The sequence below is a fragment of the Synechococcus sp. Lug-A genome (assembly GCF_024345655.1).
Lineage (GTDB): Bacteria > Cyanobacteriota > Cyanobacteriia > PCC-6307 > Cyanobiaceae > MW101C3.
The window spans coordinates 1-222,074 of record NZ_JAGQBN010000002.1 but is presented as its reverse complement, the minus strand read 5'-3'; the positions used below and the strand labels follow the sequence as shown (position 1 = coordinate 222,074).

At 64.2% G+C, this 222,074-nt stretch carries 219 protein-coding genes, 3 tRNA genes and 5 pseudogenes (1 of these 227 running past the window's edge); 114 read left to right on the top strand and 113 right to left on the bottom strand.

Features of this window, described 5'->3' with window-relative positions:
- Positions 1–558: the 5' portion of a permease gene (locus tag KBY86_RS02565; RefSeq protein WP_399220999.1), read on the bottom strand. It extends 360 nt beyond the left edge of the window; only the first 558 of its 918 coding nucleotides appear in the window; its start codon is at positions 556–558; the stop codon falls past the left edge of the window.
- Positions 559–614: 56 nt separating this feature from the next.
- Positions 615–1,082 carry a 6-carboxytetrahydropterin synthase gene (locus KBY86_RS02560; RefSeq protein ID WP_094510917.1) on the bottom strand — a complete coding sequence of 156 codons (468 nt, stop codon included), beginning with the start codon at positions 1,080–1,082 and terminating at the stop codon, positions 615–617.
- An 89-nt stretch (positions 1,083–1,171) separates the two neighbouring features.
- Here KBY86_RS02560 and hisIE point away from each other — a divergent pair, with 89 nt between their 5' ends.
- The gene (hisIE, locus tag KBY86_RS02555; RefSeq protein ID WP_255140041.1) at positions 1,172–1,918 is read left to right on the top strand and encodes a bifunctional phosphoribosyl-AMP cyclohydrolase/phosphoribosyl-ATP diphosphatase HisIE; all 747 of its coding nucleotides are present in this window, start codon (positions 1,172–1,174) and stop codon (positions 1,916–1,918) included.
- Here hisIE and KBY86_RS02550 read toward each other — a convergent pair.
- Together KBY86_RS02550 and KBY86_RS02545 are read right to left on the bottom strand one after the other, a co-directional pair.
- Positions 1,909–2,508 (bottom strand): peptidase, encoded by a 600-nt coding sequence (locus KBY86_RS02550; protein WP_255140040.1) that lies wholly within the window; start codon positions 2,506–2,508, stop codon positions 1,909–1,911. The two genes, hisIE and KBY86_RS02550, sit on opposite strands and share 10 nt — an antisense overlap.
- A gap of 352 nt (positions 2,509–2,860) precedes the next feature.
- Complete coding sequence (locus tag KBY86_RS02545; RefSeq protein WP_255140039.1) at positions 2,861–3,388, bottom strand: DUF2214 family protein; 528 nt, start codon at positions 3,386–3,388, stop codon at positions 2,861–2,863.
- A gap of 272 nt (positions 3,389–3,660) precedes the next feature.
- On the opposite strand from KBY86_RS02545, the gene KBY86_RS02540 reads away from it, so the two are divergent.
- From KBY86_RS02540 to KBY86_RS02520, 5 genes are all read left to right on the top strand, one after another.
- On the top strand, positions 3,661–4,584 hold the full coding sequence (locus tag KBY86_RS02540) for an RNA polymerase sigma factor RpoD/SigA (RefSeq protein ID WP_255140038.1): 924 nt from the start codon (positions 3,661–3,663) through the stop codon (positions 4,582–4,584).
- 94 nt (positions 4,585–4,678) lie between these two features.
- On the top strand, positions 4,679–5,104 hold the full coding sequence (locus KBY86_RS02535; protein WP_233132810.1) for a YkvA family protein: 426 nt from the start codon (positions 4,679–4,681) through the stop codon (positions 5,102–5,104).
- Positions 5,104–5,409 (top strand): hypothetical protein, encoded by a 306-nt coding sequence (locus KBY86_RS02530; protein WP_094510920.1) that lies wholly within the window; start codon positions 5,104–5,106, stop codon positions 5,407–5,409. Before KBY86_RS02535 ends, KBY86_RS02530 begins: the two co-directional genes overlap by 1 nt.
- Positions 5,410–5,482: 73 nt before the next feature.
- The gene (locus KBY86_RS02525; protein ID WP_315855829.1) at positions 5,483–5,731 is read left to right on the top strand and encodes a hypothetical protein; all 249 of its coding nucleotides are present in this window, start codon (positions 5,483–5,485) and stop codon (positions 5,729–5,731) included.
- Complete coding sequence (locus KBY86_RS02520) at positions 5,731–6,222, top strand: phosphate-starvation-inducible PsiE family protein (protein WP_255140037.1); 492 nt, start codon at positions 5,731–5,733, stop codon at positions 6,220–6,222. Before KBY86_RS02525 ends, KBY86_RS02520 begins: the two co-directional genes overlap by 1 nt.
- On the opposite strand, the gene KBY86_RS02515 is transcribed toward KBY86_RS02520, so the two are convergent.
- A complete protein-coding gene (locus KBY86_RS02515) occupies positions 6,164–6,691 on the bottom strand; it encodes a Nif11 domain/cupin domain-containing protein (RefSeq protein WP_255140036.1) in 528 nt (175 codons plus the stop codon). The two genes, KBY86_RS02520 and KBY86_RS02515, sit on opposite strands and share 59 nt — an antisense overlap.
- A 24-nt stretch (positions 6,692–6,715) precedes the next feature.
- The gene (locus tag KBY86_RS02510) at positions 6,716–7,216 is read right to left on the bottom strand and encodes a GNAT family N-acetyltransferase (RefSeq protein ID WP_255140034.1); all 501 of its coding nucleotides are present in this window, start codon (positions 7,214–7,216) and stop codon (positions 6,716–6,718) included.
- A gap of 390 nt (positions 7,217–7,606) precedes the next feature.
- Between KBY86_RS02510 and KBY86_RS02505 the strand changes: the two genes are divergently transcribed.
- Positions 7,607–7,975 carry an AbrB family transcriptional regulator gene (locus KBY86_RS02505; RefSeq protein ID WP_094510925.1) on the top strand — a complete coding sequence of 123 codons (369 nt, stop codon included), beginning with the start codon at positions 7,607–7,609 and terminating at the stop codon, positions 7,973–7,975.
- 26 nt (positions 7,976–8,001) lie between these two features.
- Positions 8,002–8,415, top strand: a complete 414-nt coding sequence (locus KBY86_RS02500; protein WP_255140033.1) for a c-type cytochrome — start codon at positions 8,002–8,004, stop codon at positions 8,413–8,415.
- 56 nt (positions 8,416–8,471) lie between these two features.
- On the opposite strand, the gene KBY86_RS02495 is transcribed toward KBY86_RS02500, so the two are convergent.
- Both KBY86_RS02495 and KBY86_RS02490 read right to left on the bottom strand, forming a co-directional pair.
- Entirely contained in the window at positions 8,472–8,744 is a 273-nt protein-coding gene (locus KBY86_RS02495) for a YciI family protein (protein ID WP_094510927.1), read from the bottom strand.
- Between the two features lie 8 nt (positions 8,745–8,752).
- Entirely contained in the window at positions 8,753–8,938 is a 186-nt protein-coding gene (locus KBY86_RS02490) for a DUF2256 domain-containing protein (RefSeq protein ID WP_094510928.1), read from the bottom strand.
- A gap of 39 nt (positions 8,939–8,977) precedes the next feature.
- On the opposite strand from KBY86_RS02490, the gene KBY86_RS02485 reads away from it, so the two are divergent.
- The gene (locus tag KBY86_RS02485; RefSeq protein ID WP_094510929.1) at positions 8,978–9,208 is read left to right on the top strand and encodes a FeoA family protein; all 231 of its coding nucleotides are present in this window, start codon (positions 8,978–8,980) and stop codon (positions 9,206–9,208) included.
- 5 nt (positions 9,209–9,213) lie between these two features.
- Here KBY86_RS02485 and feoB read toward each other — a convergent pair whose 3' ends face one another.
- A complete protein-coding gene (gene feoB, locus KBY86_RS02480) occupies positions 9,214–11,064 on the bottom strand; it encodes a ferrous iron transport protein B (protein ID WP_255140032.1) in 1,851 nt (616 codons plus the stop codon).
- Positions 11,065–11,310: 246 nt separating this feature from the next.
- Here feoB and KBY86_RS02475 point away from each other — a divergent pair, with 246 nt between their 5' ends.
- Complete coding sequence (locus KBY86_RS02475; protein ID WP_255099582.1) at positions 11,311–12,312, top strand: NAD(P)-dependent alcohol dehydrogenase; 1,002 nt, start codon at positions 11,311–11,313, stop codon at positions 12,310–12,312.
- Between the two features lie 16 nt (positions 12,313–12,328).
- On the opposite strand, the gene KBY86_RS02470 is transcribed toward KBY86_RS02475, so the two are convergent.
- From KBY86_RS02470 to ndhL, 4 genes are all read right to left on the bottom strand, one after another.
- Entirely contained in the window at positions 12,329–12,976 is a 648-nt protein-coding gene (locus KBY86_RS02470) for a DUF938 domain-containing protein (protein ID WP_255140031.1), read from the bottom strand.
- Between the two features lie 11 nt (positions 12,977–12,987).
- On the bottom strand, positions 12,988–13,830 hold the full coding sequence (gene trpA / locus KBY86_RS02465) for a tryptophan synthase subunit alpha (protein WP_255140030.1): 843 nt from the start codon (positions 13,828–13,830) through the stop codon (positions 12,988–12,990).
- Positions 13,831–13,926: 96 nt separating this feature from the next.
- Complete coding sequence (locus tag KBY86_RS02460; protein ID WP_094510934.1) at positions 13,927–14,262, bottom strand: DUF3007 family protein; 336 nt, start codon at positions 14,260–14,262, stop codon at positions 13,927–13,929.
- Entirely contained in the window at positions 14,259–14,507 is a 249-nt protein-coding gene (gene ndhL / locus KBY86_RS02455) for an NAD(P)H-quinone oxidoreductase subunit L (protein ID WP_158217430.1), read from the bottom strand. The genes KBY86_RS02460 and ndhL overlap by 4 nt, the downstream gene beginning before the upstream one ends.
- Before the next feature lie 41 nt (positions 14,508–14,548).
- Between ndhL and KBY86_RS02450 the strand changes: the two genes are divergently transcribed.
- Positions 14,549–14,632, top strand: a tRNA-Leu gene (locus KBY86_RS02450).
- Positions 14,633–14,945: 313 nt separating this feature from the next.
- Positions 14,946–15,872 (top strand): integrase, encoded by a 927-nt coding sequence (locus KBY86_RS02445; RefSeq protein ID WP_255140028.1) that lies wholly within the window; start codon positions 14,946–14,948, stop codon positions 15,870–15,872.
- On the opposite strand, the gene KBY86_RS02440 is transcribed toward KBY86_RS02445, so the two are convergent.
- Positions 15,852–16,151, bottom strand: coding sequence for a hypothetical protein (locus KBY86_RS02440; protein WP_255140027.1), 300 nt, complete (start codon positions 16,149–16,151; stop codon positions 15,852–15,854). The two genes, KBY86_RS02445 and KBY86_RS02440, sit on opposite strands and share 21 nt — an antisense overlap.
- A gap of 195 nt (positions 16,152–16,346) precedes the next feature.
- Here KBY86_RS02440 and KBY86_RS02435 point away from each other — a divergent pair, with 195 nt between their 5' ends.
- The 7 genes from KBY86_RS02435 to KBY86_RS02405 all read left to right on the top strand — a co-directional run bounded on the left by KBY86_RS02435 (position 16,347) and on the right by KBY86_RS02405 (position 24,806).
- Complete coding sequence (locus KBY86_RS02435; RefSeq protein ID WP_255140025.1) at positions 16,347–19,727, top strand: DUF5906 domain-containing protein; 3,381 nt, start codon at positions 16,347–16,349, stop codon at positions 19,725–19,727.
- Between the two features lie 776 nt (positions 19,728–20,503).
- Positions 20,504–20,968 carry an RNA polymerase subunit sigma-70 gene (locus tag KBY86_RS02430; RefSeq protein ID WP_255140024.1) on the top strand — a complete coding sequence of 155 codons (465 nt, stop codon included), beginning with the start codon at positions 20,504–20,506 and terminating at the stop codon, positions 20,966–20,968.
- Between the two features lie 1,454 nt (positions 20,969–22,422).
- Positions 22,423–22,695 carry a DUF6926 domain-containing protein gene (locus KBY86_RS02425; protein ID WP_255140022.1) on the top strand — a complete coding sequence of 91 codons (273 nt, stop codon included), beginning with the start codon at positions 22,423–22,425 and terminating at the stop codon, positions 22,693–22,695.
- Positions 22,692–22,925: a hypothetical protein gene (locus tag KBY86_RS02420; RefSeq protein ID WP_255140021.1), complete on the top strand. Its 234-nt coding sequence runs from the start codon at positions 22,692–22,694 to the stop codon at positions 22,923–22,925. The genes KBY86_RS02425 and KBY86_RS02420 overlap by 4 nt, the downstream gene beginning before the upstream one ends.
- Positions 22,926–23,056: 131 nt before the next feature.
- Positions 23,057–23,374: a hypothetical protein gene (locus tag KBY86_RS02415; protein WP_255140020.1), complete on the top strand. Its 318-nt coding sequence runs from the start codon at positions 23,057–23,059 to the stop codon at positions 23,372–23,374.
- Positions 23,371–23,676 carry a hypothetical protein gene (locus KBY86_RS02410; RefSeq protein WP_255100964.1) on the top strand — a complete coding sequence of 102 codons (306 nt, stop codon included), beginning with the start codon at positions 23,371–23,373 and terminating at the stop codon, positions 23,674–23,676. Before KBY86_RS02415 ends, KBY86_RS02410 begins: the two co-directional genes overlap by 4 nt.
- 113 nt (positions 23,677–23,789) lie before the next feature.
- Complete coding sequence (locus KBY86_RS02405; protein ID WP_255140019.1) at positions 23,790–24,806, top strand: DUF932 domain-containing protein; 1,017 nt, start codon at positions 23,790–23,792, stop codon at positions 24,804–24,806.
- Between the two features lie 790 nt (positions 24,807–25,596).
- Here the strand turns inward: KBY86_RS02405 and KBY86_RS02400 are convergent.
- Together KBY86_RS02400 and KBY86_RS02395 are read right to left on the bottom strand one after the other, a co-directional pair.
- A complete protein-coding gene (locus KBY86_RS02400; RefSeq protein WP_255100962.1) occupies positions 25,597–25,848 on the bottom strand; it encodes a transposase in 252 nt (83 codons plus the stop codon).
- A 570-nt stretch (positions 25,849–26,418) separates the two neighbouring features.
- The gene (locus tag KBY86_RS02395; RefSeq protein ID WP_255100961.1) at positions 26,419–26,577 is read right to left on the bottom strand and encodes a hypothetical protein; all 159 of its coding nucleotides are present in this window, start codon (positions 26,575–26,577) and stop codon (positions 26,419–26,421) included.
- Between the two features lie 336 nt (positions 26,578–26,913).
- Between KBY86_RS02395 and KBY86_RS02390 the strand changes: the two genes are divergently transcribed.
- The 3 genes from KBY86_RS02390 to KBY86_RS02380 all read left to right on the top strand — a co-directional run bounded on the left by KBY86_RS02390 (position 26,914) and on the right by KBY86_RS02380 (position 33,232).
- Positions 26,914–27,906, top strand: coding sequence for an efflux RND transporter periplasmic adaptor subunit (locus KBY86_RS02390; RefSeq protein ID WP_255140018.1), 993 nt, complete (start codon positions 26,914–26,916; stop codon positions 27,904–27,906).
- A gap of 15 nt (positions 27,907–27,921) precedes the next feature.
- A complete protein-coding gene (locus KBY86_RS02385; RefSeq protein ID WP_255140017.1) occupies positions 27,922–31,314 on the top strand; it encodes an efflux RND transporter permease subunit in 3,393 nt (1,130 codons plus the stop codon).
- A 691-nt stretch (positions 31,315–32,005) separates the two neighbouring features.
- On the top strand, positions 32,006–33,232 hold the full coding sequence (locus KBY86_RS02380; protein ID WP_255100958.1) for a hypothetical protein: 1,227 nt from the start codon (positions 32,006–32,008) through the stop codon (positions 33,230–33,232).
- 90 nt (positions 33,233–33,322) lie between these two features.
- Here KBY86_RS02380 and KBY86_RS02375 read toward each other — a convergent pair whose 3' ends face one another.
- The 7 genes from KBY86_RS02375 to KBY86_RS02345 form a co-directional block, all read right to left on the bottom strand.
- Positions 33,323–33,487: a hypothetical protein gene (locus KBY86_RS02375; RefSeq protein ID WP_255100957.1), complete on the bottom strand. Its 165-nt coding sequence runs from the start codon at positions 33,485–33,487 to the stop codon at positions 33,323–33,325.
- Positions 33,488–33,666: 179 nt separating this feature from the next.
- A complete protein-coding gene (locus KBY86_RS02370; RefSeq protein WP_255140016.1) occupies positions 33,667–33,960 on the bottom strand; it encodes a hypothetical protein in 294 nt (97 codons plus the stop codon).
- 1,244 nt (positions 33,961–35,204) lie between these two features.
- Positions 35,205–35,639 carry a VOC family protein gene (locus KBY86_RS02365; RefSeq protein ID WP_255140015.1) on the bottom strand — a complete coding sequence of 145 codons (435 nt, stop codon included), beginning with the start codon at positions 35,637–35,639 and terminating at the stop codon, positions 35,205–35,207.
- Positions 35,640–35,742: 103 nt separating this feature from the next.
- Positions 35,743–36,654 carry a zincin-like metallopeptidase domain-containing protein gene (locus KBY86_RS02360; RefSeq protein ID WP_255140014.1) on the bottom strand — a complete coding sequence of 304 codons (912 nt, stop codon included), beginning with the start codon at positions 36,652–36,654 and terminating at the stop codon, positions 35,743–35,745.
- A gap of 442 nt (positions 36,655–37,096) precedes the next feature.
- Positions 37,097–37,489, bottom strand: coding sequence for a DUF302 domain-containing protein (locus KBY86_RS02355; RefSeq protein ID WP_255100953.1), 393 nt, complete (start codon positions 37,487–37,489; stop codon positions 37,097–37,099).
- A gap of 54 nt (positions 37,490–37,543) precedes the next feature.
- The gene (locus KBY86_RS02350; RefSeq protein ID WP_255100952.1) at positions 37,544–38,065 is read right to left on the bottom strand and encodes a DUF305 domain-containing protein; all 522 of its coding nucleotides are present in this window, start codon (positions 38,063–38,065) and stop codon (positions 37,544–37,546) included.
- Between the two features lie 233 nt (positions 38,066–38,298).
- Positions 38,299–38,715 (bottom strand): heavy metal-responsive transcriptional regulator, encoded by a 417-nt coding sequence (locus tag KBY86_RS02345; protein ID WP_255100951.1) that lies wholly within the window; start codon positions 38,713–38,715, stop codon positions 38,299–38,301.
- A 63-nt stretch (positions 38,716–38,778) separates the two neighbouring features.
- Here KBY86_RS02345 and KBY86_RS02340 point away from each other — a divergent pair, with 63 nt between their 5' ends.
- The 3 genes from KBY86_RS02340 to KBY86_RS02330 are packed head-to-tail and all read left to right on the top strand — an operon-like array spanning position 38,779 to position 39,576.
- A complete protein-coding gene (locus tag KBY86_RS02340) occupies positions 38,779–38,994 on the top strand; it encodes a DUF3721 domain-containing protein (protein WP_094510545.1) in 216 nt (71 codons plus the stop codon).
- A 46-nt stretch (positions 38,995–39,040) separates the two neighbouring features.
- Entirely contained in the window at positions 39,041–39,295 is a 255-nt protein-coding gene (locus KBY86_RS02335; protein WP_255100950.1) for a DUF3721 domain-containing protein, read from the top strand.
- Positions 39,296–39,309: 14 nt separating this feature from the next.
- Positions 39,310–39,576, top strand: coding sequence for a hypothetical protein (locus KBY86_RS02330; protein WP_261346487.1), 267 nt, complete (start codon positions 39,310–39,312; stop codon positions 39,574–39,576).
- A 12-nt stretch (positions 39,577–39,588) separates the two neighbouring features.
- Here the strand turns inward: KBY86_RS02330 and rppB are convergent, their stop codons facing one another.
- Positions 39,589–40,962 carry a two-component system sensor histidine kinase RppB gene (gene rppB / locus KBY86_RS02325; protein ID WP_255100948.1) on the bottom strand — a complete coding sequence of 458 codons (1,374 nt, stop codon included), beginning with the start codon at positions 40,960–40,962 and terminating at the stop codon, positions 39,589–39,591.
- Between the two features lie 29 nt (positions 40,963–40,991).
- On the bottom strand, positions 40,992–41,702 hold the full coding sequence (rppA, locus tag KBY86_RS02320) for a two-component system response regulator RppA (protein WP_255100947.1): 711 nt from the start codon (positions 41,700–41,702) through the stop codon (positions 40,992–40,994).
- A gap of 123 nt (positions 41,703–41,825) precedes the next feature.
- Between rppA and KBY86_RS02315 the strand changes: the two genes are divergently transcribed.
- Genes KBY86_RS02315 through KBY86_RS02305 form a run of 3 tightly spaced genes read left to right on the top strand, consistent with a single transcriptional unit; the run spans position 41,826 to position 46,678 of the window.
- The gene (locus tag KBY86_RS02315) at positions 41,826–42,401 is read left to right on the top strand and encodes a hypothetical protein (RefSeq protein ID WP_255100946.1); all 576 of its coding nucleotides are present in this window, start codon (positions 41,826–41,828) and stop codon (positions 42,399–42,401) included.
- Positions 42,402–42,444: 43 nt separating this feature from the next.
- Positions 42,445–45,564, top strand: a complete 3,120-nt coding sequence (locus tag KBY86_RS02310) for an efflux RND transporter permease subunit (protein ID WP_255100945.1) — start codon at positions 42,445–42,447, stop codon at positions 45,562–45,564.
- Between the two features lie 31 nt (positions 45,565–45,595).
- Complete coding sequence (locus KBY86_RS02305) at positions 45,596–46,678, top strand: DMT family transporter (RefSeq protein ID WP_255100944.1); 1,083 nt, start codon at positions 45,596–45,598, stop codon at positions 46,676–46,678.
- A 31-nt stretch (positions 46,679–46,709) separates the two neighbouring features.
- Here the strand turns inward: KBY86_RS02305 and KBY86_RS02300 are convergent, their stop codons facing one another.
- The gene (locus KBY86_RS02300; RefSeq protein ID WP_255100943.1) at positions 46,710–48,908 is read right to left on the bottom strand and encodes a heavy metal translocating P-type ATPase; all 2,199 of its coding nucleotides are present in this window, start codon (positions 48,906–48,908) and stop codon (positions 46,710–46,712) included.
- A 55-nt stretch (positions 48,909–48,963) separates the two neighbouring features.
- Positions 48,964–49,701, bottom strand: coding sequence for a DUF305 domain-containing protein (locus tag KBY86_RS02295; protein WP_094510553.1), 738 nt, complete (start codon positions 49,699–49,701; stop codon positions 48,964–48,966).
- 283 nt (positions 49,702–49,984) lie between these two features.
- Between KBY86_RS02295 and KBY86_RS02290 the strand changes: the two genes are divergently transcribed.
- From KBY86_RS02290 to KBY86_RS02275, 4 genes are all read left to right on the top strand, one after another.
- A complete protein-coding gene (locus tag KBY86_RS02290; RefSeq protein WP_255100942.1) occupies positions 49,985–50,359 on the top strand; it encodes a DUF411 domain-containing protein in 375 nt (124 codons plus the stop codon).
- Between the two features lie 10 nt (positions 50,360–50,369).
- Positions 50,370–51,857, top strand: coding sequence for a multicopper oxidase family protein (locus KBY86_RS02285; RefSeq protein ID WP_255100941.1), 1,488 nt, complete (start codon positions 50,370–50,372; stop codon positions 51,855–51,857).
- Between the two features lie 73 nt (positions 51,858–51,930).
- Positions 51,931–52,341 carry a hypothetical protein gene (locus KBY86_RS02280; protein ID WP_255100940.1) on the top strand — a complete coding sequence of 137 codons (411 nt, stop codon included), beginning with the start codon at positions 51,931–51,933 and terminating at the stop codon, positions 52,339–52,341.
- Positions 52,342–52,481: 140 nt separating this feature from the next.
- A complete protein-coding gene (locus KBY86_RS02275) occupies positions 52,482–54,641 on the top strand; it encodes a cation-translocating P-type ATPase (protein ID WP_255140013.1) in 2,160 nt (719 codons plus the stop codon).
- Between the two features lie 16 nt (positions 54,642–54,657).
- Here the strand turns inward: KBY86_RS02275 and cadR are convergent, their stop codons facing one another.
- Positions 54,658–55,074: a Cd(II)/Pb(II)-responsive transcriptional regulator gene (cadR, locus tag KBY86_RS02270; protein ID WP_255140012.1), complete on the bottom strand. Its 417-nt coding sequence runs from the start codon at positions 55,072–55,074 to the stop codon at positions 54,658–54,660.
- A gap of 202 nt (positions 55,075–55,276) precedes the next feature.
- On the opposite strand from cadR, the gene KBY86_RS02265 reads away from it, so the two are divergent.
- The 4 genes from KBY86_RS02265 to KBY86_RS02250 are packed head-to-tail and all read left to right on the top strand — an operon-like array spanning position 55,277 to position 59,308.
- Positions 55,277–56,119 (top strand): vitamin K epoxide reductase family protein, encoded by an 843-nt coding sequence (locus tag KBY86_RS02265; RefSeq protein WP_399220979.1) that lies wholly within the window; start codon positions 55,277–55,279, stop codon positions 56,117–56,119.
- A 41-nt stretch (positions 56,120–56,160) separates the two neighbouring features.
- Entirely contained in the window at positions 56,161–57,531 is a 1,371-nt protein-coding gene (locus KBY86_RS02260) for an Nramp family divalent metal transporter (protein WP_255140010.1), read from the top strand.
- A 29-nt stretch (positions 57,532–57,560) separates the two neighbouring features.
- On the top strand, positions 57,561–58,190 hold the full coding sequence (locus tag KBY86_RS02255) for a class I SAM-dependent methyltransferase (RefSeq protein WP_255140009.1): 630 nt from the start codon (positions 57,561–57,563) through the stop codon (positions 58,188–58,190).
- 29 nt (positions 58,191–58,219) lie between these two features.
- Positions 58,220–59,308 carry a DMT family transporter gene (locus KBY86_RS02250; RefSeq protein ID WP_255140008.1) on the top strand — a complete coding sequence of 363 codons (1,089 nt, stop codon included), beginning with the start codon at positions 58,220–58,222 and terminating at the stop codon, positions 59,306–59,308.
- A 171-nt stretch (positions 59,309–59,479) separates the two neighbouring features.
- Here the strand turns inward: KBY86_RS02250 and KBY86_RS02245 are convergent, their stop codons facing one another.
- The 8 genes from KBY86_RS02245 to KBY86_RS02210 all read right to left on the bottom strand — a co-directional run bounded on the left by KBY86_RS02245 (position 59,480) and on the right by KBY86_RS02210 (position 69,343).
- Positions 59,480–59,992, bottom strand: a complete 513-nt coding sequence (locus KBY86_RS02245; protein WP_255140007.1) for a hypothetical protein — start codon at positions 59,990–59,992, stop codon at positions 59,480–59,482.
- Positions 59,989–60,288 carry a galactose oxidase gene (locus KBY86_RS02240; protein WP_255140006.1) on the bottom strand — a complete coding sequence of 100 codons (300 nt, stop codon included), beginning with the start codon at positions 60,286–60,288 and terminating at the stop codon, positions 59,989–59,991. Before KBY86_RS02240 ends, KBY86_RS02245 begins: the two co-directional genes overlap by 4 nt.
- Before the next feature lie 716 nt (positions 60,289–61,004).
- Positions 61,005–61,853 carry a hypothetical protein gene (locus KBY86_RS02235; RefSeq protein WP_255140005.1) on the bottom strand — a complete coding sequence of 283 codons (849 nt, stop codon included), beginning with the start codon at positions 61,851–61,853 and terminating at the stop codon, positions 61,005–61,007.
- Positions 61,854–61,943: 90 nt separating this feature from the next.
- Positions 61,944–62,291, bottom strand: coding sequence for a hypothetical protein (locus tag KBY86_RS02230; RefSeq protein ID WP_255140004.1), 348 nt, complete (start codon positions 62,289–62,291; stop codon positions 61,944–61,946).
- Between the two features lie 111 nt (positions 62,292–62,402).
- Positions 62,403–62,753, bottom strand: coding sequence for a hypothetical protein (locus KBY86_RS02225; protein WP_255140003.1), 351 nt, complete (start codon positions 62,751–62,753; stop codon positions 62,403–62,405).
- 53 nt (positions 62,754–62,806) lie between these two features.
- Entirely contained in the window at positions 62,807–66,889 is a 4,083-nt protein-coding gene (locus tag KBY86_RS02220; RefSeq protein ID WP_255140001.1) for a CHAT domain-containing protein, read from the bottom strand.
- Positions 66,882–68,048, bottom strand: a complete 1,167-nt coding sequence (locus tag KBY86_RS02215; protein ID WP_255140000.1) for a hypothetical protein — start codon at positions 68,046–68,048, stop codon at positions 66,882–66,884. Before KBY86_RS02215 ends, KBY86_RS02220 begins: the two co-directional genes overlap by 8 nt.
- Positions 68,045–69,343: a hypothetical protein gene (locus tag KBY86_RS02210; protein ID WP_255139999.1), complete on the bottom strand. Its 1,299-nt coding sequence runs from the start codon at positions 69,341–69,343 to the stop codon at positions 68,045–68,047. Before KBY86_RS02210 ends, KBY86_RS02215 begins: the two co-directional genes overlap by 4 nt.
- A gap of 177 nt (positions 69,344–69,520) precedes the next feature.
- Between KBY86_RS02210 and KBY86_RS02205 the strand changes: the two genes are divergently transcribed.
- The 3 genes from KBY86_RS02205 to KBY86_RS02195 all read left to right on the top strand — a co-directional run bounded on the left by KBY86_RS02205 (position 69,521) and on the right by KBY86_RS02195 (position 71,169).
- Positions 69,521–70,303 (top strand): hypothetical protein, encoded by a 783-nt coding sequence (locus tag KBY86_RS02205; RefSeq protein WP_255139998.1) that lies wholly within the window; start codon positions 69,521–69,523, stop codon positions 70,301–70,303.
- Positions 70,300–70,617 carry a hypothetical protein gene (locus KBY86_RS02200; protein WP_255139996.1) on the top strand — a complete coding sequence of 106 codons (318 nt, stop codon included), beginning with the start codon at positions 70,300–70,302 and terminating at the stop codon, positions 70,615–70,617. The genes KBY86_RS02205 and KBY86_RS02200 overlap by 4 nt, the downstream gene beginning before the upstream one ends.
- A gap of 237 nt (positions 70,618–70,854) precedes the next feature.
- Positions 70,855–71,169, top strand: coding sequence for a transposase (locus KBY86_RS02195; protein ID WP_255140074.1), 315 nt, complete (start codon positions 70,855–70,857; stop codon positions 71,167–71,169).
- A gap of 139 nt (positions 71,170–71,308) precedes the next feature.
- Here the strand turns inward: KBY86_RS02195 and KBY86_RS02190 are convergent, their stop codons facing one another.
- Complete coding sequence (locus KBY86_RS02190; RefSeq protein ID WP_255139995.1) at positions 71,309–72,310, bottom strand: hypothetical protein; 1,002 nt, start codon at positions 72,308–72,310, stop codon at positions 71,309–71,311.
- A gap of 155 nt (positions 72,311–72,465) precedes the next feature.
- Between KBY86_RS02190 and KBY86_RS02185 the strand changes: the two genes are divergently transcribed.
- A tRNA-Leu gene (locus KBY86_RS02185) sits at positions 72,466–72,649 on the top strand.
- Positions 72,650–73,445: 796 nt separating this feature from the next.
- On the opposite strand, the pseudogene KBY86_RS02180 reads toward KBY86_RS02185, so the two are convergent.
- Positions 73,446–73,685 (bottom strand): annotated as a pseudogene (locus KBY86_RS02180) (IS5/IS1182 family transposase); the annotation flags it as partial.
- Positions 73,686–73,955: 270 nt separating this feature from the next.
- On the opposite strand from KBY86_RS02180, the gene KBY86_RS02175 reads away from it, so the two are divergent.
- Entirely contained in the window at positions 73,956–75,608 is a 1,653-nt protein-coding gene (locus KBY86_RS02175) for a mechanosensitive ion channel family protein (RefSeq protein ID WP_255099586.1), read from the top strand.
- Here KBY86_RS02175 and KBY86_RS02170 read toward each other — a convergent pair.
- Entirely contained in the window at positions 75,541–75,870 is a 330-nt protein-coding gene (locus KBY86_RS02170) for a hypothetical protein (RefSeq protein ID WP_255099587.1), read from the bottom strand. The two genes, KBY86_RS02175 and KBY86_RS02170, sit on opposite strands and share 68 nt — an antisense overlap.
- A 223-nt stretch (positions 75,871–76,093) precedes the next feature.
- Between KBY86_RS02170 and KBY86_RS02165 the strand changes: the two genes are divergently transcribed.
- Positions 76,094–76,420, top strand: coding sequence for an AbrB family transcriptional regulator (locus KBY86_RS02165; protein WP_255099588.1), 327 nt, complete (start codon positions 76,094–76,096; stop codon positions 76,418–76,420).
- A gap of 147 nt (positions 76,421–76,567) precedes the next feature.
- On the opposite strand, the pseudogene KBY86_RS02160 reads toward KBY86_RS02165, so the two are convergent.
- Positions 76,568–76,867: pseudogene (locus tag KBY86_RS02160) on the bottom strand (DUF4079 domain-containing protein); the annotation flags it as partial.
- A gap of 324 nt (positions 76,868–77,191) precedes the next feature.
- On the opposite strand from KBY86_RS02160, the gene KBY86_RS02155 reads away from it, so the two are divergent.
- Positions 77,192–77,686, top strand: a complete 495-nt coding sequence (locus KBY86_RS02155; RefSeq protein WP_255139994.1) for a hypothetical protein — start codon at positions 77,192–77,194, stop codon at positions 77,684–77,686.
- Positions 77,687–78,653: 967 nt separating this feature from the next.
- Here the strand turns inward: KBY86_RS02155 and KBY86_RS02150 are convergent.
- Positions 78,654–79,973, bottom strand: a complete 1,320-nt coding sequence (locus tag KBY86_RS02150) for a hypothetical protein (protein ID WP_255139993.1) — start codon at positions 79,971–79,973, stop codon at positions 78,654–78,656.
- Between the two features lie 407 nt (positions 79,974–80,380).
- Here KBY86_RS02150 and KBY86_RS02145 point away from each other — a divergent pair, with 407 nt between their 5' ends.
- Positions 80,381–81,139, top strand: coding sequence for a sulfite exporter TauE/SafE family protein (locus KBY86_RS02145; protein ID WP_255139992.1), 759 nt, complete (start codon positions 80,381–80,383; stop codon positions 81,137–81,139).
- A 267-nt stretch (positions 81,140–81,406) separates the two neighbouring features.
- On the opposite strand, the gene KBY86_RS02140 is transcribed toward KBY86_RS02145, so the two are convergent.
- Complete coding sequence (locus KBY86_RS02140) at positions 81,407–82,060, bottom strand: pyridoxamine 5'-phosphate oxidase family protein (protein WP_255099591.1); 654 nt, start codon at positions 82,058–82,060, stop codon at positions 81,407–81,409.
- A 2-nt stretch (positions 82,061–82,062) separates the two neighbouring features.
- Positions 82,063–82,680: a glutathione S-transferase family protein gene (locus KBY86_RS02135; RefSeq protein WP_255139991.1), complete on the bottom strand. Its 618-nt coding sequence runs from the start codon at positions 82,678–82,680 to the stop codon at positions 82,063–82,065.
- 167 nt (positions 82,681–82,847) lie between these two features.
- Here KBY86_RS02135 and KBY86_RS02130 point away from each other — a divergent pair, with 167 nt between their 5' ends.
- The 3 genes from KBY86_RS02130 to KBY86_RS02120 all read left to right on the top strand — a co-directional run bounded on the left by KBY86_RS02130 (position 82,848) and on the right by KBY86_RS02120 (position 84,984).
- The gene (locus KBY86_RS02130; RefSeq protein ID WP_255139990.1) at positions 82,848–83,459 is read left to right on the top strand and encodes a TetR/AcrR family transcriptional regulator; all 612 of its coding nucleotides are present in this window, start codon (positions 82,848–82,850) and stop codon (positions 83,457–83,459) included.
- Between the two features lie 200 nt (positions 83,460–83,659).
- Positions 83,660–83,797 (top strand): hypothetical protein, encoded by a 138-nt coding sequence (locus KBY86_RS02125; protein WP_255099594.1) that lies wholly within the window; start codon positions 83,660–83,662, stop codon positions 83,795–83,797.
- Positions 83,797–84,984: an HAD family phosphatase gene (locus tag KBY86_RS02120; RefSeq protein WP_255139989.1), complete on the top strand. Its 1,188-nt coding sequence runs from the start codon at positions 83,797–83,799 to the stop codon at positions 84,982–84,984. Before KBY86_RS02125 ends, KBY86_RS02120 begins: the two co-directional genes overlap by 1 nt.
- Here the strand turns inward: KBY86_RS02120 and KBY86_RS02115 are convergent.
- Positions 84,952–85,122: pseudogene (locus KBY86_RS02115) on the bottom strand (helix-turn-helix domain-containing protein); the annotation flags it as partial. The gene KBY86_RS02120 and the pseudogene KBY86_RS02115 overlap by 33 nt on opposite strands.
- Before the next feature lie 841 nt (positions 85,123–85,963).
- Between KBY86_RS02115 and KBY86_RS02110 the strand changes: the two are divergent.
- From KBY86_RS02110 to KBY86_RS02075, 8 genes are all read left to right on the top strand, one after another.
- The gene (locus KBY86_RS02110; protein ID WP_255139988.1) at positions 85,964–87,469 is read left to right on the top strand and encodes an arylsulfatase; all 1,506 of its coding nucleotides are present in this window, start codon (positions 85,964–85,966) and stop codon (positions 87,467–87,469) included.
- Between the two features lie 86 nt (positions 87,470–87,555).
- Entirely contained in the window at positions 87,556–88,479 is a 924-nt protein-coding gene (locus tag KBY86_RS02105; RefSeq protein ID WP_255139987.1) for a formylglycine-generating enzyme family protein, read from the top strand.
- Between the two features lie 80 nt (positions 88,480–88,559).
- Complete coding sequence (locus tag KBY86_RS02100) at positions 88,560–89,264, top strand: pentapeptide repeat-containing protein (protein ID WP_094511072.1); 705 nt, start codon at positions 88,560–88,562, stop codon at positions 89,262–89,264.
- 99 nt (positions 89,265–89,363) lie between these two features.
- Positions 89,364–90,242 (top strand): bile acid:sodium symporter family protein, encoded by an 879-nt coding sequence (locus KBY86_RS02095; protein WP_255099598.1) that lies wholly within the window; start codon positions 89,364–89,366, stop codon positions 90,240–90,242.
- Positions 90,243–90,629: a DUF1622 domain-containing protein gene (locus tag KBY86_RS02090; protein ID WP_255099599.1), complete on the top strand. Its 387-nt coding sequence runs from the start codon at positions 90,243–90,245 to the stop codon at positions 90,627–90,629.
- A 28-nt stretch (positions 90,630–90,657) separates the two neighbouring features.
- Positions 90,658–91,044 (top strand): YidH family protein, encoded by a 387-nt coding sequence (locus tag KBY86_RS02085; RefSeq protein WP_255099600.1) that lies wholly within the window; start codon positions 90,658–90,660, stop codon positions 91,042–91,044.
- 299 nt (positions 91,045–91,343) lie between these two features.
- A complete protein-coding gene (locus tag KBY86_RS02080; RefSeq protein WP_255139986.1) occupies positions 91,344–92,318 on the top strand; it encodes a hypothetical protein in 975 nt (324 codons plus the stop codon).
- 1,066 nt (positions 92,319–93,384) lie between these two features.
- Positions 93,385–94,005 (top strand): dihydrofolate reductase family protein, encoded by a 621-nt coding sequence (locus KBY86_RS02075; RefSeq protein ID WP_255139985.1) that lies wholly within the window; start codon positions 93,385–93,387, stop codon positions 94,003–94,005.
- Between the two features lie 263 nt (positions 94,006–94,268).
- Here KBY86_RS02075 and KBY86_RS02070 read toward each other — a convergent pair whose 3' ends face one another.
- A complete protein-coding gene (locus KBY86_RS02070; RefSeq protein ID WP_255139984.1) occupies positions 94,269–94,661 on the bottom strand; it encodes a DM13 domain-containing protein in 393 nt (130 codons plus the stop codon).
- Between the two features lie 86 nt (positions 94,662–94,747).
- On the opposite strand from KBY86_RS02070, the gene KBY86_RS02065 reads away from it, so the two are divergent.
- On the top strand, positions 94,748–94,876 hold the full coding sequence (locus tag KBY86_RS02065; RefSeq protein WP_255139982.1) for a hypothetical protein: 129 nt from the start codon (positions 94,748–94,750) through the stop codon (positions 94,874–94,876).
- 505 nt (positions 94,877–95,381) lie between these two features.
- Here KBY86_RS02065 and KBY86_RS02060 read toward each other — a convergent pair.
- The 4 genes from KBY86_RS02060 to KBY86_RS02045 all read right to left on the bottom strand — a co-directional run bounded on the left by KBY86_RS02060 (position 95,382) and on the right by KBY86_RS02045 (position 98,502).
- Complete coding sequence (locus KBY86_RS02060; protein WP_255139981.1) at positions 95,382–96,761, bottom strand: DUF1254 domain-containing protein; 1,380 nt, start codon at positions 96,759–96,761, stop codon at positions 95,382–95,384.
- A 260-nt stretch (positions 96,762–97,021) separates the two neighbouring features.
- Positions 97,022–97,534 carry a hypothetical protein gene (locus tag KBY86_RS02055; RefSeq protein WP_255139980.1) on the bottom strand — a complete coding sequence of 171 codons (513 nt, stop codon included), beginning with the start codon at positions 97,532–97,534 and terminating at the stop codon, positions 97,022–97,024.
- 33 nt (positions 97,535–97,567) lie between these two features.
- Positions 97,568–97,906: an addiction module antidote protein gene (locus tag KBY86_RS02050; protein WP_255139979.1), complete on the bottom strand. Its 339-nt coding sequence runs from the start codon at positions 97,904–97,906 to the stop codon at positions 97,568–97,570.
- 314 nt (positions 97,907–98,220) lie between these two features.
- The gene (locus KBY86_RS02045; protein ID WP_255140073.1) at positions 98,221–98,502 is read right to left on the bottom strand and encodes an MFS transporter; all 282 of its coding nucleotides are present in this window, start codon (positions 98,500–98,502) and stop codon (positions 98,221–98,223) included.
- Between the two features lie 313 nt (positions 98,503–98,815).
- Here KBY86_RS02045 and KBY86_RS02040 point away from each other — a divergent pair, with 313 nt between their 5' ends.
- Entirely contained in the window at positions 98,816–99,037 is a 222-nt protein-coding gene (locus tag KBY86_RS02040) for a hypothetical protein (RefSeq protein WP_255139978.1), read from the top strand.
- 255 nt (positions 99,038–99,292) lie between these two features.
- A complete protein-coding gene (locus KBY86_RS02035) occupies positions 99,293–99,652 on the top strand; it encodes a hypothetical protein (protein WP_255139977.1) in 360 nt (119 codons plus the stop codon).
- A gap of 302 nt (positions 99,653–99,954) precedes the next feature.
- Here KBY86_RS02035 and KBY86_RS02030 read toward each other — a convergent pair whose 3' ends face one another.
- The 6 genes and pseudogenes from KBY86_RS02030 to KBY86_RS02005 form a co-directional block, all read right to left on the bottom strand.
- Positions 99,955–101,364 carry a DUF1254 domain-containing protein gene (locus KBY86_RS02030; RefSeq protein ID WP_255139976.1) on the bottom strand — a complete coding sequence of 470 codons (1,410 nt, stop codon included), beginning with the start codon at positions 101,362–101,364 and terminating at the stop codon, positions 99,955–99,957.
- Positions 101,365–101,454: 90 nt separating this feature from the next.
- Positions 101,455–102,543 (bottom strand): DUF1214 domain-containing protein, encoded by a 1,089-nt coding sequence (locus tag KBY86_RS02025; RefSeq protein WP_255139975.1) that lies wholly within the window; start codon positions 102,541–102,543, stop codon positions 101,455–101,457.
- Positions 102,540–102,938, bottom strand: coding sequence for a hypothetical protein (locus KBY86_RS02020; protein ID WP_255139974.1), 399 nt, complete (start codon positions 102,936–102,938; stop codon positions 102,540–102,542). The genes KBY86_RS02025 and KBY86_RS02020 overlap by 4 nt, the downstream gene beginning before the upstream one ends.
- A gap of 151 nt (positions 102,939–103,089) precedes the next feature.
- Complete coding sequence (locus tag KBY86_RS02015) at positions 103,090–103,440, bottom strand: cupin domain-containing protein (RefSeq protein WP_255139973.1); 351 nt, start codon at positions 103,438–103,440, stop codon at positions 103,090–103,092.
- Between the two features lie 59 nt (positions 103,441–103,499).
- Positions 103,500–103,991 carry an N-acetyltransferase gene (locus tag KBY86_RS02010; protein WP_255139972.1) on the bottom strand — a complete coding sequence of 164 codons (492 nt, stop codon included), beginning with the start codon at positions 103,989–103,991 and terminating at the stop codon, positions 103,500–103,502.
- Between the two features lie 201 nt (positions 103,992–104,192).
- Positions 104,193–104,375, bottom strand: a pseudogene (locus KBY86_RS02005) (tyrosine-type recombinase/integrase); the annotation flags it as partial.
- A gap of 274 nt (positions 104,376–104,649) precedes the next feature.
- On the opposite strand from KBY86_RS02005, the gene KBY86_RS02000 reads away from it, so the two are divergent.
- A complete protein-coding gene (locus tag KBY86_RS02000; protein WP_255139971.1) occupies positions 104,650–105,381 on the top strand; it encodes a response regulator transcription factor in 732 nt (243 codons plus the stop codon).
- A gap of 34 nt (positions 105,382–105,415) precedes the next feature.
- Here the strand turns inward: KBY86_RS02000 and KBY86_RS01995 are convergent, their stop codons facing one another.
- On the bottom strand, positions 105,416–105,751 hold the full coding sequence (locus KBY86_RS01995; protein ID WP_255139970.1) for a hypothetical protein: 336 nt from the start codon (positions 105,749–105,751) through the stop codon (positions 105,416–105,418).
- A 695-nt stretch (positions 105,752–106,446) separates the two neighbouring features.
- Here KBY86_RS01995 and KBY86_RS01990 point away from each other — a divergent pair.
- Genes KBY86_RS01990 through KBY86_RS15200 form a run of 3 tightly spaced genes read left to right on the top strand, consistent with a single transcriptional unit; the run spans position 106,447 to position 107,258 of the window.
- Positions 106,447–106,680 (top strand): CsbD family protein, encoded by a 234-nt coding sequence (locus tag KBY86_RS01990; RefSeq protein WP_255139968.1) that lies wholly within the window; start codon positions 106,447–106,449, stop codon positions 106,678–106,680.
- Positions 106,681–106,690: 10 nt separating this feature from the next.
- The gene (locus KBY86_RS01985; RefSeq protein ID WP_094510965.1) at positions 106,691–106,855 is read left to right on the top strand and encodes a DUF1328 domain-containing protein; all 165 of its coding nucleotides are present in this window, start codon (positions 106,691–106,693) and stop codon (positions 106,853–106,855) included.
- Positions 106,812–107,258: a CsbD family protein gene (locus tag KBY86_RS15200; RefSeq protein WP_315855828.1), complete on the top strand. Its 447-nt coding sequence runs from the start codon at positions 106,812–106,814 to the stop codon at positions 107,256–107,258. The genes KBY86_RS01985 and KBY86_RS15200 overlap by 44 nt, the downstream gene beginning before the upstream one ends.
- Positions 107,259–107,402: 144 nt before the next feature.
- On the opposite strand, the gene KBY86_RS01975 is transcribed toward KBY86_RS15200, so the two are convergent.
- From KBY86_RS01975 to KBY86_RS01965, 3 genes are all read right to left on the bottom strand, one after another.
- The gene (locus KBY86_RS01975) at positions 107,403–108,845 is read right to left on the bottom strand and encodes a mechanosensitive ion channel domain-containing protein (protein ID WP_255139967.1); all 1,443 of its coding nucleotides are present in this window, start codon (positions 108,843–108,845) and stop codon (positions 107,403–107,405) included.
- A gap of 148 nt (positions 108,846–108,993) precedes the next feature.
- Entirely contained in the window at positions 108,994–111,594 is a 2,601-nt protein-coding gene (locus KBY86_RS01970; RefSeq protein ID WP_255139966.1) for an arylsulfatase, read from the bottom strand.
- Complete coding sequence (locus KBY86_RS01965) at positions 111,587–112,633, bottom strand: formylglycine-generating enzyme family protein (RefSeq protein ID WP_255139965.1); 1,047 nt, start codon at positions 112,631–112,633, stop codon at positions 111,587–111,589. Before KBY86_RS01965 ends, KBY86_RS01970 begins: the two co-directional genes overlap by 8 nt.
- A gap of 238 nt (positions 112,634–112,871) precedes the next feature.
- Between KBY86_RS01965 and KBY86_RS01960 the strand changes: the two genes are divergently transcribed.
- Positions 112,872–113,342, top strand: a complete 471-nt coding sequence (locus KBY86_RS01960) for a type IV pilin-like G/H family protein (protein WP_255140072.1) — start codon at positions 112,872–112,874, stop codon at positions 113,340–113,342.
- A gap of 93 nt (positions 113,343–113,435) precedes the next feature.
- Here the strand turns inward: KBY86_RS01960 and KBY86_RS15195 are convergent, their stop codons facing one another.
- From KBY86_RS15195 to KBY86_RS01935, 5 genes are all read right to left on the bottom strand, one after another.
- Positions 113,436–114,497: a helix-turn-helix domain-containing protein gene (locus tag KBY86_RS15195; protein ID WP_255139964.1), complete on the bottom strand. Its 1,062-nt coding sequence runs from the start codon at positions 114,495–114,497 to the stop codon at positions 113,436–113,438.
- A 441-nt stretch (positions 114,498–114,938) separates the two neighbouring features.
- Complete coding sequence (locus KBY86_RS01950) at positions 114,939–115,625, bottom strand: ABC transporter ATP-binding protein (protein ID WP_255139963.1); 687 nt, start codon at positions 115,623–115,625, stop codon at positions 114,939–114,941.
- A 3-nt stretch (positions 115,626–115,628) separates the two neighbouring features.
- Positions 115,629–116,906, bottom strand: coding sequence for an ABC transporter permease (locus KBY86_RS01945; RefSeq protein ID WP_255099622.1), 1,278 nt, complete (start codon positions 116,904–116,906; stop codon positions 115,629–115,631).
- Complete coding sequence (locus KBY86_RS01940) at positions 116,906–118,096, bottom strand: efflux RND transporter periplasmic adaptor subunit (protein WP_255139962.1); 1,191 nt, start codon at positions 118,094–118,096, stop codon at positions 116,906–116,908. Before KBY86_RS01940 ends, KBY86_RS01945 begins: the two co-directional genes overlap by 1 nt.
- A 380-nt stretch (positions 118,097–118,476) precedes the next feature.
- Positions 118,477–118,668: a hypothetical protein gene (locus tag KBY86_RS01935; RefSeq protein WP_255099624.1), complete on the bottom strand. Its 192-nt coding sequence runs from the start codon at positions 118,666–118,668 to the stop codon at positions 118,477–118,479.
- 119 nt (positions 118,669–118,787) lie between these two features.
- Between KBY86_RS01935 and KBY86_RS01930 the strand changes: the two genes are divergently transcribed.
- A complete protein-coding gene (locus KBY86_RS01930; RefSeq protein WP_255099625.1) occupies positions 118,788–118,967 on the top strand; it encodes a hypothetical protein in 180 nt (59 codons plus the stop codon).
- A gap of 319 nt (positions 118,968–119,286) precedes the next feature.
- Here KBY86_RS01930 and KBY86_RS01925 read toward each other — a convergent pair whose 3' ends face one another.
- The 3 genes from KBY86_RS01925 to KBY86_RS01915 all read right to left on the bottom strand — a co-directional run bounded on the left by KBY86_RS01925 (position 119,287) and on the right by KBY86_RS01915 (position 122,173).
- Complete coding sequence (locus KBY86_RS01925) at positions 119,287–120,207, bottom strand: DUF1350 family protein (RefSeq protein ID WP_255099626.1); 921 nt, start codon at positions 120,205–120,207, stop codon at positions 119,287–119,289.
- Positions 120,208–120,245: 38 nt separating this feature from the next.
- Complete coding sequence (locus KBY86_RS01920; RefSeq protein WP_255139960.1) at positions 120,246–120,797, bottom strand: hypothetical protein; 552 nt, start codon at positions 120,795–120,797, stop codon at positions 120,246–120,248.
- A 524-nt stretch (positions 120,798–121,321) separates the two neighbouring features.
- The gene (locus KBY86_RS01915; protein WP_255099628.1) at positions 121,322–122,173 is read right to left on the bottom strand and encodes a dienelactone hydrolase family protein; all 852 of its coding nucleotides are present in this window, start codon (positions 122,171–122,173) and stop codon (positions 121,322–121,324) included.
- Between the two features lie 208 nt (positions 122,174–122,381).
- Between KBY86_RS01915 and KBY86_RS01910 the strand changes: the two genes are divergently transcribed.
- The 4 genes from KBY86_RS01910 (at position 122,382) to KBY86_RS01895 (ending at position 125,171) form a co-directional block, all read left to right on the top strand.
- Positions 122,382–122,657 carry a hypothetical protein gene (locus KBY86_RS01910; RefSeq protein ID WP_255099629.1) on the top strand — a complete coding sequence of 92 codons (276 nt, stop codon included), beginning with the start codon at positions 122,382–122,384 and terminating at the stop codon, positions 122,655–122,657.
- A 52-nt stretch (positions 122,658–122,709) separates the two neighbouring features.
- Positions 122,710–123,453: a YoaK family protein gene (locus KBY86_RS01905; RefSeq protein WP_255139959.1), complete on the top strand. Its 744-nt coding sequence runs from the start codon at positions 122,710–122,712 to the stop codon at positions 123,451–123,453.
- A 108-nt stretch (positions 123,454–123,561) separates the two neighbouring features.
- Positions 123,562–124,122 (top strand): J domain-containing protein, encoded by a 561-nt coding sequence (locus tag KBY86_RS01900; RefSeq protein WP_255099631.1) that lies wholly within the window; start codon positions 123,562–123,564, stop codon positions 124,120–124,122.
- Positions 124,123–124,127: 5 nt separating this feature from the next.
- Positions 124,128–125,171 carry a hypothetical protein gene (locus KBY86_RS01895; RefSeq protein ID WP_255099632.1) on the top strand — a complete coding sequence of 348 codons (1,044 nt, stop codon included), beginning with the start codon at positions 124,128–124,130 and terminating at the stop codon, positions 125,169–125,171.
- Positions 125,172–125,210: 39 nt separating this feature from the next.
- On the opposite strand, the gene KBY86_RS01890 is transcribed toward KBY86_RS01895, so the two are convergent.
- The 4 genes from KBY86_RS01890 to KBY86_RS01875 form a co-directional block, all read right to left on the bottom strand.
- Complete coding sequence (locus KBY86_RS01890) at positions 125,211–125,912, bottom strand: SDR family oxidoreductase (RefSeq protein WP_255139958.1); 702 nt, start codon at positions 125,910–125,912, stop codon at positions 125,211–125,213.
- A 32-nt stretch (positions 125,913–125,944) separates the two neighbouring features.
- Positions 125,945–126,667, bottom strand: a complete 723-nt coding sequence (locus KBY86_RS01885; RefSeq protein WP_255139957.1) for an SAM-dependent methyltransferase — start codon at positions 126,665–126,667, stop codon at positions 125,945–125,947.
- A 212-nt stretch (positions 126,668–126,879) separates the two neighbouring features.
- Positions 126,880–128,019 (bottom strand): MBL fold metallo-hydrolase, encoded by a 1,140-nt coding sequence (locus tag KBY86_RS01880; RefSeq protein ID WP_399220960.1) that lies wholly within the window; start codon positions 128,017–128,019, stop codon positions 126,880–126,882.
- A gap of 130 nt (positions 128,020–128,149) precedes the next feature.
- Complete coding sequence (locus tag KBY86_RS01875) at positions 128,150–128,728, bottom strand: class I SAM-dependent methyltransferase (protein ID WP_255139956.1); 579 nt, start codon at positions 128,726–128,728, stop codon at positions 128,150–128,152.
- A 392-nt stretch (positions 128,729–129,120) separates the two neighbouring features.
- Between KBY86_RS01875 and KBY86_RS01870 the strand changes: the two genes are divergently transcribed.
- Positions 129,121–130,497, top strand: a complete 1,377-nt coding sequence (locus KBY86_RS01870) for a hypothetical protein (RefSeq protein WP_255139955.1) — start codon at positions 129,121–129,123, stop codon at positions 130,495–130,497.
- Positions 130,498–130,509: 12 nt separating this feature from the next.
- Here KBY86_RS01870 and KBY86_RS01865 read toward each other — a convergent pair whose 3' ends face one another.
- The 4 genes from KBY86_RS01865 to KBY86_RS01850 all read right to left on the bottom strand — a co-directional run bounded on the left by KBY86_RS01865 (position 130,510) and on the right by KBY86_RS01850 (position 135,313).
- Positions 130,510–131,925: an alpha/beta fold hydrolase gene (locus tag KBY86_RS01865; protein ID WP_255139954.1), complete on the bottom strand. Its 1,416-nt coding sequence runs from the start codon at positions 131,923–131,925 to the stop codon at positions 130,510–130,512.
- Between the two features lie 236 nt (positions 131,926–132,161).
- Positions 132,162–132,707 carry a hypothetical protein gene (locus tag KBY86_RS01860; RefSeq protein ID WP_255139953.1) on the bottom strand — a complete coding sequence of 182 codons (546 nt, stop codon included), beginning with the start codon at positions 132,705–132,707 and terminating at the stop codon, positions 132,162–132,164.
- Positions 132,708–132,985: 278 nt separating this feature from the next.
- Entirely contained in the window at positions 132,986–133,759 is a 774-nt protein-coding gene (locus KBY86_RS01855) for a hypothetical protein (RefSeq protein ID WP_255139952.1), read from the bottom strand.
- An 864-nt stretch (positions 133,760–134,623) separates the two neighbouring features.
- Positions 134,624–135,313: an SDR family oxidoreductase gene (locus tag KBY86_RS01850; protein ID WP_255139951.1), complete on the bottom strand. Its 690-nt coding sequence runs from the start codon at positions 135,311–135,313 to the stop codon at positions 134,624–134,626.
- Positions 135,314–135,676: 363 nt separating this feature from the next.
- Between KBY86_RS01850 and KBY86_RS01845 the strand changes: the two genes are divergently transcribed.
- Positions 135,677–136,528, top strand: coding sequence for a hypothetical protein (locus KBY86_RS01845; RefSeq protein WP_255139950.1), 852 nt, complete (start codon positions 135,677–135,679; stop codon positions 136,526–136,528).
- Between the two features lie 167 nt (positions 136,529–136,695).
- On the opposite strand, the gene KBY86_RS01840 is transcribed toward KBY86_RS01845, so the two are convergent.
- From KBY86_RS01840 to KBY86_RS01830, 3 genes are all read right to left on the bottom strand, one after another.
- Positions 136,696–137,223, bottom strand: coding sequence for a hypothetical protein (locus KBY86_RS01840; protein ID WP_255139949.1), 528 nt, complete (start codon positions 137,221–137,223; stop codon positions 136,696–136,698).
- A gap of 16 nt (positions 137,224–137,239) precedes the next feature.
- The gene (locus KBY86_RS01835) at positions 137,240–138,283 is read right to left on the bottom strand and encodes a YaaC family protein (protein ID WP_255139948.1); all 1,044 of its coding nucleotides are present in this window, start codon (positions 138,281–138,283) and stop codon (positions 137,240–137,242) included.
- Between the two features lie 460 nt (positions 138,284–138,743).
- Positions 138,744–140,462 (bottom strand): SulP family inorganic anion transporter, encoded by a 1,719-nt coding sequence (locus KBY86_RS01830; RefSeq protein ID WP_255139947.1) that lies wholly within the window; start codon positions 140,460–140,462, stop codon positions 138,744–138,746.
- A gap of 35 nt (positions 140,463–140,497) precedes the next feature.
- Here KBY86_RS01830 and KBY86_RS01825 point away from each other — a divergent pair, with 35 nt between their 5' ends.
- From KBY86_RS01825 to KBY86_RS15190, 5 genes are all read left to right on the top strand, one after another.
- Positions 140,498–141,265 (top strand): sulfite exporter TauE/SafE family protein, encoded by a 768-nt coding sequence (locus tag KBY86_RS01825; protein WP_255139946.1) that lies wholly within the window; start codon positions 140,498–140,500, stop codon positions 141,263–141,265.
- Between the two features lie 133 nt (positions 141,266–141,398).
- On the top strand, positions 141,399–141,869 hold the full coding sequence (locus KBY86_RS01820) for a hypothetical protein (protein ID WP_255139945.1): 471 nt from the start codon (positions 141,399–141,401) through the stop codon (positions 141,867–141,869).
- 42 nt (positions 141,870–141,911) lie between these two features.
- Positions 141,912–142,595 (top strand): Coq4 family protein, encoded by a 684-nt coding sequence (locus KBY86_RS01815; protein ID WP_255139944.1) that lies wholly within the window; start codon positions 141,912–141,914, stop codon positions 142,593–142,595.
- A 7-nt stretch (positions 142,596–142,602) separates the two neighbouring features.
- Positions 142,603–143,382 (top strand): sulfite exporter TauE/SafE family protein, encoded by a 780-nt coding sequence (locus tag KBY86_RS01810; protein ID WP_255099646.1) that lies wholly within the window; start codon positions 142,603–142,605, stop codon positions 143,380–143,382.
- A 61-nt stretch (positions 143,383–143,443) separates the two neighbouring features.
- A complete protein-coding gene (locus KBY86_RS15190) occupies positions 143,444–145,141 on the top strand; it encodes a mechanosensitive ion channel family protein (protein WP_255139943.1) in 1,698 nt (565 codons plus the stop codon).
- Here KBY86_RS15190 and KBY86_RS01800 read toward each other — a convergent pair.
- Entirely contained in the window at positions 145,047–145,499 is a 453-nt protein-coding gene (locus KBY86_RS01800; protein ID WP_255139942.1) for a hypothetical protein, read from the bottom strand. The genes KBY86_RS15190 and KBY86_RS01800 overlap by 95 nt on opposite strands.
- A complete protein-coding gene (locus tag KBY86_RS01795; RefSeq protein WP_255139941.1) occupies positions 145,496–145,864 on the bottom strand; it encodes a hypothetical protein in 369 nt (122 codons plus the stop codon). Before KBY86_RS01795 ends, KBY86_RS01800 begins: the two co-directional genes overlap by 4 nt.
- A gap of 633 nt (positions 145,865–146,497) precedes the next feature.
- On the opposite strand from KBY86_RS01795, the gene KBY86_RS01790 reads away from it, so the two are divergent.
- A complete protein-coding gene (locus KBY86_RS01790) occupies positions 146,498–146,956 on the top strand; it encodes a hypothetical protein (protein ID WP_255139940.1) in 459 nt (152 codons plus the stop codon).
- Positions 146,957–147,014: 58 nt separating this feature from the next.
- Here the strand turns inward: KBY86_RS01790 and KBY86_RS01785 are convergent, their stop codons facing one another.
- The 4 genes from KBY86_RS01785 to KBY86_RS01770 all read right to left on the bottom strand — a co-directional run bounded on the left by KBY86_RS01785 (position 147,015) and on the right by KBY86_RS01770 (position 149,502).
- Positions 147,015–147,602, bottom strand: a complete 588-nt coding sequence (locus KBY86_RS01785) for a hypothetical protein (RefSeq protein ID WP_255139939.1) — start codon at positions 147,600–147,602, stop codon at positions 147,015–147,017.
- 262 nt (positions 147,603–147,864) lie between these two features.
- Positions 147,865–148,305, bottom strand: coding sequence for a hypothetical protein (locus KBY86_RS01780; RefSeq protein WP_255139938.1), 441 nt, complete (start codon positions 148,303–148,305; stop codon positions 147,865–147,867).
- Positions 148,302–148,778, bottom strand: coding sequence for a nitrilase-related carbon-nitrogen hydrolase (locus tag KBY86_RS01775; RefSeq protein ID WP_255139935.1), 477 nt, complete (start codon positions 148,776–148,778; stop codon positions 148,302–148,304). Before KBY86_RS01775 ends, KBY86_RS01780 begins: the two co-directional genes overlap by 4 nt.
- 121 nt (positions 148,779–148,899) lie before the next feature.
- On the bottom strand, positions 148,900–149,502 hold the full coding sequence (locus tag KBY86_RS01770) for a histidine phosphatase family protein (protein WP_255139934.1): 603 nt from the start codon (positions 149,500–149,502) through the stop codon (positions 148,900–148,902).
- A 413-nt stretch (positions 149,503–149,915) separates the two neighbouring features.
- Here KBY86_RS01770 and KBY86_RS01765 point away from each other — a divergent pair, with 413 nt between their 5' ends.
- The 5 genes from KBY86_RS01765 to KBY86_RS01745 all read left to right on the top strand — a co-directional run bounded on the left by KBY86_RS01765 (position 149,916) and on the right by KBY86_RS01745 (position 156,868).
- Positions 149,916–151,028 carry a glycosyltransferase family 4 protein gene (locus KBY86_RS01765; RefSeq protein WP_315855827.1) on the top strand — a complete coding sequence of 371 codons (1,113 nt, stop codon included), beginning with the start codon at positions 149,916–149,918 and terminating at the stop codon, positions 151,026–151,028.
- Positions 151,021–153,138 carry a glycogen debranching N-terminal domain-containing protein gene (locus KBY86_RS01760; RefSeq protein WP_255139932.1) on the top strand — a complete coding sequence of 706 codons (2,118 nt, stop codon included), beginning with the start codon at positions 151,021–151,023 and terminating at the stop codon, positions 153,136–153,138. Before KBY86_RS01765 ends, KBY86_RS01760 begins: the two co-directional genes overlap by 8 nt.
- A 160-nt stretch (positions 153,139–153,298) precedes the next feature.
- Complete coding sequence (locus tag KBY86_RS01755; RefSeq protein ID WP_255139931.1) at positions 153,299–154,459, top strand: ABC transporter substrate-binding protein; 1,161 nt, start codon at positions 153,299–153,301, stop codon at positions 154,457–154,459.
- 656 nt (positions 154,460–155,115) lie between these two features.
- Positions 155,116–155,709, top strand: coding sequence for a hypothetical protein (locus KBY86_RS01750; RefSeq protein WP_255139930.1), 594 nt, complete (start codon positions 155,116–155,118; stop codon positions 155,707–155,709).
- Between the two features lie 310 nt (positions 155,710–156,019).
- Positions 156,020–156,868 (top strand): shikimate dehydrogenase, encoded by an 849-nt coding sequence (locus tag KBY86_RS01745; RefSeq protein ID WP_255139928.1) that lies wholly within the window; start codon positions 156,020–156,022, stop codon positions 156,866–156,868.
- Between the two features lie 63 nt (positions 156,869–156,931).
- Here KBY86_RS01745 and KBY86_RS01740 read toward each other — a convergent pair whose 3' ends face one another.
- Positions 156,932–158,011, bottom strand: coding sequence for a DUF3616 domain-containing protein (locus tag KBY86_RS01740; protein WP_255139927.1), 1,080 nt, complete (start codon positions 158,009–158,011; stop codon positions 156,932–156,934).
- An 846-nt stretch (positions 158,012–158,857) separates the two neighbouring features.
- Here KBY86_RS01740 and KBY86_RS01735 point away from each other — a divergent pair.
- A complete protein-coding gene (locus KBY86_RS01735) occupies positions 158,858–159,388 on the top strand; it encodes a GNAT family N-acetyltransferase (RefSeq protein WP_255139926.1) in 531 nt (176 codons plus the stop codon).
- A gap of 53 nt (positions 159,389–159,441) precedes the next feature.
- On the opposite strand, the gene KBY86_RS01730 is transcribed toward KBY86_RS01735, so the two are convergent.
- A tRNA-Lys gene (locus KBY86_RS01730) sits at positions 159,442–159,513 on the bottom strand.
- A 62-nt stretch (positions 159,514–159,575) separates the two neighbouring features.
- Between KBY86_RS01730 and KBY86_RS01725 the strand changes: the two genes are divergently transcribed.
- The 6 genes from KBY86_RS01725 to KBY86_RS01700 are packed head-to-tail and all read left to right on the top strand — an operon-like array spanning position 159,576 to position 164,159.
- Positions 159,576–160,127, top strand: coding sequence for a gamma carbonic anhydrase family protein (locus KBY86_RS01725; protein ID WP_094511083.1), 552 nt, complete (start codon positions 159,576–159,578; stop codon positions 160,125–160,127).
- Between the two features lie 36 nt (positions 160,128–160,163).
- The gene (locus KBY86_RS01720) at positions 160,164–160,286 is read left to right on the top strand and encodes a photosystem II protein Y (RefSeq protein WP_094510999.1); all 123 of its coding nucleotides are present in this window, start codon (positions 160,164–160,166) and stop codon (positions 160,284–160,286) included.
- Entirely contained in the window at positions 160,286–161,680 is a 1,395-nt protein-coding gene (gene trmFO, locus KBY86_RS01715; protein ID WP_094511000.1) for an FADH(2)-oxidizing methylenetetrahydrofolate--tRNA-(uracil(54)-C(5))-methyltransferase TrmFO, read from the top strand. The genes KBY86_RS01720 and trmFO overlap by 1 nt, the downstream gene beginning before the upstream one ends.
- Positions 161,681–161,704: 24 nt before the next feature.
- Positions 161,705–163,258, top strand: coding sequence for a carotenoid isomerase (gene crtH, locus KBY86_RS01710; protein ID WP_255139925.1), 1,554 nt, complete (start codon positions 161,705–161,707; stop codon positions 163,256–163,258).
- 55 nt (positions 163,259–163,313) lie between these two features.
- Complete coding sequence (locus KBY86_RS01705; protein WP_094511001.1) at positions 163,314–163,562, top strand: hypothetical protein; 249 nt, start codon at positions 163,314–163,316, stop codon at positions 163,560–163,562.
- A gap of 48 nt (positions 163,563–163,610) precedes the next feature.
- On the top strand, positions 163,611–164,159 hold the full coding sequence (locus KBY86_RS01700; protein ID WP_255139924.1) for a hypothetical protein: 549 nt from the start codon (positions 163,611–163,613) through the stop codon (positions 164,157–164,159).
- Positions 164,160–164,205: 46 nt separating this feature from the next.
- Here KBY86_RS01700 and KBY86_RS01695 read toward each other — a convergent pair whose 3' ends face one another.
- A complete protein-coding gene (locus KBY86_RS01695; RefSeq protein WP_255140071.1) occupies positions 164,206–164,937 on the bottom strand; it encodes a response regulator transcription factor in 732 nt (243 codons plus the stop codon).
- Positions 164,938–165,121: 184 nt separating this feature from the next.
- On the opposite strand from KBY86_RS01695, the gene KBY86_RS01690 reads away from it, so the two are divergent.
- Entirely contained in the window at positions 165,122–165,388 is a 267-nt protein-coding gene (locus KBY86_RS01690) for a DUF6761 family protein (RefSeq protein ID WP_094511003.1), read from the top strand.
- Positions 165,389–165,603: 215 nt separating this feature from the next.
- On the opposite strand, the gene grxD is transcribed toward KBY86_RS01690, so the two are convergent.
- The 4 genes from grxD to KBY86_RS01670 form a co-directional block, all read right to left on the bottom strand.
- Entirely contained in the window at positions 165,604–165,927 is a 324-nt protein-coding gene (gene grxD, locus KBY86_RS01685) for a Grx4 family monothiol glutaredoxin (protein WP_255099666.1), read from the bottom strand.
- Positions 165,928–166,059: 132 nt separating this feature from the next.
- On the bottom strand, positions 166,060–166,293 hold the full coding sequence (locus tag KBY86_RS01680; RefSeq protein WP_255099667.1) for a BolA family protein: 234 nt from the start codon (positions 166,291–166,293) through the stop codon (positions 166,060–166,062).
- 60 nt (positions 166,294–166,353) lie between these two features.
- A complete protein-coding gene (locus tag KBY86_RS01675; RefSeq protein WP_094511006.1) occupies positions 166,354–166,899 on the bottom strand; it encodes a hypothetical protein in 546 nt (181 codons plus the stop codon).
- Between the two features lie 27 nt (positions 166,900–166,926).
- Complete coding sequence (locus KBY86_RS01670; RefSeq protein ID WP_233132845.1) at positions 166,927–167,625, bottom strand: 1-acyl-sn-glycerol-3-phosphate acyltransferase; 699 nt, start codon at positions 167,623–167,625, stop codon at positions 166,927–166,929.
- Positions 167,626–167,856: 231 nt separating this feature from the next.
- Between KBY86_RS01670 and KBY86_RS01665 the strand changes: the two genes are divergently transcribed.
- Both KBY86_RS01665 and KBY86_RS01660 read left to right on the top strand, forming a co-directional pair.
- Positions 167,857–168,606 carry a pyridoxine 5'-phosphate synthase gene (locus tag KBY86_RS01665; protein WP_094511007.1) on the top strand — a complete coding sequence of 250 codons (750 nt, stop codon included), beginning with the start codon at positions 167,857–167,859 and terminating at the stop codon, positions 168,604–168,606.
- A complete protein-coding gene (locus KBY86_RS01660) occupies positions 168,603–168,935 on the top strand; it encodes an MgPME-cyclase complex family protein (protein ID WP_255139923.1) in 333 nt (110 codons plus the stop codon). Before KBY86_RS01665 ends, KBY86_RS01660 begins: the two co-directional genes overlap by 4 nt.
- Positions 168,936–169,071: 136 nt before the next feature.
- Here KBY86_RS01660 and KBY86_RS01655 read toward each other — a convergent pair whose 3' ends face one another.
- Both KBY86_RS01655 and KBY86_RS01650 read right to left on the bottom strand, forming a co-directional pair.
- Positions 169,072–169,239: a hypothetical protein gene (locus KBY86_RS01655; protein ID WP_255099670.1), complete on the bottom strand. Its 168-nt coding sequence runs from the start codon at positions 169,237–169,239 to the stop codon at positions 169,072–169,074.
- A 258-nt stretch (positions 169,240–169,497) separates the two neighbouring features.
- A complete protein-coding gene (locus tag KBY86_RS01650; protein WP_255139922.1) occupies positions 169,498–169,857 on the bottom strand; it encodes a hypothetical protein in 360 nt (119 codons plus the stop codon).
- 111 nt (positions 169,858–169,968) lie between these two features.
- Here KBY86_RS01650 and KBY86_RS01645 point away from each other — a divergent pair, with 111 nt between their 5' ends.
- The 5 genes from KBY86_RS01645 to KBY86_RS01625 are packed head-to-tail and all read left to right on the top strand — an operon-like array spanning position 169,969 to position 181,176.
- The gene (locus tag KBY86_RS01645) at positions 169,969–170,625 is read left to right on the top strand and encodes a metallophosphoesterase (RefSeq protein WP_255099672.1); all 657 of its coding nucleotides are present in this window, start codon (positions 169,969–169,971) and stop codon (positions 170,623–170,625) included.
- Positions 170,626–170,644: 19 nt separating this feature from the next.
- Positions 170,645–174,046, top strand: a complete 3,402-nt coding sequence (locus KBY86_RS01640) for an exodeoxyribonuclease V subunit gamma (RefSeq protein WP_255139920.1) — start codon at positions 170,645–170,647, stop codon at positions 174,044–174,046.
- A 7-nt stretch (positions 174,047–174,053) separates the two neighbouring features.
- Positions 174,054–178,082: a UvrD-helicase domain-containing protein gene (locus tag KBY86_RS01635; RefSeq protein ID WP_255139918.1), complete on the top strand. Its 4,029-nt coding sequence runs from the start codon at positions 174,054–174,056 to the stop codon at positions 178,080–178,082.
- On the top strand, positions 178,079–179,824 hold the full coding sequence (locus KBY86_RS01630) for an AAA family ATPase (RefSeq protein WP_255139917.1): 1,746 nt from the start codon (positions 178,079–178,081) through the stop codon (positions 179,822–179,824). Before KBY86_RS01635 ends, KBY86_RS01630 begins: the two co-directional genes overlap by 4 nt.
- Positions 179,821–181,176 (top strand): MFS transporter, encoded by a 1,356-nt coding sequence (locus tag KBY86_RS01625; protein WP_255139916.1) that lies wholly within the window; start codon positions 179,821–179,823, stop codon positions 181,174–181,176. The genes KBY86_RS01630 and KBY86_RS01625 overlap by 4 nt, the downstream gene beginning before the upstream one ends.
- Before the next feature lie 132 nt (positions 181,177–181,308).
- Here the strand turns inward: KBY86_RS01625 and KBY86_RS01620 are convergent, their stop codons facing one another.
- Complete coding sequence (locus tag KBY86_RS01620; RefSeq protein ID WP_255099676.1) at positions 181,309–183,477, bottom strand: glutamine synthetase III; 2,169 nt, start codon at positions 183,475–183,477, stop codon at positions 181,309–181,311.
- 250 nt (positions 183,478–183,727) lie between these two features.
- Between KBY86_RS01620 and KBY86_RS01615 the strand changes: the two genes are divergently transcribed.
- The 4 genes from KBY86_RS01615 (at position 183,728) to KBY86_RS01600 (ending at position 186,815) form a co-directional block, all read left to right on the top strand.
- A complete protein-coding gene (locus KBY86_RS01615) occupies positions 183,728–183,952 on the top strand; it encodes a hypothetical protein (protein WP_094511015.1) in 225 nt (74 codons plus the stop codon).
- The gene (locus tag KBY86_RS01610) at positions 183,945–184,352 is read left to right on the top strand and encodes a phosphomannose isomerase type II C-terminal cupin domain (protein ID WP_255139915.1); all 408 of its coding nucleotides are present in this window, start codon (positions 183,945–183,947) and stop codon (positions 184,350–184,352) included. The genes KBY86_RS01615 and KBY86_RS01610 overlap by 8 nt, the downstream gene beginning before the upstream one ends.
- A 153-nt stretch (positions 184,353–184,505) precedes the next feature.
- Positions 184,506–186,491, top strand: coding sequence for a DEAD/DEAH box helicase (locus KBY86_RS01605; RefSeq protein WP_399220946.1), 1,986 nt, complete (start codon positions 184,506–184,508; stop codon positions 186,489–186,491).
- Between the two features lie 39 nt (positions 186,492–186,530).
- Entirely contained in the window at positions 186,531–186,815 is a 285-nt protein-coding gene (locus KBY86_RS01600; protein ID WP_094511018.1) for a hypothetical protein, read from the top strand.
- A gap of 4 nt (positions 186,816–186,819) precedes the next feature.
- On the opposite strand, the gene KBY86_RS01595 is transcribed toward KBY86_RS01600, so the two are convergent.
- Complete coding sequence (locus KBY86_RS01595) at positions 186,820–187,020, bottom strand: hypothetical protein (RefSeq protein WP_094511019.1); 201 nt, start codon at positions 187,018–187,020, stop codon at positions 186,820–186,822.
- 115 nt (positions 187,021–187,135) lie between these two features.
- Here KBY86_RS01595 and KBY86_RS01590 point away from each other — a divergent pair, with 115 nt between their 5' ends.
- The 6 genes from KBY86_RS01590 to KBY86_RS01565 all read left to right on the top strand — a co-directional run bounded on the left by KBY86_RS01590 (position 187,136) and on the right by KBY86_RS01565 (position 194,681).
- Complete coding sequence (locus KBY86_RS01590; RefSeq protein ID WP_255139914.1) at positions 187,136–188,956, top strand: ABC transporter ATP-binding protein; 1,821 nt, start codon at positions 187,136–187,138, stop codon at positions 188,954–188,956.
- Between the two features lie 102 nt (positions 188,957–189,058).
- Positions 189,059–189,688 carry a ParB/Srx family N-terminal domain-containing protein gene (locus tag KBY86_RS01585; protein WP_255099680.1) on the top strand — a complete coding sequence of 210 codons (630 nt, stop codon included), beginning with the start codon at positions 189,059–189,061 and terminating at the stop codon, positions 189,686–189,688.
- A 204-nt stretch (positions 189,689–189,892) separates the two neighbouring features.
- Positions 189,893–190,747 carry an LCP family protein gene (locus tag KBY86_RS01580; RefSeq protein WP_255140069.1) on the top strand — a complete coding sequence of 285 codons (855 nt, stop codon included), beginning with the start codon at positions 189,893–189,895 and terminating at the stop codon, positions 190,745–190,747.
- 72 nt (positions 190,748–190,819) lie between these two features.
- Positions 190,820–191,866: an aromatic acid exporter family protein gene (locus tag KBY86_RS01575; RefSeq protein WP_255139913.1), complete on the top strand. Its 1,047-nt coding sequence runs from the start codon at positions 190,820–190,822 to the stop codon at positions 191,864–191,866.
- Positions 191,863–192,942 carry an FUSC family protein gene (locus tag KBY86_RS01570; protein ID WP_255099682.1) on the top strand — a complete coding sequence of 360 codons (1,080 nt, stop codon included), beginning with the start codon at positions 191,863–191,865 and terminating at the stop codon, positions 192,940–192,942. Before KBY86_RS01575 ends, KBY86_RS01570 begins: the two co-directional genes overlap by 4 nt.
- Positions 192,939–194,681, top strand: a complete 1,743-nt coding sequence (locus KBY86_RS01565; protein ID WP_255139912.1) for a TolC family protein — start codon at positions 192,939–192,941, stop codon at positions 194,679–194,681. The genes KBY86_RS01570 and KBY86_RS01565 overlap by 4 nt, the downstream gene beginning before the upstream one ends.
- A gap of 52 nt (positions 194,682–194,733) precedes the next feature.
- Here the strand turns inward: KBY86_RS01565 and KBY86_RS01560 are convergent, their stop codons facing one another.
- The 4 genes from KBY86_RS01560 to psbP form a co-directional block, all read right to left on the bottom strand.
- Positions 194,734–194,928, bottom strand: a complete 195-nt coding sequence (locus KBY86_RS01560; RefSeq protein WP_255099684.1) for a hypothetical protein — start codon at positions 194,926–194,928, stop codon at positions 194,734–194,736.
- Positions 194,925–196,247 (bottom strand): NHLP bacteriocin system secretion protein, encoded by a 1,323-nt coding sequence (locus KBY86_RS01555; protein WP_255139911.1) that lies wholly within the window; start codon positions 196,245–196,247, stop codon positions 194,925–194,927. The genes KBY86_RS01560 and KBY86_RS01555 overlap by 4 nt, the downstream gene beginning before the upstream one ends.
- Before the next feature lie 83 nt (positions 196,248–196,330).
- Positions 196,331–197,521 (bottom strand): FAD-dependent oxidoreductase, encoded by a 1,191-nt coding sequence (locus tag KBY86_RS01550; RefSeq protein ID WP_255139910.1) that lies wholly within the window; start codon positions 197,519–197,521, stop codon positions 196,331–196,333.
- Positions 197,522–197,637: 116 nt separating this feature from the next.
- A complete protein-coding gene (psbP, locus tag KBY86_RS01545; RefSeq protein WP_094511091.1) occupies positions 197,638–198,222 on the bottom strand; it encodes a photosystem II reaction center PsbP in 585 nt (194 codons plus the stop codon).
- A gap of 126 nt (positions 198,223–198,348) precedes the next feature.
- On the opposite strand from psbP, the gene recR reads away from it, so the two are divergent.
- Positions 198,349–198,930: a recombination mediator RecR gene (recR, locus tag KBY86_RS01540; RefSeq protein WP_094511027.1), complete on the top strand. Its 582-nt coding sequence runs from the start codon at positions 198,349–198,351 to the stop codon at positions 198,928–198,930.
- A gap of 46 nt (positions 198,931–198,976) precedes the next feature.
- Positions 198,977–199,885 (top strand): lipoyl synthase, encoded by a 909-nt coding sequence (gene lipA, locus KBY86_RS01535; protein ID WP_255139909.1) that lies wholly within the window; start codon positions 198,977–198,979, stop codon positions 199,883–199,885.
- A 9-nt stretch (positions 199,886–199,894) separates the two neighbouring features.
- Here lipA and KBY86_RS01530 read toward each other — a convergent pair whose 3' ends face one another.
- The 4 genes from KBY86_RS01530 to KBY86_RS01515 form a co-directional block, all read right to left on the bottom strand.
- Complete coding sequence (locus tag KBY86_RS01530; protein WP_255099687.1) at positions 199,895–201,052, bottom strand: diguanylate cyclase; 1,158 nt, start codon at positions 201,050–201,052, stop codon at positions 199,895–199,897.
- On the bottom strand, positions 201,052–202,812 hold the full coding sequence (locus KBY86_RS01525; RefSeq protein ID WP_255099688.1) for a bifunctional diguanylate cyclase/phosphodiesterase: 1,761 nt from the start codon (positions 202,810–202,812) through the stop codon (positions 201,052–201,054). Before KBY86_RS01525 ends, KBY86_RS01530 begins: the two co-directional genes overlap by 1 nt.
- 259 nt (positions 202,813–203,071) lie before the next feature.
- On the bottom strand, positions 203,072–204,343 hold the full coding sequence (locus KBY86_RS01520) for a pyridoxal phosphate-dependent aminotransferase (RefSeq protein ID WP_255139908.1): 1,272 nt from the start codon (positions 204,341–204,343) through the stop codon (positions 203,072–203,074).
- On the bottom strand, positions 204,340–205,458 hold the full coding sequence (locus KBY86_RS01515; protein WP_158217438.1) for an NAD(P)/FAD-dependent oxidoreductase: 1,119 nt from the start codon (positions 205,456–205,458) through the stop codon (positions 204,340–204,342). Before KBY86_RS01515 ends, KBY86_RS01520 begins: the two co-directional genes overlap by 4 nt.
- Before the next feature lie 784 nt (positions 205,459–206,242).
- Between KBY86_RS01515 and gap the strand changes: the two genes are divergently transcribed.
- A complete protein-coding gene (gap, locus tag KBY86_RS01510; RefSeq protein ID WP_094511033.1) occupies positions 206,243–207,241 on the top strand; it encodes a type I glyceraldehyde-3-phosphate dehydrogenase in 999 nt (332 codons plus the stop codon).
- On the opposite strand, the gene KBY86_RS01505 is transcribed toward gap, so the two are convergent.
- From KBY86_RS01505 to lysA, 7 genes are read right to left on the bottom strand one after another with little or no spacing between them, the layout of a single operon-like run.
- Entirely contained in the window at positions 207,223–207,753 is a 531-nt protein-coding gene (locus KBY86_RS01505) for a hypothetical protein (protein ID WP_094511034.1), read from the bottom strand. The genes gap and KBY86_RS01505 overlap by 19 nt on opposite strands.
- The gene (locus KBY86_RS01500) at positions 207,750–208,820 is read right to left on the bottom strand and encodes a DUF952 domain-containing protein (RefSeq protein WP_255139906.1); all 1,071 of its coding nucleotides are present in this window, start codon (positions 208,818–208,820) and stop codon (positions 207,750–207,752) included. Before KBY86_RS01500 ends, KBY86_RS01505 begins: the two co-directional genes overlap by 4 nt.
- A complete protein-coding gene (locus tag KBY86_RS01495; protein ID WP_255139905.1) occupies positions 208,817–209,779 on the bottom strand; it encodes a rhodanese-related sulfurtransferase in 963 nt (320 codons plus the stop codon). The genes KBY86_RS01500 and KBY86_RS01495 overlap by 4 nt, the downstream gene beginning before the upstream one ends.
- 19 nt (positions 209,780–209,798) lie before the next feature.
- Complete coding sequence (bioB, locus tag KBY86_RS01490; protein WP_255099692.1) at positions 209,799–210,899, bottom strand: biotin synthase BioB; 1,101 nt, start codon at positions 210,897–210,899, stop codon at positions 209,799–209,801.
- A 23-nt stretch (positions 210,900–210,922) separates the two neighbouring features.
- Positions 210,923–211,717 carry an isoprenyl transferase gene (locus tag KBY86_RS01485; protein ID WP_094511037.1) on the bottom strand — a complete coding sequence of 265 codons (795 nt, stop codon included), beginning with the start codon at positions 211,715–211,717 and terminating at the stop codon, positions 210,923–210,925.
- On the bottom strand, positions 211,714–212,577 hold the full coding sequence (cdaA, locus tag KBY86_RS01480; protein WP_094511038.1) for a diadenylate cyclase CdaA: 864 nt from the start codon (positions 212,575–212,577) through the stop codon (positions 211,714–211,716). The genes KBY86_RS01485 and cdaA overlap by 4 nt, the downstream gene beginning before the upstream one ends.
- A gap of 24 nt (positions 212,578–212,601) precedes the next feature.
- A complete protein-coding gene (gene lysA, locus KBY86_RS01475; protein ID WP_094511039.1) occupies positions 212,602–214,017 on the bottom strand; it encodes a diaminopimelate decarboxylase in 1,416 nt (471 codons plus the stop codon).
- 35 nt (positions 214,018–214,052) lie between these two features.
- On the opposite strand from lysA, the gene KBY86_RS01470 reads away from it, so the two are divergent.
- The 5 genes from KBY86_RS01470 (at position 214,053) to KBY86_RS01450 (ending at position 220,157) form a co-directional block, all read left to right on the top strand.
- Positions 214,053–214,577 carry a GNAT family N-acetyltransferase gene (locus KBY86_RS01470; RefSeq protein WP_255099693.1) on the top strand — a complete coding sequence of 175 codons (525 nt, stop codon included), beginning with the start codon at positions 214,053–214,055 and terminating at the stop codon, positions 214,575–214,577.
- Positions 214,578–214,763: 186 nt separating this feature from the next.
- On the top strand, positions 214,764–217,316 hold the full coding sequence (locus tag KBY86_RS01465; protein WP_255099694.1) for an ATP-dependent Clp protease ATP-binding subunit: 2,553 nt from the start codon (positions 214,764–214,766) through the stop codon (positions 217,314–217,316).
- A gap of 142 nt (positions 217,317–217,458) precedes the next feature.
- Complete coding sequence (locus tag KBY86_RS01460; RefSeq protein WP_255139904.1) at positions 217,459–218,607, top strand: iron-containing alcohol dehydrogenase family protein; 1,149 nt, start codon at positions 217,459–217,461, stop codon at positions 218,605–218,607.
- Positions 218,604–219,491 carry an alpha/beta fold hydrolase gene (locus KBY86_RS01455; protein WP_255139903.1) on the top strand — a complete coding sequence of 296 codons (888 nt, stop codon included), beginning with the start codon at positions 218,604–218,606 and terminating at the stop codon, positions 219,489–219,491. The genes KBY86_RS01460 and KBY86_RS01455 overlap by 4 nt, the downstream gene beginning before the upstream one ends.
- A 24-nt stretch (positions 219,492–219,515) precedes the next feature.
- On the top strand, positions 219,516–220,157 hold the full coding sequence (locus KBY86_RS01450) for a DUF2993 domain-containing protein (RefSeq protein WP_255099697.1): 642 nt from the start codon (positions 219,516–219,518) through the stop codon (positions 220,155–220,157).
- Positions 220,158–220,254: 97 nt separating this feature from the next.
- On the opposite strand, the gene KBY86_RS01445 is transcribed toward KBY86_RS01450, so the two are convergent.
- The 3 genes and pseudogenes from KBY86_RS01445 to KBY86_RS01435 all read right to left on the bottom strand — a co-directional run.
- Positions 220,255–221,157: a phosphatidate cytidylyltransferase gene (locus KBY86_RS01445; protein ID WP_255139902.1), complete on the bottom strand. Its 903-nt coding sequence runs from the start codon at positions 221,155–221,157 to the stop codon at positions 220,255–220,257.
- A complete protein-coding gene (gene cbiT, locus KBY86_RS01440; protein ID WP_094511044.1) occupies positions 221,154–221,786 on the bottom strand; it encodes a precorrin-6Y C5,15-methyltransferase subunit CbiT in 633 nt (210 codons plus the stop codon). Before cbiT ends, KBY86_RS01445 begins: the two co-directional genes overlap by 4 nt.
- Before the next feature lie 12 nt (positions 221,787–221,798).
- Positions 221,799–222,074: pseudogene (locus KBY86_RS01435) on the bottom strand (lysine decarboxylase); the annotation flags it as partial.

Here is a 222,074-nt window from a genome sequence, read left to right as displayed (position 1 = left end):
GATGAACTCCCGGCTGCCATGGCCCAGGATTTCCGCCAGCGGAGCGCGGGGCGTGCGGCGTGGAGCAGCCGCCAGGGCCTGGGCCGCCAGCGGGTCAGCACCGATCACCCCGCTGCGGCGCTCCAGCAGGCTGACCTGGCTGAGCGGCAGCACCAGCCGCCGTTCCTCCAGCAGCGCCGGCTGCAGCAGCGCCGCCTCCGGCAGGTGGGCCAGCAGGGTGGCGAGCACGAGCGCGATCAGCACCGCCCCCACGGGCCGGGCCACCAGCAGCCAGGGCTGGTTGGGGAAGGCGGCCCAGGTGCTGGCCACCACGATCGGATTGAGCACCGGTGCCGCGAACAGGAAACCGAGCGCCGTGGCCAGCGGCGCCCCGGTGGCCAGCAGCTGACGCGCCACCGGCACATTGCCGCATTCACAGGCAGGCAGGGCAAAGCCGAGCGCGGCACCGGTGAGCGGCCCCAGCAGCGGATGGGCGGGCAGGCGCCGCACCCACTGCCCGCCCGGGCTGAGCCAGCGGGCCAGGGTGGAGATGGTGACCCCGATCAACAGAAACGGCATCGCCTCGATCAGCAGGGCCTGAAACAGGGCCCAGGCCGTGGCCAGACGTTCGGGGCTCACAGGACCGGCTGAAACCAGGTGGGAACGGCCTCATAGCAGGCGGCGTTCTTTTCGTTCTCCCGGGCCTCCACCTTCCAGCAACAGGCGCGGCCGCCATCGCGCGCCAGCAGCAGCTCGTTCGCCCACCCCCACACCAGCTCGGCGCTGCTTTCCATGCCCACGTTGTCCATCACACGCAGGTCGAGGGCGCCCTGGCTGTGCAGCGCCTGCCACTGGGGCAGCAGCGGGTCGTCGGCATTCACCAGGAAGGTGTGATCGAACTGAACGGCCAGCCTCGCCTCAAGCGGCTGCAGGGAGGAGAAATCCACCACGAAACCGTTGGCATCCAGCTGGGTGGCCCGGAACCACACGGTGAAGCTGCGGCTGTAGCCGTGCACGAAACGGCAGTGGCCGGGATGGCGCCACTGGCGATGGCAGCAGGGGTAGCCGCTGAACCGTTTGGAGCAGGTGTGGGCCGCGGTCATGGCAGGGGAGCGTGGATCGCCGCCTCTCGGGGGGTGTCAGTCTTGGGGGATCCTTTCGCCCCGCCGCGAGGTCTAGCGCGGACACCACCATGGAGGAACGCCATGCTGCCGCTGCGCCGCCCACAGCGGCCGGTGGCGGGCCAGCCACTCAGATCGAAGCGCCCCTCGTGGAGCCGGCCTGGATCGATCAGCTGCGTTTCGATGCCGCCGGCCTGATTCCGGCCGTGGCCCAGGACTGGCTGGATGGGGCGGTGCTGATGGTGGCCTGGATGAACCGGGAAGCGATCACGCGCAGCCTGGCCAGCGGCGAGGTGCACTACTGGAGCCGTTCCCGCCAGGAGCTGTGGCACAAGGGAGCCACCAGCGGCCACTTCCAGACGCTGCACGGCCTCCGCTACGACTGCGACGCCGACGTGCTGCTGCTGACGATCGAGCAGAAGGGCGGGGTGGCGTGCCACACCGGGGCGCGCAGCTGCTTCTTTGCCGACGGCGAGCCGCACGCACAGGCGGCGGCGCCGGCTGTGGCGCTGCCGCCGCCGGCCGATGCCTGCACCGAGCTGGCACGGGTGATCGTGGCGCGGCGCGAGCAGCCGGAAGCGGGCAGCTACACCAACAAGCTGCTGGAGGGGGGCGATAACCGCATCCTCAAGAAGATCGGCGAGGAAAGCGCTGAATTCGTGATGGCCTGCAAGGACGACGATGCCGCCGGCATCGCCGGCGAGGCCGCCGACCTGATCTTTCACCTGCAGGTGGCGCTGGCCCATCACGGGGTCGAATGGCGCCGGGTGCTGGAGGTGCTGGTCGAACGCCGGGGGGCGCCCCGGCGTCACGGCTGAACGGGGACCGGCCCGGCAGCCGGTGCAGGCAGCGGCTGGCCGAAACGGCTGGGCTGGGCCTGCAGCCAGCGCAGGGTGGCCCGATCCCGGGCCGTGAGCGCCAGCACTGGCTGGCGGCCGGGCACCGCCGCCAGGGCATCGGCCGGATCGTCGCTGTGGCCCCACAGGCCGAAGGCATGGCCCAGCTCGTGCAGGGCGGTGGCCTGAATGGCCAGCTGACGCTGCCCCGGGCTGATCAGCACCTCCACCCGCGGCTCCAGCCGCCAGCGACCGCCCCGCTGCACCTCCAGCACCTGCAGCGAGGCGCGCCCGTGGCTGGCACGCAGGCGCCCGCCCAGCTCCCGCAGCGGCGGCCGCTGACGCCGCACCAGCACCTGCGCCTGCGCCGGATCCGTCACCCGCACAATCACCAGCTCCTCCGCCCAGCTGGCCAGCGCCGTATTCACCGCCTGCTGCCAGCGACTCTCCAGGGACGCCGCCGCAGCGGGGGCAATGGCTCCAGAGGCAGCGGCAGGCTCCACCCAGACGCACCAGCGCGCCAGGCGCGCCCAACCGGCGGGCGTGGGCGTCAGCCGGTGGCTGTAGCCCACTGGGGGCTGCGCGGAGAGGGAGGAAGCTGCTGGATCAGGTGGGGGCTGAACGGCCTGCAGGCCGGCGGCTGTATCCGTACCGCCAGTGGCGCCTGGGCCGGTCCGCCATGGCCGTGCGGCTAGCGCCGGTGGGCAATCGGTGGTCGGATCCAGGGCAGCAGGCGCCGGGCCCCGGCCTGAAACCTCGCCCACTTGAACTGGAGGGAGATCCACCCGCGCTGCCTGCCACGACCCCGAATCCGGGAGGGGAAGAGCGGTGACCTGGCCGGCTGGCCAGACCAGGCAAGCAGCGAGCGCCTGGACCAGGAAGCGCCGCAGCCGGCAGGGCCGAAGCCGCACGGGACGCCCCAGCTCAGGCCGCCAGGCCCACGCCGCGAGCCATGAGGGTGGCCAGCAGTGGAATCAGCGCGAAGCCCACCAGCTCGATATTGAGGATCCAACGCAGACGGCCTGCCAGGGCCTCACTCACCTCGGGCAACTCCCCCTTGCGCAGCGGCAGGGCCCAGAGGATGTAGGTGATGGTGGGGTACAGGGAAAGGCCACCCACCGCGAGGTAAAGACCCACCTTCCACCAGAACACCGGGTTTTCGGTGTAGAAATCGGCCCCCTGGCCGTAATGCAGCACCCGCAGGATGCCGCTGAGCAGCAGGGTGAGCGCCGCAATGCCGTACACGATGTCGGTGATCACCAGGGTGGTGGCCACCTCCTTGCTGGGGTTCGCCCGGATCAGGCGCCGCTCCAGCACCAGCGCGCCGAAGCACAGCATCACGCTGATGTAGTGCAGATAGGCCGCACCGGCACTGGGCAGCACGCCGGTGGGAAACACGAAGGCGGGCAGCGGGGCGAGGTGCGCAGAGAGGAGCGGTGCGAAGGCGAGCATCGCCAATGGGGTCAAATCTGCGGGGACGGTAGCGGCCTGACGCCGCCGATCGCCCGCAACGACAGGGCAAGCGGACGCAACGACAACTCAATATGCAGCAGATCCGCCGCACCTTGCTGTGTTTCACCATCATTTAGGGGCAGATTCAGGTAGGGATAACGGAACGGAACAGCCCCATAATTGCCACTGGAACCTGAGAAACTGGAAGTCTTTCTATAGCTCCTCTTTTATCTTCAAAAGCACCGTAGGGTCGAAACAGATATCAGGAACATATGGCTAGCTCACTCAGTGCCTTTCTTGGCGAGATCGGCAGACATCAACTGCTCAGCCCCGCGCAGGAACTCATGCTGGGCCGCAAGGTTCAGGCCATGGTGGAGATCGAAGAACGTTGCGGCGCAAGCCGACGCAACGGCGAACCCACCCCGCTCACGAGCATCGAAACACGCACGGTCCGCTATGGAATGCGCGCCAAGGAGCAGATGATCGTCGCCAACCTGCGCCTGGTGGTGAACCTGGCCAAGCGCTACCAGGGCAAGGGCCTTGACCTGCTCGACCTGATCCAGGAGGGCACGATCGGCCTGGCGCGGGCGGTGGAGAAGTACGACCCCACCCGCGGCCACCGCTTCAGCACTTATGCCTATTGGTGGATTCGTCAGGGCCTTAGCCGTGCCCTCTCCACCCAGAGCCGCATGATCCGGATTCCGGTGAATGTCAACGAGAAACTCACACGGCTGCGGGCCGCCAAGGCCCAGCTGCTGCAGCTCAATGGCCTGACGCCCACATCGCGCGAGCTGGCCGCCTGCATGGACATTCCCGTTGCCGATGTGGAAGAGCTGCTGGGCTGCGAACTGCGCAGTGTCACCGTGAGCCTGCAGGGCATTGTGAAATCAAAGGCGGATCCCTCCGAGCTGGTGGATGTGCTGCCCAGCAATGAAGTGCCACCGATGGAGCGGGCTGAGCAGGAGGAGCGGGCCGCCACCGCCTGGAACCTGCTCGAAGTGGCCCAGCTGACAGAACGGGAGCGCACGGTGGTGATCCTGCGCTTCGGGCTGGACGCGCAGCACGAGTGGCGCACCCTTGCCGAAGTGGCACGCCAACTGGGCTGCAGCCGCGAATACTGCCGCCAGGTGGTGCAACGCGCCCTGCGCAAACTGCGCAAGGCCGGCACACAAGCAGGCTTGGCGGGCGTGGCCTAGGCCGTGATCACCGTCCTCTCCAGCAAGAAGTCCGCCCTGGAACTCTGGAAGCGTGGCCGCGATGATGAACAGATTCGGTGCTTGGGAGTGAGTGATGACGCCAGGAGAAGCCACCCCAGGCGACGCTGGTTTTGAATCTTCCGGCTTCAATGCCGATGGTTCCGGCGATGCCGACCGCACCGTGGATGCACAGGTGCTTGAAAGCAGCGTGGTGGATGAGGGGCTGCTGCAGCGGCTTCTGCGGCGCGCCGGCCGAGCGATCGCTCTGCCCGCGCTGGAATGTCTGGAATTGCTGCTCGATGGCCAGACCCCGCCGCAGGTGCGCCTCACGATGCTGGCGGCACTCACCTACCTGCTGCTGCCCCTCGATCTCATCCCTGACTTCGTGCCAGTGGCCGGCTTCAGCGATGATCTGGTGGCGCTCACCGCCCTGCTGGGGCTCACCGGTAGCCACCTCACCCCGGATATCCGGTCACGGGCACGCCGCAAACTGGATCGCTGGTTCCCGCCCACCCGTTGATGGCCTCCTTCACCTCCCCGCAACTGGAGGATCTGCAGACCTTCCTGAAGGAATGGATGCGTCACCATGGCCGCACCCAGTCGGATCTGCGCCGGGCGTTGCGGGCCGGTTCCATCCGCATGCCCGTGCTGCTCGAAGAACTGCAGCGGCTGGAGCAGGAGGAGGGCTTGGCCCGGCTCGCCGCCCAGCTCTGCGCCATTGAGGAGCAGTGGCTGGGTGAGCAGCTGGAGGGCCGTCCGGATGAGCAGCTCGATGGACAGCTGGATCTGTTGCTGCAGGAAATCCTGCAGGACGGCGAGAACTGATCCCCGCAGGCAGAGTGGGAGCATTCACCTCCCTCCGATGCTGCCCCCCCGTCGTCCACCAACCGGCCCAGCCATGGGCCGATCGCTGATGTTGCTCGTCAGCGGCTCCCTGATCAGCTTCGGCAGCCTTGGCGCTGTCCCGGCCTTCGCCCAGCGCGAGGGCTACCTGCTGGGTCCGGGCAGCAACGTGGGTCCCGCCACCCGCATCGTGCCCACCAACTGCGTCACGGCGGCCGATGGCTCGGTCACCTGTGACACCAAGATCGAGAACCCTCCTGGCGACACGCGCGCCAAACCCCAGTTCACCCCCTTCGGTAACTGATGCGCTGGAGCCGTGGCAAAGCGGGAGACGAGGCCTTCCTCCATCTCGTTGACCGATTCGAGCGCCAACTTGCCAAGGTGCTCTCATTGATTCTCTGCATCGTGCTGCTGGCGGCCGCCGTCCAGTTCGTCGGTGCGGTGATCCAGCAATTCATTGATCCCAACACAGGCTGGCTGGGCGACGATCTGATCCGTCTGCTCGGCGATCTGCTCACGCTGCTGATCGCCCTCGAGGTGCTGCAGAACGTCACCGCCTATCTGCGCCATCACGTGGTGCAGATCGAGCTGGTGCTGATCACGGCGCTCACGGCCGTGGCGCGAAAGGTGATCGTGCTGCCTCCGGGCTCGGAAGACAAGCCGATGCTGCTGGTGGGTCTCGGCCTGGCCGTGCTGTCGCTGTCGGGGGGTTACTGGCTGGTGCGCCGCGCGGAGATCACAACCCTGAACGCCAGTGCAACGCCAGCCAGAGCGTTCCCGGAGCAGGATCCGTAGCCTCCACACGGTGCAGCCGTCCGGGGGCGATCCGCAGCGTGTCGCCCGCCACCAGCTCCCGGCTGGTGGGTTCATCGGCGAAGGCCAGGCGGGCACCACCGCGCAACACCAGCACCCACTCCTCCAGCGCCTGGCTCTGCCATTGCCCGGCAGGGGTGGACCAGGCGCAGGAATGGATCCGCTCCAGCCGTAGATCGGGGGTGTCGAGCAGCAGATCCAGCCGCTCTTCACCCGGCGGCGGACAGGTGCTGGCCAGCAGATTGTCGGCACCCTGAACGGCAGGCGGCAGGTGTTCGCCCCAGCGGCGGCCGATCTCAAAGCCGTGGCGGCTGGCCAGTGCCACCACCTCGTGATGGCTGCTGCAATCGCGCAGGGCCTGCTCCACGTCGGGGTCGGCGTCGCTGAGGGCCACGAAGGCCACCAGTTGGCTCACCTTGGCGCGGAACTGCTGAAGATCGCTTTCGGCCATGGGCCCTGACGCTGAACCTGTCCATCATCCCGACGGGGCGGAATCGAGGGTTTTGTGCATCAGCGAGCGCCGGAACGACACCCCTCCCAGTTCCAGATCCTCCATCGCCATCACCTGCCAGCCCTGGCGCTCAAACAGCGGACGGGAGATGAAGCTGGCCTCCGTGCGCAGGGAGGCCACCCCAGCGGTGCGGGCCAGGGCTTCGAGGGCCTGCAGCAGGGCGCCGGCCCGGCCCTGGCGGCAGGAACGGCCGCGGCAGTACAACAGCGAAACGCGATCCAGCGGCTCCAGCACGGCGAACGCCTCGATGGGCGGCACGGGATCGGTGCCGGAGGGTTCACCCTCACTCACCAAGCCGAATCCCCGCTCCAGAGTGAGCCTGAAGTCCGGGCGGTTGAGCGGCAGACCTGCCCAGGCCGCCACTTGTTGCGGGCTGTAAAGCGCAGGGGCCTGGGTGTGCACGGCATCGCGATACACCTCGATGACGGCGGTGTGATCGTCGGGAGTGAGACGACGGATCAGCACGGCTGCAGCCTGGCAAAAGCGCCGTGCCTTAAAGCGAGGGGGAACGAAGTGTACATTCGCTGCAGCCATGGGTTTCGTTATCTTCCCAGTTATTCACCCATGCCTGAGTGTTGACGAGGAGAAGAGGACGAAGCTGCCATGCTGAAGCTGTGGGTTGGTGCCGGATCCGCAGCGGGCCGATGGACACCTCAGCACAAAGTGGCGGGCCTCCATCGGCATCACATGGCCACTGTTGACGGACCGGGGCGTACTCCCGAGGCGTTTCGAGGCGCTGATCTTTAAGCACGATCTGGCCACCGTGAAATCGCAGAGTGAGGCGATGGTGATCGCATGCGATCGATCCATCGTGTAAGTTGTAGAGCGCAAGGCACGTACAACGGAGAAGATCTCATGATCAAAGGAGCAGATTTGCTGGCCAAGGTCAAGGAGATGGGCGACGTCGGGAAATCCGAAATCGTTCGCGCCTGTGGCTATGTTTCCACCAAGAAGGATGGCTCCGACCGCCTCAACTTCACAGCCTTCTATGAGGCGCTGCTGGAGGCCAAGGGTGTGGATCTGGGTGCCACCAGCAAGATGGGCAAAGGTGGCCGCAAGCTCAGCTACATCGCCACTGTGCAAGGCAATGGGAACCTGCTGATCGGCAAGGCCTACACCGCGATGCTGGATCTCAAACCCGGCGACGAATTCGAGATCAAGCTGGGCCGCAAGCAGATCCGGCTGATCCCCGCCGGCAGCGAAGATGTCGAGGCCGACGACTGATCCACCCGTCCCTGGCGCCACCACCCATGCCACTTCCCTGCGCCCACACCTCTGACCCCGGCCCCGCCGCCCTCAGGCGGCTCCGGCTGGTGGCCTGGCTGGTGGTTGTCGCCGTGATCCTGCTGGCCTGGTGGCCCCGTCCGGCCTGGGGAGACACCCCCACCCTGCAGTCCAGCGGCGCCCAGCTGTTCGAGAACCACTGCGTGGGGTGTCACATCAACGGCGGCAACATCCTGCGGCGCGGCAAAACCCTGAAGCTGGCCGCGCTGCAGCGCCAGGGCATCGACGGCCCCGACGCCATCGCCAGGATCGCCGCCGACGGCCAGGGCCAGATGAGCGGCTACGCCAAGGTGCTCGGCGACGGCGGCGACCAGCTGGTGGCGGCCTGGGTGTGGGAGCAGGCCCTGCGCGACTGGAAACCGGCCCCTCCCGTGGGCTGAAGGAACAGCGCGCTCAGGCGGCGAACGCAACCCCTCCGCGCTTCACGGTCGCAACGTCATCCGATCGCCTGGATCCACGGGTACACCTGCACCTCGGTCCAGATGCCCTCGCGGGCATACACATCGGCGTGCACCAGCGCTTCCACCTGCTCCAGGGCGTCCGCCTCATACAGGCCGAACACATGGGTGCTGCCTTCGGTGGGTCCGAGCGTGAGCAGCACACCCTCCGCATGTTGGCGGTGCAGGCCGTCAAGGTGCTCCTGCCGAAAGGGGGTGCGCCGCGTGAGGGCGTCCTCGCAGTAGGTGCCCCAGAGCACGAATTTCGCCATCGCCGTGGTCAGCGGGTTGCAGGCTCCACTGTGCCGCCCCGCCGCCGCCGGCAACGCTCGGAGCAATACCGCACCTCCTCCCACACGGCGCTCCAGCGGCGGCGCCATTGGAACGGCCTGCCGCACACCGGGCAGATCTTGGTGGGGCGGTCACCACGCCGCGACGGCCGGTTGGCAGGCTGTTGTGCTGCCATCCCACCTCCTACGTTGAACAACGCTTCCAGTCCACCACCATGACGCTGGCAACCGCGCCGATCGGTCAGGTCGTCGTGCTGGTCACGCTGCCCCAGCTCCCCTCCCTCCACGACCGCCTGCGGGCGATGGGATTGCGGCCGGGCTCCGAAGTGCAGGTGCTGCGCCGTGGCTTCCCCGGCGGTCTGCTGCATGTGCGTTGCGGGCAGGTGGAATTCATGCTGCGGCGCAGTGATGCTGCGGAGATGGCGATCCGACCGCTGGCTGCTTGATCCGCTCAGCCCAGTCCAAGCAGCAGGCCGCCCTGATAGGTGAGCAGGGCCATCACCCAGGCCAGCGTGAACGACCAGGCCAGCGACACCAACACGAACACGCGGCTGCGCGATTCCTGCCACTGCACCGCCACCGTGGACAGGCACGGGGTGTAGAGCAGCGTGAACATCATGAAACTGACGGCCTGCAGCGGCGTGATCGCCTGCACCAACGCTCCGCCCAGGCCCGCCTGGCTGGTGGCATAGATCACCGCCATCGCCCCCAGCAGGATTTCCTTGGCCACGAACCCGAAGATCAGCGACACCGTGAGGGCGGGATTCATGCCGATCGGCCCGAGCAGCGGCTGGAAGGTGCGTCCGATCATTCCCGACAGTGACAGGCCGGAGAGCGGATCCACGCCAGGCGGCAGGTTGTTGAGCAGCCACACGGCGATCACGCCGATCACGATGAACTGGCGGGTGGTGAAGAAGAAATTCACCATCTGCTGCCAGGCGCGCTGCAGCATGGTGTCGAGACTGGGGGTGCGGTAAGGGGGCAGCTCGAGCACGAATCCCTCGCGGCCGCGGTACACGTGCTTGAACAGCAGTGCCGTGAGCACCGCCGCCACAAAGCTCATCACGTAGAAGCCGAACACCACCAGCCCCGCCGCCCACCAGGGGCGAACAAAAAAGGCGCCGGCCATGAACACGAACACCGCCAGCCGCGCCTGGCAGAGCGAGAACGGGATCACCAGCATCGACAGCAGCCGCCGGGGACGGTCGCGGATCACCCGGGTGCCCATGATCGCCGGCACATTGCAGCCGAAGCCCATGATCTGCAGCACGAAGCTGCGGCCATCCATGCCGAGCCAGTGCATGAAGCCGTCCATCAGGAAGGCGGAGCGGGCCAGATAGCCGGAATCTTCGATCAGGGAGATCATCAGATAGAAGAGGAAGATGATCGGCATGAAGCTCACCACAGTGGTGAGCCCGAGCCAGAGCCCATCGGTGGCCAGGTGCACGAGGAAGGGCGAGAGCCGCAGCGACTGCAGCAGCGGCAACAGCAGCCGGGTTTCCACTGCATCGGCGGCAGTGCCGAGCAGCTCCTGCAGTGGCGTGCCGATCGCGTAGATCGCCTGGAACATGGCCAGCATCACGACCAGGAACGCCAGCACCCCCACCGCCGGATGCAGCAGGAAGCGGTCGATGCGGTGGCTGAGCCGGTCGATCAGGCCATGCGGTGCCTGCACACAGGCCGCAGACAACGCCTGCAGGCGCGCGTCGAGTGCATCGGGCTCGAGCCGGGCCGGGGGCGGGAAGGTGGTCGCCTCCAGGCGATGAATCTGATCGAGGAGATCCGGCACCCCGCGACCGCTGCGGGCGCTGATCGGCACCACCGGCACCTGCAGGTCTTCACTGAGGCGGACCGCGTTCACCTTCACGCCGAAGCGCGCGGCTTCGTCGCTCATGTTGAGCGCCACGATGAATGGCAGGCCGGTGGCGCGCAGCTCCAGGGCGAGGCGCAGCTGGGTGGCGGCGCGGCTGGTGTTGATCACCAGCACGATCAGGTCCGGCGGGGCTGTGGCCAGATAGCGGCGCACGATCGCCTCGTCTTCGCTGCTGCCCTTGAGGTCATGGATGCCGGGCAGATCCACCAGTTGGTAATCGTTGCCGAAGGCATCGCTGGGCAGTTCACCGCGCAGCAGATCCACGGTGAGGCCCGGCCAGTTGGCCACATGGGCGCGGCCGCCGGTGAGCTTGTTGTAGAGGGTGGATTTGCCGGTGTTGGGCATGCCGATCAAGGCCACCTGGCGCACCCCGCCCGGCAGCGCCGCCGCCGAGCCGGACGTATGGCAACCCTGGGTGATCGCAGGCATCCCCTCACGTTAGGAGCAGAAAACAAGGCGCAGCCCTCAGCGCGCTGAGGTAGGCGCCAACCAGACCATCGCGCCTCAGCTGGCGATCCAAAAGCAACCCGGATGACCCGCACGGCCCATCCACCAGCGATCCAGGCGGCCAGCGATCAGCACGCCAAGAGGCGAACCTGATGGCGATCCGGCCACGGCCGCTCCCAGGCCCGCGCAGATCGCCATGCTGGGGTCAACAACGCCAACGGACGCTCCATGCAGATCACCACCTGGCAGGCAGAAGCTGCCGGAGCCCCGCTGCAGCGCAGCAGCGCCGAGCTGTTGCCTCCAGGCCCCGGCGAAGCGCTGCTGGAGGTGCTGCACTGCGGCCTGTGCCACAGCGATCTGTCGATGCTCGACAACCACTGGGGGATCAGCAGCTATCCGCTGGTGGCCGGCCATGAGGCGGTGGGCCGGGTGGTGGCGGTGGGCGAAGGGGTGCCGGAAACGCTGATCGGCCAGCTACGCGGCCTGGGCTGGATCGCCGGAAGCTGCAGCCACTGCGCCCTGTGCCTCGGGGGGGATCAGAACCTCTGCGCCGACCTGGAGGCGAGCGTGGTGGGCCGCAGCGGCGGCTTCGCCAGCCATGTGAAAGCCCAGCAGGACTGGCTGATCCCCATCCCCGACAGCCTCGATCCAGCCCTGGCGGGCCCCCTGTTCTGCGGCGGCATCACCGTGTTCGCGCCCCTGATCGACGAGGCCGTCTCCCCCACCGCCCATGTGGGCGTGATCGGCATCGGCGGGTTGGGCCACATGGCGCTGCAGTTCGCCCGCGCCTGGGGCTGCCAGGTGACCGCCATCACCACCAACCCCGCCAAGGCGGAGGAGGCGCGCGGCTTCGGGGCCCATGAGATCCAGCTGCTGGGCGATCTGGCCGCCACGCCGAACCGCTACGACCTGATCATCAACACCACCAACCAACCGCTGGATTGGGACGCGGTGGTGAACGCCCTGGCACCGAAGGGCCGGCTGCACCAGCTCGGTGTGACGCTGGAGCCCATCCCCTTCAATGTGTTCCCGTTCATCGCCGGACGGCGCCAGTTCACCGGCAGCCCCACCTCCTCACCCGCCAGCCTGCTGAAGATGATGGAGTTCTGCGCGCGGCACGGCATCCAACCCCAGGTGGAAAGCCTGCCGATGCACGAGATCAACACCGCCATCGCCCGGCTGCGCAGCGGCGACGTGCGCTACCGCTTCGTGCTCGACGGACCGGCCTGAGCCGGACGCCAGCGCCTCAGGCGCCGGCGGGAGCACGGCGGAACACCAGCACACGGTTGTTGGCCGGCAGCGGCAGGTCTGCGGCCGCCAGCAGACCCACCGCCCTGGCGCAAGCGAGCAGCTCCAGGCTGTCGCGCACCCCCATGGCGGGATCGATCGCGCGCAGGTGGGCGTCAAAGGCGGCATTGCTGGCGCTGGTGTGCACACCGCCGTCGTGGAAGGGGCCGTAAAGCAGAAACAGCCCATCCGCAGCCAGCACCCGGGCACTGCCGGCGAACAGAGCGGGCACGGCCGCCGCCGGCATGATGTGGGCGGTGTTGGCGCTGAACACCGCATCGAACGGACCGGCCGGCCAGTCAGGCTGGGTCACATCCAGCTGCAGCGGCGGCAGCAGCTGGCCGACGGCTGGCGCGCCGTCGGCGCTGGCGTGCGCCTGGCGCCGCCGCAGCCCCGGCAGGTGCTCAGTCCGGTCGCTGAGTTGCCAGCGCACGGGCAGGTGCTGGCTGAAATGCACGCCGTGCTGGCCGGTGCCCGAGCCCACCTCCAGCAGCTGTGCACGCCGGTCGGGGGGCTGGGGCAGCCACGTGCGCAGCGCCTCCAGCAACGGCTGCTTGTTGCGCTCGCAGGCTTCGGAGAAGGGCAGATCGAGCGGCTGGGGGGGCATGGGCAGGGCGCTCAGCTGTCGAGGGCCTGACGCAGGCCGGTCAGATAGGCACCTGCCGCCGCCGGCACCGACTCCGCAGCGGACGCCGCCGCCGCCATCACCTTCACCAGCGCGCTGCCCACGATCGCGCCATCGGCGCCCCAATCGCGCACCTGGCGGGCCTGCTCCGGCCCGGAGATGCCGAAGCCCACGGCCACCGGCGTGGGCCCCATGGCCTTGAGTTGCTGCACCAGGCCGCCCACGCGCATTTCCATCGCCGCACGCACACCGGTGACCCCGGTGACGCTGACCAGATAGGTGAAGCCCCGGCTGGCGGCGGCGATGCGCCCCATGCGCTCGGATGGGGTGGTGGGGGCCACCAGCAGCACCAGATCAAGCCCCTCCGCCGCGGCGATCGGCGAGAGCCGCTCCGCTTCCTCCAACGGCAGATCCGGCACCACCAGGCCGGCGGCGCCGGCAGCGGCGGCCTCACGGCAGAAGGTTTCCATGCCGCGGTTGAGCAGCGGGTTGCTGTAGGTGAACAGCACCAGGGGGGTGGTGAGCTGACCGCGCAGGCCGGTGAGCATGTCGAGCACCTTGCCCGGCGTGGTGCCGGCGGAAAGGGCGCGGCTGGCGGCCGCCTGGATCACCGGGCCATCGGCCAGCGGATCGCTGTAGGGGATGCCCAGCTCGATCAGGTCCGCGCCGGCCTCTTGAAGGGCGAGCAAGGTGGCGGCGGTGGTGGCCAGATCCGGATCACCAGCCATCAGGAACGGCATCAAGGCGCAACGGCCCTGCGCCTGCAGCTGGCTGAACCGTGCCTGGATGGCCGTGGTGCCGCTGGCGGCGACATTGCTGGACGGGGTGGCGCTCATTCGGAGCCGAATCCTGCACGCTCTGGCCGTGAGCCTATGGGGTCGCTGGCAGGACGGCCCAGCAAGCCCTGGGCCCAATGCCTCAGCCGCGGTGGCTCAAAGGCTGGCGTCGTCCTTGAGCTGGCCGATCTCACGCAGCAGGCGTTCCTGCTCGGCAGGGCTGAGCGCGTCGAACTCCTTCTGCAGCTGCTCAGCAGTGATGGCGTCGTAACCGGCGCGGTACTGGCGTCGCTGCTCCATGAAGGTCATCTTGCCGGTGACCACCCGCAGCAGGTAGCTGCCCGTCCAGCCGAGCACGATCAGAATCAAGACCGCCTCAGCGGCGATGCCGGCCGAAAAGCCCTCGAAGCCGGCCGCCTTGAAGCCCCAGTAGCCGAGGCCACCGAGCCCGAACACGCCAAGGCCCAGCAGCAGTGCCTGGCCGCGCGTCATTCGCCCTGGCCGGCAAGCCTGAAGTTGAGGAAGGGTGAAAACACGATCATGCCCGGGAAGAACAGGAACACCAGGCCGTAGACGGCCGTGCGCTCGATCTTGCCCATCACCATCCAGCGCTTGTTCATCCAGAAGAAGAGGACCAGCGGCACCACCACCAGGTAGGCGCCGCCAAGCAGCAGGTAGGCACCGAGCACCAGCAGGGTGTCAAGCGGCAGGGTGCTGAGAAACCCGGGCAACGGCACGGAACAGGAAGCAGGGTGCGGCAAATCTAGGATCAGTCCGCGGGGGCATGGCGGAACCGGTAGACGCAGCGGACTTAAAATCCGCAGGCCGCAAGGCTGTGGGGGTTCAAGTCCCCCTGCCCCCATCGCTATAAACGATTGCAGCACAAAGCTTTCGAGCTGGCTTAGGAATCTGGGTCCGATTTCCGCTTAGGCATGACCTAGGCACGTTTGGGCACAAAAAGGGCCAAACTAGGCACGGTTCTAGGCACGGTCGCCATGCCCTCACGGGACCCATATCTGACCCGTGTCAACCGGGCTCTCAGGGAACTGGGCTGCGCGGTGGCCATTGAGGTCACACCCTCCGGCAAGCGACTGCGCCTAAGGAGCACGCTGCCCCTCCCCGATGGCTCCTGGAAACAGCAGCGCATCAGTACCCCGATCGCCTACCCCGCAGGGTTGGAGCAGGCCCGCAAGCTCGCCGAAGAACTCGGCCGCGATGTTGAGCTCCATCGAATGGGGCTGGATCCCTTCCCCTTCGATCGGTGGTTCGCTGGTCCCAATACGAGTACTCGAGATGCCGGGGACGCGATTAGCGGTTTGGAGGCGATCCGCCGCACCGAGCAATGGTGGAACCACCAGCGTCGGCGGGGGGTTAGTGCCCCGGTTTCCTGGGCCACCGACTACGCCTCTCCCCTCAAGCCACTCCTATCTCTTGGAAAGATTGACCTGAATGTCTTGACGGCTCTGGTCGAGAGCAAGGAAGTGGGGAGCCGCAACCGGCGTCGCGCTTCGATCGCCGCCGTGGCGGTAGCCCGTGCGATCGAGTTGGGCCCGGACGCGGTTCTGAAGCTGAAGGATCTCGGCAAGGGGTACACCCCACAGAAAGATGCCGCCCCGCGTGAGCTGCCTACTGATGCGGTGATTGTTGAGGTGATTGATGCGTTGCCGGCAGATTGGCAGTGGGTTGCCGGCGTCTGCGCTACTTACGGAACCCGCCCGCATGAAGCACTGATGAAGTCACAGGTGCTATCAAATGGCCTCGTAGCGATAGTGGGCGGAAAGACCGGGGCCCGCCAAGGGCTGCCGCTCCCGAAGATCTGGATCGATCGCTGGTCGCTTGAGCGCAGGCGCCTCCCCGGCATCAAGCTCGATCGGGACCACCGCACGGTGGGAGCACAGCTCGGTGTCGCGCTGCGCCGCTTCGGGGCACCGTTCAAGGCGTACGACCTGCGTCATGCCTGGGCGGTGCGGGCTATTCACAACCCCCAAATAAGCCCTTCACTGGCGGCCAAGAGCCTCGGGCACTCGTTGATGGTGCACACATCCCTGTACCAGCGGTGGTTCGACAGCGCCTCGATGGCGTCACTTGTTGCGCAGATGTGAGGAGAAGCCCTCCACATCCACGTAAAGCGTCCTGCGCTTGCCGGTGTCGCCGGTGGTAGCGCTCACGAACTGGGGAGGGATACGACCACGGTCGATAGCCGCGCGCAAGGCCCGGGAGCTGGGGAAGTGGAGGGCCCTTGCTGCCTCTGCCAGGGGGAGCCAGGGGCTGCTGCTGAGTCTGGGCTTGAGCTCCAGACGCGCCTGAATCAGATGCAGCTGAGCACTGATCAGATCGAACAGCAGCTTGGTGTCGTCTGTGGCTGTCAGGGAAGGACGCATGGCAGATGAGTTGGCACAGACACATTTCAGCCCATTGGATTAACAGATGGAGGCAATCAAACCGTGCAAACCGTGCAGAGTTGGGGGATACGCACGGTTTGCACGGTTTAAGTGAGCGCGTCCAAGCCGATCTCCGGCTCAAATGAAAGGGGCAGCGCAGCTTGCCACCCCCCCCCACATGCTTTGGGTTCTGTTATGTCATTGCAAGTTCACTTCAACGTGGCTGGACTAGATAACACCGCGCGGCAACGCACTACCAGCCCAGAGCAGCACACCCAAAACGGCAATTGCCGCAACACTGCTGGTCACAACAAGGCTAAGGGCCCTCTCCAGGGCGGGGGAGCCATTGCCGGAGCCGTACGGACAGATGAGCAGGAGAAGAACGGAAAAGGACGCAACCTGGCGGAATTCAATGACCTGATTGATCTCCAGGAGGACGGTCCTTGCCAGCCGTGGGACAAGGAAAAGCCGCCTGCCGAGGTGGTACCCACCGTGTTGGATGTGCCGTTGGGTGATGCAGCCCTGGCGAAAGTCAAAAAAGATGGGGGCCTCAGTACGGAGCCATACATCCGCAGCGAGGAGGCGCTGCTGCACATCAAGTTACTGGGTCTGAGAGATGACGAGGTGTGGTTCCGAACGGTGCCCGTCAACCCAAAGGACAAGCACCGATGCCGCAGCATTAAAGGCGTGGAGAGGGATCGAGATGTGGCGGACACCATCACACAAGAGCTGGCGTCACGCGTGCTACTCGGGGCTGCTGTTTTTGTACTGCCGAATCCTGGCGGGAGCAAGAAGGCCGAAATCACAGAGGTCAGATCGATCAGGGCTGAGTGGGACGACCAGCCAATCGAATGGCAGATCGAGGGGTGGAAGGTGTTAGGCCTGCCCAAGCCCACATTCCAGGTAGCCACTGGAGGGAAAAGCGTCCACAGCTACTGGGTGCTCACCGAGGGGGTAGATCCTTTGCGGGGGGAGCTGGCAGCACGCCGGGTGGTGAAGCGGGCCACGGATGCGGGCTTTCCCTCGGATCCGGCGGTGGTGGGCAGGTCGCAGCCGATGCGGCTGGCCGGATCGCTCTATATCGGCAAGCCCTCCAAGGAGGGGCAGCCGAAGAACCCGCTGGCGGGTAAGCCCATTGGCTATGCCGAGATTTTGGAAGGATGGGATCGGGAGCGGCGTTACACAATTGAAGAGCTTGAGGCGGTGCTGCCGGAGCTCACCAAGGGCGAGTCCGAGGAGGTGGGTCGGGTACGCGCCGCTGGAGGCGACGTGTCGCACTCAGGCGAGGAAAATCCCTGTCCGGTTTGTGGTCGGGATTCCGACGCCGATTGCACGATCTTCGACAACGCCGATGGGGTGGTGGTGGTTTGCTACCGAGGGAAGAGCTTCAGCCCGCCTACGGATCTGACCGTGGGCGATGTGATCGCCGGGAAGGTGGATCCAGCGACTCGATGGGCTTATGCGGGGGAATCAGCCAAGGGGAGCTTGGGGCGGCCAGCGGCGAAGTTCAAGGAGGTGGGGGCGGAGGTGGCGCTATGCAATGCCCTTCAGATTCAGCAGGCCCTGACTGAGGCCATTGCATCGCCACGGCGGAAGCGGGATGACGGGGCACTGGGCTCGCCTCCAGAGCAGGGGGGCACTCAAGTGGAAACTCCCGCTCTGAAGGTCACCGGGAACCCCGACATCGACTGGGGGACGGCGGTGTTCTGGGCGGAGAGGGAAGAAGAGCGGGCGGCGCTGATGGCCGCAGGTTTGACCGTCGCTGAGGGGATGGATGGCGAGGACTTCGAGGGACCGACGGTGTTCCTGTGCTGGAACAGCCGGGCGGTGGTGAACGTGCCGCAAGTGTTGAAAGATGCGGCACTGAGATTTGCTAACGCTGGTGGGGAGCCCCGGCTGATTCACCTTCCTTGTGAAGTACCGCAGGCGCGGGGTGGGTTGGACCCCGACCCCAGTGCGAACACCCCGATCACCTTTCTCAAGAGACATGGGAGGGAGGCTCTAATACTGCTTGCGGATCGGGCGGAGTGTTGCTTTGAAATAATTCAGAATAGGCAGAAGTGGGTGTGGTCACACGACGAGCAGGCCGTTCCAGTTCAAGCCACCATCGCGTGGTCCGTTTTCAAAGATCAATTCGTCGTTGAGGGGGCCGAGGATCGCCTTTACGAATGGGAGGGTGATCGCTGGGTGCCGTTGCCGGGAAAAGCGAGCACAGCGATTGAGCAGCCTTTGCAGCGTTGGGTGGCGGCGATGCAATGGCGCACTGAAGTGACCCTTAGCAGCAAGGCGAGCATGGCTTTGATCGCCGACTTGCGCGATCACCCGGGACGTCGGGCACTGTCCCTTGATCCGGTGGTTCAACACGGGGTGCTGCCCATGCGAAATGGGGTTGTCAGGCTGTTGGATGGGGTGCTGCTGCCCCATGACCGGAAGTACGGCAACACCTGGGTGCTGCCATACGAGTTCAGGCCGGACGAACTGCCTGTGAAGATCCTCGCTTGCATCGAGCAGTTGCTGCCAAAGCTGCATCAGCAGCGGTTATTTCGGGCGGCATGTGCAGCCGCGTTGCGGCGGCTGGGGGCTAAGGGCTTCGTGGAGCTGACCGGCGTCGGTGACTCCGGCAAGTCGGTGCTGGCGCGGCTGCTGGAAGCACTGGTTGGGAGGGAATGTACGGCCAGCAGTCAGCTCCATCTAATGGAGGACAGGAACCAGCGGTTCGAGACGTATAAGGCGCGGGGTGCGGCGCTTCTGCAGTTTGCGGAGAGCCAGGACTATGCAGGACCGCTGGAGCGGCTGAAAGCCTTCACCGGTGGAGACACCATCGTGGCTGAACGCAAGAACTCGACCGAGAAGTATGACTTCACCTTTCGCGGCTTGGTGCTGTTAGTGGGGAACTCAGCGGTCAAGGCGAAGGACGACTCTTCGGCAGTGTTTAACCGAAGGCGGAGCATCCACCTCGATAAGCCCGTCCCAAAGGCAGACCGGAGGGACATGCTTTCCTGGCACGAAGATCACTGGAAAGGCGATCTCGTAGACGAGCTGGGGGCCTTCGTGTCATGGACAATAGCTATGGATCCTCAGGAAGCTAGAGAGGTGATGGAGGAACCCGGAGGATTGGCCCAGTTTGATGAACTGCTCGATGCGGAGCTGGTCAACCCGCTGGCAGACTGGGCGGAGGATGTTTTGGTTTTCGATGATAACGTTGATGAGGGTGGCAAGTATCCCCAGCTCAAGATCGGTGCTATCTCCACTGGGGAGGACAACGTGATTGATGCACAGAATTTTGAGATCGGTCAGTTCGCTTACCCCTGCTACCGCGACTGGATAGCGGCTAACGGGCTAAAGGGCAGGGAACTGTCATTGCGGCGGTTTAAATCCTCGCTGGTGGAACTGTTACGCGATCGACTAGGGCTACCGCTGCCGGTGGGTCCAATGAACCTGCTCCCGTACAAGACACGGGATGGGGCACGGATCCCGATGCTGAGGATGCGGAGCGGAAGTAAGGACGCTGATGTCCCTGGAGTAATCCGGTTTGCACTTCAGCGGAAGCTCGACGGCCATTCGCTGGAAGCGTAACGATGGCTCGAGCTGGAGGCAGCGATGGCAAGGAACCAGTCGGACATAGGGGGTGACGGATCCCGGCAAGGGGTGATGGGTTCGTTATGGACTTGTGACGTTAAGAACCCAGTCGTAGACAGGGGTGTGACGGATGTGATGCTTTTCTTGTATTGAGATCTTTCTTGGGAAAGAAAGGGAGAGTAAGAAGGGGGGCTTGGTGACTAGTATGTCTACCCATGAGTGGGGCCGATGGAGTTGGGCATATCCGTCACATCCACCACAACCCCTGGTAGGACTGGGTTTTTGACGTCACCGATCCGTCACGCCCCCGTCACCACCCATCACGCTGCGCCCGGCTTCGCCCACTGCGGTGGCTTTAAGGGGCGCCGCGGCGCAAGTGGCAAGGCGCCAAGCTGCCCTCACCTCAGACGAGCGCATCGGTATTGAGCCACTCGGCGAGTGTTACCCGAAACCCTTGAGTGCCGCTCCTGGCCACGCTCATTGCATACTCTGATGGCCACATACTTCCTGGACCTGGCCAAGACAGTAGGCGGCCTTCCAAGACGGCAGTAAAATTAACTATCAGATGCTGGTTTCCCGCGTGGTCTTTAAGCGCCTGGAGCCTTGACAAGTCTCCCGCATCCGTCTCAGCCCCCATACTTCATCCAGATCGGCCAGTGGGCTGAGTCAGGAGCTGTTGGCGGAAGCAGAAGGCACGAGATGGCCGTAGTGGATGTCGCCACTGCTGGAAGGCCCGCCAAAACTGACGAAATCCAACTCGAACAGAAGCTGTAATGGCCTCAGCCACCCTGAAACCCAGGCAAAGGAAGGCCGTGTTGATGACGGCTGAGGGCATGCAGCTGCGTCAAATCGCGCAGCAGCTGGGCGTTGGCTACACGACCCTTCTGTCATGGGGGCGGAACCCTGCGTATGTACGAGCGGTTGATGAGGCCTTGCAGCACATTGAATCCGAGGCAACGAAGGAGTTGCAGCAGGGCTACGGAGATGCGGTTCAGAAAGCCAGAGAGCTGCTGCAGTCACAATCCGAATCGATTGCTTTAGGGGCTGCAAAGCTGATCATCAACACCATGAACCATGTGGTCGAGCGTCGTGAGTCTGCTACTCGCTGGGCAGAACTATCGGAGCAGATTGAGTCCTTAGAGAAGCGTCTGGCACACAGCGAGGTCATGGCCTCGGCGCACGACGTGGACCTGGGCGAACGGGCGATCCAAACGCGCAGCATTGCCAATCTGGGTTAGAAGCCAATTGCACAGTGCTTCTTGCGGCCACATTCCCAATCGTATCGATCTGCGGGAACTGATCGTGGGAATGGCCAGGGCACTACCCCTTTGAGTGGTCTTCAGATTGCAGACATGACGTTCCTAAGGACATCATGCCAATGACTAGCTCAGTTTCCTTCTGATCTTGTTGATCCACAGGATGGCTGGATCCAGTCTTCCGTGTCTGAGCGTTTGCATGGCTGATTCTGGAGTGGCGAAACGGGCTCGTGCAATCCGTGTCAGTCTTCATTCAGCTGTGTAATCAAGAAGTTCCCCTCGCTTATCTCCCTAGTTCCTCTCTTTTACTCATATACATTTGCAAGTAATTATATGTCTTGTCTGCTCCTCTAGACATCATTCAGGGTCTCAACTACCGCCCAGTCGGCAGTCATCTAGTTCTCCTGAATTGCTTGACGATCTGCTCGCTTTGCCCTTATGTTGCTTTCAACCGATGAGACAGGACTGCGCCGCAGTCGCTCACTCTCGCCGGTCAGGCTCACAGCCTTGATGCTTGGAGCCAAAGTGTCTAATCCTTCTTTCAACAACAGCGCAACTTGCGCACCAGGCCTATGCATCATTGCTAGCGGCATTCTTTGCTGCGGCTCAACATAGAAACGCTCCCCCGAGGTCGTACGGAATCCAACCTTTACTGGTTGTGGTGCCGTCAACCGGTAGGTGCAAACGAGACGCCTGACGGTATTCAATCCGTTCAGCGCAGGGCATGCGGCCCCGTAGAGACACTCGTTCGGCCAAACGACGGAGGGGTTTAGCGGGAGGACGAGGGCAGCAGATGCCCGAGGACGGATCAAGCCGGTGCGCACCGTTGTGCGGGTCAACAGGCTTCCCGTGACTAAGTAACCTCAGCGTTGCGCCAACACACAACAGGCGCCCATACATGCGCAGGACAGTATCAATAGACGCTAAGTCTTCCTCCTGCGGGGCCTTGCGGCCCTGACGCGCTACGCCTTTCCTATGCCCACTGGGGCCCGGTGCAGCCGTCGCAGCGAGATCGAGCACGATCTCCATCCCTCTCCCCATCTCCCCAATGGTGGTTGAGCAGGGATGCGGTGCAAAACCGGCTTCCAGTCTCCGGATGGGACTGAAAAGAAGGGCAAGAACACCCGACGAACACCATCCACATCCCCAATCCACCTGCATGCCTTCCAGACCTCTTGGAGGTCACTGCGTAGCAGGCAAGGCGCAGCGAGCGTTCCCCTGTGTCCCTGCCAGGGGGCGTCTTGCTGTTTGGCGGTTCAAGTCCGCCTGGATTGGTTCGCCCCGCTACGTGCGGGGCTTTTTTGTGTGCCTCTGACGCTGTGACTTTCATGCCTGCTTCCAGCCTCTACCTGCCAGGTCCACCCCTGTGCCCCCCCGAGCCCGTCTTCCTCCGCAGAAGCGAACGGGACACACGCCAACCATCCCTGGTCAGTTTTTTGCTACCCACCCACTGGGCCTGCTACTTCATCAACGCTGACCCCACCGGTCTGGAGGATGACCAGATCGCTGCTGCCGATGCCTGGTGGCAGGAGACCTTCTCCTCCCGAGCCGCCAGCTGCGTCGATGCCGATGAGGAATACGGCTTTACGGCGTTCCACGACGCTGCCGGCTACTGCCTGGCCACTGACTGCACCATCTACCGCTTCCTCCTGACGGCTCCGGTGACGGCGGCGTTTGCTGGGACTCCCCAGTTGGCTGCAAGGCCATGAGCGGTTACTGCAAGGTCCGCTTCCGCTGTGCCCGCAGCGGCAACGCCACTGCCGGTCTGGTCTTGCCAGCGGAGCGCGTCCGAGGCGCCTCCTACTCCAGCCTCTCGCGCTACTTCCCGGCCGCTGCCTTTGCCCGCATTCGCTCTCCCTGGCTGGATGTCTCCCCGCCATTCGATGAGGCCGCTGAAGCCTTGCGGTTCTGTTTCCCCGAGAACGGACCTGAGCACTGACACGTATGCATTACAGCCAGCGCTCTGGTTCCCGCCTGCCGGTCCGTCGCTTCCAGCTCCACCGCTTCCAGCTGGCTAACCCCCTGCCTCCCTCTCAATCCCCTCCACCGCCTGCTGCGCAGGCTTTTTTCATGCATTTCCACAGCGAGATCACCATCCGCCGCCCCGATGGTTCCGTCTTCCCTCCGATCGGCCTCCTCCATGAAGACGATGACGTCCTCTCCGGAATCCTGTTCCTGCAGAGCATGGGCCGCCAGATGGCTTGGCATCGCAATGGCGAGCTCAGCGGCCTCCAGCTCCAGGTCACCCCTACCCCTGAGCCTGAAAGCGCCCGAACCGGCAGCCGGGGAGCCGCCAGTTTGTCCCCACCGAGCCACAAGGACCTGGATGACGCCTTCTCCTTCCTCGATTCCCCTGCCTGCTGCCCCAATGGAGCCCAGAGGCCATGAATATCACCATGCTGACGGGCACCGCCCCCCTGCCGGTGCAGCTGACCAGCTTTGACTGCGGCGCCATCCGCGCCGAGCTGCTCCTGCTGGTCCCCGGCGTCACCCCCCGCTGGCACGAAGAGTCCGCCGGTGGCTTCTCAGTGCTGATCGAGGTCTGGGGGAAGCAGGCGCAGGAACTCAGCGACCATGCCATACCCGGCATGCGACTGGCGGCCTCCGGACGGCTATGCGGGAACCACTGCGGCCTGCGGCTGGTGGTCGATCGCCTCCGGCTGCTCAACCCATCTCCCTCCTGCAGCTGATCCGTTCAAACGGGCAGGCGGGTGTGAGCCCCGCCCCAGCAGTTGCCGGTCTCCCCCCCGAGGCCGGCTTTTTTGTCCTCTCTGGCGGCCTGTGTGCCGCAGCTGTGAACCCCATGTCCCACGATTTCCACTCCGGTGTCTTCCTCAACAGCCAGCCCGCCTGGCACCGCCTGGGCCTGGTCCTTGACGGCACCCTGCCGGCGCGGGAAGCCTTCCGCCTCGGTGGCGCTGACTTCCAGCTCGCCGGCCTACCCGTCTACGACGCCGATATGCAGCCCATTGATGGCTACCAGGCAATTACAAGGACCGATACCGGCACCACCCTCTCGGTGATGAACGCCACCTATGAGGTGGTGCAAAACGAGCAGTTGATCCGGGTCGCCGAGGCCCTCCATAGCGATGCGGTCATGGATGCGGTCTGCGTCCTGGCCGGCGGCCGCAAGGTGACCTTTACAGCAAGGGTGCGCCAATCAGAAGGGGAGGTGCTCCCTGGTGATCCGGTGAATCAGTACCTGGTTGGCTGCACGAGCCATGACGGCACGATCGCTTTCTCCGTGTTCTTCTCCCCCATCCGGGTGGTGTGCAAGAACACGCTCTCTGCTGCCCTGGGTCTTGCCTCAGCAAGTAGCCGGCGCCAGCAGGGCTGCCGCATCCGCCACACCCGCAATGCCAATGCCTTGATCAGCCGGCTCCCTGAGCTGATTGACCTGCAGCGGCAGCAATTCAGTGGAGGGCTGGCCGAACTGCGGGCGATGGCCGCCGCCCCCTGCACGGCTGCGCAGTTCCGCAGCTATGTCGAGACCCTGTTCGCCGATCAGCTGCGGGGAGCGATCAATGACCGCCGGGGCGATGCGGCGACCAGCCGGCCCAGGCGGGTGGAGGATCTTCCCGCTTGGGAGGGTCTTTCCGCCAAGTTCGAAGGCCGGGCCATTGGCAGTGACATCCCGGGCGTGCAGGGCTCGATGTGGGGCGCCTACCAGGCGATCACTGAACACCTGTCGCACGATGCCGGCAGGTCCAGGGATCCGATCGAAGCCGCCCGTCAGCGGCTGGAGGGACTGTGGTTCGGCAAAGCTGCCTCCACCCTGACCCAGGCCCATGAACTGGCGCTGGCGGCGACCCGCAGCTGAGGGCCTGCGGCCAACGGGAGGTTCTTACCGACTGAGGCGGGGCAAAGCCAGAAAAGGGAAGGGCAAGGGCTCTGACCTCCTTGCCGGTCGTGTCCACACCAGCGGCGCTGTGACGACCGCCGGTGTGGCTTGATGCTGCCATGACGTCTGAGAGGACTCGGCTGAACCGGGAGGCGCTGGAGCTTCCCCCCGAGCTCGTCATCAAAGAAGCCCTGCGGGCTTTCCTGGGCCTCCACCCCTTGTGAGCCCTGAATTCCCCAGGAGGAGTCCCTCCACAACAGAGACAAGCCCCAATCTGCCCAACCCATGACCATCAACACCCAGCGTTCCGAACAATTCCGATGACTTCCTACGAACCCAACGTCTGGACAACGATCGCCACCTTCTGTCGGGAGCTGGCTCCTATCAGCGGGGCGTTGCTTGACTCCATCGGTCAAACGGCTGCAGCTATCGATCGAGCTGGATTCGAATCTCGCTCACTCAGAGCACCGGTCAACCGGAACCGACAGCCGGTGCTAACCCCCGAGAACGAAAACGACGAAGAATGGGAATAATCAGATTTACTGGTTAATGTCGTAACCACCAACGTGCGCGGTGTGTAGCTGGTTCTCTACCTGGTGATCGACGTCTGCAGCAATAAAGTGGTGGCCTGTGATGTCGTCGACCGAGAGGACCCGGCCATCGCAGCCGATCTGGGGAGCAGCGACTGCCTTAGAGAGCGGATCGACCAGCTTGCGTGGTTCACGAACATCAGAGCAACTCCAGCTCCATCTGCAGCTGCGCGTAGCCGTCAGGCTTCTGCAAGGCTGTGCAGCTGGACCAGCTCAGCCTCTTTGGTCTGCTCCTCGTCCTTGCCATTGGACTTCTTGCTTCTGGTGAAACGTTCCGTGGCACCGTCGAGCAGCTGCCGCTTCCATTGGCTGACCTGGATCGGGTGTACAGCGTGGTGGGCGGCGATCTCCTTGATCGTCTTGCGGCCACTGAACGCCACCATGGCGACCCTGGCCTTGACCTCGGGGCTGTAGGTACGGCGCTTGCTCAACACTGTGAGCCCCCTTTCAGGGGCGATGCCCCACCTCAGAGGTTAACGATGGGGGCTGTCCAGAAAAACCAGTCCACCTCTCGGTGGGCAGTTGATCGACCATGGCCTCCAGCCCTACGTCCCGCGCTTTTTCCGTTTCTGGAGACCTGGAGTCTGGGGCGGCCAGGCCACCGAGCCAGCTGCCGCCGCCTTCAGGGCGGCCCTGATCCAGGCTCTGGTGGGTCCAGGGGGCTTCCGCGCAAGCGTTCATCGGCAGGGGCACCATCAAAGCCCGATCCCGCAGCCATTGGGCCAGGGCACCGGCCAGGGAAAGGTATTGGTGCACAAGGCGATCGCGTTGAGAGAGAGGGCGCATCGTGAGTTGGCGCAGGACGCGCCCCCCCATCCGCAGCACCGCGTTGGGACCATCGGGGGAAGACCAAGCCAGCACCACAACGCCCACTCAACCCGCGTGCTGTGCCAGCAAGACCCCGACAGGTGCTCCTGAACGACCACCGCCCCAGCCACCGCGCAACCAAGGCGCTGAAAGACACCGGGGAGTGAAAAAGACCCGACCGCTGTGCGCAGCAGCTACGGCCTGCTCGACGCTTCAACCAGCTCCAGCACACCTCCAGCAGCATCCCCCACCCGCGCCACGAGCGGGCGCAGCGAAACCCCGAGCAGGCGCGAGAAGGTGGAGCGGAGCCCACAGTCGCTGGAAACCACCAACAGCAGAGCGAGCAGCAGCAAGGTTGGCCAGAAGAAGGGGCATCAGCCCCATAGGCACTACCGCTTCACTAGCTGTGTTCAGAGTGGCGCGCTTCCAAGCTGTAGGTAAAAGGGTGGAGAAAGGAGAGGAGCGGATCACAAGCCTTCCCGCCTCCTGAGAATGGTTCTCAACAGGGTGGGCTCTTTTCCGCCAAGATGTGGCGAAGAAATATCCCTTGTTTTATGCCGCTGGGCGCATTTTTCTTGCGCGTTCCGGCACCGCGCCAGTTTTGTTTTCCCCTGGCGATGGGGCTCATAGCGCTTTCTCTCACCAGCTGCTCTGAACCGTCAGGACCGCCGAGAGGCGGCGCGTTGCCGGTGCAGACAGAACCTGCCCAGCTGGCAACCTTCAGCACCAGCGTCGAAACGGTGAGCAGCCTGGAGGCGCCAGATCTGGTGCAGCTTTCCGCCCAGGCGGACGGCAGGATCGAGAGGATCTTGGTGCGCCAGGGTAGCCAGGTTCAAAAGGGTAATTTGCTGCTGGTGCTGGATCAGGAGCAGCAGAAGGCCGACGTGATCAACCTGCGGGCCAAGGCCGCCAGTGACCAGCTCAACTATGAACGTTATGAGTCGCTGGTACGCCAAGGGGCCGCCAGCCCGATCCAGCGGGACCAGTTTCGACAGGAGTCAATCGCCTCTCGGGAGGCCCTGATCGCCAGGGAAGCTGACCGCCGATTCCGCAATCTGCGTGCACCGATCAGCGGTACCGTTGCCGACCTGCAAGTGAAGCAGGGTGATGTGATCACGAGCGGTGACCCCTTCACCAAGTTGGTGAGCAACGATCGGTTGATGGTCAGGATTGAGGTGCCAACGGTCTACGCCGAACGGGTGCGGCTCGGCCAGACCGTGCTCCTCAGCGATCCGGCCACCGACCAGCCCTTGGCCAACGGCCTTGTGCAATCGATCGATCCAGTGGTCGGCGATGGCAGTCAGACGCTGCTAGCGAAAGCCGAGTTCGACAATCGTGGCGGCCGCTTACGCAGCGGCGTCAAGGTACGTACGAAATTGGTACTGGAGCAGAACCAGCAACTCTCGGTTCCCTTCAAGGCGGTGCAGCAGCTCCCCGGCCAGAACTTTGTGTTCATCACAGGAACCCTTGCCCAGCTCCGCGCGAACCCTGACAGGGCCGATCTGGCCTCACTCGCCAAGCTACCGGCTACCACCCTTGTAGCCCTGCAGCGTCCTGTGGTGCTCGGGCCACTCCAGAACAACCGCTTTCCTGTGCTCAGCGGCATCAGCCCCGGAGAGGCCGTGATCACTTCAAACCTCATCAACCTCCGCCACGGCGTACCGATCAAGCCCAGGTCCTAAACCGCCACCTGCCGCATGTCGCTCTCGAACCAATTCATCCGGAGACCGGTGCTTACGGCGGTCTGCAGCTTGTTGATTGTGATTGCTGGGCTGATCTCGATTCCGCTCTTGCCCGTAGAGAACCTGCCAGACATCGCACCGCCCACTGTGCGCGTGTCCGCCAGCTATGCAGGTGGCGATGCGATCAGTGTCGAGCAGGGTGTTACCTCCGTGCTGGAACAGCAGATCAACGGCGTAGAGGGCATGGAGTACATCACCTCCAGCAGCGCGTCGGATGGAAGCAGCGCGATCACTGTTGCCTTCAAAAACGGCAGCGACAGGAACATCAACCAGGTGAACGTGCAGAACCGGGTGGGTTTGGCAGAGCCACAGCTGCCTGATGAGGTACGCCAGTCTGGTGTCACGGTTAACAAGGCTTCCACCTCAATTCTGCTCGTCTACATCTTCGGCAGTACCGATACCAAGCAGCCCTATAGCGTCGAGACGATCAGTGGTTTACTGGACCAGGGCCTCACCGACGAGATCAAACGGGTGACGGGAGTCGGTGATGTGACTTACTTCGGCTCCCGCAAGCTCGCCATCCGCCTCTGGCTCAACCCAGTAAGCCTGGCTGTGAATGGCTTGACAGCCAGCGACGTGGTGGATGCTTTGACAAGCCAGAACCGGCTGGTGCCGGCTGGCCAGATCGGCAGTTCTCCAGCTGCTGCCGAGCAGGAATATACCTTCAGCGTGGAACTGCAGGGACGGCTCACCTCTGTAACGGAGTTCGAGAACATGATCGTTCGCAAGACTCCAAGCGGCGGTCTTGTTCGCCTCAAAGATGTTGGCCGGGTCTCCTTGGGAGGCGAGAGCTATGACGTCAGCAGCACCGATCTACAAGGCGTTCCGTCGGTGGGTATGGCTGTCTATCAGCTCAGTGGCAGCAACGCCCTTGAGGTTTCCACCGGCGTCAAGAGGGTACTCGAGAGTTTCGCCAGCACCCTGCCCGTAGGGGTGAAGATGGAGAAAGTCTATGACAACAGCGATTTCATCAACGCGTCCATTGAAGGCGTGGTGGCGGCCCTGCGGGACGCCATCGTGCTGGTGGTGCTGATCCTGTTTCTGTTCCTGCAGGATTGGAGGGCGACGTTGGTGCCAACAATCGCCATTCCTGTATCGCTGATCGGCACCTTCGCTGTGGCCAAACTGGTCGGCTTGTCACTCAACCAACTGACCCTGTTCGGACTGGTTTTGGCGACCGGGCTGGTGGTTGATGACGCCATCGTGGTAATCGAAGACACCGTGAGTAAAAAGCGTTCTGGCCTGAACGCCCTCGCAGCTGCGCAGGCCGCTATGAGCGAGCTCTTCGGCGCAATCCTCGCCACCTCGCTGGTGTTGATCGCCGTATTCGTGCCGGTGCTGTTTTTCCCTGGTGCGACTGGAACGATCTACAAACAGTTTGGGGTCACGATTATGGCAGCGATTACCATCTCCACCTTCAACGCCCTTACATTCTCACCGATGCTCTCGGCCGTGCTGCTAGACCGCTTTGACGCTGCTCCAGGCCGTTCCAATTACGCCATCGGCGGAACCACCCTGGCCTTCATCTTCGGGGTGTTGCTCAGCGGCGGCGGCGTCCTCACGATTCTGGGGGCCCTCGTAATCGGAACACTCCTGGGCTACGGCCTGAGCAAGCTCACCGGGTGGCCGCTGATGCTGCCACTGGCCGTAGCCGGTGCCCTTACCGGCATGCTGATCGGCGGGGTGGACCGTCCTCTCAGCGTGGTGCTCTGCACCGCACTGGGCCTGCTGGTGAGCTGGTTCACACCCGAGATCTTCAACCGCTTCAACCTGATCTATGCCTTGATGGAGCGTTGTTATCACATCGGCCTGGACTGGGTGCTCCACCGTCGGCATCTGGTAATGGGCCTGTTGCTGGGGGGCATTATTTTCACTGGGGTGGCCTTTACGGCGATCCCCACAGGTTTCGTGCCTGTGGAGGATCAAGGTTATGCCCTTGGCATTCTGCAGGCTCCGGAAGGGACCTCGCTTCCAAATACCGAGCGCATCAACCAACGGGTGGCTGAGATCCTGCGCGGAGAACCAGAGATCGCCACTGCGGCGTTGTTCAGTGGAGCTGGCTTTGAAGGCAACACCCCCAACCGAGGATTCTTCTTTTTCGGGTTGAAACCATGGGAGGAGCGCCGTAGAGCCGATCAGAGTGCTGCGGCGGTTGTGGGGCGCCTGAATGGAAAACTGTCGGTGATAGAGGACGCCCGTATGATCGTCATCGAGCCTCCGCCAATTCGCGGCTATGGCAACTCGGGCGGCTTTGAATTCCAGTTGCTGGATAAGAGCGCCGGCGCCCTGGATCTGTCCAAGTTTGCCGGAGCTGCTGACGAGCTCATCGGAAAGGCCAATGCCAATGACGCCTTTGAAGTTGCTTTTACCCAGTTCTCGGCCGTCTCACCGAAGCTGCGGGTTCAGGTGGATCGTGATCGCATGGCGGCTCTGGATGTGGATTTCGGCAAGGCGATGCAGGCCTTCAGCGTGACCATGGGTGGGAGTTATGTGAACGATACGTTCCAGTCCGGCAAGGTTCGCCGTGTCTACGTGCAAGCCGACCAAGGCTTCCGCGCCACCCCAGAACGGCTGAACTCGCTGTACGTGAACAACAGCGCTGGCAAATCGATTGTCCTCTCGGAGTTCTTCCGTGTGGAACCCACCACCGGCCCTTCAGTGATTCCCCACTTCAACCTCTACCGTGCCATCAAGATTGAAGGAAAGGCGGCGCCGGGCCGCAGTTCAGGTGAGGCCATCAACAGGATGGAAAACTTGTTCCGCGGCTTGCAGATCAACGGACTCGGATACGACTGGACTGGCATTTCCCGAGAGGAGATCAAAGCCGGTTCTCTGGCACTCGCGATCTTTGCTCTAGGCATCCTGGTGGTCTACCTGGTCCTGGCAGCCCAGTATGAAAGCGTCAGCGATCCGCTGATCGTGCTGATGACCGTGCCTACCGCCATGCTAGGGGCCATGCTGTTTCTGAGCTTGCGGGGTGAGGTCCTGAATGTCTATGCCCAGGTGGGTCTGGTGATGCTGATTGGCCTGGCCGCCAAGAACGGGATTCTGATCGTCGATCTGGCGAATCAGCGACTCGCTGGGGGCGTTGTTGTGCTGGAAGCCGCCCGGGAGTCGGCCCGATCGAGACTGCGTCCCATCCTGATGACCGCCATCGCATCGCTGCTGGGATTCCTACCCCTGGTTTTCTCCAGCGGAGCTGGTGCCCGTAGCCAGATTTCCCTCGGTACGGTTGTTTTCGGTGGCCTCGCCGTCGCCACTGTGTTGTCACTGTTCGTGGTGCCTGTGTTCTATGTGGAACTCAAAAGCTGGCTCGGGCACCAAGCTCTAAAGACTGATGACAAGTAGATCTGAAGGCAACGAAGCTGCTTGCCCAAAGTTGTCATGCTTGACCCAGCCACGGCTATATCCAGGAACTGCAGGTTGTAGGAGTCGCTACTTGCTTGATGGATATCTGAGTGTGGCTCTGGACAGGGTTTGCAGGCCCAGAAGTTGGGCCCAAAATGGTGTCATCTTGACGAGATTTGCAAGCAGGGACGATTGTTATCAGTTGAGCCTCGACAGTAGCCAGGCCCGCGGTCTCTCGCCGATGTTCAGCCGCAGAATTCGCTGCCCTGAGTTCAAGGCCTGTTTGACCATGTTGGTCATTGATGGACGCAAAGACCTTTTTCGGCTTGCTGCCGACTACCCGGTATGACGATCAGGCTGAGCCACTGGGAAAAGGAGATGCTGAAGTTGTGGAACATCCGTTCTGTGGTCAAGACATCGGCGCCACGGGCGGTGATGTCCTGACCCCGAGCAGGAGCGAGCGGGTGGAGCGGAGCCCGCAGGCGCTGGGGAACCTCAAGGTGTGGTTTCCCACCAGGTTGTTCATGCTTCCAACTGGGCGAGCCGCTGCTGGGGGATTAGACCACCCAGGGTCTTTTGGCTCCCATAGCTGTTTTGGATCCGCATCACGCACGACCGAAGTGGCCGGCATTCAAGCGGCCAGCAAACCGATCTCAGGCCACAATTGGAGCTGGAGTTTCCCTGGCGCGGCATGCTTCATCTTGATCTCCCTACACGCGACGATCTCGCTGCGCTGGCCAAGCGACGCCACGATCCCAGCGTGTCGATCGTGCTGCCCACCACACCGATCACCCCGAACACGGACGTGGACCGGCTTGAGTTCCGCGCCCTGGCCGGTGAGGCGATCCTCCAGCTGGAAGCCGCGGGCACCGATCGGGCCGCATTGGAAGCCCTGAGCGAATCCTTCGATGATTTGATCGATGACGACGAGTTCTGGCGCTTCCAGGCCCACGCTGTGGTGGTCTACGCCACGCCGGAGAATCTGATCAGCTACCGCCTACCGACGACCGTCGAACCGCTGGTGGCGGTCTCTGACCGGTTCCACCTCAAACCCCTTCTCCGCGCAACCACCTTCGGCAACACCTGCTACGTGCTGGCGCTAGCGGAGGGCGGGGTCCGGCTGATCGAAGTCTCCGCCGATCTGCCGGCCGCGAACGTGAGGCTGGCTGATCTGCCCACCGATGCCGCCTCGGCGGCAGGTAAGGCCAGCATCAACGACCGTTCCCCCAGCGGCCGGCTCACGGGCTCGGAAGGCAAGAAGGTGCGGCTGCGCCAGTACGCCCGCCTGGTGGATCAGGCGCTCCGTGAGCGTTTGGCCGGCCAGATGATCCCGCTGGTCCTCGCCGCTGTCGACAGCCTCGGGGCGATCTACCGCTCGGTGAACACCTATCCCCACCTGGCGCCCATCGGCATCGAGGGCAGCCCCGAGCGCCTTTCCGATGCGGAGCTCACCGAGGCCTCCCGCGCCGTGCTCGACGACATGAACCGCCAGTGGATCGCCGATTGGCGGGATCAGTTCGCTGTGCGCGGGAGCGAGGGTCGTGCCAGCAGCGATGTGGCTCAAGTCGCCCGTGCCGCCACCTTCGAAGCGGTCCAGAGCCTGATGGTGGACATGGACCGGGTGATGAACGGGCGGATCGACGAAATCGACGGCCGCATTGACGAGGCGGAGATCGCCGGCGCAGACAGCTACGGCGTGTACGACGAGATCGCCCAGCGGGTGCTGCTCTCGGGTGGTGAAGTGCTGGCGGTTCGGCAGGAGGATCTACCCGATGACGCTGGCGTCGCCGCGATCCTGCGCTACGCCCTCTTAGTCAATGGCCATGCCCTGCCAGGTCGGGGCAATGGCAGTGAGTTGCGAAGGCTGACCCCGCAGATCACCACAACCCCGTCAAGCTCACTCCCCCTTGTCCGCTGAACAACCTGTTGTGACTACCCATCCAGGCGCTGCTTGACGAGCAGCACGTCACGCCTGAGGGGGGGTAGAGGGGCCGCAGCCCCTCAGGCGTTAGTGCAGCTCCCAGCTGCGTTCACAGCGCCTTAGCTCCAGCTCGATCGCGAGCCGGCGAGGAAAGGTCTGCAGGGGCCAGATCAGTCCAGCCAACCAGCGCAGTTGTCGCGTGTGGCGGTAGAGCCACTTCCAGCAGGTGATCTTGAACGAGCGGCTTTTCATGGCTGAGGCGCCAAAGAACACCGCTCCCGCAACCCGGGGCCGGGTTCGTCAAGGGGGCCGCAGGCCCTTGCAACGCCCTTGACGGACCAGGCCGCAGACCCAGAGGCGCAGCCAAAGAACACCCTGCCCACCGGGTTACGGTCTGCGGTGTCTGGCGAAGCGGCCATGAAACTGCCGCGTCAGGGCTCCTCGAAGGGATAGAAGCCCGGCTGCTCCTCCACCTGCTGGCGGTCCAGATAGGGATTGGACGACCAGCTATCCCAGGCCGAACCCAGCAGCCCCTGGTCGGTAGCAGGTAGGGAGAGTTCAGCCTGCAGGCACTCCGGCTCAGGCTCCTGCCAGCCTTGAGCGCAAGCGACCTGCCAGCCTTGAGCGCAAGCGACCTGCCAGGCGTCGATCGTGGCGGCCGTCTGAGGGTCGGTGGTTGCAGGTTGGAGTGGAGTCGGCTCAATGGAAGGAACGGCGTAGAACACCGTCCCCAGCCAGCGTCTGCTGCAACTCAGGCAGGGGGAGCGTCAGGTCCAACGCGCAGCCCTTGCCGGTTGCCGCCGCCACCCCGGTCCCAACCGGGCCGGTGGGGTGCTGGTGAACAATCGGAGCAGGGTTAGACGTTCGGGTGGAGGGGATCACCAGACGGACACCTGCTGCCTGGCCAAAGGATTGGCGTTAGTTGACGAGCCGAATGGCATGACCTGAGCGATACCGCTATCGCGTCCTGCCCTGGAGCAGGCATCTGGTCGGTGGTGGTCACCGGCTGATTGCTCTGTAACAGAAGTTCCACCACCGAACCCCCGCCGAGACATTGACCTTGGGCAATTTAAACAACAGAATCATTTAACTTTTTGCCAGTCACCAGCCAGAGCAAAAGGGCTTGGTACGACAACAGCTGGTCCATGAATGCCGCGCCACTGTCGGTGGTGGGATCGATCGCTGCAGGGTTGAACCATCACACCAAGCGAGCTGAGTTCAGCTGCATCAGCCAAGCAAGAGTACTTGGCAGGGAAACAGCACAAACAACTTAACACTTGAGTAGGCAGGAAGACTCATTTCATGGGTGTTTGAAACACCATGTTCGTATGGTGGAGATATCCGCAGAAGAAAGGACCATGGCTCGCTCGACCTACCCAGTTTCCCATTCGGCTGATCAGCTCCCCGCCGGGAACGGCATGGCTCATGGGCTGCAGGTACCAGAAATGGATAGTTCCCAGGAGAAGAAATGGGATTCTGTGGAAGCGTATTTTGAATGCATCACCACCTGCTCCCTCGACGACGGAGAGTGTGTCACCCACTGCGTGGAGGAACTACGTGAACATCATTGACTGGTTTTCCAAGCCGTCCTCTTTGCGTGCTGGTAAGAACGCAGCTCAGTGAGACCTTGGGCAATGGCATCAGCCAGTCGTGAGCCCGTTGTAGGGCGAGCTATCGGTCGTCGCCGTGGGGCTTGGGATTGTGGAATGGATACCATTGAACAAAAGGATGCTGCAGTATGACCTCATTGTTTCTAAGTTGCGGCAGCATCCCCCGACTTCATCGGCAGGCAGGGCCAGAAAGTGAAGCCTGAGGTGATCAGGTGCTTGGAGACTTAGGAGGAGATTGATCGTTCAGCGGGTAGTAATCATTTGGAAGTATGCCATGAATATTCCAGCTCCTAGCAACAGAGCAAGCGGCAGTCACTCGGTGTTTCACAGTCGCTTGTCCCCCCGCACGACGCACCGAATTAAACCCATTCAGCCAGCTCCACGGTGATTCCATCTGGTCCGCAGAGAAAAACGAGCTTTCGGCTATGGAAGGTCATGACCTCGTTCCGTAGCTTGATGCCCGCAGCTTTCAGCCTCTCCACTTCAGCATCCAGGTTATCTACCGTAAAGCAGATATGGTTGAACCCCAGGTTGGTGAGGCTGTCAGTCGTTGGAGCGGGCAGTGGAACAGGCTGACGGTACTTCAGCAGTTGCACTTCGATGCGCGGTGAGATGTTCTCCAAAGCAAGTGTGATGTGTTCTGCTTCGATGCCATCCACCCCCATGTAACTGGAGAATACGGGACCCTTGATCACTACTGACTTGTTCTCCTTGAAGCCCAGGAGCCCGAAAAAGTGCTTGGCCGCTTCAACATCACTGATCACAACTGTGATGTGGTCAAAGTATTTAATCATGGGGGTTTCAACTGTGGATGGAAGAGCTTTTTTATTCCTCACCACTACCAGTGAAGCGGCTGGTGGATCATTTATGCAAGCGCGGACCAAGCTGCCTGCTCGATCAGCCAGGGTCGTTTTCTACAGCCTCTGGTAGTACCAGCTCCACAGCTCGCCTGGCCTCACCCAGCACCTGGAACAACACCTGTGGAGTTTCCCGGAGCAGGTCCAGCCAGTGCCCCAGGTATGCCGCGTGGTTTTCAAGGGCACTGCCGATCTCCAACCGGTCCCCCAGCAGGACTGAACCGAGTTCCGCCACCAGTTCTTCTCGGGCATAGGCCCGAGAACCAAACCGCCCGCTCAGATCCCGCTGGAGGCAGCTGGCGTGCCTCGTGGAGTGGATCACCTCCTGGGCCCAGGTGGCGTAGAACCCAGCGGCGGAGTGAAAGGCAGCGCGCTCCGGCAGCTGGATCCGATCGATCTGGGGGAGGTAGCAGGCGCGTTCACCACCAAAGCTGAGCGGTACCGGCCAGGCCCCCAGCAGATCTTCTGCTGCAGCCAGGCGGTCTGGTTCACTGCGCTCCGCCCCAGCTGCTTCTGCTTGCCTCTGCTCCACCCAACCAGCAAGGGCGTCACCTTCCAGGTCGATCGCGTTGAACACCACCACGGGCCGGAAGCTCATCCATACCCGGTCTGTAGGCGCGTCGTCCGGCTTGATGCCTGGGGTGGCTGTCGATGCGTCCAGGCTCCCCGACCGCTCCGTGTCACCTGCCACCCGGTTCACCTGCGGCCTCAGGATCCGCACCCCCTGAGAGCCCTTGCGGGTGAACATCCCCAAAGCCTTGGCCTCAGCAAACCCGCACCAGTAGGGCAGCGCTGAAGCCCTCAGGTGCATCCCGAAGGTCAACAGGATCGGGTTCGCTCCCTGGTAGCGATGCCCTGAGATCAGGTTGACGTGGTGCCCACCACCAGAGGCGTCCCACTCCCTCCGCCAGGGCGTAGTGCCAGCCTCCAGCAGCTGGATGATCGCCTCCACCAGCTTCTCTGTAGAAGAAGCCTCTCCCTGCCGGTGGTTGCTTCTGGAGCGGGACTTGGACCGGGAGCGGGAGGAAGAAGAAACAGCAGCCATCAGGCAACAGCACAGGACCCGAAGCACCAGCACGGCCAGCAGCAAGGGCTGGCCCAGGCACTAAGGCACAAGCCAGTGCCCCAGGCGCTTCGCGCGGAAGGCGGGCCAGCTTGCGTCAGCCCTTGTGCGGCCGCGCATGCTGAGGAACCCTGCGCTTGATGACATGAACCAGGAAGACGCCCCCCTTGACATTCATCTGGAGGGAAAAGATGCCAGCGCCAACCACACATCTGTTGGCTAGCCCATAGTCGCCAGAAACCCCGATCCCGCCCCGCCAGAGCTCATCAGCAGGCGGTCCCTTCTTACTGAGCTGCTCCGCATCGAGGCTTCAGCGGGATCTGCCATGCGACTAGGCCGCAGTGGCCTTAATGATCGCCGTAGTGGAGGCCTCCACGGCTCGGGCCACCTCCTGCAGGGACGGATCAGCCGAGAGGCCCGCGAGCATCACCTCGGGGCGAATCATGCCGAGGCGGGTCTGGCCGGCTTCGGTGTAGACCGAAATCCTGCACGGCAAGGCCATGTTGAGCGCCATTGAGGTGCTAAGCACTGCGGCGGCCTGCTGAGGGTTGCACACCTCGAAGATGCGGCACTGCTCTGGGAATGGCAGACCTTTGCTGCGCAGGGTGTTGCCCAGATCATGTACTGCCAGTACGCCGAAGCCGTGGTCCACCACTGCCTCCTGGAGGGCGGCACTGGTCTCCTCGAAGGTTTTCGGTGTGTCGGTTATGAAGAACGGATCCATGGCTGGTGTTGGGTTGGAAGATGCGGAGTCCGTCTGAGCCGTCCTTGATAAGAGTCAGGTCGTTCCGTACCAGTTGCGATACCACTGAGTCATCTGCTCGATCTCCCTGCTCTGCTCCTTGACCATCGCCTGCTGCATCGCCTTCAGCTGCGGATGCTGGCTGCTGTTCTGGGCCATCGAGGCCATCATCACGCCCATGCGGTGGTGGGGAATCATCTGCTCAATGAAGGCCCGATCGAAGTCGGCGGCGTTCTTGAGGGCGGCCAGGCTCGTGCCCATCATTTCCATTCCGCTGCAGCAGCTCATGCCCATACCAGGGCCCATGCCACCACCCATTCCCCCGATGCCCATGGCTCCACTACGCGTCATGGCGGGAACGTCGCCGCCGTACCACTGCCGGTACCAGGTGCGCATCTGAGCGTTCTCACTGGTCTGGCTGGCCTTGATGTTCCTGGCCAGCTCTTTGATCTTGGGCCGCTTAGCTCGGGTGAGGGCAAGATCGGCCATGGCGATCGCCCCGTCGTGGTGAGGGATCATCATCACGATGAAGTGCTGATCCATCGACTGGGAGCCCATCAGCCCCCCACCCATCATCCCCGATCCCATCCCGCCTACTGGTGGGACCGCTGAGGCGGGTGGCTGTGACAGTGCTGGAGCCGCCAGGGACAGGACAAGCACTCCCAATCCTGTTGTCGTCGCGAGACGGTGATGGTTCATCAGTTCTCCTCCCTGGGTTCTGCCTGTCATCAACATGGGGACGCAGAAGCAAACTGGACGAAGCTGCGGGTCATTGCTTCACATGCCAGCTGTCACACCTGAAGATTGGGGCAGATCAGATCGCCGTCCTTGACGGGATCGCTCTGCCAGCTAGCCAGCAAGTCCTGCAGTTCCTTTCTGAGTTGCCTGAGCTCCTTGATCTGGCCATCGATCCGCTCGATCTGACGCCCCAGCTGGATCTCGATGTCGCCGCAGGGCAGCTCACCGGCGTCGTGCACCGCCAGGCAGCCCTGGATTTCCTCCAGGCTGAGCCCCAGGGTCTTGAGCCGACGGATGAACTCCAGGCGCCGCAGGCTCTCTTCAGCGAACAGGCGGAAGCCGCCTTCGCTGCGGCCGATCGCCGGGAGCAGCCCCAACTCTTCGTAGTAGCGCAGGGTCTTGACCGGCAGGCCACTGCGGCCAGCGAGGGCACCGATCTTCATGCCAGTCGTGACGCCGATGGCCACCATGGGCTTGACTCTCCATCTATGGGGAGACTCTAAAATGGATCTCTGACTTTTCCCTGGCATTCCGTGAACCGTATCGCCCTGGCTTTTGTCCTGCTGGCCGCTGGCTGCCTGTCCCCTGGCGCCGCCCGCGCCCAGGCCTACGACATGTTCCCGAGCAAGGCCGCTGCGGAAGTACGTGCGAAGGAGCTGAAGTGCAGCGGTGTCTTTGCGATGGGCAAGGACTGGATGCCGTGTCAGAACTTTGATGTCTATCAAAAGGCCGTTTCCAAGGAGAAGTGACTCCACATTTCTGCTCTGTTTCCTTTACCAACGCGGTTACCACTCGATGAATCAGCACCACGCCATCCCCCTCTTGAAAGGAAGCCGGTGGGCTCTGCTGGCTGCCCTTGCAGCGACGACCTTCTCCCCGCTCTTCATCACTCCGCCCGCCGCCGCGCACATGAAGGGCATGTTCAAAACAAAGCAGGAGGCGGAGCAGCGCGCTGCTGAGCTCAAGTGCAAAGGCACTTTTGCGATGGGCTCCTTGTGGATGCCCTGTGCCAATGAACAGCAACTGCACAAGGCGCTTCAGAACGAGTGAGCCGCCATCACCTCATGCGCCGGGTGCACCGCAGCCTCGTGCCCCTGGCCGCCCTGCCACTGCTGCTCACTGCGCTCTCCGGCTCGCTCTACGGCGCCCTCTCGGCCCAGGGGATCGAGGCCTTCTGGCTGATGAAGCTGCACACGGGCAACTTCGGCCTTATCAATCTGCAGCCCTGGTACTCCTCGATCCTGGCGCTGCTTACCCTGTTCGTCATCGGCTCCGGCCTGGGACTGCTGCTGGATCGCCGCAGGGGGACGCCCGCCAGCCCACCGTTCTGAGCAGGACGGCGATCAGCGGGGGACAGGCAACCCGGGGGAGTTCGCGGCCAGAGGCAGGGTCACCGTGAAACAGCTGCCGGAGTGCCCATCCGAGCGCACCGTGATCGCCCCCCGGTGGCGGCGCACGATCGCCGCCACGATCGAGAGGCCAAGGCCGGTGCCGCCCTGCTGGCGGGAACGCCCGGGATCACTGCGGAAGAAGCGATCAAAGATGCGTTGCTGATCGCATGGAGCGATGCCGATGCCGCTGTCCTGCACCTCCAGCAGCCCATGACTTCCCTCGCGCCTCAGGCTCAGCACCACCTCTCCGCCTGGGGGCGTGTAGTGAATCGCGTTCAAGAGCAGGTTGGAAACGAGCCGATAGAGCTCCGATTCCACCCCGAACACGTTGAGATCGTCATCACCACCCTGCAGGCGGAGCTGCACCTCGGCAATCGACGCCCCCTCGCTGGTCTCCTCCAGCAGATCGCGCGCGATCTGTGTAAAGGAGCAGGGCTGCAGGCCCGCTCCGGCCTCGGGACCATCGAGTCGGGCCAGCAGTAGCAGGTCACTGATCAAGCGGCTCAGCCGCTTACCCTGCCCGTAGACCACCGCCAGCGCGCGCTCTCCGGCGAGGGGTTCAGCTGACAGTTGCGTCTTGTGGGCCTCCACCACAGCCAGCAGGTTGGCCAGAGGTGCGCGGAGTTCGTGTGCCGCATCGGCGGTGAACTGCTCCTGCTGCCGGTACGCCGCCAGCAGCGGTCGCATCGCCAGACCGGACAGCCACCAACTGGCCAGGCCTGCCACCAGCAGGGCGAGCACAACAATCGTCTGGATTGCCCACCAGAGCCGCTCCCGCTCTGCGTCGAGCCCGCTCAAACTGCGTCCGATTTGCAGATACCCCCAATCCAGTTCCTGCGCATTCGCGCCAGGGTGCGCTGGCGTGTGGGAACGGTGCAGGTGGATCGAATACTGCAGAAAGCGATCGCCTCCCAGCCCTGCCACCACCATCCAGGTGGGGCCGGGGCGTTCAGGCTTGACCCTTGGCGATCCCGGGGAGTGGGCGATCAGCACACCACGGGGATCCAGCAGGCGCAGGTAGAACCGCTCCGAGTCCGTGATGCTCACAGCATGGCGAGGGATCAGTGAGGGGGCCGGCTGACAGGGGGATCCGACCAGACAAAGGCCAGGCAGCACCGCGGCCAGCTGGGGCGAGGGCCTGGCTTCCGCGGGCAGCAACGGCTTGAGGCTGTCATGCAAGGTGCCGGCCACGGTTTCCACCTCGCGCTCAAGGGCCGACCAGTTGGAGCGCATCAACAGGCCAAACATGCCAAGGCCAGCGCCATAGAGAATCACCCCAATCACCGCCAGGTAAACAGCCGCCAGTTGTAGGCGGCTCCGGGACATGGGTCCAGGCCTGGCCAAGGCGAGCCGTTCTATTGCTCTTCCTCCGGCTCAGGATCAAAGCGGTAACCCTTCGATGGGACCGTGGCAATCGGACAGGCCAGCCCGTAACTGGCGATCTTGCGCCGCAGCAGACGCACCTGGGCCGCCACCACATTGCTGATCGGATCCTCATCCAGCGACCAGAGCTGGGACCGCAGCCGCGCTCCTGGAATGATCTCCCGCGGATGCTCCATGAAATAGGCCATCAGCTGCAGTTCCTTGGTGGAGAGGGTGATCCTGGTGGTTTCCTTTCCCCGCTGAACGGTGAGGCAGCCCTCGGCCAGATCCAGCACATAAGGCCCGGAATTGAGCAGTGGCTCGCGATAGTTGGGCTGGCGGCGCTGCAGCGCCCGGATCCTCGCCAGCAGTTCCTCCATCGCGAAGGGCTTGCTCAGGTAGTCGTCGGCGCCGGCATCAAGGCCTTGCACCCGGTGGCTGGTGTCGGCCAGCGCCGTAAGCATCAGCACCGGCAGGGTGAGGCCAGCCCCGCGCACCCGCCGGCAGAGTTCCGGGCCTGAAAGACCCGGCAACATCCAATCAACGATCAGCAGGTTGTAGCTGGCCAGCTCGCTGCGCAGCAGGCTCCAGGCCCCCAGGCCCTCCGCCACGTGATCGACGACATGCTGCTCGGCCCTGAGCACCACCTGAATCGCTCCGGCCAGCTCGGCTTCGTCCTCCACCAGCAGGATGCGCAGGGGCATGGGCCTGGAACAGAAGTCAGAGATTGCGGCTGATCCTAGGTAGCGCAGCCGGTTTCACCTGTTTTTCATCCCCCTTGCGGCATCCTCGGCGGGTCCTTGTCCTGCCCTCGCGGCAGCAGCAGCATGCGCGCCCTTCTTCTGGCCACCAGCCTCAGCCTCGGAACCGTGGTACCCGGTGGCCTCAGCCCCGCCATGGCCCACGTGGGGCACGGCGATGAGTTTCAGCAGAAAGGGAATGTGCGCCAGGTGAAGGCCAGCGCGGAGATCGATTCCCTGCTGGGCATCACCACCGCCCCCGCCGCTGAAGCCGGTGGTGTGGTCACCATTCCGGTGGCGGCGGTGGTGGATGCGGATGGCAAGCCCCTGGCGTTCGTAAAGAGCGGCACCACCTACGACCCGGTCTTCCTCCAGGCCGGCGCCAGCCAGGGCGATCAGATCGAAATCACCGACGGCAGCATCTCGCCCGGGGACAGCGTGGTGACCCAGGGAGCCCTCTCGCTCTACGCCGAGTCCAAGAAGAGCCAGAGCGCCGCCGCACCCAACGGGGAAGGGTCCACCCCGAAAGCCCCAGCGGCCTCAGCCTCAGCCACCACATCCACAGCCGCAGAAGGGCTCAACCCCCTGGTGATCGGAGCCGGCGCTGCCGTGCTGGTGGTGGGTGGTGTGGTCGTGGCCTCGCGCCTGGGCAAGAAGAACTGATCCCCTGAGCCCGTCGTTCTCTCCGCCCACCTCATCCCATCCCATGCTCAATCGCCTGCTCAACCAGACGCTGCGGACCTCGATCGCCAAGCGCTGGCTGGTTGTTGTTGCCGCCATCCTGATCAGCCTCTGGGGCCTGTCCATCCTCAGCCGGATGCCCCTTGATGTGTTCCCCCAGTTCGCCCCACCCCAGGTGGATGTGCAGACCACCGCTGACGGCCTGGCGCCGGAGGAGGTGGAGCGACGCATCACCGTGCCGATCGAATCGGCGGTCAACGGGCTGCCGGGAGTGGAAACGGTGCGCTCCTCCTCGAAGGTGGGGCTCTCGATGGTGCAGGTGGTCTTTGCTCAGAACGCCGACATCAACCGGGCCCGTCAATCGGTGGCGGAGCGCCTGCAGCAGATCGAGGCGGAGTTGCCTGTCAATGCCAGCGCCCCAGCGATCTCGCCGTTGGTGTCGCCGCTGGGCACGATCCTGCAGTACGCCTTCACGCTGAAGGGCGGCGGACCAACCTCAGCGATGGAGCTGCGCCGGATCGTCGCCACCACCTTCAACAACCAGATCCTGGCGGTGCCCGGTGTCTCCCAGGTGACCCTTTACGGCGGTGAGGAGGCCCAGCAGCAGATCCTGATCAATCCTCAACAGCTTCTGGCCCGCAAGGTGTCGTTGCAGGCCGTGGCCGAGGCGGCGGCTGCCGCCAGCGCCAACGCGCCGGGCGGCTTTCTGATCGCGGGCGGGCAGGAGAAGCTGATCCGCGCCAGCGGCCAGGCCAGCAGCAGCGAGGATCTTGCCGATTCGGTGGTCACAGACAACAAGGGGCAAACGCTCCAGCTCGGTGATGTCGCCGAGGTGCGGCTGGCCAGTGCCCTCAAGCGCGGCGATGGCAGCTTCAACGGCAAGCCGGCGGTCGTGCTGATGATCAACAAACAGCCCGACATCGACACCCCCAGAGTCACCCGTGAGGTGGAGGAGCTGATCGCCGCCCTCAGTAAAACCCTGCCGGGTGATATTCAGGTGAAGCGCACCTTCCGGCAGGCCAATTTCATTGACACAGCGATCAAGAACGTCAGCGCTTCCTTGATCGAAGGGATCGTGATCGTCTCGGTGGTGATGGTGCTGTTCCTGATGAACTGGCGCACCGCCGTCATCACCCTCAGTGCCATCCCTCTGTCACTGGTGATCGGCCTGATGCTGATGCGTGCCTTCGGGCTGGAGATCAACACCATGACCCTCGGTGGTCTTGTGGTCGCCATCGGCTCGGTGGTCGACGACGCCATCGTCGACATGGAGAACGTCTACACGGGGCTGCGCCAGAACCAGGTGATCGCCCATCCCAGGAATCCGCTGCAGGTGGTGTTCGAGGCGTCGGTGGAGGTGCGCCAGCCGGTGATCCTTTCCTCGGTGATCATCGTGGTGGTGTTCGCACCGATCTTCAGCCTCACGGGGGTGGAAGGGCGGATCTTCGCGCCGATGGGCCTTGCCTACCTGTTCTCGATCGCGGCCTCCAGCCTGGTGGCGCTCACGCTCACGCCAGCGCTCTGCGCCATCCTCCTGACAAACACTCGTCTCCCCCCCGAGAACACCTGGGTGGCCAACTGGGCAGAGCGGGCTTACCGGCCCCTGCTGGAGGTGGCGCTGTTCTCCCCCAAGCGGGTGCTGGCCGCAGCTCTGGCGATCGTGGTTGTGGCCTGCGCCATCCTGCCCAGCCTTGGGCGGGTGTTCCTGCCGGAGTTCCGCGAGAAATCGCTGGTGAACTCGATGGTGCTCTACCCCGGCGTGTCGCTGGAGATGACCAACCGTGCCGGCCTGGCCCTCTCGGGCACCCTCAAAGCGAATCCCCTGTTTGAGTGGGTGCAGGTGCGGACCGGGCGGGCCCCGGGTGATGCCGATGGCGCAGGCGTCAACCTGGCCCATGTGGATGTGGAGTTGAGCGATCAGGCGATGAAGGATCGGCCTGCCGCCATCGCACAGCTACGAGAGGCCTTCCTGAAGCTGCCCGGGGTGGCCCCGAACATCGGTGGCTTCATCTCCCACCGCATGGATGAGGTGCTCTCGGGTGTGCGCAGTGCCATCGCCATCAAGATCTACGGGCCAGATCTGGCGGAGCTGCGCAGGATCGGCGAGCAGGTGCGGGATGCGATTGAGCCGATCCAGGGGGTGGTGGATCTGCAACTCGAACCCCAGTTGCCGATCCAGCAGGTGCAGATCGCCTTCGATCGTCAGGCCGCCACCGCCAATGGGCTCACGATGCAGCAACTCGCCGATGCGGTGGAGATCGCCCTGAACGGCAAGACGGTGGGACAGGTGGTGAGCAACGGCACCGATCGCACCGATGTGGTGGTGATGCTGCCCGAGGACTCCCGTAACAGCCTCGATGCCCTACGGGCCATACCGATCGCCACCCCCGCCGGCACCTTGCTGCCGCTGGGAAGCCTGGCCACCATCGACTACGGCCTGGGCGCCAATGTGGTGAATCGGGAGAATGTTTCCCGCTTGATCGTCGTGTCCACCAACGTCAGCGGCCGGGCGCTGGGAACGGTCGTCGGCGACATCCAGAAGACCATCGACAGCATGATCAAATTGCCCAGCGGCTATCTGATCCGCTACGGCGGTCAGTTCGAATCGGAGGAGCGAGCCACCGCCAACCTGGTGATCTACAGCCTGTTGGCCATGATGGTGATCGCCGTATTGATGTTCGTGTCTGTGAAATCACTACCGGCCACGATCGCCATCCTCCTCAACCTGCCCCTGGCCCTGGTCGGTGGCCTGGTGGCCATCCTGCTCACCGGCGGTGTGCTCTCGGTGGCCTCCCTGATTGGGTTCATCACCCTGTTCGGGGTGGCGGTCCGCAATGGCCTGCTGCTGGTGGACAACTACAACCGCCGCCACGCGGAAGGAATGGAGCTCAAGGAGGTGATCCGCGCCGGCAGCCTTCAGCGCCTCAACGCGATCCTGATGACGGCCCTCACGTCGGCTCTGGGCACGCTGCCCCTAGCCCTGGCCTTCGGGGCGGGCAACGAGATCCTCCAACCGCTGGCGATTGTGGTGCTGGGTGGCTTGATCACCTCCACCATCCTCACCTTGCTGGTGCTGCCGGCCCTCTACGCCCGTTTTGGTGGCTGGTTGCTTCCCCGTCTCAAACCAGCTGTGCGCGAGGCTTGATCCCATGATCCGAGGTCCTGCCTCGAGTGCCATGGCGAACCCCCAGCGGCGGGGGCTGGTCGCCGGCCTGCTGGCCGCCGTGTTCTTCGGGCTCAGTGCGCCGTTGATCAGCGTGATCAGCTGCGAAGCCTCGCCGTTGATGATCGCGGCCCTGCTCTACGCCGGAGCCGCCCTGGCTCTGCTGGTGGTGCGGGCCGCCGGGGGCCGCCAGCAGGCAGAGTCGCCGGTTCAGCGACGCGATCTGGCCCCCCTGATGGGGCTCACGGTGGTGGGGGGCATCGTCGGGCCCCTGTGCCTGGTGCAGGGGCTCACCTTGCTGTCCGCCGGGTCGGCCTCGCTGCTGCTGAATCTGGAGGCGGTGTTCACGATGCTGATCGCGGTGCTGATCGGCCGGGAGCACCTCAGCCGCAACGGCTTGATCGCCGCGGCCCTGATCGTGGCAGGTGCCGTGTTTCTTTCGGTGGGATCGCTGGGCGGGACGACGGTCCAGGGGGGACTGTTGATCGGGTCGGCCTGCCTGGCCTGGGGCATCGACAACAACCTCAGCCAGCGGCTGAGCCTGCGCAATCCGCTCCAGATCTCCCTGCTCAAGGCCTTCGGAGCCTCGGTGCCGATGTTGCTGCTGGCCATGGGCCTCGGCCAGCGGTTCCCCACCGGGCCCGGGCTGCTGGCCGCCCTGGCGATAGGGGCCGTGGGCTACGGGCTCTCGATCTGGCTCGATCTGCTGGCCCTCCGCGAGCTGGGTGCCGCCCGAGAAGCGGTGGTGTTCGCCACCGCGCCGTTCGTGGGGGTGGTGTTCTCAGTGCTGGTGTTGCGCGAAGCCTTCACCATCCCCCAGGCGCTCGCTTCGCTCCTGATGATGGTTGGGGTGGGCGTGCTGCTCCGGGACGATCACACCCACCGGCACCACCACACAGCCCTGCTGCATGCGCACCGGCATCACCACGACCCGGCCGGCGGCGATCCCCATCACGCCCATGACCACCGTGTGGAGGATCTACCGCTGCAGGGGCCCCGGGGGGCCTACTGGCATGCCCACGACCATCTGCATGAATCGATCGATCATGACCATCCCCACGTGAGCGATGCCCACCACCGCCATCGCCACGGGTAGGCAGCGGGAGGAGGCAGGCGCTACGTCCTGATCAAGCCGCTCGGTAGCGACGCAACAACGACGAGTTGACGATCACCGACAGCGAACTCAGGGCCATTGCCGCACCGGCGATCATCGGGTTCAGCCATCCGAGGGCAGCAATCGGGATGCCGATCCCGTTGTAGATGAAGGCCCAGAAGAGGTTCTGGCGGATCTTGCGCATGGTGGCCCGCGACAGGCCGATGGCGGTCACGACCAGCCGCACGTCGTTGCCCATCAAGATGATGTCACCGGCTTCCTTGGCCACATCCGAACCGGAGCCGATGGCGATGCCGATGTTGGCGGTGGCCAGGGCTGGGGCGTCATTGACGCCATCGCCCACCATGGCCACGTTCTGCCCATCCAACTGCAGGGACTTGATCGTTCCGGCCTTATCAGCAGGCCGCACCTCTGCGATCACCTCGGTGATCCCCACCTGGGCGGCAATCGCTTCTGCGGTGGTGCGGTTGTCGCCGCTGAGCATGATCACCCGCACGCCACGGCGCAGCAGCAGGGCCACGACCTGCTCGGCCTCGGGTCTGACCGTATCGGCCACGGCGATCACCCCAAGGATCTGATCGGCGCGCCCCAGCAGCATGGCCGTTTTCCCCTGGGCCTCGAGCCCAGCGAGCTGGCCCTCTACAGGTTCGGGAAGCCGGGGCAGGAAGCGGCTCGCCAGGGAACGGTTGCCGAACCAGACGACGTCCCCGCCCTCTATGGCGGTGATGCCCTCACCCACCTGGGCCGCAAACTGCTCCAACGGCAACAGCTCCAGATGGCGCTCTGCAACGGCCTCGGCAATCGCCGCCGCCAATGGGTGTTCGGAGCCATGCTCCAGGGAACCTGCGAGCTGAAGCACCTCCGGCTCTGAATGGCTTGCCAGGGGCTCCAGATCGGTGAGCATCGGCTTGCCCAAGGTGAGCGTACCGGTCTTATCGAAGACCACGGTGGTTAGCTTCTCGGCCCGCTCCAGCACCTCGCCGCTGCGGATCAGGATGCCCTGCTCAGCGCCCTTGCCCACCCCCACCATCAGGGCCGCGGGGGTGGCGATGCCCAGGGCACAGGGGCAGGAGATCACCAGCACGGCAATGAAGGCCAGCAGACCACTGCTGAACTGGCCCGCCAGGGTCCAGAGGGCGAAGGCCGCGAAGGCGATCAACACCACGGCCGGCACGAACCAGCCGGTGACCTGATCGGCCAGGCGTTGCACGCTGGCGGTGCTGGCCTGGGCCTCTTCCACGATGCGCACGATCTGGGCCAGCGAGGTGTCGGATCCCACCCGGCTGGCCTGAAAACGGAGCAGCCCTGATCCATTCACCGTGCCACCGATCAGTTCGGCGCCGGCCTGTTTGGCCACCGGCAGGGATTCACCGGTGAGCAAGGATTCGTCCACCGAGGAGCTGCCATCCAGCACCACACCATCGGCGGGGATCTTCTCGCCCGGCCGCACCAGCACCGTCTCGCCTGTGTCGATGGCATCGGCGGGCACGGTCATCTCCACCCCTTCGCGGATCACCGTGGCCGTGGCGGGCTGAAGATCGAGCAACTTGCGCACGGCGGCTGAGGAGCGTTTCTTGATGATCTCCTCCATGTATTTGCCCATCAGCACGAAGGCAATCACCACCGCCGAGACTTCGAAGTAGACGTCCCGTTCACTGACGCCAACCGGCAGCCAGGTGGGCGCAAAGACCACCACCACGCTGTAGAAGTAGGCGACGGAGGTGCCAAGGGCGATCAGCACGTCCATGTTGAGGGCGCGGCGTTTGAGAGCAGCCCAGGCGCCGGTATAGAACGACCAACCACCGATGAACTGCACCGGGGTGGCGAGCAAGAACAGCCACTTCCCCCAGCTCATCCAGGGCAGGAAGGACACAGGAGCCCAGGACACCAGACTCACCCCAGCGGCCAGTAGGATGAAGGCCCCGGCCCGGAACAGCGCCAGCGCCAGCACCCCGCCGATCACGAAGCCCACGCGACGGCGCATCACGCGCAATTCGCGGTCGGGATTCTGGAAGGTCTGCAGGCAACTCTGGCTGCAGAAGTAGTAGTCGCGGCCGCCGCGCTGGGTGCTGAGGGCTGTGGCCCTGGGAACCACCATGCCGCAGATCGGATCCTTGGCCATGCCTTTGCCGCCGCCGGTGGGCGGCGGGCCGTGGCTACCGGGGGGCATGTGGTGATGGTCGTGTTCCTTGCAGCTCGTCGAAGCGTTCATCCTTCCTGCTCCTGATCCATGGGGCTTGCTAAAGGTGGTTTAAACAGGTTTTCGCTCAAAGACGGAACAGCGCGTCGTACTTGAAGTACTCCGGCTTGCGCAATCCCTCCACCGCCAGCATCCTGCGCAGTTCGATGATCTCGGCGCGCTGGGCCACGATCACGCCGCGAGCAAAGCGCCGGATTGTGGTGTTTGTGCTCTTGGCCAGGGCGTCGTGGGCCATCATCAGTGCCCCGGCGTGGTGCTCAAGCATGCCCTCGAGGAACCACACCACCCTGTTCTCCTTGGTGGGGAGCTCGCCCATCATCCGCATGCCATCGATCTGGGCCTGGCTCATGCGCGTGAGGCCGGAGAGGCTGTTCGGATCACCGCCGCTCGCCAGTGCCACCGGGTAGACGGGTGCCTGGGGGTACCAGGCCTTGCGCCACAGGCCCATCGCCCGGATTTCGTTGGCCTGATCGCGCCAGATCGTATTGCCCAGAGCACCGACACCAGGGGAACCGATGCCGAACACAAATTCGCTCATTCGCAGCGCGCCGGTGTGGTGCTGCACCATCCCGTCAATGAAGCGCAGGTCGTAGGTGGCACCGGCCGGGCCCACGTCGTGGGCGTGGCCGGCATGGGCCGGGGCGGATCCGGCCGGAGCAGACATCCCAGGCATGTTCATCATCCCTGGCATGCCCTGGTGCCCTTCGTGATTCATGCCACCGGGCATCTGGGCCAGGGCAGGAGCCGCAACGGAGAGGGCAGAGGCCAGACCGATCAGGGTGGCGGTGAAGCGGAATGGGTACATGTCGGCAAGGTGAGACCTCCCAACGGTATGGTCTCCCCTTGACAGGAGAGTCAAGGGCCAAGGGCGCAGCAAATCTGCGCCGGTCGATGCCGGTCATCACGGGCTTGACTCTCCACCTGAGTGGAGGCACTACGGTTGAGACATTCCCGCATCGCAGACCATGGACTCGACATCTTTCCGCGGTCATTCGCGGTTCTTTGGGCTGCTGCTGGGGGTCGGCGCTGTTGCTGCCGTTGTCTCAGCGGGAGGGTCGCTCCCGGCACGCGCCAGTGCTCCAGCCCTGATGCCGGTCACCTCCTACCGATCCGCGAGCTGCGGGTGCTGCAAGGGCTGGGTGCAGCACATGCGCGCCAATGGCTTCGCAGTGCGCGATGTCGTGGTGGCCGATGTCGGCGTCGTCAAGCGACGCCTGGGGGTCCCCGCCCGCCTGGCCTCGTGCCACACCGCCGAAGTGGCTGCATTTGCCCTTGAGGGTCACGTTCCTGCCGCCGATGTGAAACGGCTGCTGCAGAAACGCCCACCTGTGGCGGGTCTCGCCCTTCCGGGGATGCCCCTGGGCTCCCCAGGCATGGAATCGGCCTACGGCAAGGAGGCGTTCACGGTGATGGCCTTCACGCGGACCGGAGCCATCAGCAGTTTCTCCCAGCACGGCAAATGAGGACCCAACCATGACCACTCCCCTTCGGCGACGCCAGGTGCTCGGACTTGGGCTCGCCGGCCTCGGCACGGCCGTGGTCGGCCCACTTCTCTGGGATCGGGTGCAGCACTCCGCCGCCCGTGCGCAGCCCGCCGGTGCGGCGCGGCTGGGCTCCGTTGGCGGCGTGGCCGATCTGGAGCTGGTGGCCAGCGCCACGCCGGGGAGGCTTCCCGGTGGCCCCGCCACGTTGCTCACCTACAACGGCCGCTCGCCCGGCCCGCTGCTGGAGGTGAATGCCGGCGATCAGGTGCGGCTCCTGCTGCGCAACGACCTCCAGGAGCCCACCAACCTGCATTTCCACGGGCTGCACATCCCGCCTACCGGATCAGGCGACAACGTCTTCCTGACCGTGCCGCCCGGTGGCTCCTTTTCCTATGAGTTCACGCTCGCCAAAGACCACCCGGCCGGCCTCTTCTACGTGCACCCCCATCACCACGGCCACTCGGCCGATCAGGTGTTCGGTGGTCTCGGGGGCGCCCTGGTGGTGCGCGGCGATCTGGATCGGATTCCAGAGGTGGCGGCCGCCAGCGAAAGCGTGCTGGTGCTCAAGGACTTCGCCAGCGCCGACGGTACGGCTGAGGCCGGCATGGGGATGGGGATGGAGCGCATGCTCGGCCGGGAAGGTCCACTGCTGACGGTGAACGGGGAGCTCAATCCCGGCCTGGCGATCCCCAGCGGCGGTCTGCTGCGGCTCCGTTTGCTCAATGCTTCCAATGCCCGCATCTACCGCCTCGCCCTGGAAGGGCACCGGATGGTGCTGATCGCCACCGATGGCGGCGCCATCGCGACCCCTAAGGCCCTCGACGAACTGCTGCTGGCCCCTGGCGAGCGGGCCGATGTGCTGGTGCAGGGCAACCAGACTCCAGGCAGCTACCGGCTGCTCAACCTGCCCTACCAGCGCAGTGGCCACATGGGGATGGGCCAGGTGGCGGACGCTCCTCAAACCCTGGCCACCCTCAACTACGCCGGATCAGTGGCGCCGCTGCCACTCCCAAAAACCCTGATTCCCGTGGCGGCCCTGCCGCAGCCGGAGCGCACGCGCCGCTTCTCCCTGGCCCATGCCATGGGGATGGGAATGGGCGGTATGCAACACGGCATGGGGGGCATGGGCGGCAGGGGAATGGGTGGGGGTGACATGGGCTTCGTGATCAATGGCCAGCCCTTCGATCCCGATCGCATCGACACCCGTGTTGCCCTCGGGAGCACGGAAGACTGGTTGATCGTCAATGACGACGTGATGGATCACCCCTTCCATTTGCACATCAATCCCTTCCAGGTGATCAGCCGTGATGGCCGCCCCGAAGCCCAGCGCCGCTGGAAGGACACGGTGCTGGTAAAGGCGGGCGAGGAGGTGCGGATCCGCGTCACGTTCAAAGATTTCACGGGGCGCACCGTCTACCACTGCCACAACCTCGACCACGAGGATCTGGGGCTGATGGGGGTACTGCAGATCGACTAGTGGATGGTCTGACTCAGCTCAAGATGATCACGCCCATAGCCGCCAAAGACACAAGACTCGAATTGATCCGTGAATGCGCCACGTCCTGACCCTGTTGCTGTCCTGCTGCTGGCTGGCCGCTCCGGCGCTGGCCGCGGATATGGAGGCGTGCCGGAACCTGTTGGAGCAACGCGATGCCCTGGCCGAGCAGGCCATGAAGGCCGAAATCGCCCTGGTTCGAACCATCCGCGAACGAATCTGCCTGGTCCTCAGCCAGCAGGCCGATGGGGCCAATGCCAACGACCGCAACGTGCGCACCATCGACTACCAGGCCCTGCTCGACTGCCGCCACAAGTCGGAAGTACAGCTGCTGCGCAACCAGCAGGTTCTCTACGTCAACCGCCAGCAGTTAAGGTTCTACCTGGCGGCTGGAGCCAAGCTGGCCCGGCAAGCCGATGGGCTGATGCAGCAGATGCATAACCAGGAGTGTCCCAAGCTGCGTTGACGAGCAACCTGTGGCTGCACGGTGCCGCCAGATCCTTGACCCTGAAGTGACTACAGGCTGTTAGATGGGGCCTGGAGGACAGGGCCATGGCGGAACCTTGCTGCAACAGCGGAACCAGCGGGCAGAACGCTGGAGCCACCATGGAGCCGCAGCCGGAGCTGGCTAGCGCCAGAGAAGCGCTGTTTCGGATCAGCACAATGGATTGCGCCACCGAGGAAACCGAGATCCGCCATGCCCTCTCAGGTCTCGACGGCATCCGCAGCCTGAGGTTCGTGCTGGCCGATCGCGTTCTGGCGATCGATGCCGAAGCAGCAGCGCTCAACTCCGCCCTTGCCGCAATCCGCCGGCTGGGGTTCACCCCGGAGCCGATCAGCTCCGATCACCGGCCTTCCGCTGCCCAGACCCGCGCCGAACGGCGCCTTGAACGGCTCCGCCTGGCGGGCTCCCTGGCATTGGCGCTCACGGCGGAGCTGCTGCATCTGGTCGTTCCCGCCTACCCGGGCCATGAGCTGGTGGAGATCGGGATCGCCATCGCCGCGATCGCCCTGGCGGGCTTCTCCGTGTTTCGCAAGGGCCTGGCCGCCCTGCACCAGGGCCGGCTCAACATCAATGCGTTGATGAGCGTGGCGGTCACGGGCGCCTTCCTGATCGGCCGCTTCCCGGAAGCCGCCATGGTGATGGCGCTCTATGCCGTGGCCGAGGCGATCGAGGCACGGGCAGTGGAGCGGGCCCGCCAGGCGATCACGAGCCTGATGGCTCTTGCTCCCGATGAGGCGGAGATCCGCCAGAACGATGGCCGCTGGCAGCGCGTGGCCGCCAGTGCTGTGGCCATCGGTGATGTGGCAAGGGTCCGCCCGGGGGAACGACTGCCGCTTGATGGCACGGTGCTTTCTGGCGTAAGTGCGATCGATCAGGCGCCGATTACCGGCGAAAGCCTGCCGGTCGACAAAGGTCCGGGTGATGAGGTGTTTGCGGGCACGATCAACCAGGGCGGCGCCCTCGAGATCCAGGTGACGGCACCTGCCTCGCTGAGCACCCTGGCGCGCATCATCCAGGCCGTGGAGGAAGCCCAGGCCTCCCGTGCTCCGATCCAGCGCTTCGTGGATCGCTTTGCAGCCCGCTACACCCCGGCGGTGTTCGTGGTGGCCCTGGCCGTTGCCCTGCTGGCGCCACCCTTGCTGGGGTTCACACCCATGCAGGCGATCTACAAGGCGCTGGTGCTGCTGGTGATCGCCTGCCCCTGCGCCCTGGTGATCGCCACTCCGGTCACGGTGGTGAGCGGCCTGGCCACCGCCGCCCGCCGCGGCATCATCATCAAAGGCGGTCTCTACATCGAGGAGGCCCGCAAGATCAAGGTGCTGGCCCTCGACAAGACCGGCACGATCACCCTGGGCCAGCCCCAGCTGGTGGCCTTTTCCCCTCAGCGAGAAGGGCCAGACGCTGGCGTTCTCAAACAGTGGGCCAGCAGCCTGGCGGAGCGCTCCGACCATCCCGTGTCGCGGGCGATGGCCGCTGGCCTTGATGGCGAGCGGCTGGCCGTGGAGGCCTTCGAGGCCCTCCCCGGAAGGGGGGTGCGGGGCGTGATCGCGGGTCGGCCGTTGATGCTGGCCAACCACCGCTGGATCGAGGAGCTGGGGCTTTGCTCCAGCGACCTGGAAGCATCGATGGAGGTTCACGAGAGCCAGGGTCGCTCGCTCAGCCTGCTGGCGGATGACAGCGGCGTGCTCGCCCTGATCGCCGTCGCCGACACCGTTCGGCCCAGCTCCTCGGCCGCCATGGAGGCCCTGCGGGCCCTCGGCGTCACCCCGGTGATGCTCACGGGTGACAACGCAGCCACCGCCGGTGCGATCGCGGCCCTGGCCGGCATCGAGGAGGTGAAAAGCAACCTGCTGCCCCAGGAGAAGCTCGAGGCGGTGGCCGATCTGCAGGCCCGCTATGGATTCGCGGCCATGGCCGGCGATGGCATCAATGATGCGCCGGCTCTGGCCCAGGCGGACATCGGTTTCGCGATGGGGGCAGCCGGCACCCACATCGCCATCGAAGCGGCCGATGTGGTGATCATGAACGACGATCTGATGCGCATACCGGAAACGATCGCCCTCTCTCGCCGCACCTTCCGAATCCTGCGCCAGAACATCGCGCTGGCGCTGGGAATCAAGGCCCTGTTTCTGGTGCTCACCGTGGCCGGAAATGCCACGATGTGGATGGCGGTCTTCGCGGACATGGGCACCAGCTTGATCGTGATCGCCAATGGTCTGCGACTGCTTCGCACTCCCACGCTTGACAAGGTCAAGGGCTGAGCGTGGTCGGGAACGATCAGATCTGAGCCTTGTCGATGCGAGCCGAACGGTTCAACTCCATGAGGATGCCGCAGGTCTTCACCTGATCAGGTTGCGGACAAAACCCTCTGAGGTTCCGCAACTGATGCTGTAGCTGGCGCAGTTCATCGACCCGTGCATCAACCTCGGCCATCTTCTCGTCCAGCAAGGCGTTCACAGTCCGGCAGCTCCCGGCTGGGGCGTCCCGCGCCTCGATCAGGATGCGCACCTCCTCCAGGCTCATGTCAAGGCTGCGGCAGTAGCGGATGAAGCGCAACTGCTCCACATGCTGCGGCGAATAGAGGCGGTAGTTGCCATCCGTGCGCTGCGGCACTGGCAGCAAGTGCTCGCGTTCGTAATAGCGGATGGTTTCAATCTTGACCCCGGTGGACCGTGCCAACTCGCCGATCTGCATGGATTCATCCCCTTGGGTTGGCAAGTCGGGCGGACAAGCCTCCCTGGCGCAACGCTAGGCCCTTGACCCTGAAGCCACTTCAGGCTTTTCAATGGCCGTATCTCAGCCGTTCTCTCCCCCTGTGAGCAGCGCTACGCGAACCAAACCGCTGTCCAGCCGTCGATCGAGCCAGGAGCCAGGCCGGCCCTGGGTGCGCCTCACCATGGCCGTGCTCGCCACGATCGGCATGATCGATACCGGCTCGATCACCGCCAAGCGCTGGGGTTGGATCGGCAGCCTCTCCTGTCCGGGCGGTAGCGATGGCTGCGACAAGGTGCTCGGCAGCGCCTGGGGCACGCTGCTGGGCCAGCCACTTTCTCTCTTTGGGTTCCTGGCCTACGCCACGGTGCTCCTGCTGGCCCTGCTGCCGTTGCTGCGAGGAGGTCTGCGCGCCCCAGCCTCGGAGGGCAATCGCTGGGCTCTGTTCCTCGTCAGCTGCGGCATGGCCGTCTTCAGCCTGGTGCTGATGGGGCTCCTGGTCTTCGAGATCAAGGCCTTCTGCACCTTCTGTGTGGTGTCGGCCGCCCTCAGCCTCGCGCTGTTCCTGTTGAGCCTTGTTGGAGGTGGCTGGATCGACCGCAGCCAACTGATCTTTCGCGGAGTGATGACAGTCCTCCTTGTTGGTCTGCTGGGGCTGGGCTGGGCAGCATCGGCGGACCAGCCTGTCGCTCAAAGCGGACGGGCGGCTCCAGCTGTCATCAGCGCCAGTTCGCCGGCCAAGATTGCCCTGGCGGAGCATCTGAGCAGCGTCGGCGCCCGGGTGTTCACGGCGTACTGGTGCCCCCACTGCCATGACCAGAAGGAGGCCTTCGGCAAGGAGGCTGCCGCCAAGCTCCAGGTGATCGAATGCGCCGAAGACGGCGCCAACAGCCAGGCGCAGCTGTGCAAGCAGCAGGGGGTTCAGGGCTATCCCAGCTGGCAGATCAAGGGCGTCGTGGATTCGGGCGTCAAGCCACTGAACACCCTCGCTGATCTCAGTGGCTACACCGGTCCGCGTGACTTCTGAGCAGGCCGTGATCCCTTCCCCAGGGCGGGGTCAAGCCAGCCATGCCCCAGCAGGATCGCAGCCACCCTCGCCTTAGCCTCCAGCTCCGCTGGCGTCGCTTCATGCCTGATGCACCGATCGGCACCGCCTCTCGCATCGACACGCAGGCCGTGGAGGTACCCGCCGGCCTGGGCACCCTGCGCACCTTTCTGCGGGTGCTCGGCCCCGGCTATCTGGTGGCCGTGGGTTACATGGATCCCGGCAACTGGGCCACGGATCTGGCGGCCGGTTCCCAGTTCGGGTACCGCCTGCTGTGGGTGATCGGGCTCTCCAGCCTGATGGCGATGGTGCTCCAGTCACTCTGCTGCCGGCTGGGCATCGCCACGCGGCTGGATCTGGCCCAGGCCTGCAGCCAGCTCCTACCGCGGTTCTGCCGGATTCCCCTGTGGCTGCTGGCCGAGGTGGCGATCATTGCCTGTGACCTGGCCGAGCTGGTGGGTAGCGCCATTGCCCTGCAGCTGCTTTTCGGTCTTCCCTTGCCCTGGGGGGTGGGCCTGACCGCCGCCGACACCCTGTTGCTGCTGGCGCTGCAGCGCTTCGGGATCCGCCGACTGGAGGCCCTTGTGATCGCCCTGGTCGCCCTGGTCGGGGGTTGCTTCGCGGTGGAGATGTTCCTGCTGCAGCCCAACTGGGGCCAGGTGGGCCAGGGCTTTCTTCCCCAGGCCGCCAGCCTCAGGGACGGCCAGCAGTTGTTTCTGGCCGCCGGCATTCTCGGGGCCACGGTGATGCCCCACAACCTCTATCTGCACTCCTCGCTGGTGCAAACCCGGCGGTGGATCGGCGGGGTGAGGGCTCAGCGCAGGGCCCTGGCTTTCAGCACCTGGGACACCCTGATCGCCCTCAGCCTGGCCTTTCTGATCAATGTCTCGATCCTGGTGCTGGCCGCCGGCAGCTTCTACGGGCGGCTACCGCAGCCGGTCACGGACCTCAGCGAGGCCTACCGGTTGCTGACGCCGATGCTGGGCACGTCGCTCGCCAGCGTGCTGTTCGGGGTAGCCCTGCTGGCGGCGGGCCAGAGCTCCACCCTCACCGCCACCATGGCCGGCCAGATCGTGATGGAGGGGTTCCTGCAGATCCGGCTGCCGGACTGGAAACGGCGGCTGCTCACCCGAGGCCTGGCCCTGATCCCGGCGATGGCCACGGTGATCCTGTTCGGCGAGCGGGCCACCACGAATCTGCTGGTGCTGAGCCAGGTGGTGCTGTCGCTGCAGTTGCCCTTCGCGGTGATCCCGCTGGTGTGGTTCTGCGGGCGGCGCGGTCTGATGGGCGAGCTCAGAGCGCCGCTCTGGCTTCAGGCAGCAGGCTGGCTGTGCGCCAGCGTGATTGTGATGATCAACCTCTCCTTGCTCAGCGCGGTGCTGCGGGGCGGCTGAACTGTTGACAGCCGCCTCTGCGTGGACCCATGACGAGCAAAAACCACTGGGAGTCGATCTACGCATCCAAGGCCCCTGAGTCGTTGAGCTGGTATCAAGCCCATGCCGATGACTCACTCCGGCTGCTTCAGGCTGCCGGCCTACCACTGGATGCGGCGATCATCGATGTGGGCGGGGGTGCCTCCACGCTTGTGGATGACCTCCTGAACCTTGGCTATCAACGGATCACGGTTCTGGACCTTTCCAGCGCAGCACTGGCCGTGACCAGAGAGCGGCTTGGCGCACGCGCCGCTGCGGTGCAGTGGCTGGAGGCCGACATCCTCACGGCCACCCTGCCCGACCATGCCTATGACGTCTGGCATGACCGGGCGGTGTTTCATTTCCTCACCAGCCCCGCCGATCAGCAGGCCTATGTCCGGGCCGTGCTGCAGGCGCTCAAGCCTGGTGGCACTCTGCTCCTGGCAACCTTTGCCGAAGACGGCCCCACCACTTGCAGTGGCTTGCCTGTGGTGCGTTACAGCCCTGAGAGGCTCCAGGAAACTTTGGGGACAGCATTCCGTTTGCTCGATCATGGGTGGTTGCGCCATCGCACACCAGGCGGCGCGGAGCAACACTTTCTGTCCTGTCGGTTCCAACGGACTTCCCCATCGTTTGCATAGGAGCCTGTCCGGTTGCTGTGGTGATCCTGATGACCTCCCAGACGCGAGAACAGCACCGCGGCTGGTTGGCGGGCCTGATTGCTGCCGCCCTGTTCGGCTCCAGCGCTCCGCTGATCGGCAGCTTGAGCCACGGGCCGTCCCCCGTGCTCGTGGCGGGTCTGCTGTACGCCGGTGCGGCATTGGTGCTGTTGCCCCTGGCAGTGGCCGAGGCCCCGACCAGCCGCCACGCTCCGATCCAGCGGCAGGATTTCCCCCTGTTAGGGCTGATCACCCTGTTGGGCGGCATCGCCGGACCGATCGCCCTGGTCAAGGGCCTGGCGCTGCTCACCCCGGGGGCCTCGGCGCTGCTGCTCAACCTGGAGGCGGTGTTCACGGTGCTGATTGCCGTGGGGGTGGGTAAGGAGCACCTCGGTCGTGACGGCTGGGCGGCGGCCGCCCTGACGCTCACCGGAGCCCTGGTGCTCTCGGCGGGTCCGCTAGGCGGCAGCCAATGGAAGGGCGTGCTGTGGATCGCCCTGGCCTGCCTGTGCTGGGGCATCGACAACAACCTCTCCCAGCGCCTCAGCCTGCGCAACCCCCTGCAGATCTCCGCCGCCAAGGCCCTCGGGGCTGCCCTGCCGATGCTGGCCGTGGCCCAGCTGCAGGGGCACCCGGTCCCGTTCGTCTGGATGAGTGCCGCCCTGCTCGGCATCGGCAGCCTCGGCTATGGCGTGTCGATCTGGCTCGACATGGTGGCGCTGGCCTCCCTTGGCGCCGCCAGGGAAGCCGTGGTCTTCTCCACCGCTCCCTTCCTTGGCGCTCTGGTGGCGGTGGGTCTGCTGGGTTCACCGCTCAGTCCATCGCTGCTGCTGGCGGCGGCCGCCATGGCGCTCAGCACAGGCTTGCTGCTGCGATCCAGCCATGGCCACTGGCACCGCCATGCCGAACTCGATCACCAGCACCGTCACTTCCACGCCCCTGTAGACAGCGATGCGCACCACCTTCATTCCCACCGTTCGGAGGATCTCGCGGACCTCGAGCCTGGCCAGCCCTTCTGGCACAGCCATCGCCACCGCCATGACCCGCTGGCCCACGAGCACCCCCACGTCAGCGACGTGCACCACCGCCATCAGCACTGAGTCGTCCGCTCTGCCTACTCCTCAGATCCGGATCAATGGCCAGCTCCCCGCTGGTGATCCCCAGCCGCTGGTCAGTGCGCTCCCAGCGGGTCGGGCGAAAGCGCAGCACCTGACGGCCGTTGCTCAGCCAGCCCTCCTTTGGCGTCAGGGGGACACGAGGTGATGGCCGACTCATGCCTCTGTGAGTCTGGCCTCGATCAACCGGCAGCACTCCTGCACATCGCTCGCGCTCCCTACCCCCTTGCTGAGCGAGCAGAAGAACTCACGCCACAGCGGCGGCACCGCCAGCAGGATCAGCGGCCTGCCCGCATTGAGCGCATGGGCGGCTTCTGATGCTGTGCCTGGGCCGCCGCCCCCGCAGATCACCACCACATCGGCGCTGAGCACGTTGATCACGTTGCGGGCCTTTCCCATGCCGGTGAACAGGGCCAGATCCAGCTCCGTCGTGCTTTGCCTGTCGTCACCTTTCCCTTCATCGGGCAACACCCCCACCACCAAGTGCCCCTCCACCCGCACTGCGCCGCGGCTGGCCGCCGCCATCACCCCCGCCGGTCGGCCACCGGTGAGCAGCACCCATCCCCTGGTGCTGATGCACTCCCCCAGCTCCTCGGCCAGGGCCACAGCTTCAGCGGAAGCACCCTCACCAGCACCCATCACACCCACCACCGCACGCCGGTTGCTCATGCCACCTCCGGGCACCAGCCCCGCTGGCGCGTCATGTCGTCGGTCCAACCCTGGCAGCGGCGGGTGAGGTGCTCCCCATGAGTCAGCAGGCCCTGGTGCAGCTGGCAGGTGAGCAGGGTGATGCAGCTCACCCCGGCATGGTGGCGAAACCAGTGGCATGTCATGCAGACCTTGCCGCTGCGGCTGGCCACCAGCACCACCCCATCGAGGTAGGGCCAATGCTCGTAGCCGCCATCGTCTGCCGCTGAGCTGGGCGCCCTCCGGGTGCCGCGGGAGCGGGGTGGGGAAGCAGCCACGGCGACACCATCACAGAGAACACCTGTACTAGCAGAGGTCATCTAGTTCTGGCCAGCTCGGGCGCGACCTCAGCTGAATCCTCAGGTGACAACGACGCGCTGAAAGCGGGCTTATCGATCCGGCGCCATAACCAGCACCCGATTCCTTGAAGCCCCCGGCCAGGACTACACGTGATCTTGGCCAAGCAAGCACCCCACCTCTGACACCGGCCGCAGGTGGACGGTCACCGCCGCACCGGATCGACGACAGCCGTGGACGAACGCGGATGGGTCAGTACCGCTGGGGCCAGTTAGCGCTGCCTTTGGGTTAATGGCGAGGGACCCCTCGCTGGTGGACAGCCGTAGAGGCGGTGGCAGGGGGGGGGCGCTGCCGCCAAGAGGCATGCCGCCTGCGCAACCCTTGCCGCTGCAAGCAGGTGGCCACCGGGGGGGTCGCCAACCCCATCAGTTCACCGGCTTGGCTTTGCACAATCCCCAGCCAGGTAAAGCACTGGGAGAACACCGAAAACGTCATTCCATAGCACTTGTGAGTACCTTGGCGTTCGCTCCAAAATGCAGTGAGACTACCCACTGGGAGCTGAGAAGCTCGCCCAGGCTAAACCGCTGGTAGGCATTGCTGATGAATTGTGTGCACCTCCTGCGCTCTTGCTTGGCTGTTGGTATCTGCTGCAATCGGCGGATGCCGCCTTAGTTGAGAATCGACGAATACCCGGGCTTCAGATCATTATCCGTGGTCTACCTTGTGCCGTGCAAGCCAGCGGTTGAGCGATGGCGGCCACCGTGCGAAGCGAGGGAGGCGTGAAGATCCTGTAGTCGGCATGGGCGCCACGCTTCCAGGGCTGGTGCTTGGCGGAATCCACAAGGGTCTCGATGGCGTGAGCGTTGTGAAGCGTTTGCATTGCGAAGCGCTGCAGATCCTCACGGCGTCGGGTAACGGCACTGATGCGATGGCGCATCTGCACTTCCTGGGGCGTTTCCGCCTCGTCGTTTCTGACGCTCAGAAGCACGGCACAGCCCGGGAGCATGGAGAGTGAACCCCCGAACGTGAATGGAGCCAGCAGGATTCCGAGCCCGCCGAGGGCAACACCGGAGACGTTCATCAGGTTGATCTGCTGCTGGCGCACCTGGCGGGTGTGCACCTGGGCCCCATGCAGTTCGTGGCACTGACTGCTTTCCAGCTGCAGCGCTTCCATACCCGCAAGGAGCCTCTGGGCACTGTTGTCGATGGTCAGCATGTGATTATGCAAGGCTTGTGCCGAGCTGGCGTCGAACTCCAGCAGGTCCCAGATCTTCCAGCACCTGTAGTTGGGATGTGGGTAGAAGTAGACCTGGCAGAGGATGATGTCATTCTCCTGGTAGCCATCCAGCTGGCGTACGAGGGCGTTGTCGGGCCAATAGGCGGTGTCGTAGATCTCTCCGTTGGCGATTCTGATCAGCAGACGGGTGTGGGTGGGGTTCTGGCACCGCCGGATGATGGTCCCGCAGATCATCTGCACGCTTTGGCGGGCGCGGTCAAGGGCATCGCTGGGGCAGGCCCTGGTGAGTGAGGTGGACGAGAGGGTCATGGGGGCGGAGGGTGGGGACGAATTCTCTTTGTTCCGGGATGACTGGTCTGATGCAGCATCCCTACAGCAAAGGAGAGGTGGTGGATCGACTCAGCTCCTCTGCATCTCGGCCAGTCGTGTCAGAACGACCCGGCCGGGATAGGGACCATCCGCGCCAAAGAACCCGATCACGTAACGGAGGAGTTCATCGGGATCCGTGAGCAACGCGCGCAGGGCCTGCCGCTCTCGTTCAGCAGCATGGATCCATGTCTGAGCCTCTTTGATCCAGAGGGAGTTCTCCTGCAATTTCGCTGCCTGTCGCTTCTGATGCTCGAGGGATTCAAGCAACATGTCCTCGATTGCACAGGCATAGGTGTTGAACTTGCGGGGAGCCTCAGGCCCTAAGCGCGACAACACTTCAAGAGATTGCGGGGAGATGCAGGGGAGATCGTTGGTCATGGTGATGGCTAGGTTTCAGGGCCTCAGCTGGGGGTTGCCGGGTGCCAGCAAGGGGAGAGAAGCCCGCTTGCCTGTCCTGTCTCACTCTTGTTTGGCGGACTGTGGGCTGATTCAGCTCCTGCGCAGCGACCAGTTCCACTTGCAGGTCGTGAGCAAGACGGAACCATCCTCCGCTGCTGTACTTCCCACCAGCTGAAGACCATTGAGCTCCCGCTCGTAGCGGGCATAGGGGGAACGACGTAACTGCCGGCTCATGAGCGTCCATCGCTGCATACCGTAGTGATGGTCCTGGTCGCCGTAGGCCACGGCGATGCGGATGCTGGAGGCCGAAATAGCGCGTTGCTGGCAGCGGCGCTGGGCATGGCCAACGTCGCGAATGGTGCCGATCAAATGGATCGCTGGTAGAGCAATCAGGTTGGGATCGACAGCGGCAATGGCATCAAGTTGGCGGTGGTGGCCCATGACCGAAGGGGGCGTCGAACACTTTTCAGTAGTTCCCGGTGAGGACCAACGATTCAGACCGCCTGGGCCGGAAACGCTTGGAGCCCTTTGATCGGCCGCCAGTCGCCCACAAGCTGCCATGCCGCCCAGTAACAAGGGTGGCGCCATACGAAGTTGGTGTGGTTGCGAAATTCCCTCTGCACCTGACGGAGCGCGTCTGAGCGGCCAAGACCTTGCTTCAGCAGGGAGTAAAACCGCACCATGAACTCGCCTGTGGCGTCATCAGGCACATGCCACAAGCTCAGCAGAGTGGAGCGGGCTCCTGCCACAATCAGGGCCCGCTGCAGGCCGTACATGCCTTCGCCGGTGTAGATGTCCCCGCGGCCTGTATCACAGGCTGAAAGGGTGACCAGTTCGGTTCCCTGCAAGCTGAGATGCGTTGCTTCCAGGGCGGTGAGATACCCATCGTCATCTGGATCGGCGTCGGGTTGGTTGGCACCGGCGAGCACCAGGCCGCTGCGCAACATTGGATCCTCTCCGCGGAAGTTAGCAAGCAGATCGCCACCTAGTGGGGAAGCGATTAGCTGCTCAGGAGGTTCGTCCAGCTTCTCATCGGGAAGAAAAAACCCGTGGGTCGCCACATGCAGCACGAGCGGATGGGAAGCGCACTGAAGAGCTCTGGTGGTGGCATCAGCCTGCGTGAACAGATCGGCATCCAGCAGGTAGGCCACCTGGCGTCCCTCCTGATCGGACCCTGGTAGGGGTTCCCATCTCCGGGAGATACCGAGCTCCCTGGATCGCCTTCTCACCGAAGCACCAGCATCCTCCCGATGATCCTTATTGCTCTCCGGCTCAAGGTCATACTGAGGATTTGCCAGCACAAGGGAACGCCCCAGGGTGGGGGCCGCCTGCTCAGGTGTTAGCAGATCGCGGCCGGTGGACAGGATGCTGATATCAATCCAATCACCAAACAGATGATCAGGCTGCCCTGGCATCGGCAGCGCATGGATGGGAAGGCGATGAAGCTCACCATCCAGCGAAAGGAAGCAGCGGGTTGCGGTTCCAAGTGCGCTTAGGAGTGGTGGCAGTAAGGCCTTGCTGAGCTCCATCCAGCACTCCGCGGCATCGGCGAGGCCTTCAGTGGTGGCCTCCAGCGCCTGCGCAATCCGCGTTTCCAACAGGTGAGCTCGCCCCAGGTCCACCTGCACCACGATGCCGGTACTAGCTAAAACGAGTGCCATATAGCGCGGTTCGCCCCATGATTCTTCACCTGTGGGCAAGAATCGCTGGAACTCGACCAGAAATGTCTCGGGCGGCAAAGCGTCGGCGACCTCCGCAATCTCAACCGACTTAAGATTCGCTATCGGAATTACCCGGAAGAGTTCACGTTCCAGATCAGCACTCTCAAGCTGCAGTTTCCTGCGTTGGTCCTGAGAAACCGTGGCAGAGGCCAACGTCTTCACTAGGAAAGTGAGACGTACTGCAATCTCTTGATGGGGACCAGGCAACAGGTGAAGACGCATCTGCTGTTGCTCAATCTCCTGAATCAGGCCCTGGAAGTTCAACCGGGCCCATAGAGCCAGTTCTGTAGATGGTGGATGGAGCGAGCCAAGGATATAGGCCATCCACGTACCGAAGTCCTGCGACTCAAGCAGCGCAATCTGATGGGCAGCAGGAAGAAATGGCGCCTCTCTTCTCATCCAGGTTGCCTGTATGCGTAGTCCCCTAGTGAGGTGGATATCAGCCGCCAAGAACTTCCCCTGTTGAATGTATAGCCATGCCAGACTTCTGAGACTTATGGCAGCAGTAGGGTGCTCAGGGCCTAAGGCTCCTTCATTGATCGCCAGCGCTCTTTGGTGCAATGGCTCTGCTGCACTGTACTGCCCTTGAGCCACGTAGAGCTTGGCTAGATTGTTGAGGGCCGCTCCAGTAGAAGGGTGCTCAGGACCCAAAGCCTGTTCACAGATCGCCAGTGCTCTTTGAAACAATGGCTCTGCTGCACTGTACTGCCCTTGAGCTTTGTATAATTCGGCCAAATTGTTGAGGCACGTGGCAGTAGAAGGGTGCTCAGGACCCAAGGCCTGCTCACAGATCGCCAGTGCTCTTTGGTACAATGTGTCCGCTGCGCTGTACTGCGCTTGAATTTCGTAGAGCAAGGCCAAATTGTTGAGGACCGCTCCAGTAGAAGGGTGCTCAGGGCCTAAGGTATATTCATCGATCGCCAGCGCCCTCAAGTATAACGGCTCGGCTGCACTGTACTGTCCTTGAGCTACGTATAATCCGGCTAAGTGGTCAAGGCTAGTACCAGTACGAGGGTGCTCAGGACCTAAGGTCTTTTCATAGATCGCCAGCGCTCTTAAGTAAAATGGCTCCGCTGCACTGTACTGCCCTTGAGCTTGGTGGAGCCAGGCCAGATTGCTGAGGCTTGCGGCAGTAGATGGATGATCAGGACCTAAGGTCTGTTCACAGATCGCCAGCGCTCTTAGATACAACGACTGCGCTGCACTGTACTGCCCTTGAGCTTCGTAGAGCAAGGCCAGATTGTTGAGGATCTCTCCAGTAGAAGGGTGCTCAGGGCCTAAGACCCCTTCATTGATCGCCAGCGCTCTTTTCAACAACGGATCCGCTGCCCTGTAATGCCCTTGAGCTTCGTAAAGCTTGGCTAGATTGTTGAGGCTCATGGCAGTAGAAGGGTGCTCAGGGCCCAAGGTGTATTCATCGATCGTCAGCGCTCTTTGGTACAACGGCTCCGCTACACTGAACTGCCCTTGAGCTTTGTATAATCCGGCCAAGTTGTTGAGGCTCGCTCCAGTAGAAGGGTGCTCAGGGCCTAAGACCCCTTCATTGATCGCCAGCGCTCTTTTCAACAACGGCTCCGCTGCCCTGTAATGCCCTTGAGCTTCGTAAAGCTTGGCCAAATTGTTGAGGCTCATGGCAGTAGAAGGGTGCTCAGTGCCTAAGGCCCCTTCATTGATCGCCAGCGCTCTTTGAAACAATGGCTCTGCTGCACTGCACTGCCCTTGAGCTAAGTATAATCCGGCTAAGTTGTTAAGGCTTGCACCAGTAAAAGGGTGTTCAAGTCCTAGGGCTTGCTCACGGATCGCCAGTGCTCTTTGAAACAATGGCTCTGCTGCCCTGTACTGCCCTTGAGCTTTGTATAATTCGGCCAAATTGTTGAGGCTCATGGCAGTAGAAGGGTGCTCAGTGCCTAAGGCCCCTTCATTGATCGCCAGCGCTCTTTGAAACAATGGCTCTGCTGCACTGCACTGCCCTTGAGCTTCGTAAAGCTTGGCTAGATTGTTGAGGCTCGTGGCAGTAGAAGGGTGCTCAGGGCCTAAGGCTCCTTCATTAATCGCCAGCACTCTTTGAAAGAACGGCTCCGCTGCCGCGTACAGCCCTTGAGCCCAATAAACCACGGCTAGATTGTTGAGGCATGTGGCAGTAGAAGGGTGCTCAGGTCCTAAGCTGTGTTCATAGATAGCCAGCGCTCTTTGAAACAACGGCTCCGCTGCCTCGTACTGTCCTTGAGCTTCGTAAAGCTTGGCTAGATTGTTGAGGCTCGTGGCAGTAGAAGGGTGCTCAGGGCCTAAGGCCCCTTCATTGATCGCCAGCGCTCTTTGAAACAATGGCTCTGCTGCCGCGTACAGCCCTTGAGCTTCGTAGAGCAAGGCCAGATTGTTGAGGCTTGCTCCAGCAGAAGTGTGCTCTGGACCTAAGGCCTGCTCATAGATAGCGAGTGCTCTTTGAAACAACGGCTCCGCTGCCTCGTACTGCCCTTGTACCCGGTAGACCTCGGCAAGATTGTTAAGGCACGTGGCAGTAGAAGGGTGCTCAGGACCTAAGGCCTGCTCATTGATTGCTAAGGCGCGACAGATCTCCCTTTCAGCCTCCTCATAGCGGCCATGTTCACACTGGTATTCAGCAAGAAGGCTTGTGGCTGTAGCCGTATGGGGATGAAACTCTCCATTCACACACTCACTCAAGGTGACGAGTCTGATCAGTTCTTCAAGAGAAGGTCTCTGTCTCTCATTCAGATTCTTGATTGAATTCACTTTTGACCAAAGTGCTTCAAGCTCCTGAGAATATCCAGTTACATCCTGTTCGCCAGAAATGTCAACTACTTGTCCCTCTGATTTTGCTGCTGGATTGTCAACCATGCTTTAGCCGCAGGCGAGTCGCAATCTCCTCAGCAAGGCGAATAGTGGCATCGCGTCCCATCCCAATGCCTTCTGTAGTGAACAACTCTTGCACACTATCCCCACGACAGAGCCATGCTTCGCATTGATCAATAACTTCTGATTCAGTCACCACCAGCATTACTTTTGCGTAGGCACCTCCCGAGGTTCCGTAGGGCCGCAGCTTTAAGGTGCAGCTCTCGCCAGCGTTCAAGGGCTCCAGCGACCAGCCAATCGCGCCTTCAATCGGCTCCTTGCTTGTAGCCAGTTGCTGCCACACCGGCACCCCATCGCGTTCGATCAGGATCTCCGCCAGGGGGCGATCGGCCCAGATCGTGGGGGTGCGGCTCACTACTACGGCCACATGGTTGCCTTCCGCATCCAGATCCACCCGTGGATTGACCAGGAACACCTCCGCCCGATCCGCGGACCGTGCACCAGCCACTAGCAGAGGGATCGGGGCGGGAGCCTCCTGCAGTTGGTGCTTCAGCCATTCTTGAATCTGAGCCTGCAGTTCCTGCAGTGCCGGTCCGATTGCCATTGCCAGGGGGGAAGCTTTACTTCCTGCCGACACGGCCACCCGTGGCAATGCACTGGGGGGAAGCATCGTTGCCCAGCGTAGGAATTGCTCGAACCCTCCTCTAAAAGCCGTCATCGGAATCTCGACAGTGGCTGCACTCAGGGCCTGCCCCTCCCTCGAGATGTGCGCCACGAGCGTCGGGCCGTCCATTACACCCGCTACCCGAACAACGCCGTTGTCTTCCTCTACCTGCATCACAAGCAGGATCTGGGGTGCTGTTGCTTCCTGGCACCAGGGGCTGAGATCCACCGCGATCGTTTCGGACATCTCCGTGCTGCAGAGAAGTTGCGTTGCCAGTCCGTTCACGGCCAGCAGCCTTCCCGGCGTCTCCGGCTCCAGCTCCGGGCCGATGGTGATTGCAGTCTGGCGGCGAAGGATTTCTCCTTTCAGGCCCTCCAAGGCCAGGGCCCGCAGGTATCGATCCCAGGCGGCCTCGTCGGTGTCGGCAGGATCAAAGCAATTGGCGGCACGGCTGATCTGCACTTCGGTGAGCACCACCTCATCGACCAACAGCGGTCTGCCGCTCAAGTGCATCTCAGCCGGATTCAACCTGATGGTCATGGCATCCCTCCCGATTCCTCTCGAGCAGTGCTGGTGGTGCCGGTATGGATGTTGTGCATGGCGATGCGGAGCCAGCGGCGCAGGGGGGGATCCTCTCCTTGTTGTTCCGACATCAGGAGGTGATTCACCAGCCGATCAGCCGCGGCATCAAGCTTCTCGGGACTACCGAAGGCCATCGTGAAGGCTGGTAGCGGTGCGAGGCGCTTCAGAGCTCTGGTGGCAATCTGCCTGGCCCGATCCTGGACACTGAGCCGACGGCTCACCCGCGCTTGTGCGGCTCCGCAGCAGGCAGCGATCTCCCGCGTACTTCTTCCTTCCAGCCAGCCTCGCCAGAAACACCACTGTTCATCCTCCACGGCAAGGCCCGCCAGCATCAGCTGCACGTAGGCCAATCCCTCGGCTTCCAATGCCTCGGCGGCAAGGCCCCCAACGGCGGAGTCCTGTTCCTGATCCATCAGACGCTCCAGGTGGGCGGCTCCTGGGTCGGCCAGTTGCTCCTCTGCACGATCAGTGCCCTGCATCGAAACAAGCTTTCGCTCATGGCTCTGCCAGCGGCCTGCTTGGAGCCTGCGCACCGCCGTCTCCATCGTGTGCAAGTCATCTTCCGTGTCTGCCCAGTGCCGCTCAGGGTCCAACTCCTGAAAGAAAGCCGCATCAGGCTCCCAGCCCCGCTGTCGTCCCGTTCGCTGCCGGTAGGTCAGCTTCGCTTTCCTGTAAGCCAGTAGGTAGCGACGATGCAGCGCCTCCGCTGCCTCAGGTGTGAGGGAGGTGGTCTGACCAGGCAACACCATGGCTTCATGTACCTGTCTATGGCTGCAGTCGCCCAGCAGGGCCCACTTCCCGATCAGCAGCACCCCCATCTCCAGGAGATAGGCCTTGTAGTCGTTACGGCCAATCAGGCGTTGCCTGGCCCAGTGAGGCAAGCCGGCCCGCTCAGGGTCAAAGCTGCGGATGACCTCCACTGTGAACGGAACTCTGAACTCGGCAGGTGGCGGGACGTGACAGAAAGGGACGCTCCCACCCCGATCATCCAGGGCGAAGGCAGCAAGCGCCGCAAGCTGCACGCCGTAGGCGTGGTGAAAATCGCGATAATGAGTACGGATGCACTGCTCAAGCGACCTGCTGACCCGACAACGCAGGCAGAGCAACGCTCCCGGAGTTTCCTTGCGTGCCTCCGCCAGCAGTTGGCGATCGCCGGAAGCCGTGGCTTCCTCGAGATCCTCAAGCCCGCAACGCCGTAAGGCCAGCTCGGTAGTTTCCTGCTTTAGGGAGATGATCTCGCCGCTAGCGGCCAAGCTGCGCAGAACTGTGTAGTGCTCAGCAGGCAAGTGAAGTCTTGGATGCTTTGGCCAGCATTCTGACAGCTCTCCCGAGAAACGGGCTGATGGACTGAATCAGGCTGGCGGCTATGGAACCAGAAGAGGGAGCAGGGGGCCCTCCACTCCCCTACCACCTGTTTTAGTCACCCAACCATGGCCCGCATTCTCACAAACTCACCGTTTGCAACCACCGGTATCCCCATCTCCATCACCGGCCAGTGGAAGCAGCAGCCCAACGGCAGTTACGACATCCAGAAGAACTCAGCCATTCAGCTCTCGAGCGGCCTTTGCCTGATTACTGAGACCAACTGGACGGGTATCCGCCTGAACGTGCCCTGCCTCTTCCTGGCTGAAAAACTCAACTCCGGTGCCCACAGGCTCGGTGAGCTTGTGATCGGTACCCACTACGCCAAGCTTTCCAAAGGCATCATCCTCAACAGCAACGAGGGAACCAGCTATGACATTGATACGACGCTCAATAACTACATGAGCAGCTGGAAGCTACTCAATGATGCAGAAAAGGCCACCTTTCTCAGCGGTACCCAGGCTGCTGTCAGTGGTGCTGTCTGCGGATGGCAATCCACCGCCTTTTTCCTCGATTGCATTACGCCCGGGGGACCATTGCTCCCCGTGTTCTCAGGTCTGCTGGCACTGACGTCCGGTGCTGTGTGCGTGAACGGATTGCAGAACATGAGCGAAGCCGCCAAGATCGCAGCCAAGGAGGCCGTCAGGATGCAGCGCTATTCGGCCGATCTCAATTGGCTGGTTGATCAGATTGGTGGCAACAGCAACACCATTCTCTTTACTCCTCAGATCCACACCTATTGCACATGGATTGCAGGAACCTGTACCGGCATCGAACACATTGCCCGACAAACGGTTGGCAACATTGGGATTTTGTTTAACAACACACCGGGTCTCCAGTTGGCGTCGTGAACTCTCCCTGGCAGGACACCTTTGCTTACCTTTCAGACAGGGGTGCCGACAATGGCATCACGGCGGATGAGCTGATCGCCAGCACACCCACGTTCATCCAACACGATCCCCACGCTGTGATGTCCTTCTGGCAGCAGAAGGACATCAGCCACATCCTGCCCACCAGCAGACATCCTGAACTGGCGGGTGACTTCAACAACTGGATTCCGGAGGACCCAGGGCCCAACAACGCCCGGCAGGATCAGATCATGAGCTGGTACGACCATGCTCAAGCCCAGCTGGACAACTTCCTGGATGCCTACTGGCTGTCCTGAAGATCCACACTGGTCGTTGGCCATGGAACCGCCACGGGTGAAAAGCTCGATGCGGGTCACCCTGTGTCTGGCTCATCCCCGTGGACCAGCCGCTTGGCAGGGTGTGGAAGTAGGTGCCGGCTGGGTCTTTCCCCAGCGCCTGCAGGAAGCGAAAGGGCTCGGAGGGTGCTGGCTCAGCTGTCTACGCCCGGCAGCGCATCAGGCGCTCGATGTCTCGTCTTCGCCTTCGTTACCTGACTGCAGAGGGAGACGATCAAGATCAGCTGGTCAGGAAGAAAACGCTGCTACGACAACATCCTGGAGGAGAGGCTGTGGCGAACAGTCAAGTATGAGGAGGTCTACCTGCGTGCCTACAGCGATGGCTGGGAGGCGGGAATCAGCCTGGCTCGCTTCCTTTGGAGGTACTACCATGTAAGGCCTCACAGCTCCCTGGGAGGCAGCACTCCCCACGAGGTCTGTAATGAGAAACATGTTTCTCCTGCCCGGAGTTGCCTATGTGAGGGCCAAATCTGTCCAAGAAAAGGCACCCACCTAAATGGTTCACAGGGATGAACCCTATTTGAGACGTCGGAGAATTGGGGAACGCTGCATTTCAACTAATCGTGGATCGACACAGATTAGCTGGAAAGTTCTCGAGGAGATGCCCGGAATTTCGAGAATCCCAATCAACCTAAAGCTGGGGCATTAGGATTCAATAGCCCTTTTTTCGTCGCTGAAACCTCCAGCCACAGCGTCTGCCACCTTCACTGTTGCCACGCCCAACCACGTACCAATCCTCGAGTCCCTTCAGTGGTTGTGGTCCAGCTCCTTCCTTCCAGCTCTCATTAGCTTTACGACGGATGGTTGCTTCGTCATAACAACCCAGGTGATGTTTCAACTCCCTTGTGGTGAATACTTTCGGCTCAAGATCAGACGGTTTCACCTGATGCTGGTTGTTCGGTGAGGGGATGATTCGAGCGCTGCTGATTTTCTGGTGAATGCCTCCCGTTGTCGGCAGCCCGAGCTGAGCCTGCAGAAAGGTATGCTCCATCAGATTGAATCGAATGGTTTCATCCAGCTTGAGCCGGGACTCGTTCAACTTCCCCCAAGTGAGAACTTCGCTCAACACATCACGCGCATCCGGAGAGATCCGCTCCTGAATCTTCAAGTTGTTAATCGTCCCGATATCACTGAGTGCACCAAGGGCATCGAATGCGCCCAAGATCTGGCCCATATCCATCCGTGGGAGATTGGGAGTACTGATTTGAGGGACACTCATTAGTGTCTCTTTGCTGACTTCTACAACACGCTGCAGTGCAGTGGTGTGTGACCGCATGAACTCCATCAACCCTCGGGATGGAATGACAGGCTCGCCAAGACGTGAAAATGCCTTCTGCTCAGTTTCTGCAAAGGATTGCAGCGGAAGCGATCCACTGAACTGTGCTGCTAGCTCCTTGGTTCGCACGCACTCAGCCGAGATAGTCCTCCAGATCTCGGCTTCTGTCGCGATGGTCTCACCGATCCCTGCGTGGCAGTGCGAAGCCGGTGAGGGCTCAGGGTGAATCCTGGCCTTACCGCCGACAGCAACGTCCGATTGGGAATTCCTGTCAGCCTGCGGGCTGGCTTGACTGGAACTCCTGGCTTTCACGGGCTGGCCTGGAGGAACCACGACGGTTCTGGGATCGACGGGCTTTGGGGGCAGTCCCTTTGTCACGTGCTTCATTGCCGGCTTGAATTCGCTGTGCCGTGGCGAGGCTCATTTGAGACGGATGATAGCAAGAATCTGCCCGTCTGGGCCCTCGTATGTCCACCAGGGGTGGTGGTACTGATCAAATCCGACCTCTTCCATCCGCTACTGGTGGAGAGCGAGGGGGGGGGGGAGTAGCCGGATTCGTGCTCTCCGAATCTTGGTGTACAAATGGGCCCACGAGCCACCGCCAGTAGGCACTTTGTAGGCATGACATCGCCGGGACCCACTGCCCGGCATGGCCCTCCAGCGGACTTAAAATCCGCAGGCCGCAAGGCTGTGGGGGTTCAAGTCCCCCTGCCCCCATCGGTGAGAGAGGCCCGAAGGGAAGGTTTCCGGTGGAACACCGGCCTCTGGATTTTGGCAAGGGCTGTCATGGGTGTCACTTCGCTAGGCATTGAGATGTGCTGAAACGGCTTCAATCAGCGTTGAGCAAACTCCCAGCGGCTCTGACAACTGGAGCAAGTGGCTCAATACAAAAGATTAGCCGGTTGTTTTGGGGGATGGAATGCGATAGGCGCTAGAATCACTTGATTGGGATCTCGAAGCGCGTGCAACTGCTGAGTTCGCCCTGAAGCAGCAAAATCAGGTGACAAGGTTGCGGCATGCAATGGAACGCCCTCGCGACAAGTAAGCTTTTGCCAAGTCATACCACTAGAGACAATCGTGAGTAGAGAACCGACATCAAGGCATATTCCGATTGAGCACGATAAACCAACCGAAGGCTTTGGGACTGAACCGGGAAACACACACGCAGTATGGCATAATCACAGAAACCCACTGCTTTTATGCAGACAGTCATGGGAAACCCGATCAGCTCAGAAGTAGTCGCCGGTGGATTTGCTCTTGCTGGGGCTCTTCTCGGAGGATTAATCAGCTATGCAACCACCAGGGCTGAGCAGCGATGGGCACGCGCAGAGCGCAACATCGCCAAGCTCTGCGACCAAGTCTCAGCCTATTACCAGCTTGAGCAACTTTACAAGGAAGAATTGGCTCGTCTCGATCCAGAGAGGCGAAGCGCAAAAACGATTATGGAGGACATGCGCACTAGAGTTACTCAATCTGGTGATTTCGAGCGACCAAACATCACTTCACTCGCCGCTAGAACGATTCGACGCGAGTGGACATAGATGGCCTGCAGCAACAAGGCCAGCAGGAGTTGCTCCGGCGGAATTGAGGGGGGCCCTGCCTCGGGATAGAGCTTGCTGAAGGTGGGATTGAGGCGATCCAGCGCCTGATCCCCCAGTCGCCGCACCTGCCGCAGATGATGGGCGTTGGGGATCCGCTCCTCCGTGGAGACATAGGAGAACAGAGGGCCGGTTCTCTCCTGGTGGCCGCGCATCCGCTCAGTGCCGTTGGGCCATTCTCCCGCGGCTGGATGGGATTTTCAGCAGCCTCCTCGTGCGGCAGCGGGGATAGGCCTGCGGGGAGAGAGCCTGCTGCGCAGCTGCGAAACCAGGACACCGGCCCAGACTTGCCAGGGCGGGGCTTCAAGCGATGGGAACCTAATCAGGAAGGGGTTGATAAGGTCCGTTGACGTTCTGGACGAAGCATCGTGGGACAGTCAGAGCCCTGGGTCCTTCGCTCCCGCTGGTTCCGTTGTCTTCTGCATTTGCTGGCCGCTCTGCTGGCGACGCAGCTGCTGGTGGCGGCCCCCCTGGCCCGCGCGGGTGACGCCCCGACTCCTGCCTCCGCTTCCGCCCAGAAGGCCACTCCCCCACCGGCCTACATCGAACTGGATGGCCGCCGGGTGCTGGAGATCCGGGCCGGTGTCGGCGCCCAGAGCCCTGCGCAGATGGCGCGGCGTGGCAGCCAACGGCTGGCCGAGCTGGCCGCCAACTACTCGATCGAGCCCACCCAGATCGTCGTACAGGAGGACCCGCCTTACACCACCATCGGTCTGATGAAGGGCGGCGTGTTTGAGCCCAGGATCTCGGTGGATGACCGCAACGCGGCCCGCTTTCAGCTCAGTCGTCAGCAGCTGGCCCAGCGCTACCTGGAGCAGATTCGCGCGGCGATCGTGCGCTACCGCCAAACCCACCGGCGCTCAGACTGGCTGCGGGGCACCGCTCTGGCCCTGCTCGCCCTTGGCCTTTACATCCTCTGGCTGAGGGGCCAGATGGCCTTGAACCGCCGCCTGGGGCGCTGGATCAACGACCCCGCCAACCACCGGATCCGGGGACTGCAGGTGGGCGGCAACCAGTGGCTCACCGCTGATCAGGAGCGCAGCCTCCTCGATCCCTTGCGCCGGATCGTGCACGGGGCCGTTCTGCTGCTGGTCAGTTATCTCTCCATCCCCCTGTTTCTCGGGCTGTTCCCCCCCACCCAGGCCATCTCCGAAACCCTGCGGGGCCAGATCACTGGCCTGGTGGTGGGCGGTGCACAGGCCGTGACCAAGGCCATCCCCGACCTGATCTCCGTGATGGTGATCCTCGGCCTCTCGGTGCTGCTGATGCGGGCCAGCAATGCCTGGTTCCGGGCGGTGGAGCTGGGCAAGCTGCGTCTGCGCTGGTTCTATCCCGAATGGGCCCGGCCCACAGCCCGGCTGGTGGGGATCGGCATCCTGCTGCTCGGTGTGGTGCTGGCCTACCCCTACATCCCAGGAGCCAACAGCAAGGCCTTCCAGGGGGCTGGCCTGTTCGTGGGGGTGCTGGCAGCCCTGGGCTCGAGTGCCGTGGCCGCCAACCTGATCGGCGGGCTGATGCTCACCTACACCCGGGCCTACCAGGAAGGCGACCGGGTCAACATCAACGGCACCGTCGGCATCGTTCACGACTCCGCCCTGTTGGTGACCCGCCTGCGCACGCCCCACAATGAGGTGGTGAGCATCCCCAACGCCACTGTGCTGGGGGCCTCGATCGTCAATTACAGCCTGGCCCGCCGGGAGATCGCTGAGCCGGTGGTGATCGCCACCACCGTCACCATTGGCTACGACGTGCCCTGGCGCCAGGTTCACCGGCTGATGCTGGAGGCGGCCAGCGCCACCTCAGGCATCAGCCGGGAGATGCCCCCATTCGTGCTCCAGACCTCACTGAACGACTTCCACATCAGCTATGAACTCAACGCCTACGTAGAAGATGTGGACACGTACCGCAGCACCCTTTCGGATCTGCTGGGGGCCGTCCAGGATCAGTTCGCCGAGGCCGGGGTCGAGATCCTTTCGCCGGGGTACCACGCCATGCGCGATGGCAACGGCCTCACTGTGCCCCCCTGGCCGCCTGGGAGCTTCGGCACACCGACCCGCACTCCGCCTGCCGCCGGTTGACGGCTCGAGCCAGCTGCAGCTGGCCTCTGCGCCAGCGGAGGAAGGGAATCAAAAGCAGCACGACGACCAGCAGGTAGGCCAGAACGCCGAGCTTCAGACCGGCCATCCCGGCGCCGTAGGTGGAGGCGGACAGCAGGGCCAGGCCTTTGTGTATCGCGAGTACCTCGAAGGCTGTGATGCTGCGGCCTATCTGGATCGAGAGAAGCCAGCAGACCTTCCCGCCTTGGAGACTGGAAAGCACCTGGTGGAATTCAGCGACCATGGGATTGGCGAGCTGCTCTGAGGGGAGGCACCAAAAGCACCGGAGCATCACAGCGACGACCCGCGAGCCTGACGATCATTAACCCTGACCCGTGGTCAGGAGCTCCCTCATGGTCAGGACGTCGTTTGAGGTATGCGGAGGTTGGTTCGTGGAAGCGCGGCCAGCAACTTCTGCGGGACGGCCACACCTACCTCGACGGTGATGGTGATGGTGATGGCGAGGCTTGCGAACCTCAAAGTCGGATCTGGTGCGAGCCGCCGGTTATGTGAGCACCAAGAAGGACGGCAATGAACGGCTGAACTTCACGGCCTTTTATGCGGCGCTGCTGGAGGCAAAGGGGGTCAGTCTCGGGGAGGGGACTGGCACCAGCAAAGGCAAGGCCGGCCGCTCCTTGAGCTATGTGGCCACTGTGCAGGGCAACGGCAACCTGCTGATCGGCAAGGCCTACACCGCCATGCTCGAACTCCAGCCCGGCAATGAATTCGAGATCAAGCTGGGTCGCAAGCAGATCCGCCTGGTGCCTGTCGGTGGGTCTGACGACGAGGAGTGAACGCGTTGAACCCGTTGGTTGCATGGATGCAGGGTCCATCCCCTGGCCGTGTCTCTCAGCTCGATCGCTCTGCTGACCCCTTGCGCTCATGCTTCTCCTGGTTTCCCTTCCTGAGGATGCCGGCCACAAGGAATCTGCAACGATCCCTCAGGAAGGTGACACCCCCGAAGCAGGTGGCGAACAGGTTCTCGCCTGGTAGTCACAGGCGTAGATCGTCGGCTTTTGCCAGCTGAGCGGGATCTCCAACAGATCCCGGGGTCCACTGATCCCTTGGGCCAGAAAGATCAGCGTGGCCAGCACGTTGGCACTGACATGCAACCGGCGCCAACGCAGGTGCTTGTGGATCTCAGGACGGCAGGCCACAGAGACCAGCATCAGGCCCGTGAGCCCGATGCCGCCCCAGAAGTGCGACTGCCAGAAGGCCAGGCCGAACGGATTGTCGCTGAGACCGCGTTTGCCACTGCCCGACCCCACCGCCTGCTGAGGGAGCGCGAAGATCTGATCCGGGTGCTCAGTGAGGACCCTGACCACTTCAGCATGGCTAGGGGCTGCTGATGACGACCAGCGTTACGAGTGAAACGTCTTGGCCTGAAGCGCGCTTCCTATCCAGTTCCAGCAGCTTCCACAGTGGCCAATGAAATCCTTTCTTGATTGTGGACTCTTGCATTCCATTCCAGTCGTGAATAGTGTGGCTTTCGTAAAAGCGAAGCACGTTGGCCAAGAGACTTCTTTGGACTTTGGCGACGCCTTCAGAGCTGCTTCGGTGCACGCATGACTGATGAAAACGCGCTGATTGCAAGGGCATTGCAAATCTGGGCATCAATATGCCGGCACTCTTGGACGTGTTCGCACGATCGGAGACTGCGAACTATATTAGGATTGCAAAGACTTAAAACCAGTGCAATGAGCCTAGCCAAGATGTCAGCGAAAACGCCAATGAACCGCTTACACTTTGATGAAAAGCTTAGACATTGGCTAAGAGAGAAAGAGGATCGAATCGGTGACACCAAATACGGAGGTACGGCTTGGCTCTGGGTTGTATCCCGGTCAGGCGAACTCTGTCACTTGAATGCTGGAACGAAGCAATCTGGAGTCAAGCAGTACATCGCTTTGCTTGATGTGATGGGTGAGGCATTGGAGTGGGTGCCTGTACAAAGCGCAAAAGGTTCGCTGAAAAAGTTGGCCTTTGGCCCCGACTTGGAAGTTATTCCCGGGTTCTACCTTTACCTCAAGAAACCTCGGGTAGCCGCTGCTGTTATGCCCTGAGGGCGCGATTATCTGGCTCCTACAGGCCCGCCAAACCCCACCCCGATGATCCACCGGCACCCCATCAACCTTCACTGAGCTCGGGGATGGGTGCAGCAACCGGCAAGGGCTGACGCGAGGACCCGAGGGTCCTCCTGCCTGACTTGCAGCAGCCGCTGGGTGGGGATGGTGTTCTACGTCGTTGCTGCCATGGAGCCGACGTCTCCACGCCAACCTGCATCCACCGACGCTCAACTGGCCGCCACGATCGAGGCCTGGCAAGTTGCCTGTGCCCAAGGCTGGTAAGAGCCTGAGCCGGAGTGCCTCCAGGCTGAACCCCGCTTCCTGCCACCGACCAGGGCCTGGTGGGTTCGGCCTGGGATAGCTGGTCCTCCAACCCCTATCTGGTCCGCCAGCAGGTGGAGGAGCAGCCGGGCTTCTATCCCTTTGAGGAGCCCTGAGGCGGCAGTTTCATGCCCGCTGCGCCAGATACCGCAGGCCGTCACGCGGTGGGCAGGGTGTTCGTTGGCTGCGCCTTTCGGTCTGCGGCCGGGTCTTTCAAGGGCTGACGCGAGGGTCTGCGCCCCTTTGTCAAACCCGGACCAGGGTGGCGGGAGCGGTGTTCTTTGGCGCCTCAGGCATGAAAAACCGCTCGTTCAAGATCACCTGCTGGGGGTGGCTCTACCGCCACACGCGTCACCTGCGCTGGTTGGTGGCATTGACCTGGACCCGCAATCCTTTCCTCGCCGGCTCGCCATCGAGCTGGAACTGCGCCGCTGCGAAGGCAACTGGAAGCTGCCCTAGCGACCTCTGGCGGAACCCCTTGATGAGGGGCCTGCTGGAGACCCGCGCCTGCGGGGCCCACTAGCGCCAGTCTTGTAGCGCCAATCTTGGCTTGACAATAACAATTCTCGAGAGCTTACATGCCCATTGCCAAAATGAGCCTGACCAATAGAGAGACGGTGACAGAATTAACGTGGAAAGATGATTAGTAACTGCAATTGGCAACTGAGTATTTATTATTGCTGGCATTCACCCTACCTGCTTCATAGTCACATTTCATGATGGCGTTCTTCCTTCGCGGGATGTTGATTGCACTAGGATTGTTTCGAAATACCTGAGTCATGAGATCCGCGAACGTACCAGTTTTCAACGAAATGAAGCTCTTCCCGCCACGTCTGCTTTCCACCATCATTTCTTTCGAGTTGAATCGGACAAAGGCAATCGTTCCCTTGCTGGGATCAATCTGGACTGCCCAAAAGATGCCGTACAGCAGCGCATTGACATCAATGATGGGTACATTAACTCTGTTGCGATTGTAGATCTCCTGTTTCCAGTTTCTAAGGTCATCCCATGTGTTACTGGCGTCACAGTGGCCGTTGAGCTTCTCGGGTGAGCTGCGGTTGTCACATCCGTAGTGTCCATGGATAACAGCAGCGATGTTCATGTCTGCTGCAACTTGCTCAAACTCTGGTGACATTGTGCCATCTAACCTGTGGGAAAAGAGGATTACCGGTAGGTCTAGGCGTCCTTCACTGGATAGCTTATCTCGAATTCTTTTGAGGTACCTCGTAGAGGTCGTCGAGTAAAGCTCGTTGTGCAGCTGGACCAAGAGAACACCCGGTTTCGGATTTGGTGTACTCCAGAAATTCAAGTTGAATGAGAAGTTATATGTTGGCTTATTGAGCTCAATCGCGTAGTAATAGGCATCCTCATTCATGCAGTACCAAGCATCACCGTATCCGAAGGAGCCGCAACTCGTCAGCATATTGTTATACCTGCCATCCTTAAGGGAAGTAGCGGCTCTCCAGATAATGTCATCCTGAGAAGGTTTTTCTTCATTGTCAATCTGACTAAGGAATAGATCGTAGACACGCCAGCCTAAAAATCTAGGGGCAACAAAGTTATGCCCCTCAATCTCCGGCAAGCTCATTGGCTTGGCCCGGTCGTCGGAAGCAAGGGAGCCCATATGGTACAAACCTCGTGGACTGTCGAAACTCACCCAGTCATCAGCGAAGTTATCGTTATCATGATTGCCAAGGCCATCAAATACCTTGATGCCGAGTTTCTCGATTGGGAGATGGAATACTTCGCCGTATTTTCGGGCTTTGTCGGGTTTGTCGTGGGACAGATCACCAGCAACAACGAGGACCTTGCTACAGTCCGTGCAATGATTCAACATACGGGCTGCGCGCAAGCCGGTTTCAGTGGCTAGGGCATCATCACCAAAACTGTACTGTGGATCCGCACCGACGAAGAAGGTGATCGGTTCGGCCTTGGCGGTTGCATGAAGCAGGCCGAGCGCCATGGCGAGGAGAACAACGGACTTCCTCAGTTCCAAATCTTCTCCTTTTTAATACTTTCTCATTTTAGCAGATTATTGATTCTGTACTCTCAGCTACACGTTCCCTTGATTCTTGCTGGAGCAAGTCGAGGAACTGCCGGGCTTTGACTCCTACGAGCTCAACTGAGGATCAAGCCAACGCGTTGGTTACAGCTGCGGTTCCATGGCCGCTGCGCCCGATATCGCAGGCCGTCACGCGGTAGGCAGGGTGTTCGTTGGCTGCACCTCTGGATCTGCAGCCAGGTCCGCCAAGGGTTTTGCATGGACAAGCGGCTCCCTTGACGGACCCGGCCACGGGATGCGAAAGCCTCCCAGCCCACAGGAGCCAGACTCCAGGCAGCGATTGCTGACCTCGGCGAATGACTGGTTGGATGGACTACAGCCTCGTCAGCCTGGCCGGGGCCGTCTGTGCCTTTCTGAACACCCTGGCCTCCAGCGGGTCTGCGGTGAGCCTGCCGATGCTGATCTCCCTGGGCATGGATCCGGAGATGGCCAACGCCACCAACCGCCTGCCGGTGATCGTGGGCTGCACCACGGCCGTTGCCACCTTCGCGCAAGCCGGTGCCCTGCCCTGGCGGATGGCCCTGCGGGTGGCCGGCCCGGCGACGCTCGGCAGTGTGGCTGGTGCCTTGCTGGCCGATGCGATACCGGCGCGGAATCTGGGGCTGGCGATCACGGCTGCCGTACTGGTGGCCCTGATCCTCCTGTTCACCAAACTGAAGGCCGCCCTGAACCAGCCGCCCCAGGAATCGGCCCGGTTCAGTCTCAAGGAAGCGCTGATCTTCTTCGGCATCGGCACCTGGGTGGGGTTCATCGTGCTCGACGGCGCCACTTACCTTCTCCTGGCTCTCGTGCTTGTGGTGCGCCTCCCCCTCACGGCGGCCAACGCCGTCAAGAACCTGGTACTGATTCCAACCACCCTGGTGTCTCTGCTGGTGTTTGCCCGCGATGGCCATGTGGCCTGGCTGCCCGGCGGCGCCATGGCATTCGGCAGCATCGGCGGCGGCATGCTGGCTGCTCGCCTCGCCCTGTTGCCGGCCGCCCGGGTCTGGGTGTTTCGCCTGTTGGTGGTGGTGATCGCAGGGGAACTGATCCAGATCAGCCAGCACTTCCTGCACCGCCCTGCCTGAAGCCTGGTCGTCTAGCTCTGCAGCGCGCCCAGGTTGATGCTCCCGCCCGTGGCGCGGGTTGGTATCGAGCAGCTCAAGGGGCAAGCCATGCTGGGCTGGTCCAGGTGGGTGTTTGGCTTCTGAGCAACCGGCACAACACAAGGACGATTGAGGTGAAGTGGCACTGCAGAGGCCATTGTCCGTGACGTTGTTGAGTGAGCGAGAAGCACCGCTCACCGATGGGCCAGTGGCTGGACGGCCATGTTGCCGGCAGTCATCGTGGCGCCATCAGCCATCCCGGAGTTCCTCTCCTTGTTGGCCTTGATCCCTTGCGGGGCGTTGACGTTCAAGCAGTTGCTGCTCAAGGGTGGCGATGTGCTCGCGCAGAGCCCGTTCCCGCTCCTCCACGTCTGTTGCCGTGAAGCGGGGCGTGATGAATTGGGGGCAGTTCCAGTCGAAGGCCACCACCTTGAGGCGAAACAGGCGCTCCACTGCACCGGCCTCAGCATCCTGCGCCCGCAACCACGTCGCCTGGTTTGGCGCTGGATGCACGTGAAGTGGAACCACTTCAGCCTCAGCATCGATTTTGAGCCGTCGCCTGGCGCCGTAATCCATCAGGAACAGGGCCACTCGCGGATCGGCTCGCACATGACCGGTGGAGAGCAGTTGCCTGTTGCCGGCGTAATCGGCAAATCCCAGGGTGCGCTCATCAATCACCCGCAGGAAGCCCACCGGCCCACCTCGGTGCTGGATGTAGGGAGCACCCGATTCGGTGAGGCTGGCGAGATAGAAACTGTCGCGGGCACGGATGAAGGCGACCTCCCGTGCCCCCAGCCGATCTGGTTGCGGTGCCATCGGGCCAGCCTGGCTCTGCCCGTAGGCCTGAAGCTGCGCCGCTGCCACCGCTGGAGTGAGATGGCGATGCAGGTAGTGCTCGGTCATGGCTACAGGCTCAGCTCCGCATCAAGGCCAGCGATCGGGGCATAGCCCGGCAGCGCCTGAATCCGCCGGATCCAGGCCAGGACATTGGGATAGGGCGTGAGATCGATCCCCCCCTCTCCTGCCAAAGCTATGTAGGGGAACACGGCGATGTCCGCGATCGTCGGCCGTTCCAGCTCCAGCCACTGGCGATCGCTCAGGTGCCGGTCGAGTTGTCCGAGGATGAAGCTGGACTTCTCCTGGGCGTGCTCGATCGAAAGGCTTTTCACCCCGAAGCGGTGAAACAGCCGGGCGTTTTCGGGGCCTTGCCGTACCTCACCGGCGGCCGTGGAGAGCCAGCGCACCACCTTGGCCTGCTCGTAAGGGTCGACGGGAAGCCACTGACCATCCCCTTGTCGGGCTGCCAGGTAGTAAAGGATCGCCTGGGCATCGGAAAGGACGCTGGCCCCCTCTTCCAGAACGGGTACCTGGCCGAAGGGGTTGAGCGCCAGGAAGGGGGGTTGCTTGTGTTCTCCCTTCATCAGATCGACACGCACCCACTCGTAGGGCACGCCAAGAAGGTCGAGCAGGAGGCGCACCTTGGCGCTGTTGCCGGAGAGTTCATGGCCGTGGAGACGAAGCATGGTGAAGCGAGCAGTGGGGTGGAGGCGCGCGCAGAAGCAGGGGAGAGGCAAGGCCCCGAAACAGAACCGAAACCCGGCCCGCCGGAAGTAGACCGACCTGTCTGAACACCAGAAAGTTAGCAGACTGTTCTGTCTATCGCCTACGGTTGGCTCAGATCGTGACCGCCATGGCTGAGAGGGCCGCCAGCACCAAGCCAGCACCAGGCAGAACCCGTACGGCCAGGGCCTCGGCCAAGCGCGAAGACCTGTTGAACACGGCACAGGAGCTGTTTGCCCGCCAGGGCTACCGGGCCGTGGGGATCGACACGCTGCTCGCCGAAGCTGGCGTGGCCAAAATGACCCTTTACAAGCAGTTCGGCTCGAAGGAAGAGCTGATCGCCGCCGTGCTCGAGCGCCTGGCCGGCCAGATCACCAGCAGCCTCACCACCCGCCTCACGCAGGCAAAGGGGGGAAGCCATGGCCGGGTTCTGGCGGTGTTCGACTGGCTGGCCGATTGGGTGCGTTCCCCCACCTTCCACGGCTGCCTGTTCATCAAAGCGGCCAGCGAATACCCCGACGCAGGTGATCGTCCACGCCAGGCCGCGGAAGCCTTCAAGGCCAGCTGCCGGGAGCTGCTGACAGGGCAGTGCCGCGACCTGGGCGTCGCTGATCCAGAGCGCCTCGCCTCACACCTTCACCTCTTACTGGAGGGTGCCCTGGTGCTGTGCTTCCTGGAGCGCGATTCCAGAGCTGCCATCCACGCCCGGGAAGCTGCCGCGGTTCTCCTCAACGCCGCCTGAGAGCAAGCCTGCCCTTCAAGCCTGGAACACCGGGGTGGTGGATCCGACCAGCCCGTACGCCCCCAGCAACACCCCAGAGTGGCTGGCAGGGAAGGAGTTTCGGGGAGCGATGCTGGTGGCAAAAGAAGTCCTGAACCTGCGGAGCTTGGCGGTGGCCCGGGCAGAGGGGATTCGGCCACAGCCCGGGGTTCCTGGTGCTGGTGACAGGGCTGAACATCGCCCAGATGTCGGCCCGGGCCCATGCGGCGCCTGGGCCATCGCGGCGTGCCCTGGAGGCCCTGCTGCCGCCCCTGCAGCGGCTGTTCGCTGGCTCGGCTGGGGAGGGAACAGTGTGCTGATGAGCGTCCTGACCACGGCAGCGGCAAGCCTGCTCGCTGTGGCGATGATGGCCCCTTTGGCGCCCGCCATGGCGAACCAGGCCAGCCCCGCGGGGTCCACGCAGCCGCTCCCGTCCTGGCGGGACGGTGCCACCCGATCGCGGATCCTGGCCTTCGTCGCCAGCGTCAGCCAGCCGGGGGGAGAGAGCTATCTGCCACCCGAGGAGCGCATCGCCGTCTTCGACAACGACGGCACGCTTTGGCCTGAGCAGCCGATGTACGTGCAGCTGGCCTTCGCGATCGAGCGGGCCCGCGCCCTGGTGGCCCAACAGCCCGGGCTCGCCACCAACCCGGTCATCGCCGCCGCAACCGCTACCGGCAACGGGGAGGCCGTGCTCCCCATGGGCATCAAGGGCCTGCTGGAACTCGTGGGGATCACCCATGCCGGCATGAGCACGGAGGCGTTCCGCGATCAGGTGCGCGCGTGGCTGGACAGCGCCTGCCACCCGACCCTGCAGCGGCCTTACACCGACCTCACCTACCAGCCGATGCAGGAGCTGCTGCAGCACCTGCGTGCCAATGGATTCCGCACCTACATCGTGTCGGCCGGCGGCGTGGAGTTCATGCGGGTGTTCGCCGAGCAGGCCTACGGCATCCCTCCGGAGCAGGTGATCGGCTCCAGCGTCGTCACCACCTATGCCCGCGAGGGCGGTTTGCCGGTGATCCAGCGCCACAGCAAGATGCAGACCATCGCCGATCGGGCCATGAAGCCGGTCCTGATCGAGCAGCTGATCGGCCGCAGGCCGGTCGCCGCTTTCGGCAACTCCGACGGCGATCTGGAGATGCTCGAGTGGGTCACGAGCCAGCCCGGGCAACGGCTGGGAGTGATCGTTCACCACGACGACGCCGAGCGGGAGGTGGCCTACGACCGGGAGTCGGCCTTCGGCCGTCTCGATCGGGCCTTGAACGAGGCGCCCCGGCGGGGCTGGACGGTGGTGAGCATGCGCAACGACTGGGCCAGCGTGTTCGCGGCCCCACCAGCGGCAAGCGGATCAGGAGGGGGAGTGGTCGAGCGCTGTGCCGTGCCCCCCGCGAGCCAACCCGCGGCGGCTGGAGAGCGTGGCACTGGGAAGCTCCCCGAACAGCCGGCGGTAATCCCGGGCGAAATGCCCCGCATTGAGGAAGCCCCACGAGGCCGCCAACCCTGAGATCGTTGCGCTGCCCGGCTGGGCCTCCAGCAGCCCGCGGCGCACACCATGCAGCCGCTGCAGCTTGAAGTAAGCCATCGGGCCCATGCCCAGGTGCTCCCGGAACCCCTGGATCAGGGTGCGTCGCCCCACATACATCTCACGGCAGAGCGCCTCCAGGCTGATCGGCTCGAGCGGATGCTCCTCCGTCCAGCGCTGCACCTGCTTGACAAGTTCGATCCGCGCCGGCGGGCGGTCGGGCCAGCCCTGCTGCCTGAGGCCCTGCTCCAGAGCGTCAACGAGCAGTGGGAGGAGACCCTCTGCACTTCCTTCAGGTTCTGACGGTGCTGGCACAGAGGGTGTCTTCGAATGGAGGGGCAGCAGATTGAGCAACCAGCGCTGGAGCGGCGTGCGGCTGGCGGCGTCAATGGGCAGCACATTGAAGCGGAAGGGCGCCGATCCCAGATCGAGGCTCCCCTTGCCGCTGCTCCAACGCGTCAGCATGCCGGGGTTGACCATCACCACGGCCAGATCCATCCGCTCAGGCGTGGAGAGATGGACATCCGCCTGGGGATCGAGTCCGAACAACGCATCGGCACCGACGGCGGTGCCGTGGGCCCGCAGGGGTGTCGCGTTGCGGTCGGACACCAGGTTCAGTGCCATCAGCCGTTGGTCGCGTGGCTTGCCGCCAGCCACGTGCAGACAACGGTTGACCTGAAGCCGCAGCAACCGCAGCGGCCCGAGCTGGCGGGTGACCAGGCGGCCGCTGAGGTTGCCGTTGGAGAGCTGAAGCAGGCGCAGATCCAGGCCCGCCGCTCGCAGCTGGGTTTCGAGCTCCTCGACAGCCTCGAACCGGTGGAGCGGAGCCATCGAAGCTTGCACTTTTTGAGTGGCCCCACCCTGCCATGGGCAGCAGGTTGTAGCTGAGTTCATCAGCGTGCCGGGGCTGCATCCTTCTCCAGCCCCGGGCCCGCCTCCTCAACACCAGCCTCCACCTGCCATGCCCAACGGACAACCCAACATCCTGATCCTCTGGGGCGATGACATCGGCCAGAGCAACCTGAGTTGCTACAGCGATGGGCTGATGGGCTATCAGACCCCCAACATCGACCGTGTCGCCAAGGAGGGCGGGCGCTTCATCCATTACTACGCCGAGCAGAGCTGCACCGCCGGGCGGGCCGCCTTCATCTCCGGCCAGAGCGTGTTCCGCACCGGTCTGAGCAAGGTGGGGCTGCCGGGCGCCGAGCTGGGCTACCGCGCCGAAGACCCCACCATCGCCGAACTGCTCCAACCGCTGGGCTACCGCACCGGCCAGTTCGGCAAGAACCACTTCGGCGACCGCGACGAGCATCTGCCGACGATGCACGGCTTCGACGAGTTCTTCGGCAACCTTTACCACCTCAATGCTGAGGAGGAACCGGAGCTGCGCGATTATCCCAAGCCGGAAGACTTCCCCGATTTCCAGAAGAACTTCGGCCCCCGCGGCGTGCTGCACTGCTGGGCCAACGGTGATGGCACCCAGCGGATCGAGAACACCGGCCCGCTCACCAAGAAGCGGATGGAGAACTGCGACGAGGAGTTCATGGCCGAAGCCAAGCGCTTCATCCGTGATGCCGTGGCCTCAGGAGAGCCCTTCTTCGTGTGGTTCAACACCACCCACATGCACTTCCGCACCCACGCACGGCCCCAGGATCTGGGCCAGTCGGGGCGGTGGCAGTCGGAGTACCACGACGTGATGATCTATCACGACAACTGCATCGGCGAGATGCTCGACCTGCTCGATGAGCTGGGCATCACCGATGACACGATCGTGATGTACAGCACCGACAACGGGCCCCACATGAACAGCTGGCCCGATGCCGGCATGACCCCGTTCCGCAACGAGAAGAACTCCAACTGGGAAGGGGCCTACCGGGTACCGGCCCTGGTGCGCTGGCCCGGGAAGATCGCGCCCGGCACGCTCTACACCGGCATCGTCAGCCATCTCGACTGGCTGCCCACCCTGCTGGCGGCGGCCGGCGAACCCCAGATCAAGGAGAAGCTCCTGGAGGGCCACACGGTGGGCTCCAAGACCTTCAAGATCCACCTGGATGGCTACAACATGCTCGACTACTGGACGGGCCAGAGCGATAAGAGCCCCCGGGTTGAATTCTTCTACTTCTCCGACGACGGCGACCTCACCGGCCTGCGCTACGACAACTGGAAGTTCGTGTTCATGGAGCAGCGCGCCACCGGCACGCTGCAGGTCTGGGCCGAGCCCTTCACGCCGCTGCGGGTGCCGAAGATCTTCAACCTGCTCACCGATCCCTATGAGCGGGCCGACATCACCTCCAACACCTATTGGGACTGGATGCTCGACCACGCCTTCGCCCTGGTGCCGGCCCAGGTGATCGCGGGGCGGTTCCTGGCCACCTTCCAGGAGTATCCGCCCCGGCAGAAGGCGGCGAGCTTCTCGCTGGAGGAGGTGATCGCGAAGATGACCTCCGCAGCGAGCGGCGGCCACTGAGCAACGCAGCGTTCCGCGGAGTCGCCATGGCCTCGAACCGTTCCCCTGCCCCGGCTCTCCGGCCGGGGCGACCGCCGGCGCGGGACATGGCCTGGATCCCCGCGGGCACGTTCCTGATGGGCTCCAACCACCACTACCCGGAGGAGGCTCCGGCCCACCGGGTGGCGCTGGAGGGCTTCTGGATCGACCGTGCTCCGGTCACCAACGCCCAGTTCCTCAAGTTCGTGAAGGCCACCGGCCACCGCACCCTGGCCGAGCGGCCGGCCGATCCGGCCCTCTATCCCGAGGCGCCACCAGAGCGGCTGGCGCCCGCTTCGATCGTGTTCGTGCCCCCGCCCGGGCCGGTGGGAACGGACGATCCCTACCGCTGGTGGCAGTACATCCCCGGCGCCGACTGGCGCCACCCGGAGGGCCCCGGCAGCTCAATCAGGAACCGCCCGCTGCATCCGGTGGTGCATGTGGCCCATGAGGATGCGGCCGCTTATGCCGCCTGGTGCGGCAAACAGTTGCCGAGCGAAGCCGAATGGGAGCGGGCCGCCTGGGGCGGCCGTGAAGGCTGCGAGTTCGCCTGGGGGGATGCGCTGCACCCGGAGGGCCGCCCGGTGGCGAACACTTTCCAGGGCGACTTCCCCCACCACAACAGCCTGCTCGACGGCTATGCCGGCACCTCACCGGTGGGCGCCTTTCCTGCCAACGGCTTCGGGCTGCTCGATTGCATCGGCAACGTGTGGGAGTGGACCGATAGCTGGTACGGCCCCCACCCGCACCAAGCCGATGGGGCGTTACCGGCTGAGGCCAGCAGCGGCTGCTGCGCCGAAGCGGCTGCCGCCCGGGAGGCCAGCATCGACCCCGCCAGCCAGCACGGAACGATGCCCCGCAAGGTGGTGAAGGGCGGCTCGTTTCTGTGCGCCCCCAGCTATTGCCGTCGCTACCGGCCGGCGGCGCGCATGGCCCAGGGCATCGACACCTCCACCGGCCACATGGGCTTTCGCTGCATCGTGCGGCCCTGAAGCCATGGCGCCGCCATCCCTTTCTGTCAGCTGATTTCCACCCCTTGGCTGACGCCTGCCGCAAGGTGATCACTCCTCCGATGACACTGCCCAAACGATCCACCTGGCTGACCCGTCAGCAGCTCCGCCGCGAGTCACCGTTCTTCCTGCTGCTGGATCGCTCCTTCAGATTCAGGCTGTTGATGGCAGCAACCCTATCCTTTGTGTTGCTGTCCGTCGTCAATCGTTTCGACAACTGCCATGGAGCCGAACCCAGCGAGAACTGCCTGACCAGCAATTTCCTGGACGTCATCAGCATTGACAATGTGGAGTCGTTCAGCATCGTCACAGCGGGTCTTGTTTACATCCTGGAGGCGGGTCGTCGCAAGGAGAGAGAACATCACGAGCAACTCTCGCTGTTGTTGGCGCAGCAAGAGGCTGGCATCAGATTCAGCCTGGCACGCATCCGCGCCCTTGAAGATCTGTGCTCTGATGGCATCTGGCAGGACGATTTCGATCTGCAGGCCACCAATCTGGAGGGGATCAAGATTCCGTTCAGCCGTTGGCGAGGCGGCAACTTCAGCGCAACGGTGTTGCGCAAGGCGAATCTCCAGGGTTCGGATCTGCAAGGGGCCAACTTCACGGAGGCCGATCTCAGCGAGGCCAATCTGGCCGGGGCGGACCTCAGCCAGGCCAACTTCACCCGCGCCATCCTCACCAAGGCCGATCTCCGCGGCGCCATCCTCACCGGCGCTGTGTTCCAGGAGGCTGATCTCACTGGAACCAGCTTGGATCCGAGCGGTTGAACCTCAGTCACTTGCCTCTGAATCGCTCAGTTTCCATCCAGCTGGCTCGATTTCTCTCCATCCAGCCAGCTCCATCTGTTTCTCCTGCCATCTGATGCCATGGGCCAGCCCTCCCTGTTGATCGTCAGCGCCGCCCTGTTCACGATCATGTTCGCTCTGGGAGTGGGTCTGACTGGAGAGGCGATCGTTCGCCTGAGCCGAAGACCCGCCCTGGTGATCCGGGTCTTGATCGGCTCCTGTGTGCTGGTGCCCCTGGTCGCCCTGCTGCTGATGAAGCTGCCGCTGAGCTTGGCCCTGACCCAACCGGCCCGCATCGGCATCGCCCTGATGGCGGCCTCCCCAAGCGCTCCGCTCACCCTGCGCAAGGCGGGCAAGGTCGGCGGCGACCGTGAGCTGGCCGCTGTGCTCCAGGCCTGTGTGGCCGTGGCGGCGATCGTGTCGATTCCGCTGGTCGCCGACCTGTACCAGTCCTCCTTCGGGGTATCCGGCTGGGACATCACGGCGAGGACGGTAGCCCTGCAGGTGGGCAAGACCCAGGTGCTGCCCCTGCTGGCGGGTCTGACGCTGAGGCGCTGGCGGCCTGGCTTGGCAGAGCGGCTGTCCGGTCCTCTCGACAAGCTGGCCAATGGCCTGTTGCTGCTGCTGATCGTGCTGGTGCTGGTCAAGTCGTTGCCCCTGCTGGTCGCCTTCGTGGGCGCCAACCTGCTGGCTCTGCCCTTCATGGCGGTGATGGTGCTGGCGTCCCTGACCATCGGCTACGGGATCGCTGGCCCTGAGCCCCGGGAACGCGTCACGATCGCCCTGGTCACCTCCATGCGGAACCCGGGCCTGGCCCTGCTGTTCGCGACGACCTACGGCAGCGACATTCCCGGCCTCAAACTCGCGGTGCTGGCCTACCTCGTGGTCACCGTGCTGCTGTCGATTCCCTTTCTGCGCTGGCAACGCCAGAGGCAGTCGGTGCCCTTCGCCGCCCTGTAGATGCCCTGGCTTGAATCCTCCGAGGCCCTGCTGCAGGGTCTGGCGACTGTCGTTCGCCTCAGCCTGGAAGCCCTGTCGGTGCTCTGTGTGGTGGCCGGCATGATCGCCACCTTTCGCCTGGCCCTGCCGTTCCTGCCCGTGCTGGCCCATCGCGGGCGCCGCCCCCCCAGCGCGGTTCGCCTCTGTTTCGGCAGCTGGCTATCGATGGCGCTGGAGTTTCAGCTCGGTGCCGACATCGTCGCCACCACCACAGCTCCCACGGACAGCAACCTGATCCAACTGGCGACGGTGGCCGTGATCCGCACCTTCCTCAATGTGTTCCTCGCCAGGGAACTGGAGGCTGAACGGCGGCTGGAGCAAGACCAGCCGCTCCCGCCTGGATCCTGAGCACACCATCCTCGCCATCTGACACCCCATGAACCTCACCAATGAACTGGCCAAGGAACGCAACCGGGAGGCGGCGGAGCGCACGCTGATGGCCTGGATCCGCACCTGCCTGTCGCTGATCAGCTTCGGCTTCGGTCTCGACAAGATCATCGGAGCGATCGAGGCCAGCCGCTTTGAGGGCAGCTCCCATGCCCATCTCAGCGTGCGCTTGATCTCGATCGGGTTTGTGGTCACGGGGATCGTGGCCATGGCAGCGGCCACGCGTCAGCACCGCAGGGTGGTGCGGCGCTTGAAGTATGACGATTTCATTTACATCGAAAAGGCCTCGATCGCCACGGCGACGGCCCTGGCCCTCACCCTGATCGGCCTGGTGGCTCTGGTGCTGCTGATCGCCGGCGGATTGGGTGGCCGATGAGCGCAACCCGCCGCAACGGCCACAGGTGCCGCCCCTTCGAATCGCGCCTCCCGTCGATACCGGCCCGGCCCCTTGTGGGATGCTCGGCGTGTTCAAAGCCTTCTGACACCGGCCTCGAACAAGTGATGTCACTCCCTTCCCTTCAGCCGATGGTCTGGTGCCTGCCTCGCTCTCACGCTGGTCGTTCAGCGCTTCCGCTCCAGCGGATCAGCGCTGTGTGGCTGATCGCTGCTCTGGGTGGCGCCCTCGAGGCCTCTGTGGCGAACGCTGCTGAGCCGGCTACGGCGGCCTCCAGCTTGATGGGGCCGATCCTGAGGGCATCCGTTCAGGCCGACCCAGCACAAGGTGAAGAAGCTCAGGGTGAGACGGGTCTGAGTGAGACGGCCCAGCTTGAACGAGGCTCCGTTGACCCGGCGGCCAGCGAAGGCGCACCATCGCCGTGGGCCGGCAGTGTGGAGCTCTATGGATTCGCGCCGCTGCGCACCACCGGGTCCACCACCGTCAAAGGCTTCGACACCGAACTGGATCTCAACCTCGGCCAGGTGCTGAAGTCGCTCACCGGTGTGGCCTCCATCCGCGGCAGTGTGGAGTACGGCCGCATCGGCCTCCTCACCGACATCAGCTATGTCTCCGTCGCCGGGGAAGAAGGCAGGCTGCAGGACATCACAACACGCTCGATCGAAGGCCCGCTCGGCCGCCGCAGCCTCACCCTCACCCCTGACAGCCAACGCAGCGTCGCTGCCAGCATCAGCAACATTCAAGGCCTCTACGACCTGGCCCTGCGTTATCGCTTCGGCGATCGGGAATCAGCCGTGGCCCGCGCCGGCAGCTTCGCTGTCATCCCCTACGCGGGCGTGCGGTTCGTGAACATGCAGTACAACCTGGCCGTGCAGAGCAGCGGTCCCGGCCGAACCCTCACCTTCAGAGGGCCGCGCCTGGAGGGATCCAGGACGCTTGAGGGATTGAACCTTCAACCACAACAGTCGTTCGGGAGCACTGTGGCTCAGCCCCTGCTGGGCACCCAGGCCATGCTGTTTCTCTCCCCGCGCCTCAGGCTGTTCGCCCGCGCCGACATCGGCGGATTCGGGCTGAACAACGCCGATGATTACTCCTGGAACACGCAGCTGGGGGTGGGCTATGCCATCGGCAACTCCACCCAGCTCAACATCTCCTGGCGCTATCTGCACCTGGGGGGACGTAATGGAGAGGATCCCGAAAATGCCTTCAACATCAATCAGAATGGCGTCGAAGCCGGTGTGAAGTTCTTCTTCTGATCGAGCAGCTGCTGGGAGAGGAGGCCACTCTGCAGCTGCCTGCTCAGCTGCAGGCATGAACAACCTGGTGGGGAAACACAACCAGGGGCGTACGCCCCTGGAGATCCTCCAGCAGTGGAGAACGGCCTGCCTACCCACCAGCTCTCAGAAAACTGGAGGCGGGCATGGTCTGAGTGTGCTGAGCCGGTACGCGCAGCTGAGTCACTGGGCATCACACCCCTTGCTACCACTGATGGTCAGGAAAGCTGCAAGGTCAGCCGACCGCCGTAGCTGCTCGTCCAAAACCTCACCACATCAGGTGATGCATCCCAGAGTCAACGTTCCTAGGGTGGAATTACTTCGAGATAGGGGCCCAATGGCCACCTGTGACCTACCGACCACCTCTGCCACTGCTCCGAACGAAGACGCCCTGCATCAACTCAAGACGCTATTGCAACAAGATCAAAGCTTTGCCAATGCGCTGTCTGGGACGACAACCACAGAGGAAGCGGCCCATCTAGCCTTTGAGCACGGGATTTCTGTCACTCCTGAGGCCATCTGGCGTCAGCGTGGCACCCTGTTAGAGGGAGGAATTCCGACTTGGCGTGGCTGATTGAGCCCCCTGTGTCTTTCGACATGGGCTGGGGGCACGCTGATCAGTCCTCTTGGACTGAAGGAAGACGTTGACCTCAGCTCATGTCGTCACCTTCGATCGAATCGAGTTCTGTCGGCAGAGTGATATCAGCGTGGGCGAACCCCTCGGGCTGGTGGGTGTAAGGAATACCATCCTCATAACCCCAGCCCAGCCTGTGAGTACGCCAAGGAAATCTGTGATCTCATCTGGCGTGAGGTTGGCAGCGACTTCCCCGTCAGGACTATCGACCTAATCGGGCAATGCCAGAATCAGTCAACTTGACCAGGGTCTTTGATCGCCTAGAGATGATGAAGCCGCCCGAAGGCTTTCCCCTGGTTGCTCAAGACGCAATCAAGATGCTGATCTACGGCACAAGTGGTGCTCCGGTCATTGCGCTCAGCCCACGAGGGCATGCATGCTGCCACAGTACACAACCGCTGTGATCAGGTTCGCTTGGCCACGGTTGTTGTCTTGATCATCAACATCGTCAGCCCGTCAGTGAAAACTCAGTACTATTCCGCCTCCAGCCTGGATGGCTTCATCGCCGCCAAGGACAACTCCTTGGACTGGCTGCTTCAGTTCGGAGAAGCCGAAGGCACAGGCTACGAAGATTTCCTTGCTGAGGTGGGTGCGATCGCCATGGGTTCATCCACCTATGAGTGGCTGTTGGATCATCACATCAAAGCGGGAACACCAGAAGAAAAGCCCTGGCCTTATCAACAGCCCACGTGGGTCTTCTCGAGCCGCAGGCTGCCCACCGTGCGGGATGCCGATCTGCGCTTCGTATCTGGCACTGTCACTCACGTCCACGAACAGATGGTGGCCACAGCTGCGGGGAAGAACATCTGGGTTGCCGGAGGCGGCGAGTTGGCCGCGCAGTTCTTCGATGCTGGCCTGCTTGATGAACTGATCATTCAGGTGGCCTCGGTGACCTTGGGGCAGGGCTCGCCGCTCCTACCGCGGCAGATCGCCTTCCCACCCCTGAGGCTCACCTCGGCGCGTGCCTTGGGCGAGGCCTTTGCTGAGCTCCACTATGAGGTGCCGCGGCAACTCCAGGTGTCCAGCCCTGCCTAGATGATGAAGATGCGGTGTTATCTGGTGACATTGCAAAGGGGAATGGCTTTGTGATTGAGCTCACGAGAAGAAGCCCTTGGGCCAGAACGATCAGGGTGGCCAGCACGTTGGCACTGACATGCAACCGGCGCCAGCCCAGGTGGTTGTGGATCTCAGCACGGCAGGCCACAGAGAACAGCGTCAGGCCCGCGAGCCCCATGCCCAGCAAGGGCAACGGTCAGGGCCGATTGAAGCAGCCAGAGGCAGTCGAGGGCCTGCATGGCTCAGGGCTTCAGGGGTGCCCAGGCCATTGTGGCGTTGAAGGCCTCGCACCAGATCAGCAGCGACCCCTGCTGGCTGAGGTCGATGGAGGAGGGGATCACATAGCTCTGGGCGCCGGAGGCGGATTTAAGCGGGGCGAGGATTGTGTAGCTGCCGGCTTTGAGCGGAAAGCTGGGGGCCTTGGTGCTTGCCAATGGGGTTGCTGATGGGCTGAAGACCACTTTCAGGTCGGGGGCTGTCTCCTTGGTCTTGAAGTCGCTGCTTATCACAAGCAACTGCTTGCCGGCTTTCTTGATGATGGTGAAGCTGCCATTAACAGGAGCTTCGGCCATGCGGAAGCTCTGCATGGCCATGGGAGTTGCCTGGGCGATCACCATCGAGGCAGGGCCCTGCATGGTTTCGGCTTGCCCAGGAGCCGCAGAGCTGCCGATGGGAACTGAAGGATCTGGATTGGCGGCGCGTTCTGCCACTCAGCCTGTACGTGCTGCTCAAAGGGCTGGATGCCACAGTTCTCAAAGCCCTGCAGACCTATGGCACCACCCACCCGGTGCATGGGGAAAACCCGATCAGCTTCTGCAACGTGTTTTTCGTGGCTCAGCTGGTGAACTGAACCCAACGGACCGGTGGTTGCTGATCATCGATGCTGGCCTTGGTCTGTTCATCGGCCCGATCGCTTACTCCTTCACCCTCGAATCCCTGTCGGTGATCAGCCTGACCCTGTTGTTCGCCCTCGTGTTGCCAGTCTCAACCCGTCTGGCTCAGTCTGAGCCTGATCGCCATCGGCCTGATGCTGCCAGGGGCGGCCATGCTGAAGGCGGCGGAACAGGGTGATCAACTGAAGCGCGTCTGTGCTGTTGGGAGAACCAGTCGGCTTGGCCACAGTGTCAGGAATGGTAGTCCTGGTGGCCGGGATCATCACCAGCCACCGCTCCAGTCGGTCCAATCACGTCGTTCAACAGTAGCTGTCCATTCATTCCGAGCCTGTGGCCTGCATGAAGGACAGACACGACACATTCCACAGCAGTATCGTTCGGGAGGGTTCACACTCCCGAACAACCATTCAGGCAGCCCGATGCAATGGCGATCACGATGAGGCGATGACGTTGATCACTGAATCACTTCTGCAATTCGATTGGACCTGGCCGCCAGGTTTTGTTGAACCAGGGCTCCAACGGACCATAGAGGCGCAGAAGCGTGAACCAGCCCTTGCCAGGAATCGTCTGCACCCAGTTCTTCTCGAATCCAACAGGGGGCTTTGGGCCAAACCAGACATCGACAGAACCGTCGGCATTGGTTTTGATGCCCTTGTCCTGGCTGCTGACGCTCGGTGCTTTCTGGTCTGTCTGCAGCATGGAACGGGTCTGTGTGTCGTACACGATCACAGACCAGAAATCGGCCACGGGAGTGTTGGGCGGCAGGCGCAACCGATAGGTTTTGCCGCCATCGAAGCGTTCGCCCTTGGAATCCAACGCGGCCCAGGGATACTGGGAGCCCTTGCCGACAATCTTTTCTTCCATGGCCGGAGTCACACCGGTGGCGAAGTAGTAATAGAAAATCGCACCATCAAGGTTGGCCACACCTGGGGAAACTTCGAACCTGTATCCACCGAAGAAGGGCAACCGCCAGGAACTGTTGGGATAGAAATAGGCTTCCGGCTCGCGAATCTTGAGAGCCAGGGTTCGTGCCGTCACGGCACCGATGTTGGCGGCGTCGGCGAGGATGGCTTTCCAGCGCTCGTTGGGGTTGAAGGGCTTGCCTTTGACAATGCCGATCGAGGCGAACAGTCCCAACGTGGTGGGGTCAGCGCCGGTGGGAGGTTCCTCCTGAATCACCTGGTTGAGCAGGGCCCAGAAGGAGTAGTCGCCAGGGGCGACGAAATTGGCTGGCACGCCTGAGGCATTGGCAAACTGGACCGCCGGAGGGTTGGCAGCATCGGAGAGTTGGTAGATCTTCAGGTTCGCTTTCACCGACTCCACCCCTGGCTTGGTGGAACCATCCACCAGAAAGGAGCGGAAGAACAGCCAGTTGCCGAAGGTTTTGGGTTTGACCACGACATAGCCTTGCGGGATGGCGCCCTGATACCCCGGTGGCAGGAACAGGTACTTGCCGCCCGCGCCCTTGTCGGCCCCCGTGATGCCGATGTCGGCCACCCAGCGATACCAGAAGTCATTGACAGCACCCAGCACCTTGGGTGGAACCTCGACCACCAGGGGACCCTGCTTGGTGTCGAGCCAGATAAAGCTGTACACCGTGTTGTCGTTGGCCGTGAGTTCTATTGTTCTGGGATCCACCAGGTTCTCCCAGATCACGTTGGTGGTGTTCTCGGGGCCAAACTTGCGCAACGATTCACGCATACCGGCCTGATTCACAATCGGAATGGCCAGCAGGTAGGCCTGTAAAGCGCGGGAGCGATCCAGGTTGTCGTAGATCTTCTCGATGGTGTCTGGCTGCGGGAAACCATCGATGAGGTTCAACGGGCCGATCGACGTCTCCAACCGGTCAGGAGTGGCCACTCCAGGTGGTATTGGCGTGGTCATCTGGAAGGTCTGAGCCGATGCAGTGGTGGCCGCATTCGCAACAAGAGCGGCAACGGCAAGTCCCAGAAAGTGTTGGCTTGATGACCTCATCTCGACGACTCCGTGCACTGGGAAAGGGAATGCCAGAAGCCTATCTCAACATCTTCTGGCAAAGGATGCGGCCAAACGGCGGCCATCACCAAACCGCAAGAACTGTGAGGATCCAGGCAGCCACCCTGCTACAGCTGCCTGGATGAATGGTCTTGCCATACCGTTTCATACTGGCATAGCTGCGTAAACTCAGATTTCTTGCCATCAAAAGAGTCGTAGAGGGCTCGATGTCTGTGAAGGCCATACTCATCAAAACGCTTCTCATAGGTACGAACCCATTGGATCAGGTTGTCCAAGTTCTCATCTTGCTCCTTTCGGGAACGAAACTTCTCCGGCTCCCAAGGTCTCGAGCGGCAGTTGGCCACACATACATCCACCCCAGGATTCAGGAAGATCAGTTCATCGCAGTAGACCAATACAGGCTCAATAATGTCCGCGTAGCAGCCTTCGATGATCCAGCTGGAATGCTGTAAGATCCAACACCTTACATCTTCGATACTATCTTGAAGTGGCCGTCTTTCAGTGCCGCCGAGGAACGCCACCTCATCCAGCGATAGTCGAGCGGCTGGTCGCTTCGCAAGCATCAGCCTCGACAAGGTACTCTTCCCTGCTCCAGCGTTTCCCAGAAGGATCACTTTCATGGCGCTAACGCTCCATCGGGAGAACGATTGCCTTCACCTGGCCGCTGTGATCTCGGGCGTCGGCAAAGAGTGATGTGGAGGCGGGCCGGGTGAGTGGGATTGTTTAACAGCCGTCTCCACTTCAACAGCAGGACTGGCATGCAGTTGAAGCCCGAGTGTCGAACCAACCTTCAAGACAGTTCCACGTTCGGGATTACCGCTAGAGGAGAGCGCCGTATAGAAACTTTCGCGACCCAGTCCAGCTTCCCTTGCAATCTGTGTCATGCCTTTGGCACGAGCACTATCACCTAGAGATGCTTTGCAATAGGCAGTCATGTCTTCACGAATGCTGAGATGATTGGCCAGATTCCAGGCAGTGGCTGCGGTCTTCATCTGGGGCAAAACCTCCCAGGGGCAGCATGGCCTCCAGGCCAAGGGCCCGGTGCTCCGCGCGGCTGAAAACGGTGTTCAGGTTAAGCCGGAGCTTGGTGAGCAACGCGGCGCCGCGGAGGTTGGCACCGCAGGCGTGGGCGCTCAGCGCCGACAGCTGTCGTTGACCGTTGCGACAGGCTTGGGTCCCATCGGTGCGGTCCCGGGAAACTCAGCCGCGCGCATAACAGACACCACCGCGCCGAGCAGCCCCATGGTTGCCGCCAGTCAATAGGCCAACTGTTGCCCCCCCAGAAAGGCGTCCAGGAGCTGACAACTCAGGCGCGCGCCATCGAGAGGAACCCGTTGGCCACACTGAGGTGCTCGGGTGGAATGGTGTTGAGGGTGGCGCTGTTGTTGGGCGGATGAAAGAGCCCGCCGCCCACGCCCAGCAGCACCAGGGGCCACACGATGGCGGTGGTGGAGGCGTCAGGACCTAGCCAGGACAGGCCGACCAGGCCGGTGCTGATGCTGATGCTGAGCATCCCGGCGGTGTTGAGAGTTCGCGCCCCCAACCGGTCGCTCAGGCTGCTGACCGTGAGACTCGTGGCGGGGAGCACCAACGATCTTGTCTTCCCTGAAGACCCTCTGCATGATTCTGTGCAGATCGGTTGTCCTGGGCCATGGCAGTGACTACCGGAATGCCGAATCATCGATGTCCGACTTTAACTGTTTGGTGGAGAACTTCTTCTAGGCTTTCGTTGAGCAGGGCTGGTCTCAGACTGGCAAGCCGAAAGTTCCTGCAGTGCTGGTGATGGCTCTGGCTGGCGCATCGGTGAAGAACAGGAATAAGCAGTGATCGACTGAATGATCTAGTTCTGAATCCAGAATTCCTGTTCAGCGTTCTGTTGAGCACCTGAGGAACAGGTTGGAGTGAATCCTCACCTGACCAAGGCCAGCCAGGATATCCGCCACATGCTTGGGTTGCTTGTTATCAACTATCGCAGGAGAGGGAATATCGACGTCGGAGATCGTATCAGGCAATCGATAACGACTTGGCTGGCCAGGGAGACCATTCCGATGAGCTGGCTGATGAAGATTCCTCAGCTGCATGATCAGCAGCCTGGGCTTGCAGAAGGAGCCCAAGGCGATTGAAGCCAGCAGCTTCACACTGTTTCTTCGCCACTCCTGGACTGTCTAACCGCACAGCCCAACAGTTGCAAGTAACCATTGCCACGTTGCCAGCACATACAAACAGCCCGTTGCAGCGGCGTGTTAGCTTGCGCTCTTTGGTAATCGCCTATTAGAACACCATCTGTCACCACACAGATATAGTTTTCCGTGATCACCATAGCGCGTCTAAGTCCACATGTTTAGCAAATGGATTCTGCCTTCGCTCTTTAGCCAACCATGTCTCACGATTCTTCATTCGTGCGATCACCTCTGGTTAAAACCATTCTGCTTATCTGCCTCAGCCTACTGAGCCTGTTCATTATGGTTGCAACCACTGGCATGATTGCTCTTTGCAGTTTCTTTATTGCCAATCCTGAGCTCTATCCCGGTGATATCAGCGATCGTGCGGCAACCTATCTTGGTTTTATGGCTGTCGCAAGTTGTTTATTGAAGTGGATCTTCGTTTGGCTGTTGGTTCGCTATCGCTGGATGGCTCGCTCAACAGGGAAGTGGTTCATCTACTGCAGCTGGGCGATCGCCTCTTTGAATGGGGTGCTGTTGCTCATTCCTTTAGTCGCCTGGAAGAGCGCATTCTAGCTTATGTAACGTGGTTAACTATAGCACTGGAGCGATCGCTGAGACACCAAAGCTGTGGGGCTTAAGACTTAGGCGATCACCCTCACCGATACCGTTGAAGGTCCAGGCCCTTCAACTTCCACACCCCTCGATAACCCTATTGCGAAAGCTGGGTTGAACGCCTCCACTCAGCAGCGGGTCTAAGTCAAAGGATTCAGCCGCTCTTGGGTGCAACTCATTCGTGCTCCCGTGTGCTGAAGTGGATTGTTGGCATGCCTTCCCAGAGTGGCAGAGAGTTGAGGCAATGGCTCATGGACTTTGCTTCACTTGACTTCTGTCAAGCGTGGCAGCTTCCATTTTCCTTTCAAGACTGGATCCTTAGGACCATACAAACGCGCCACGAAGAAAAAGGGACCAGCTGGCGCAGGCAGCCAATTCGAGACTTTGTCCGTTCCTGGATTCTCGCTCTGGATATAGATCTCCAGGGATCCGTCGGTTCCCAGCTTCAGGCCTGATGTGCGATCACCGATCGAATAGCGTTGAATGGGATTCTCCACAAGCAGGCGTTCCGGCAGCTTGTACAGCGTCACCGACCAGAACTCCGTCACCGGTGGCAGCTGGCCCGGTTCGAATCGCAGCACCCATCGCTTGCGCCCATCAAGCACTTGGCCGTCGGGCCCGGTCTGCTGGGTGGCATAGAAGGCCTCTTCACTGCTGTTGCCATAAATCCCCAGCATCGCTCCCATCGAGCGGAACGTGAGGTAATCCGACCCCAGTTGCTGTCTGCTGCCGAAGAATCCCTGGGAGCTGGTCTGTTGTTGGGCCTTGGCTTTGAGCTCCTGGCTGGCCTCGGCCACCCCTACCTCCAGGGCGGTGCGGAGCTTCGGATCCAGCTTGGCCGGATCAAAGGGCAGCCCGGGGCCGATGCCGATGCGGGCGAACCGGGCACGCATCGCCCGCTCCGATGGCACGGCGGGCATGAACGGCAACAGGGCGTTGAGGTAGGTGATGAAGCCGATCCCCTCGGCCTTGGAGGCGTCCCAGGCGGGCCAGGCCACCGCTGGGGCTGGCCGTGGCGCAGGTTGGCCTGTGAATCGCGACAGGGGCGTGAGCACGTATTGGCCCTGGATCGCCTTCAGGGCTGGGATGTCATCGGGCCCAATCAACTGGGTGCGGGTGAGGGTGCCGACGAAGTCGGTTTCCGCCCGGAACACCTGGGTGATGCCCTTCGGCACCGTGCCCCTCCAGCGGGGTCCCGCGAACAGATAGGTGCCGGCCCCGCGGCCGGTGGAACGCACGCCGGTGTAGGCGAAGTTGTGGGTGTAGAGATCGAACCACTGGTTGACGTAGTAGCGGGGTGCCGGCACCGCAGGCAGCGACAGCACGATCGGCTCGGTCCGCAGATCCAGCCAGGCCCAGGAGTAGGGCGTGTCGTTGTTGGGGGTGACGATGTCCTTGTCGGCCGGGGTGGCGGAGCGGCTGTAGTGGCGGAAGCGGTCGAAGCCACCCACGTAGCCCGGGAACGCCTTGTTCTGGGTTTGGTTCCAGAGGGTCTGATAGCCCTGCAGGGGGGCATAGGCGTAGAGCCAGGCCTCCTTGGCGATGGCGCGGGCTTCGGCGGGGCTGAGCGCTGTGGCCTGGCCCCGGGAGCTGGGGACTGGTGCCGCAACCGGTGTCGCCGCCAGGGCCCCAGGGGGAGTCAGCGGCAGAGCGGCGATCAGGGAGGCGATCAAGGCGACCGCAGATCGGCTGGGGGTCGGGACCATCGGGTTGGTGGGGAACGCTGGGGGTACGGAGGGCGGCTGTCAGGCGAAGGGTGGCCTTCAAGGCTTGAGCGCTTCGATGTCGTTCAGCTGCCAGGCCTTGCTGAAGTAGGCCTCGGTGGGGCCGTAGAAGCGGAAGTAGGCGAACCAGCCCTTGCCCGGGGTGGTCTTGATCCAGTTGGCGGCGCCGGCCGGCCGCACCGGGCCAAAGGTCACATCCACCGAGCCATCGGCATTGGTGACCAGATCCGGCTTGCGGGAGCTGAGGTCAGCGGCACCCTGGTCGGTGATCAGCGGGCCACGGCTGAGGTTGTCGTAAAGGGTGATCGACCAGAACTGCTTCACCGGCGCGCCAGCCGGCACGCGCATCCGGTAGGTGCGGCCGCCATCAAGCCAACGTCCTCCCTTGTCTTTGGAGGCCTCCAGGTACACCTGGCCAAAGCCCACGATCCGCCCCTGCATGCCTGCTGACATGCCGATCGCCTCGTAGAACCAGGAACTGCGCTCGTCGATCTGCACGCGCCGTTTGTCCGGGGTTTCCTGATCAAGGTCGAACAACACGGCGTACTCCCATTGCTTGCCGGGGTACACCGTTGCTCCGGGGATTCGCTTGTCGTAGGCGATGGTGCGGGCCATCAGATCGCCCACCTGGGCGGCCTCCGTGAGCACCTTGGCCTGGCGGGCATCCGGTTGGAAGGGCTGGCCAGGGGTGATCCCCAGAGGAGCGAGCATCCCGAACAGCATGCGGTCGCGGGGGGCCACCGGCTCGTTGGCATAGAGCTCGCTCAGCAGGCGCCAGTAGTTCAGGTCGGCGGGCTGGGCCGACTGCCAGGGGCGACCAGCCACCGGCACATAGGCGTTCGTGGGCGGGTTATCCCGCTGGCTCCAGCCGTAGAGCCGGTGGCGGCGCACGGTGGCTTCGGCCACGGCCTTGTCGGGATCAAGGCCTCGGGTGGCGAACCAGATCTGATTGCTTGGGGAGCGGACGATGAGGTAGCCCGGGGCCACCGGCTCGGGACTGCCGGGGGGAAGGATCAGAAACTTGCCACCGGAACCCTTGTCGGGTCCCGTCTGGCCCATGTCGGTGATCGGCTGTTGCCAGATGTCCAGCACCCCGCCGGCGGTGAGCCCGGCGGGCACCTCGATCACCAATGGAATGGTCCCTGCTTGGCCAGGTCCCAGAAGCTGAAGGCGTAGAGGGTGGTGATGTTGGGGGTGAGCATCCCCGCCTTGTCCTTCAGGGTCTGGTAGAGCACCACATCGCCGTTGCGGGCGCCGAAGGTTTTGGCCTGGGCGTCGTAGAGCGCCTTGAAACCGACGGCCGGCAGGGCCCAGAGATAGGCCTGGGTGGCCCGCTGGAAGTCGAGCTCGTCGTAGAGCCTGGCAGCGGTGGCCTTGCTGGGGTAGCCGTTCTCCAGTTGAAGAGCCCCAAACCTTGTCTGTCGGACATCAGCTGCTGCAGGCTGCTTGGCTTGCACGCCACTGAAGAAGCTGATACTGGCCAGGGAGGCGATCAGCGACTTCCGAAAGAGGTTGAGCTTCACGGAGTTGAGTCAGTGATCAACTTTAACTGCTCGTTCAGCTACGGCCCAGCCAACACTCTAGATCAGAAGCGGGCAGGAGCAAAATGCGCTGACAAGGCATCTCTGGTTCCGGCCGCTGGATCTTGATGTTAGGCATCTCGCGCATGATGAACTACACCGGCTCGAAGCCCGATGCTGCGGGAGAGACGACCGAAACAAAGACAAGTGGGTCTTGCCCGGTGTTAAGAACACCGTGGACTTCTCGGCGATGGGCTACCAGCACATCTCCCTGGGCGATGACAATCGACTCCCCCTTAGAACCAAGGCGGTACTCGCCGCAATCTGAAAGGATGGTCCAGGTATCTTGGCCATCAGGATGCACATGAGCCGAGATATGCTGGCCAGGCTTGATATGCCAAGCAACGACCGCTGCGTCAGCCGACTCGGTGATGACTGAGCGAATGGGCTCACCGTCTGCTGGTTGAAGAAAATCTGTGACCTTAAACAAGCGCTTCGGGCTCATTATGGACTCGATAGAACAGGGTTTGGTGGGTTTTAGCAAGAACGGCGGGCCAGCCGTTGTTAAGCTGCACCGGCGAGAGATCGTGAAAAAATCACCTTCGAGTCCCCTTCAGCATAGAAATCGGGGATACGTCCTCGCACTTCATACCCGCGCTTCAGGTAAAAGTTTCGAGCTCGCGCCAACGCTTCCTGGTCACTAGTCTCAATAACAATCACGCGCGCACCCAATGCTGCCGCATCTCGCTCGATGTTAGAAAGAATGGCTTGGCCGACACCGCCGCCATGATGACCGGGTCTTACGCCAATCCACCACACGTTCCACACCCCCTCGGAATAGGCGTCTGGAGCATAGTACGACCACCCAATGACTGGGCCGTCTTGAAACTCGCGACAAGCCACAGCAGTATGCCCCTCGGGCAGCTCCCCAGCAGCAAGGGAATCCAGAACTCCACCCAAAAGGGCTTCCGCATCCTCGGCAGTGAATAGTCCGGTGCTCACGGCTAGTCCAAGCAATACCTCTCTCTCATGCGCTTGAATGGGGCCGATGATCACTTGATTGTCTCTGTTGTGGTCTTGCCGCCTAACGCTGATTGGGCGTACCCAGTGAAAGACGTGCTGCGCCTACCCAGTGAAGCCTAAGCGAGGTAGGGATTGAAGCCAGAGCAACACAAACCCAGGGCAGGCCAATGATCTCAGGCTCATCCTGCCAGGGGCCAAGGTTTTCGGCGGACCCGTCTAAGACAGTTCGACGCGTTACAGAAGGTCGGCAGGACTGCTGACACCCAGGGGCCCGCGGTTCAGCACATGCGTGTAGATCATGGTTGTCTGCACATCCTTATGCCCCAGCAATTCCTGGATCGTGCGGATGTCCTGGCCCCACTCCACCGGAGCGTTGGGATTCGTCCTCCCCAGCGCGTGGGGATGCGGCACCCGGCCAGCACAAGCCCCTCCAGCACCCAATGTGGGTGAGGAAGGCCTTCACCTCGGCGCTGGCCAGGGTATTCACTCATGCCCACCGACTTCCTACGCCTACGCCTTCGTCGACTGACCAACCGGATGGCAAGGATGATCCCGCAGACATTTACCGTCCTAATCGCCCATGCTGCATACATAAGCAAATCAGAAGCTTCAGTATTTTTTTTATCAGGACATTCCGTTCACATGATGCTGAGATTCAGCACCATATGACAAGTCTTGCTGATGTTCCCTGTTGCGTGTTCAGCCCCTGATCCAAATCATCGATCACGAGCCTCACGTTCTTGAGGTGCTGGCCCCGTTGCTGGAGCAGGTGGGTTGGCGCGTTCTCCACGCCGATGATGGACATCACGGCCAGGCCATGGCCTTGCAGCACCAGCCCCATCTGATCGTGCTCGACCTGCTGCTGCCCAAGCTGGATGGCCTCTCGGTGCTGCAGCGCCTGCGGCGCGATCGGCGCACCGCGCGGGTGCCGGTGATGGTGCTTACGTCGCTGGCCAGCAAGGAAGACAGGCTCAAGGCCTTCAACTGCGGAGCCGACGACTACGTCCTCAAGCCCTTTGAGGTGGAGGAGGTGTTCGTGCGCATCCGATCCCTGCTGCGCCACCAGCTGGAAACGCCGCTGGCCTTGGTCACCCCGGAGATCCTGTCCTACGGGCCGCTCAGGCTCTGTCCTGAACAGCTGGAGGCGCTCTGGTTCGATCAGGTTGTTTGCCTTACCCGCAAGGAGTTTGAGCTGCTGCATTGCCTGTTGCAGCGCCACGGCCAGGCTGTGTCGTGGGGGGTGATGCTCAAGGAGGTGTGGGGCTACTCCCCTGGCGATGACATCGAGTGCATCCGCACCCATATCCGCCACCTCAGAACCAAGATCGAGCCGGATCCCCGCCGACCCCAATTTCTCAAGACGATCTATGGCGTGGGCTACTGCCTGGATCTTCCCCATCAACAGCGCCAAGCGATCGCCTGAGGCTCAGGGCGCTCCACTGCCGAAGGAGCGAGGTTCAGAGAAAGCTGCCGTTGTGTGTGGGCGCGGCCTCAGGCGTGTAGGGGCTGAAGCGCATGTGGCTTCTGTTCAGCACGCCAGGCTGCACAACAGGGGCCTCGGCAGGGGCGGCAGCGGGCTTCTGCTGGTGGAGCACTTCCTCCAACAGGAAGGCACAGAGGTTGGACATGGAACGCCCTTCCTCTTCCGAACGGTTCAGGAGTGTTTGAAACACCTGATAGCTGATGGTGATGGAGATGCGGCGTGGTTGACGTTGCATGATCCGAAGTCGCTCGCTTGTGGTAAGGGTTGGATTCGTTGCTTCTTGGCTGGAATGAGGAGGGATGGAAGTCATGGAAAGTTGCTGGTATTTCCGCGTGTGATGCGCTAAGCAACACTTGAGGTGATCACTACTGCCGACATAGCGGTGTGCAGGTGATTCAACAAACCCATCGAATCAATCTGATCAGAATCCGACTACTTCAGAGACTGCCTCAAACGCCGGGTCCGTCTGAACGGCGTCTTTGCCATCATCCTAGCGGGAGTTAGCAGACCTGGCTCCTGGCGCTGGACAGCGCACTGGGCAGCGCGCGAGACGAGTGCCCCCATCACGCAGGTCAGAACTGTCTGGATGAGTGGAGAGCGCCTTGGCCATCGCATGACCGGAGGATCCACCTGCCAAAGGCAGAATCACCTGGGCTTGCCCATTTCCCCTGCACTCGTCCAGATCCTTTGCAGTCCCATGGATCTGGGCAGATTCACGGACATCGGCTCAGTGGAAAGCCGCGAGCGATGCGCCACAGACATCTCGCTTAATCTTCAATGGAATCCACGGCGACGAAGCAAGCACGTTGAGCTAAGGATACACAGCGGAACTTTCAAGGACAAATCTATACAGCCGAGCCAGCTTTCATCGTTGGATGTTGATGGCGCCGTGGATATGAGGCACATCTACAGCAGCCAACAACCTGCATGTTTCCCATAGTGAAGGGAGAGATGCATTGACATGACAAGCCAAATCAATTGCTCCGGCAGCAATCCGCCCGCTCCATGATCACTTGCATCGCTCCTCTAACCCCAACCCTCGCGGACCTGCTCATGAACAAGCTCCAGTTCAAAGGTGAATGGCATGAGCTAAAAGGAAAGCTCCGGCAGAAGTTTGCCGAACTCACCGACGACGACGTGGATTACGCCGAGGGCCAAGAGGAGGAGTTGCTTGGTCATCTCCAGAAGAAGCTTGGCAAGACCCAGGAAGAACTTGCCCAACTGGTAAACACACCCTGAAGGCCGCATCATGCTGAACTATGCCATCACTTTCCTAGTCATTGCAATCATCGCCGCCGTTCTCGGCTTCGGTGGTATCGCCGGATCAGCTGCAGGCATCGCCCAGATCCTGTTCCTTGTCTTCCTCGTGCTTGCCCTGCTCTCCTTCTTCACCGGCCGGCGCAACGTGCTGTGAATACCCGCGAGAACAACGCGGTTCAGATCACATCCACCTGATCGCATCACCTGCTTTTCCCATCGTCATCGTCACCATGAATCACCAAGCTCGTTCACTGCGCCAACTGGTTGCCGCCTGCCTTGGGCTGGCCTTCAGCCTTTTGGTGTTGATCGCCACGCCTGCCATGAGCGCTCCCACCCATGCCTCAGATGTCTTCGTCAGCAGCGCCTCCGCCTTGCCGCTGGCCGCCACCACCGGCCGCATCAAAGCGGGTGCCAAGGAATTCGAGGGCAAGACCCAGGAATCCATCGGCAACGTCACTGGCAACAAGGGTGATCGTCTGGCCGGCAAGGCGAAACAGGCCGAAGCCAAGGTTCGCAATACTGTCGAAGACATCAAGGACAAGGCCGCAAGGGGCTGACCCAGGATCAGCGCGTCGGCCTGGCATCACGCCGCATCACGCCTTTGAGGGCCAGGCCGACCTGCTGAAACCGGAGGCTGTTGGTCACGTGCCCGGTGGGCAAGGCGATCATCGCTGCGCCTTTCGGGTCTGTGGCCAGACCCGTCAAGGGCTTGCGCGGGTGGCCACTGTCTGCGTCTCAGCCGTGGCGATCGGGCTGCGAACAGCGAGCACGCGGCGCAGGCGCTCACGGAACCACTGCAGGGGTTGGTGAACATCAGCGTCGTCGAGCAGTCCGCGCTGGCGCAGGCAGTCTTGATAGCTGCGCAGCACGTCGCTGCGACGGGCCACCTCCTGGGCGACCGTGTCGGCGAAGTCGGGCCTGGAGGCCAGCAGGGCGCGGAAGCTGCCGCTGGGAACCACGAACAGCATCGTGTCCTGGGACGTCACCATCGACGTGGGATAGGGCACCTGGAGCAGCAGCGGCAGTTCACCGAAGAACTCCCCTGCGGTGAAGGTGAACAGCTTGCGGCTCACCCGGTCCGTTTCATGGATCGCATCCACCGCGCCACTCAGCACCAGGTGGAAGGAGCGGCCCTCGTCACCCTGGTGGACCAGCACCGTGCCGGCGGGCAGCGAGCGGCGGGCGCCGCTGCCCACGAGTTCCCGCAGGCGTCGATCATCCATGCTGCTGAAGCAGGGATGGTCGGGCAGGGACGCCCGCAAGGGGCTCCAGTCCGGGCCTGCTCCGTCCTCTTCCACCGCGCGCCTGGAGGACAGCAGCTGGACCTGCTGACGGGCTCCGGCCAGTTCGATGTGCCGTTCGCGCAGCCCCTGCTCGATCGCGTAGTTGAGCGAACTGCGCAGGCTGAGGCCGGCTTGGATCGCCGAGGTCCAGGCCCAGAGCTCGAACGCCATCCCCTGGCCCTGGAGGCCGTGCAGCAGCACCTTCGGCGGCGGATCGGTCAACACCGTGGGCTCGGCGAGGGCGGCATCCAGCAGCACCTCGGTCACGGCCAGCGGGTCGCTGCCATGGGCCACGGTGACCGCCACATCCACTCGCCCGTCGGGGCTCTGATAACTGAGGTTCTTCACCGGCGCGTTGGTGATGGACGAATTGGGCACCACGATCTCGGCGCCCTGGAAGGTGCGGATCACGGTGGAGCGGATCGAGATCTCGCGGATGAAGCCGGTGGTGTCGCCGAATTCAATCTGGTCGCCCACCTTCAGCTTCCCCTCCATCAGCAGGGTGAGGCCACTGGTGAGATTGCGGGTGAGCTCCTGCAGGCCGAAGCCGATCCCCACCCCCAGAGCGCCGAACACCACAGCAAGGGCGCCGATGTCGAGCCCCATCCCCTGGGCCACCACCACATACCCCAGGGCGGCCAGCCCCAGAGAAACCAGCGTGGCCACCGCCTCGCGACGGCCCTCCGGCAGGGAAAACCAGAGCAGCACGCGACCGGCCAGCAGCCGCTTCAGCTCCCGCGCCGCCAGGCTCACGGCCAGCAGCAACAGCAGCACCTGCAGAATCCAGAGCAGGGAGAAGCTCTGGCGCCCCAGCGGCAGCAACGGCGATGTGAACAGCTTCTCCAGGCGTTCGAACGTCACCGCTTGTTTCCCGCCGACCTGACCATTCAGCCAGGCCAAGCGGATGGCTGCGGCTCACACAAGAGCCTTTCCGTGAGGCGAGAGCCGTTCCGTGCTGCGAGAGCCATGCCATGGCTCGTGCTCTCGCCCGTGAGATCGGCGGTGACGCTCACTCACTCACGGCCTTGGCGCGCATCGCCGCCTCCAGGCTTTTGATCTCCTGCGGAGACAGCTTGGGCCGATCCAGCTTGATGGTGAGCTTGTCGAGGGTTCCGGTGAAGCGGAACGGCGGCTGGTAGTCGGCGTCGTTGACGCCGGTGAGGGTGTCGGAGCCCACGTCAAAGCTTTCATCCCACTGCAGGATCATCGGCAGGGTTTTGGGCATGGTTCTGGTGGCCACCACCTTGCCGTCCACCTTGAGGGTGCCGGTACCAGGGCGACCGACGCCGCTGAAGTCGTTGAAGGCCAGCGTGCCGGCCCCCTTGCCGTCGTAGACGAAATCGAATTCAACCTTGTGCTTGCCGGGGGAGAGGGGCTCGGCGCCCTCCCACTTCAGCCGCTCCAGATCCACCATGTTCCACACCCACACCGGCTTGCCGTTCCTGAGGTAGAAGCCGTAGCCGCCGAAGCGGCCGCCGGAGGTGAGCAGCATGCCTTCGGCGCCGCCGGCCGGCACCTCGATGTCAGCCGTCACGGTGTAGGAGGTGTTGAGCAGCACAGGCGAATCCCCCTGGGGCAGCCCCACCATTGGATGGGTGTACACGAACTCGTTGCGCCCAGCGGTGATGTTCGGCCGTGGCGCCACGATGCGCCCCGCCACCGAAGCATCGAGCGGGAACACCTGATACTTGCGAGCCTCGCTGATGAAGGCCTCCTTCATCTCCTTCACCTTGCCGGGGTTCTGGGCCGCCAGGTCGGTGGTCTGGCTGAAATCGTTGTTGAGGTTGTAGAGCTCCAGCGTCTGGTTGTTAAGCGGATCCGGGTTGGCCGGGCCGAAGGCGTCCCAGGGAGCGCGGTTCACCTTGGTGCTCAGCAGCCAGCCCTTGTCATACAGCGCCCACTGGCCGAACATCTCGAAATATTGCCGCTCGTGCCTGGAGGGCGCCTTGGCATTCTTTGCGTCGAAGGTGTAAACGAAGCTGGTACCCTCGATCGGCTTCTGGGGGATGCCATCCACCACCTCGGGCGCCTTCAACCCAGCCGCCTCAAGGATCGTGGGCACCACGTCGATCACATGCACGAACTGCTCGCGCAGGGCCCCTTTGTCCTTGATGCGCGCCGGCCACGACACCACCATGTTCTGGTTCACCCCACCGAGACGGGAAGCGTTCTGCTTGAACCAGCTGAACGGGGTGTCAAACGCCCAGCTCCAGCCTGCTGACATGTGGTTGTAGGTGAGATCGGTGCCCCACACGTCGTAGAACTTCATCTGCACATCAACGGGCAGCTTGTTGAGGCCGTTGAAGAAGGCCACCTCGTTGGGGGTGCCGAGCGGCCCGCCTTCGGCACTGGTGCCGTTATCGCCGTTGAAGTAGATGATCAGCGTGTTGTCGAGCTTGCCGAGATCGTCGAACTGCTGGATCACGCGGCCGATTTCGTAGTCGCTGTAGGCGGCGTAGGCGGCGAACACCTCCACCTGGCGGATGAACAGCTTCTGGGCGTCTGGGCTCAGCTGGTCCCAGGGGGTGATCACATCGGCCGGCCAGGGATCGAGCTTGGCGTCCTTGGGGATCACGCCAAGTTTCTTCTGGTTCGCGAAGATGCGCTCCCTCAGTTTCTCGTAGCCATCATCAAACAGATGCATGGCGTGAATTCTGTCGACCCACTCCTTGGTGGGGTGGTGAGGCGCATGGGTGGCGCCGGGGGCGTACTTGATGAACAGCGGCTTGCTGGGATTGATCTGGTGCATCCGCGCCATGTAGTCGATGGCGTCATCGGCCATCTCTGTCACCAGGTTCCAGCTGCCGGGCTCCGCGCCCTCGAAGGGATAGATCTGGGTGGTATTGCGGAACAGGTTGGGCTGCCACTGGTTGGCGTCCCCACCCACGAAGCCGTAGAAGTATTCGAAGCCCATTCCGGTGGGCCATTGATCAAACGGCCCGCTCTGGCTGGCCTGGAAGGCGGGCACGTTGTGGTCCTTGCCGAACCAGGCGGTGGAATAGCCGTTGTCCTTGAGCAGGCGGCCGATCGTGGCCTTGTCGCGCTCGATGAGGCTGTTGTAGCCGGGGAAGCCGGTGGACTGCTCCGAGATCACCCCAAACCCTGCCGAGTGGTGGTTGCGGCCGGTGATCAGGGCGGCGCGGGTGGGGGAGCACAGGGCCGTGGAGAACATGCGGTTGTACCGCAGGCCCGCCTTGGCGATGCGATCCATCGCCGGGGTGGGGATCACCCCGCCGAAGGTGCTGGGCACTCCGAATCCAGCGTCGTCCGTGAGGATCAGCAGCACGTTCGGGGCGCTCTGGGGCGGCGTGATCCGCGGCGCCCACCAGGGCTTCGATTGCTGGGCGCCGTCCTTGATCACGCCGCCGAAGGGCGGAGCCGGCGCCGGAAGCTGCGTGCCGGAGATGGTGGTGGTGGCATTGGGGGCTCCCGGCGTGCCGGTGATGCGCTGGGCCAGGGCGGGCACGCCACCCAGTTGCCAACCGGCCAGCAACAGAGCCGCTGCCACCAGAAACAGCCGGCGCGCCGCACCGGCCAGGCCATCCGCTCTGAGGAAACGGCCCAGGCGACGGAACTTCTGCAGCAGCACAGCGAACAGGCCCTTATCCATGGGAGACGGGAAGCGGCGGGGAAACAAGACGGAAGCCGATATGGGAGGTGCCGGTGTCAGGGCTTTCGGCCTCCCTGGCCGCCGGGCGGAAACGGCTGCAGAAGTTGGGGGCGCAGAGGAACGAGCCGCCCTTGATCACATGCTTGGCCACACCAGGCTCGCGCGGATCGAGGCTGGCGGCTTCATCGACCACACGGGGGTCGATGAAGCCGTCGACGGCAGCATGGTCTGGTTGGTACCAGTCGCTGGTCCATTCCCAGACGTTGCCGATCATGTCGTACAGGCCGTAGCCATTCGCGGGGAAGCTGGCCACCGGAGCAGTACCCAGATAGCCATCCTCGCCGGAATTGGAGAGGGGAAACTCCCCCTGCCAGGTGTTGGCCTGGCCAGGACGCCAGGTGTTCCCCCAGCTGAAGACACGATCCTTGAGGCCGCCGCGAGCAGCGAACTCCCACTGAGCTTCCGATGGAAGCGCCGCACCAGCCCAGGCGGCATAAGCCTCCGCATCTGCCACCGACACCTGCACGACGGGGTGATCGCCAAGGGTGTCGATGGAACTGCCGGGGCCCTGGGGATGGCGCCAGTCGGCGCCCGGAACCCACTCCCAGCCACTCCATTCCTGAAGCTGGGCGTGCATGGAAGGCGGCTTGAACACCACCGAACCAGGGGCGCGCTCCGCTGCAGATAGAGCCGGGAACTGCTCCGCGGGCAGCGGACCTTCGGCCTGCGTGCGGTAGCCGGTGGCGGCCACAAAGGCGGCGAAGTCGTGGTTGCTCACTTCAGTGCGGCCCAGGCAGAAGGGGCGGACCTGCACCGCGGCCTCGGATTCCTCTGGCAGGAGCCCGGCGGCCCCGATCAGGAAGCGGCCGCCGGCGATGGGCTGCATCCCGGCCGGGCAGCTGATGGCGGCCTGGGCGGGCAACGCCCGCAACAGGAGCAGGGCCAGGCTGAGCACCAGCACAACCACGACCAGCAAACCCTCCGAAAACGAGGCATCGGCACGGAGATAGGACAACGAGAGGTTCGCTTCAGTGGCCATGCGCTCAGGGAGCATTGTTCCGTAGCGAGGGATCAAATCAGGGTGTGAATGATCACATTGTTCACATGGATTCCACCCTGAGGCGCCGCACCGATCTGAGCATGGACGCCAAACGGCAATCCTGCCGCAGAAACGCAGTCATCCCTCAGGCTGTGTAGCTCACTGCCTTTGCTCTGATACAAGGAAGGCCATGCCAATCATGACCATGAATCGCCTGTTGATGATCACGTGCGTGGCCATGGGCTGCATAGCAGCCCCACAAGCAGCAGAGGCGCAGGCACAGCCCAATCCCGACCAGAACGCCGCACTCAATGCGGCCGCCAGGATGACGGAAGGGCAGCGCACTTACTTCCAGAAGAACGGAGCCTTCCGGGCCACCGTTTCCTCTATCCAGCAGGATTTCGGCATCACGCTTCCCGCCAGCTTCGACTATGCCGTGCGCACCACCACGGAAGCCGCCTATAGCTATGTGATACCCGCCCAGGGTTCAACAGTGGGACAGCTGAATGCCTATGTGGGAGCAGCTTTTCTCACACCCAATCAGAATCCCATGATCACCACGATCATCTGCAGAAACCTTCAACCAGGCCAGATCCGTCCGGCGGATCCACAGCTCGTGCTGGGCACCTTAATGCCGAATCCCAGCGGCAGGCTTGTGCAATGCGGCGACGGCTCCATTGAAGTGCAGGCTTCGGTGGTCAACGAGTAACGCCAAACGTGCTGGCCTGCGGTGAGCGGACATTCGGTGTGCAGACATGCGGTGAGGATGCAATCAACACCGCAAGGGCCAGCCTCATAAGACTTACGGCTTGGGGATCATCATGTCTGCGTCAACAGGAGGATGGGCGGCGCTACGGGAATGGCGCAGAACGGACGACGGCGACACACCAAAGGTGCGTTTGAAGCTGGCTGCAAAGGAGGAGAGGTGAATGAAGCCATAGCGGCGGGCAATGGTGGCCACCGTGTCTGCCGACTGGTTGTGGAGCAGCTCGCGGTGCACGGCATGCAACCGCCGCTGCTTCACCCATTGCATGGGGCTGCAGCCAAATCTCTCTTGAAACAGATACTGGAGATTGCGCACGGAATAGCAACTACGGCGGCTGAGTTCGGTGGGCGTGATCGCGGTGTGCAGATGGGCTTCGATCCACTCCAGCAGTTCTGCAAAGATCTGATCTCCGCTGGCGTGGGGGAGAGGTTGCTCAGTCCCTTGGGCGGCGGCTGGACACAGGATGGCGGCAACCAATCGGTACACCAGATCTTCCAGCTGCGCCGCCTTGATGCCACCCACCGACTGAAGCAATGGGGCCTCCACCAGGCGCAAGGCCAGGTGCAGGTGGTTGAGGAGATCCGCCTGCGGGGAGATGCCGCTGCCATCCACCAGCAGCGTGTTCTGGAACTGAGGCACAAAGCTGCTGGTGTTGCCAAGCTGTCCCACCAGGGCAGAGGCGGTCTCAGCCAGTCGCCGGCGGTCCAGGCAGATCATCACCTCCTCGAAGGTGTCGGTGCTGGCGGTGAAGGCGGCTCCAGGCAGGTAAGCCGCCATCGGCCCACCCTGGAGCGAGAGCCGCTGCCCATCCGTGCGCACCTGAGCATTGCCAGACAACGGCAGGATCAGGGTGGAGAAGGCACAGTCGCCGAAGCCGATTTCAATCGGTGCGTGGCGGCTGCAGGAGACCGTTGCCTCTCCCAGCTGCATCACTCCACTGCGGTGGTAGAAGCCTGAGCACTGTGGACCTTCCAGGAAGCCCAGAAGTGGCATGGTCTGCGCCACACGTTCCAGCAGGGCGGCCGGGTCGTCGAGGGCCACAGCCTGCGACTCCAGCACCGTCAGAGGTGTGTGAATGCCGGAGTGCCCGCTTTGCACAGCGCACGTCAGGAGCAACCAGCAGGGATCGTACAAGGAGCAACAGGTGATGCCTCTGGCCAAGCGTTGAGGCGGATGAAGGCTCAGCTGGCGTGAAGGTCAGCGCCCCGCTTGCCCATGGCCCTCCCGCACGAAGTGCCGGGGCTGCCAACTGCAGAGTGAGACGAGGCGTGCGGTGGAGGTGGTGGGGACCGAGCCAGCGGCTGGCACCAAATGGCGGCAAAGCTCACGTTCAAGGCGAGCTGGCGGAACTGAAGACTTCCAGAATCCAGCGTGGCGGCATCGGTGCGGACCAAAGAAATGCAGGGCGTTGGCCTCAACGCCGAACGGCGTGCTGAAGTTCGTTGTTCTGTCGTCCATGAAGGTTGTCTCCACCGATGTGCTGTCACCCTGGCTGAGATCAGTACGTGGTCGTGCGCCTTGGCGGCCACTGGCCACTCTCTACGCAGCGTTGCGCGTTTGCTGGTCTGCAGTGATGCGGCCATCCTGAATCTGGATGATGCGTTCACTGTTCTGGGCCACGGAGGCGTCGTGCGTCACCAGCACGATCGTGAGGCCGCCGGCATGCAGCCCTGAGATCAATTCGATCACCTCCCCGCCCGTGCGTGAATCGAGTGCGCCGGTTGGTTCATCGGCCAGAAGCACCTGCGGCTGGTTCACAAGCGCGCGGGCGATCGCCACTCGCTGCTGCTGGCCGCCGGAGAGTTGATTGGGCCGGTTGGCCAGGCGATCAGCCAGCCCCACGCGCTCCAGCAGTGTTTCCGCACGCTCACGTCGCTCCAGGGGTGAATACCCTGCATAGACCATCGGCAGCATCACATTCTGCAGGGCGCTGAGGCGAGGAAGAAGATTGAATTGCTGGAACACGAAGCCGATCTGCAGGTTGCGGAGATCCGTGCGGTCGTTGTCGCTGAGTTTGCTGATCGCACGAGCGTCGAAGTAGTACTCCCCCGTGCTCGGTTGCTCCAGGCAACCGAGGATGTTCATCAGTGTCGACTTGCCTGAACCGGAGGTGCCCACAATCGCTGTGTAGTCACCGCGCAGCACTGTGAGGTTGATGTCGTGAAGGATCGTCAGCTCCTCCTCACCCAGTTGATAGGCCTTGGAGATGCTTCGAAGTTGCAGCATGGCTCAATCGCTCCGCAGGGCTGTGATCGGATCCAGCTGGGCCGCCTTGTTGGCGGGATAGGCCCCAAAGAACACACCAATCACCAGGCAGAAGGCCAGCGACCATCCCACCGCATCCAGGGCAATGCCACTGCTCCAGCCAAACGCCGCATTGATGGCCAGTGAGGCCACCACACCCAGCAGAACACCCAGCACTCCGCCCACCAACGACAACACGGTCGACTCGATCAGGAATTGACGCAGGATGTCGCTGCAGCGCGCCCCGATGGCGCGGCGAATGCCGATCTCCCTGGTGCGTTCGGTGACGGACACCAGCATGATGTTCATGATGCCGATGCCACCCACCAGCAGGGAGATGGCTGCTGATCCACCCAGCAATCCGGTGAACACATTGGCCACGGCGTTTGAGGCATTCACCAGGTCTGCCTGGTTACGGATGGAGAAGTCGTCCACCAGAGGCGGCACGATCCGGTGCCGAAGACGCAGCAGGTTGGTGATCTGATACTCAGCATCCGCCATGCTTTCCGCCGATCGCGCCGATACGGCAATGCTGTCTACGGATACTCCAGCCGTGGTATTGACCCCCACGATGCGCGAGGCCATCGTGGTGAGTGGGATCAGCACCTGATCATCCTGATCGCGGAAGCCGGTGCTGCCCTTGAATTCCAGCGTTCCGATCACCGTGAATGTTTCCCCACGGATGCGGATCATGCTGTTGGGGGCAGAGGCCGCCGTCAGGCCAAGGCTGTCCACCACCGTCTGGCCAAGCACAGCCACCCTGGCCGATTGATCAAGTTCAGCCGTGTTGAAGAAGCGACCGGTGAGCGGCAGAAAATCACGGACGACAACATAATCAGGCGTACTGCCCAGGATGGTGGTGTTTGTGTTGCGCTCAGCCAGCACCACCTGACTGCGTTGGGAAAGGTTGGGGGCAACAGCGACAACGGCCCCGCACGATTCAGCGATCGCCCTGGCATCGTCCCAGATCAAGGTGGTGGCGGAGCCTGCCCCAGGGGAAACCGGCCCTCGGCCCGTGGCCACACCGCTCTGTACAAAGATCAGGTTCGAGCCCAGTGATTTCAACTGGGCTTCTGTTTGCTGCTGGGCGCCACGGCCGATCGTCACCATGCTGATCACGGCACCGATGCCGATGATCACCCCCAGCATCGTGAGGGCGGAGCGCATCCGATTGGCCAGCAGCGAAGACCAGGCCATGGCGAGGCTCTCGCCCAGATCGCCGCGCTGCCGGCCCTGCCGCCGTTGCCGACCAGTGGATGCCATCAGCGCGGCAACCTTCCCGGGCCACGCGGCTGCTGCAGTGGCGACACGCTCGACACCGGGCGACTGTTGGGCTGGCGTTGGCCCGGCGCCGACACATACACCCGATCGCCTTCCTTGAGGCCCTTGAGCACCTCCGTTCTGGCGCCCAACGTGGCGCCCACGGTCACCGGACGGAACACAGGCTGCTTGTCGCCCCCCAACACCATCACCCCAGAGCCACCGCTCTCGCTCACGATCGACGGGGTAGGGATCAACAGGGCGTTGGCTCGATTGCCCACCAGCACATTGGCGGTGAGGTTCATTCCTGAGCGCAGCTTGCTGGCGGCTTCCGGACTCAGGGCAATCCGCACCTGAAAGCTGGTGACGTTGGCCTCCACAACCGCTTCTGGCGCCACCAACCTGACCGTGCCGCGAAACAGCTCACTGGGAAACGCATCCACCTGCAGCTCCACCTGCTGGCCTGGCTGGATTTCCCCCACATCCATCTCCGCCACATTGGCCACCGCCTCCAGCTCACTGGCCAGCGCCAGGATCGATGAAGAGGTGGCCGAGCTGGTGGCACTGGCAGAGGTGGTGGGCGTCACAAACGCCCCCACATCTGCGTACTTCTGGGTGATCACCCCGGTGAAGGGCGCACGGATCACGGTGTCCTCCAGCTGCGCCTGCACCGAAACAAGATCTCCCTGTGCCTGCAGCAGCTGTGCTTGGGCGGCTGCGATGTCTTCACGGCGGGCGCCGGCCTGCACCAGGTTCAGCTGCGCCCGCAATGCCCCCACCCGTGCCTCACCGGCAAGAAACGCTGAGCGGCTGGCGTCGAAGGTCACGGTCGCAATCGCGCCGGAGCCATACAGCTGCTGGTTGCTGCGATAGCTGGAGCTGATCGCGATCTGATCGGCCAGCGCCGCCTGCAGATTGCGTCTGGCCGCCTCAATCTCCTGAGGTCTGTTGCCGGCTTGCAGCCTGTTCAGGTTCGCCTCTGCAGCCGCCACCACTCCCTTCGCCCGCAGCCAGGTGCCGCGAAGGTTGCTGTTGTCCATACGCGCCAGGATCTGACCAGCGCTCACCCGATCGCCCTGATCCACGGCCAGGAAGGTGACCCGACCCGGCTGCTTCGGGCTGATGTTCACCGGTGTGGTGGGTCGGATCGAGCCAGCGGCCGTGACCTTCAACACCAGATCGCTGCGTTCCACGGGCGCTGTCTGCTGTGCCAGTGCGACTTGTCTGGCCTGCGTCTGACGCTGCTGCATCAGCAGCCAACCGACCGCGGCCACACAGAGGGCGATTCCCGTTCCCACGACGATCAGGGTCCGCCGCGGCGGAACGTGCGAAGCCTGGGGCCGGGAAGGCTCAGGCTCAGCAGGGGCGGGCGGGTGCCGTGCTTCGCTGCGGCGAATGACGGTCTGCAGCAGTCCGAGGGGTGTCGCGGGGATCCTGGCGGGTTCTCCTCAACCATCGTTCACCCCGATCACTGTGGGATGACCCCAGCGGGCGTATGTGTGACCGGGTGTGAGCTGCGCTGCTGGTGGGTGATGCGCTAGCGGTGCATGAACGAGTGAAAACGCCGCGTCCCTCAGCGTTGCAGCAGCCAGCGCAGGAACGAGAGCGTGATCAACAGACCCACGCCCACAGTCCAGATCCAATCAGAGCGGTCGGTTAGCCGTTGCAGCCAGGTGGGCAGCGGCGTGCCGCGTTGCAGAAGCACGGTGAACAGAAGCAGCAGAGCCGTTGGGATGCCGATCGCCAGCAACAGATCGCGGAACATGGACCGAGGTTCGCCGCCAGCATCAACTTACCGAGGCTGGTGAGCGTTGCCGCACCTGGCTGACGCTGCCAGCGTGGCAACCACAGCTGCCATAGGATACGTCAGCTGTTGCAGCACGCGTGAAAAAGATTGCCGGCCCTGTTCGCAGGGCTCTGATCTATGGGCTCATCAGCTATGCAGGGCTCGTTGTGATCAACAACGCGGAGCTTGATCTCCCCAACATGTGGGTCGCCTATCTGCCGATGTTCATCGGCGTGTTTGTGGCAACGCAATGGCTCGACAGGAAGTTCGGAGAGTGAGACGTTCAGGCATGGGCAGCGAACGTTCGCAAGTGAACTCTTGATCCTGCCTTTACAAACGCCTCGGCACGACTGGCACTTACAAATGGCTCTAGACAAGGCAGAATCATGGTCAAGAACAGATTTCGCTGCCTTGCCACAGGTACGCCCGGCTCTTTAACCTAGATGCTTGTCGAGGAACGCACGGTGGAGGCGAGCCCGGTTTTGGGCATGGACGATTTCTGTGGAATGCGAGCGATGCCTTGCTCAATGACCGCGACCAGCAACAGCTGGAGATCATTTCATGAGATCTGCTGCGGCCGTGGCACTATCCGCCCCCTCAACCTCCCGTGAGAGCTCCACAGTCTCTTGATTCAGAACATGCGCGGGAAGCTGAAGCTACTCGAGACTTTTCAAGAATAGAGAGAGTTTCATCTCGAATTCCCTGATCCGTTCTCTTGTATCCCAAGATAGATAAATGACGACCGAACAAGGGCGCAGATCTACTGAGCTTTATCGGAATTAATTGGATTGGAGGCCTCATTCTATCACTCTGGATCTTGCTAATCTTGGCAAGTTGACTCAAGGTTAACTCTGCAGTGCGACTGGCCAAAGAAAGAACGGACGTAATGGAGAACAAAGCCGATGATTTGATAAGCTCTATAGTCATTGCTTGAGATGGATGGACCTTCAATACAGAATCGAAGATACTCCTCAGGAAAGGCAAAGGGATTGCTGCCTCTAGATCAGCAATAACAGGATCAACTAGGATCTGCTGCTGATCGCGTAGAGAAATAATGTGGGCATCAAGCTGGCTTAGCTTATTCAAGAGTTCGTCAGCCTGCTCTGGAACTTCCAGCTTCAATGCCGAAATGATATTGTCCGACTTGGAGATCTCTTCGCTGTCACTAAGAAGCTCAAGCAGTGCCACATACTTACAGCCAAGACTATGGGCAATCCAGAGGTAGTCAACCGAACAGACTGGTTCATTCTGCAGGCCATCTGCCATAAGTAGAGCTGCCACTTCCGCTCTAAGCTCAGACTGGTAACTGGCGAGGGACAGGGAAACATCCCAATGGCGAAGGGAAAACCGGAATGGAAGAGCAACAATTCCGTAGCCAGCTTCGTAGATATCCCGAAGATAGGCGCGGTAAAACACAGTAGGGAAGGAGCCGAAGAATGCCCCGCCCAAGAAAACCACGATCGCATGGGGCTGAGCCGGAAGAGCGGCCCAGCCAAAATGGAGAGGGTGAAACTTCATGGGTAATGGCTATGCATGCTGGCATCACTTTTTATCGATTAGCTACGCGTGAGGCTTATCAGTGAGCCACCATTTGCCAGAGGAAGTGCATAGGATAATTCGCCGAGAGCTGCTGTGTTATCTAGGTTAGAGCCATCAAAGAAAGTTCCTCGGCGCTCAGCAGTCACCAGGACATCAGACGACTGCTGCATGTTTGAGGCACTCAGCGAGAGCTCCACATAGCCTCTGAGCTCAAAATCAACAGCCTTTAGAACATCAGGCTTGGATGCATCTGGCTGAACAATCAGCAGCCCCGTGTCATGTGGGTTTAGGAAAATGCTAAACTTTGTTCTTACTACATCCCCATTATTGGGGCTGGGCCGATTCGCAGGTGGGGGATCTTGCGTCAACGATGCAGGACCGTTTTGACCGATAACATCAAATCTAGCCAGAATCTTGCTTGGAACAAGCCCTGGCGTGATCGTCACAAATGTAACCGAGAGCCCGACTCCTTTGTCGCTCAAGTTGGATACGGTAAGAAAATATCCCTGAAGAATGACTCGGGTGACTTTCCCCAACGCTGGAATCTTTACTGTCAAGTCCTTGGGCAACTGAGGCTTAAGAAGAAGCTCAAAAGTTGATAGAACAGTCATTTTGAAATCTTGAAGTAAATATCAAGATTTAGTTAATGACGATCATCCCTTTTGGTCAATGCTCCGTCACTCATCGTGACGTTGATGTGTCGGCGATGCCAGGAAAAGCAGTTGTGTATTGCGCGACACATTGGCCTGCCTTGATCCGTCTACCTGGAAAGTCGGGATCTCTCCATACGCCGTAATCACAATCAACATCCAGCTTGATGAGCAGCGCAGGGCACTGCCGCACCAACTGAGCAATCAACTCACCTGCAATGACAAGCGTATGAGGAGCCGTGTCCCTGCCACGGAAACGCCAGGGCAGGGCATTTAGCATTGGCGCAAGCTAAAGAGCGGCCTGTCCATCCTTGTGAGTGTTCAGGAGAGGTGGAGCAGTCATTGGGGTCAGGCTTGGGTGGTAGCTCAGATGAGCGGCATCGATCCCAGTGCCTTCCTCTTCCACTGACGAACCAACCCAGCAGCACCCTCTCCGCTGTCCATCAGGCCACACCGTTGGCCTTGAACCAGCTCAGCAGCCGCTTCCAGCCATCCGCTGCGTCTGCCGCTCGGTAAGTGGGGCGGAAATCGGCATGGAAGCCATGGGGAGCGTCGGGAAACACCACGATCTCGCTGCGGCTGCCGGCAGCCTTGAGGGCGGCTTGCATGCGCTCCACCGACTCGAGCGGGATGCCGTCATCCTTGCCGCCGTACAGACCCAGCACCGGCGGCTTGAGCTTGGCCGCCACATCCAGGGGGTAGAAGGGCTGCTCCGGCGTGCGGGTTCCCTCCAGGCGGCCATACCAGGCCACGCCAGCGGCGAGCTTCGGGTTGTGGGCGGCGTAGAGCCAGGTGATGCGGCCACCCCAACAGAAGCCGGTGATGCCGAGCTTGCTGATGTTGCCGCCGCCGCTGCTGGCTGCCCAGGCCACGCTGGCATCGAGGTCGGCCATCACCTGGGCATCCGGCACGGTGGCCACCACCGGCAGGATCGCGGCGATATCCGGCAGCTTGGTGACATCCCCCTGGCGCTCGAACAGGCTGGGGGCAATGGCCAGATAGCCCAGACGCGCCAGGCGGCGGCACACGTCCTGGATATAGGCATGCACCCCGAAAATCTCCTGCACCACCAGCACCACCGGCAGATTCGTGCCTGCGGCTGGCCGGGCCCGGTAGGCCGGGATGGAGCGGCCCTGCACCGGAATCGACACGAAGCCGGCGGTGAGGCCCTCTGCAGCTGTGGTGATCGTGGACGCCGCGATCGGCCGCACCGCTACCGCGAAGCCAGCCGCCAGGGTACCGAGCAGCAGATCACGGCGGCGCAGGCCCTGCGGGCCGGCTGAATCCGAAGGCATCGAGGGCATGGCGTTGTAGGTGTGGCACGGATGTGTTCATTCTGCTGCGTTCTGCTGATTACGGCTGCAACGAATAAAACCAGACGCAACGTTGCAGGTGGTGCGCCGCTGTGATCGTGGCTAGAGGTGGGTGGTGCCGATGCACAAAACACATAGGAGAACAGACATGAAAAGATTCATCGCCTCATTGATTTCGGCTGTGATTCTGATGACAACCCTGCTGTTCCAGTCACCCGCTATGGCCCTGGCGTCGTCATCCTCACCGGTCTCAGGTGAGCGTGGCGTAGCAACGAGCCAGGTGGAGACCGTCTCTCAGCAGGGCGACGACAAGGCCCAGGACACGATCGGCTCCATCACTGGAGAAGGGGGCCAGAAGGGGAAGCAAAGCGAGGCGAAAGCCAAGGCCGCCGGTAAGACCGTGGACCGCAACACCAAGGAACTCGTTGCCAACGACAACAAGATGGTGAACAAAGCGGTCAACTGACCCACGCCGTTCCGTTCAGCCAGGGAGCCGAGGCCACACGAATCTGTGAGGCATGCCAGTCAACTATGTGCGCGGGCTCACGGCCACGGTTCGCACAAGGCGCAGCAATACCCACCTGGGCATCGGCCTGGCGTTCGTGGCCGGCGCCACCAATGCCGGTGGGTTTCTTGCCGTGCAGCAATACACGTCCCACATGACCGGGATCGTGTCGTCGATGGCGGAGGCGGCCATTGGTGGCGACTGGTTTGTGTTGAGCACAGGCGGCGTCGCCCTGGCTGCGTTCCTCATCGGTGCCGCAACAACAGCCATCCTGGTGAATGCGGCGCGGCAGCACAATCTGAGCAGCGCCTATGCACTGCCGCTGCTGCTGGAGGCGCTGTTGCTGCTGCTGTTCGGCACGATTGGCGCTCGCCTGAATGAGATGCATGAGCTGTTCGTGCCACTCACTGTGGTGTTGCTCTGCTTCATCATGGGCTTGCAGAATGCGGTGATCACCAAGATTTCGCATGCAGAGATCCGCACCACCCATGTCACCGGGCTGGTGACGGATATCGGCATCGAAGTGGGCAAGCTGCTGCTGGTGAATCGGCCCCCACACGCTGTTCAGCCGCCTGTGGTGGTAGACCGTGAGCGCCTGCTGCTGCTGCTGCTGCTCTTCTCCGGCTTCTTCAGCGGAGGCGTGGTGGGCGCGGCCGGCTTTCGTGCCATCGGCTTCGCCGCCACGGTTCCCCTGGCTCTGGTGGTGGTGGCGCTGGCCTTGATCCCGGTGATCGACGACCTGCGCCGCACCGCCTGAGTGACACCACCCCCGTGGGCCGGGCCAACGAAACACGACAGTTTCCTAAGCCACCAGGCAACCCCGGAAGCCACTGGCCAGCATGAAACCCCTTTCCAGCACTGGCCTGTGGCCGCCCGAAGCAAGACGCTGACGCTGGCCGAGGTGAAAGCGTTGATCCAGACGCTCCTGGGCAAGCCGGAGCTGGACGAAGCCGATCTGCTGGCCTTCGCACAGACGGTCAACGGGGGAGCGTTCAAAGATCCGCCGCCACCGAAGCCCAAGCCCCCCACCGCCACCGAGCTCAAGAACAAGGTGCTGGCCCACTTCCACTGCAAGACCGTCACCCAACTGCGCAAGGACAAGAACTTCCAGCTCTCGATGACGGGGGAGGAGGTGGCGCTGAAAACCAAGGACGACTGGCTGGTGCTCTACCGGCGCTTCATCGGCATTCCGGCCAACGAGCGGAACCTGGAGGACGGACCCACCGTGATCAACGGCATCGACGTGCTGCAGCACTTCCGGCCCTGGGTGGTGTTCGGCCTCGACCCGAAGACCGCCAAAGCCGATGAGGTGCGCGAGGCGTTCCGCCGCCTGATCCAGCTGCACCACCCCGACCACGGCGGCGATCCCCGCGTGGCGGAACGCCTGCAGACGATGAAGGACTCGATCCTTGCCCTGATGCCCTAGAAACGATGCGCGACCTGCTGACCGATCGAGAAACGGCGAAGATTCTCGGTAAACGCATCGACAGCCTCTACAAGATCGTGGAGACCTTCGATGCCAACGCCGACGACGAATGGGAACTGGTGGAGGGCGACCATTTCGAGTACAGCGGTCCTGCGGTGGCCGGAGCCAACGGCAAGCGCCCCCGGCGTTTCAGCGAGGAGGGCGTGGAGGCGCTGGCCCGTTACATCGAAGCCAACGAGAAAACGGGGGTGCTGGGTTGGTTCCGCGAGCGGCTGTTCAAGCTGAAGCAGAAACGCAAACAGCTGCTGGTGTCGCGGCGGATCACCCAGGAGTTCATCGAAGCCGGCGGCACCCTGGAGATCCGTGGCGATCTGGCCTTCGTGAGCCGCAAAACCACCGTAGGCATCCTGCAGACCAACTACCTGGGGCTGAACAACTCCTGGAACCGGCTGCGCACCGCAGGCACGGAGGAGGGCGAGGAAGCCTTAGAGCTCAACAAGGATTTCCTGGAGAGCGAGGAGCGGCAGGTGCTGATCAGTCAGCGGGGCATCGCCCGCGTGGCCCGCGACATGCGGGTCAACAGCCGCATCACCAAAACGCGCCAGGCCTGGATCGAAGCCGTGGGCGAGGTGGTGGAGACCTGCTTCAACTCCGAGATCCGCTACCTCACCGAAGGGGTGGACCGGGCAATCAAGCGCGCCAAGTCGGCCGCCGGCCATCGCTGCGAGATCACCGGCAAGAAGGCGGCGGTGCACAAGAAGATCGACCTAGACGGGCACCATCTGTTCGACCGCCGCAGCCGACCTGACCTGGCCGACCTGCCGGAGAACATCCTGGTGCTGGTGCCCGACCTGCACCGGGAATTCCATGGCTGGAAGAGCGGCGCCTGCAGCCCTAAAGACGTGCTGGTGTTCATCGAAGCCGCGCGGGGGGATCTGTTCGATCCGGTGAACTCGCGCGACATGAAACGGCTACGGGCACTGACCCACCGGCTGCAGCGGTTTGAGAGTGAGCGGGAGGGGCAGAAGGTGCGGTATCACCGGGGCTAACGTCCGCGATCACTGGCACGTGTTCAGCGGATCGCATTGTTAGCCTTCATTTTGGATTAGATTCACATCACCTACTTCTGTCAGCGCGGATAGAGATAGAATCCAGTCAATCGTCTTGCAGAGATCGTCTAAGGGGATAGGCGCCTGCTCTGGAAATCTTCCTTCTTCAATATCCTTCTGTACTTCCAGTGTCGCCACGTTGCCGGGATTAATCACAGTAAATCCGATCTTCTTCCGTCGATAAACAAGACGCAGCGCCTGTACCGCTCCACGAAGACCGAACTTCGACGCCGTGTTGGCCACTTCAGGCGTCGCGGAATGATCAAGTCCCGATAAGGCACCAATGAAGATTGCTCTCGGACTCTCGGTCAGAGCCAAGTTCTTCGCAATGCCTCGGGATAGTTCGATTGGGGCAATTAAATTGACACTGAGGACAAGTCGCGTTTCCGCATCAGAACTGTTCTCGAAAGAAAAGGCATCTGTGAAAGCGCCCTCTTCCCACACGCCGCCCAGATAAAGAAATCCATCCAGCGGGCGATCACCGATGGCTTCGCAGACCATGCTGATTCCGTCGTGGGTAGATACATCTGCTTGAATCCACTCTCCAAAAGGAGGCTTCGTGCGAGAAACTCCAACCACTGAGTGGCCTTGTTCAATCAGATGCTGAGTCACTGACGCACCGATTCCACGACTGGCTCCAACAACGAGAAAGAACTTCATTGTCTTTGGGCTAACGCTCATGATCGGCAGCGGGCAGTAGCCCTTTTAACTCATCAATCACCATTGCACCCGTCCGCGGAATCTTGATGGTAGCCATCCGTACGTTGAATCTTCAGCATTTCGCATGCGCCTCGCTGGAACTCGTAGCTCACCCGCTGAATCGTCACTTGGTGACCAGCTGAACGCAGCATCTCGATACTCCCTTCAAGATGGGGCGACATTGCACCACCGAATGCAAGAAGCGGAAACACCCTGACCTCTTTGGCAACTCGGCATAGCTCCAGCAGCGAAGAATGGTGAAACCCTTCATCCAACTGTTGGCTATACAAGAAGAGAAGATGCGAGCAGAGAGCCAAGTCGAATGAAGCGTCAGGAAAAGGAAGAGTTGGCAATTCCGAGTTCAAGTATCGTTCCTCAACTAGGCCAGCTGGATAGTCATCCAAGAAAGCTTGCATTGTGGCCATGCGGGCCTTGCCGAGCTCCTCGACCGATGTGATCACCTCCCAAACGAACTCATTCTGGTTCTGCCTGGTCTGATCAATCACTTGCTCATAGGTTGCTGCAATTCGAGCTTCGATATCTTCCTTGCTGAATGCATAGATAGGATCGCATGAAATAACCTGTGTTCCTCTTTTGGTGGCTTCTGCATTGAAGCTTGCTGGTCCATCTCCACAGCCAAGGATTCGGCCTGCCATATCAGACCCGGCCAGTGAGAACATGGCAGAGTACTCCTTGAACGAACGACCCCAGGGAACAACCTGATCTAGCGTGAACATGACTACTTTGGTGAATGGCTAACTTGTGCTTAGGCGGTTCCGCCCCCCGACGGCAGGCCCTTTCCTGAGAAGGCAACTGAGTTCACTGCAATTCAGTCGCTTAAATCCTTACCCCGCAACAGCACTCTAAGCAGGAACCCCAACGCCAGCCGTGGTTAACGGGTCCGTGAACCACTTGAGTTCACGGCTACAACAGAGCGCCACGCTGTGATTCAAGCGGGATGCTCCAACGGCAACCCCTGCGCCTTCCAGGCCCGCAGGCCGCCGTGCAGGTTGGCCACGCGTGTGAGCCCATTCTTCAGCAGCTGTTGAGTGGCCAGGGCGGAGCGGCTGCCGGAGTGGCAGAGCAGCACCGTGGGGCGATCCGCGGGAATCTCGTCAGCTCGCGTCTGCAAGTCGGGCAGGGGAATCAGCAGGCTGCCTGGGATGCGACCGTCCGGGCCCTGCACCTCCGCTTCGGAACGCACATCCACCAGCGTCAAGGTCTGGCGGTGTTCGGCCACCCAGCCGGCCGTGAGCTCCGGCAGGCCGGCATAGCTGCGCTCAATCGGTGCCCAGTCCTCCGCTTCCTCCAGGCCACCGTCCGCGGGCCTGCCGCAGCGGAGGTTGGCCGGCAGGGCCACAGCGATTCGGTTGGGGTGGGGAAGGTGCAGGTTCTCCATGTAGCCCACGAAGTCGCGCTCGTCGGCCTCACCCCCGAGCCGGGCGTTGTAGGCCTTCTCCTCGGCCACCGAACTCACCGCCCTGCCGCTGTAATCGTGGGCCGGGTAGAGCAGGCAGTGGTCGGGCAGGGAGAGGAGCTGCTCGGTGATCGAGTGGTAGAGGGTGGAGGCATCTCCCTGCTGAAAGTCGCAGCGGCCGCAGCCGCGCACCAGCAGGGCATCGCCGGTGAAGGCCAGGCTGTGGTCATCGAGCACGAAGCTGAGGCAGCCATCGGTGTGGCCGGGGGTGGCGCGCACCTCCAGGTGGCGGCCGCCGAAGCTCACCAAATCACCGTGGCGCAGGGGCAGGGTCACGTTCTCAGCCCCGGCGACGGCGGCCAGGGCGATAGCGCAGCCGGTGGCCCGCTGCAGCCGCCAGCTGCCGGTCACGTGGTCGGCGTGCACGTGGGTGTCGAGGCTGGCGACCAGATCGATCCCCAGTTCGCGGATCAACGAAAGATCGCGGGGGTGCTGCTCATACACCGAATCGATCAGCACCCCCTGCCGGGAGGCCACCTCCGCCAGCAGATAGGTGAAGGTGCCCGTCTCGGCATCAAACAGCTGCCGCAGCAGCAGCGGCGCACCGCCGGCGGCAGCCGCCAGGGGAAAGGAAAGCCCAATCAAGGCGGTCACCGAAGACTGTTGGACCATAAGCACAGAAGCGACAGCAGGGAACTGCTGGTGGGTAGCCGCCTGACGTGCTCCCCATAAACCGCGCCAGGGTGAAGGAGAAAGAGAGTCTTCAGCGGTACAAGGGGTGGCGCAGGAGCAACCCTGCCGATCAGCCCATGCGGCAGGCGTCGTAGTGGTGGTTCTCTCCTTCATCCACAAACTCACCAACAACCTGCAGGCCAGCGGCGGCAAGGGCGCGACGGTACGCCTCATCCCCGAGGGAGACGCAGTGACCGCCCATCATCGTGTCTGTCCAGGCCACCGCCTGCACAGGAGCGGTGAACAGAAAGCGGCCACCAGGCCGCAGAGCAGCAGAGACGCGACGGATCAGTGAGCGCTGCCCATCAGCTGGCAGCAGAAACAACAGGCCAACGGCAACAACTCCGTGGAATGTGCTCATAAAAAAACTGGACTCTTCCACGGGCTCGCACGCCACCCTCGCCTGGGGAAAGCGCTGCCGAAACGCAGCCACCATGGTGGGAGAGGCATCCACGGCTGACACGTTGCAGCCTTCGGCCAGCAGGGCAGCAGAAATCGGCACGCCGCAACCGCAGCCCAGATCAAGAACCGAAGCACCTGCCGGCAAGGCCCGGCACCAGCTGCGCACGGTGGCGGCACCAATCGAGGAGCGCTCGGCCACAAAACGGGCCGCTACGGCTTCCCAGCCATTGGATCGATCAACCTGCACCCACCGCCTCCGCTGACAATGGCCTGGCCCCGTCCATCCTCAGCCAACGGCGATCAGGACGAACGCTGCCCCTACTCCACAACAAACGCACGCTTCACCTGATCGATACAGCGGCTGTCGGGTGTGGTAGGCATCAACCAGGCGCAAACAGCGCCCATGGCCGACACCCAGGAAGGTAAACACCTAGGCGATTGTGATGGTCTTCGCTGTGCTTACCCACCAGGTTGTTCCTGCCTGCAGCTGAGCGTGTCGCTGCTGAGAAGGTATGGATGGCATGCCGCCCTTGGGGATTGGGTCCTCGGTAGAGACGTAAGCGAGCAGAGGGCCGGTCCGTTCCTGCTGGCCGCGCCGCCGCTGAGTGCCGTTGGACGAAGCTCCAGCGGCTCGGCTTGTTGTTCAGCAGCCTCCTAGGATCGGCCTCGCTAACGATCGACCAGTTCGGGACGGTTGGACGCATGGGCACGACACGACGCGGGCTCGACGTCAGCACCGACGACGAAGGCGCCATCACCGCCATCGACACCTTCACCGACCGCCTCTGCGGTCTTGACCTCGGTGCCGAGAGCGTGCTCGACGCCGCCGCCACGTTCGCCGACGTGGCCAGCCTGCAGCTCGGCGCAGCGATGGTCGGTCTCTACGGCCAGACCACTGAGGCCTCCGCGCTGGCCACCGGCCACCTCGCTCGGCTGGCAACGCTCGAATCCGCGCTGAACGAACGGGAGGCCGCCACCCTTGCGGCGCTGCGGCGATGGGACAACGGCGATTTCCTGCTCGCGGTCGAGCTGCTTGAGGCGCTGGTCACACGCTGGCCCACCGATCTGCTGGCGGTCAAGGCCCTCGAGTTCCTTTACTACTTGCTCGGCCAGCAGCACATGGGGCCACGGTTCCTCGACCAGATCGAGCGCATCGCCGAACCCAATCGCGACGACCCGGACTTCCTAGCCGTGTGGTCCTTCGCCACCGAACTCGCCGGCAACGCCGAGGCCGCAGCTGAGCTGGCTGAGCAGGCCCTCGCCCTTGACGCTCACACCCCATGGGCTCAACACACGCTCGCCCATGTGTTCATCACCCACGGCGACCCGCCCGGCGCCATCGACCGCCTGGCCGGCTTCCTCCCCGTCTGGCAAACCAGCAGCAGGCTCATCTACTGCCACAACGCCTGGCACCTCGCGGTGGCGCATCTCGACCAGCTCGACCGTGACGGCGCCGACGCCGTGTTCCGCGACCACATCTGGGGCCTCACCCCTGACAGCCCCGGCGAGCAGATCGACGCCATCTCCTACCTGTGGCGCGCCGAGATGGCCGGCGCGGCCGTGCCCGACGCGACCTGGGCCGATGTGGCCGACCACGTGGAGGCCCGCGTTCACGAGTGTGTTTTCCCGTTCCTCAGCGCCCATCACGGCTACGCCCTGGCCCGCGCCGGGCGCGGCGATGCTCTGGCGAGGCTGCGGGAGTCAGTGCAGGCCCGCACCGATCGCGGTGACGGCGAGTCGACGCGGGTCTGGCAACCGGTCGGACAGGCGGTGGTCGAGGCCAGCATTGCCCACGGCGTCGGTGACGACGCCACCACCGCGGCGCTGCTCGATCCCGTGATGCCGGCGGTGACCGCCGTCGGCGGAAGCGACGCCCAGGACGATCTGTTCCGCCTCGCCTACCTCACCGCCCTCGCCGGCGCCCACCGCCACGCTGACGCGCGCCGCTATTGGGAGCTGATGACGGCCTTCAAGACCCCGTCGCCTCTGGATCTCCAGCTCCGGGCGCAGGTCTGATGGGAGCCCCATTCAGGGACGGTGCCCCAACTCCACAACAAACGCAGGCTTCACCTGATCGACACAGCGGCTGTCGGGAGTGGTGGCGGGGCGTGCCAGAAAATCTGCGGCGATCTGGGTGACGCAGGCTGCGGCCGGCGTGCCCCCCGGCGCGAACAACGCCCCATGACCCACACCCGGGAAGGTGACCACAGTGGCGGTGGTGAGATTCTTCGCCACAGCTTCGCCGTAGGGAGCAGGCGTGACGGGGTCGTAGCTGCCGTTGAGCACGAGGGTGGGGATCTGGCGGTTTCTGTAGACGAAGGGCGGCTTCTGCTCCACCTGCAGCACCTCGCAGGCCCGGTTCACAGCTTCGGCTTCGCGGAGGCCGAGGGGAAGCAGCTGTGGATAGGCGGGCGGCAGCACCTGGGCCGGATCCACCTGAATCGATCGCGCCCGCGCGCAAAGAACGGTGTGATACATCTCCTTCGCGCCAGGGGGCTCCAGATCGGAGAGCGCCTCAGCCACCCAGGCGAAGTTGCCCCGGCTGGCCGCCTGAATGAACCGGGGCAAGGAACTGCCGCGGGTGGACTCACCGGAATAGGGGTGCGCCAGATAGGGAACCATGGCCGTCACGAAGGCATTGCCATCGAGCTTGGTGACGAATGGCTGCTTGCTGGAGGGGATGGTCAGCGTGAGGGGCAGAGGCTTGCGGTTGAGCTCATCAACGATGGCGAGAAACGTCTGCTCAAGCTTGGGATAGGCGGCGTTGCAGGCGGGATCCTGGGCGCAGGCCTGGAACACGTTGCGCAGGGCGTAGCTGAACGTGTGGCTGGAGGCCAGATTGAAATCCACATCAGGCCGCTCCACGCCATCAAGGATCACGCTGCGGAGCTTGGCCTTGTGCTGATCCGCCTGGGCGATCACATACTGCCCCAGCAAGGTGCCATAGGAAACGCCGTAGTAGTTGAACTGCGGATAGCCCAGCGTCTCCACCACCGCATAGATATCGGCGGCATTTTCGCGGGTGTTGAAGGCACTGGGGTTGATGCCCTGTGCCTTGAGGCGCTGATTGCAGGCCTGGATCCAGCTGGCATCGGTATAGGGGATCTCCCCCTTCGCCACCGCAATGTTGTGCGCATGGTGCTCCGGGCAGAAGAGGAACGGTTTGGCAAACCGCGTGCCACGCTCCTCCACGAAGATCAGATCACGGCCCTTCAACAACGCCGGGAGTTCCGGAAACTTCGGTAGGGCACCATTAACAATGTCGCCAATCGTGGAATCCCCCGGGCCGCCCTGCTCCACCACCAGGGGATCAGCAGCAGGGGCACCGCCGCTGCTGCGGGTGCGAACCACACCGAGCTGGATCGTGCGGCCCTGGGGTTGCGCGTGCTGCTCCGGCACGGTCACGTAGCCACAATCCGAGCGGGGGGCGATCGCGGCAGGCACAGCAAAGGTTGTGCAGTCGACACGGGTCCATGCCGCGCCAAACCGGGCCCGATCGGCAGCCGCATGGCTCACCCCACCACTCCCAGCGGCCACACACGCCACGGCAAGGAGCGTGAAGGGGCCAAACCGAGCCAGCGTCCTCTGCGCCAGGCGAACGGTGCGTGCCGGAAGGCGGGAAGGACGAAGCTGCATCAGGACCAACGTTCTGCTGAATTCAAGCAAAGAACCGTTGTGAGTCAGTAGTTGGTGCTCACTCTCACCATCACTGTGTGCTGCTGAGGATCAAGCACGGCGAGCATGAAGTCGTTCACGTCCGTGTCGAGCGTGTCTCGCACGGTCTTGGGCGCGTGCAGGATGTTGGTGCCTGCGGTTCTGATCTGGTACCAACCGATGGGCGGATGGGGAGGCATCGTCTGACGGAACTGCCCCAGCAGCTGCTGATCAGTGGAGTTGCCCACGCCCCCCGCCGCTCGGGCCCTACGAATACCGGCGAGGTGCGCCAAGGTCGTCTCAGGAATCGGCAGAGGTTGCCACTGGCTGGTGGCCTTCAGCCGGCGCGTCAACGCGTCGAAGTCGCCCTCGCTGAGCTCAAATACCATCGTGATCTTGAGCCCTTCGCGCCCAAACCAGCCCGCCTCCGCCGGCGACACCTGAGCCATCAACACTCTGGCCGCCGCTGGAATGCCGTACTGGCGGCGAATCACCTGCTCGTCTGTCTCAGGCGCCATGCAGCCCGCAAGGGCGAAAGAGGAGAGCAGCACGGGGAGCAGGAGTGGCCTCATGGGGTCAGATTCTGCTGGGCGGGGGGCTCTGGGGTTGTTGGGGGCAGTAGATCGAGATGTCGGCTTTGAACAGGTAGGTAGGCATAAAGCCCAAGCTGCGGGGCGACTTCTGCGGAGAACGCTTGACATTTACTCGCGTGGCTGGATCCTGAAAGAGCCAATGAAATACCGGTAGCTGAATGAATCCATTCATGAATAATCGACCGCAGTCGCCCTGAACCGAACGTTCGAAATCAGCGGCGGTGGAGCGCAGCGGAACCGTCCGCTGCATTGAGTGGTTAGGTTGGTGTGCCTGGATCTTCAACCAATTCTATTTCAGGCGCGTATGTGTCTCGAATAATTAAGCCGGGAATGGTTTTTGAGAACAGCAGATGAAGATCGATTAATAGTCCCGAAACCCCGGAACTGAATAGATTCCCAAGGATGACGAGCTCCGAGTATTGAACCCCGTGCCCTGGTTCTTTGGGATGCACAGCGACACCATCACGAATTGCTCTGATCCTCCCAAATGCCTGCCAGCGACGACCACTCTTATCTAGCTTCTTCCCACCAGAAATAATTGGAATCCACTTTTCAACCTTGTCATCAAAACTGACTTTTGCCGTTTTTGAGTCAACGAGTGTTTGAGCCGGATGTGTCCTATTCCATTCATGAACCTGGGTTCCAAGGAACGCCTCGATCGCGGATACTCCGTGCACAAATGCCGACAGAATTTCGCGATAAGACAACCCCGCTACGCCCCTTTCTAGTGCCTCGTGGGCTGTTTCATACAGGGCCCAATACCCCTCTGGGGTGAATAGGCCCGGCCCATCCACTTTTGTAATTTCTTCACCAGTGCTGAGATCAACCCTGGCCATAGAAGCGCCATGCACCTGCAATGTGCTTCCAAGCAAATTCTCAAAGAGTGGAACTCGAGTTTGGGGATCTCGGCATTGTTCTACCAACTTCTGGAAAACTATCCCATTCCGCTCGAATGATCTCTTCACATCAGCGTCAGTAGAGAACCTTTCCAGTTTGTTTTGATTCCCCGCCTTCGCGAATAGAAGAATCATCTCTTGCGAAGCACTACGAGAGAGTCTCGGTTTGCGAATCAATTTCGTAGTCTGCATTTCGATTGATCCTCGAAGCGAAATTCAACCAACCTAACGCTTGCCATCACCTGGCCGCAAAGCTCCTTGGATAAGACCAAAGAATCATCGGCGGCGGCCCAGGTGGATGGCATTGTTAGGGCGCTTAGGAGATCGCCGGGTCAGGGATGATCCGCAAAGGGGCGGCGACGGCAAACTCGCATGCAGAGGACAACCCGGCTTCGAGAAGCCGTCGCCAAACAGCACACGCCGTTGTCCCATACGTGAAAGATTCGTCCACCATAAGCACTGATTGCACCTCCGAGATCTCCGCGGGAGCAACGAATGCAAGTGCACTGTATAGGGCGTCGCAAGACCTAGTGTGTCCAGCACGCACGTCGACGTTGCGTGTGAGGTTTTCTGACCAATCCCGCGGTATTCTGAGTTCATCAGTAACAGCCCTTTGATACGGCACCGCATCGTCTCGAGTGGACGGTGGCCGAAGCACTACATCGAACCTCCTTCCTGCCAAGGCGTCTACGAACAGGGAGATGGCTAACGGAAGTACACGAGTTTCGTAGTCCCTCGTACTCTCGCTCCAGTCCATCGATGGGAACTGGCGCACACGATGGAAGAGGGCGAGCTCGGAAGTTCCAGCGACCCCATGTCCATGCGTGGAGATGTAGATCAGTTCGAAGGATCGCTGCACCCCTCCGACCGTGATTGAGAGTGTCTCGTTCGACATGCTAGTAGAAATCATAGTCGGCCTAACGCTCACCATCACCTGGCCGCATATAGCATCGCGCAACGGGGACTAACTTGCGGTGGCGGCTCAGGTGCATGGTGATGTTAGGCACCCTTGCTAGACATGGCAGGCACATCAATCTCCTTGATACAGGTTTGGCGGGATAAGCACAAAACGCAGTCGATAATCATAAGTAGATCATTAAGCGGAATCGCATCTGTTGCGGGAGCTCCAATCTCTGTTAGGTCCGAGGGAACCTCTGGGGTTCCCACATTACCTGGATTGATCACTGTCACAGATATCCGGTCAGGCCGAAGCTCTTCACGCAATGAGTGGACCACGCCTCGGAGCCCAAACTTCGAAGCAGAATTTGCGACCTCTCTGCTAGGAAAGTTATCACGCCCGGAAAGAGCTCCCATGAAGATGATCTTCGGATTGCTGGACTTTCTCAAAGCAGGCAGCAGTGCCTTTACGACTCTGATGGGTGCCAAGAGATTGACATTTAGGACTCTAGTAATCTCCTCATCAGAGCAACTTGTAAATGAGTATGATGACGTAAAGGCATTTGTCTCCCAAGTGCCTCCCATGTAGAGAAGAGAATCTAGAACTCCTTCCCCAGCAGCTTCTGCAACCGTATTGACTCCCTCAAGAGTCGAGACATCCGCCTTAATCCACTCGCCATACTTTGAGGCCGAGCGCGACACAGACAATACTCGTTCTGACTTGGCAACGAGGTGTCGCGCAACAGCCTCCCCAATCCCTCTGCTACCTCCAACGATTGCGACGTTTGCCATGTCAGGAATTTCAGGTGTGCCTAACGCTTGCCATCACCTGGCCGTAGAGAGGTGGCGGAAACAATGAGAAGCCTTGCGGTGGCGGCTCTGGTGAATGGCAATGTTATACGCCTGTCAGGAGACACAGCAGATGCTTTCATGAGGTAAAGAGCCAGTAGTTTCTACTGCTGCTCAGATTCACAGTCGCATTACGCTGGTCTCAAGCCTAGGTTTAGTGGTGGCTTTTCCCGGGCAGAAGTCATGAGGCTTTTGTCAGCCCTTTGTATATCTATTCACCGGTTAAATCTGAGTAGGGCTTCTAAGAGCTGGTCCCTTGCCGGCCCCTGTATAATCTTCATAACCACTAAACAGCCGAAATCCAGCGTGGACGAACAGACCAGCCCGAGCCCTTTTACCCAAAACGTCTTTCATTTTGATCAGGACAACCTAAACTTTAATGATTTAGCGAAGGACGTTAATGGATTTACCCATTGGTCGGCTCGTGAGTATATGACAATGCTCGGATATGAGACTTATGAGACATTTCGAAAAGCAATCAATAAGGCGATCTCTACTTGCACCACTTTGGATATCGACGTATCGGATAACTTTCAGCAGACGACGATAGACATTGCGGGCCAGCCTGAGAAAGACTTCAGGTTGTCAAGATTTGCATGTTACTTGGTGGCGATGAATGCCGATCCCAAGAAGCTGCAGGTTGCTCAAGCGCAAGCATTCTTTGCAGCAACAGCTGAAACAATCAGAAGATACGTTGATAATGTTGAGGATGTTGAGCGGGTACTGATTCGAGAAGAAGTCTCAAGCCATGAGAAGGCATTGAACTCCGCAGCAAAGACTGCTGGTGTTTCCGGCCAAGGGTTTGCATGGTTCCAAAATGCAGGCTACAGAGGTATGTATAATATGAATTTAAGCCAACTCAGAAAGCATAAGGGCTTGCAGCAAGCAAATCGCTCACTACTTGACTTCATGGGCAAAGATGAACTCGCAGCTAATCTCTTCCGGCTGACTCAGACTGAGCTCAAACTAAAGAACGATCAAGTCCGTGGTCAGAATAACGCCGAACGAGTCGCTGAAGATGTCGGCAAAAAGGTGAGAAAGGCAATGCTTGAAATTAGTGGTACAAAGCCCGAGGACATGGAGCTCGCCGAAGACATCAAAAAAGTTCGGACATCCTTGAAGCAGACTCATAAAGGACTCAATCAGATCGATGGATGATCCTGTTGTGCCCCTCACTTGTATAAATAGATACTCTATTTGAGATTTGAAGAGAATTTGTCCAGCGTGATCGCTTGTGCGTATAACGCCCAAGATCAGCGGCGGCCAGGGATTGTGCGCATGATAGTACCTTTATCGCTTCCTTCCGCTGGATCTTGATGTTAGATTTACGCAGATTTATTTGGCTTTCGTAGTGTTCTAACCGCAGTCGCGATCAAATCATAAGCTTCCGAGCTTGATGCATACGGCAGTACCTTGAAAATAGACGGAATGCCAAGTGCCATTAATGTAATGTACCCATCTCCAAGCTGAAGCTCATGCTTCTTTTCGTCCGGGGTCTCATATTCTACAGGCGCTGCTTTATGCTTTTCGTTGACTTGAAACGCAAGAATGATTGGGATTTCCTTTGAGCATGCTATTTGCATCTCAATTCCCATGCCAGTTGATGGATGACTAGCCTCGGCCACGACTACGTCTGCCCACTCAACCATTTCCTTATCCCAAAGATAGCAAAGACGTGCTCGGTCTGCCAAAGGCTTGTCTGCTAGTTGTGGATCACTGTCTTTCAACGCGTACTTCACCTTGACGTGAAGCGTTCGCTCAAGATGTGCCGCAAGACCATGAATTCGCTCAACGTATTCAGAAAACTCTTCCCGAGGAACATGCGTGAGGCCGCATGCTAAGTATACTTTCATCAGTTGAACCTCTTTGTCATCGTGATGGTCTTACGTTTGGAATCATAAATTGTTGCCCAGTGAGCTCAGCAGCAATCTCATCAATGAACTGCTGTGGGGCCATCCTAATAAACTCAGTCAGTAGCCAGTTCTTCTGGCCAGAAAGAAAAGCCGCCAACTCCATAGGTCGGTAACGGCAAATCTCACTTAGTCTATGCATTGCAACTAGTGTGCATGTCAAGGGGGATCTTTCAAGGCGCTTAGGGCCGCTAACCTTGGCTTTTACATACCACAGAGTCTCGGTGCCTGCAATGTAGTTTAGATCAGCTCGAATGCCCCCAAGAAGTGTCGCGATTGCCAGGATATCGCCATCAGTTGGTGCGGGTGGGTTCGAAAGATGAGTAGATGATGCTGATCGAATAGTCCTCCCGTCATTCACAGAAGGATCAAATGTGAGCGAAGTTGGCAGGCGATTGATGTAGTATTGAGCCGGGAAGTCTTCGGATATCCGACCAGAAAAGTAAGCACTACTTGAATGTGAGTCAAGTCGTATCTGGCATTCTGTCAGTGGCACGAAGAGATCCTTTTGATTCCTGTATGTCAGACAGAATGTGCGATGAATGCAAGGCATGTTAAAAAGAAGGTCCTCCATGCTATGGGTATCTGATGATTCTGATTCGCGAAGATGCTGGGAAAGGGCTGGAGCAACTCCCCTCGACATAATGCGAACGCCTTCATTAGAAAGGGTGATCTTTCTGGAAGCCCCCCGCATATTGTGAGCACGTACGCCGTGATGTTCGTCAAATGGAACTCCCTTCGCGCTGAGCAATTCCTTGGCAGCGTTCATAAAAGTGTAATACAACAGTAGTGGAGCAGACTCAACGGGCATCCCTTCTGCGGCTTTCGCAAACACTTGTGCTTGTTGCCAGTAAAAAAGAGCCTGCACCTTCTTGCTTCGACGGAGCCAGAGTGACACATACTCCCAGTGGCTGTTAGTAAGTACCGTTCGGGCTGCGAGATCAGGATTGGTTGTTGCCTTATGTGGCTTTACGTTTCGCCCATTTAAGCGAATAGTTGTCATGCTCGTGACTGTCTTGCGGGAAATCTAACTAGGAGCTGAGCCGCACCGCCGTTCTAGCGAACGCCGTTCGGCTAGCAGGCGGTGTCGGCTCCAGCGACAAGTTGATTTGCCGCGCAAATATCCTACGCACCCCACACAACCGTAAGAACGCGGACAAATCAACTTGTTCTTCGACAGTTCCGCAAACCACGTCCTGCCATTAAGGCTTTTCCGTTGAACCCGCCCAGCATCCCAACCAAACGTTGAGACACCCTAGCTACCGCAGCTAGTCTGCAGCCCGATCCGGAGTTCATCCCCCTGTTTGCAGGTCCGCAAACTACTGTTCAGCTTGAAACACTTTGAGCCACGGACAGAGGCTCAACCAGGAGTCCATAGCCCATCCCCACACCCGCAAGAGCCGCAAGAGAAGTCAAGCCGCATAAAGAGAAAAACATCTAAGCGCGCATTGCGACCGCTCCCATCACCCAACACACGCCCCCACCTCCCCCCGAAACGCCGCAATCGCCTCAGGCAAGGTGGGGTAGAAGTGCTCAGGGCCAACCCGGTCGACGAAGCCGGTTCTGCTGAGCTGTTGGTAGAGGTCCTGCTTGGTGCGGGCCATGGCGAAGACAATGCCGTTGGCCGTGAGTTCGCGCTGGAACTCCTGGAGCACATCGGCGGCGGTGATGTCGATCTCCACGATCGCCTCGGCGTTGAGCACGAACCAGCGCACTGGCGTGGCTTCGGCCGCTAACGACGCCAGCGCGCGGCGGCGGAAGTCTTCCGCATTGGCGAAGCAGAGGGGGGCGTCATAGCGGTAAAGCATCAGCCCGGGGATGGTGCTGGCCCCCTCCCAGTCGTCCACGTCGTGCAGGCCGCCCAGCTGGGGCACCTGGCCCAGCACGGCGTCGTGGGGTCGCACCAGCCGCGCGAACAGATCAATCACCGACAGCGCCACCGCCAGACCCACGCCCATCAGGATGTCGGTGAACAGCACACCCACGCAGGTGATCAGTGCCAGCTGGAATTCGCTGCGCTTGAAATGGCGCATCCGCTTGAGCTCGCCGATGTCGATCAGGCGCAGCGCCGCATAGATCACGATCGACCCCAAGGCCGCCTGCGGGAACAACGCCAGCAGCGGCCGCAGGAACAGCAGCACCACCAGCACCACCACGAACGCCACCAGCGAGAACAGCTGCGAGCGGCTGCCCAGCGATTCGCTGATCGCCGTGCGGCTGCCGCTGCTGCTCACCGGAAAGCCCTGCATCAACCCATTGCCCAGGTTCACGGCCCCCAGCGCCAGCAACTCCTGGTTCGCATCGATGCGGTACCCGCCCCGGGCAGCGAAGGCGCGGGCGGTGAGCACGTTGTCGGAGTAGCCCACCAGGGCGATGCCCACCGCCGCCGTGAGTAGATACCGGATCTTGTCGAGCGCCAGGCCACCGGGCGGCGCCAGGTGGCTCAGCTCCGTGAAGGGCAACGCAAAGCTGGGCAGGCCGGCCGGGATCGCGCCGATCACCGCCACTCCCGCCTGATCCAGGTGAAACAACCACACCACCGCCACCGCCAGCAGCACCGCCAGCAAGGGCCCGGGCGCCGAGGGGAACCGCCGCTGGATCAGCAGCAGGAAAACCAGCACCCCAATCGCCAGCAGCAACGTGGGCGGATGGATCTCGCTGCTGCGTCCAGCCAGCTCGAGCAGCTCACCCGCCAACGACTTGGCCTCAAGCTCCAGGCCGCTGATCTTGCCGATCTGGCCGCTGATCATGATCACCGCCACCCCGGCCATATAGCCCACCAGGATTGGCTTCGAGAGCAGATCAGCCAGAAAGCCCAGCCGCGCCCAGCCCCCCAGTACGCACACCAGGCCCACCAACAGGGCCAGCAGGCTGGCGAAGCTGGCATAAGCCAGCGGATCGCCGGCGGCGATCGGGGCGATGGCGGCTGCCGTCATCACCGCCGTGGTGGATTCGGGCCCCACCGACAGCTGCGGGGAGGAGCCGATCAGCGCGTACAGCAGCATCGGCGGCAGGATTGCCCAGAGCCCGGCGATCGGCGCCACGCCGGCCAGCTCCCCATAGGCCATGCACTGCGGCACCAGGTAGGCGGCCACGGTCACACCCGCCAGCACGTCCCCCCGCAGCCACGACGGTTGGTAGGCACGTAGACGCTTCAGGCCAGGCAACAGCGAGACGGACATTCCCTTGGCCTGCTCCACCATCGCCTTCCTCCACAATGGCCTTCAACGCCGGAACGGGCGCCATGGAACCCGGCGCTGTTGGGCTCACCGCGCTGGTGGGGGTGATTGCCTTTCTGTATTCCGCCGTGGGGCAGGCGGGCGCCAGCGGCTATGTGGCGGCGCTGGTGGTGGCGGGGCTGCCGGCGCAGGATCTCAAGGCCACGGCGCTGCTGCTCAACGTGGCCGTCGCCACGATCAGCACGCTGCAATTTGCCCAGGCCGGGCACCTGCGTTGGCGGCGCGTGTGGCCGTTTGTGGCCGGATCGGTGCCGCTGGCGGCCTTCGGCGGCTTCCTGCAACTGAACGCCAGGCCCTTTGAGCTGCTGGTGGGAGCGATCCTGCTGGCCTCTTCGCTGCGGTTGATCTTCAAGGCGAGCGGCAGCAGCCCAGGCCGTGTCCCCACACCACCCGCCTTCGGCAGTGCGCTCGGCAGTGGTGCCGTGATCGGCCTGGTTGGTGGCCTGAGTGGCACCGGCGGTGGTGTGATCCTTTCACCGCTGATGCTGATCAAGGGCTGGGCCTCGGCAGCGGAGGTGGCCGCCACCTCCGTCACCTTCATTCTCTGCAACTCACTGGCCGCCCTCGGCGGTGTACTGGTGAGCCAGCGGCACTTGCCCGCGGGGATCACGCCCCTGCTGATCACCGTGGCGGTCGCCGGCTGGCTGGGTTCCCGGCTCGGCAGCCGCCTGCTTTCGCTGCGCGTGCTGGAGCGCTGGATGGCCGCCTTGATCGCGTTGGTGGGGTTGAAGTTGCTGGTGGGGTGAGCGAAAGGAGCCAGGTGGGGTGATCTGCTGCATCGGCGGCTGAACCAGCCGCAGCAACGCCGCGGATCAGCCCCAGGCTTTGCCACAGCCGCTACCGATTCATACGTTGAAGGTGTACCGAAGATTGCCTGCCATGCGCCGTGATACCCAGCTCTGGCTTGCAGGAAGCATCGTGGTGGCGATCGCGGTGGCCTCCGTCGTGGTGATCAACCAACGCGCCCAGATCTCCGACCAACGCGAGAGCCTTGATCAGCAGAGTCAGCTGACTGCTGAGCTGAAGGAACGCAGCGACGAGGCCGCCCGCCTGCGTCAGCAGGAAACGAACTTTGCCTTGCAACTCAAGGCGCTGGATGCGGAGCAGGCCAGGAACGCCGCCTCGGCGGCAGCCGATCAGGCCAGCCAGGCCGCGTCGGAGCAACGGGCACAGGAACGCCAGCGGCTGGAGGCCCAGATCCAGGACCTCAAAGTGCAACGAGAGCGGCTGGCGCGTCAGACCACCTGCACCCAGATCCAGACGGGCCTGCGCTCAGCCGAACGGAACGGGGATGAAACCCAGACCAAGACCCTGCAGGAGCGCTGGAACGCCACCTGCACCAGCGGCTGAACTCGGCGGACCTAAGTTCCCTTCACCGCCTCCACGACGGCCATGACCCGCTTCCAGCAGTCCCTGCAGGCCCTGGGGCAGGCCCGTCAGCTGATCGCGGTGGGGCGCAGTCAGGGGGATCTCGCCAGGATCGCCGACCTGGTGGACAGCTTCCTGGACACGCCCCAGATGGACGCCTGCATCGCCCGCTTCCGGGCCCTGCCGGGTGGGGCGGAGCTGATGGACAGCCGCTATCCCCCCCTCCAACCCGACCTGGATCGGCTCTCGGCCTTGCCACCGGGGAGCCTGGGCCACACCTACGCCACCCTGATCCGTCGCCTCAACTACGACCCCTCCTTCTTCCGCCCACGCCCGATCGATACGGAAGGCCGCTGGCTCACCCAGCGGATCGCCACCACCCACGACCTGCACCATGTGGTGAGTGGCTTCGGCACCTCACCGGCGGGCGAGAACGGGGTGCTGGCGATCACCGCCACCCAGATCGGCTTCCCCGCCTACGTGAGCCTCACCCATGCCGCCCAGATCGCCGGCTTCCGCTTCGGGCTCGACGACTACGCCAACCTGAGCCGAGCCATCAGCCACGGCGTCACCATCGGCTTCACCGCCTCTGCCTTCGCCACCGCCCGCTGGGAGGAGGGCTGGGAGCTGCCGGTGGCGGCCTGGCGCCACCGGCTGGGGGTCACCCTGCCAGCGGACGGTGAGCCCTACGGGCTGACCCCGCCCTGACGCTGGGATGGTGAACGCACCTCTGCCCTTCGAGATTCAGGCCTTCTGGGCGGGCCTGGCAGCCGTCGCCGCCGGGGCGATCAATGCCCTGGCCGGCGGCGGCTCACTGCTGAGCTTTCCCGCCCTCACCGCCATCGGCCTGCCGGCGGTGATGGCCAACGTGACCAACACCGTGGCCCTGGTGCCGGGCTACCTGGGGGCAACCAGGGCCCAGCGCCGCGAACTCCAGGGCCAGCGCCAGCGCCTGCTGTTGCTGCTGCCGGCCGCCGCCCTCGGTGGCCTGCTGGGCGGCTGGCTGCTGCTGAAAACCGGCGAGCGGTTGTTCACGCAGCTGGTGCCGTTCCTGATCCTGTTCGCCTCGGCGTTGCTGGCGGTGCAGGAGCCCGTGCGCCGCTGGTTGCAGCGCCGCTCCGAGCGGCACGGCCGCAAGCCCTCGGAGCGATGGGCCGTGGGGCCGGTGTTCCTGGCGGCCGTCTACGGCGGCTTCTTCGGCGGCGGGCTGAGCGTGATCGTGCTGGCGGTGCTGGCCCTCAGCCTCGATGACACCCTCACCCGCCTCAACGGCCTCAAGCAGGCCGTGTCGTTCGCCGCCAACCTCACCGCCGCCGCCTTCTTCCTCTTCTCCGGTCAGGTGGCCTGGGGCCTGGCGGCGGTGATGGCGGTGGGCGCCATCGTCGGCGGTGCCCTGGGCGGCAAGGTGGCGGGCCGCGTCCCGCCGGCCACCCTGCGGGCCATCGTCGTGGTGGTCGGAGTGGCGGTGGCGGTGGTGTATTTCGTCAGAACGTGAGGGTGGCGGCGAGCTGCCGTGCGCCCTGATGCCCAGACTGGCCGTTCCTGGGCCAGTCAGCGTGGGGCACTCCACAACCAGCCGCACCGCTGGCTTCTCTGCTGCCCTTGGCAAAGCCCTGGCCGTGCTGGTGCTGCTGCTGGCCCTGGCCCAGCCGGGCCTGGCGGCGGAAACACCCAGCCCCGCCGCGCCGGCGGACAGCCAGCCGGTGGCGGGCAGCTTTCGTCTCTCCCAGGTGCGCATCCTCGGCGTGCCGGTGATCAACGTGGCGTCGTTGCGGGTGGCGGGCCCTGATCAGGCCGGCCCCGACGCCGCCGAGCGGGCGAAGGTGGTCGAAGGCAACCTCGATCTGCTCTACCGGCCCGCCCAGCCCTGCACGCCGGGGGAGCGGTTCGGCGAGCTGCTGCTGGAGCGCGGCGGTGTGGACGCCATCGAAGCCGTGTGCGACCCGGATCACCTGGGGCTGCAGGGCGCCCCGCAGGCCTTGCGCGTGGTGGTGCAACGGCAGGCCGGGGGGCTGAACCAGCTGGCCGCCGTGGTGCCTGGCCGCGCCACGCCGTTCCCGCTGCTCACCGTCACCGCTGCCGACGCCCAGCTCAACGGCACCAGCGAGGCGGTGCTGGCGGAGCGCTGGCGCAGCCGGCTGGAGCGGCGGCTGCGCCGTGCCCGCCAGATCTACGGGAAGCAGCAGATCTCCGAGCGGATGAGCATGGCGGCGTGGGTGGTCGCCGGCCTCACGGTGCTGCTGGTACTGGCCGTGTGGCTGTGGCGGCGCCTGCAACGCCAGTTGCCGCGGCTGCAGCGCCATCGCGTCGAGCACGCCAGCCGGCTCGCCGCTGGCCGCTTCCATCTGGCCCAGAGCCTCAGTCGGCTGTTGCTGGCGGCGGTGCTGGTGCTGGGCGTGGCGATCGGCGCCGTGCTGCTGCTGGCCTCCCCCGGCCAGGTGGCGCCAGCGATCGATGTGCTGTTTCAGCCGCTGGTGGTGCTGTTCAAAGCCCTGGCGATGCTGCTGGCGGCTGCCCTGCTGCGGGCGCTGGTGGGGTTGCTGCTGAGCCAGTGGGCCAGCAACGTGTTCGTGCCGGCGGCCTTCCAGGCGCGCCGCGAGCAGCGCTACCGCAGCCTGTTGCGCGTGCTCAGGCGGCTGGTGGATCTGGCCTGCGTGCTGGTGTTCAGCGCCTGGACGGTGATGGGCATTCCCGTGCTGCGCGATCTCTCCAGCAATGCCCTGCTGGCCAGTGGCGCCGTGCTCGGTGCCCTCGCCCTGGTGTTCCAGGGCTTGCTGCGCGATTTCGTGGCCGGGCTGGTGCTGCTCTTCGACGACCGCTACGCCATCGGCGACACCGTGGAGATCGGCGGACGCCTCGGCGAGGTGATCGATGTGGGGGTGCTGAGCACCGAGCTGCGCTGCCGCGACCAGCGGGTGGTGGTGGTACCGAACAGCGGCTGTGAGCAGAGCGTGAATCACACCAAGCTGCGCTCAGGCGCCGAGCTGTCGCTGCTGCTGCCCCATGGCACCGATCTGGCCGTGGCCCTGCCCGCCATCAGCGCCGAGCTGGCCGCCTTCGCGGCCGATCCCGCCTGGAGCGCCACGCTGCTGCAGCCCCCCCAGCTGCTGGGCGTCGATGCCATGACCGCCGATGGCCTGCAGGTCACCGCCCTGCTGATCACCGAAGCGGGCCGACAGGGGGAGGCCCGCCGCGCCCTGCTCTCACGCCTGGTGCAGCGGCTCGAAGGCGGCGCACAAGCAGGGCCAGGCTGAGGGCGAGCGCGGCAACCAGCTGGAGCAGGGGCACGCCGATCGTGACCACAGCCTGCGCCAGTCCAGGTTCAGGCGTCGAAATGGAGTGGGGCGCGCTCAAGGCCAGCAGAGCGACACCGCCAACGCCGAGCACCACGCTGGCGATCAGCAGCACCCACGCCTCAGCGTTGCGTCGCCGCACACAGGCCGCCAACACCGCCAACAGCAGATACGGAGCAACCAGCAGGGCCAGCACCGGCAGATCCATGCTCCGCAGGCCGCCGCTGCGGGCAGCGTGGAGAACCGCGGTGGCAGCACCAGCGCAGGCGCAGACCAGCAGGGTGACGCGCGGCGGTGGCGTGGTGTTGATCCCGTTCAAGGTTGAACGGGCGCTGGATGCCGCGTCGCGGGCCAAGCCTGCAGCTGGCGCAGCCGTTGGCTCTGGCTGGCCTTCACACAGGCCCTCAGCTGCTCCCCTGCGCGCCAGCATTGGTCCATGGCGACCACCCATTGCTCCTGCTCGCGCAGCAGGGCCGCGCGCCCGCTTGCCTGAAGCGCAGGATCCGCAAGCGCAGCACGGAACGCCTGACGAAGCTGCCGGTCGAGGGCCGTGAGTTCTGCATCCCGGCAGATCAGCACCGTGGCGGCGCTGCCCGCCACCTGGCAGCGAATCGTCTCGCCATCAAAGGAATCCGGCGGTGGCGGAATCGCCAGTGCAGCAGACGTGCCGAGGCCCGCCGTCATCAGCAACAGCGCCCGCGTCAACCGCCACCGTCCCCAGGCCCAGACAGACGGTGTCCGCAATAGACGGAACAGGTGCGGCGACACAGGATTCAGCAGGGGGCGTGGCAACTGTGGCAGGAGAGGCTGCTGGAGAGGCTGCAGCCGAGGGTGATGCTGTGGATGGGGCAAACAGCACCAGGGGACACCACCAGGGACTTCACACGGAGAATCCCATGGGTGCATCGGCTGGGGGACACAGCTGCGGGACGCCTGGGACCCGGCGAGCCAACGGTGCTGGGGTGTTCACATTGCAGTGGGCGGGGAAGCCTCACGGAAAAGGATCGCCGCAAGAAAAAGAGTGGCCGCAAGCCTTCACAAGGCGCATCCGGATGGCACTGAAAACAGACGATCTCTTGATTCATGTGGATTCAGACGCATCGCCAAGGCAACAATCATGGCCAAGGGCACAACAAGATTTAGCGATGCCTGCAATGAAGCAATAACCAAGCAACAGCTGGCAAGCCGCCGCAGAGATACAAACCAAAGATCACGTGCTAAACTTAACGTGAGCTAGCCACAAGCGATTCGCCGAGCAGAACGCAACTTTCTGAAACGAATTGTTGTGAATTGCTGCATTTTGAAGCACCCTTCAGCATGAATACCCTCAAGCAGATCATCACCGCAGTGGCCGCAGCGGCCTCTTTTGGAATGGCCCTGCCGCTCGCCTCCCATGCCATTGATCCGGCCTACGCCAAGCAACTGGAGAAATCCGGGTGCACCCAGGCCACGGAGCTGAAAGGCTGCGACATCAACAAGAGCAGGGAAAAGAATACAAAAGCTGGCTTTGGTGCCGCCAGCAGCGTGGTGTCTCCCTATGCGGGCCAGTGGGTCGCGAGGAACATTGACGGTCGTACCGTTTCCAAGATCCGTATCGACGGCAAGAACAAGGTCATGGTGAACGGCACCGCTGTGAAGAGCAAGCTCAGCGATGGCGTCTTGGTCTTCACGTCAGGCAGGATCACCTACACGATTCAAGGTGATCCCCGCCTCCAGCATGAGAGCAGCTGGTTCAATTCCGACGCTCGCACCACCGGCCCGATTCGCCGTCAATAGACGAAGGATTCATGCCTCGCAGTTGGAGCGCCTATCCATGCGCCAGCGCCGAAGCGAATCAGAGACCCTGTTCACGGTAAAAGCGGCGGATCGCATCCTCCGCCACTTCAACCTGCGCTGCATCACAGGTTGAGGTCTTGCTGAAACGCTTGCCGGCCTTGTTGAAGTTGACGCGGCAACCACCCTCAAACTTCACCTGATGAATGCCAAGCAACAGGGGAACGATCTCAGGGGGATTGCCCGTGGATGACCCGCCACCGGAACTGGAAGCACCGCCTGCCGCACCTTTCGTGTAGGGGGCCGTATCCCAGAAGACAAAGATGGATTGCTTCTCCAAGCGGTACACCTGGCCGCGCTTTCCATCGAGGATCTCACGCTTGGCAGGCTCACCACGCTCATCAAAGTACGCATTGGGCATGCTCTCGTTGGGCTTGAGCTCAATGGTTTGGCCGCCCTTGAGCCGAATAGAAACGAAGCCTTGCCGTTGGGAGAATGTGCACAGCCCAGAAGAGGTGGCCTTATCTTCTCCTGCAGGGAAAACGTCGCAGCGGGCATCAACAGTATCTGCCAGTGCTGGCGACGTGACCGCTAGAGCAGCAACACTCAGCAGGGATGCAGCAAAGCCATGAAGCGCTTTCACCTGCATAGCAATCACATCAGCAATGACTGTTTCACCATACCCGACTTATGCCTCAGAAAGACAAGCCGAAGACTGAGAAAACCTGAAGATTCAGCAGGCCACTGGCCACAACAGACGGCCCAGAGCCAACTCTTCGGCAGTGATCAGACAGCCGATGGGTAACCAACAGGGTGTGAACGGCGGGCTCTGGCAGCCATTGTGCGTGGCCCCAATCGCGCACCATACGCACAAACAATCGCGTGCACCACGCCCAGCCGAACGCCGGCCCCTACGGACAGCGCACCATCCCGTGGCCGGCCTGGCGCCAGCTCTTGAAGCAGCTGTTCTCGGCCTCGAGCACCAGCGGGCGGAACAGATCGTTGCGCTGCCCGTCGATCAGTTGCTGCTGGTTGATCCAGGTGCCGGGGTAAGGCACCACCGTGCGGTGTCGCACGGCATCGGCGCCGGCAGCGGCCGTGAGGGTGGGCGTAGACACCACCGGCTCCGGCCCGAAGATGCCGGCGGCCGTGGAGCTGCCGACGCGGCGGCCACCGCTGACCACCCACAGCTGGCCCAGCTTGGCGGCCAGGTAGGGATGCAGATCGGCGCGACCGGTGGGGGGGTCACTCACCGCGTACAGCAGGGGGTCGATCTCCACCTTGAGGGCGGCAGGGGCACCGGCCGGGGCGGCCAACAGGTCGGCGCGCAGGCTCTGGTAGAGCCCGGTCACCTCCGTGACCGCCAGATCGCCCACCGTGGCCAGGTCCGCTCGGAAGCCGTGAGATGGGTGGCGCGGTAGCGGCCCAGGATCGTGCCGGCCGGACCCGCCAGGGCCACGGTGTGAAACACCTGGCCGCCCTCACGCTCGGGGTAGCTGCCCACCAGGTAGCCGTTGCCGGCCTTGGCCCGCTGCGCCAGGAGTTGCTCGAAGGCGCCGCCGCGGGACTCGGCCCGGCGCCGCAGCTCGGCGCCATCCAGGCCGCTGGGGAGGGCCGAGAGTTCCGGCAGCACCAGCAGCTCGTTGGGCTGGGGCTGGCTGCTGGTCAGGCGTGAAGGGCCAGTGCTCCACTGGGCGGCGGCCAGTTGCACCGGACGGCGGCTGGTGGTGGCGGTGATATCGACCGGCGCCCGGCGCAGCGCCAGCAGGGGGTTGTAGAGCGAGGGGCGGCGTGCGGCCAGGCGCTGCAGGGGAACTGCCGTCATGGTCAGACATCGATGGAGGCCACGCCGAGACAGGCGCAGTGGCTCAATCATGAAAGGGCGGTGCACGCCTGAGCGCGGATGCTGTTGATTGTCAACGCAGCGCCTGAAGCACCTGGGGAGTTCACGTGGTGAGTGACAGCGCTGCGGCGTTCCAACAGCCCAGTGCCGGCTCACCGGCATACCGGGAGAGGATCGAAAGCGTGGCAGTGTCGAGCAGAAAATGGCTGCCATGGCTCGGTGGCAGCCCGATCCAGCGCGCCGCCAGCACCCGCAACAGATGGCCATGTGCGAACACAGCCACCTTGCCGCCATGCGCACGCACCCGCTCAATCACCCGATCAGCGCGCGCGCCGATCTGCGCCGGACTCTCGCCCTCGGGACAACCATCCCGGAACACCATCCAGCCGGGGGCCATGCACTGAATCTCAGCAGAGGTGATCCCCTCATAGGCGCCGTAATTCCATTCGCGCAGATCAGGGTCAACTGTGGCGTGCGCCGCCAGGCCCGCCAACTCACAGGTGCGCCGGGCCCGCTGCAGCGGACTCACCAGCACCAGCTCCACACCCAGACCAGCCAGCAGCGGCGCTAAAGCACGAGCCGCCCGCTCGCCATTGGCCGTCAGGGGGATGTCGGTGTTGCCGGTGTGGCGGCCCGACAGGCTCCACTCCGTTTCGCCGTGGCGGATCAGCAGCACCTCACCAGCAGACAGTGATCGTGTTGCCATGGGCGGAAGCTGCGGCCTTGGAAAGTGTTGCCTGAAGCTGGCTCGCAGGCAAGGGTGGTGAGCAGCGGCACTCTCCAGATTCGTTCAGGTTGCTCAACGGATGTCAGCCACTTCCGAGCACAGGAAGCTCACTGCGGAGCGTGAGCACCCCGGAATCCAGCTGGCATTCAGATCAACAGCACCAACGATGGATGGATGGAAAGCACAATCGATGACGGTGCTTTTCCGCTCTTGTTTCCACAACGATAGAGTAGCCGATGACACAACTCCTCGGGTGGGAAAGAACATGAAATCAGCACACCGGGCGCACTGATCCTGTTGTCGCTTTGCTCATCGTCATCGGGATTGTGTAGGAGCCCCTGCACGGCTGCAGCAGATATGCGGTAAGCCAGTGCGGTGCGAGTGGCGTGGGTATGGTCTGGATGAGCGGACCAATGAAGGATGCAGGCACAGATATGCGAATTGCCCAGATTTCAACCCTCCACGAAAGAGTTCCACCCATTGGTTACGGGGGCACCGAACGGGTGGTGCACTATCTCACCGAAGAGCTGGTGAGGCGTGGCCATGAGGTGGTGCTGTTTGCCAGTGGTGACTCCCTGACCAGCGCTCAGCTCTGCCCCTGTGTGCCGAAGGCCTTGCGCCTTGGCGGCCCAATGGGGGATCCCAGCGTGCACAACATGATCCAGCTCGATCATGTGATTGAACAGCTCGACAGCTTTGATGTGCTTCATTTTCACAATGGACACTTTCACTTCCCCATCGGTGATCTGCTGGGTGTTCCCCACTTGAGCACCATTCACGGGCCACTGCATGCACCGGAGCAGAAGATGCTCTACAACCACTTCAATCAGGTGCCGTTGGTATCGATTTCAGAAACCCAGCGCCTGCCCGTGCCTGCTGCCAACTGGCTCGGAACCGTGTACCACGGTCTCCCCAACGACCTCTACCGCTACGAAGCCACACCGGAGCCCTATCTGGTGTTTGTGGGCCGTATTTCACCCGAAAAACGACTGGACCGTGCCATCGCCATCGCCACGGCCGTGGGCATGCCGCTGAAGGTGGCAGCGAAGATCGATCCGGTGGATGAACCCTATTTTCAAGCTCAGATTGAACCGCTGCTGCGGAACAATCCCCTGGTGGAGCTGGTTGGAGAGGTGGATGATGCGGGCAAACAGGATCTGCTGGGAAATGCCTTCGCCTTGCTGTTTCCCATCGATTGGCCTGAGCCCTTCGGCCTTGTGATGATTGAGGCCAATGCCTGCGGCACTCCGGTGATAGCCTGGCGCAATGGATCAACACCTGAAGTGATCCGGGAAGGGGTGAATGGCTTCCTCGTGGATTCTATCGAGGAGGCCATTGCTGCGGTGCATCAGGTGGAGCAGCTGGATCGCTCGAGGGTACGCAGCCACTTCGAGGTGTGCTTCTCGGTGAGCCGCCAGGCGGAAGACTATGAACAGCTCTACCGGCACCTGATCCAAGCCCGGCGCTGCCAGAGTCCCGCTCACCGCCTGTCGGTGCATGCCTGAACCGCTCCCTCCCTTCGTTCTAAAGAACGAGGAAACCTTCGCCGTTCTGGATTCACGCGGCGAGATCTGCCCCGAACTTCAGCATGATGCCGGCATCTTCCACCGTGGCACCCGGCACATCAGCCGGCTGCAGGTGTTGCTGTGGAACCAATCACCGATGGTGCTGAGCTCCACGGAGCTTGGCGCCATGGGCGTGATGGTGAGCCATCTCGCCAACAACGATGGCGGCAGCACCGGTTCAGCTGCGATGAGCATCCACCTGGAACGCAGCACCGTGCTCACAGCCACGGCCTGCCTGCAACAATTCAGCTTCACCAGCTATGAAGGCCGGCCGGTGAAGATGCCGCTCACCCTGCGGCTGGATGCCGACTTCCGCGACATCTTTGAGGTGCGGGGCTATCACCGGCCGCAGCGCGGCCGCACAGTGCGCCGCGGCAGCCACGGTGCTCTGGAGCTCGTCTACAGGGGCCTTGATGGGGAGGATCGGGTCACGGTGCTGCGCATGAGCGAGCCGATTGAGAACGTCAATGCCGAAGACATCGGACTGGTGCTGACACTGGAGCCCAGGCAGAGCTTCCGGCTGTTCCTGGTGCTGGACTTCCATCCCGCTGCTGAAGCAATGGGTGCAGAAGATCATTACAACGCCGCGATGTCCGCCACGATTCAGCGTTTCCGCGAGGCCCGCCGCAGCGCCGCCTCTGTGGTGAGCGACAATCCGGCCTTCAACAGTTGGTTGCTGCGCTCGTTCTCAGATGTGCACCTGCTGGCCAGCCAGGTGGAAGACGGCCTCTACCCCTATGCCGGCGTGCCCTGGTTCAGCTGTCCGTTCGGTCGGGATGGCCTGATCACAGCGCGCCAGATGCTGATGGTGGAGCCGCGTCTTGCGCGGGGTGTGCTGGGCTTTCTGGCACGGCGGCAGGCCCTGGTGGTGGATCCCGCCCACGACGAGGAACCCGGCAAGATCCTGCACGAATCGCGGCTGGGTGAAATGGCGGCACTGGGTGAAGTGCCATTCTCCAGTTATTACGGTGCCGTGGATTCCACGCCGCTGTTTCTGATGCTGGCGGGGGATTACCTCTGCCGCAGTGATGATCGCGATTTCATCGCTGGCCTGTTACCTGAGCTGGAAGCGGCCATGGCCTGGATCCACAGGGCCGAAGCCAGCAGCAGCGACGGCTTCCTGCGCTACCTGCGCGCCGCCGCCGGCGGGTTGAGCAATCAGGGCTGGAAGGATTCAAACGATTCCATTCACCACGCCGATGGCCACCTGGCGGAGGGGTCCATCGCTCTGTGCGAGGTGCAGGCCTATGCCTATGGGGCTCGCCGCGCATTGGCCAGGATCTATCAATGCCTGGGCCGCAGCGGTGAAGCGGAAGTGCTGAGAGATGAAGCTGCTGCCTTGCGCCAACGCTTTCATACCGCGTTCTGGACGCCAGCGATTGATTCCTACGCCCTCGCTCTCGACGGCGAGAGCAGGCCTTGCATGGTGCGTGCCTCCAATGCCGGCCACTGCCTATGGACGGGTATCGCCACTCCGGAAGCAGCCGCGGCGGTGGCGAGGCACTTGATGGCCCCCACCAGCTTCAACGGCTGGGGAGTGCGCACCTTGGATGAACGGGAGAGGCGCTACAACCCGATGAGTTATCACAACGGGTCCGTATGGCCCCATGACAACGCCCTGATCGGCATGGGTCTGGCGCACTATGGGCACCGCTCCGAAGCACTGCGCATCCTCACCGGCCTGTTTGAAACCGCCAGTGCCGTGCCGATGTTCCGCCTGCCGGAACTGTTCTGCGGATTTCAGCGCCGTGAAGAGGAAGGGCCCACCCTCTACCCAGTGGCGTGCAGCCCCCAGGCCTGGGCCAGCGCCAGTGTGTTCGGCCTGCTGGAGGCGGTCACCGGCATGTCGATCGAGCGTGAAGACGGCAGCAACAGGGTGCAGGTGCGCCTGCGCAACCCCTGCCTGCCGAAGGGGCTGAATCTACTGGACATCAACGGATTGCGGCTCGGGGAAGAAGAGATCAATCTGCAGTTCCACCGCAGTGAGCATGATGTGGGGGTGCTGGTGCGCAGCCGCACACCAGGCGTGGATGTGGTGATCATGAAATGATGGAAAATGCCCGCTTCCGATGGGCATGGACATAGCTGCAGAGTTGCACTGCAGTCGTCCTCAATGGAGCGGCCCATCAAGGACGCCTTCAACACCAGCCGAGGCGGCATCTTCCACACCCTGAGCTGGTGTGGCGTAGGAGCCTTGGCATAATGCGCTGATGGCAAGGCAGCACATCTTCAGCAGAAACTCAACCATCAGGGGTTCGGTGGCGGGGCTGGGAACAGCCCTCCTGCTGGCGGTCGGGTCAGTCTTGCCAGCAGGTGCCGTGGAGCCGGTGCTGCGGGTCGGGGTCGTGGATGGCGCACCACCGTGCAGCTACCGCGATGCAGGCGCCTGGCGGGGTCTGGCCATCGATCTGTGGAACCGAATCGCCACCCGTGAACAATTGCCCTACGTGGTGTCGGAGTGGCCGTCCGTGCGGGAGATGTTGGAAGCCACCCGTCGGGGAAGCCTGGATGTGGCGGTGGGCTGCATCAACGTGTCGCCGGATCGCCTGGAAAGGTATCGCTTCAGTCTGCCGTTCCAGGAAGATGGTCTGGCAGTGATGGTGGTGCAGAGCCGACTGGATCTTGGGCGCTCCTTCCTGACGGCCTTGCTGACACCCACACTGCTGCAATTGCTGGGCGGTTATCTGCTCGCGATCGGTGTGCTGTCACTCCTGACCTGGCGCGTGGAGCACTACGGCCAGCAAGCTCAGACGCTCAGCGACGGACACCTGCGCAGCTTCAGCAAGGTGTTCCAGATTCTTGCCACCGGGCCGGGGAGTAACACCCTGGTGAGCACGACCCGGGGCCATGGTGTCGTGCTGATGGCCTACATGGTGCGCATTGTGTCGGCGTCGTTGCTGGTGGGTTATCTCACGGTGAATGTGGCACAGGAGGTACAGGGAAGCGCCGGTGGGAGCATCCGCTCGGAAGAAGATCTGCGTGGGCTGCGGGTGGGGGTGCGGCAGGGCACTGTCAGCGAAAGCCTATTGAAAGAGCTGAATACAGGCGGCACCGCAGCCAAAATTTCAATCGTGCCACTGACCAACATTCGAGCCGGCCTGGATCTACTCGTGACCCGGCGCATTGATGCCCTGCTTGGCGATAATCTGCAGCTGAGCTACTTGCTGGTTCATTCCAAGGCGAAAGGCATTGTGCCGAGCTTGGCCCTGCAGGGGATCCGCCCGGAATCTCAGGCCTTCGCCTTTGCGCCAGGCCTGCCGGAGGCCACGGCAGAGCGCATCGATCAATCCATCAGCGAATTGAAACGCAGCGGGCTGGTGAGCAACATGCGCCAGCAAGCCACTGAGCCTGGCTCAACACAGGGGCGATAATCTAGAGCTGGCGGGCTATGTGTCGCGGATGCGAACGGCGCTCTTGCCTTGTAGACAAGTCAACTGGTTAGGTGCAACAGGAGACTGCCGCTTGAAAGTGATCAAGACCTGCCAGCTGAAGGCAAAGCCGTCAATCAGCTTCGACGCACTCTCCAGTGGCTGACACTCCAAGGCCTCGATTGGGGCCTGGCTCCAACCCCCTGGCAAGCCGGTAACGTCTGGCAGGAGCTCGCCAGCAAGATCGATCGTTTCAGAGTTCACCTTGCTTGCCACGTGCCTCATCCCGTGTTGCACGAACGATTCCGTATTCGTGCATGCCATGTGGATCTCACCTATCCGTTCGTGCTGAGCTGGAGCCTGCTTGAGGCACTGACTTGTGGATGTCTTTGATGGAAAAGGCTTGGCTCATACCATCGCCAATGTTCTTGCAGGCGCGCCATATTATTTCTACATTTGACTCCCATTCCATGGCCCTTCAGTGTCCGAATTGCCGAAGTCGATCCGTTCGATTGGACAGAAGCCTTGCCGGGCGCTCCGTTTGCGCTGTCTGTGGTGTGCCGATGCGTCAAGAGCAACAAAGGCAAAACCGGCAACGGTCCCAGTCCATCCAGGCCTTGTCTGTGAAATGGAGGTGGAACGCTTCGCCGCAAACTCTCATGGCCTGGTTAGGCGTGGCTGCATTGCTTGGATCCTATGCCTATCTGGCTTCGAACCCACGAGCACTTCACCAATGGCTCGCCCCCTACAGCCCATCCACGAGGAATTCCTGGTGGCTTCAGACACCAGCAGATGTGGAGGTGCTGATCGGCAAAGCACAAGCCGGCGATCAGGAGATGGTTGCTCCGACTGTTCACGCCAATATCCGCGAGCTGATTGCTCGCCTCCAAGCCAAAGGAGTTCGCGTGCTGATCAGCGGCAATGTGACGGATGGTGCTGCCGGAGTCTGGGACCCAGGGGTGGCAGAAGTCAGAATCAAGCCTTCAGCAGTTGCACTGGGAAGCAACATTCTGGTTGAGATCCTTGCCCACGAATCTGCTCATGTTGCACAGTCCTGCCGCGCTGGTGGTCTTGGCAGAAATAGTGAACCCATGGGAATTCAGGTGTTTCCGGCAGAGAGGTTGAAAGACCAACTGAATTCACCTCTGTACCGAGGCCATGTGCCCACAAAGGTCATTGAGCTTGAGGCCTTCACGGTGGGCACCAATCCTCCATGGGCCATCAAATTGCTGGATCATTACTGCAAGGGGTAATGCAAAGAACTCCTTTGAAGTGATTGACCAGCAAGACGCTCCACCCCCACCCGCCCCCTAAGCGGCAGCAATCGCCGACAGCGGCGAATGCACGACTGGAAACGATCAGCACCTAACGGGCGACCTGATTGCAACGGATGGGCAAATGGTTAGTTCCAATCCAGCGTGGCGCGGGCTTCGATGGGCAACCTCCACAGTCCATTGCCATGGTCAAAGCAATGGATTGTTTTCCCAGGCCGATGTCACCTTGTTGCCAGCATGGAACCGTTCTGGCCAACGCTGCGAGGCTGGAGCTTGCAGCGCCGCCGCCATGATCCCTCCCCAGAAGCAGATGACCGGCATGCTCGGCCACCCGGTGGCGGAGAACCCGATTGATCTGATGTTTGACGCGGTGTATGCCCACTACGGCTTGAACTGGCAGTTCTGGAAGAACGACATCGCCAACGAACTGGATCTGGCCCTGGCGGTGAAGGCTCTGGTGCCTCTCGGTTACCGCGGCGTGGGCATCACCGTGCCCTACAAGGTGGCGGTGATGCCGTTGCTTGATGCTGTCGATGCCGATGTGCAGGCCATCGGCGCCGCCAACTACCTCACGATCGAAGAGGGCCGCCTGATCGGCCACAACAACGACGGCAAGGGAGTAGTGAAGGCGATCGAAAAGGTGGCGCCCCTGGCGGAGCAACGGGTGGTGATGCTGGGAGCCGGTGGTGCCGGTCGGGCGATGGCGGTGGAGCTGGCCTGGGCTGGCGCCTCCCATCTCACCCTGGTCACGCGGCGGCAGGAGCAGGGTGAAGAGGTGGCCCACACCGTCACCCGCGCCTCCGGGGTGCCGGCGGTGTGGCAGCCCTGGCAGGGAGAGGTGGCCGTGCCGGCGGGCACCACCCTGTTGATGAATGCCACCCACCTGGGTTGTGCGCCCGAGCTGGAGCCCATCCCGGTGCAATGGGACACGGTCGATCCCGGCTGCGTGGTGGTGGATGTGATCACCAACCCCCGCATCACACCGTTCCTGGCCACAGCGCGTGGGCGGGGCTGCCCGGTGGTGGATGGCGTGGAGATGCTGGTGCAGCTCGCTATGCAGATCTTCGAGCGCTGGACCGGCCTGCCCCCGGAAGAGGAAGTATTCCAGCGAGCGGTGGCTGCTGCGCTGGGTGAGTAAGGAAGAATCCAAAAGGAAGGAGAAGAGATTCAAGCGACGCCCGAACGCAGCATCCAGTTCGCCTCACTCCGGCACCACAAACCCCTCAAGCCGGGTGCACAGGCCTGGACCTTCGCGGCGCGCCACCGTGGGGTCGTCGTAGGCCACCCAGGCGAGCAGATGGCCGTCGCGGCGTTGCACGTCGAGGCCTTCCGGCTTGTCGCTGCCCTGATCCGACCGACCAGGGCGGCCATCACGGATCCACAGCAGCGGCTCCGGCTGCTCCACCGTCAGGCCAGGGGTCGGGGCGGAGTCGTCGGGGCGGAGGGCGTTGCGCCAGCGGTAGATGTAACAAGGGCCCGCCAGGGTCATGGTCGGGCCGGCCAGCACCAGCACGTCGTCGCTGCCCGGCACCACGGCCAGATCCCGCACCGCCAGGCCGCTGAGCTGAAGATGGCGGCAGCGCCAGCGCTCAAGGCTGAGGGTGGGGCCGTCGCCATCGAGCCCACCCAGCCGCAGGTCAACCACCAGGGCGATGCCCCGCAACACCGGACCGCGCAACCCGACCAACACCCGATCGCCGCGGGCGGCGATGCCTTCGATGTCGAGGCCGTTGTCCTTGCTGGGAATCATCAGAAACGGGGCGAGCCGCGGATCAGTCGCCAGAGCCGACGTGAGGGCATCGCGCGGAGCGGCCGGATCGAACGCCAAACGCTGACCTGTCACAGGCCGGCCCTCGCTATCCAGCTGCAGGCAGCCGAGCACATGGGCGTTGCGGCTCTGCTTGTCATGCAGGCCCAGCGGTTCACCCTTGTCGTCGTCGTGCTTCCGGCGCCGCAGGCTGTGGGAACCCACCAGCCAGAGCCGATCCGCATCGAGCGACAGTCCCTCGATGTCCGATTCGCCGCTGTCTTTCCCACCAGCCAGGCCAAAATCCTTGAGCTTCACCTCGCAAAGCTCGCCGTAGCGGTGCTCATCCAGGCGCTTCAGCCGGTAAAGGCTGCGGCCTTCATCTCCGCCCAGCCAGAGGATCCCATTGCAGGAGGCCAGAGCGGAGAGATTCTGCTGCAGATCTTCTGTCTTCTTGTCACCGGAAAGGCCCAGCTCAAGCAGGCGCTGCTGGCTCGAGTCGGCCAGGGGCAGGTCACTTTCAGAACGATGCATCGGTGGGGATGGAGACAACAGGCATGCCGCAGCTTTGACTCAGAGGGAAGGCGACCAGACGTTCCATAGGTGTGTCAGGCCCATGACGGCAAAAGGGCCACTTCGGTGACCTGGAGCGATCGGAATCGCCAGGAGTTGCGGGGTGCTGAGCCGTGGCAACTGACAACAGTCCTGTCCCGCGGGACCATCCACTCCAACAGGCTGCTTCCACGACGGGGACGGTGCGAAGGTAGCGCAACTGAGGAAGAAAGGACGAAGCGGTGGCAGGTCCAGACCGCCACGAAGCGAGCTCAAGCGATGGGCGATCGATACCAGCGAGGTAACAGCGCCGGATCTCCACACTGTCAGCCCCATGGGTGCCAGGGCGGGTCGTTCCCGGTCAGCAAAGGAGGGCAACGATTCGCCGGCCTGGCGCATGCAGAGACAACGCCCCGATCCCATAGGGCTGCTGATCCAAAAGGAAACGCAGCGCATGTCCTGGCTCATTCCCGTGCGTCTCTATAGCTTCTTCCGAGGATCGGCTCAATGCTGAATCGAGCAGCGTGATCCTGCAGCAACACCTGCACGCTGTGGTGAAGGCCGCGAAGCGGTGTAACCGCCGCCATGCTGTGCGCAAGCTTTGTTTTGCACCAATCCACGGGCAACTTGCCCGTCGGTGACGACCCGGATTGTGGTGCGTGATCAGACCCTCCCTCTGGACAGGCACGCTGGGACGTCCTGCCAGCTGGCTGACCATCGGGCGATGGGTATTGCTGATCCTCACGCGATTGGTCTCGCTGATGTCCGATCCCATGGGCGGTGGCGAGCAGCGCCAAGCAGCCAGCGCCAGGATGCATTGGCTCTTCCGTGCAGCTGCTCCCGGTGGCGTTCCCGCTGCAGATCCGCCCGTTTGAAGCACCCGACTGGCCAGCGGTGTGGGAGCTGCTGGAGCCGGTGTTCCGCGCCGGTGACACCTTCCCCCATGACCCGGCCATCACAGAGGCTCAGGCCCGCGCGTCATGGCTGGAGCAGACCCAGTTGGTGATGGTGGCCGCAGAGGCGGCTGGGTCGTTGGTGGGCACCTACTACATCAAGCCCAATACGCTCTGCCTCGGCGCCCATGTGGCCAATGCCGGCTATGTGGTGGCGCAGCGCTGCCGCCGCCAGGGCATGGGCACGCACCTCTGCCAGCACTCGCTGCAGACGGCCCGGCGCCTGGGCTACCGGGCCATGCAGTTCAACCTGGTGGTGAGCACGAACCTCGCTGGGATCAGCTGTTGGCAGACCAACGGCTTCCATGTCGTCGGCATCCTGCCCGGGGCCTTGCGCCACAAGCGGCTGGGCGATGTGGACGCCCTGGTGATGTTCCAGACCCTGACGGAGGAAGCACCTCCATGACAGGAAGCCTGAGGCCGGCCTTGAAGAAGCCTGGGGGCCGTTTTGAAAGGGTATGGGTCGCCTGAGATTCGAACTCAGGACCAATCGGTTAAAAGCCGAGTGCTCTACCGCTGAGCTAGCGACCCGCCCAACTGGGCACCAAGGGAACGTATCACAGGGAGAATGAGCGCTGTTGGCGCCCCGTTCCGTGCCCCAAGCCCCCTGGCCTGAGCCCTCCGTGCACCCCGAAGCCTGGGTGGCGCCGGAGGCGGTGGTGATCGGGGATGTGCAACTGGCGGCAGGCGCGAGCGTGTGGCCGATGGCCGTGCTGCGAGCAGATCTTGCCCCGATCCGGGTGGGAGAGAACAGCAACGTGCAGGACGGTGCCGTGCTGCACGGCGATCCGGGCCAGGGGGTCTGGATCGGCGAGGAGGTGACTGTGGGCCACCGGGCGGTGGTGCATGGCGCCACGCTCAAAGACGGCTGCCTGGTGGGCATCGGCGCCGTGGTGCTGAACGGGGTCACGGTGGGGGAGGGAGCCCTGGTGGCCGCCGGGGCGGTGGTCACCAAAGATGTGCCGCCTCGCACCCTGATGGCCGGGGTGCCGGCCCAGGCGCGCCGCACGCTGAGCGACGCCGAAGCTGCCGAACAGCGTCAGCACGCCCGCCGTTACCGCAGCCTCGCCGAGGCCCATGCCGGGCGCGGGCCGATTGCTGAGAAATGGCTCAACCACCCCGATCCGAACGAAGCCGGCGCCTGAGCTCCGTAAGATTCACCCACACTTCGCCCCTTCCCGATGGACGCTCGGCTCCTGCTGGTTGCTACCCCGATCCTGCTGGCCGTGGGCTGGGCCGTGTTCAACATCGGCCGTGCGGCAGTCGGCCAGCTGCAACTCATGCTCAAGCGTTCCCGCGCCTGATGGTCTGGGTGATCGGTGCCGGCCTGGCCGGTACTGAAGCGGCCTGGCAGATTGCCCGTGCGGGGGTTCCCGTGCGGGTCATTGAAATGCGGCCGGTGCGCCGCTCGCCGGCCCACCACAGCGCCGAGTGCGGTGAGCTGGTGTGCAGCAACAGCTTCGGCGCCCTCTCGGCCGACCGGGCTGCGGGCCTGCTGCAGCAGGAGTTGCGCCAGCTCGGTTCCTTGGTGATCGGCACCGCCGACAGCCATGCCGTGCCCGCCGGTGGGGCCCTGGCGGTCGACCGCGGCCGCTTCAGCGGCGCACTCACCGCGGCGCTGGAAGCCCATCCCCTGATCACCCTGGAGCGCAGCGAGCAGCTGGTGTTGCCGCCGCCCGGGGAGATCGCCGTGCTGGCCACCGGTCCGCTCACCAGTGAACCGCTGGCAGAGGATCTGCTGCGCTTCACCGGCCGCGCCTCCTGTCACTTCTTCGATGCCGCCAGCCCGATCGTGGAGGGCGAGGGTATTGACATGGCCGTGGCCTTCCGCGCCAGCCGCTACGACAAAGGCGACGCTGACTACATCAACTGCCCGATGAACAAGGAGCAGTACCTCGCTTTCCGTGAGGCACTGCTGAGCGCCGAGCAGGCCGAACTGAAGGATTTCGAGCAGGAAAGCGCCCACTTCTTTGAAGGCTGCCTGCCGATCGAGGAGCTGGCCCGCCGCGGCGAAGACACCATGCGCTATGGGCCGCTCAAGCCGATCGGCCTGTGGGATCCCCGCTGGGGCGACCTCTACGACGCCGATGTGCGTCGAGCCCGGCGGGCCTACGCCGTGGTGCAGCTGCGCCAGGAAGACCGGGACGGCCAGCTCTGGAACCTGGTGGGCTTTCAGACCAATCTCAAGTGGGGCGAGCAGAAGCGGGTGCTGCGCATGATCCCGGGCCTGGAAAACGCCAGCTTCGTGCGCTTCGGCGTGATGCACCGCAACACCTTCCTGGAAGCACCCCAGCTGCTCGATGCCACCCTGCAGTTCCGCCAGCGTCCCAGCCTGCTGGCAGCCGGGCAGATCACCGGCACCGAGGGCTATGCGGCGGCGGTGGCCGGCGGCTGGCTCGCCGGCACCAACGCCGCCCGGCTGGCCTTGGGCCAGGCACCGATCTGCCTGCCCGCCACCACCATGGCCGGCGCCCTCACCCACTTCATCGCCACCGCGCCCAGCGAGCGCTTCCAGCCGATGCCGCCCAATTTCGGCCTGATGCCGGAGCTGCCGGAGCGCATCCGCGACAAACGCCGCCGCTACGGCGCTTACCGCGACCGCGCCCTGGCGGATCTCGCCCCCTTCACGGCACCATCCTCAGCGGCGTGCATGGCAGATCCGGCCGTCACTCCCGGGGCCGACCTGGCGCTTGCCTAGCCTCGGCGCACCGGCAACATCCCCGTGCAGCAGACGAGCGTCAACACCTCCCCGGTGGCGGGCGGCGAGGCCTTGGATGCGGTGGTGATCGGCTCCGGCATCGGTGGGCTGGTGACGGCCAGCCAGCTGGCGGCCAAGGGGGCGAAGGTGCTGGTGCTGGAGCGCTACCTGATCCCGGGGGGCTCCGGCGGCAGCTTTCGGCGCGAGGGCTACACCTTCGATGTGGGCGCCTCGATGATCTTCGGCTTCGGCGAGAAGGGGCACACCAACCTGCTGACCCGCGCTCTGGCGGATGTGGGCGAACGACAGGACACCATCCCCGATCCTGCCCAGCTCGAGTACCACCTGCCCGGCGGTCTCAACGTGGCCGTCGATCGCGACTACGACAGCTTCATCGCCCGGCTCACGGCCCTGTTTCCGCACGAAGCCACCGGCATCCGCGCCTTCTACGACACCTGCTGGCAGGTGTTCCGCTGCCTCGATGCCATGCCGCTCCTCTCCCTGGAGGATCCGGCCTATCTGGCCAAGGTGTTCTTCAGAGCGCCCCTGGCTTGCCTGGGCCTGGCCCGCTGGCTGCCGGTGAACGTGGGCGATGTGGCGCGCCGGCACATCAGCGATCCGGCCCTGCTCAAGTTCATCGACATGGAGTGCTTCTGCTGGTCGGTGATGCCGGCCGATCGCACGCCGATGATCAATGCCGGCATGGTGTTCTCCGATCGCCATGCCGGCGGCATCAACTACCCCCGCGGTGGTGTCGGCACGATCGCCGAGCACCTGGTGCGCGGGCTGGAGCGCCACGGCGGCGCCATCCGCTACCGCAGCAGGGTCACCAGGGTGGTGCTGGAGGGCGGCCAGGCGGTGGGGGTGGAGCTGGCCGGCGGTGAAACGATCCGCGCCCGGCGGGTGATCTCCAATGCCACCCGCTGGGACACCTTCGGCAGCCTGGTCGACGCCGCCCACACACCGGCTGCGGAAACGGTCTGGCGGCGGCGCTACAAACCCTCGGCGTCGTTCCTCTCGCTTCACCTGGGCGTGAAGGCGGAGGTGATTCCGGCGGGCAGCCATTGCCACCACCTGCTGCTGGAGCGCTGGGAGGAGATGGAGGCGGAGCAGGGCACGGTGTTCGTCTCGATTCCCACCCTGCTGGATCCGGCCCTGGCGCCGCCTGGCCACCACATCGTCCACGCCTTCACCCCGTCGGCGATTGACACCTGGAAAGAGCTGGGGCCCACGGCCTACGCGCAGGCCAAGCAGGCCGCCGCCGATCGCCTCATCCGCCGCCTGGAAACCTTCCTGCCAGGCCTTGGCGCGGCCATCACCCACCGAGAGGTGGGCACACCCCGCAGCCACCGCCGCTTCCTGGGCCGGCATCAGGGCAGCTATGGCCCGATTCCGGCGCTGCGGCTGCCAGGTCTGCTGCCGATGCCGTTCAACCGCACCGGTATTCCGGGGCTCTATTGCGTGGGGGATTCCTGCTTCCCCGGCCAGGGGCTCAACGCCGTGGCCTTCAGCGGCTTCGCGTGCGCGCACCGGGTCGGCGCCGATCTGGGCCTCAACCCCTGGGCACTGCCGGACTGACGCCACAGGCCCGCGCCCCGCTGCCTAAAATTGTTTCAATTCACAACAACTCTTGATGTCAGCCAGGCCCAACCCCAGCTCCGAGGAGCTGGCGCGCTACCTGGAGCAGCAGGGCATGCTCACCAAGCCGTGGCTGCTCATGCAGCTGCGGCTCAGCAAGCTCAGGGAGGAAAAAGACTCCATGACCACCGACGAGTACATCCAACGGGTGCAGGACGCCCACACCGATCTGATGCGGATCGGCGCCTTCTGGAAGGGCCAGGAGCGGCAGGTGTTCGGCGCCGGCGGCGGCCAGGCGGCCTGATCGCCCTCAGGACGACCGCTGTTGAACCGCTCCCCACATCGCCCTTCGATGCAACTCCCCGCCGCGCCTGCCGGCAGCACGCCGCACTGCTATCCGCTGGCGCCGCTGATCCGCTTCACCCTGCTGGCGCTTTACCTCGCCCTGGTGTTGCCCCTGCCGGTGATGGCACCGCCAGGCCTGCGCCCCTTCTGCCTGGTGGCCGTGCCGCTGGGCTTTCTGCTGGTGAGCGCACTGCTGAGCGAACAGGTGCAGCTCGATGGCGAGGGGGTGCGCGTCACCTATCCCGCCTGGTGCCGCTGGTGGCTGCGTCGTGGCTGGAGTCTGCGCTGGGAGCAGATCCACGGCCTGATGCCGATCGGCACCAGCCAGGGCGGCACGGTGCACTACCTCAAGGGGCCCGGCTCCAGCCGCTACCTCCTGCCCCAGCGGGTGGCCCGGTTCCCGGAGTTCCTCGAGCGGGTGCAGCAGGCCACCGGCCTCAAGCTGGCCGGCGTGGGCAGGATCACCCCTCCCTGGACCTACTGGACCCTTGCAGGCCTGAGCGTGGCGATGCTGCTCGGTGAAGCCGCGGCCTTCGCGCTCAGCATCAGGGTCTGAGCACGCCAAGCTGGAGCTCCAGCCTGAACGCCCGTGCCCTGAGCGCTCAGTTGGCGCTGGTGGGTTGACGCAGCGGTGTGGAGGGAGCCTGCGGCATGTCGTTGGCTTCCGGCAGGGTTTCCAGGCTGAAGCGATAGCCCTGCTGACGCACAGTTTCAATGCCACCGCCTTCGCCGAGGCCGGCCAGCTCCAGCTTGCGGCGCAGGGTGAGCACCTGGGTGTCCACCGAGCGGGGGCCACCGCTGAACGGGGGCCAGGCCATCCGCAGCAGCTCCTGGCGGCTGCGCACCATGCCGGGTGGCATCAGCAGGGCGCAGAGCAGGGCGAACTCGCGCGGGCTCAGCTCCACCGGTTGGTCGTGAAGGGTGACCTGACGAAGCAGCAGATGCACCTCCAGCGGCCCCACGCACACCCGCTCCTGCAGGCCGTTGCCACTGCGCCTGAGCAGGCTGCGGCTGCGGGCCGCCAGCTCCTCGAGGCCGAAGGGCTTGCGCAGGACGTCGTCGGCGCCGGCATCCAGCAGGGACACCACCGGATCGGCGCCGGTGCGGGCGGTGAGCACCATCACCGGACAGCGCAGGTGGGCCGCCAGGCGCAGGGCCGAGCTTTCCTCCAGCAGTTCGGCGCTCACCAGCAGATCGGGCATCTGGTCTTCGCAGAGCTGCAGCGCCTCGCTGGCCGTGGCCACCGCGGCGGCCAGGTGGCCGTCCTGGCGAAGGCGCTGGGCCAGCACCGTGCGCAGGGTGGGGTGGGGGTCCACCACCAGGATGCGTTTCAGAGCACTGGTTGCGGGTCCGCGGCGATCAACGCCAACCGATCCCTCAGCCTTTGCTGGGTTTGGATTCTGATTGGGCGTGAGTTCCACTCGCGACCGCGTATGCGCGCCTAGGCTAACTGGAGAGGGAGAAGGTCACTGGTGACACTGGCTGTGCTGGCGACCGGCTCCCGCCTCCGCTCTCCCCATGACCGCGCTCCAGAACCCCGAAGCCATCCGTCACTTTCAGTCACTCTGCGACGCCTGCCAAGACCTGGCCAGCCGTTTCCATAGCCAGAGTGAGCTGCGGCTTTACGCCGACGGCTACCTGCACGCCCTGCGGCGCACCGCCATCCTCGATCCGCTCTCGCAGCGGCGCCTGGAGGAGCTCACTGACCGCTGGATCATGGACCCCTCCGCTTTCGTGGGGCCCAACGGTGACATGAGCACGCTGTTCAAAAACAGCCGTAACTGAGCGCTTCTCTGAGCCTGCAAAGAAGCCGCTGCGGCAGCAAGTCTCTTGACAGGGAGCGGGCCGCACCCCCAATGCTGGCACTGGCCAGGCCCGCTGTCACCCGCGCGGGATCCAGTCGGCGCTCCAGCCAGAAAACGTGAAACTCACGCAGCCTGCGCGAAGCCAAAAAACCTCGGCTCATGGCTTCGATGGGCGGCCCGCTTGCAGGCTCAGGCTCAGGACGCCAGCGCCACGGCGAGTTTTTCGCGCAGTTCGCCGGAGTTGTACATCTCGATGAGGATGTCGGAGCCGCCGATGAATTCCCCGTTCACGTACACCTGAGGAATGGTGGGCCAATCAGAGAATTCCTTGATGCCTTGGCGCACCTCGGGATCAGAGAGCACATCAAAGGTTTCAAACGAAACCCCGAGTGCATTGAGAATCTGGACCACGTTGTTGGAGAAGCCGCATTGGGGCATGAGCTTGTTGCCCTTCATGAACACCACCACGGGTGCGCTGCTGACGAGGGCTTCAAGGCGTTGCTGCGTGGCGGTTTCCATGGAAGTGCGGGGGGTTGAAAAGAAAGGAGACAGTGGAGCGGGGATCTGGCGTAACGCTCTGTGGATGTCGGGGCCAACGCCGATCAGGCAGGCCTAGGGCGGCTGAGAGCAGCGGCGCCCGGCCAGGTGCGGTCAGGCCGGCGCGGAGGTCTGCAGCGCCAGGGCGTGAATGGCTTCACTGGCCAGCTCGCTGCGCAGGGCTCCGTACACCAGCTGGTGCTGGCGGATGCGGCTGAGCCCCTCGAAGGCTGCAGAAACCACCTTCACCTGCAGGTGGTCGCCACCGCCGGTGAGATCTTCCACTTCCACCTCAGCGTCCGGGAGGGATCCCTGGATCGCTGCTCTGACCTGATCCGGTAACACCATGAAGAGTCGGTCGTGGCCTGTGGCGGAAATCTAGAAGTGGGAGCTGCGGATCCGCCGACTTCAGCGCGGAGCTGCAGGGGCTTCAGCGCCCGCCGCATACGGAGTGACGGCGAAACCGAGCTCGAGCAGGCTCTGATAGGCCTTGCGGCCCTCTTCGCGCGCCGGGGTCATCACCTTCACCACTTCCACCAGCAGGGGCACGGCCACTTCCGGCTGGCCCTGACGGCGCAACAGCGCCGCCAGCCGCAGGTTGGACTGGGCGTAGATCTCGAGGGCCTCCCGGGCCTTCTGATCCATCTCGCGCGGGATACGGGCATCAAGTCCGCGGAAGGAGCCGCTCAGATCGCGGTAGAAACCAAGCAGGCGGCGGCTGGCATCACGGGCAAGGTCATAGTCCTTGCGGGCGCTGGTGAGATCCCCACGGGCCACGGCGGCATCGCCACGGGTGAGAAATCCCTTCACTGCCGCGAGATTGAAGCCGGATCCTGATCCTTCCAGCACTTTCGGGGGTTCTTCCTGCGTCTGGGCCTGAACGGGCTGGGTGGCACCGAGGGGCAGAAGAGCAAGTGCCAGGGCAAGCCCAAGGGCGACGTGGGGCCGACGCACGGCTGCTTCACAAAAGGCGGCCGAACTCTAGGCGCCTGGCATCGGCCGCCCCACTGCAACGCGGGCCGCTTCCTCAGCTGATTGCATCGCCACCGCCAGCTGGGCATTGAGGCCCTTGACGGAAGCACGGCTCTGGTTCTGCACCGTGAGCGGGGCCTCGAAACACACCGCTGCCTCATCCCGACGCAGCCCCCGGCCATGCCCGTAGGCGATTCCCACCGGCACCACGTTCACGGCCACCCCTTGCCCTGCCGCCAGCCCCGCCAGCCGGGCCAGTCCCTGATGAAGACGGATCGGGCCGTCCTCACGGCGGATGTGCCCCTCGGGGAACACCACCAGTTGCTGGCCGGCCGCCAGCAGATCCACCGCGTACCGCAGCGGCGTGGTGCCAGGACGGCTCTGGTCCACCGGGAAACAACCGAGGCGGTGCAGGAACCAACCCTGCAAGCCCTGCATTTCCGTGCGGGTCACCATGAAGCGGCAGTCGCGGCCGGTGACGCGCCGGCCGGCCGCATGGGGCAGCACCAGGGCATCCCAGCGGGCCCGGTGCGTGGGAGCCAGCAGCACGGCGCCCTCTCCGGGCAGGTGCTGGCGGCCCAGCACGTGAATGCGGCGAAACTGGAAGGGCAAGGCCAGATCCTGGGTGACAGCCATGGCCAGGGGCGCCAGCCAGGGGCTGATGCCGTTGCAGAGTCGCCGCTCGCGGCGGATCAACGCTGGAGTCACAGCCGCAGGTGTGGCGCCATCAGGCGTGGGCGCTGCAGGGGCTGGCGGGCAGGCCGCGCTCTCCGGCTCGATCTGCTGCTGCGACTGCGCTGTCACCGCCCACCGCTGAAGGTGCCTGCAAGCTAAGAGTCACAGCTGCGCAGCGCCGAAGGGCACGGGCAGTTGCCGCTGCGGCCAGAGAACAGTGGCCTGGGGGCGATCCATAGGATCCAGGAACCTCCCGGTTTTGCCATGGCCAGCCTTGGCGTCAACATCGATCACATCGCCAATGTGCGCCAGGCCCGCCGTGCGCTGGAACCCGATCCCGTGACCATGGCCCTGCTGGCGGAGCTGGGTGGCGCCGACGGCATCACCGTGCACCTGCGGGAAGACCAGCGGCACATCCAGCCGCGGGATCTGGAACTGCTGCGCGCCACCGTGCGCTCACGCCTCAACCTGGAGATGGCCGCCACGGCGGAGATGGAGGCGATCGCCCTGCGCATCCGTCCGGACATGGTGACGCTGGTACCCGAAAAACGGGAGGAAGTGACCACCGAGGGCGGACTCGATGTGCGGGCCCAGGCCGCCAGCCTGGGGCCTCTGGTGGGCCGGTTGCAGGCGGCGGGGATTCCCGTGAGCCTGTTCGTCGACCCCGACAACGGCCAGCTGGAGGCCAGTGCCGCCAGTGGCGCCCGTTGGGTGGAACTTCACACCGGCGCCTACGCCGAGGCCAGCTGGAGCGAACAGCCCCTGGAGCTGGCACGCCTCACCGAAGGCAGCCACGTGGCCCGCAGCCTGGGGCTGCGGGTGAATGCCGGGCACGGGCTCACGTATCAGAACGTGGAGCCGGTAGCGGCCATCGAAGGGATGGAGGAGCTGAACATCGGCCACACGATCGTGGCCCGCGCCCTGGCGGTGGGCCTGCAGGAAGCGGTCCGCCAGATGAAGGCGCTGGTTCAGAATCCACGCCGCGATCCCCTGTTCGGCTCGATCGATCCATGACCCTGCCTGCGCCCCTCACCTATCACTTCGTTGCCGCCAGCGAAGCGTTTCTGACCGTGGAGGAGCCGCTGGAGGAAGTGCTGCGCGAACGCCGTCGCCACTACGCCGAGCGCAACCAGCCGATCGACTTCTGGCTCGTGTCGCGGCCTGCCTTTCTGGAGGCCGCTGAACTGCAGACCGTGGGCAGCAGCGTGCCCAGACCGGCGGCCGCGGTGGTGTCCACCGACCCGAAATTCATCGAATTCCTCAAATTGAGGCTGGAATTCGTGGCGAAGGGCAGCTTCCTGGCTCCGTCAGCCACCATCTCCGACCCGTTGGCCACCAGCTGAGCAGGGCGCAGGCACTTGCCACAGCCCGGGCGGATCAGCCTGGGCGACGTGCAGTGATGGTGTGTTGGTGTTGGTGTTGAGCCCCGCTGGTGCGGGGCAGCAGGGGCTCAGCCCCGACAGCGCGGGACCTTCCTGCTCAGCTGCGGCGCAGTGGGGCTTTGGTCTTGTGCTGAACCCAACCGGCAAGGTGGTGGTGCTGGCGGGAATCCAGGGCAGCGTCGGCAAGCCAACGATCCCGGAGGCACTCCAGATCGTCGGGATGGAGTTCTCCGTTCTCCTGCCAGTGGAGGTTGGTGGGAGTCAAGTGTTGGATCGCTGTCATGGCTTGGCTGCCCACTTTGTCAGCTGAAGTGGTGGCAACGGCCGAAAAATGAAGCCGATCTCCTGTAAAGAATCGGTAGATCCTGTGGAGCGTTGATCGCTTGGTGCGGAACTTCAGCGCGGATCGTGCGCGCGGCGGACCCCATTGGCGCGAAATGTGTAGTAAATGTGTCCGCAGCAGAGGTGTTTGCGGCGGAGGTGTCTGCGGCTAATGAGGCCCATGGCCGCGCCGGCACCACCCTCAGAACAGGCCGAAGAAGCGCTTGCGCTTCTCGCCCTCGGCGCCCTCCGGGGTGGGCGGCTTTGGCGACGGCGGCTGCGGGGTGGGCCGCACGTCCTGCTGGTACCGCGGGCGGTTGTCGCCGATCGTGAGCAAAGCCTCCTTGTTCTTCCACCAGATCCAGTCGCGGATCGGCGGAGTGGAGAGCAGCTCCTCGCGGGTGAGACCGAGGCCGAGCTTGGCGGAGGCTCCCAGCAACACCTCGATCATTTCGTCCCCGTCCTGGCAGCGCGCCAGGGCCTCGTTGGTGCGTTTGGCGCCATTCAGCGCCTTCACCAGCGCCTTCACCTTCTGAGACGGGGGGAGGGAGGCTGGATTCATGGGCCCGCAACGACGCCTGCCGGACCGTATCAGCGCCTGCAGGCGGTTGCTGCCGAGGGGGCTGACAGATTCACGCGCGCCGGGCGAGACTGTCGTTAACGCATTCTTTGCATGCTTCCCCCTTCGCAGCCTTCCCGTCACTGGGTGATCGGTGACGTGCATGGCTGCGCCGATGCCCTGCAGTCGCTGCTGGAACGGCTGCCCACCGGCGATCGCCTCGTGCTGTGCGGCGATGTGATCAACCGCGGCCCCCACATCGAGCGGGCCATGCAGCTGGCCTGGAGTCTCGTGCAGGAAGGCCGCGCCGTATGGCTGCGCGGCAACCACGAGCAGCGGCTGCTCGATTCGCTGCGCCGGGGCAGTTGGCTGCGCAACCCCGCCCTGGCCGGCTGTGAAACCTACCGCCAGCTGGGGGATTCCCGCTGCCGCCTGTGGCAGGAACGCCTCGACGTGCTGCCGCTCACCTATGCAGGCAAGGGCTGGGTTGCCACCCACGCCGGCTTCAACCCCCACACCTGGGCACCGGATCTGAGCATCCGCCTGCCCTTCTGGCAGGCCTACGACGGCCGCTTCGGCGATGTGGTGATCGGTCACACGCCGGCCCCAACGGTGCGTCGCCTCAACCGCATCGTGATGATCGACACCGGCGCCTGCTACGGCGGCACCCTCACCGCCTATTGCCCCGAGAGCGGCGCCAGCATCTCCGTGCCTGGCACGGGCTATCCGCAGCGGGCTCGGGCAGGCCAGGCCGCGCTCGGCTCCTTCTGACCAGCCCAGCGGCGGCGCCGTGCTGAGCGTTTTCCGCAGCAACCGCGCTGAACAGCTGGCCGCCCTGCTGGCGCTCCAGCTGCTGCACGACCCCCCCGGTCCTTTCGAAACCGTGCGGGTGGTGGTGAACACCTGGCCCACCAGCCGCTGGCTGGGCGAGCAGCTGGCCCTGGAACTCGGTGGTATCGCCGCCAACCTGCGCTTTCCCTTTCTCACCAGCGAGCTGCGCCAGACCGTGGACTGTCTGCTGGGCGAAGGCGCCGCAGACAGTGATCCGTGGCGGGCCACCGAGCTGGTCTGGCCGCTGCTGGAGCTGCTCCCCGCGCTCGCCGCCGGCCCCGACGCCTCCCTGCTGGCCCACTGGCTGGAGCAGCGCGGCCATGGCCAGCGGCCGGCCCTCGATCTGCCCCTGTGGCAACTGGGCCGGGCGATCGCCGACAGCTTCGACGACCTCAGCCTCTACCGGCCGGCGATGGTGGCCGCCTGGTGCCGCGGCCATGACCACAACGACCGCGGCCAACCGCTGCCGGCCGATCAGCTCTGGCAACCGCGCCTGTTCCGCCAGCTGCATGAGCGGCTGAGCCGGCCGCCCTTCGGCCTCAAGGTGCTCACGGCGATCGAGCGGCTGCGCCACGGCACCGCCTGCCTCGATGGGCTCCAGGGTCCGCTGCGGCTGTTCGGCCTGAGCAGTGCCGCTCCGGTGCAGGTGCACCTGCTGCAGGCGCTCGCCTCCGTGGTGCCGGTGGATCTCTACCTGCTCACCCCCTGCCGCGATCTCTGGCAGCGCTGCAGCGACCGGCGCCGCAGCCTCGATGTGGCGATCGAACTGGCCGATCCCCACGACCTCGACTGGCTGGCGCGCACACCCGGACTCGAAGCCCGCTTCGGGCGGCTCGGCGGCGAATTCCAGCAACTGCTGGAGGGCACCGGCGACACCCAGCTGGCCGCCGAGGAAACCCGCGATCTCTTCGTTCTGCCGGCCAGTGGCGCCGAGCACCAGGGGCGGCGGCCGCCCAGCTTGCTGGAGCAGCTGCAGCAGCAGCTGGTGGAGGCGGAGGCCTGGCCCACCCTGACGCTGGCGCCCGGGGACCACTCGCTGGAGTTCCACCCCTGTCCGGGGCGGCTGCGCCAGGTGCAGATCGTGCGCGACCGGTTGCTGCAGCTGCTGGCCGAGGATCCCAGCCTCGAACCACGCCACATCCTGGTGATGACCCCCCAGGTGGAGCAGCTGGCGCCGTTGCTGGGCTCGGTGTTCGGCGACAGCGGCGCCACCGGTGTGACCCTCCCCTGGCGGCTCACCGACCGCAGCCAGCAGGGGGACGCCAGCATCGGCGGGGCCCTGCTGCAGCTGCTGCGCCTGGGGGGAGAGCGGCTCACCGCCTCAGCGCTGGAGGCGCTGCTGGAAAACGGGGCCCTGCAGACCCACTTCGATCTGGAAACCGATGAACCGGCCGCCCTGAATGCCGCGCTGCAGGCCGCAGGCTTCCGCTGGGGCCTCGATGGCGCCGCCCGCGGCGGTGATCCCACCCACAGCCTGCGCTGGGCCATCGACCGGTTGCTGCTGGGCCAGGTGCTGGCCGATCAACCGGGCGTGGCCGTGGGCCTGACCGCCCCGCAGGCGCTGGGGGGCAGCGTGGAGCGCCAGGCGCGCTGGATCCGGCTGCTCATCGAGGTGCAGTGCGTGCTGGAGGGCCTGGGCCGGCCGCGCAGCGCCGTCGCCTGGGGCAGCCACCTGGCCGCCCTGCTGCCGGAGCTGTTCGGCGAGGGAGGGGAGCGGGCCTGGGAGCTGCAGGCGATTCGTGCCGCCATCGCCGAGTGGCAAGGCAGCGCCGCCCGCTGCCCGCTGCCGATCAGCGCTCCCGTGGTGGCCGCCGTGCTGGAGGAGCGCCTCTCCAGCGACAGCGGCCGCTTCGGCCATCGCAGCGGCGCCCTCACAATCAGCGCCCTGGAACCGATGCGGGCCATTCCCCACCGGGTGATCGTGCTGATGGGCCTCGATGCCGATGTGTTTCCACGGCAACGGCAGCGACCCGGCTTCGACCTGATGGAACGGGAACGGCGGCTTGGTGACCCCAGTCCCGCTGACCAGGACCGCTACGTGTTGATGGAGGCGTTGCTGTCGGCCCGCGAACACCTGCTGATCGCCTGGACCAGCCGCGAGGAGCGCAAAGGGGAAGAGATGCCACCGGCCACCGCCGTGCGCCAGTGGCTGGAGCTGCTGAAGGCGGAGCTGGGGGAGCCGGTGGCGCAGCAGCTGGTGGTCAGCCATGCCGCCAATCCGCTGGAGCGGGTCAACTTCCTCGCCACGGGCGAGCGGCCACCGGCCAGCTGCGACCGCCGGCAGCTGCTGGCACGCCAGCAGCTCGATGGCGCTGCGGCGGTGGCGCCGGCCTGGCCGTTGGCCCTGCAGGAGCCGGCCGACCAACCCTTCGGCGCTGGGGCGGAAGCCCGGGCCGGCGGCGTTGCTGGCGTGAGCGAGGCCGAGCTGGATCCCTGGAGCGACCTGCGCGACTGGTTGCTGGCGCCCCAGGCCCAGTGGCTGAAGGAGCTGGGGCTGCGGCCCAGGGAGTGGGTGGAGCCGCTCGATGACCTCGAAGCACTCGAACTCGACGAACGGCAGCGGGCCTGGCTGCTGCGTCAGGAGCACGAGCGGCAGGCCGCCGCGCGGCCGGCGGCACCAGAAGCGGGGCTGTTGGCCGCGCAGAGCACCCCCCTGCCCGCCCCCGACTGGCGCCACCTGGCGCAGGGGCGTGGCGTGCTGCCGCCGCTCAGCGCCGGAGCCTTGGAAGTGCAGACCCTCACGGGCCGCTGGGACACGCTGCAGCAGTTGCTGGCAGGCCTGGGCGAGCCACAACCCCTGGCGCTGCGCTGGCAGCAAGGCGAGGAGGGAGGGGCCACACGGGACCTGGCCGCCGAGCTGGTGGCCCACGGCAGCACGCTGGTGCAGGTGCGGCTCGGGAACCCCCGCCCCTGCGACCTCCTCGGTCTGTGGCTGGAGCTGCTGCTGGCCGCCGCGGCCGGTGCCGCCCCCCGGGAGGCCCGCCTGATCGCCCGCGACAAGGAGGCCTTCAAGGTGGTGGGCGTCTGGGCGGCTCCCACGCAGGAGGAAGCGGCGCAGCAGCTCAACGCCCTGCTCCGCTGGCGCCAGGAGCACCGCCTGCGCTGTTGGCCGGTGCCACCGGCCATGGGCTACGCCTACGCGCTGGCGGAACGGAAAAAACCCGGCAGTGGTGCCAGCGCCGCCAGCAACGCCTGGGAAGGGGGGCTGTTCGCCATGGCGGAACGGGAGAAGGCACCGCTGGCGCTGGCCTTCGGTGGGAGCACGCCCGCCACCGACCTGCTGGCCGGACGCTTCGGCGATCTCTGCGGCCTGGCGCTGGCACTGTGGACGCCGCTGCTGGACGCGCAGGTGCAGCCGTGAGCCAGCCATGAGCCACGCCAGCAGCCAGCCAGACCCCCGCGCCAATGCGGCCGATAGGCCGCTGCTGGAGTTCGATGCCAACGCCCTGCCGCTCAGCGCTGGCCTGCGGCTGCTCGAAGCCAGTGCAGGCACCGGCAAAACTTTCGCCCTGGCCCATCTGGTGCTGCGCCTGGTGACAGAGCCCCATCTGATGGAGCGCCCCCTGGCCTTGCGGGAACTGCTGGTGGTGACCTTCACCGAAGCGGCGGCGGCCGAACTGCGCGACCGGATCGGCCGGCGGTTTCAGCAGGCCCTCGAGGCGTTGGAGGCGCTGCAGGCTCTCGAGGCACCGAACACGCTGCAGCCGCCCGTCGCCGCCCGGCCCGCCATGGACGCGGTGCTGACCGGCTGGCTGGAACAGCTGCCCACTGGCACCAACCTTCCCCAGCTGCGCGCCCGGCTGCTGCTGGCCCTCGAAGAGCTGGATGCCGCCGACATCACCACGATCCATGGCTTCTGCCACCGCAACCTGCGGCGCCAGGCGCTGGAGGCAGGCCTGGGCCCGCAGCTGGAGGTGGAAACGGAAGGGGCCGAGCTCGCCGAACAGGTTGTCCACGACTACTGGCACAGCCAGGTGCTGCCCCTGCCGCTCCACCTGCTGCAAGGGCTGAAACGGGCCAAGGTGACCCAGGCCACCCTCACCGGCCTGCTCCAGCTGCTGGAAGGCGATGCGGCGCTGGCGCCCCCGCCCCTGCCGGACGGCTGGCGGACTGAGGCGCCTTTGCAGGAGCAGCTCACCGCCTTCTGGGGCCAGGTGTGGGAGCGGTTCAAGCCGTTATGGGCGGCGCGGGGGGAAGCGCTGGAGCAGACGTTCTGTGCCAGTGCCAGGCAATGGAAGGCGGCAGGGGCCAGCGCCACCACGCCGTACGCCGGCAAACCCAGAACGAATCGGGTCGAGGAGCTCAATGCCTGGCTCGCCACCCAGCCCGATCCCGGCTCCTACGCCGAGCTGCGTATCGACAAACGCAGCTGGCTACCCGACTACTTCCATCCCGCCGTCTTCACGAAGGTCGCCGAGACGTTCGAAACCCCGCCGGTGTCGTTGCCGGAGCGGCCGCTGCTGGAGGCGGTGGCCGCGCTGGTGGACGGCCCCGCTGAAGCGGTGCTGGCCCACTTCTGCCACTGGGGCGTGGGGGAACTGCGCAGCCGGCGGCAGCGGGCTGGGCGGATCAGCTATGGGGAGCTGTTGCGAGGCCTCGATCCCGGCCCGACGGGCAAAGGGCGCCCCGCGCTGATCGAGGCGCTGCGCCGCCGCTACCGGGCGGCCCTGATCGATGAATTCCAGGACACCGACCCGATCCAGTGGCGCACGCTGCGGCAGGCCTTTGCCCCCGCCGCTGGCGCCGGCCAGCATCTGCTGGTGATCGTGGGAGACCCCAAACAGGCGATCTACCGCTTCCGTGGCGGCGATCTCGACACCTACCTGGCGGCGCGGCAACTGGCGGCCCGCACCCCGGCGGCGGCAGGCGAACCCTCCATCCGCAGCATGCGCCACAACTTCCGCGCCTCAGAGCCCCTGGTGGCCGCGCTTAACCACTTGATGGCCCCCGGGCTGGTGCGCACCGACTTGCCTGTGCCCGCCGTGGTGGCCCAGCCGCAGCGGCAAGCGCTGCACCTGCAGCTGCCACCGGGCCAGGCGCCGCTGCAGCTGCTGTGGCTGGGGCCGGAGCCTGGATCCGCCGCCGCCGGGGCGAAGCTGCCCAGCAAAACCGCGCTGGAGCAGACCCTGCCGCGGCAGATCGGCGCGCTGACGCTGGACCTGCTGCAGCGCGGCATCGAGGTGCACGCGCACGCCGAGCAGCGGGCGCTTGAACCGGGCGACATCTGTCTGCTGGTGAGCCGCCACTCCCAGGCCGACGCCCTGCGCCGCGCCCTGGAGGAACGGGGCATCGCCAGCCGGCTGGTGAGCAAGGGCGATGTGTTCGAAAGCGAAGGGGCCAGCGCCTTGCAACGCCTGCTCGATGCCCTGGCGGAACCCGGCAGCGGTCCGCGGCAGCGGCTGCTGGCCGCCTCCCCCCTGCTGAGCTGGAGTCCCCGGCGCCTCACCGCCGCCAGCCCGGCCGACTGGGATGCCCTGGCCGATCGTCTGGCGCGGCTGGCCGAAGGGCTGGGGCTGCGGGGCCTGCTGGGGGTGCTGGCCGAACTGCTGGAGGGCGAGGGGCTGGGGCGCCTGTCGCAGAGCGGCAGGCTGCTCGCCGACCTGCAGCAATGCGCCGAGCTGGTGCAGGAGCAGATGCACAACGAACAGCTCGGGGCGGTGGCCGCCGCCGACTGGTTGCGTCGCCGCCGCCGCCATCCGCCCAACGACCCGCCGGAACGCCACCAGCCCCACAGCGATGCGGTGGAATCAGCGGTGCGGGTGGTGACGGTGCACCGCAGCAAAGGGCTGGAGTTTCCGGTGGTGATCTGTCCCTATCTCTGGCAGGCGCCCCCCGCAGCCACATCCGCCGGCAACCCGGGCGTGCGCTGGACGCCTCCCGGTGCCGCGGGCCCCAGCCTCGACATCTCCGTGAACCAGCGCTGGGGCGTGGGCCGCGAAGCACGGCAGCAGAAGCATCAGGCGGAGGCGCAGGAAGCGGAGCGGCTGGCCTATGTGGCGCTGACCCGCGCCATGCAGCTGCTCGTGCTCGTGTACGGGCCCTCTCAAGACCAGGAGGCCAATCCGCTGCGGCCCTGGCTGTTCCCCGGCCAGCCCCTGAGCGAGCCCGGCGACGACGACTCCAGCACCCAGGTGTTGGGCCCGGGCGACGCGCTGAGTGGACTGAGCTGGATTCAACTGCCGGCGGAAGCTGCCGGCCAGGGGCGCTGGCAGCCGCCGCCACGCCGCGGCACGCTGCACACAGGCCCGGTGCCGCAGCGGCTGCTCGATGGGAACTGGGGCCGCAGCAGTTACTCCAGCTGGACGCACAGCAGCAGTGGCGGTGCCCTGCCTCCGGCGGCGCTCGAAGACGGCCGGGAAACCGATGCGAACACCGCCGCCCCGCCGATCGAGGCGCCGATGGAATCCCTGCGGATCGAAGCGGCAGCCAGCGCCACCTCGGGGCCAGCCACCTCCCAGCCGGGCCCCTCTGGTCAAGCCGGCTCCAGCGCAGCCACTTCTGGCTCAGCCAACTCAGACCCGGCCAGCTCCGACCCAGACGCCCACGGCCCCCTGCAGGATTTCCCCCGGGGCGCCTCTGCCGGCGATTGCCTGCACCGCATCCTCGAGCAGGTCGACCATCAACGCCGTGCCGTTGCCGATCCCGCCACCGCCGCCCTGGTGGAGGTGGAGCTGGGGCGGGCCGGCATCGACCTGGAGCAGCGGGATGCCGTGCTGGCCGGCCTCGAGCAGCTGCGCCTCACCCCGATGGGCGGCCCGCTGGGCAGCTTCCGCCTCGCCGAGCTGCCGCTGACGCAGCGGCTGAACGAAATGAACTTCGACCTGCCCCTGGCCTCTGAGCCCGCAGCATCCCGACAGAGCTCGCCGCTGGTGCGCGCCGCCGGGCTGGCAGCCCCGTTCCGCGACCATCCCAGCGGGGCCTTCGGCGCCGCCTACGCCAGCCAGCTGGAGCAGCTGCCGGTGGCCAGCCGCGGCTTTCTCACCGGCTCGATCGATCTGGTGTTCACCGCTCCCGCCGCCGCTGGCGAGCTGCGCTGGTGGGTGGCCGACTGGAAGAGCAACTGGCTGGGTGAGCGCGGCGAGAACGGCCAACCGCTGGCCTGCGGACCCCTGCATTACGGCCCGACGGCGATGGCGGCGCTGATGGCAGCGAATCACTACCCACTGCAGGCTCACCTCTATCTGGTGGCGCTGCATCGCTACCTGCGCTGGCGCCTGCCGGGCTACACCCCCGAGCGCGATCTGGGCGGCTACGTCTACGTGTTTCTGCGCGGCGTGCCGGGGGAGCGGGCACAGGCGGCCGGGCCCGGAGCGGCCGTACCGGGAATGTTCGTGGAAGCGGTCGATCCCGATCGGCTGCTGGCCCTCGATGCCGCCCTGCGGGAGGGGCAGCCATGACGGAAGCCTCGCAAGAAGCACAGGCACCCGCGCCGTTCGGGGCTCTCACCGCAGCGGCCACAGGCGCGGTCGCAGCGCCTGGCTGGACGCTGGGGATGGCCCTGGCCGAAGCCCTGCCGCGCCTCTACGGGGTGAAGCGCGATCCGCTGGTGGAGGAGCTGATCCTGGCGCTGGCGCTGGCGGTGCAACGCGGCGAGCTGGAGCTGCCGCTGGCTGGAACGGCGCCGGAAGGGATCGGGGCGGAAAGCGTGGCCGCCGGCCTCTGGCCGGAGGGCCACCGGGCAGCGCTGGAGCGCTCCCCCCTGCTGGACGCTGGCCGGGAAGCGTCGCCGGCCGGCCCGGCCCCGCTGGTGCGCACGGCAGCGGGTGGCCTGGCCTGGCGGCGTTGGCGCGACCAGCTCGACGACGTGCTGGCCCAGTTGCGGCAGCGGGCCCTGAGCCCGCTGGAGCCAGCACTGCCGCCGGAGCATCGCCGGCGCCTGCGCGATACGGCCTGCCGCCGCGGGGCCCTCGATTCTCAGCAGGTGCGGGCGGTGGACGCCCTGCTGTCTCAGCGGCTGGTGCTGCTCGGCGGCGGTCCGGGCACCGGCAAGACCACCACGGTGGTGCAGATGCTGGCCGCGGCGCTGGAGGCCCGCCCCGACCTGCGGGTGCACCTGGCGGCCCCCACCGGCAAGGCCGCCACGCGCCTGCGGCAGGCGATCCGGGAACGCGGGGACCGCCTGCCCGACGACCTGGCCGAACGCTGCATGGCCCTGCCCTGCACCACCCTGCACCGCCTGCTGGAAAGCCGCGGCGATGGTTTCGCCCGCGACCGCCGCCACCCGCTCGCCCTCGATCTGCTGGTGATCGATGAGGTGTCGATGCTGGATCTTGAGTTGATGGCAGCCGTTCTCGACGCCCTGCCGCAGCAGGCCCAGCTGCTGCTGGTGGGCGATCCGGCCCAGTTACCGCCGGTGAGCCCCGGCGCCGTGCTGATCGCCATCGAAGACGACCACCGCCGCGCCTCGCTGGGGGAAGCGATGGTGCAACTGGCCACGCCTTACCGCAACGAAGGGGCGATCGCCGCCGTGGCCGCCCAGGTGCGCAACGGCGGCGGCGCCCGGCTGGAGCGAAGCCTTGCCGCACTCCAACCGCGCGACAACCTGCACTGGCTGCGCTGCGAGCCGCCGCGGCTGCCTGAAGCACCGCTGGAGCGGCTGCGCGCCCATCAGGAACGGCTGCGGGAACTGGCGATGGCCTTTGATCCCAGCCAGCTTTCCGCGGCCCAGGCGCTGCTGAACGAACTGGAAGCCTGCGTGCTGCTCACGCCCGTGCGCAGTGGCAGCTGGGGTGTGGAGGCCCTGCATCGCCGCCTGCTGGGGGAGGCCGCCGAACGCGGCGCAGCAGCCTGGCCGCTGGGCACGCCGGTGCTGTGCAGCCGCAACCTGGCGGAGCAGAACCTGGCCAATGGCGATGTGGGCGTGGTGGTGCGGCCGGGGCACGAGACGCTGCTGCTGTTCAGTGACGACAAAGCCGGGCCCCGGTTGCTCCATCCCGCCCGCCTGCCAGGGGCGGAACCGGCGCTGGCCCTCACGATCCACAAGTCGCAGGGCAGCCAGTACCAGGAGGTGGTGGTGCTGCTGCCCAGGAGTGAGCGTTGGGAGGGGCGGCTGCTCTATACCGCTCTCACCCGTGCGCGCCGGGAGGCCTGGCTGGTCACCCCACCGCTGCCGCCCTGGGCGCCGGCGCCGGGCCCGTGATCCCCGCCGGCAGGCCCACCCTCACAGCGTCGGACTGGCGGATCTGGGGCCTCACCGCCGCAGGCAAATACCTGGAGGGGCTGGTGGTGTTCATGGGGGGCATCGCCCTGCCGCTGGTGCAGGCGGAGCTGGCGCCGGCCAGGGCAGCGGTGGGTCTGCTGGCGGCCGCGCCGCTGATCGGCATCCTCGTGGGCGCGCCGCTGCTGGGCACGCTGGCCGACCGCTGGGGCCGCCGGCCGGTGTTCTTGGCCGAGCTGGTGCTGCTGCTGGCGGGGCTGCTGGGGGCCGCCGCCAGTCCGAACGTCACCTGCCTGGTGGCCGCACTGCTGCTGATCGGCCTGGCGCTCGGCGCCGACTACCCCACCGGCCATCTGGTGATCTCCGAACAGTTGCCGGCGGCCTGGCGCGGCCCGCTGGTGCTGGGCGCCTTCGGCTGCCAGGCCGTGGGGGCACTGAGCGGCAGCCTGCTGGGCTGGCTGCTGGCTGCTCATGGCAGCCTGGGGCCACTGGGCTGGCGCAGCCTCTATCTCCTGCCGGTGCTGCCGGTGCTGCTGCTCACCGGGGCGCGGCTGGGGGTGCCGGAAAGCCCTGGCTGGCGGCCGCCGGGTGTTGCCCAACCCCAGGCCGCTGGAGAAGGGGGGTCGGCGCCAGCCACTGGCCAGACGCAGACAGCCCCTGCTGCGCCCAACCCGTTGCCACCTCGCGCACCCAGCCCGCTGGCGCCTCCTTCACTGCGCCCACTGCTGCTGGCCGGGCTGCCGTGGTTTGTGCAGGACCTCAGCACCTACGGGGTGGGAATCTTCCTGCCGCAACTGCTGGTGCAGGGCGGCGTGCAACAGCACAGCCTGGGCTGGGCCACAGCGGCCGATGGGCTGTTCGTGGCAGGAATCGGCCTGGCGATCGTGCTGGTCGATCGGCTGGGCCGGATCGGGCTGCAGGTGGCCGGCTTCGGGGGCTGCGCCGCCGGGCTGGCGCTGGCGGCGTGGGGCTGCAGCGGGGCTGTTCAGGAGCCCGGCCTGGTGATCGCCGGGGTGGGCCTGTTTCTGTTCATGACCAACGCCGGCCCCAATGCCACCACCTATCTCCTTGCAGGTGAGGTGTTCCCGATCGCCCAGCGCGGCCAGGGGGCGGGCCTCGCGGCCGCTGCCGGCAAAGCCGGCGCGGTGCTCGCCGCCCTCACACTGCCGGGGTTGCTGCACCGCTGGGGAACGGGTGCGGTGTTGGCTGGCCTGGCGGTCAGTTCGGTGATCGGCGCACTGCTCACCGGCTGGTTACGGCTCGACCCGGCACTGGAGCGTAACCATTCAGCGCAACAGCACTCGGCAAAAAAGCGGGGCCTCGGCACGCGGTGAAGCGGCCAGGACCCCGGAGGTGGAGCATTCAGATCAAGCCTCTGAGCAAGGTTTCAGAGCAACCGTCGGAGCTGCGCACAGAACAGAAAAGGGGGCAGGACGGCACCCGCCCCCAACGTTCTGACTACCTGACTACTTGATGAACAGCATCTCCTGGTAGGTGGGCAGCGGCCAGGCGTTGTCGTCCACCAGGGTTTCGAGCCCGTCGACGGCTTCGCGGATCTTGTACATCAGCGGCAGCAGGGTGTCGGCGCAGTGGCGCATGTGGGCAGCCTCGCCATGGGGCGGGCTGGCCAGAGCGGACTCCAGAGCCACGCAGTTGGCCAGCAGCTCCTGGTTGAGCGTGGCGATCCGGCCGGCCATGGCCCGATCGGGCGGCAGACCCAGGGTTTCCTGGTAGTGGAGGGAGTTGGCCAGCTGACCGAGATAGGTCATCACGGCGGGGTACACCTGGGTGCGGGCCATCTGCAGCACCAACTTGGCCTCCACTTCCACCGCCAGCACGTACTGCTCGGCATACACCTCGAAGCGGCTGTGCAGCTCCACCGGGGTGAGCACACCGGTGCGCTCGAACAGGGCCTTGATGTCGTCCCGCTCCAGCACGAGCAGCGCATCGGCGGTGGTGGGGAGGTTCTCCAGGCCCCGTTCGGTCACGGCCTTTTCGTGCCACTCACTGGAGTAGCCGTCACCGCCGAACACTACATTGCCGTGCTGCTGCATGATCGCCTGCAGCACTTCAGCGGCTGCCGACTCCAGCGACGCACCGGCACCCATCTTGGCCTCCAGTTCGTCGGCCACGTACTTGAGCGAGTCGGCCAGGATCGTGTTCATGGCCACCAGCGGGCCGGCCACGGATTGATTCGAACCCACGGCGCGGAACTCGAAGCGGTTGCCGGTGAAGGCGAACGGGGAAGTGCGGTTGCGATCGCCCGGATCCTTGGGGAACTCGGGCAGGGTGTCGACACCGAGCTGCATCAATCCACCGTGGTCGGTACTGCCAAGGTTGCCGTTCTTGATCATCGTGAACACCTCTTCCAGCTGGCTGCCGAGGTACATCGAGATGATCGCCGGCGGCGCTTCGTTGGCACCGAGGCGGTGATCATTACCGGCCGTGGCCACCACAGCACGCAGCAGCGGGCCGTAGAGATGCACGCCACGAATCACAGCACCGCAGAACAGCAGGAACTGCATGTTCTCCTCGGGGCTGCTGCCGGGATCCAGCAGGTTGCCCTGGGTGCCGTTGCCCACCGACCAGTTCACGTGCTTGCCGGAGCCGTTGATGCCAGCGAAGGGCTTCTCGTGCAGCAGGCAGTTCATGCCGTGCCGGCGCGCCGTGTTCTTCAGCAGCGTCATGGTGAGCTGCTGGTGGTCGGTGGCTACGTTGGCCGCCTCAAAGAACGGAGCGATCTCGAACTGGCCCGGTGCCACTTCGTTGTGGCGGGTTTTGGCGGGAATGCCCAGCTTGTACATCTGGCGTTCCACATCCTGCATGAACACCTGCACCCGCTGGGGGATCGCACCGAAGTAGTGGTCATCGAACTGCTGGCCCTTGGCGGAAGGATGGCCGAACAGGGTGCGGCCCGCCAGCAGCAGGTCGGGGCGGAGGGTCACGAAGGCGCTGTCGACCAGAAAGTATTCCTGTTCAGCACCGCAGCTGGAATTGACCGGGGCGATCTCGGTGTTGCCGAGCAACTTGAGCAGCCGCTGGGCCTGCTTGTTCATCGCTGCGTTGGAGCGCAGCAGCGGTGTCTTCTTGTCGAGGGCTTCACCCGTCCACGACACAAACACCGTGGGGATGCAGAGGGTGATGCCGTTCGGCGTCTCCATCAGGAAGGCCGGGCTGGTGATGTCCCAGGCCGTGTAACCGCGGGCTTCGAAGGTGGAGCGGATGCCGCCATTGGGGAAGGAGGAACCATCAGGCTCGCCCTGCACCAGCACCTTGCCGGTGAATTCACAGATGGCCGAACCATCGCTCTGGGTGGAGATGAAGCCGTCGTGCTTCTCCGCCGTGGAGTTGGTGAGCGGATAGAACACGTGGGCGTAGTAGAGGGCGCCACGGCCCACCGCCCAGTCTTTCATCGCCTGGGCTACAACATTGGCCACGGAAACATCAAGTTTGCCGCCTTCCTTGATGGTTTTCTGAACCGATTTGAAGATGTCCTTCGGCAAGGACGACTTCATCTTGGCCAGATCGAAAACGTCAGACGCCCACAACTCCGAGAGGGGCGCAATGGGAGGAAACTCCGGGGATGGCCGTTCCTGGATGCACTGGATGGCCGCGAGACGCTGCGAACTGGGCATGAGGGGCAGAAAAGATCCGCCCAGCATCCAACCCCTCAGCCTTGCCACCAGATGAAGCCGTTGCTACAGATCAATTGGTGGGCCCTTCCCCGGTTGCGAATCGCTCAAGCCTCGGGCATTCCCAGTCGGATCCTGCGCAGCATCGAACCAGCAACCAGCGGCAAGAGCCGCGCGCGCTGTGTCAGGCCCGCGGCGCCCTTCACTGACCACGTCATGCGACAGACTGAACCTGCATTCCGCTGCAGCGTCGATGGTTCGCTACTACCTCCTGCTGCCGGATCCGAAGGCCGGAGCCGAGGCCACGCTCGGGCGCATGCTCGACGACCGCTCCGAAGCCTGCTTCGACGCCACCACCACACCCCCGGGCTGGCAGAACTGCACGAATCAGATTCAGCGCCGGCTGCACGCCCACGACAAGATCGCCGAAATCAGCCTGGAGCGCGCTCAGGCCTGGCAACCCTCCGCCTTTGCCTGAACCCGGCCGCGAGTTACCGCCCGGCCCCGAGGCCCAGGTTGACGCCGGATCAGGGCGATGCCAACGCCCCTGGGGATGGTTCGAGACCCTTGCCGATGGTGAGTCCTATCGGGTGAAACGGCTGCTGGTGCTGGCCCACCAGCGCATCAGCCTCCAACGTCATCGCCACCGCTGTGAGCACTGGGTGGTGGTGGCCGGCAACGGTCGGCTTGAACTGGAGGGGGAATCCATCCCGGCCCGGCCGGGCGTCACCTTGTTCATCCCTGTGGGCGCGATGCATCGGCTCACCGCCGGCTCCAGCGATCTGGTCCTGATTGAGGTGCAGCGGGGCGACCGTCTCGAAGAAGCTGATATCGAGCGTTGGCAGGACGATTACGGCCGGGCCGTCAGCAGCACATGACGGGGATTCCGGCCGTTCAGGTGTTACATTGTGCGCTCACCCTTTGATGAAGGGCAAGGCAGGCGTGCTACAGGCCATCAAGGCCATGAGCTTCGGGTTGCTGCCGGCCTGTGTTGAAGGAACTCCTCAGGCCCCAGCCACCCACCCAGATTCGTGACCCAGCCTTCTGCTTGCGAGAGCTTCGCGTGCTCTGTTGACACCGACGCGTCCCTCTCCGCCTCCAATTCCACCTCGACGAGCCATCCCATCACCACCCTTTCCCTCTCCGCCGACCCGATCGCCACGGATTCCGCCGCCACGCCAGCCCTGCCACTGACGAGCGTCGATCTCACCGCCCTGGAAGCCACCAGCCCCGCCGTGACGGACGCCACAACCGAGGCCAGCACCCTGATCGGTCCGCTCACCACCACCGCAGCACCTGCCGAAACGAAAAACGGCTTCGCCAGCTTCGGTTTCTCCGCCGAGCTGCTGGAGGCCGTCGAAGGCTGCGGCTACACCGAGCCTTCCCCGATCCAGAAAGCCGCCATTCCTGAGCTGCTGCTCGGCCGTGATCTGGTCGGCCAGGCGCAGACCGGCACCGGCAAGACAGCCGCCTTCGCCCTCCCCCTGCTGGCCCGCCTTGATCCGGCCCAACGCACCCCCCAGGTGCTGGTGCTCACGCCCACCCGCGAGCTGGCGCTGCAGGTGGCGGAATCCTTCAACAGCTATGCCACCAAGCTCCCGCAGGTGCGGGTGCTTCCCATCTACGGCGGAGCCGATTTCCGCGATCAGATCGTGCGTCTGCGCCGTGGCGTGCAGGTGGTGGTGGGCACACCTGGCCGGGTGATGGATCACATGCGCCAGGGCACCCTTGATCTTTCCGGCCTGCGCAGCCTCGTGCTCGACGAAGCCGATGAAATGCTGCGCATGGGATTCATCGACGACGTGGAGTGGGTGCTGGGGCAGTTGCCGAGCGAGCGGCAGGTGATCCTGTTCTCCGCCACCATGCCGTCCGAAATCCGGCGGCTTTCGAAGAACTATCTCCGCAGCCCGGCGGAAGTGACGATCCGGCAGAAAGGGGCTGAGTCCAGCTCCATCCGCCAGCGCCATCTGGTGGTGAACGGATCCCAGAAACTGGAAGCTCTCACCCGGGTGCTCGAGGCCGAAAGCAGCGAAGGTGTGATCATCTTTGCCCGCACCAAGGCCATCACCCTTGCGGTGTCCGAAGCGCTCGAACAGCAGGGCCACGATGTCGCTGTGCTCAATGGCGATGTGCCGCAGGCCCAGCGGGAACGCACCGTGGAGCGGCTGCGCAGCGGCAAGGTGAACGTGCTTGTGGCCACGGATGTGGCGGCGCGCGGCCTCGACGTCGACCGCATCACCCTGGTGATCAACTTCGACATCCCCTTTGACAGCGAGGCCTATGTGCACCGCATCGGCCGCACCGGCCGGGCCGGCCGCAAGGGCGACGCGATCCTGTTCCTCACCCCGCGCGAGCGCCGCTTCCTCTCAGGTCTCGAGCGTGCCGTCGGCAAGCCGATCGAGCCGATGGAGGTGCCCAGCAACGCCGACATCAACCAGAGCCGGCTGGATCGCCTGCGTCAGCGCCTCACCGCCGCTGTGCAGGAGCCCACAAGTGAGCCCCAGGAACTGGCCCTGCTCAGCGAGATTATCCAGCGGGTAGGCCGCGAGATCGAGGTCACCCCGGAGCAGCTGGCCCTGGCCGCCCTCCAGCTCGCCGTGGGAGATCGCCCGCTGCTCGCCCAGGGTGAAGAAAACTGGCAGCAGAGCGGAGGACGCGACCGTGACCGTCAACGGGACGGCGATGGCCGCCGTGGCGAGCGCGGCGAGCAACGGCGGCCCCTTGGCCAAGGCCGCAACGGCGGCGGGTTCCGCGAGGAAGGCAGCGCGCCCCCCGACGACCAGATGGACCGGTTCCGCATCGAAGTGGGCTGGCGTGACCGCGTCAAGCCGGGCAACATCGTGGGAGCGATCGCCAATGAGGCTGGCCTCAACGGCCGCAGCATCGGCAGGATCCAGATCTTCGACACGCACAGCGTGATCGATCTGCCCAAGGGAATGCCTGAAGATGTGTTCGCTGCTCTCGCCCGCCTGCGGGTGATGAACAAGGAGCTGCAGATTTCCCGTCACCAGGGCTGAGCCCTTCAGCCCCTCCCCGCCATTGCCCTGAGGCCCTCCATGCGCCTGGTCTTCACCTTCACCTCGCTGGCTGCCCTCACGCTCTTTGCCCAACCGGTGCAGGCCGATACGTTGAGCGCATCGGCTTCCACCCGCAACGACAGCGTCACCAGGTTCTGCCTGGCGGGGTTCCAGGCCGCCTTCCAAGCGGCCCGCAAAGTGCCCCCGGATGGCATGGGGGCCTACACCTGCAACTGCTTCGTGGAGCAGGTGAACAAGGGCTCCAGCATCCAGGGCGCCACCGACATCTGCCGGCAGCTCGCCACGACCAAGTACCGGCTCTGAGTGTTCAGCTCCAGAGGCTGGTCACACCATCGGTGCACAGCAGGCTCACCTGCTCCAGGGGAAGGTTTTCGATCGTGGCGATCAAGGTCGTCTGCACCTCGGTGGACTCGGTGAGCACCAGGGATTGCAGCAGGTCGAAACGGTCCTGAGGGGCGAGTTCGCCGTTCTCGCACCAGGCCAGACTCCAGGGGACAGGGGCAGACATTGGTTCGGGATCGCCGGGTGTTGGTTCCGTGACAATCAGACGACCTTCGCCCATTTCCTCCCTTCTTCCCTTTTCCTTCCGTTCTGCTTCACGCTTTGCCACGCCTGCCCAGGCCATGCCGCCACTTTCTTCGCCCCAGCACGAGCCCCAACACTCTGCCCCCGCGCTGAAGCGGCTGCTGCGAGCCCTGCGGCCGCACCGCCGGCGGGTGTGGCAGGCGGCGTTCTGTTCGGTGCTCAACAAAATCTTCGATCTGGCTCCGCCGGTGCTGATCGGCCTGGCGGTGGATGTGGTGGTCCGCCAGCAGACTTCCAGCCTCGCCGCGCTCGGTTTCCGCAGCGTGCCGAGCCAGCTGGGGCTGCTGGCCCTGCTCTCGTTCGTGATCTGGAGCGCCGAATCCGGCTTCGAATACCTCTATGGCGTGCTGTGGCGCAACCTCGCCCAGACCGTGCAGCACGAGCTGCGGCTTGAGGCCTACGGCCATCTGCAGCAGCTGGAGATGGCCTTCTTCGAGTCGAGCAGCAGCGGCCGGCTGATGGCGATCCTCAACGACGACATCAACCAACTCGAGCGCTTCCTCGACCATGGCGCCAACGAGCTGCTGCAACTGGTGACCACCGTGGTGGCGGTGGGCGGGGCCATGGCCGTGCTCTCCCCCAGCGTGGCGGGGGTGGCATTTCTGCCGATCCCGGTGATCCTCTGGGGCTCGCTCAGCTTCCAGAAGCGGCTGGCCCCGCGCTACCGCGAGGTGCGTGAACGGGCTGGCGATCTCAACAGCAGCCTGGCCAACAACCTCGGCGGCATGCTCACGATCAAGAGCTTCGCCGCTGAAGCCTGGGAGCTGGAGCGCCTCCGCGGCGAAAGCGAGGCCTACCGCGCCAGCAACCGCCGCGCGATCCGCATCTCGGCCGCCTTCATTCCGCTGATCCGCTTCGCGATCCTGTTCGCCTTCCTGGCGATTCTGGTGATCGGCGGCCTGCAGGCGTGGCAGGGAGCGATCGCTGTAGGCAGCTACAGCTTTCTGGTGTTCATCACCCAGCGTCTGCTCTGGCCGCTCACCACCCTGGGCCGCACCCTCGACGACTACCAGCGGGCCATGGCCTCCACCACCCGGGTGCTCGATCTGCTCGAAACTCCGGTGAGCATTCCCGGCGGCTCCCGGCCGCTGCCCCTTGAGCAGGTGCAGGGCAGGCTCGAGTTCCGCGCGGTGGACTTCGCCTACGGCGGCCGCGACCCCTTGCTGAATGGATTCGAGCTCACCGTGCCGGCCGGCAGCACCGTGGGCATCGTTGGCGCCACGGGCTCGGGCAAGAGCACGATCGTGAAGCTGCTGCTGCGGCTCTACGAGGTGCAGGCGGGCGAGATCCTGCTGGATGGCCAGCCAATTCGGGAGCTGCGGCTCGAAGATCTGCGCCGTGCCATCGGCCTGGTGAGCCAGGAGGTGTTCCTGTTCCACGGCACCGTGGCCGAGAACATCGCCTATGGCAGCTTCAGAGCCAGCCGCACCGCCATCGCCCGAGCCGCTGCCCTCGCCGAAGCCGCCGGCTTCATCGAGGCCCTGCCACAGGGCTACGACACCGTCGTGGGCGAGCGGGGCCAGCGGCTCTCAGGCGGTCAGCGGCAGCGGATCGCCCTGGCCAGGGCCATTCTCAAGAATCCGCCTGTGCTGATCCTTGATGAGGCCACCGCCGCGGTGGACAACGAAACCGAGGCCGCCATCCAGCGTTCCCTTGACCACATCACCGCCTCTCGCACCACGCTGGTGATCGCCCACCGGCTCAGCACCGTGCGCCACGCCGATCGGATCGTGGTGATGGACCAGGGTCGCATCGTGGAAGCCGGGCGCCACGAAGAGCTGATCGTCCGCAACGGCGCCTACGCCAACCTCTGGCGCGTGCAGGCCGGACTGCGCCGCGAAGAACCGCTGCTGGCCTGAACACAGGCAGGCATCCGCTGCCCCCTTGATACGGCACGACGGGGTGGGCGGGAATGTTGCAGCATGGACAACTCCTTCAGGGCCCCCTGCTGCCCCCTGACGATGGCGCCGAGCTCCGGTCCCCACGAACTGCCGCCGACGTCCCAGACGGAGTTGCTGGAGTTGCCCGTCGAGCGCCTCCAGCCCACCCAGCTCTGCCTCGGTCTGGCGGAGGTGCGGGCCCGGGCCTGTGATTTCCGCCTCGAATCCGCTGCCAGCCGCCGCCGTTACCTGCGCAGCCGCCCGGTGCCGGTCGCCGTCAGCAGCGCCGGTGAGCACTGGATGATCGATCGCCATCACCGGCTGCGGGCCCTGCTCGACGTCGACCCGGACGTGAGCGTGTTCTGTGCGGTGGTGCTGCGGCTGGAGGGCGCCAGCCGGGCCCACTGCCTCGAGGAGCTCAATCGCCGCGGCTGGCTCTATCTGCACGATGGCGAGGGGCGCGGTCCCCACCCGGCGGAGCGCCTGCCGAGGCGGCTGGAGGCACTCGACGACGACCCCTATCGCAGCCTCGTCTGGAAGCTGAAGCAGGAGGGGCTGATCCGCGCCCAACCCACCCTGCCCTTCCACGAGTTTCGCTGGGGCGCCTGGCTGCGTCAGCAGGCGCTGCCGCCGTTCAGTTCGATCGAGCTGGATCCGGCTCTGCCGGCGGCGCGGGAACTGGTGCGCCAACGCCGCGATCCTGGGAGCTGAGGTCACCAGCTCAGAAACTGACTGATACCGGCGGGCCTGGGAGGGAAATCCACCGCCAGGATGAAATAAGGTTTCAATATGAAGACATCGGCAGCGAAGCGCCAGAGATCCACAGCGGTTCCTTCGGCGCCTTCAGCCGGATACCCGAGCGCTCCGCCCCCCAAGCGCCGGTCCAGCGGATTGGGGCCGATCCTGCTCGCCGTGATGTTCGGGCTCGGCGGCGGCCTCGCCCTGGCGGTGCCCTTGGCCGATCTGATCAAGGGCAACACCACTGTGAAGCTGGAAGGCTTCCGCAATCCCTTCGGCAGCTGGGTTGACACCGATCGCGACCTGCTCGTGCTCGGCTCCGACGTGGGTGGTGGCAACACCGATGTGATCTTCACGCTGCGGGTGGAGAACGGCAAAACCCAGATCACCCAGGTGCCGCGAGACACCTACATCGATTCCGCCCGCTTCGGCCCGGTCAAGGCCAACGCTCTCTACGCCTACGGCGGCATCGAAGCCGCGAAGGAGGAGCTTTCCGAGCGCCTCGGTCGACCCATCGGCCACTACATCAAGGTGAATCTGAGCGCGATCCGCCGCATGGGCGATGTGCTCGGTGGCGTCGAGGTGGATGTGCCCAAGCGCATGTACTACGTCGACAACAGCCAGGGCCTCTACATCGACCTGCAGCCGGGCATGCAGACGCTCAAGGGCCGCGACCTGGAAGGCTTCCTGCGCTGGCGCCACGACGAGAACGGTGACATCGGCCGCATCGAGCGGCAGCAGCTGGTGCTGGCCGCGGTGTTTCGCAAGCTGATCCGGCCGGACAACCTGATGCGTCTGCCCACCCTGCTCTCCGCCGCCGGGGAGGATGTCAAGACCGATCTCGGGCCCATGCAGATCGGCGGCCTGATCACCGCCATGGCCTCCACCCAGCTCAGCACCGAGCGGCTCGGCGGCCGCCCGTTCGACCGCAACGGCATCAGCTACTGGGAAGCCGACTGGCCCAGCACCTCCGGCACCGCCAGCTCCTCCAAGGAGTCGTCGGACAACGGCCGCTACCGCTTCCTGTTCTGAGCCACGGCGGCAGGGTCGCCGCCACCTTCCAGCTACTGATCCTCAGCCTCCTGCCATCAGCCCTCAGCCGCCATGGACGGAGCCGGTACCGTGCCGGCAATGCGCCGCAGCGCTGCGATGGCTCCACTCTCCCCCCTGCTTCAGCAGAGCCTGCGCCTTGGCCTCGCCAGCCTGATCACCGCCGCGATCGCGCTCTGGAGCGATCGGATCGCGTTCGTGTGGTATCCGCTGCTGGCCGTGATCTTCGTCATCGATGACAACGACGAGTTGACCGTCAAAGCGGCCCTCGCCCGGGTGCTCGGCACCGCCAGCGGCGGTCTGGTGGCCTTTCTCGTGCACACGATCATGGGCGGCTGGCCCGCGGTGCTGGTGTCCCTGCTGCTGACCGTGCCCCTGCTGCGGCTGCTGGGCTGGCAAGGAGGGCTGTCCACCGCCGTGACGATCAGCCTGATGTTCCTGCTGATCCCCCACTACACCGCGCTCAACTGGGACTACGTGTTCAACCGCACGGTGGACACGTCCGTGGGAATCGTGGTGGCGCTGCTGACGGCCCTGCTGTTCTGGCCAAAGAACAGGCTGCAGCGCATCGGGGCCCTCGAGCGGCAGATCCACACCAGCCTGCAGACGCAGCTCGCTGCCCTCACGGCGTGGGCTCTGGGCAGGCAGGCACGCCCTGCACCGCTGTCCCGTGCCGAGTTCACCGCCCGCCTGCTCGCTCTCGAACAGCTGGTGCAGCAGGAGCAGGCGGGCCATGCACGGCACCTGCTGCGGCAGGCACGCTGGCGCCAGCGGCTGCTGATCTGGCAGACGATCCACCACCACTGGGTGCAGTTCGAACGGCTGCTCGGCCAGCTCCCCGCCGACCTGGCCGGCGAGCCAGCTGTCGCCGCGTTGGCGTCGCAGCTGCAACGGGCGCTTCAGCAGCTGCAGGCGCCGGCGTCAGGCGACGGGCCGCTGCAGCTGCAGCCGGCCTCCGGGGAGCAGACCCTGCCCTCGCTGCTGCTGCACTCGCTGGAGGAGGAACACAACCGGCTGCGGCGGGCGCTGCTGTCGCTGCAGTTCTGCGAGCGGAGCACCCTGCCCCGCACCGCCAGCTCCCGCCTGGAGCCGGCGCGATGAAGCTTCCGCCACGGCAGGAATGGCGCCTGGCCCTGGTGACCGGGCTGAGTACGGGCTTTGCGGTGCTGAGTCCGTTGCCGGATGGCTACTACATGCCGATGGCGATCACCGCCGTGATGGCCGGCAGCTACGGCGGCTCCTATGCACTGGGTCGCCAGCGGCTGCTGGGCAGCCTGATGGGGGTGGCCATCCTGTTGGTGTGCCAGAGCGGCCTGCGCCTGCCCTTGCCCCTGGCCCTCGGCATCGCCCTGACGCTCACCCGCCTGCTGGGCGGTGCGCTGGGTCTGCAGAGCGGCTACAAGGTGGCTGGCTTCATCGTGGTGATGGGCTGGCTGGTGCACAGTTCCAACCTCTCCAGCTGGATTCCGCTGCGCCTGGGCTGGACCTGCCTGGGAATCGTGGTGGGGTTGCTGGCCGTGCGCTGGATCTGGCCCAGCCGGGCGATCCAGCAGCAGAACGACGGCTGCCGGCGCCTGATGGGCACGATCGCAGCCGCCTTGCGCGAGGAAGGCCAGCGACTCGGCAGCCCGCTGGCCCCCGCCGCTTCCCCCGGCGAGCGGCGCCGGCGCCACCGGCAGGACCTGACCCAACTGGTGGCCCTGCGGCAGGGGCGGCCGGCGGCGATCACGGAGCTGGGGCTCAACCCGGCCCGGCAGCCGCTGCATCACCTGTGGCAACTGTGCGATGCCACCTTTTCGTTGTTGCTTGGAACCCTCGACGGGCTGCGCAGCCTGCCGCCTCCACTGTTGTCACCGTCGGCGCTGGTGGAGCTGAGAATGGCGGAAGTGAGGCTGCTGGAGGCCATGGCCCAGCGGCTGGAGGGATGGCAGACCTGCCGCTTCGCGCAGGACGAACCGCTGCCGTCGCTGACGGCCAGCGGCAGGCAGGCAGGCTTGCAGAGCCAGGCACTGGCCCTGGCGGCCCTGCGCACCTGCCGCGAGCTGCTGCACAGCCCCGCGTTCGAGCAGGTGCCGAACGTGCGCCAGCGCCAGGTGGCCCGGCGCCTGATGCTGCTGGAGCAGGCAGCCGAGGGCCTCGAAACGATGGACCGGCGCTGGCAGGCGCTGCAGGCATGACCAGACTCCCTTGCAGGCCTGCGATCGCCACCAGGCTCGCCCTGAGCGTGACGTTGCTGGGGATCGCGCTGGAGCAGGGCCGCGGTGTGGCACTGGCAGCCGGGGCCGACCCTCATCACCACGCCGCTGCGCTGGAGCGCGCCTGGAGCCGCCTGGACGCCGAATTGCGCCTGCTGGACCAGCTGTTGCCCGGGCCGGAGGACGGGGGAGCCGGCGGCGCCACCCCCGGTGAGACGCCACCGGCCCCACCCCCGCTAGCCCTGCCGACGGCGGCGCAGCTCAGCGATCAGCAGCAGGTGCAGGCGCTCAGCCTGGAGCAGGCGGTGGTGATCGCGCTGGCCGAAAGTCCGCAGGTTCAGGCCCGGCGCCTGGAGGTGGCCGCAGCCCTGGCCCAGCTGCAAAGCCGCCTGGGCACCTACTGGCCCCGCATCGCCGCCGTGGGCGGGCTGGCCTACGACCAGACGGCGACGCGGTTCGGGGTGCCCGCCGGCAACGGCAGCCTCGCCCTCGGGCCCAACTTCGCCGCATCCGGACTGCAGGCCGCCGATGGCTCGACCACCAATGGCCCCTTCTTCGTGCCCAGCGGTGCCACCGCCACCTTGAACCAGGGGGTGCGCCAGCTGAGCGGTGGCCTGGAGCTGGATCTGGCCGTGTTGGATTTCGCCCGCAGCCCCTTGATCCAGGCGGCCCGGGCGCGGCTGCGGCAGGCGCGGGCCACCTACGCCAACAGCCTGCGGCACCGGCAGCTGGAGGTGAGTGAGGCCTATTACGGCCTGCAGCGGGCCGACCAGCTGGTGCGCATCCGCGAAGCCGACCTGCGCAACGATGGCGTGATCCTGCAAGAGGTGCTGGCGCTCAAGCAGGCCGGGCTCGTGCCCCGTCTTGACCTGCTGCGCCGCCAGGCCTTCGAAGCCGAAAGCGAGGAACAGCTGATCCAGGCCCGCGCCGACCAGGCGGTGGCTCGGCGTCGGCTGGCCGTGCTGCTCAATCTGCCGGCCAACCTCACCCCCCGCGCGGCGGACCCGATCCGGATCCAGTCCCGCTGGCCGTTCGGGCTGGAGGAGAGCCTGCTGGCCGCCTATCGCGACAACCCCGAGCTGGCGCTGGTGCTGGCCAGCCGCGACGCCCTGGCCAAGGACCGGCAGGCCCTGGCCGCCCAGCTGCTGCCCCGCCTGAGCCTGTTCGCCGCCGCGGCCGCCGGCAGCAGCCAGACCCAGCAGTGGAACATCAGCGGCGACTGCTGTGGCACGACGGTGATTCCCACCCAGAACAGCGCAGGCACGGACTGGTCGGTGGGGCTGGCCTTCCGCTGGCTGCTGTTCGACGGCGGCAGCACGGCCGCGGCGCTGCGCAGCCTGACGCAGCAGGAGCAGGCCGAGGCGCAGCGCTATGCCGCCTCACGCAACGACATCCGCCTGCGGCTGGAGCAGGCCTTCTTCGAACATGGGGCCAGCCTGGGAAAACTGGCCTCCAGCCAGCGGGGGGTGCGCGCCAGCCTGGAGGCCTTTCGGGATGCCCGGCTCCGCTATCAGAGCGGTCTGGCCAACGAAGTCACCCTGTCGCTCACCCAGGACCGGCTGATCACCAGCCTGGTGCAGCGACTGGAGGCCACGGTGGCCGTGAACATCACCTACGCCCGACTGCTGCGGGAACTGCTGCCGATGCCCACCGACCCCGAGGCCGTCGTGCCGGTGCAGCTCACGGTTCCAGAGGCCGGCCGTCGGCAACTGGGGCCGTGACGAGCCCGGGCAACGCGAAGCTCCGGATCAGCAGCCTGTGCGGCTGCGCCGCTCAACGCTCGCCGCTGGAGACGAAGCGCTCGATGCGGTACGCCAGCACCACCAGCAGCACCACCAACCAGAACCAGAGCTCCGGCGCATTGGCGTTGAGCAGCACCACCAGCAGCACCACTTCGGCCACCAGCCAGGGCAGCTCCCGCCGCAGCGGGCTGGATTCGCCGGTCGGCGGGGGCGGATTCGAGGTCATGGCAACGCCCCCGCGGTGGGGCTGGCCGCAGGGCTGGGGCGGTCTGAGGAGCTGGTGATGCTGGCCGGAGCGGCCGTCGGCGTCTTCTGAAGCGGTTTGTCGCTCTGGCGGAGGTCTCCGTCATCCCAGCGGCGATCGAAGCCGAAGGTGCGGAAGCCGCCGGTGAGCGAGCGCAGGCCGGGCAGCAGATAGGAGATCGGGGTGCGCCATTCCACGTAGGCATGGCCCGTGACGGTGAGACCTTCCCGCACCGGGAACACACTGCTGCCCCGCGAGAGGGTCCAGCGGAAGCCATCGAGGCTGGCGGGGTCACGCTCCAGGCTGATCTCGGCGCGCATCACCGGCCCGCCTTCCACGAGGGAGCGGGCCAGCTGGGGGTTGCCGATCGTGGTGGAGATGTCCTCCTCGGTGGCGGGCAGCACATTGACCTGCCGGACCCGGCCCACGATGCCACCGAAGCGGCTGCGCTGGTCCCAGTCGGGCACGACCTCCACCGGCAGATCAGGGCGCAGGCGACGGGCATCGGCGGGAGGGAAGTAGGCCACAGCGATCAGTGGCTGGGAGCCGCTCCCACGCCCGATCGTGCCCAGCCGCTGGCCCACGGCCACGGTCTGCCCGGGGATCACCTGCAGATCCAGCACCTCCCCATCGCGATCGGCGTGCAGGCGGCCGTTGAAGGCCAGCTGCGCCTCGCTGACGCGAAGCTGACGGCGCAGATCATCGATGCGAAAACGCCGCTGCAGCGCCGCGGTCTCCAGCTCGAGCTTCACCTGCTGAAAGGCGGTGAGCAGGTTCCGCTCTTCGATCGCCACCTGATCGAGGTTCACGGCCGTGGCGGTGAGGCCCTGCTCCACCGTCACCACTTCGGAGGAGAGCGGGGCCACCACCTCCCGCCGGCTCAGCCACTCCAGCTGGTTGAGCTTGGCGGCGTAGGTGTTCTTGAGGGCGCCGAAGCGGCTGCGGTCAGCGCCCAGCTTGGCGAGGGCGGTGGCAAGCGCCTGCCGTTCGGTGGCGAGGCGTTGGTCGTCGCGGGCGGTGAGCTGTTCGTTCTGACGTTCGAGCTCCCGCAGGTTGGCTCGCTGCTGTTCGATCTCCCGCTCCAGCACCGGCAGATAGAGCTCCACCAGCACCTGGCCGCGTCGCACCCGATCGCCCACGGCCACAAGCAGGCGCCGCACCTGGCCGCCGGCGCGGGCGTCGATCAGGCCGGCACTGCCGGGCAGCAGCAGCACCCCCTTGCCCATCACCTCGGTGGGCACACGCCAGAAGCAGGCCCAGAGCACCACCGCACCGACGACGCCGCCCAGACACCACGCCACCTTCCGCCGCGGAGGCATCCCCTTCCAATGGTCAGGCCGCAGCAGGTGCATGGCCGCCAGCTTGGTGGGTCACGGGGTTCCTGTCAGCCCCCGCCCGCCACGGGGGCGGCGCCGGGCAACGTGGCCAGGGCAGCCGGATCACCGGCGATGGCGGCCGCCATCAGCGGCGCCAGGGCCGGCACCAACGCAAAGGGCCCACCGAAACCGGCGAACACCCACAGGCCAGGGTCACCCGCCACCGCTCCCACCAGGGGCAGGCCCGGATTCGTGAAGCTCACCGGCACCTGAACGAAGCGACCCGGCAGCTCCGCCAGTGCCGGCAGCAGCCCCGCAAACGCCTGGCGCAGGCACAGCTCGGTGTGGCGGGGGTCGGGGGGTGGGCCCAGGTCCGTGCCTGGGCCCACCAGGGAGCTCTGGCCCAGCAGCCAGCCCGTACCGCTCGGCGCCCAGCCCACATCCACGATCAGCTCAGGCGCCTGCAGCTGGGCGGAGCGGTCTTCCAGGCCCTGCCGCTGGCCCAGCAACGGCATCACGATGGCATCACCGGAGGGCAGCGCCAGCGGCAGGCGGTCCACCAGCAGTGCGCCGGCCCAGCTGAACCGCAGACGCTGCGGCAACGACGGCCAGAGCGAGCGGCAACCGGCTCCGGCAGCCAGAACCACCTGACGGGCCCACAAGGTGTCGCCCACACCACCGCTGGCCGCTTCCAAGCGCAGGCGCCAGCCAGAGCGCGTGGGCTCGATGGCCGACACCCGCTGGATGAGCCGCCGCACCCCGGCCGCGCGCAACGCCCCGGGCAGGGCAACCGCAAGCACCCCCACATCGACCCTGGCGTAGCCGAGCCGCAGGGTCCCTCCAGCGCCGCTGGCCGCCGCAGCCACTGGAGACGCCGCGCCGGCTGCGCCCGTCAGCGGTGGGCCGTGCTGCAGCTGATCGGCTCCGAGGTGACGGCGGGCCAGACCCTCCACCTGCTGGAGCACCCCCTCCTGCCGCTGCCGCGCAGCGGCGTCAGCGGCGGCGGGCCAATGCAGCACCAGATCGCAGGGGCTCAGGCCCAGGGGGCCATGGCGCGCCTCCAAGCGGCGCCAGTGGGACGGAGCGGCGGCCATCCAGCTGTCGAGCGGGCCCGGAGGCCCGGCCCACCAGGGGATGCCGCCGTAGCTGAGCGGTGTGGCGGCAGGCCCCGCCCCGTCCACCACCGTCACCGGCAGACCCAGGCCCGCGAGTTCGAGGGCAAGGAGGCCACCGGCCAGCCCCGCACCGATGACCACCACCGGGCCGCCGGCTGCGGAACCTGGCAGGGCCGCAGCATCGTCCAGGACCGCAGCATCGTCGATGGGTCCAGCCCCCCGCATGAGCTCCGCTTCCACCCTGCTGCCGCCGGGCCGCCTCAGATCTGCAGGGTGAAGGAGGTGATCACGTTATGGAAGAGCTCCTTGACCTTGCCCCAGCGGGCCTCGTTGGTGCTCACCGCCAGGGTGTAGAGCCGACCCCGGTCAGCGACCACCGTGGCCAGTTCGTGGCGGTCGCGATCCGCCAGGTGCACCGCGTACTCCAGGTCGTAAAACGTATGGCCACCGTCCTGGCGCTCCACCGCCTCCACCAGTTCCGCCTCACGGCCGCTGCCGGCCGGCGCGATCACCACGCGCCGCAGCTTTTCACCCACCGCCACGGCGCTGCCGAGATCACTCAGGTCGTTGGTTGCATTCACATCGGAGATCACCAGGCTGAGTGTTTCATCGCTGTTGATCAGGTCGTGGAACACCACCTGGGGGCCATCGCTCACCACCACGCGCGTCCACCCTGTGGGATAGAGGAAGGCATAACGGCCATCGGGGCTCTGGAAGGCGTTCAGCCCGGCGGCCGCGGCGCTGCAGCCCGCCAGCCCACCACCAGCGATCAAGGCCCCGAGCAGCACGGCCAGCAGACGGCTGAACCAGGGCCGGAGATCCGGCTGGAGAAAGCGGAGAGGCATGGCGGCAAGGGCGGCGGGATGGGGGAGCACCGGCGCCATTCTGTCGGCCGGCAGGCCGGGAGCTCTTGGCAGCGTCTTTAGATTCGGGGTCTTCGCGTCAGTTCTCTGAGCGGCTTCACCCGTCCCCTGGCCCGGCTGATCGACCAGTTCGAGCGCCTGCCGGGCATCGGCCCCCGCACCGCCCAGCGCTTAGCCCTGCATCTGCTGCGCCAGCCGGAAGAACAGATCCGCGCCTTCGCCGATGCCCTGCTCGCCGCCCGCAGCCAGGTGGGCCAGTGCCAGCGCTGCTTCCACCTCTCCGCCGAAGCCCTCTGTGAGATCTGCCTCCAGCCGGAGCGCCAGACCGGGCTGCTGTGCGTGGTGGCCGATTCCCGTGATCTGCTGGCAATCGAGCGCACCCGCGAATACAAAGGCAGCTACCACGTGCTCGGTGGCCTGATCTCGCCGATGGATGGCATCGGACCGGAGCTGCTGCACGTGCAACCGCTGGTGAACCGGGTGGATCAGGAAGGCATCAGCGAAGTGATCCTGGCGCTCACACCGAGTGTGGAGGGGGACACCACAAGCCTCTATCTGGCCCGCCTGCTGCGTCCGTTCACCAGCGTGAGCCGGATCGCCTACGGCCTGCCGGTGGGCAGCGAACTGGAATACGCCGATGAAGTGACCCTGGCCCGGGCGATGGAAGGCCGGCGGCGGATGGACGGATGAACGGCAGGCGGCGGATGGGCGCAACGCGCTCGATAGCCTGACGGTCATGGGTTCCCGCAGCCGTTACAGCGTCATCCCTCCGGCCGAGCGGCTTCCACCCTGGCTGCGGCGCCCGCTGGGCAACGCCTCCGAGCTGGAGCGGGTGCAGGCGGTGGTGAAGCAGGAGCGGCTGCACACGATCTGCGAAGAGGGGCGCTGCCCCAACCGGGGCGAGTGTTATGCGGCAGGAACAGCCACCTTTCTGCTGGGGGGCCCGATCTGCACCCGCTCCTGCGCCTTCTGCCAGGTGGAGAAAGGCCAGGCCCCTCTGCCGATCGATCCGGCCGAGGCCGAGCGGGTGGCGCAGGCGGTGGAGCGCATGGGCCTGCGCTACGTGGTGCTCACCGCCGTGGCCCGCGACGATCAGGCCGATCACGGCGCTTCCCTGTTCACCGCCACCATGGCCGCGATCCGGCGGCACAACCCACTGATCGCGATCGAAGTGCTCACGCCCGATTTCTGGGGTGGGCACCGGCAGGAGGCCAACGGCCGGGCCGCCCAGCGGCACCGCCTGCAGCAGGTGCTGGCCGCCGGGCCCGTGTGCTTCAACCACAACCTCGAGACGGTGGAGCGGCTGCAGGGGGAAGTGCGGCGGGGCGCCACCTATGTCCGCTCCTTGAACCTGCTGGCGGCGGCGCGGGAGCTGGCGCCACAGATCCCAACCAAATCAGGGTTGATGCTGGGGCTGGGCGAATCCAGTGAGGAGGTGGTGGCCACCCTGCGCGACCTCAGGGCCGTGGGCTGCCAACGCCTGACGCTGGGGCAGTACCTGCGCCCTTCCCTGGCCCACCTGCCGGTGGCGCGCTACTGGACTCCGGCGGAATTCGAGCAGCTGGGGGCGATCGCCACCACCCTGGGCTTCGCTCAGGTGCGCAGCGGGCCGCTGGTGCGCAGCAGCTACCACGCTGCCGGCTGAGCCGGCGGGTCATTGCGGCATCAGCTGGCAGGAGCGTTTGGTCTGACGGGCGCGGTTGAGGGCGATCTCAGCACGGGCAAGCAGTTCACTGGCCTGGGCATCTTCTGGTTCGAGCAGCGGCCAATGGGTTTCGATTCCAACGCTGGCGCTCATGAACGGATCGAGAGCGGGGGGATGGGCGATCCTCAGGCCCTGGATCTCCACCACCAACTCAGCGGCAAGGCGCTCGGTTTCCGCACCGGTGACCGAAGGCAAGAGGATGGCAAAGGCATCCGCACCGACTCGTGCCAGCAAGGGGTTGTCGGCGCCCAGTCGCCGGGTGAGCAGCCTGGCGATCGCCTGCAGGCTGTCGTCGGCACAGAAATGGCCGAAGGTGTCGTTGTAGGCGCCGAAATCATCGAGATCCAGGATCACCAGGGAGAACGGATCACCGGTAACGCGCGACAAGGCAATCTGTTGACTGAGCTGCTGCTCGAAGCTGCCACGGTTGGAGAGTGCCGTGAGCGGATCCCGCCATCCCCACTGGCGGCCTTCATGGCCCACGCAGGCCAGGACGGTGGGAACCATGGTGCCCACCAGGCGTTTGAGCGCCGCCAGCTCCCACAACAGAAACCCTCCGGGCCGCTGGGTGGCCATCGTGAGAATCAGCTCATGGCTGCCATCACTGCCAAGGGGCACGGCGATGTAGTCGGTGTAACGCTCACGGCGCATATCTCTGGCCAGTGCATAGGGGATATCATCCGGCTTGAGGTTTTCCAGCAGCAGACGTTCGGGGGCTTTCTTCTCACACACCGCATGCAGCACGCTGGTGCGGTGATCCATGCCGGCAAAGAACTCACTGCCCCGGAAGAAGGAACGCACCACCTCCGGGTTCTCCACATCCCACCAATACTGAATGCCACCCTGGCCGGTTTCGATCGGAACCAGCGCCAGAGCAATGCGGTGCAGCGGGAAGCCGGCGGCCACCAGATGCCTGACGCCGTGCTGGAGAAGATCAGCTGGATTGCGATAAGGAGGTGGAAAGGTTTGATCGGCCTCCACCCAGATGGCCTTCAACGCTCGGATGGCCTTGAGCTGCAGCTGATGGCGCCTTGAGGAGCCGGAGCCAATCATGGGAACGGCCGACAACTCCTGGTGATCATCGAACAGGGGGAAGGGTTCAAACATCAGATGCAGTCGGCAAGCATTTCAGAGCGCGACTGAATCAGCGCAAGGGTGTTGGGAGCATTCAGAGGGCGTCCGACTAGATATCCCTGAATATAATCACAGCCAAGTTTCCGGAGCACGTCCAACTGCTCCTGCCGCTCCACCCCCTCCGCGATCGCATGAAGGCCCAGCGCCTTGGCCATGCTGATCACCGCTTTAACGATTACTTCGTCCTCTTGATTGCTGCCCAATCCTTCGATGAAGGATTTATCAATCTTCAGAACCTCAACCGGCAGACGCTTGAGATATCGCATGGAGGTGTATCCTGAGCCAAAGTCGTCGATGGCCAGATTGGCCCCTAAGGCCTTGATCTGCCGGAAGGCTCGAAGGGTTGCATCAACATCTTCGATCAGCATCGTTTCGGTGATTTCGATGTAGAGGCGGTCCGCTGGAAAGTTCGATTCGAACAGCGCCATGGCGATCTGCTTTGGCGTGCCAGGATCCAGCAGACTACGGACAGACAGATTCACCGAAAGGCCTAATTTCTGATCTGGACAGACCGCATGCCAACGAGCCATATGCTTGCAGGCCTGCTGAAGCACGATTGAATCGATCTGCACGATCAGCCCACTTTCTTCAGCCACTGGAATGAATTCACTGGGAGAGATCAGGCCGTGCATCGGGTGCTGCCAACGGGCCAAGGATTCGAAGCCGAGAATCCTATGGTCGTGAACATCAAAGATCGGCTGGTAATAGGAGGTGATTTCGCCGGCTGCAAGCGCTCGTCGGAGATCCTGCTCCAAAGTGGCTGCCTTGAGGGCGGTGTTTCTCATCTGCTGGTCGAAGTAAGCCAGGCAGCCCCGCCCGCTGGCCTTCGCTTTGTACATTGCCATATCGGCATTTTCAATCAGCACTTCAGCGGTGTCCCTGCCATTGGCGATCGCCACACCAATCGAGGCCGAATGACTGAGCAACTTGCTGCCGATCGTCATCGGCCGGCCAATCAGATCGATGATACGTGCCCCAAGAGCCTGAACCGATTCTTGCGAAGAACTTGAGCTGACGATGATGAACTCATCGCCGGAAAGACGCCCCACAAGATCACCGGAACGCACACATTGCCGCAGGCACTTGGCCACCGTGATCAGAAAACGATCTCCAGTGGTATGGCCATGGGCATCGTTGATCAATTTAAATCGGTCAATGTCGATAAACAGAACCGCCAATGATCCCTTACTGCCACCGCTGCGCAGGTTCGATTCCAGGCTGAGCGCCAGCTGGCTGAGCACGCGGCTGCGGTTCGGGAGCCCCGTCAGCAGGTCGTAGCTCGATTGATCCATGGCTGCACGGGTGGCGGATCGCTCCGCCAGCATCGACTTGCTGACCTGTGCACACAACTGCAGGCTCTGGGCCATGGCCTCGAGCAGCCAGCGCTCCTGAAGGTCGAAGGGGGTCTGATAGCGAGCAATCAGCAACACATCCAGGCCTGAAAGCAGGCACCAGTGAACCTGCCGCAGCCCCGTAGCCAAGCGCACTTCCGTGGGACGGTCCGCCGCAACCCGCAACAGCAGGGCCTGATCTTCCGCGCTCAGACCCACCGAGCAACGGAAGGATTGGTTGGTGATTAGGGCCGCTACATCGGCTTTGAGCGCCAGCGCCAGCTGGTCAACCACTTCATTTGTGGTGGATGGGTCCTCAATGGAAAAAGCAGCAAGGATGGCAGCATGGGCCCTCAACGACCAGGGGATACCCGTGGAGGTGTGCTCGCTCTCGCTCCTCATGGGATCACTGCATAGGGAGGGGCCCATGGGCACAAGCAGCTCGGACTTGAACGCCAGGCCCCTACGGCATCAACCGAGCCAGCGGGTGAGCGGAGCTGGAGGCGAGAAGAGGACACGGCATCACCATGGAAGTTGTTGGAGGAGTAGCTCGGTGAAGCTGCGGACCCTCTGAGAAGGTGGCTGCTAATGAGGGGAAAGCGGTGCAGGCAGCCTTGAATCACTCCAGCTTCATTCCAGCTTCATTGATAAGAATCTGAGCTTATCCATTGCCGTCCCGCCGGCCCGGTGCGCATTGCAACAGACTAATCGCAGGATCCTCAACGACTGACACACCCAGGCGTGGCCATTCCCGCAGGCCCCGTGCCAGCCGATCGAGACCTTCGGCCAGCACTCCCGCAGAGGTGGCGAAGCAGAGGCGTATGTGGCCCGCTGCCCCTGCCCCGAACCAGCGGGGGCTGCCGGGCACCACGGCCAGCCGATGCCGCTGCAGCAGCCACTCTGTCAGGGGCTCCACACCCCTCTCCCCGCCCGGCACCCGCACGAGCGCCACGTAGGTGGCATCGGGCGTTTCCACTTCAACGCCGGGCATGGCCCGCAGCAGCGTGATGGCCTGATTGCGGCGCTCCAGCAGATGCTGCTGGAAGGCCTGCAACCACCGCAGCCCCTCCGGGGAATAGGCCGCCTCCGCCGCCACCTGGCTGAGGGTGGCCACCCCTGCCACCGTGGCGGGCTGCTCACTGGCCGCCAGCATGCGGGCACACGCCTCGGCATCGGCCATGGCCACATAGCCCACCCGCAGGCCTGCCAGGGCAAAGGATTTCGAGAAGCCATGCACCACGGCACCCTGGGCCGCCAGGGCCGGCTCAAGCGCCAGCCAGCTGGTGAACACCGCCGGCGGGTACACCACCTCGCTCCAGATCTCATCGCTGAGAACGCGAATGCCGCGCTCCAGGCAGAAACGGCCGAGTGCCTCGAGCTCATCGCGCCGGAAGCAGCGGCCCAGCGGGTTGTGGGGGTTGCAGAGGCAGAACAGGCGAGTGCGCGGGCTGATCAGCCTGTCGAGCGCCGCAAGATCAAGTGGAGCATGGCGGTCGAGGCTCCAGAACAGCGGCGTGGCCCCCGCGGCGCGCACGGTGTGGGCAAAGAGGAAATCCGCCGGATCCCACACCACCGCCTCATCCCCCGGGCGTAGCCACTGGAGGGCCACCATGGCCAGGCCCGCGGCGGCGCTGTCCACGGCGATCACCCCAGCCGCGCTCACATCGGCCCCACGCTCCTGGCGCAGGTAGGTGGCCACGGCGGCGCGGAAGGAGGGCAGCCCCCCCGCCGGGCCATAGCTGAACACTCCGCCGCTGGCGTAGCGGATCACGGCCTCCCTGATCACCGGTGCTGCGGGAAAGTCGGGATCGGCGGCGGTGAGCGGAATCACCCCTTCGGCCTGCTCCGCCCAGCGCATGTTGTAGGCCCGCTCACGCAGCAGTTCGAAAGGAACGGCGTCATCGTCGAAACGGACGCCTTCAGCCCCATTCATTTCGCCAGTGGCAAAGACGTACTCTCCACCTCGGCCGGGGGACGCACGAACTGAGCCGCCATCGTGCGCCCGGCGTGCAGGTAGCGCTTCAGCGACGGATGGCGCTGGTGGTGGTAGGTGCTCAGGGCCCGGTTGAGATCCATAGGCAGCCGGCAGGCCAGCAGCTGCTCGGAGAGGCAGACCGCATCCTCCAGCGCCGTATTCGCGCCCTGGCTGGTGAAGGGCAGCAACGGATGGGCCGCGTCGCCCGCCAGCACCAGGTTGCCCCGTGCCAGACGGGGCGGGGGATCGATGTCGAGCGGCTGCCAGAGATGGGGCAGGGAGGGATGGGTGGCCTCGATCGTTTCACGCACGAACTGCGGAAAGCTGCGCAGGTGGGTGTCGAGGAAGGAGGAGATGGCGCCAGGCGCCGGGGGCGCGAAACGGTGGCTGTCGAACTGCACGAACCAGATCACCCGCCCTTTGGCCAGGGGCACCAGCCCCACCGCAAACCCGCCGCTGGGATCGAGCACCTTGACGAAGCGGTGGCCCAGGGTGGCCGCCACCGCCGGCAGATGGACACAGGCGACGATCTCGTTGACCCGGGCGCGGCGCGGCGGCACCGAGGGGCGATCGGCGGTGAGGTGGGCACGGCAGCGGGAGTTGACCCCATCAGCGCCCACGAACACATCAGCGCTGTGGCGCACCAGCGTGGCCTGACCGCCGCAGGCGAAGGAGGCCGAGAGCATGCGGTCGCGGTCGTGCTCGAAGGCTTCAAAGCGGTGATTGAACTGAATCACCCCGCGGGGCAGTCCGTCAGCCAGTGCCCGCAGCAGCGAGGGGCGGTCGACCGCGATGGTGTGGGTGACGGGGTGCTGGGCAATCGAGCGCCCGCAGGAGGAAAGGATCGAGACCCGCTCAAGCGCATGGCCGATACCACTGGCCAACACATCAATGCCGAGCGACTGCAGGGCGCGCTGGCCGTTCTCCAGCACAAGGAAGCCGAAGCCCTGGCGGTCCATGGTGGTGGAGCGCTCGAACACGTTGATCCGCTCACCGCCGCCGGCGCCGCCGCGGCAGAGGGAGCGGGCCAGGGCCAGACCAGCCACACCGCCGCCGATGACGGCCACCTTCATCTCAGAAAGACCCAGCGGCCCCATCGACCTTCGCTCCAGTGATTCAGACCTGTGAAACCAGATCTTCTCGCGAGCAGGTGAAGAAGCGTGCATCAAAGAACACGTTCGCACTGCATGTATGGGCCACCAAGACAACTTCAAGCCGCAACATCATTGGAGCAGAATGTGAGCATGGCAAGATTTTCATGAGAGACGCTTGAGCTCGCCACTTGCGCCTACCTGCTTCATCTGCGGCCTGATCATCTGCTCCCCAGGCGCAGTGAGCCCTTCGCTGGCCGTGGGGTCTCACAGGAGATCTGGTGGATTCCTGGCAACCAGCCCGCTCCAACCACCATTTGTGTTAGCAGAGCGGCTGCAATCCGTGCCAGATGCGGTGCCGGTTCACATCCTTTGTTCCGGATTCACCCACCAACACCATCAGCAAGCCTCTTGGGTACACCCGCCACGCCTCACGGACCAGTCGCTCAGCGGACCGGAGGCGGACAGGTGATCGCTGCAGCAAAAGCGGACAGGCGGCATCAGCGGCAAAGGGGAAATCATTCGGAAGAAACTCGCTGACCACATGCGAATCATCGGTGCGCCCTTGTCCCCAACACTCGCTTGCCACAGGGCAACGCGCTGGCCAACCATTCACGACAAACCCTGTCAGCCGTTGCAGAGCCCTCCCAACGCCCTGTAAGGATTGGATGGCGATGCATCCAACACCCGCACAGTGTCGTCAGATCGCCTGCAAGGAAGCAACCTTGCGGGAGTCACACGCGGCATCACGCCAGAGGCTTCTTCCATGACCATCACCATCGGCATCAACGGATTCGGGCGAATTGGCAGGCTTGTGTTTCGCCGTGCCTTTGAAACCGAAGACATCTGTGTTGTCGGCATCAACGATTTGATGGATATCGATTATATCGCCTACATGCTCCGCTACGACTCCACCCATGGTCGCTTCAAGGGGGATGTGGAGATCGACGGCAACAACCTGATTGTGAACGGCCACCCGGTACGGGTCAGCGCCGAGCGGGATCCGAAAGCCCTGGCCTGGGGGGCGGTGGGGGCCGAGGTGGTGCTGGAGGCCACCGGCCTGTTTCTCACCGATGCCACGGCCAGGGCCCACATCGAAGCCGGCGCGCGCAAGGTGGTGCTCTCCGCTCCCTCGAAAGACGACACCCCGATGTTCGTGATGGGGGTCAATCACACCAGCTACGCCGGTCAGGACATCGTCTCCAATGCCTCGTGCACCACGAACTGCCTGGCACCGATCGCCAAGGTGCTGCACGACAGCTTCGGCATCAGCTCCGGCCTGATGACCACCGTGCATGCCACCACGGCCACCCAGAAAACCGTGGACGGCCCTTCCGTCAAAGACTGGCGCGGCGGGCGAGGTGCCGGGCAGAACATCATCCCGTCCTCCACCGGAGCGGCCCGGGCGGTGGGCAAGGTGATTCCTGCCCTGAACGGCAAGCTCACCGGCATGGCGTTCCGGGTGCCCACCCCCGATGTGTCCGTGGTGGATCTCACCGTGAATCTGGCCACCCCCACCACCTACGACGCCATCAAAGAGGCCATGCGGACGGCAGCGGAAGGGCCGATGCAAGGGGTGCTGGGGTACACCGAGGATGAGGTGGTGTCAGCGGATTTCGTGGGCGAAACCTGCACCTCGGTGTTCGATGCCAATGCGGGCATCGCCCTCACCGACACCTTCGTGAAAGTGGTGGCCTGGTACGACAACGAATGGGGCTACTCCTGCAAATGCGTAGACCTCATCCGTCACATCGCCAGCCGCTGAGCCAGGCGGGCGGATCGCCTCAGCCCTTCCTCGCAACGGCCTGACATCAACAGGCCAGAGCCGCCCCACACCAGCCGCAGGGGCAGGTCGCCCACGCCGGCGGCCAGCTCCCGCTGGGGCGTGAAGCCGAGGCGGCGAAAATACCGCACCAGGCGGCGATGTTGGCGTTCCTCATCGCGGATCGCCAGCAGGCGGGCGCGCCGGCAGGGGGTGGCCTCCAGCGCCCAGGCGAACGTGGCCGCCCAGATCAGCGGGCCCACCGCCGGCGGTGCCTGCACCACACGCATGGTGTCGAGCTGCAGACCGGCGGCGGTGGGCAGCGCCCAGCCCTTGAGCTCACCGACCAGCGCAGGCGGGCCCTCCGGCCGGATGCAGGCCACCCCCACCCGCAGCGTCCACACCCCCAGGCGCCGGTCCACCTGCAGGCGCAGCAGCAGGCCCTTGGCCGCCGCCCAGCGCTCCAGGTCGTCCAGCGACGGCAGTGGTTCGAGGGAAGGCGCCGCGCTGCTCATGCCGCTTGCCGCACTGCCGTGCGCGGTGAGGCCGCGAGCTGAAGATCCAATGGCTCCGCCGCCACCACCGCGTCGAGGGCCAGCGGGCCGTGGATGTGGGGGAACAGCTCCGCGCTGCCGGCTGAGGACTCCAGCCGCAGCGGCACCGTGAGCCGAGCGGGATCGATCGAGAGCAGCACCAGTTCGGGGCCATCGGCGTAGAAGCGGGCCCGGGTGGCCGCCAGCTGATGGGCGAAGCAGGCATGGATGAAGCCCACCTGCTCCAGGCTGAGGCCGCGGGTGGAGCGGCGGTAGACGCCCGCACGGCAGGCGTCCTGCCAGTCGGCAGCCAGGGCCAGGTGATGAACCAGACGCCCGGCAGGGAAGGGTGAGCCGGGAGCGTCGTCGCTCCAGGGCTCCTGCGGGGCCATCACCGCCGCCAGGGGGGAGCTGGCGAGGAAGCGGCCCAGCCAGGCCTGCAGCGCCGCCAGGCCCGGCAGGGCATCGAACCCCGCAGGATCCGCCAGGCGGAACTGGCGCACGAAGGGCAGCAGAGCCAGATCGGCCAGCGATGGCCTGGGCCCGACCAGCCAGGCGACCCCATCAGCACCTGCGGCCTGCTCCAGCCGCAGGTTCCAGTCGCCGAGCACCTGCAGGGCCGCCTCGTGGTGGACCAGCGGATCGGCTTCAGGGTGGCGGCTGGCGTACTTGTAGCGATCCAGGTGGTGCTTGAACACCTCGTCGTTGCAGTGGATCAGCGCGGCCATCTCCCGTTGCGCCTCCGCCGCAGGCGCAGCAGCCGCAGCGAAGCCGGGGGTACCGCCACGGCGCAACAGCCAGTCGTCGGGATCATGCTGGTGCAGCGCCCAGGCCATGATCTCCAGGCTCTGCTCGATCACCCGGCCATCCGCCAGCACCAGCACCGGCACCGTGCCCTTGGGTGAGGCCTGAAGCAGCTCCAGCGGCTTGGCCGCCAGCCGCACTTCACGCAGCTCCACCAGCAGGCCGGCCCGCTCGATCGCCAGCCGCGCCCGGATCGCATAGGGGCAGCGGCGGAAGCTGTAGAGCACCGGCAGGCCGCAATTCATGGGCAGGGGGAGCCGCCAGCCCTGGCCCCGATGTGCCGGCCCCCGCGGCTGGCGGCCAGCGTGCTCTGCCGCTGGCGCTCGGCGAAGCGGGCGCGGTCGGCGTCGCTGAAGCGATCGCGGCAGTGACGGCAACTCACCCCCTGCACGTAGCTGTCGAGCTGGCGATCCGCAGGCGAAAGCGGCAGACCACAGGCGTGGCAGAGGCTGAAGCCACCGGGTTCAAGCCGGTGATTCAGCGCCACCCGCTGGTCGAACACGTAGCACTCGCCCTGCCAGTGGCTCTGCTCGGTCGGCACCTCCTCCAGATAGCGCAGGATGCCCCCCTGCAGGTGGTGCACCCCCTCGAAGCCCTGCTGTCGCAGGTAGGCGGTGGCCTTCTCGCAGCGGATGCCGCCGGTGCAGAACAGGGCCAGACGCTCCGGGCGGCGGGCCTCCACCAGGGGAGCCAGCTGCTGATCCACCCAGAGGGGGAACTCCCGGAAGCTCTCCAGACCCGGATCGATCGCCCCGGTGAAGCTGCCGAGCGCCACTTCATAGCTGTTGCGGGTGTCGATCACCAGCGTGGTGGGATCGGCGATCAGCTCCTGCCATGCCTGGGGCAGGACGGGGGTGCCGGGCCTGGAGGCCGGCGTGGCCGTTTCCTCTGCGGGCGGGGGCGTCAGCTGCACCGCAGCGCAGCCCATCGTGACGATTTCGCGCTTCAGCCGCACCTTGAGGCGATGAAAGGCCTGCACCCCACACCAGGAGGTTCTGGCCTCCAGACCGGCCAGGCCGGATTGGCAGCGCAGCAGCTCCAGCAGCGTTTCAACTCCGGCGGCGCTGCCGCAGATGGTGCCGTTCACCCCTTCAGCCGCCACCAGCACCGTGCCCCGCAGCTCCGCCGCCTGGCCGACCTGCAGCAATTGCTGACGCAGTTCAGCGGGCTGGGGGATGGGGGTGAAGCGGTAGAAGGCCGCCACCCGGAACGGCAGCGCAGACTCAGCCAGGAGCCACCACCCGGCCGGCGGCCTGCTCGGATTCCCCAACCGACGGCTCGCTCCACTGGGCGCGCACACCGGCCGCCGCCAGCAGGGCACGATCGGCCTCCACATCAGGGTTGCCGGTGGTGAGCAGGGTGTCACCGTAAAAGATCGAATCGGCGCCGGCCTGCAGGCAAAGAATCTGCGCCTCGCGGCTCAGTGCTGTGCGACCGGCACTCAGCCGCACCCGGCTGTGGGGCATGAGGATGCGGGCGGTGGCCACCATGCGCACCAGGTCGAGCGGATCCAACGGCGGCTGCTCTTCCAGTGGGGTGCCCTCCACCGCCACCAGCCCGTTGATCGGCACGCTCTCGGGATGGGGATCAAGGCTGGCGAGCACCTGCAGCAGGCCGGCCCGGTCGTTGCTGGTTTCCCCCATGCCGATGATGCCGCCGCAGCAGAGGGTGATCCCGGCTCGGCGCACCCGCTCCAGCGTTTCCAGCCGCTCCTGGTAGGTGCGGGTGGTGATGATCCGGTGGTAGTGCTCCGGGCTGGTGTCGAGGTTGTGGTTGTAGGCGGTGAGGCCCGCCTCGGCCAGCCGGGCGGCCTGGGTGTCGGTGAGCATGCCGGCGGTGACACAGGCCTCCAGGCCCAGCTCCCGCACCCCGCGCACCATGGCGAGCATGGCCTCGAACGGCGCACCCTCGCGGATCTCCCGCCAGGCCCAGCCCATGCAGAAGCGGTCGGCACCGGCCTCCTTCGCCGCCCGGGCCCGGGCGAGCACCGGCTCCACATCGCGCTCCGGCTGGCCGGTCACATCGGCGCTGTGGTGCATCGACTGGGGGCAATAGGCGCAGTCCTCCTCACAACCGCCGGTCTTCACGCTCAGCAGCGAGGCCAGCTGCACGTGGTAGCCGGGGTTGGCGCTGCGATGCACCTGCTGGGCGCGCCAGAGCAACTCCATCAGCGGGGCTTCCAGCAACGCCTGAATCTCGTCCCGGCTCCAGTCGTGGCGAACGAAGACCGGCGTGGCGTCAGGCGCGGCTTCGGACGCGGATGTGGCTGCGGAGGCTTCGGCCGCAAGGGCGGTGCCGCTGGAGAGGGTGGGGGAAGCGATCAAGGCGGCAGGGGAAGGGGGAGGGATCAGGCGGTGAGCGGTGCGACGCCACCGAAGCGCCGCTGGCGGTTCTGATAATCGCCGAGGGCCCGCAGCAGGGCGTCTTCGTTGAAGTCGGGCCAGAGCACATCGGTGATGTGGATCTCGGCGTAGGCGAGCTGCCAGAGCAGGAAGTTGCTGATCCGGTATTCGCCGCTGGTGCGGATCAGCAGATCCGGATCCACCTCATCGGCGGTCTGCAGTTCGGCGGCGAAGGACTGCTCGTCGATGCTGGCCGGATCAAGCTCGCCGCGGGCCACCTGATCGGCCAGACGCCGCGCCGCCTGCACCAGCTCGCTGCGGCCGCCGTAGTTGGTGCACACGTTGAAGTGAATGCCGGTGTTCTCAGCCGTGCGGCGCGTGGCCGAGGCGATCAGTTCCTGCAGACCGTGGGGCAGTTGCTCGAGATCGCCAAGGAAGCGGATGCGCACCTGTTCGCGGTCAAGGGCCTCCAGCTCGCGGGCCAGGACCCGCTCGAACAGGGTCATCAGGAAGCTCACCTCCTCGCCGGGGCGGTTCCAGTTCTCGGTGGAGAAGGCATAGGCCGTGAGCGCACCGATGCCCCAGTCGCTGCAGAGGCGCAGGGTGCGCTTCAGGGCTTCAACGCCCTCGCGGTGCCCCATCACCCGCGGCAGGTTGCGCTGGCGGGCCCAGCGGCCGTTGCCGTCCATGATCACCGCCACGTGGGCCGGCAGGCGGCTGGGATCCAGCACGGACGGCACGGCCCTCAAGGGCTGCGGATTCGCCTGGATCAGGGGAGTGGTCGCCGGGGAGCGACTCATGCGCGTGACTCTGGCGTGTCCTTCGACACGCTACGACCCGTGGGCAGCGCCACCACCGAGCCATGGCCGGACTTCGGCGTGGGCTTGGTGGTGGGCTGGGCCAGGGCGAGGCTGAGCAGCTCGCGCAGCCGGCTGCTGGTGATCGGTCGCTCCAGCCGGCCATGGCGCGCCAGTGACAGGGTGCCCGTTTCCTCGGACACCACGATGCAGAGGCAGCGGTCGAAACGCTCAGTGATGCCAAGGGCCGCCAGGTGGCGGGTGCCATAGCGGGTGAGGCCCTGGCGGGACAAGGGCAGGATCACACCCGCCGAAAGGATGCGGTTGCCGCGCACCAGCAGGGCGCCGTCGTGGAGCGGGGTGTCGGCCGCAAACAGATTGAGGATCAGATCCACCGAGAGCACCGCATCGATGGCGATGCCGGGATTGAGGAAGTCTTCGGGACGGAGATCACTGCCGAGATCCACAAGCATCAGTGCACCACGGCGATGCTGCGACAAGCAGCCCGCCGCTTCGGTGAGCACCGCCACAGAACCTGACACCGCCGCATCAGCCGCCTGGCTGCCGAGCAGCACATCGAGCCGCCCGGTGCCGAGCAGCTCCATCAGGCGCCGCAGCTCCCCCTGCCAGAGGATCGCCAGCGCCAGACTGCACCCCAGCACCACTGCTTCCAGCAGGCGTGTGGTGAGCGGCAGCACGGCGATGCGCTGGACCACCCACACCAGCGCCACGAGGAACAGCCAGCCCCGCAGCAGCCACAGGGTGCGCGGCTCCCGCACCCTCGCCAGCAGCAGCACCCCCAGCGAGGAGGCCAGCACGATGTCGAGGATCAGGCGCACGTCGAGGAGCTTCAGCCAGATCACCCGCAGCCCCCAGCCAATCTGGGCTCAGGGTACCGGCGTCAACCGCTCCGGCAGGACGTCGTAGCGCAGCAGCTCGTCCGGTCGCTCCCGCCGCTGCACCAGTTCGGCCCGCCCCCCCTGCACAAGAACGGCGGCAGGGCGGGGGATGCGGTTGTAGTTGGAGGCCATCGAAGCGTTGTAGGCGCCAGTGGCGAGCACCACCAGCACGTCGCCGGGGGCGGAGGCGGGCAGGGCCAGCTCCTTGAGCAGCACGTCGCCGGATTCGCAGTGCTTGCCGGCCAGCGTGACCGTTTCCTCAGCGGCGCCGGCAGGCCGATCGGCCAGCACGGCGGTGTAGGCCGACTGATAAGTGATCGGCCGCGGGTTGTCGCTCATGCCCCCATCCACCGACACGTAGGTGCGAATGCCGGGGATCTCCTTGCGGCTGCCGATCGTGTACAGAGTGAGGCCGGCGGTGGCCACCAGGGAACGGCCCGGCTCGCACAACAGCCGCGGCAGCTCCAGATCCCGCTCCAGGCAGGCGGCCGCCACGGCCTGGGCCACGCCCTGCACCCAGGCCTGAATCGTCGGGGGATCGTCGCTGACCACGTAGCGGATGCCCAGGCCCCCGCCCACGTTCAGATCGGTGCAGGGGTGGCCGAGCGAACGGGCCAGAGCCAACGCGTCGGCCATCACGCCCGCCAGGTCGCGGTGGGGCTGCAGCTCGAAGATCTGAGAACCGATGTGAGCATGCAGGCCGGTGAGCCGGGCCCAGGGGCATTCGGCCAGCTGGCGCAGCACCTGCTCGAGCTGATCGGGGTCGAAGCCGAACTTGCTGTCGAGGTGGCCGGTGCGGATGTACTCGTGGGTGTGGCACTCGATGCCGGGCGTGAACCGCAGCATCAGGGAAGCCGGCCGCTCCGCGGTGGCGATCGTGGCGAGCAGCTCCAGATCGCGCCAGTTGTCGGCCACCACGGTGACCCCGTGCTCCACCGCCAGCGCCAGCTCCTCCACCGATTTGTTGTTGCCGTGCAGCACGATCCGCTCCGGTGGCATGCCACCGCCGAGCGCCGTGAGCAGTTCACCGGACGACACGGCATCCAGGCCAAGGCCCTCGGAGGCCACCACAGCGGTGATCGCCAGGCTGCTGTTGGCCTTGGAGGCGTAGAGCGCCAGCGAGCGGCCGGGGTAGAAGGTGTCAAGCGCCTCGCGGTAGGCGCGGCAGCTGGCACGAAGCGTGTCTTCGTCGAGCACGTAAAGCGGTGTGCCGTAGGTACGGGCCAGGTCACTCAGGAGACAGCCGCCCACCACCAGGGCTCCATCGGGCGCGCAGGTGGTGCTGATCGGCACCAGGTTGCGGTTCGGGCTGGCCGCTTCGATGGCGCCGGCCAGCAGGGGATGGGGCTCCGCGGTGCCGGCTGTGGCGCCGCTGGTGGCACCGATCGCACTGGTGGGGGGCATCCTGGGAAGGGTCCGGATCAGCGTCAATCGTAAGGATGTCTCCGGATGTTGCTGCGGGCGCCACCGGCGCAGACGCCCAGGCGCCGGCGCGCAGGCTGATGCCAGCGGATCTGGAGGCCTGTCTCGCGCTTGACCGGCTGGCTCTGGGCGGGCTGTGGGACTCGGATCAGTGGCAGACCGAACTGGAGAGCGACGGCCGGCTCTGCCTCGGCCTCGAAGGGCCAAGGGGGCTGGAGGCCATGGCCAGCGGCTGGCTGGTGGTCGATGAGCTGCAGATCATGGTGGTGGCGGTGCACCCCGACGGCCGGCGGCGCGGCCGGGGCCGGCGTGTTCTCACGGCCCTGCTGCAAAAGGCCCGGCAGCAGGGAGCGCAGCAGGCCACCCTGGAGGTGGCCGCCGGCAACACTGCCGCCCTGGCGCTCTATGCCGCCCTCGGATTCCGCAGCCAGGGACGGCGTTGCCGTTACTACCGCAATGGTGAGGACGCTCTGATCAAATGCCTGCCACTGGTGGAGATCGCGGTAACGCCACCGCCACCGCTGGGTTTCAGCGGCGAATGAGTGCTTGACGAGGTACGGATTGCCGCCCTTCGTTGATGTGAAAGCACCAACAGTTATGGCCGGCCAGATATGCCTATCAGCGGGGCTGATCCATGGTGCAGCAATGGATCTGGACATCTCCAGCCGAAGATCACAAACACCCTCTCAGCCCTGATAGGTTGGGTGCACTTGCATCAGGTCCCGCCCATGTTCGAGCGGTTTACCGAGAAAGCCATCAAGGTGATCATGCTGGCCCAGGAAGAGGCCCGCAGGCTGGGCCACAACTTCGTGGGCACGGAGCAGATCCTGCTGGGCCTGATCGGCGAAGGCACCGGCGTGGCGGCCAAGGTCCTGAAATCCATGGGGGTCAACCTCAAGGACGCCCGGGTGGAGGTCGAAAAGATCATCGGCCGCGGCTCCGGCTTCGTGGCCGTGGAGATTCCCTTCACGCCCCGTGCCAAGCGTGTGCTGGAGCTCTCGCTCGAGGAAGCCCGCCAGCTGGGCCACAACTACATCGGCACTGAGCACCTGCTGCTCGGCCTGATCCGGGAGGGCGAGGGAGTCGCCGCCCGGGTGCTTGAGAACCTCGGCGTCGATCTCGCCAAGGTGCGCACCCAGGTGATCCGCATGCTCGGCGAAACCGCCGAAGTGGCCGCCGGCAGCGGCAGCAAGGGGTCCACCAAAACCCCCACCCTCGATGAATTCGGCAGCAACCTCACCCAGCTCGCCACCGAAGGCAAGCTGGATCCGGTGGTGGGCCGTCAGAACGAAATCGATCGGGTGGTGCAGATCCTCGGCCGCCGCACCAAGAACAACCCTGTGCTGATCGGCGAGCCCGGCGTGGGTAAAACCGCCATCGCTGAAGGGTTGGCGCAGCGCATCACCCTCGGCGAGGTTCCGGACATCCTCGAAGACAAGCGCGTGCTCACGCTTGACATTGGCCTGCTGGTGGCGGGCACGAAGTACCGGGGCGAGTTCGAGGAGCGCCTCAAGAAGATCATGGAAGAGATCAGGAGCGCGGGCAACGTGATCCTGGTGATCGACGAAGTCCACACCCTGATCGGTGCCGGCGCCGCTGAGGGCGCGATCGATGCGGCCAATATCCTCAAGCCCGCCCTGGCCCGGGGCGAGCTGCAGTGCATCGGCGCCACCACCCTCGACGAATACCGCAAGCACATCGAGCGCGATGCGGCCCTTGAACGCCGCTTCCAGCCGGTGATGGTGGGCGAACCCACCGTTCTCGACACCATCGAGATCCTGCGTGGCCTCCGCGAGCGCTACGAACAGCACCACCGCCTGAAGATCAGCGACGAAGCCCTCGTGGCCGCCGCCACTCTGGGCGACCGCTACATCTCCGACCGCTTCCTGCCCGACAAGGCGATCGACCTCGTCGATGAAGCCGGCAGCCGCGTGCGCCTGCTCAACTCGAAGCTGCCGCCGGCCGCCAAGGAGCTCGACAAGCAACTGCGCTCGGTGCAGAAGCAGAAAGAAGATTCCGTCCGCGAGCAAGACTTCACCAAGGCCGGTGAACTGCGCGACAAGGAAGTGGAACTGCGTGAGCAGATCCGATCCATCCTCCAGGCCCGTCGCGACGAAGAGCCCACGGCAGCCGAAGGCGGCGAGGCCATCACCACCGAAGCCACCGGCTCTATCGAGTTGCCGCTTGCCGGTGCCGGCGGTGATCGCAGCCCGGTGGTCACCGAAGAGGACATCGCCCAGATCGTGGCCTCCTGGACCGGCGTGCCGGTTCAGAAGCTCACCGAAAGCGAATCGGTGAAGCTGCTCAACATGGAGGAAACCCTCCACCAGCGCCTGATCGGCCAGGACGAAGCCGTCAAGGCTGTGTCCAAGGCCATCCGCCGCGCCCGGGTGGGGCTCAAGAACCCCAACCGCCCAATCGCCAGCTTCATCTTCTCCGGCCCCACCGGCGTGGGCAAAACCGAGCTCACCAAGGCTCTGGCGGCTTACTTCTTCGGCAGCGAAGAGTCGATGATCCGGCTCGACATGTCGGAGTTCATGGAGCGCCACACCGTCAGCAAGCTGATCGGCTCGCCTCCGGGTTATGTCGGCTTCAACGAAGGTGGCCAGCTCACCGAAGCGGTGCGCCGCCGGCCCTACACCGTGGTGCTCTTCGACGAAATCGAGAAGGCTCACCCCGATGTGTTCAACCTGCTGCTTCAGCTGCTGGAAGATGGCCGCCTCACCGATTCCAAAGGCCGCACGGTTGACTTCAAGAACACCCTGATCATCATGACCTCGAACATCGGTTCGAAGGTGATCGAGAAAGGGGGTGGGGGCCTGGGCTTCGAATTCTCCGGCGCCGCTGCCGAAGAAACCCAGTACAACCGCATCCGCTCCCTGGTGAACGAAGAGCTCAAGCAGTACTTCCGGCCTGAGTTCCTCAACCGTCTCGACGAGATCATCGTCTTCCGTCAACTCACCCGTGACGAAGTGAAGGTGATCGCCGACATCATGCTGCGCGAAGTGTTCGGCAGGATGCAGGAGAAAGGCATTGGCCTCTCCGTCACCGAGGCCTTTAAAGAGCGCCTGGTCGAAGAGGGCTACAACCCCAGTTACGGAGCCCGCCCGCTGCGCCGCGCCGTGATGCGCCTGCTTGAGGATTCTCTGGCCGAGGAGTTCCTCTCCGGCCGCCTCAAGGATGGCGATGCAGCGATCGTCGATGTCGACGACGACAAGCAGGTGGTGATCCGCCACCAGGCGATCACGCCCGAGCCCGAACTGGCTGCCGCCAGCGCCTGAATCAGCGGCGGTTTCACACGGTCCACTCGACGGCGGGAGTTCAATGAACTCCCGCTTTTTCTTGCTCGTGCCACCGCACGCCGCGCAGGTGCCGGGTCGCGTTGCAGCTCGATGCCCAAAATCGGCCGACTAGATTGATCAGATGAGCATCAGCTTGAGCGAACACCTGATCGCCCCGGCCCGCGTGCTGCGGGGCAAAGGTGCCTGGGAAGCCTCCCTGCCGGCCATCGCCGCCCTCTGCCGACGTCCCCTGCTCCTCGGCCGCAGCCGCGCCACCGCTGCTCTGCGCGAGTCACTGGCCGCGGATCTGCGCCGGCTTGGGCTTGATCCCCTGTTGGCTCAGCTGCAGTTCGATTGCTGCGAAGAGGATCTGCAGCGGCTTCAGGCGGACGTCGCGTCGGCGAATGCTGATCCAATGGCGGCGGACCCAATCGATGCCGTGGTAGCAGCCGGGGGCGGCAAGGTGATGGACGCGGGCAAGCTGCTGGCCGATCGGCTCGGGCTGCCCTGCATCACCGTGCCCACCAGCGCCGCCACCTGCGCCGGCTGGACCGCCCTGGCCAACCTCTATTCCCCCGGCGGAGCCTTCACCTGCGATGTGAGCCTTGAGCGCTCTCCCGCTCTGCTGGTGTTCGATCACCGTCTGATCCTGCAGGCACCGCCCCGCACCCTGGCCAGCGGACTGGCCGACGCCATGGCCAAGTGGTACGAAGCGTCGGTGAGCAGCGCCACCAGCACCGACGGCCTCGTGCATCAGGCGGTGCAGATGGCCCGCGTGCTGCGGGATCAGCTGCTGCTGGAAGGCCAGGAGGCCATGGCCCACCCGGGCGGTGAAGCCTGGGCGCGTGTGGCTGAGGCCTGCGGGCTCACCGCCGGCGTGATCGGCGGCCTGGGTGGTGCCCGCTGCCGCACCGTGGGCGCCCATGCGGTGCATAACGGCCTCACCCAGCTGGAGGCGAGCCATGGCCGCCTGCATGGGGAGAAGGTGGGCTTCGGCATCCTGGTGCAGCTGCGCCTGGAGGAGCTGGTGGGCGGCAACCGCCTCGCTTCCCAGGCGCGGCGCCAGTTGCTGAGCTTCTTCCGCCAGCTCTCGCTGCCGGTCACCCTGGCGCAGCTGGGGCTGGCGGACTCACCGCTCAGCGATCTGCAACGGGTGTGCGCCTTCGCCTGTCAGCCGGGATCTGATCTGCACCGGCTGCCCTTTGCCGTGAGCCCGGCTGACCTGCTGGGTGCGCTGGTGACCACCGATGCCGCCATCGAGCAGTCGGCCAGCGCCGACGCCAACCGTTGACCCTTCCGCAGCCTGACGGCCGGGCGCTGGTGGAGGCGGCGGCCCGCAACCTGCTCGACCCGCAGGGCCGTCAGCTGGCAGCGGCGGTGCAGTGGTGGGACCTGCTGGGCTGGGCGCGGCCCTTCCCGGTGGCGGTGCTGGGGGAGGGCCCGCCGCTGCTGCTGCTGCACGGCTTCGACAGCAGCTTTCTGGAGTTCCGGCGGCTCGCGCCGCTGCTGGCCGGTGGCGCCACGCTCTTGATTCCCGATCTGTTCGGCTTCGGCTTCACGCCCCGGCCCGCCGATGGCGATTACAGCCCCCGCGGCGTGCTCACCCATCTCGAGGCCCTGCTGGCGGAAGCCGCTGCACGCCTTGGCCCCCAGCCACTCGGCCTGATCGGAGCCTCGATGGGCGGGGCCGTGGGGGTGGAACTAAGCCGGCGCCAACCCGCGCGCATCCACCGGCTGCTGCTGCTCGCCCCCGCCGGCCTCACCGGCCGGCCCATGCCCCTGCCGCCGCTGCTCGATGCCCTCGGGGTGCGCTTTCTCGGCCTGCCGGGCGTGCGCCGCAGCCTCTGCCGCACGGCCTTCGCCGACCCATCCGCCAGCGTGGGGCCCGCGGAAGAGGAGATCGCCTCCCTGCATCTGGCCGCACCGGGATGGGCCGATTCCCTGCGCCGCTTCGCCCGCAGCGGTGGTTTCGCTGGTTGTGGCGAACCCCTGCCCAGCCAGCCGCTGGAGGTGCTCTGGGGCGCTGATGACCGCATTCTGCGGGCCCCGCAGAAAAAAGCCGCCCTGGCGTTGCTGGGGGACCGAGTGAAGGAACTGGCCGACTGCGGCCACCTGCCCCATCTCGACCAAAGCAATCAGGTGGCTGCCGCCTGGCTCACGCCTGGCCTCTGTTAGAGAAGCCATCCCCTTGCAGGCTCCATGACCAGCTCCGAACCCCAAGCCCCCGGCGGACCGGTGCTGCAACTTCTAGCGGCTGGTCTGCAGTTCTGGATCCGCAGCCAGTGCGAGGCCGTGGAGAGCCTGGAGCTGCAGCTGCACGGCAGCGCTCTGCAGCTGTTGCGCGGCCAGTTGGAGGGCGTGACGCTGATGGCGCGGCGGGTGGTGTATGACGGCCTGCAGTTTGAACTGGTGGAACTGCGCAGCGATCCGCTGCGGGTGAAGCTGGGGCGGCTGGTGCGCGCCCAGTCGCTCACCCTCGACCATCCCTTCGGCATCCGCGGCAGGGTGGCCTTCACCGCCACCGGGCTCACTCACTCCCTGAGCAAACCGCGCTGGCGTGAGCTCAGCGATCTGCTGGGAGAGCAGCTGCTGGGGCTGGGGCCGCTGGTGGAGCTGCGCATCGCCCGCGACACCTTGATCCTGGCGGCGCGGGCGATGGGGGAGAACCGCCTGATGGAGCTGGAAACCAGGCCCGTGGCCGTGGATGGGCGGGTGGAGATCCACGCTGTCGACGGGGAGCTGCGGGCCAGCCTGCCGATGGACCCGAACATCCGCATCACCACCGCCAACCTTGAGGGCGGCATGCTCCAGCTGCAGGGAGAAGCCCGCGTGCAGCCCTGAGCTTAAGCAGGCCGGGGGGCGTGGTTCATGGCAAAGCTCGAGGCCACAGGGACTGCCGCGGAGCAGCAGCTCAGGCCAGTGCATCAGGGCAGCAAGCTCAAGGCAGTAACGCCGGGCGGCTGAGCAGCGGCACCACCAGGGTCACGTAGTAGAAGACCACCGCTGGGGTGAACAGGTAGCTGTCAATGCGATCGAGGATGCCGCCGTGGCCGGGGATGGCATCACCGGAATCCTTCACCCCCGCGTCACGCTTCATCATCGATTCGGTGAGATCACCAACCAGGGCGAACAGAGACACGATCGCGCCCAGCCCGCCGCCCACGGCCCACCCCCAGGGCCAGCCCAGCCAGAGCCCACCGATCACCCCCACCAGCAACGAGCAGGCCACTCCTCCCAGCGCCCCTTCCACCGTCTTGCCGGGGGAGATCGGCGAGAGCGGATGCCGCCCGAGGCGGCGACCGATCATGTAGGAGCCGATGTCGGTGGCCACCACCATCAGACAGGCAATCAGGGTGAGCGCCATCCCGGAGGAGAACGGCCAGCCGGCTCCCACCAGATGGGGCGCCAGCACGGAATCACTGAGATCACGCAGGCGCAGCCAGTGGCTGGGCAGGAAGCCCAGATAGAAGAGCCCGAAGATCGAAGCAGCGATGTCGGCGATGGTGCCCGTGATCGGCTGCAGCAGCAGCCAGCCGCAGATGGCCGCCCCCGACACCGGCAGCACCGCCGCCGCCAGATCCGAGGCCAGCCCGCCGCCACTGGCCCACTGGGTGGCCACCAGCAGCACCTGGCAGACCACCAATGTGGTTTTGGTGGCCGGGCGGATGCCCTTGAACTGCGCCAGACGAAAGAACTCCAGCAGGCCCAGGTGCACGATCACCCCCACCGCCAGGGTGAACCACCAGCCGCCGAGCGCCACCACCACCAGGCCGAAGGCGCCCGCAGCGAGTCCGCTGAACAGGCGCCGCTTCGAGGTGGGAGGACGGGACGACGCGTTCACCCGAGACGCTCGGCGGCGATCACGAACAGCGGTTCGGCGGCAGCCAGCCGCGCCTGGCTGCCGCGGCGCTGCATACGGTGCACCGTGGCCTGCACCACCTGCACATCGCGCGCCTTCAGCTGGCTGAGCGTGTCGGTGGCATCCACCAGGCCCTCAAGGCTGGCGGTGCTGATCACCAGGCGTCCCCCCGGCTGCAGCGCCGTCCAGACGGACTGGAGCACGGCGGCCAGCGGCCGGCCCACCTCCAGCAGCACCCGGTCGGGGTGGGGGGGCAGCAGGCCGAGATCCTCAGGAGCCTGGCCGGCATGAATGTGGAGGTTGGGGATGCCGAAGCGGCGGCGGTTGCACTCCAGCAGCTCGATCGCCTCTGGATCGCGCTCGAGGGTATGCACTTCACCGGCGGGCATCAGCCGAGCAATCTCCAGCGCCAGGGCGCCTGTACCGCCGCCCACGTCCCACACCACCGAGTGGGTGCGGGGGCGCAGATGGGCCAGGAGCATCACGCGCAGCTCCATCGGCGTGGGACTGAAGCCTGGCGCCCCTTCAAACACGCTGTCGGGAAGGCCGGGGGTGACGAAATCCCACTGGAAGCCAGCGCCCGCCGCCTGCTCCTGCTCCCCAGCGCCCATCCGCAGCGCCCTTCAGGCCACAACATTCACGCTATCAGCGATCTGGTCAGGCCATAGGAGGCGCTGCTGGCACAGCCACTCCGCCCGGGCGGCATCGATGCGCTCGCCGGGAATCAGCAGGGGGATGCCGGGGGGATAGGGGCACAGCGGTTCGGCCGCTAGACGACCGGCCGCCGCCGCCAGCCGCACCGCCTGCCGGGGCGCGCGCCAGGCCTCCCCCACCGGCAGCTCGGGTTCGGCCACCAGCGGCAGCGGCGGCGGCGTGAAGGGGGCCAGCGGCTCCGCCCC

What these genes read in the sequence shown, in the direction of transcription:
- KBY86_RS02560 (WP_094510917.1), bottom strand. Translation starts at nt 1,082, where the DNA reads ATGACCGCGGCCCACACCTGCTCCAAACGGTTCAGCGGCTACCCCTGC.
- hisIE (WP_255140041.1), top strand. Translation starts at nt 1,172, where the DNA reads ATGGAGGAACGCCATGCTGCCGCTGCGCCGCCCACAGCGGCCGGTGGC.
- KBY86_RS02545 (WP_255140039.1), bottom strand. Translation starts at nt 3,388, where the DNA reads ATGCTCGCCTTCGCACCGCTCCTCTCTGCGCACCTCGCCCCGCTGCCC.
- KBY86_RS02540 (WP_255140038.1), top strand. Translation starts at nt 3,661, where the DNA reads ATGGCTAGCTCACTCAGTGCCTTTCTTGGCGAGATCGGCAGACATCAA.
- KBY86_RS02535 (WP_233132810.1), top strand. Translation starts at nt 4,679, where the DNA reads ATGACGCCAGGAGAAGCCACCCCAGGCGACGCTGGTTTTGAATCTTCC.
- KBY86_RS02530 (WP_094510920.1), top strand. Translation starts at nt 5,104, where the DNA reads ATGGCCTCCTTCACCTCCCCGCAACTGGAGGATCTGCAGACCTTCCTG.
- KBY86_RS02525 (WP_315855829.1), top strand. Translation starts at nt 5,483, where the DNA reads ATGGGCCGATCGCTGATGTTGCTCGTCAGCGGCTCCCTGATCAGCTTC.
- KBY86_RS02520 (WP_255140037.1), top strand. Translation starts at nt 5,731, where the DNA reads ATGCGCTGGAGCCGTGGCAAAGCGGGAGACGAGGCCTTCCTCCATCTC.
- KBY86_RS02515 (WP_255140036.1), bottom strand. Translation starts at nt 6,691, where the DNA reads ATGGCCGAAAGCGATCTTCAGCAGTTCCGCGCCAAGGTGAGCCAACTG.
- KBY86_RS02505 (WP_094510925.1), top strand. Translation starts at nt 7,607, where the DNA reads ATGATCAAAGGAGCAGATTTGCTGGCCAAGGTCAAGGAGATGGGCGAC.
- KBY86_RS02500 (WP_255140033.1), top strand. Translation starts at nt 8,002, where the DNA reads ATGCCACTTCCCTGCGCCCACACCTCTGACCCCGGCCCCGCCGCCCTC.
- KBY86_RS02495 (WP_094510927.1), bottom strand. Translation starts at nt 8,744, where the DNA reads ATGGCGAAATTCGTGCTCTGGGGCACCTACTGCGAGGACGCCCTCACG.
- KBY86_RS02490 (WP_094510928.1), bottom strand. Translation starts at nt 8,938, where the DNA reads ATGGCAGCACAACAGCCTGCCAACCGGCCGTCGCGGCGTGGTGACCGC.
- KBY86_RS02485 (WP_094510929.1), top strand. Translation starts at nt 8,978, where the DNA reads ATGACGCTGGCAACCGCGCCGATCGGTCAGGTCGTCGTGCTGGTCACG.
- feoB (WP_255140032.1), bottom strand. Translation starts at nt 11,064, where the DNA reads ATGCCTGCGATCACCCAGGGTTGCCATACGTCCGGCTCGGCGGCGGCG.
- KBY86_RS02475 (WP_255099582.1), top strand. Translation starts at nt 11,311, where the DNA reads ATGCAGATCACCACCTGGCAGGCAGAAGCTGCCGGAGCCCCGCTGCAG.
- KBY86_RS02470 (WP_255140031.1), bottom strand. Translation starts at nt 12,976, where the DNA reads ATGCCCCCCCAGCCGCTCGATCTGCCCTTCTCCGAAGCCTGCGAGCGC.
- trpA (WP_255140030.1), bottom strand. Translation starts at nt 13,830, where the DNA reads ATGAGCGCCACCCCGTCCAGCAATGTCGCCGCCAGCGGCACCACGGCC.
- KBY86_RS02460 (WP_094510934.1), bottom strand. Translation starts at nt 14,262, where the DNA reads ATGACGCGCGGCCAGGCACTGCTGCTGGGCCTTGGCGTGTTCGGGCTC.
- KBY86_RS02440 (WP_255140027.1), bottom strand. Translation starts at nt 16,151, where the DNA reads ATGCGTCCTTCCCTGACAGCCACAGACGACACCAAGCTGCTGTTCGAT.
- KBY86_RS02435 (WP_255140025.1), top strand. Translation starts at nt 16,347, where the DNA reads ATGTCATTGCAAGTTCACTTCAACGTGGCTGGACTAGATAACACCGCG.
- KBY86_RS02430 (WP_255140024.1), top strand. Translation starts at nt 20,504, where the DNA reads ATGGCCTCAGCCACCCTGAAACCCAGGCAAAGGAAGGCCGTGTTGATG.
- KBY86_RS02420 (WP_255140021.1), top strand. Translation starts at nt 22,692, where the DNA reads ATGAGCGGTTACTGCAAGGTCCGCTTCCGCTGTGCCCGCAGCGGCAAC.
- KBY86_RS02415 (WP_255140020.1), top strand. Translation starts at nt 23,057, where the DNA reads ATGCATTTCCACAGCGAGATCACCATCCGCCGCCCCGATGGTTCCGTC.
- KBY86_RS02410 (WP_255100964.1), top strand. Translation starts at nt 23,371, where the DNA reads ATGAATATCACCATGCTGACGGGCACCGCCCCCCTGCCGGTGCAGCTG.
- KBY86_RS02405 (WP_255140019.1), top strand. Translation starts at nt 23,790, where the DNA reads ATGTCCCACGATTTCCACTCCGGTGTCTTCCTCAACAGCCAGCCCGCC.
- KBY86_RS02385 (WP_255140017.1), top strand. Translation starts at nt 27,922, where the DNA reads ATGTCGCTCTCGAACCAATTCATCCGGAGACCGGTGCTTACGGCGGTC.
- KBY86_RS02380 (WP_255100958.1), top strand. Translation starts at nt 32,006, where the DNA reads ATGCTTCATCTTGATCTCCCTACACGCGACGATCTCGCTGCGCTGGCC.
- KBY86_RS02375 (WP_255100957.1), bottom strand. Translation starts at nt 33,487, where the DNA reads ATGAAAAGCCGCTCGTTCAAGATCACCTGCTGGAAGTGGCTCTACCGC.
- KBY86_RS02365 (WP_255140015.1), bottom strand. Translation starts at nt 35,639, where the DNA reads ATGATTAAATACTTTGACCACATCACAGTTGTGATCAGTGATGTTGAA.
- KBY86_RS02355 (WP_255100953.1), bottom strand. Translation starts at nt 37,489, where the DNA reads ATGGATCCGTTCTTCATAACCGACACACCGAAAACCTTCGAGGAGACC.
- KBY86_RS02350 (WP_255100952.1), bottom strand. Translation starts at nt 38,065, where the DNA reads ATGGGCTCCCAGTCGATGGATCAGCACTTCATCGTGATGATGATCCCT.
- KBY86_RS02345 (WP_255100951.1), bottom strand. Translation starts at nt 38,715, where the DNA reads ATGGTGGCCATCGGCGTCACGACTGGCATGAAGATCGGTGCCCTCGCT.
- KBY86_RS02335 (WP_255100950.1), top strand. Translation starts at nt 39,041, where the DNA reads ATGAATCAGCACCACGCCATCCCCCTCTTGAAAGGAAGCCGGTGGGCT.
- KBY86_RS02330 (WP_261346487.1), top strand. Translation starts at nt 39,310, where the DNA reads ATGCGCCGGGTGCACCGCAGCCTCGTGCCCCTGGCCGCCCTGCCACTG.
- rppB (WP_255100948.1), bottom strand. Translation starts at nt 40,962, where the DNA reads ATGTCCCGGAGCCGCCTACAACTGGCGGCTGTTTACCTGGCGGTGATT.
- rppA (WP_255100947.1), bottom strand. Translation starts at nt 41,702, where the DNA reads ATGCCCCTGCGCATCCTGCTGGTGGAGGACGAAGCCGAGCTGGCCGGA.
- KBY86_RS02315 (WP_255100946.1), top strand. Translation starts at nt 41,826, where the DNA reads ATGCGCGCCCTTCTTCTGGCCACCAGCCTCAGCCTCGGAACCGTGGTA.
- KBY86_RS02310 (WP_255100945.1), top strand. Translation starts at nt 42,445, where the DNA reads ATGCTCAATCGCCTGCTCAACCAGACGCTGCGGACCTCGATCGCCAAG.
- KBY86_RS02305 (WP_255100944.1), top strand. Translation starts at nt 45,596, where the DNA reads ATGGCGAACCCCCAGCGGCGGGGGCTGGTCGCCGGCCTGCTGGCCGCC.
- KBY86_RS02300 (WP_255100943.1), bottom strand. Translation starts at nt 48,908, where the DNA reads ATGAACGCTTCGACGAGCTGCAAGGAACACGACCATCACCACATGCCC.
- KBY86_RS02295 (WP_094510553.1), bottom strand. Translation starts at nt 49,701, where the DNA reads ATGTACCCATTCCGCTTCACCGCCACCCTGATCGGTCTGGCCTCTGCC.
- KBY86_RS02290 (WP_255100942.1), top strand. Translation starts at nt 49,985, where the DNA reads ATGCCGGTCACCTCCTACCGATCCGCGAGCTGCGGGTGCTGCAAGGGC.
- KBY86_RS02285 (WP_255100941.1), top strand. Translation starts at nt 50,370, where the DNA reads ATGACCACTCCCCTTCGGCGACGCCAGGTGCTCGGACTTGGGCTCGCC.
- KBY86_RS02280 (WP_255100940.1), top strand. Translation starts at nt 51,931, where the DNA reads ATGCGCCACGTCCTGACCCTGTTGCTGTCCTGCTGCTGGCTGGCCGCT.
- KBY86_RS02275 (WP_255140013.1), top strand. Translation starts at nt 52,482, where the DNA reads ATGGAGCCGCAGCCGGAGCTGGCTAGCGCCAGAGAAGCGCTGTTTCGG.
- cadR (WP_255140012.1), bottom strand. Translation starts at nt 55,074, where the DNA reads ATGCAGATCGGCGAGTTGGCACGGTCCACCGGGGTCAAGATTGAAACC.
- KBY86_RS02265 (WP_399220979.1), top strand. Translation starts at nt 55,277, where the DNA reads ATGGCCGTGCTCGCCACGATCGGCATGATCGATACCGGCTCGATCACC.
- KBY86_RS02260 (WP_255140010.1), top strand. Translation starts at nt 56,161, where the DNA reads ATGCCCCAGCAGGATCGCAGCCACCCTCGCCTTAGCCTCCAGCTCCGC.
- KBY86_RS02255 (WP_255140009.1), top strand. Translation starts at nt 57,561, where the DNA reads ATGACGAGCAAAAACCACTGGGAGTCGATCTACGCATCCAAGGCCCCT.
- KBY86_RS02250 (WP_255140008.1), top strand. Translation starts at nt 58,220, where the DNA reads ATGACCTCCCAGACGCGAGAACAGCACCGCGGCTGGTTGGCGGGCCTG.
- KBY86_RS02245 (WP_255140007.1), bottom strand. Translation starts at nt 59,992, where the DNA reads ATGAGCAACCGGCGTGCGGTGGTGGGTGTGATGGGTGCTGGTGAGGGT.
- KBY86_RS02235 (WP_255140005.1), bottom strand. Translation starts at nt 61,853, where the DNA reads ATGACCCTCTCGTCCACCTCACTCACCAGGGCCTGCCCCAGCGATGCC.
- KBY86_RS02230 (WP_255140004.1), bottom strand. Translation starts at nt 62,291, where the DNA reads ATGACCAACGATCTCCCCTGCATCTCCCCGCAATCTCTTGAAGTGTTG.
- KBY86_RS02225 (WP_255140003.1), bottom strand. Translation starts at nt 62,753, where the DNA reads ATGGGCCACCACCGCCAACTTGATGCCATTGCCGCTGTCGATCCCAAC.
- KBY86_RS02220 (WP_255140001.1), bottom strand. Translation starts at nt 66,889, where the DNA reads ATGGTTGACAATCCAGCAGCAAAATCAGAGGGACAAGTAGTTGACATT.
- KBY86_RS02215 (WP_255140000.1), bottom strand. Translation starts at nt 68,048, where the DNA reads ATGACCATCAGGTTGAATCCGGCTGAGATGCACTTGAGCGGCAGACCG.
- KBY86_RS02205 (WP_255139998.1), top strand. Translation starts at nt 69,521, where the DNA reads ATGGCCCGCATTCTCACAAACTCACCGTTTGCAACCACCGGTATCCCC.
- KBY86_RS02170 (WP_255099587.1), bottom strand. Translation starts at nt 75,870, where the DNA reads ATGGTCGCTGAATTCCACCAGGTGCTTTCCAGTCTCCAAGGCGGGAAG.
- KBY86_RS02155 (WP_255139994.1), top strand. Translation starts at nt 77,192, where the DNA reads ATGACTGATGAAAACGCGCTGATTGCAAGGGCATTGCAAATCTGGGCA.
- KBY86_RS02150 (WP_255139993.1), bottom strand. Translation starts at nt 79,973, where the DNA reads ATGGCGCTCGGCCTGCTTCATGCAACCGCCAAGGCCGAACCGATCACC.
- KBY86_RS02145 (WP_255139992.1), top strand. Translation starts at nt 80,381, where the DNA reads ATGGACTACAGCCTCGTCAGCCTGGCCGGGGCCGTCTGTGCCTTTCTG.
- KBY86_RS02140 (WP_255099591.1), bottom strand. Translation starts at nt 82,060, where the DNA reads ATGACCGAGCACTACCTGCATCGCCATCTCACTCCAGCGGTGGCAGCG.
- KBY86_RS02135 (WP_255139991.1), bottom strand. Translation starts at nt 82,680, where the DNA reads ATGCTTCGTCTCCACGGCCATGAACTCTCCGGCAACAGCGCCAAGGTG.
- KBY86_RS02130 (WP_255139990.1), top strand. Translation starts at nt 82,848, where the DNA reads ATGGCTGAGAGGGCCGCCAGCACCAAGCCAGCACCAGGCAGAACCCGT.
- KBY86_RS02120 (WP_255139989.1), top strand. Translation starts at nt 83,797, where the DNA reads ATGAGCGTCCTGACCACGGCAGCGGCAAGCCTGCTCGCTGTGGCGATG.
- KBY86_RS02110 (WP_255139988.1), top strand. Translation starts at nt 85,964, where the DNA reads ATGCCCAACGGACAACCCAACATCCTGATCCTCTGGGGCGATGACATC.
- KBY86_RS02105 (WP_255139987.1), top strand. Translation starts at nt 87,556, where the DNA reads ATGGCCTGGATCCCCGCGGGCACGTTCCTGATGGGCTCCAACCACCAC.
- KBY86_RS02100 (WP_094511072.1), top strand. Translation starts at nt 88,560, where the DNA reads ATGACACTGCCCAAACGATCCACCTGGCTGACCCGTCAGCAGCTCCGC.
- KBY86_RS02095 (WP_255099598.1), top strand. Translation starts at nt 89,364, where the DNA reads ATGGGCCAGCCCTCCCTGTTGATCGTCAGCGCCGCCCTGTTCACGATC.
- KBY86_RS02090 (WP_255099599.1), top strand. Translation starts at nt 90,243, where the DNA reads ATGCCCTGGCTTGAATCCTCCGAGGCCCTGCTGCAGGGTCTGGCGACT.
- KBY86_RS02085 (WP_255099600.1), top strand. Translation starts at nt 90,658, where the DNA reads ATGAACCTCACCAATGAACTGGCCAAGGAACGCAACCGGGAGGCGGCG.
- KBY86_RS02080 (WP_255139986.1), top strand. Translation starts at nt 91,344, where the DNA reads ATGGGGCCGATCCTGAGGGCATCCGTTCAGGCCGACCCAGCACAAGGT.
- KBY86_RS02070 (WP_255139984.1), bottom strand. Translation starts at nt 94,661, where the DNA reads ATGCAGGGCCCTGCCTCGATGGTGATCGCCCAGGCAACTCCCATGGCC.
- KBY86_RS02055 (WP_255139980.1), bottom strand. Translation starts at nt 97,534, where the DNA reads ATGAAAGTGATCCTTCTGGGAAACGCTGGAGCAGGGAAGAGTACCTTG.
- KBY86_RS02050 (WP_255139979.1), bottom strand. Translation starts at nt 97,906, where the DNA reads ATGAAGACCGCAGCCACTGCCTGGAATCTGGCCAATCATCTCAGCATT.
- KBY86_RS02035 (WP_255139977.1), top strand. Translation starts at nt 99,293, where the DNA reads ATGTCTCACGATTCTTCATTCGTGCGATCACCTCTGGTTAAAACCATT.
- KBY86_RS02015 (WP_255139973.1), bottom strand. Translation starts at nt 103,440, where the DNA reads ATGAGCCCGAAGCGCTTGTTTAAGGTCACAGATTTTCTTCAACCAGCA.
- KBY86_RS01995 (WP_255139970.1), bottom strand. Translation starts at nt 105,751, where the DNA reads ATGACTTCCATCCCTCCTCATTCCAGCCAAGAAGCAACGAATCCAACC.
- KBY86_RS01990 (WP_255139968.1), top strand. Translation starts at nt 106,447, where the DNA reads ATGATCACTTGCATCGCTCCTCTAACCCCAACCCTCGCGGACCTGCTC.
- KBY86_RS01985 (WP_094510965.1), top strand. Translation starts at nt 106,691, where the DNA reads ATGCTGAACTATGCCATCACTTTCCTAGTCATTGCAATCATCGCCGCC.
- KBY86_RS01970 (WP_255139966.1), bottom strand. Translation starts at nt 111,594, where the DNA reads ATGGATAAGGGCCTGTTCGCTGTGCTGCTGCAGAAGTTCCGTCGCCTG.
- KBY86_RS01965 (WP_255139965.1), bottom strand. Translation starts at nt 112,633, where the DNA reads ATGGCCACTGAAGCGAACCTCTCGTTGTCCTATCTCCGTGCCGATGCC.
- KBY86_RS01960 (WP_255140072.1), top strand. Translation starts at nt 112,872, where the DNA reads ATGGGCTGCATAGCAGCCCCACAAGCAGCAGAGGCGCAGGCACAGCCC.
- KBY86_RS01950 (WP_255139963.1), bottom strand. Translation starts at nt 115,625, where the DNA reads ATGCTGCAACTTCGAAGCATCTCCAAGGCCTATCAACTGGGTGAGGAG.
- KBY86_RS01945 (WP_255099622.1), bottom strand. Translation starts at nt 116,906, where the DNA reads ATGGCATCCACTGGTCGGCAACGGCGGCAGGGCCGGCAGCGCGGCGAT.
- KBY86_RS01935 (WP_255099624.1), bottom strand. Translation starts at nt 118,668, where the DNA reads ATGTTCCGCGATCTGTTGCTGGCGATCGGCATCCCAACGGCTCTGCTG.
- KBY86_RS01925 (WP_255099626.1), bottom strand. Translation starts at nt 120,207, where the DNA reads ATGAAGTTTCACCCTCTCCATTTTGGCTGGGCCGCTCTTCCGGCTCAG.
- KBY86_RS01915 (WP_255099628.1), bottom strand. Translation starts at nt 122,173, where the DNA reads ATGCCTTCGGATTCAGCCGGCCCGCAGGGCCTGCGCCGCCGTGATCTG.
- KBY86_RS01910 (WP_255099629.1), top strand. Translation starts at nt 122,382, where the DNA reads ATGACAACCCTGCTGTTCCAGTCACCCGCTATGGCCCTGGCGTCGTCA.
- KBY86_RS01905 (WP_255139959.1), top strand. Translation starts at nt 122,710, where the DNA reads ATGCCAGTCAACTATGTGCGCGGGCTCACGGCCACGGTTCGCACAAGG.
- KBY86_RS01895 (WP_255099632.1), top strand. Translation starts at nt 124,128, where the DNA reads ATGCGCGACCTGCTGACCGATCGAGAAACGGCGAAGATTCTCGGTAAA.
- KBY86_RS01890 (WP_255139958.1), bottom strand. Translation starts at nt 125,912, where the DNA reads ATGAGCGTTAGCCCAAAGACAATGAAGTTCTTTCTCGTTGTTGGAGCC.
- KBY86_RS01885 (WP_255139957.1), bottom strand. Translation starts at nt 126,667, where the DNA reads ATGTTCACGCTAGATCAGGTTGTTCCCTGGGGTCGTTCGTTCAAGGAG.
- KBY86_RS01880 (WP_399220960.1), bottom strand. Translation starts at nt 128,019, where the DNA reads ATGGTCCAACAGTCTTCGGTGACCGCCTTGATTGGGCTTTCCTTTCCC.
- KBY86_RS01860 (WP_255139953.1), bottom strand. Translation starts at nt 132,707, where the DNA reads ATGAGGCCACTCCTGCTCCCCGTGCTGCTCTCCTCTTTCGCCCTTGCG.
- KBY86_RS01855 (WP_255139952.1), bottom strand. Translation starts at nt 133,759, where the DNA reads ATGATTCTTCTATTCGCGAAGGCGGGGAATCAAAACAAACTGGAAAGG.
- KBY86_RS01850 (WP_255139951.1), bottom strand. Translation starts at nt 135,313, where the DNA reads ATGGCAAACGTCGCAATCGTTGGAGGTAGCAGAGGGATTGGGGAGGCT.
- KBY86_RS01840 (WP_255139949.1), bottom strand. Translation starts at nt 137,223, where the DNA reads ATGAAAGTATACTTAGCATGCGGCCTCACGCATGTTCCTCGGGAAGAG.
- KBY86_RS01835 (WP_255139948.1), bottom strand. Translation starts at nt 138,283, where the DNA reads ATGACAACTATTCGCTTAAATGGGCGAAACGTAAAGCCACATAAGGCA.
- KBY86_RS01830 (WP_255139947.1), bottom strand. Translation starts at nt 140,462, where the DNA reads ATGTCCGTCTCGCTGTTGCCTGGCCTGAAGCGTCTACGTGCCTACCAA.
- KBY86_RS01825 (WP_255139946.1), top strand. Translation starts at nt 140,498, where the DNA reads ATGGCCTTCAACGCCGGAACGGGCGCCATGGAACCCGGCGCTGTTGGG.
- KBY86_RS01820 (WP_255139945.1), top strand. Translation starts at nt 141,399, where the DNA reads ATGCGCCGTGATACCCAGCTCTGGCTTGCAGGAAGCATCGTGGTGGCG.
- KBY86_RS01815 (WP_255139944.1), top strand. Translation starts at nt 141,912, where the DNA reads ATGACCCGCTTCCAGCAGTCCCTGCAGGCCCTGGGGCAGGCCCGTCAG.
- KBY86_RS01810 (WP_255099646.1), top strand. Translation starts at nt 142,603, where the DNA reads ATGGTGAACGCACCTCTGCCCTTCGAGATTCAGGCCTTCTGGGCGGGC.
- KBY86_RS01795 (WP_255139941.1), bottom strand. Translation starts at nt 145,864, where the DNA reads ATGACGGCGGGCCTCGGCACGTCTGCTGCACTGGCGATTCCGCCACCG.
- KBY86_RS01790 (WP_255139940.1), top strand. Translation starts at nt 146,498, where the DNA reads ATGAATACCCTCAAGCAGATCATCACCGCAGTGGCCGCAGCGGCCTCT.
- KBY86_RS01785 (WP_255139939.1), bottom strand. Translation starts at nt 147,602, where the DNA reads ATGCAGGTGAAAGCGCTTCATGGCTTTGCTGCATCCCTGCTGAGTGTT.
- KBY86_RS01775 (WP_255139935.1), bottom strand. Translation starts at nt 148,778, where the DNA reads ATGACGGCAGTTCCCCTGCAGCGCCTGGCCGCACGCCGCCCCTCGCTC.
- KBY86_RS01770 (WP_255139934.1), bottom strand. Translation starts at nt 149,502, where the DNA reads ATGGCAACACGATCACTGTCTGCTGGTGAGGTGCTGCTGATCCGCCAC.
- KBY86_RS01765 (WP_315855827.1), top strand. Translation starts at nt 149,916, where the DNA reads ATGGTCTGGATGAGCGGACCAATGAAGGATGCAGGCACAGATATGCGA.
- KBY86_RS01760 (WP_255139932.1), top strand. Translation starts at nt 151,021, where the DNA reads ATGCCTGAACCGCTCCCTCCCTTCGTTCTAAAGAACGAGGAAACCTTC.
- KBY86_RS01755 (WP_255139931.1), top strand. Translation starts at nt 153,299, where the DNA reads ATGGCAAGGCAGCACATCTTCAGCAGAAACTCAACCATCAGGGGTTCG.
- KBY86_RS01750 (WP_255139930.1), top strand. Translation starts at nt 155,116, where the DNA reads ATGGCCTGGTTAGGCGTGGCTGCATTGCTTGGATCCTATGCCTATCTG.
- KBY86_RS01745 (WP_255139928.1), top strand. Translation starts at nt 156,020, where the DNA reads ATGATCCCTCCCCAGAAGCAGATGACCGGCATGCTCGGCCACCCGGTG.
- KBY86_RS01740 (WP_255139927.1), bottom strand. Translation starts at nt 158,011, where the DNA reads ATGCATCGTTCTGAAAGTGACCTGCCCCTGGCCGACTCGAGCCAGCAG.
- KBY86_RS01720 (WP_094510999.1), top strand. Translation starts at nt 160,164, where the DNA reads ATGGACGCTCGGCTCCTGCTGGTTGCTACCCCGATCCTGCTGGCCGTG.
- trmFO (WP_094511000.1), top strand. Translation starts at nt 160,286, where the DNA reads ATGGTCTGGGTGATCGGTGCCGGCCTGGCCGGTACTGAAGCGGCCTGG.
- KBY86_RS01705 (WP_094511001.1), top strand. Translation starts at nt 163,314, where the DNA reads ATGTCAGCCAGGCCCAACCCCAGCTCCGAGGAGCTGGCGCGCTACCTG.
- KBY86_RS01700 (WP_255139924.1), top strand. Translation starts at nt 163,611, where the DNA reads ATGCAACTCCCCGCCGCGCCTGCCGGCAGCACGCCGCACTGCTATCCG.
- KBY86_RS01690 (WP_094511003.1), top strand. Translation starts at nt 165,122, where the DNA reads ATGACCGCGCTCCAGAACCCCGAAGCCATCCGTCACTTTCAGTCACTC.
- grxD (WP_255099666.1), bottom strand. Translation starts at nt 165,927, where the DNA reads ATGGAAACCGCCACGCAGCAACGCCTTGAAGCCCTCGTCAGCAGCGCA.
- KBY86_RS01680 (WP_255099667.1), bottom strand. Translation starts at nt 166,293, where the DNA reads ATGGTGTTACCGGATCAGGTCAGAGCAGCGATCCAGGGATCCCTCCCG.
- KBY86_RS01665 (WP_094511007.1), top strand. Translation starts at nt 167,857, where the DNA reads ATGGCCAGCCTTGGCGTCAACATCGATCACATCGCCAATGTGCGCCAG.
- KBY86_RS01660 (WP_255139923.1), top strand. Translation starts at nt 168,603, where the DNA reads ATGACCCTGCCTGCGCCCCTCACCTATCACTTCGTTGCCGCCAGCGAA.
- KBY86_RS01650 (WP_255139922.1), bottom strand. Translation starts at nt 169,857, where the DNA reads ATGAATCCAGCCTCCCTCCCCCCGTCTCAGAAGGTGAAGGCGCTGGTG.
- KBY86_RS01645 (WP_255099672.1), top strand. Translation starts at nt 169,969, where the DNA reads ATGCTTCCCCCTTCGCAGCCTTCCCGTCACTGGGTGATCGGTGACGTG.
- KBY86_RS01635 (WP_255139918.1), top strand. Translation starts at nt 174,054, where the DNA reads ATGAGCCACGCCAGCAGCCAGCCAGACCCCCGCGCCAATGCGGCCGAT.
- KBY86_RS01630 (WP_255139917.1), top strand. Translation starts at nt 178,079, where the DNA reads ATGACGGAAGCCTCGCAAGAAGCACAGGCACCCGCGCCGTTCGGGGCT.
- KBY86_RS01620 (WP_255099676.1), bottom strand. Translation starts at nt 183,477, where the DNA reads ATGCCCAGTTCGCAGCGTCTCGCGGCCATCCAGTGCATCCAGGAACGG.
- KBY86_RS01615 (WP_094511015.1), top strand. Translation starts at nt 183,728, where the DNA reads ATGGTTCGCTACTACCTCCTGCTGCCGGATCCGAAGGCCGGAGCCGAG.
- KBY86_RS01600 (WP_094511018.1), top strand. Translation starts at nt 186,531, where the DNA reads ATGCGCCTGGTCTTCACCTTCACCTCGCTGGCTGCCCTCACGCTCTTT.
- KBY86_RS01595 (WP_094511019.1), bottom strand. Translation starts at nt 187,020, where the DNA reads ATGTCTGCCCCTGTCCCCTGGAGTCTGGCCTGGTGCGAGAACGGCGAA.
- KBY86_RS01590 (WP_255139914.1), top strand. Translation starts at nt 187,136, where the DNA reads ATGCCGCCACTTTCTTCGCCCCAGCACGAGCCCCAACACTCTGCCCCC.
- KBY86_RS01585 (WP_255099680.1), top strand. Translation starts at nt 189,059, where the DNA reads ATGGCGCCGAGCTCCGGTCCCCACGAACTGCCGCCGACGTCCCAGACG.
- KBY86_RS01580 (WP_255140069.1), top strand. Translation starts at nt 189,893, where the DNA reads ATGTTCGGGCTCGGCGGCGGCCTCGCCCTGGCGGTGCCCTTGGCCGAT.
- KBY86_RS01575 (WP_255139913.1), top strand. Translation starts at nt 190,820, where the DNA reads ATGGACGGAGCCGGTACCGTGCCGGCAATGCGCCGCAGCGCTGCGATG.
- KBY86_RS01570 (WP_255099682.1), top strand. Translation starts at nt 191,863, where the DNA reads ATGAAGCTTCCGCCACGGCAGGAATGGCGCCTGGCCCTGGTGACCGGG.
- KBY86_RS01565 (WP_255139912.1), top strand. Translation starts at nt 192,939, where the DNA reads ATGACCAGACTCCCTTGCAGGCCTGCGATCGCCACCAGGCTCGCCCTG.
- KBY86_RS01560 (WP_255099684.1), bottom strand. Translation starts at nt 194,928, where the DNA reads ATGACCTCGAATCCGCCCCCGCCGACCGGCGAATCCAGCCCGCTGCGG.
- psbP (WP_094511091.1), bottom strand. Translation starts at nt 198,222, where the DNA reads ATGCCTCTCCGCTTTCTCCAGCCGGATCTCCGGCCCTGGTTCAGCCGT.
- lipA (WP_255139909.1), top strand. Translation starts at nt 198,977, where the DNA reads ATGGGTTCCCGCAGCCGTTACAGCGTCATCCCTCCGGCCGAGCGGCTT.
- KBY86_RS01530 (WP_255099687.1), bottom strand. Translation starts at nt 201,052, where the DNA reads ATGTTTGAACCCTTCCCCCTGTTCGATGATCACCAGGAGTTGTCGGCC.
- KBY86_RS01525 (WP_255099688.1), bottom strand. Translation starts at nt 202,812, where the DNA reads ATGAGGAGCGAGAGCGAGCACACCTCCACGGGTATCCCCTGGTCGTTG.
- KBY86_RS01520 (WP_255139908.1), bottom strand. Translation starts at nt 204,343, where the DNA reads ATGAATGGGGCTGAAGGCGTCCGTTTCGACGATGACGCCGTTCCTTTC.
- KBY86_RS01515 (WP_158217438.1), bottom strand. Translation starts at nt 205,458, where the DNA reads ATGAAGGTGGCCGTCATCGGCGGCGGTGTGGCTGGTCTGGCCCTGGCC.
- gap (WP_094511033.1), top strand. Translation starts at nt 206,243, where the DNA reads ATGACCATCACCATCGGCATCAACGGATTCGGGCGAATTGGCAGGCTT.
- KBY86_RS01505 (WP_094511034.1), bottom strand. Translation starts at nt 207,753, where the DNA reads ATGAGCAGCGCGGCGCCTTCCCTCGAACCACTGCCGTCGCTGGACGAC.
- KBY86_RS01500 (WP_255139906.1), bottom strand. Translation starts at nt 208,820, where the DNA reads ATGAATTGCGGCCTGCCGGTGCTCTACAGCTTCCGCCGCTGCCCCTAT.
- KBY86_RS01485 (WP_094511037.1), bottom strand. Translation starts at nt 211,717, where the DNA reads ATGAGTCGCTCCCCGGCGACCACTCCCCTGATCCAGGCGAATCCGCAG.
- lysA (WP_094511039.1), bottom strand. Translation starts at nt 214,017, where the DNA reads ATGCCCCCCACCAGTGCGATCGGTGCCACCAGCGGCGCCACAGCCGGC.
- KBY86_RS01470 (WP_255099693.1), top strand. Translation starts at nt 214,053, where the DNA reads ATGTCTCCGGATGTTGCTGCGGGCGCCACCGGCGCAGACGCCCAGGCG.
- KBY86_RS01465 (WP_255099694.1), top strand. Translation starts at nt 214,764, where the DNA reads ATGTTCGAGCGGTTTACCGAGAAAGCCATCAAGGTGATCATGCTGGCC.
- KBY86_RS01460 (WP_255139904.1), top strand. Translation starts at nt 217,459, where the DNA reads ATGAGCATCAGCTTGAGCGAACACCTGATCGCCCCGGCCCGCGTGCTG.
- KBY86_RS01450 (WP_255099697.1), top strand. Translation starts at nt 219,516, where the DNA reads ATGACCAGCTCCGAACCCCAAGCCCCCGGCGGACCGGTGCTGCAACTT.
- cbiT (WP_094511044.1), bottom strand. Translation starts at nt 221,786, where the DNA reads ATGGGCGCTGGGGAGCAGGAGCAGGCGGCGGGCGCTGGCTTCCAGTGG.